Annotated in this window: 233 protein-coding genes, 4 pseudogenes and 1 other annotated feature (2 of these 238 cut by a window edge); of the genes and pseudogenes, 21 read left to right on the top strand and 216 right to left on the bottom strand. The window is 55.3% G+C overall.

Annotation, left to right across the window (positions count from 1 at the left end; all coding sequences use genetic code 11):
- The 18 genes from GC56T2_RS06235 to dpaA all read right to left on the bottom strand — a co-directional run.
- Positions 1–33: the beginning of a DUF3243 domain-containing protein gene (locus GC56T2_RS06235; protein WP_144973830.1), read on the bottom strand. It extends 222 nt beyond the left edge of the window; 33 of the gene's 255 nt are visible here — the first part of the coding sequence; it begins with the start codon at positions 31–33; its stop codon lies beyond the left edge, outside the window.
- Between the two features lie 461 nt (positions 34–494).
- Positions 495–1,211 carry an elongation factor P 5-aminopentanone reductase gene (gene ymfI / locus GC56T2_RS06230; protein WP_144973828.1) on the bottom strand — a complete coding sequence of 239 codons (717 nt, stop codon included), beginning with the start codon at positions 1,209–1,211 and terminating at the stop codon, positions 495–497.
- Between the two features lie 459 nt (positions 1,212–1,670).
- A complete protein-coding gene (yfmH, locus tag GC56T2_RS06225; RefSeq protein WP_144973826.1) occupies positions 1,671–2,960 on the bottom strand; it encodes an EF-P 5-aminopentanol modification-associated protein YfmH in 1,290 nt (429 codons plus the stop codon).
- Entirely contained in the window at positions 2,941–4,239 is a 1,299-nt protein-coding gene (gene yfmF, locus GC56T2_RS06220) for an EF-P 5-aminopentanol modification-associated protein YfmF (RefSeq protein ID WP_144973824.1), read from the bottom strand. Before yfmF ends, yfmH begins: the two co-directional genes overlap by 20 nt.
- Positions 4,240–4,386: 147 nt before the next feature.
- On the bottom strand, positions 4,387–5,346 hold the full coding sequence (locus GC56T2_RS06215; protein WP_144973822.1) for an ABC transporter permease: 960 nt from the start codon (positions 5,344–5,346) through the stop codon (positions 4,387–4,389).
- Positions 5,347–6,393 (bottom strand): ABC transporter permease, encoded by a 1,047-nt coding sequence (locus GC56T2_RS06210; protein WP_144973821.1) that lies wholly within the window; start codon positions 6,391–6,393, stop codon positions 5,347–5,349. It lies immediately after the preceding gene.
- Positions 6,390–7,919, bottom strand: a complete 1,530-nt coding sequence (locus GC56T2_RS06205; RefSeq protein WP_144973819.1) for an ABC transporter ATP-binding protein — start codon at positions 7,917–7,919, stop codon at positions 6,390–6,392. Before GC56T2_RS06205 ends, GC56T2_RS06210 begins: the two co-directional genes overlap by 4 nt.
- Before the next feature lie 126 nt (positions 7,920–8,045).
- Positions 8,046–9,137: a BMP family lipoprotein gene (locus GC56T2_RS06200; RefSeq protein ID WP_144977106.1), complete on the bottom strand. Its 1,092-nt coding sequence runs from the start codon at positions 9,135–9,137 to the stop codon at positions 8,046–8,048.
- A gap of 85 nt (positions 9,138–9,222) precedes the next feature.
- Positions 9,223–9,954, bottom strand: a complete 732-nt coding sequence (locus GC56T2_RS06195) for a GntR family transcriptional regulator (RefSeq protein ID WP_144973817.1) — start codon at positions 9,952–9,954, stop codon at positions 9,223–9,225.
- Positions 9,955–10,157: 203 nt separating this feature from the next.
- Positions 10,158–12,470, bottom strand: coding sequence for a DNA translocase FtsK (locus GC56T2_RS06190; RefSeq protein ID WP_144973814.1), 2,313 nt, complete (start codon positions 12,468–12,470; stop codon positions 10,158–10,160).
- A 109-nt stretch (positions 12,471–12,579) separates the two neighbouring features.
- Complete coding sequence (locus tag GC56T2_RS06185) at positions 12,580–12,804, bottom strand: YlzJ-like family protein (protein WP_033843542.1); 225 nt, start codon at positions 12,802–12,804, stop codon at positions 12,580–12,582.
- A complete protein-coding gene (locus GC56T2_RS06180; RefSeq protein ID WP_144973812.1) occupies positions 12,801–13,541 on the bottom strand; it encodes a ClpP family protease in 741 nt (246 codons plus the stop codon). The genes GC56T2_RS06185 and GC56T2_RS06180 overlap by 4 nt, the downstream gene beginning before the upstream one ends.
- 115 nt (positions 13,542–13,656) lie before the next feature.
- Entirely contained in the window at positions 13,657–15,327 is a 1,671-nt protein-coding gene (locus GC56T2_RS06175) for a ribonuclease J (protein WP_144973810.1), read from the bottom strand.
- Positions 15,328–15,491: 164 nt separating this feature from the next.
- Positions 15,492–16,367 (bottom strand): 4-hydroxy-tetrahydrodipicolinate synthase, encoded by an 876-nt coding sequence (gene dapA / locus GC56T2_RS06170; protein ID WP_144973808.1) that lies wholly within the window; start codon positions 16,365–16,367, stop codon positions 15,492–15,494.
- Between the two features lie 5 nt (positions 16,368–16,372).
- Positions 16,373–17,620, bottom strand: a complete 1,248-nt coding sequence (dapG, locus tag GC56T2_RS06165) for an aspartate kinase (RefSeq protein ID WP_144973806.1) — start codon at positions 17,618–17,620, stop codon at positions 16,373–16,375.
- A 160-nt stretch (positions 17,621–17,780) separates the two neighbouring features.
- Positions 17,781–18,824, bottom strand: coding sequence for an aspartate-semialdehyde dehydrogenase (gene asd, locus GC56T2_RS06160; RefSeq protein ID WP_144973804.1), 1,044 nt, complete (start codon positions 18,822–18,824; stop codon positions 17,781–17,783).
- A 111-nt stretch (positions 18,825–18,935) separates the two neighbouring features.
- Entirely contained in the window at positions 18,936–19,541 is a 606-nt protein-coding gene (locus GC56T2_RS06155; RefSeq protein WP_144973802.1) for a dipicolinate synthase subunit B, read from the bottom strand.
- Positions 19,538–20,443 (bottom strand): dipicolinic acid synthetase subunit A, encoded by a 906-nt coding sequence (gene dpaA, locus GC56T2_RS06150; protein WP_144973800.1) that lies wholly within the window; start codon positions 20,441–20,443, stop codon positions 19,538–19,540. Before dpaA ends, GC56T2_RS06155 begins: the two co-directional genes overlap by 4 nt.
- 191 nt (positions 20,444–20,634) lie before the next feature.
- On the opposite strand from dpaA, the gene GC56T2_RS06145 reads away from it, so the two are divergent.
- The gene (locus GC56T2_RS06145) at positions 20,635–20,874 is read left to right on the top strand and encodes a YlmC/YmxH family sporulation protein (protein ID WP_033023112.1); all 240 of its coding nucleotides are present in this window, start codon (positions 20,635–20,637) and stop codon (positions 20,872–20,874) included.
- 61 nt (positions 20,875–20,935) lie between these two features.
- Here the strand turns inward: GC56T2_RS06145 and GC56T2_RS06140 are convergent, their stop codons facing one another.
- The 90 genes from GC56T2_RS06140 to GC56T2_RS05695 form a co-directional block, all read right to left on the bottom strand.
- Entirely contained in the window at positions 20,936–22,183 is a 1,248-nt protein-coding gene (locus GC56T2_RS06140) for a M16 family metallopeptidase (RefSeq protein ID WP_144973798.1), read from the bottom strand.
- Positions 22,170–23,156 carry a polysaccharide deacetylase family protein gene (locus GC56T2_RS06135; protein ID WP_144973796.1) on the bottom strand — a complete coding sequence of 329 codons (987 nt, stop codon included), beginning with the start codon at positions 23,154–23,156 and terminating at the stop codon, positions 22,170–22,172. The genes GC56T2_RS06140 and GC56T2_RS06135 overlap by 14 nt, the downstream gene beginning before the upstream one ends.
- 87 nt (positions 23,157–23,243) lie before the next feature.
- A complete protein-coding gene (gene pnp / locus GC56T2_RS06130; protein WP_144973794.1) occupies positions 23,244–25,412 on the bottom strand; it encodes a polyribonucleotide nucleotidyltransferase in 2,169 nt (722 codons plus the stop codon).
- Positions 25,413–25,553: 141 nt separating this feature from the next.
- Positions 25,554–25,823 carry a 30S ribosomal protein S15 gene (gene rpsO, locus GC56T2_RS06125; RefSeq protein WP_033023106.1) on the bottom strand — a complete coding sequence of 90 codons (270 nt, stop codon included), beginning with the start codon at positions 25,821–25,823 and terminating at the stop codon, positions 25,554–25,556.
- Between the two features lie 87 nt (positions 25,824–25,910).
- Entirely contained in the window at positions 25,911–26,891 is a 981-nt protein-coding gene (gene ribF, locus GC56T2_RS06120; protein WP_172706091.1) for a bifunctional riboflavin kinase/FAD synthetase, read from the bottom strand.
- Between the two features lie 38 nt (positions 26,892–26,929).
- The gene (gene truB / locus GC56T2_RS06115; RefSeq protein WP_144973792.1) at positions 26,930–27,841 is read right to left on the bottom strand and encodes a tRNA pseudouridine(55) synthase TruB; all 912 of its coding nucleotides are present in this window, start codon (positions 27,839–27,841) and stop codon (positions 26,930–26,932) included.
- Positions 27,842–28,052: 211 nt separating this feature from the next.
- Positions 28,053–28,424 carry a 30S ribosome-binding factor RbfA gene (gene rbfA, locus GC56T2_RS06110; RefSeq protein ID WP_033023102.1) on the bottom strand — a complete coding sequence of 124 codons (372 nt, stop codon included), beginning with the start codon at positions 28,422–28,424 and terminating at the stop codon, positions 28,053–28,055.
- Positions 28,425–28,439: 15 nt separating this feature from the next.
- Positions 28,440–28,718: a DUF503 domain-containing protein gene (locus tag GC56T2_RS06105; protein ID WP_033023101.1), complete on the bottom strand. Its 279-nt coding sequence runs from the start codon at positions 28,716–28,718 to the stop codon at positions 28,440–28,442.
- On the bottom strand, positions 28,715–30,952 hold the full coding sequence (gene infB, locus GC56T2_RS06100; RefSeq protein ID WP_144973790.1) for a translation initiation factor IF-2: 2,238 nt from the start codon (positions 30,950–30,952) through the stop codon (positions 28,715–28,717). Before infB ends, GC56T2_RS06105 begins: the two co-directional genes overlap by 4 nt.
- Positions 30,953–30,965: 13 nt before the next feature.
- Positions 30,966–31,274 carry a YlxQ family RNA-binding protein gene (locus tag GC56T2_RS06095; protein WP_033843530.1) on the bottom strand — a complete coding sequence of 103 codons (309 nt, stop codon included), beginning with the start codon at positions 31,272–31,274 and terminating at the stop codon, positions 30,966–30,968.
- Positions 31,264–31,554: an RNase P modulator RnpM gene (gene rnpM, locus GC56T2_RS06090; RefSeq protein ID WP_033023089.1), complete on the bottom strand. Its 291-nt coding sequence runs from the start codon at positions 31,552–31,554 to the stop codon at positions 31,264–31,266. The genes GC56T2_RS06095 and rnpM overlap by 11 nt, the downstream gene beginning before the upstream one ends.
- Positions 31,555–31,566: 12 nt before the next feature.
- The gene (gene nusA, locus GC56T2_RS06085) at positions 31,567–32,718 is read right to left on the bottom strand and encodes a transcription termination factor NusA (RefSeq protein WP_144973788.1); all 1,152 of its coding nucleotides are present in this window, start codon (positions 32,716–32,718) and stop codon (positions 31,567–31,569) included.
- A 25-nt stretch (positions 32,719–32,743) separates the two neighbouring features.
- Positions 32,744–33,217, bottom strand: coding sequence for a ribosome maturation factor RimP (gene rimP, locus GC56T2_RS06080; RefSeq protein ID WP_144973786.1), 474 nt, complete (start codon positions 33,215–33,217; stop codon positions 32,744–32,746).
- A gap of 222 nt (positions 33,218–33,439) precedes the next feature.
- Complete coding sequence (locus tag GC56T2_RS06075) at positions 33,440–37,741, bottom strand: PolC-type DNA polymerase III (protein ID WP_144977100.1); 4,302 nt, start codon at positions 37,739–37,741, stop codon at positions 33,440–33,442.
- Positions 37,742–37,847: 106 nt separating this feature from the next.
- On the bottom strand, positions 37,848–39,551 hold the full coding sequence (locus tag GC56T2_RS06070) for a proline--tRNA ligase (protein WP_144973784.1): 1,704 nt from the start codon (positions 39,549–39,551) through the stop codon (positions 37,848–37,850).
- Positions 39,552–39,576: 25 nt separating this feature from the next.
- Positions 39,577–40,842, bottom strand: coding sequence for an RIP metalloprotease RseP (gene rseP / locus GC56T2_RS06065; RefSeq protein ID WP_172706092.1), 1,266 nt, complete (start codon positions 40,840–40,842; stop codon positions 39,577–39,579).
- Positions 40,843–40,844: 2 nt separating this feature from the next.
- Positions 40,845–41,993, bottom strand: coding sequence for a 1-deoxy-D-xylulose-5-phosphate reductoisomerase (gene dxr / locus GC56T2_RS06060; protein WP_144977097.1), 1,149 nt, complete (start codon positions 41,991–41,993; stop codon positions 40,845–40,847).
- Positions 41,994–42,013: 20 nt separating this feature from the next.
- Positions 42,014–42,808, bottom strand: a complete 795-nt coding sequence (locus tag GC56T2_RS06055; protein WP_033023075.1) for a phosphatidate cytidylyltransferase — start codon at positions 42,806–42,808, stop codon at positions 42,014–42,016.
- Positions 42,805–43,578 (bottom strand): undecaprenyl pyrophosphate synthase, encoded by a 774-nt coding sequence (locus tag GC56T2_RS06050; RefSeq protein WP_144973780.1) that lies wholly within the window; start codon positions 43,576–43,578, stop codon positions 42,805–42,807. Before GC56T2_RS06050 ends, GC56T2_RS06055 begins: the two co-directional genes overlap by 4 nt.
- A gap of 82 nt (positions 43,579–43,660) precedes the next feature.
- Positions 43,661–44,218, bottom strand: coding sequence for a ribosome recycling factor (gene frr, locus GC56T2_RS06045; protein WP_144973778.1), 558 nt, complete (start codon positions 44,216–44,218; stop codon positions 43,661–43,663).
- 2 nt (positions 44,219–44,220) lie between these two features.
- The gene (gene pyrH, locus GC56T2_RS06040; protein ID WP_033023064.1) at positions 44,221–44,943 is read right to left on the bottom strand and encodes a UMP kinase; all 723 of its coding nucleotides are present in this window, start codon (positions 44,941–44,943) and stop codon (positions 44,221–44,223) included.
- A gap of 68 nt (positions 44,944–45,011) precedes the next feature.
- Positions 45,012–45,896: a translation elongation factor Ts gene (gene tsf / locus GC56T2_RS06035; RefSeq protein ID WP_144973776.1), complete on the bottom strand. Its 885-nt coding sequence runs from the start codon at positions 45,894–45,896 to the stop codon at positions 45,012–45,014.
- 156 nt (positions 45,897–46,052) lie between these two features.
- Positions 46,053–46,760: a 30S ribosomal protein S2 gene (rpsB, locus tag GC56T2_RS06030; RefSeq protein ID WP_033023265.1), complete on the bottom strand. Its 708-nt coding sequence runs from the start codon at positions 46,758–46,760 to the stop codon at positions 46,053–46,055.
- A 162-nt stretch (positions 46,761–46,922) separates the two neighbouring features.
- Positions 46,923–47,591, bottom strand: a complete 669-nt coding sequence (locus GC56T2_RS06025; RefSeq protein ID WP_144973774.1) for a hypothetical protein — start codon at positions 47,589–47,591, stop codon at positions 46,923–46,925.
- A gap of 8 nt (positions 47,592–47,599) precedes the next feature.
- The gene (locus GC56T2_RS06020) at positions 47,600–47,845 is read right to left on the bottom strand and encodes a hypothetical protein (RefSeq protein WP_144973772.1); all 246 of its coding nucleotides are present in this window, start codon (positions 47,843–47,845) and stop codon (positions 47,600–47,602) included.
- 18 nt (positions 47,846–47,863) lie between these two features.
- The gene (locus GC56T2_RS06015; RefSeq protein ID WP_144973770.1) at positions 47,864–48,619 is read right to left on the bottom strand and encodes a FliA/WhiG family RNA polymerase sigma factor; all 756 of its coding nucleotides are present in this window, start codon (positions 48,617–48,619) and stop codon (positions 47,864–47,866) included.
- Positions 48,620–48,648: 29 nt separating this feature from the next.
- Entirely contained in the window at positions 48,649–49,146 is a 498-nt protein-coding gene (locus tag GC56T2_RS06010) for a chemotaxis protein CheD (protein ID WP_033023057.1), read from the bottom strand.
- Entirely contained in the window at positions 49,143–49,775 is a 633-nt protein-coding gene (locus GC56T2_RS06005; protein WP_144973768.1) for a chemotaxis protein CheC, read from the bottom strand. Before GC56T2_RS06005 ends, GC56T2_RS06010 begins: the two co-directional genes overlap by 4 nt.
- A 23-nt stretch (positions 49,776–49,798) precedes the next feature.
- Complete coding sequence (locus tag GC56T2_RS06000; RefSeq protein ID WP_144973766.1) at positions 49,799–50,236, bottom strand: chemotaxis protein CheW; 438 nt, start codon at positions 50,234–50,236, stop codon at positions 49,799–49,801.
- Between the two features lie 77 nt (positions 50,237–50,313).
- On the bottom strand, positions 50,314–52,317 hold the full coding sequence (locus GC56T2_RS05995; protein WP_144973764.1) for a chemotaxis protein CheA: 2,004 nt from the start codon (positions 52,315–52,317) through the stop codon (positions 50,314–50,316).
- 13 nt (positions 52,318–52,330) lie between these two features.
- Complete coding sequence (locus GC56T2_RS05990; RefSeq protein ID WP_144973762.1) at positions 52,331–53,377, bottom strand: protein-glutamate methylesterase/protein-glutamine glutaminase; 1,047 nt, start codon at positions 53,375–53,377, stop codon at positions 52,331–52,333.
- A 7-nt stretch (positions 53,378–53,384) separates the two neighbouring features.
- Positions 53,385–54,254, bottom strand: coding sequence for a MinD/ParA family protein (locus GC56T2_RS05985; RefSeq protein WP_144973760.1), 870 nt, complete (start codon positions 54,252–54,254; stop codon positions 53,385–53,387).
- On the bottom strand, positions 54,251–55,363 hold the full coding sequence (flhF, locus tag GC56T2_RS05980; RefSeq protein WP_144973758.1) for a flagellar biosynthesis GTPase FlhF: 1,113 nt from the start codon (positions 55,361–55,363) through the stop codon (positions 54,251–54,253). Before flhF ends, GC56T2_RS05985 begins: the two co-directional genes overlap by 4 nt.
- Positions 55,360–57,405 (bottom strand): flagellar biosynthesis protein FlhA, encoded by a 2,046-nt coding sequence (gene flhA / locus GC56T2_RS05975; RefSeq protein ID WP_144973756.1) that lies wholly within the window; start codon positions 57,403–57,405, stop codon positions 55,360–55,362. Before flhA ends, flhF begins: the two co-directional genes overlap by 4 nt.
- Positions 57,406–57,423: 18 nt before the next feature.
- Positions 57,424–58,503 (bottom strand): flagellar biosynthesis protein FlhB, encoded by a 1,080-nt coding sequence (gene flhB, locus GC56T2_RS05970; RefSeq protein ID WP_144973754.1) that lies wholly within the window; start codon positions 58,501–58,503, stop codon positions 57,424–57,426.
- Position 58,504: 1 nt separating this feature from the next.
- Positions 58,505–59,278: a flagellar biosynthetic protein FliR gene (gene fliR / locus GC56T2_RS05965; RefSeq protein WP_144973751.1), complete on the bottom strand. Its 774-nt coding sequence runs from the start codon at positions 59,276–59,278 to the stop codon at positions 58,505–58,507.
- Positions 59,279–59,284: 6 nt separating this feature from the next.
- The gene (fliQ, locus tag GC56T2_RS05960) at positions 59,285–59,554 is read right to left on the bottom strand and encodes a flagellar biosynthesis protein FliQ (RefSeq protein ID WP_033023029.1); all 270 of its coding nucleotides are present in this window, start codon (positions 59,552–59,554) and stop codon (positions 59,285–59,287) included.
- Positions 59,555–59,572: 18 nt separating this feature from the next.
- On the bottom strand, positions 59,573–60,241 hold the full coding sequence (gene fliP, locus GC56T2_RS05955; protein WP_144973749.1) for a flagellar type III secretion system pore protein FliP: 669 nt from the start codon (positions 60,239–60,241) through the stop codon (positions 59,573–59,575).
- Positions 60,234–60,881 (bottom strand): flagella biosynthesis regulatory protein FliZ, encoded by a 648-nt coding sequence (gene fliZ / locus GC56T2_RS05950; RefSeq protein ID WP_370454560.1) that lies wholly within the window; start codon positions 60,879–60,881, stop codon positions 60,234–60,236. Before fliZ ends, fliP begins: the two co-directional genes overlap by 8 nt.
- A gap of 25 nt (positions 60,882–60,906) precedes the next feature.
- A complete protein-coding gene (locus GC56T2_RS05945) occupies positions 60,907–61,266 on the bottom strand; it encodes a response regulator (RefSeq protein WP_033023025.1) in 360 nt (119 codons plus the stop codon).
- 23 nt (positions 61,267–61,289) lie between these two features.
- Complete coding sequence (fliY, locus tag GC56T2_RS05940) at positions 61,290–62,453, bottom strand: flagellar motor switch phosphatase FliY (protein WP_144973747.1); 1,164 nt, start codon at positions 62,451–62,453, stop codon at positions 61,290–61,292.
- Positions 62,443–63,447 carry a flagellar motor switch protein FliM gene (fliM, locus tag GC56T2_RS05935; protein WP_144973745.1) on the bottom strand — a complete coding sequence of 335 codons (1,005 nt, stop codon included), beginning with the start codon at positions 63,445–63,447 and terminating at the stop codon, positions 62,443–62,445. Before fliM ends, fliY begins: the two co-directional genes overlap by 11 nt.
- Positions 63,448–63,474: 27 nt before the next feature.
- Complete coding sequence (gene fliL / locus GC56T2_RS05930) at positions 63,475–63,903, bottom strand: flagellar basal body-associated protein FliL (RefSeq protein ID WP_144973743.1); 429 nt, start codon at positions 63,901–63,903, stop codon at positions 63,475–63,477.
- Positions 63,890–64,114 carry a flagellar FlbD family protein gene (locus GC56T2_RS05925; protein ID WP_033023261.1) on the bottom strand — a complete coding sequence of 75 codons (225 nt, stop codon included), beginning with the start codon at positions 64,112–64,114 and terminating at the stop codon, positions 63,890–63,892. The genes fliL and GC56T2_RS05925 overlap by 14 nt, the downstream gene beginning before the upstream one ends.
- Positions 64,115–64,160: 46 nt before the next feature.
- On the bottom strand, positions 64,161–64,973 hold the full coding sequence (flgG, locus tag GC56T2_RS05920; protein WP_144973741.1) for a flagellar basal body rod protein FlgG: 813 nt from the start codon (positions 64,971–64,973) through the stop codon (positions 64,161–64,163).
- Positions 64,974–64,988: 15 nt separating this feature from the next.
- Positions 64,989–65,417 carry a flagellar hook assembly protein FlgD gene (flgD, locus tag GC56T2_RS05915; protein ID WP_144973738.1) on the bottom strand — a complete coding sequence of 143 codons (429 nt, stop codon included), beginning with the start codon at positions 65,415–65,417 and terminating at the stop codon, positions 64,989–64,991.
- Positions 65,418–65,428: 11 nt separating this feature from the next.
- Positions 65,429–66,631: a flagellar hook-length control protein FliK gene (locus GC56T2_RS18065; RefSeq protein WP_255516028.1), complete on the bottom strand. Its 1,203-nt coding sequence runs from the start codon at positions 66,629–66,631 to the stop codon at positions 65,429–65,431.
- Complete coding sequence (locus GC56T2_RS05905) at positions 66,628–67,239, bottom strand: MotE family protein (protein WP_144973736.1); 612 nt, start codon at positions 67,237–67,239, stop codon at positions 66,628–66,630. Before GC56T2_RS05905 ends, GC56T2_RS18065 begins: the two co-directional genes overlap by 4 nt.
- The gene (gene fliJ, locus GC56T2_RS05900; protein ID WP_144973734.1) at positions 67,240–67,686 is read right to left on the bottom strand and encodes a flagellar export protein FliJ; all 447 of its coding nucleotides are present in this window, start codon (positions 67,684–67,686) and stop codon (positions 67,240–67,242) included.
- A 42-nt stretch (positions 67,687–67,728) separates the two neighbouring features.
- Positions 67,729–69,012: a flagellar protein export ATPase FliI gene (fliI, locus tag GC56T2_RS05895; RefSeq protein ID WP_255516027.1), complete on the bottom strand. Its 1,284-nt coding sequence runs from the start codon at positions 69,010–69,012 to the stop codon at positions 67,729–67,731.
- A 4-nt stretch (positions 69,013–69,016) separates the two neighbouring features.
- Entirely contained in the window at positions 69,017–69,796 is a 780-nt protein-coding gene (fliH, locus tag GC56T2_RS05890; protein WP_144973730.1) for a flagellar assembly protein FliH, read from the bottom strand.
- Positions 69,780–70,799 (bottom strand): flagellar motor switch protein FliG, encoded by a 1,020-nt coding sequence (fliG, locus tag GC56T2_RS05885; RefSeq protein ID WP_144973728.1) that lies wholly within the window; start codon positions 70,797–70,799, stop codon positions 69,780–69,782. The genes fliH and fliG overlap by 17 nt, the downstream gene beginning before the upstream one ends.
- A 12-nt stretch (positions 70,800–70,811) precedes the next feature.
- Positions 70,812–72,395 (bottom strand): flagellar basal-body MS-ring/collar protein FliF, encoded by a 1,584-nt coding sequence (gene fliF / locus GC56T2_RS05880; protein WP_144973726.1) that lies wholly within the window; start codon positions 72,393–72,395, stop codon positions 70,812–70,814.
- Positions 72,396–72,477: 82 nt separating this feature from the next.
- A complete protein-coding gene (fliE, locus tag GC56T2_RS05875) occupies positions 72,478–72,774 on the bottom strand; it encodes a flagellar hook-basal body complex protein FliE (protein WP_144973724.1) in 297 nt (98 codons plus the stop codon).
- Positions 72,775–72,793: 19 nt separating this feature from the next.
- Entirely contained in the window at positions 72,794–73,246 is a 453-nt protein-coding gene (flgC, locus tag GC56T2_RS05870) for a flagellar basal body rod protein FlgC (RefSeq protein WP_033022999.1), read from the bottom strand.
- Positions 73,247–73,249: 3 nt separating this feature from the next.
- Positions 73,250–73,639: a flagellar basal body rod protein FlgB gene (flgB, locus tag GC56T2_RS05865; protein WP_144973722.1), complete on the bottom strand. Its 390-nt coding sequence runs from the start codon at positions 73,637–73,639 to the stop codon at positions 73,250–73,252.
- Positions 73,640–73,934: 295 nt separating this feature from the next.
- Positions 73,935–74,714 carry a GTP-sensing pleiotropic transcriptional regulator CodY gene (gene codY, locus GC56T2_RS05860; protein ID WP_011230715.1) on the bottom strand — a complete coding sequence of 260 codons (780 nt, stop codon included), beginning with the start codon at positions 74,712–74,714 and terminating at the stop codon, positions 73,935–73,937.
- Positions 74,715–74,730: 16 nt separating this feature from the next.
- Positions 74,731–76,125 carry an ATP-dependent protease ATPase subunit HslU gene (gene hslU, locus GC56T2_RS05855; protein ID WP_144973720.1) on the bottom strand — a complete coding sequence of 465 codons (1,395 nt, stop codon included), beginning with the start codon at positions 76,123–76,125 and terminating at the stop codon, positions 74,731–74,733.
- Positions 76,126–76,142: 17 nt separating this feature from the next.
- Complete coding sequence (hslV, locus tag GC56T2_RS05850) at positions 76,143–76,685, bottom strand: ATP-dependent protease subunit HslV (protein ID WP_033022994.1); 543 nt, start codon at positions 76,683–76,685, stop codon at positions 76,143–76,145.
- A 25-nt stretch (positions 76,686–76,710) separates the two neighbouring features.
- Positions 76,711–77,613, bottom strand: coding sequence for a tyrosine recombinase XerC (gene xerC / locus GC56T2_RS05845; protein ID WP_144973718.1), 903 nt, complete (start codon positions 77,611–77,613; stop codon positions 76,711–76,713).
- Positions 77,614–77,707: 94 nt separating this feature from the next.
- Positions 77,708–79,783 carry a type I DNA topoisomerase gene (topA, locus tag GC56T2_RS05840; protein ID WP_144973716.1) on the bottom strand — a complete coding sequence of 692 codons (2,076 nt, stop codon included), beginning with the start codon at positions 79,781–79,783 and terminating at the stop codon, positions 77,708–77,710.
- A 78-nt stretch (positions 79,784–79,861) separates the two neighbouring features.
- On the bottom strand, positions 79,862–80,743 hold the full coding sequence (dprA, locus tag GC56T2_RS05835) for a DNA-processing protein DprA (protein ID WP_144973714.1): 882 nt from the start codon (positions 80,741–80,743) through the stop codon (positions 79,862–79,864).
- Between the two features lie 64 nt (positions 80,744–80,807).
- Positions 80,808–81,710 carry a succinate--CoA ligase subunit alpha gene (gene sucD / locus GC56T2_RS05830; protein WP_144973712.1) on the bottom strand — a complete coding sequence of 301 codons (903 nt, stop codon included), beginning with the start codon at positions 81,708–81,710 and terminating at the stop codon, positions 80,808–80,810.
- A 17-nt stretch (positions 81,711–81,727) separates the two neighbouring features.
- A complete protein-coding gene (gene sucC / locus GC56T2_RS05825; protein WP_144973710.1) occupies positions 81,728–82,888 on the bottom strand; it encodes an ADP-forming succinate--CoA ligase subunit beta in 1,161 nt (386 codons plus the stop codon).
- A 117-nt stretch (positions 82,889–83,005) separates the two neighbouring features.
- Positions 83,006–83,293 carry an EscU/YscU/HrcU family type III secretion system export apparatus switch protein gene (locus GC56T2_RS05820; protein ID WP_033022976.1) on the bottom strand — a complete coding sequence of 96 codons (288 nt, stop codon included), beginning with the start codon at positions 83,291–83,293 and terminating at the stop codon, positions 83,006–83,008.
- Positions 83,290–84,828 (bottom strand): flagellar hook-length control protein FliK, encoded by a 1,539-nt coding sequence (locus tag GC56T2_RS05815; RefSeq protein ID WP_144973708.1) that lies wholly within the window; start codon positions 84,826–84,828, stop codon positions 83,290–83,292. Before GC56T2_RS05815 ends, GC56T2_RS05820 begins: the two co-directional genes overlap by 4 nt.
- A gap of 436 nt (positions 84,829–85,264) precedes the next feature.
- Positions 85,265–86,041 (bottom strand): ribonuclease HII, encoded by a 777-nt coding sequence (locus GC56T2_RS05810; RefSeq protein WP_144973706.1) that lies wholly within the window; start codon positions 86,039–86,041, stop codon positions 85,265–85,267.
- An 85-nt stretch (positions 86,042–86,126) separates the two neighbouring features.
- Entirely contained in the window at positions 86,127–86,987 is an 861-nt protein-coding gene (gene ylqF / locus GC56T2_RS05805; protein ID WP_033023254.1) for a ribosome biogenesis GTPase YlqF, read from the bottom strand.
- A 174-nt stretch (positions 86,988–87,161) separates the two neighbouring features.
- Positions 87,162–87,713: a signal peptidase I gene (lepB, locus tag GC56T2_RS05800; protein WP_144973704.1), complete on the bottom strand. Its 552-nt coding sequence runs from the start codon at positions 87,711–87,713 to the stop codon at positions 87,162–87,164.
- Positions 87,714–87,800: 87 nt separating this feature from the next.
- A complete protein-coding gene (gene rplS, locus GC56T2_RS05795) occupies positions 87,801–88,151 on the bottom strand; it encodes a 50S ribosomal protein L19 (protein ID WP_144973702.1) in 351 nt (116 codons plus the stop codon).
- A 137-nt stretch (positions 88,152–88,288) separates the two neighbouring features.
- Positions 88,289–89,023, bottom strand: coding sequence for a tRNA (guanosine(37)-N1)-methyltransferase TrmD (gene trmD / locus GC56T2_RS05790; RefSeq protein WP_144977091.1), 735 nt, complete (start codon positions 89,021–89,023; stop codon positions 88,289–88,291).
- Entirely contained in the window at positions 89,023–89,541 is a 519-nt protein-coding gene (gene rimM, locus GC56T2_RS05785; RefSeq protein WP_144973700.1) for a ribosome maturation factor RimM, read from the bottom strand. The genes trmD and rimM overlap by 1 nt, the downstream gene beginning before the upstream one ends.
- Positions 89,542–89,556: 15 nt before the next feature.
- On the bottom strand, positions 89,557–89,943 hold the full coding sequence (locus GC56T2_RS05780) for a YlqD family protein (protein WP_144973698.1): 387 nt from the start codon (positions 89,941–89,943) through the stop codon (positions 89,557–89,559).
- Between the two features lie 89 nt (positions 89,944–90,032).
- On the bottom strand, positions 90,033–90,269 hold the full coding sequence (locus GC56T2_RS05775; RefSeq protein WP_144973696.1) for a KH domain-containing protein: 237 nt from the start codon (positions 90,267–90,269) through the stop codon (positions 90,033–90,035).
- Positions 90,270–90,280: 11 nt separating this feature from the next.
- Complete coding sequence (rpsP, locus tag GC56T2_RS05770; RefSeq protein WP_033022953.1) at positions 90,281–90,553, bottom strand: 30S ribosomal protein S16; 273 nt, start codon at positions 90,551–90,553, stop codon at positions 90,281–90,283.
- Between the two features lie 94 nt (positions 90,554–90,647).
- Positions 90,648–91,988: a signal recognition particle protein gene (gene ffh / locus GC56T2_RS05765; RefSeq protein WP_033022952.1), complete on the bottom strand. Its 1,341-nt coding sequence runs from the start codon at positions 91,986–91,988 to the stop codon at positions 90,648–90,650.
- Between the two features lie 14 nt (positions 91,989–92,002).
- Entirely contained in the window at positions 92,003–92,335 is a 333-nt protein-coding gene (locus tag GC56T2_RS05760; RefSeq protein ID WP_033022951.1) for a putative DNA-binding protein, read from the bottom strand.
- Between the two features lie 228 nt (positions 92,336–92,563).
- The gene (gene ftsY / locus GC56T2_RS05755; RefSeq protein WP_144973694.1) at positions 92,564–93,550 is read right to left on the bottom strand and encodes a signal recognition particle-docking protein FtsY; all 987 of its coding nucleotides are present in this window, start codon (positions 93,548–93,550) and stop codon (positions 92,564–92,566) included.
- Positions 93,551–93,568: 18 nt separating this feature from the next.
- Positions 93,569–97,132: a chromosome segregation protein SMC gene (gene smc / locus GC56T2_RS05750; protein ID WP_144973692.1), complete on the bottom strand. Its 3,564-nt coding sequence runs from the start codon at positions 97,130–97,132 to the stop codon at positions 93,569–93,571.
- Positions 97,133–97,292: 160 nt separating this feature from the next.
- Complete coding sequence (gene rnc, locus GC56T2_RS05745; RefSeq protein ID WP_033022942.1) at positions 97,293–98,027, bottom strand: ribonuclease III; 735 nt, start codon at positions 98,025–98,027, stop codon at positions 97,293–97,295.
- A 158-nt stretch (positions 98,028–98,185) separates the two neighbouring features.
- The gene (locus GC56T2_RS05740) at positions 98,186–98,419 is read right to left on the bottom strand and encodes an acyl carrier protein (protein ID WP_011230691.1); all 234 of its coding nucleotides are present in this window, start codon (positions 98,417–98,419) and stop codon (positions 98,186–98,188) included.
- 181 nt (positions 98,420–98,600) lie between these two features.
- On the bottom strand, positions 98,601–99,344 hold the full coding sequence (fabG, locus tag GC56T2_RS05735) for a 3-oxoacyl-[acyl-carrier-protein] reductase (RefSeq protein ID WP_144973690.1): 744 nt from the start codon (positions 99,342–99,344) through the stop codon (positions 98,601–98,603).
- 2 nt (positions 99,345–99,346) lie between these two features.
- Positions 99,347–100,288, bottom strand: coding sequence for an ACP S-malonyltransferase (gene fabD, locus GC56T2_RS05730; RefSeq protein WP_144973688.1), 942 nt, complete (start codon positions 100,286–100,288; stop codon positions 99,347–99,349).
- A 2-nt stretch (positions 100,289–100,290) separates the two neighbouring features.
- Positions 100,291–101,292: a phosphate acyltransferase PlsX gene (gene plsX, locus GC56T2_RS05725; protein WP_144973686.1), complete on the bottom strand. Its 1,002-nt coding sequence runs from the start codon at positions 101,290–101,292 to the stop codon at positions 100,291–100,293.
- On the bottom strand, positions 101,276–101,872 hold the full coding sequence (gene fapR, locus GC56T2_RS05720) for a transcription factor FapR (protein WP_033022932.1): 597 nt from the start codon (positions 101,870–101,872) through the stop codon (positions 101,276–101,278). The genes plsX and fapR overlap by 17 nt, the downstream gene beginning before the upstream one ends.
- Positions 101,873–101,991: 119 nt before the next feature.
- Positions 101,992–104,040 carry an ATP-dependent DNA helicase RecG gene (gene recG, locus GC56T2_RS05715; protein ID WP_144973684.1) on the bottom strand — a complete coding sequence of 683 codons (2,049 nt, stop codon included), beginning with the start codon at positions 104,038–104,040 and terminating at the stop codon, positions 101,992–101,994.
- Positions 104,037–104,921 (bottom strand): L-serine ammonia-lyase, iron-sulfur-dependent, subunit alpha, encoded by an 885-nt coding sequence (gene sdaAA, locus GC56T2_RS05710; RefSeq protein ID WP_033022926.1) that lies wholly within the window; start codon positions 104,919–104,921, stop codon positions 104,037–104,039. The genes recG and sdaAA overlap by 4 nt, the downstream gene beginning before the upstream one ends.
- Positions 104,922–105,059: 138 nt before the next feature.
- Positions 105,060–105,722, bottom strand: a complete 663-nt coding sequence (gene sdaAB / locus GC56T2_RS05705; protein WP_033022925.1) for an L-serine ammonia-lyase, iron-sulfur-dependent subunit beta — start codon at positions 105,720–105,722, stop codon at positions 105,060–105,062.
- 67 nt (positions 105,723–105,789) lie between these two features.
- The gene (locus GC56T2_RS05700) at positions 105,790–107,457 is read right to left on the bottom strand and encodes a DAK2 domain-containing protein (protein WP_144973682.1); all 1,668 of its coding nucleotides are present in this window, start codon (positions 107,455–107,457) and stop codon (positions 105,790–105,792) included.
- Positions 107,458–107,484: 27 nt separating this feature from the next.
- Positions 107,485–107,847, bottom strand: coding sequence for an Asp23/Gls24 family envelope stress response protein (locus tag GC56T2_RS05695; RefSeq protein ID WP_144973680.1), 363 nt, complete (start codon positions 107,845–107,847; stop codon positions 107,485–107,487).
- Between the two features lie 230 nt (positions 107,848–108,077).
- On the opposite strand from GC56T2_RS05695, the gene rpmB reads away from it, so the two are divergent.
- The gene (gene rpmB / locus GC56T2_RS05690) at positions 108,078–108,263 is read left to right on the top strand and encodes a 50S ribosomal protein L28 (protein ID WP_033022914.1); all 186 of its coding nucleotides are present in this window, start codon (positions 108,078–108,080) and stop codon (positions 108,261–108,263) included.
- Between the two features lie 38 nt (positions 108,264–108,301).
- Here rpmB and spoVM read toward each other — a convergent pair whose 3' ends face one another.
- The 17 genes from spoVM to GC56T2_RS05605 form a co-directional block, all read right to left on the bottom strand.
- The gene (gene spoVM, locus GC56T2_RS05685) at positions 108,302–108,382 is read right to left on the bottom strand and encodes a stage V sporulation protein SpoVM (RefSeq protein ID WP_033011182.1); all 81 of its coding nucleotides are present in this window, start codon (positions 108,380–108,382) and stop codon (positions 108,302–108,304) included.
- A 79-nt stretch (positions 108,383–108,461) separates the two neighbouring features.
- Positions 108,462–109,112 (bottom strand): thiamine diphosphokinase, encoded by a 651-nt coding sequence (locus GC56T2_RS05680; RefSeq protein ID WP_144973677.1) that lies wholly within the window; start codon positions 109,110–109,112, stop codon positions 108,462–108,464.
- Between the two features lie 335 nt (positions 109,113–109,447).
- Complete coding sequence (gene rpe, locus GC56T2_RS05675; RefSeq protein ID WP_144973675.1) at positions 109,448–110,104, bottom strand: ribulose-phosphate 3-epimerase; 657 nt, start codon at positions 110,102–110,104, stop codon at positions 109,448–109,450.
- A 3-nt stretch (positions 110,105–110,107) separates the two neighbouring features.
- Positions 110,108–110,989 (bottom strand): ribosome small subunit-dependent GTPase A, encoded by an 882-nt coding sequence (rsgA, locus tag GC56T2_RS05670; protein ID WP_144973673.1) that lies wholly within the window; start codon positions 110,987–110,989, stop codon positions 110,108–110,110.
- Positions 110,990–110,993: 4 nt separating this feature from the next.
- A complete protein-coding gene (gene pknB, locus GC56T2_RS05665; RefSeq protein WP_144977088.1) occupies positions 110,994–112,970 on the bottom strand; it encodes a Stk1 family PASTA domain-containing Ser/Thr kinase in 1,977 nt (658 codons plus the stop codon).
- A 5-nt stretch (positions 112,971–112,975) separates the two neighbouring features.
- A complete protein-coding gene (locus GC56T2_RS05660) occupies positions 112,976–113,725 on the bottom strand; it encodes a Stp1/IreP family PP2C-type Ser/Thr phosphatase (protein WP_144977083.1) in 750 nt (249 codons plus the stop codon).
- A 5-nt stretch (positions 113,726–113,730) separates the two neighbouring features.
- Entirely contained in the window at positions 113,731–114,831 is a 1,101-nt protein-coding gene (rlmN, locus tag GC56T2_RS05655; protein WP_144973671.1) for a dual-specificity RNA methyltransferase RlmN, read from the bottom strand.
- A gap of 3 nt (positions 114,832–114,834) precedes the next feature.
- Positions 114,835–116,169, bottom strand: coding sequence for a 16S rRNA (cytosine(967)-C(5))-methyltransferase RsmB (gene rsmB / locus GC56T2_RS05650; protein ID WP_144973669.1), 1,335 nt, complete (start codon positions 116,167–116,169; stop codon positions 114,835–114,837).
- A complete protein-coding gene (gene fmt, locus GC56T2_RS05645) occupies positions 116,156–117,115 on the bottom strand; it encodes a methionyl-tRNA formyltransferase (protein ID WP_144973667.1) in 960 nt (319 codons plus the stop codon). Before fmt ends, rsmB begins: the two co-directional genes overlap by 14 nt.
- A 6-nt stretch (positions 117,116–117,121) precedes the next feature.
- A complete protein-coding gene (gene def / locus GC56T2_RS05640) occupies positions 117,122–117,595 on the bottom strand; it encodes a peptide deformylase (protein WP_144977080.1) in 474 nt (157 codons plus the stop codon).
- A gap of 17 nt (positions 117,596–117,612) precedes the next feature.
- The gene (priA, locus tag GC56T2_RS05635; protein ID WP_144973666.1) at positions 117,613–120,018 is read right to left on the bottom strand and encodes a primosomal protein N'; all 2,406 of its coding nucleotides are present in this window, start codon (positions 120,016–120,018) and stop codon (positions 117,613–117,615) included.
- Complete coding sequence (coaBC, locus tag GC56T2_RS05630; RefSeq protein WP_144973664.1) at positions 120,015–121,220, bottom strand: bifunctional phosphopantothenoylcysteine decarboxylase/phosphopantothenate--cysteine ligase CoaBC; 1,206 nt, start codon at positions 121,218–121,220, stop codon at positions 120,015–120,017. Before coaBC ends, priA begins: the two co-directional genes overlap by 4 nt.
- A gap of 49 nt (positions 121,221–121,269) precedes the next feature.
- Positions 121,270–121,467, bottom strand: a complete 198-nt coding sequence (rpoZ, locus tag GC56T2_RS05625; RefSeq protein WP_033017962.1) for a DNA-directed RNA polymerase subunit omega — start codon at positions 121,465–121,467, stop codon at positions 121,270–121,272.
- A 2-nt stretch (positions 121,468–121,469) separates the two neighbouring features.
- The gene (gene gmk / locus GC56T2_RS05620; protein ID WP_033017960.1) at positions 121,470–122,087 is read right to left on the bottom strand and encodes a guanylate kinase; all 618 of its coding nucleotides are present in this window, start codon (positions 122,085–122,087) and stop codon (positions 121,470–121,472) included.
- Positions 122,084–122,377, bottom strand: coding sequence for an extracellular matrix/biofilm regulator RemA (gene remA / locus GC56T2_RS05615; RefSeq protein WP_144973662.1), 294 nt, complete (start codon positions 122,375–122,377; stop codon positions 122,084–122,086). The genes gmk and remA overlap by 4 nt, the downstream gene beginning before the upstream one ends.
- 38 nt (positions 122,378–122,415) lie before the next feature.
- Positions 122,416–123,291, bottom strand: a complete 876-nt coding sequence (locus GC56T2_RS05610) for a YicC/YloC family endoribonuclease (protein WP_144973660.1) — start codon at positions 123,289–123,291, stop codon at positions 122,416–122,418.
- An 87-nt stretch (positions 123,292–123,378) separates the two neighbouring features.
- On the bottom strand, positions 123,379–126,051 hold the full coding sequence (locus tag GC56T2_RS05605; protein WP_144973658.1) for a cation-translocating P-type ATPase: 2,673 nt from the start codon (positions 126,049–126,051) through the stop codon (positions 123,379–123,381).
- A gap of 258 nt (positions 126,052–126,309) precedes the next feature.
- On the opposite strand from GC56T2_RS05605, the gene GC56T2_RS05600 reads away from it, so the two are divergent.
- The 3 genes and pseudogenes from GC56T2_RS05600 to GC56T2_RS18055 all read left to right on the top strand — a co-directional run.
- Positions 126,310–128,049 (top strand): Rqc2 family fibronectin-binding protein, encoded by a 1,740-nt coding sequence (locus tag GC56T2_RS05600; RefSeq protein ID WP_144973656.1) that lies wholly within the window; start codon positions 126,310–126,312, stop codon positions 128,047–128,049.
- 421 nt (positions 128,050–128,470) lie between these two features.
- Positions 128,471–128,858, top strand: a pseudogene (locus GC56T2_RS18350) (DUF4277 domain-containing protein); the annotation flags it as partial.
- A 10-nt stretch (positions 128,859–128,868) separates the two neighbouring features.
- Positions 128,869–129,008: pseudogene (locus GC56T2_RS18055) on the top strand (ATP-binding protein); the annotation flags it as partial.
- Positions 129,009–129,339: 331 nt separating this feature from the next.
- Here the strand turns inward: GC56T2_RS18055 and GC56T2_RS05590 are convergent.
- Positions 129,340–130,474: pseudogene (locus tag GC56T2_RS05590) on the bottom strand (IS110 family RNA-guided transposase).
- Between the two features lie 406 nt (positions 130,475–130,880).
- Between GC56T2_RS05590 and GC56T2_RS05585 the strand changes: the two are divergent.
- Both GC56T2_RS05585 and GC56T2_RS05580 read left to right on the top strand, forming a co-directional pair.
- A complete protein-coding gene (locus GC56T2_RS05585) occupies positions 130,881–131,063 on the top strand; it encodes a hypothetical protein (RefSeq protein WP_144973654.1) in 183 nt (60 codons plus the stop codon).
- Positions 131,056–131,469 carry a hypothetical protein gene (locus GC56T2_RS05580; RefSeq protein WP_144973652.1) on the top strand — a complete coding sequence of 138 codons (414 nt, stop codon included), beginning with the start codon at positions 131,056–131,058 and terminating at the stop codon, positions 131,467–131,469. Before GC56T2_RS05585 ends, GC56T2_RS05580 begins: the two co-directional genes overlap by 8 nt.
- Before the next feature lie 20 nt (positions 131,470–131,489).
- Here the strand turns inward: GC56T2_RS05580 and GC56T2_RS05575 are convergent, their stop codons facing one another.
- From GC56T2_RS05575 to GC56T2_RS05555, 4 genes and pseudogenes are all read right to left on the bottom strand, one after another.
- On the bottom strand, positions 131,490–132,368 hold the full coding sequence (locus GC56T2_RS05575; RefSeq protein ID WP_144973650.1) for an IS982 family transposase: 879 nt from the start codon (positions 132,366–132,368) through the stop codon (positions 131,490–131,492).
- A 382-nt stretch (positions 132,369–132,750) separates the two neighbouring features.
- Positions 132,751–133,632, bottom strand: a pseudogene (locus GC56T2_RS05570) (IS982 family transposase).
- A 597-nt stretch (positions 133,633–134,229) separates the two neighbouring features.
- Positions 134,230–134,805: a DUF3238 domain-containing protein gene (locus GC56T2_RS18345; protein ID WP_370454559.1), complete on the bottom strand. Its 576-nt coding sequence runs from the start codon at positions 134,803–134,805 to the stop codon at positions 134,230–134,232.
- 38 nt (positions 134,806–134,843) lie between these two features.
- A complete protein-coding gene (locus tag GC56T2_RS05555) occupies positions 134,844–135,038 on the bottom strand; it encodes a hypothetical protein (protein ID WP_144973646.1) in 195 nt (64 codons plus the stop codon).
- Between the two features lie 62 nt (positions 135,039–135,100).
- Between GC56T2_RS05555 and GC56T2_RS05550 the strand changes: the two genes are divergently transcribed.
- A complete protein-coding gene (locus tag GC56T2_RS05550) occupies positions 135,101–136,288 on the top strand; it encodes an IS701 family transposase (protein ID WP_144973644.1) in 1,188 nt (395 codons plus the stop codon).
- 33 nt (positions 136,289–136,321) lie between these two features.
- Here GC56T2_RS05550 and GC56T2_RS05545 read toward each other — a convergent pair whose 3' ends face one another.
- From GC56T2_RS05545 to GC56T2_RS05320, 46 genes are all read right to left on the bottom strand, one after another.
- Positions 136,322–136,990 (bottom strand): hypothetical protein, encoded by a 669-nt coding sequence (locus GC56T2_RS05545; protein ID WP_144973642.1) that lies wholly within the window; start codon positions 136,988–136,990, stop codon positions 136,322–136,324.
- A 593-nt stretch (positions 136,991–137,583) separates the two neighbouring features.
- Complete coding sequence (gene pyrE / locus GC56T2_RS05540; RefSeq protein ID WP_144973640.1) at positions 137,584–138,207, bottom strand: orotate phosphoribosyltransferase; 624 nt, start codon at positions 138,205–138,207, stop codon at positions 137,584–137,586.
- Positions 138,204–138,923, bottom strand: coding sequence for an orotidine-5'-phosphate decarboxylase (gene pyrF, locus GC56T2_RS05535; protein ID WP_144973638.1), 720 nt, complete (start codon positions 138,921–138,923; stop codon positions 138,204–138,206). The genes pyrE and pyrF overlap by 4 nt, the downstream gene beginning before the upstream one ends.
- Positions 138,895–139,836 (bottom strand): dihydroorotate dehydrogenase, encoded by a 942-nt coding sequence (locus GC56T2_RS05530; protein ID WP_144973636.1) that lies wholly within the window; start codon positions 139,834–139,836, stop codon positions 138,895–138,897. Before GC56T2_RS05530 ends, pyrF begins: the two co-directional genes overlap by 29 nt.
- Complete coding sequence (locus GC56T2_RS05525) at positions 139,833–140,606, bottom strand: dihydroorotate dehydrogenase electron transfer subunit (protein ID WP_031410509.1); 774 nt, start codon at positions 140,604–140,606, stop codon at positions 139,833–139,835. Before GC56T2_RS05525 ends, GC56T2_RS05530 begins: the two co-directional genes overlap by 4 nt.
- Positions 140,603–143,800, bottom strand: a complete 3,198-nt coding sequence (gene carB / locus GC56T2_RS05520) for a carbamoyl-phosphate synthase large subunit (protein WP_144973633.1) — start codon at positions 143,798–143,800, stop codon at positions 140,603–140,605. Before carB ends, GC56T2_RS05525 begins: the two co-directional genes overlap by 4 nt.
- A complete protein-coding gene (locus GC56T2_RS05515) occupies positions 143,793–144,887 on the bottom strand; it encodes a carbamoyl phosphate synthase small subunit (RefSeq protein ID WP_144973631.1) in 1,095 nt (364 codons plus the stop codon). Before GC56T2_RS05515 ends, carB begins: the two co-directional genes overlap by 8 nt.
- 1 nt (position 144,888) lies before the next feature.
- Positions 144,889–146,172: a dihydroorotase gene (locus GC56T2_RS05510; RefSeq protein WP_144973629.1), complete on the bottom strand. Its 1,284-nt coding sequence runs from the start codon at positions 146,170–146,172 to the stop codon at positions 144,889–144,891.
- Positions 146,135–147,061, bottom strand: a complete 927-nt coding sequence (locus GC56T2_RS05505; RefSeq protein ID WP_144973627.1) for an aspartate carbamoyltransferase catalytic subunit — start codon at positions 147,059–147,061, stop codon at positions 146,135–146,137. Before GC56T2_RS05505 ends, GC56T2_RS05510 begins: the two co-directional genes overlap by 38 nt.
- Before the next feature lie 160 nt (positions 147,062–147,221).
- A complete protein-coding gene (locus tag GC56T2_RS05500) occupies positions 147,222–148,520 on the bottom strand; it encodes a solute carrier family 23 protein (RefSeq protein WP_144973625.1) in 1,299 nt (432 codons plus the stop codon).
- A 156-nt stretch (positions 148,521–148,676) separates the two neighbouring features.
- Positions 148,677–149,216: a bifunctional pyr operon transcriptional regulator/uracil phosphoribosyltransferase PyrR gene (gene pyrR, locus GC56T2_RS05495; RefSeq protein WP_031410515.1), complete on the bottom strand. Its 540-nt coding sequence runs from the start codon at positions 149,214–149,216 to the stop codon at positions 148,677–148,679.
- A gap of 270 nt (positions 149,217–149,486) precedes the next feature.
- On the bottom strand, positions 149,487–150,401 hold the full coding sequence (locus GC56T2_RS05490; RefSeq protein ID WP_144973623.1) for an RluA family pseudouridine synthase: 915 nt from the start codon (positions 150,399–150,401) through the stop codon (positions 149,487–149,489).
- A complete protein-coding gene (gene lspA / locus GC56T2_RS05485) occupies positions 150,402–150,893 on the bottom strand; it encodes a signal peptidase II (RefSeq protein ID WP_144973621.1) in 492 nt (163 codons plus the stop codon). It abuts the gene before it with no gap.
- A gap of 84 nt (positions 150,894–150,977) precedes the next feature.
- A complete protein-coding gene (gene ileS / locus GC56T2_RS05480; protein ID WP_144973619.1) occupies positions 150,978–153,752 on the bottom strand; it encodes an isoleucine--tRNA ligase in 2,775 nt (924 codons plus the stop codon).
- Positions 153,753–153,805: 53 nt separating this feature from the next.
- Positions 153,806–154,025 (bottom strand) — a binding site (T-box leader).
- A gap of 97 nt (positions 154,026–154,122) precedes the next feature.
- Complete coding sequence (locus GC56T2_RS05475; RefSeq protein WP_144977074.1) at positions 154,123–154,635, bottom strand: DivIVA domain-containing protein; 513 nt, start codon at positions 154,633–154,635, stop codon at positions 154,123–154,125.
- 75 nt (positions 154,636–154,710) lie between these two features.
- Positions 154,711–155,484, bottom strand: coding sequence for a YlmH family RNA-binding protein (locus GC56T2_RS05470; protein WP_033022239.1), 774 nt, complete (start codon positions 155,482–155,484; stop codon positions 154,711–154,713).
- A gap of 152 nt (positions 155,485–155,636) precedes the next feature.
- Positions 155,637–155,909, bottom strand: coding sequence for a YggT family protein (locus tag GC56T2_RS05465; protein WP_144973617.1), 273 nt, complete (start codon positions 155,907–155,909; stop codon positions 155,637–155,639).
- A gap of 3 nt (positions 155,910–155,912) precedes the next feature.
- On the bottom strand, positions 155,913–156,344 hold the full coding sequence (locus tag GC56T2_RS05460) for a cell division protein SepF (RefSeq protein WP_033022235.1): 432 nt from the start codon (positions 156,342–156,344) through the stop codon (positions 155,913–155,915).
- A gap of 12 nt (positions 156,345–156,356) precedes the next feature.
- Complete coding sequence (locus GC56T2_RS05455) at positions 156,357–157,031, bottom strand: YggS family pyridoxal phosphate-dependent enzyme (protein WP_144973615.1); 675 nt, start codon at positions 157,029–157,031, stop codon at positions 156,357–156,359.
- A gap of 2 nt (positions 157,032–157,033) precedes the next feature.
- Complete coding sequence (pgeF, locus tag GC56T2_RS05450; RefSeq protein ID WP_033022327.1) at positions 157,034–157,852, bottom strand: peptidoglycan editing factor PgeF; 819 nt, start codon at positions 157,850–157,852, stop codon at positions 157,034–157,036.
- 259 nt (positions 157,853–158,111) lie between these two features.
- The gene (locus tag GC56T2_RS05445) at positions 158,112–158,360 is read right to left on the bottom strand and encodes a YlmC/YmxH family sporulation protein (RefSeq protein WP_033022226.1); all 249 of its coding nucleotides are present in this window, start codon (positions 158,358–158,360) and stop codon (positions 158,112–158,114) included.
- A gap of 95 nt (positions 158,361–158,455) precedes the next feature.
- A complete protein-coding gene (gene sigG, locus GC56T2_RS05440) occupies positions 158,456–159,235 on the bottom strand; it encodes an RNA polymerase sporulation sigma factor SigG (protein ID WP_033022326.1) in 780 nt (259 codons plus the stop codon).
- Between the two features lie 119 nt (positions 159,236–159,354).
- Positions 159,355–160,074 carry an RNA polymerase sporulation sigma factor SigE gene (gene sigE / locus GC56T2_RS05435; protein WP_033022225.1) on the bottom strand — a complete coding sequence of 240 codons (720 nt, stop codon included), beginning with the start codon at positions 160,072–160,074 and terminating at the stop codon, positions 159,355–159,357.
- Positions 160,075–160,187: 113 nt separating this feature from the next.
- Complete coding sequence (spoIIGA, locus tag GC56T2_RS05430) at positions 160,188–161,102, bottom strand: sigma-E processing peptidase SpoIIGA (RefSeq protein ID WP_144973613.1); 915 nt, start codon at positions 161,100–161,102, stop codon at positions 160,188–160,190.
- Positions 161,103–161,641: 539 nt separating this feature from the next.
- Positions 161,642–162,769: a cell division protein FtsZ gene (gene ftsZ / locus GC56T2_RS05425; protein ID WP_144973611.1), complete on the bottom strand. Its 1,128-nt coding sequence runs from the start codon at positions 162,767–162,769 to the stop codon at positions 161,642–161,644.
- A gap of 26 nt (positions 162,770–162,795) precedes the next feature.
- Positions 162,796–164,064: a cell division protein FtsA gene (ftsA, locus tag GC56T2_RS05420; protein WP_144977070.1), complete on the bottom strand. Its 1,269-nt coding sequence runs from the start codon at positions 164,062–164,064 to the stop codon at positions 162,796–162,798.
- Positions 164,065–164,240: 176 nt separating this feature from the next.
- Positions 164,241–164,603 carry a small basic family protein gene (locus GC56T2_RS05415; protein WP_033022217.1) on the bottom strand — a complete coding sequence of 121 codons (363 nt, stop codon included), beginning with the start codon at positions 164,601–164,603 and terminating at the stop codon, positions 164,241–164,243.
- 1 nt (position 164,604) lies between these two features.
- Positions 164,605–165,264 (bottom strand): DUF881 domain-containing protein, encoded by a 660-nt coding sequence (locus GC56T2_RS05410; protein WP_051985111.1) that lies wholly within the window; start codon positions 165,262–165,264, stop codon positions 164,605–164,607.
- A 70-nt stretch (positions 165,265–165,334) separates the two neighbouring features.
- A complete protein-coding gene (locus GC56T2_RS05405) occupies positions 165,335–166,039 on the bottom strand; it encodes a DUF881 domain-containing protein (protein WP_144973609.1) in 705 nt (234 codons plus the stop codon).
- Positions 166,020–166,805: a cell division protein DivIB gene (gene divIB, locus GC56T2_RS05400; protein ID WP_144973606.1), complete on the bottom strand. Its 786-nt coding sequence runs from the start codon at positions 166,803–166,805 to the stop codon at positions 166,020–166,022. Before divIB ends, GC56T2_RS05405 begins: the two co-directional genes overlap by 20 nt.
- Before the next feature lie 201 nt (positions 166,806–167,006).
- A complete protein-coding gene (gene spoVE, locus GC56T2_RS05395; RefSeq protein ID WP_144973604.1) occupies positions 167,007–168,107 on the bottom strand; it encodes a stage V sporulation protein E in 1,101 nt (366 codons plus the stop codon).
- A gap of 53 nt (positions 168,108–168,160) precedes the next feature.
- Positions 168,161–169,516, bottom strand: coding sequence for a UDP-N-acetylmuramoyl-L-alanine--D-glutamate ligase (gene murD / locus GC56T2_RS05390; protein ID WP_144973602.1), 1,356 nt, complete (start codon positions 169,514–169,516; stop codon positions 168,161–168,163).
- Positions 169,517–170,491, bottom strand: a complete 975-nt coding sequence (gene mraY / locus GC56T2_RS05385) for a phospho-N-acetylmuramoyl-pentapeptide-transferase (protein WP_144973600.1) — start codon at positions 170,489–170,491, stop codon at positions 169,517–169,519.
- Positions 170,476–170,931, bottom strand: a complete 456-nt coding sequence (locus tag GC56T2_RS05380) for a hypothetical protein (RefSeq protein WP_144973598.1) — start codon at positions 170,929–170,931, stop codon at positions 170,476–170,478. Before GC56T2_RS05380 ends, mraY begins: the two co-directional genes overlap by 16 nt.
- Positions 170,928–172,397 (bottom strand): UDP-N-acetylmuramoyl-L-alanyl-D-glutamate--2,6-diaminopimelate ligase, encoded by a 1,470-nt coding sequence (locus tag GC56T2_RS05375; RefSeq protein WP_144977067.1) that lies wholly within the window; start codon positions 172,395–172,397, stop codon positions 170,928–170,930. The genes GC56T2_RS05380 and GC56T2_RS05375 overlap by 4 nt, the downstream gene beginning before the upstream one ends.
- Before the next feature lie 112 nt (positions 172,398–172,509).
- Positions 172,510–174,429 (bottom strand): stage V sporulation protein D, encoded by a 1,920-nt coding sequence (locus GC56T2_RS05370; protein ID WP_144973596.1) that lies wholly within the window; start codon positions 174,427–174,429, stop codon positions 172,510–172,512.
- Between the two features lie 72 nt (positions 174,430–174,501).
- A complete protein-coding gene (locus GC56T2_RS05365) occupies positions 174,502–176,709 on the bottom strand; it encodes a penicillin-binding protein (protein ID WP_144973594.1) in 2,208 nt (735 codons plus the stop codon).
- Between the two features lie 6 nt (positions 176,710–176,715).
- Positions 176,716–177,072: a cell division protein FtsL gene (gene ftsL, locus GC56T2_RS05360; RefSeq protein WP_144977064.1), complete on the bottom strand. Its 357-nt coding sequence runs from the start codon at positions 177,070–177,072 to the stop codon at positions 176,716–176,718.
- A gap of 136 nt (positions 177,073–177,208) precedes the next feature.
- Positions 177,209–178,141, bottom strand: coding sequence for a 16S rRNA (cytosine(1402)-N(4))-methyltransferase RsmH (gene rsmH / locus GC56T2_RS05355; protein ID WP_144973592.1), 933 nt, complete (start codon positions 178,139–178,141; stop codon positions 177,209–177,211).
- A 278-nt stretch (positions 178,142–178,419) separates the two neighbouring features.
- Positions 178,420–180,048, bottom strand: a complete 1,629-nt coding sequence (gene bshC / locus GC56T2_RS05350) for a bacillithiol biosynthesis cysteine-adding enzyme BshC (protein WP_144973590.1) — start codon at positions 180,046–180,048, stop codon at positions 178,420–178,422.
- Between the two features lie 438 nt (positions 180,049–180,486).
- Positions 180,487–180,873, bottom strand: a complete 387-nt coding sequence (locus tag GC56T2_RS05345) for a DUF3397 domain-containing protein (protein ID WP_144973589.1) — start codon at positions 180,871–180,873, stop codon at positions 180,487–180,489.
- Positions 180,866–181,759, bottom strand: a complete 894-nt coding sequence (locus GC56T2_RS05340; RefSeq protein ID WP_370454525.1) for a 2-dehydropantoate 2-reductase — start codon at positions 181,757–181,759, stop codon at positions 180,866–180,868. The genes GC56T2_RS05345 and GC56T2_RS05340 overlap by 8 nt, the downstream gene beginning before the upstream one ends.
- A 99-nt stretch (positions 181,760–181,858) precedes the next feature.
- Complete coding sequence (locus GC56T2_RS05335) at positions 181,859–182,434, bottom strand: RsfA family transcriptional regulator (protein ID WP_144973585.1); 576 nt, start codon at positions 182,432–182,434, stop codon at positions 181,859–181,861.
- A 73-nt stretch (positions 182,435–182,507) separates the two neighbouring features.
- The gene (locus GC56T2_RS05330) at positions 182,508–183,263 is read right to left on the bottom strand and encodes an enoyl-CoA hydratase/isomerase family protein (protein ID WP_144973583.1); all 756 of its coding nucleotides are present in this window, start codon (positions 183,261–183,263) and stop codon (positions 182,508–182,510) included.
- 146 nt (positions 183,264–183,409) lie between these two features.
- Entirely contained in the window at positions 183,410–183,583 is a 174-nt protein-coding gene (rpmF, locus tag GC56T2_RS05325; protein WP_011230605.1) for a 50S ribosomal protein L32, read from the bottom strand.
- A 146-nt stretch (positions 183,584–183,729) separates the two neighbouring features.
- On the bottom strand, positions 183,730–184,272 hold the full coding sequence (locus GC56T2_RS05320) for a YceD family protein (protein WP_144973581.1): 543 nt from the start codon (positions 184,270–184,272) through the stop codon (positions 183,730–183,732).
- A 594-nt stretch (positions 184,273–184,866) separates the two neighbouring features.
- Here GC56T2_RS05320 and GC56T2_RS05315 point away from each other — a divergent pair.
- A complete protein-coding gene (locus GC56T2_RS05315; protein ID WP_144973579.1) occupies positions 184,867–186,087 on the top strand; it encodes a nucleotidyltransferase in 1,221 nt (406 codons plus the stop codon).
- Here GC56T2_RS05315 and GC56T2_RS05310 read toward each other — a convergent pair.
- Positions 186,060–187,079: a SepM family pheromone-processing serine protease gene (locus GC56T2_RS05310; RefSeq protein ID WP_144973577.1), complete on the bottom strand. Its 1,020-nt coding sequence runs from the start codon at positions 187,077–187,079 to the stop codon at positions 186,060–186,062. The two genes, GC56T2_RS05315 and GC56T2_RS05310, sit on opposite strands and share 28 nt — an antisense overlap.
- Positions 187,076–187,864, bottom strand: coding sequence for a patatin-like phospholipase family protein (locus GC56T2_RS05305; protein WP_144973575.1), 789 nt, complete (start codon positions 187,862–187,864; stop codon positions 187,076–187,078). Before GC56T2_RS05305 ends, GC56T2_RS05310 begins: the two co-directional genes overlap by 4 nt.
- Before the next feature lie 133 nt (positions 187,865–187,997).
- On the opposite strand from GC56T2_RS05305, the gene ylbJ reads away from it, so the two are divergent.
- Positions 187,998–189,230: a sporulation integral membrane protein YlbJ gene (gene ylbJ, locus GC56T2_RS05300; RefSeq protein WP_144973573.1), complete on the top strand. Its 1,233-nt coding sequence runs from the start codon at positions 187,998–188,000 to the stop codon at positions 189,228–189,230.
- A gap of 80 nt (positions 189,231–189,310) precedes the next feature.
- Here ylbJ and coaD read toward each other — a convergent pair whose 3' ends face one another.
- Genes coaD through GC56T2_RS05285 form a run of 3 tightly spaced genes read right to left on the bottom strand, consistent with a single transcriptional unit; the run spans position 189,311 to position 190,573 of the window.
- Positions 189,311–189,817: a pantetheine-phosphate adenylyltransferase gene (gene coaD, locus GC56T2_RS05295; RefSeq protein ID WP_033843467.1), complete on the bottom strand. Its 507-nt coding sequence runs from the start codon at positions 189,815–189,817 to the stop codon at positions 189,311–189,313.
- On the bottom strand, positions 189,783–190,379 hold the full coding sequence (rsmD, locus tag GC56T2_RS05290) for a 16S rRNA (guanine(966)-N(2))-methyltransferase RsmD (RefSeq protein WP_144973571.1): 597 nt from the start codon (positions 190,377–190,379) through the stop codon (positions 189,783–189,785). Before rsmD ends, coaD begins: the two co-directional genes overlap by 35 nt.
- 5 nt (positions 190,380–190,384) lie before the next feature.
- Positions 190,385–190,573: a hypothetical protein gene (locus GC56T2_RS05285; RefSeq protein WP_033022173.1), complete on the bottom strand. Its 189-nt coding sequence runs from the start codon at positions 190,571–190,573 to the stop codon at positions 190,385–190,387.
- Between the two features lie 184 nt (positions 190,574–190,757).
- On the opposite strand from GC56T2_RS05285, the gene GC56T2_RS05280 reads away from it, so the two are divergent.
- The gene (locus GC56T2_RS05280; RefSeq protein WP_033022170.1) at positions 190,758–191,147 is read left to right on the top strand and encodes a DUF7147 family protein; all 390 of its coding nucleotides are present in this window, start codon (positions 190,758–190,760) and stop codon (positions 191,145–191,147) included.
- Here the strand turns inward: GC56T2_RS05280 and GC56T2_RS05275 are convergent.
- The 8 genes from GC56T2_RS05275 to GC56T2_RS05240 all read right to left on the bottom strand — a co-directional run bounded on the left by GC56T2_RS05275 (position 191,141) and on the right by GC56T2_RS05240 (position 195,344).
- Entirely contained in the window at positions 191,141–191,509 is a 369-nt protein-coding gene (locus GC56T2_RS05275) for a hypothetical protein (protein ID WP_144973569.1), read from the bottom strand. The two genes, GC56T2_RS05280 and GC56T2_RS05275, sit on opposite strands and share 7 nt — an antisense overlap.
- 47 nt (positions 191,510–191,556) lie before the next feature.
- Entirely contained in the window at positions 191,557–191,826 is a 270-nt protein-coding gene (locus GC56T2_RS05270) for a YlbG family protein (RefSeq protein WP_144973567.1), read from the bottom strand.
- 18 nt (positions 191,827–191,844) lie between these two features.
- Positions 191,845–192,291: a YlbF/YmcA family competence regulator gene (locus GC56T2_RS05265; protein ID WP_144973565.1), complete on the bottom strand. Its 447-nt coding sequence runs from the start codon at positions 192,289–192,291 to the stop codon at positions 191,845–191,847.
- A gap of 320 nt (positions 192,292–192,611) precedes the next feature.
- Entirely contained in the window at positions 192,612–192,971 is a 360-nt protein-coding gene (locus tag GC56T2_RS05260) for a carbohydrate-binding protein (RefSeq protein WP_370454558.1), read from the bottom strand.
- 103 nt (positions 192,972–193,074) lie between these two features.
- Positions 193,075–193,308 carry a YlbE-like family protein gene (locus GC56T2_RS05255; protein WP_144973563.1) on the bottom strand — a complete coding sequence of 78 codons (234 nt, stop codon included), beginning with the start codon at positions 193,306–193,308 and terminating at the stop codon, positions 193,075–193,077.
- Between the two features lie 12 nt (positions 193,309–193,320).
- Positions 193,321–193,704, bottom strand: a complete 384-nt coding sequence (locus tag GC56T2_RS05250) for a YlbD family protein (protein WP_144977057.1) — start codon at positions 193,702–193,704, stop codon at positions 193,321–193,323.
- A gap of 80 nt (positions 193,705–193,784) precedes the next feature.
- A complete protein-coding gene (locus tag GC56T2_RS05245) occupies positions 193,785–194,792 on the bottom strand; it encodes a CAP domain-containing protein (protein ID WP_144973561.1) in 1,008 nt (335 codons plus the stop codon).
- A gap of 126 nt (positions 194,793–194,918) precedes the next feature.
- Positions 194,919–195,344: a CBS domain-containing protein gene (locus GC56T2_RS05240; RefSeq protein WP_144973559.1), complete on the bottom strand. Its 426-nt coding sequence runs from the start codon at positions 195,342–195,344 to the stop codon at positions 194,919–194,921.
- A 273-nt stretch (positions 195,345–195,617) separates the two neighbouring features.
- Here GC56T2_RS05240 and GC56T2_RS18050 point away from each other — a divergent pair, with 273 nt between their 5' ends.
- Positions 195,618–195,740 (top strand): hypothetical protein, encoded by a 123-nt coding sequence (locus GC56T2_RS18050; RefSeq protein WP_255516024.1) that lies wholly within the window; start codon positions 195,618–195,620, stop codon positions 195,738–195,740.
- Between the two features lie 53 nt (positions 195,741–195,793).
- Positions 195,794–196,153 (top strand): YugN family protein, encoded by a 360-nt coding sequence (locus GC56T2_RS05235; protein ID WP_033843460.1) that lies wholly within the window; start codon positions 195,794–195,796, stop codon positions 196,151–196,153.
- Positions 196,154–196,191: 38 nt separating this feature from the next.
- Here GC56T2_RS05235 and GC56T2_RS05230 read toward each other — a convergent pair whose 3' ends face one another.
- The 8 genes from GC56T2_RS05230 to cyoE all read right to left on the bottom strand — a co-directional run bounded on the left by GC56T2_RS05230 (position 196,192) and on the right by cyoE (position 203,003).
- A complete protein-coding gene (locus GC56T2_RS05230) occupies positions 196,192–196,485 on the bottom strand; it encodes a hypothetical protein (RefSeq protein WP_144973557.1) in 294 nt (97 codons plus the stop codon).
- Between the two features lie 72 nt (positions 196,486–196,557).
- On the bottom strand, positions 196,558–197,013 hold the full coding sequence (locus GC56T2_RS05225) for a DUF420 domain-containing protein (RefSeq protein ID WP_144973555.1): 456 nt from the start codon (positions 197,011–197,013) through the stop codon (positions 196,558–196,560).
- A gap of 45 nt (positions 197,014–197,058) precedes the next feature.
- The gene (ctaG, locus tag GC56T2_RS05220; RefSeq protein WP_144973553.1) at positions 197,059–197,961 is read right to left on the bottom strand and encodes a cytochrome c oxidase assembly factor CtaG; all 903 of its coding nucleotides are present in this window, start codon (positions 197,959–197,961) and stop codon (positions 197,059–197,061) included.
- Between the two features lie 105 nt (positions 197,962–198,066).
- On the bottom strand, positions 198,067–198,399 hold the full coding sequence (gene ctaF / locus GC56T2_RS05215) for a cytochrome c oxidase subunit IVB (protein ID WP_144973551.1): 333 nt from the start codon (positions 198,397–198,399) through the stop codon (positions 198,067–198,069).
- Between the two features lie 4 nt (positions 198,400–198,403).
- Positions 198,404–199,024, bottom strand: a complete 621-nt coding sequence (gene ctaE / locus GC56T2_RS05210; RefSeq protein ID WP_033010279.1) for a cytochrome c oxidase subunit III — start codon at positions 199,022–199,024, stop codon at positions 198,404–198,406.
- Positions 199,024–200,895 carry a cytochrome c oxidase subunit I gene (gene ctaD, locus GC56T2_RS05205; RefSeq protein ID WP_144973549.1) on the bottom strand — a complete coding sequence of 624 codons (1,872 nt, stop codon included), beginning with the start codon at positions 200,893–200,895 and terminating at the stop codon, positions 199,024–199,026. Before ctaD ends, ctaE begins: the two co-directional genes overlap by 1 nt.
- A 22-nt stretch (positions 200,896–200,917) precedes the next feature.
- Positions 200,918–201,988 (bottom strand): cytochrome c oxidase subunit II, encoded by a 1,071-nt coding sequence (gene coxB / locus GC56T2_RS05200; RefSeq protein ID WP_144973547.1) that lies wholly within the window; start codon positions 201,986–201,988, stop codon positions 200,918–200,920.
- 85 nt (positions 201,989–202,073) lie between these two features.
- The gene (gene cyoE / locus GC56T2_RS05195) at positions 202,074–203,003 is read right to left on the bottom strand and encodes a heme o synthase (RefSeq protein ID WP_144973545.1); all 930 of its coding nucleotides are present in this window, start codon (positions 203,001–203,003) and stop codon (positions 202,074–202,076) included.
- Between the two features lie 386 nt (positions 203,004–203,389).
- Between cyoE and GC56T2_RS05190 the strand changes: the two genes are divergently transcribed.
- A complete protein-coding gene (locus GC56T2_RS05190) occupies positions 203,390–204,343 on the top strand; it encodes a COX15/CtaA family protein (RefSeq protein WP_144973543.1) in 954 nt (317 codons plus the stop codon).
- Positions 204,344–204,505: 162 nt separating this feature from the next.
- Here GC56T2_RS05190 and pyc read toward each other — a convergent pair whose 3' ends face one another.
- The 3 genes from pyc to GC56T2_RS05175 form a co-directional block, all read right to left on the bottom strand.
- Positions 204,506–207,949, bottom strand: coding sequence for a pyruvate carboxylase (gene pyc / locus GC56T2_RS05185; protein ID WP_144973541.1), 3,444 nt, complete (start codon positions 207,947–207,949; stop codon positions 204,506–204,508).
- 64 nt (positions 207,950–208,013) lie between these two features.
- Complete coding sequence (gene ftsW / locus GC56T2_RS05180) at positions 208,014–209,225, bottom strand: putative lipid II flippase FtsW (RefSeq protein ID WP_144973539.1); 1,212 nt, start codon at positions 209,223–209,225, stop codon at positions 208,014–208,016.
- 123 nt (positions 209,226–209,348) lie between these two features.
- Positions 209,349–209,636, bottom strand: coding sequence for an Fpa/YlaN family protein (locus GC56T2_RS05175; protein ID WP_033022310.1), 288 nt, complete (start codon positions 209,634–209,636; stop codon positions 209,349–209,351).
- A gap of 164 nt (positions 209,637–209,800) precedes the next feature.
- On the opposite strand from GC56T2_RS05175, the gene GC56T2_RS05170 reads away from it, so the two are divergent.
- Positions 209,801–210,307: a peptidyl-prolyl cis-trans isomerase gene (locus GC56T2_RS05170; protein WP_144973537.1), complete on the top strand. Its 507-nt coding sequence runs from the start codon at positions 209,801–209,803 to the stop codon at positions 210,305–210,307.
- Positions 210,308–210,493: 186 nt separating this feature from the next.
- On the opposite strand, the gene GC56T2_RS05165 is transcribed toward GC56T2_RS05170, so the two are convergent.
- Entirely contained in the window at positions 210,494–211,825 is a 1,332-nt protein-coding gene (locus GC56T2_RS05165) for a PhoH family protein (protein WP_033843449.1), read from the bottom strand.
- A 133-nt stretch (positions 211,826–211,958) separates the two neighbouring features.
- Between GC56T2_RS05165 and GC56T2_RS05160 the strand changes: the two genes are divergently transcribed.
- On the top strand, positions 211,959–212,549 hold the full coding sequence (locus GC56T2_RS05160; protein ID WP_144973535.1) for a YhcN/YlaJ family sporulation lipoprotein: 591 nt from the start codon (positions 211,959–211,961) through the stop codon (positions 212,547–212,549).
- 61 nt (positions 212,550–212,610) lie between these two features.
- Positions 212,611–212,811, top strand: coding sequence for a YlaI family protein (locus tag GC56T2_RS05155; protein WP_144973533.1), 201 nt, complete (start codon positions 212,611–212,613; stop codon positions 212,809–212,811).
- Between the two features lie 50 nt (positions 212,812–212,861).
- Here the strand turns inward: GC56T2_RS05155 and GC56T2_RS05150 are convergent, their stop codons facing one another.
- The 3 genes from GC56T2_RS05150 to typA form a co-directional block, all read right to left on the bottom strand.
- Entirely contained in the window at positions 212,862–213,146 is a 285-nt protein-coding gene (locus tag GC56T2_RS05150) for a hypothetical protein (protein WP_144973531.1), read from the bottom strand.
- Positions 213,143–213,451: a YlaH-like family protein gene (locus tag GC56T2_RS05145; RefSeq protein ID WP_144973529.1), complete on the bottom strand. Its 309-nt coding sequence runs from the start codon at positions 213,449–213,451 to the stop codon at positions 213,143–213,145. Before GC56T2_RS05145 ends, GC56T2_RS05150 begins: the two co-directional genes overlap by 4 nt.
- Before the next feature lie 106 nt (positions 213,452–213,557).
- Complete coding sequence (gene typA, locus GC56T2_RS05140) at positions 213,558–215,387, bottom strand: translational GTPase TypA (protein ID WP_144977053.1); 1,830 nt, start codon at positions 215,385–215,387, stop codon at positions 213,558–213,560.
- A 248-nt stretch (positions 215,388–215,635) separates the two neighbouring features.
- Between typA and GC56T2_RS17745 the strand changes: the two genes are divergently transcribed.
- Positions 215,636–215,809 carry a DUF5325 family protein gene (locus GC56T2_RS17745; protein WP_172706105.1) on the top strand — a complete coding sequence of 58 codons (174 nt, stop codon included), beginning with the start codon at positions 215,636–215,638 and terminating at the stop codon, positions 215,807–215,809.
- A gap of 275 nt (positions 215,810–216,084) precedes the next feature.
- Here the strand turns inward: GC56T2_RS17745 and GC56T2_RS05135 are convergent, their stop codons facing one another.
- From GC56T2_RS05135 to GC56T2_RS05115, 5 genes are all read right to left on the bottom strand, one after another.
- On the bottom strand, positions 216,085–216,879 hold the full coding sequence (locus tag GC56T2_RS05135) for an inositol monophosphatase family protein (protein WP_144973528.1): 795 nt from the start codon (positions 216,877–216,879) through the stop codon (positions 216,085–216,087).
- Positions 216,880–216,958: 79 nt separating this feature from the next.
- Entirely contained in the window at positions 216,959–217,174 is a 216-nt protein-coding gene (locus GC56T2_RS05130; protein WP_172418592.1) for a hypothetical protein, read from the bottom strand.
- A gap of 243 nt (positions 217,175–217,417) precedes the next feature.
- On the bottom strand, positions 217,418–218,782 hold the full coding sequence (locus GC56T2_RS05125; RefSeq protein ID WP_144973526.1) for an ISLre2 family transposase: 1,365 nt from the start codon (positions 218,780–218,782) through the stop codon (positions 217,418–217,420).
- A 198-nt stretch (positions 218,783–218,980) separates the two neighbouring features.
- A complete protein-coding gene (locus GC56T2_RS05120; protein WP_033022123.1) occupies positions 218,981–219,277 on the bottom strand; it encodes a UPF0223 family protein in 297 nt (98 codons plus the stop codon).
- A gap of 16 nt (positions 219,278–219,293) precedes the next feature.
- Positions 219,294–220,253 (bottom strand): NAD(P)H-dependent flavin oxidoreductase, encoded by a 960-nt coding sequence (locus GC56T2_RS05115; RefSeq protein WP_144973524.1) that lies wholly within the window; start codon positions 220,251–220,253, stop codon positions 219,294–219,296.
- A 156-nt stretch (positions 220,254–220,409) separates the two neighbouring features.
- On the opposite strand from GC56T2_RS05115, the gene GC56T2_RS05110 reads away from it, so the two are divergent.
- The gene (locus tag GC56T2_RS05110) at positions 220,410–221,882 is read left to right on the top strand and encodes an aminotransferase class I/II-fold pyridoxal phosphate-dependent enzyme (protein ID WP_144973522.1); all 1,473 of its coding nucleotides are present in this window, start codon (positions 220,410–220,412) and stop codon (positions 221,880–221,882) included.
- Between the two features lie 110 nt (positions 221,883–221,992).
- On the opposite strand, the gene GC56T2_RS05105 is transcribed toward GC56T2_RS05110, so the two are convergent.
- Positions 221,993–222,118, bottom strand: coding sequence for a GapA-binding peptide SR1P (locus GC56T2_RS05105; RefSeq protein ID WP_033022116.1), 126 nt, complete (start codon positions 222,116–222,118; stop codon positions 221,993–221,995).
- 182 nt (positions 222,119–222,300) lie between these two features.
- On the opposite strand from GC56T2_RS05105, the gene GC56T2_RS05100 reads away from it, so the two are divergent.
- On the top strand, positions 222,301–222,678 hold the full coding sequence (locus GC56T2_RS05100; RefSeq protein WP_033022115.1) for a DUF1885 family protein: 378 nt from the start codon (positions 222,301–222,303) through the stop codon (positions 222,676–222,678).
- 220 nt (positions 222,679–222,898) lie between these two features.
- Here the strand turns inward: GC56T2_RS05100 and GC56T2_RS05095 are convergent, their stop codons facing one another.
- The 5 genes from GC56T2_RS05095 to pdhA all read right to left on the bottom strand — a co-directional run bounded on the left by GC56T2_RS05095 (position 222,899) and on the right by pdhA (position 228,160).
- Positions 222,899–223,141 carry a hypothetical protein gene (locus GC56T2_RS05095; protein ID WP_033022113.1) on the bottom strand — a complete coding sequence of 81 codons (243 nt, stop codon included), beginning with the start codon at positions 223,139–223,141 and terminating at the stop codon, positions 222,899–222,901.
- Positions 223,142–223,285: 144 nt separating this feature from the next.
- Entirely contained in the window at positions 223,286–224,698 is a 1,413-nt protein-coding gene (lpdA, locus tag GC56T2_RS05090) for a dihydrolipoyl dehydrogenase (RefSeq protein WP_033022111.1), read from the bottom strand.
- Between the two features lie 4 nt (positions 224,699–224,702).
- On the bottom strand, positions 224,703–225,998 hold the full coding sequence (locus tag GC56T2_RS05085) for a dihydrolipoamide acetyltransferase family protein (RefSeq protein WP_144973520.1): 1,296 nt from the start codon (positions 225,996–225,998) through the stop codon (positions 224,703–224,705).
- 71 nt (positions 225,999–226,069) lie between these two features.
- Positions 226,070–227,047 carry a pyruvate dehydrogenase complex E1 component subunit beta gene (gene pdhB / locus GC56T2_RS05080; protein WP_033022105.1) on the bottom strand — a complete coding sequence of 326 codons (978 nt, stop codon included), beginning with the start codon at positions 227,045–227,047 and terminating at the stop codon, positions 226,070–226,072.
- A 3-nt stretch (positions 227,048–227,050) separates the two neighbouring features.
- A complete protein-coding gene (gene pdhA, locus GC56T2_RS05075) occupies positions 227,051–228,160 on the bottom strand; it encodes a pyruvate dehydrogenase (acetyl-transferring) E1 component subunit alpha (RefSeq protein ID WP_144973518.1) in 1,110 nt (369 codons plus the stop codon).
- A gap of 525 nt (positions 228,161–228,685) precedes the next feature.
- On the opposite strand from pdhA, the gene def (GC56T2_RS05070) reads away from it, so the two are divergent.
- Entirely contained in the window at positions 228,686–229,240 is a 555-nt protein-coding gene (gene def / locus GC56T2_RS05070) for a peptide deformylase (RefSeq protein ID WP_144973516.1), read from the top strand.
- 52 nt (positions 229,241–229,292) lie between these two features.
- Here the strand turns inward: def (GC56T2_RS05070) and GC56T2_RS05065 are convergent, their stop codons facing one another.
- On the bottom strand, positions 229,293–229,840 hold the 3' portion of the coding sequence (locus GC56T2_RS05065) for a Cof-type HAD-IIB family hydrolase (protein ID WP_144973514.1). The gene runs 229 nt beyond the window's last position; the window shows 548 of its 777 coding nt (coding positions 230–777); its start codon lies off the right edge, out of view; its stop codon occupies positions 229,293–229,295.

The raw sequence follows: 229,840 nt of genomic DNA, 5'->3' as shown, positions 1-229,840 counted from the left end.
TTTCCATTGTTCAAAGTTGTCCAATACCGACATGTCTATTCCCTCCTTGATGAACGTTTCAAGGATAGTTTGCCTGCCCGAAGCCAAAATATACGTTTAGCCGCCTTAGCGGTCCCGATTGGGCAAGAACAAAACGGGCACCAACATCGAAGGTGAACCATCGATGTGACACACCGCTCGGCAGCCTTTTCATTCAGAAAGGTTCCATAGGCAACGTTTGCCCTCCACCCAAGGATGAAAATCCGCGTCAGGCCGGCGTTTGCACGGAAAAGATTCATGGGTAGCGCGATCTGCCCTCCACCCGGGGATGAAAATGCCCCCTTGCCGATGGGATTTCCACGGAAAAGATCCATGGGCAGTGTGATCTGCCCTCCCCCCGAGGATGAAAATCCTGCGCCCGTTCGGCATTTTCACGCTGATTGTGCAAGGTTTCTCGAATTGAGAAATGGATGGAATCAGTAGTATTTTGCACGAAACACCAGCCCCATAGGCATTTAGCAATGCCAGCCGCCGTTGACGGAAATGACTTGGCCCGTAATGTAGGAAGCGGCGTCTGATAAGAGAAACGCCACTGTTTTCGCCACCTCCTCCGGGGTGCCGAGCCGGCCGGCGGGAATTTCATCGACCAGCGCTTGAAGATCTTCGGCGCCTAACGGCCGCAGCATGTCGGTCTCGATCGCTCCAGGGGCGACCGCGTTCACGCGAATGCCGCTTGGAGCCAGTTCTTTGGCGAGCGCTTTGGCAAACGCGTTCTGCCCGCCTTTGGTCATCGAATAGACGGCTTCACAGGAAGCGCCGCACACCCCCCAAATGGAGGAAATGAACACAATATGACCGCGCTTGTTCGCAATCATCGGCGGGAGCAACCGTTTGATCAACAGAGCGGGGCTCGTGACATGAAGATGCACCATGCGCTCAATCAGTTCGTCATTCATATCCGTCAGCAGCCCGTAATAACTGGCCCCGCTATTGTAAACGATGGCGTCGATCGGCCGGTCGATTTGCGCGAGCAGCCGATCGACTTCGGAAGGCGTCGACAAGTCGGCTTCCACCGGAACGACATGCGTGCCGGCCAATTCTCGCTGCAGCGCATCGACCGGAGCCCGCCGCCGATAGTAATGAAGAAACAGCCCATAGCCGCTTTTAGCCAATTCGCGGGCGATGCTTTGCCCAATCCCCCCGGAAGCGCCGGTAATCAAAGCGTAGCGCATAACGTTTCCCCTCCTTTTCCATCCACCCCATTAGTGATTGATGAGCGAGCCGCGTTCACCGCTTCGTATAAACGCCATAGACCGAGCCGTGTTCGCTGAAAAGACCCGCAAATCGCAACTTCCGCGTAATCGGCAAGCCGGCGATATTGCCAAGACCCGCGCCGCGTGGTGCACCCTCCGCGCGATCGACAAGCCGGCGACCGCCGATATTGCCAAGACCCACGAACAGCGGTGCGCCCTCCGCAAAATCTTTCACGGCCTGCGAGAGCGTCTTGCGTCAGACTCGCAACCAGTGGTGCGCCCTCCGCCCCAAGATGAGCATCGCCGTTTTGGGGAATGATCACGAAAAAAGAGGGCCCGCCAAACAGCGAGGAAACGCCCTCTTCCCGATCAACGGCGCGCATCCGCATCGTCTCGGACATGCGGCCATGTCGTAGACGAACCGGAGCGCAAACCTCTTTATGACTGTTTGGGCACGACTTCGCAAACCGCGAGCTGCGAATCGCGGAAGCAAGCCGAAGCGACGTCCGCTATCTCATCGATCGTCAGCGCGGAGAGCGCCGGCAAAATGTCAAACAAGCTGGCGCCGTAAAACGCGTAGCGCGTAAACTGGTTGGCGATGTATTCCGGCGAGTTGAGCGCGCGCAAAAAAGCGCCGATCTTTTTCTTTTTCACCCGCTCGATTTCTTCTTTCTTTATGGCGTCGACATCCAACGACAACAGCACCGTTTGAATTTCTGAAGCGAGGCGCTCAGCATCGCGCGTATCGCCGCCGACGAGGGCAAAGCCGAATTCTCGCTCTTCGGTATAATCGTACATGAACGTATCATCGATCAGCCCTTCGCGGTACAGCCGTTCGTAATGCGGTGAGCTTTTGCCGAACAAGTAATCGAGCAGCACGTGAAACGCGAGCTCATGGCGCAGCTTTTGCCCGCCTTCTTTCGGCACGGACGGCGCTTTGATGCCGACAAAACATTTATTCGTCTGCACGTGCATCGGAATGATTTTTTTCTTTTCCGCCACGCCGCTTGGCTCTTCGTACGCAAACCGCTTCACTTCCGGCGCCGGCGGAAACGACTTTTTCGCCTGATTGTCGCGGATTTGCTGCATCATTTTTTGTTCATCGACCGGCCCGACGACAAACAACAGCATGTTGCTTGGGTGATAAAACGTTTCGTAGCACTCATACAGCAGCTCTTTTGTAATCTTGGCGATCGATTCCACCGTGCCGGCGATGTCGATTTTGACCGGATGGTTGTGATACATGCTTTCGATGGCGCCGAAGTAAACGCGCCAGTCCGGGTTGTCATCGTACATGCGGATTTCTTGGCCGATGATGCCTTTTTCTTTTTCGACCGTCTTGTCGGAAAAATACGGCGTTTGCACAAAATCGATCAATGTCTCCAAGTTTTTCTCAACGTTATCGGTGCTTGAGAACAAATAGGCGGTGCGGGTGAACGTCGTAAAGGCGTTCGCGGACGCGCCTTGTTTGCTGAACTGCTGAAACACATCGCCATCCTCTTTTTCAAACAGCTTATGCTCCAAAAAATGGGCGATGCCATCCGGGACGCGTTTCATTTCCGTTTTTCCGAGCGGCACAAACTGATTGTCAACCGAACCGTAATTCGTCGTAAACGTCGCATACGTTTTATGGAATCCTTTTTTCGGCAATATATAGACGTCCAAGCCGTTTTCCATTTTTTCGTAAAACAACGTCTCGCCTAGCGTTTCATACACCTGTTTTTCCATCATCCGCCCCCCCTTCCATTCCGGTCAAAAAGTAGACGGTATCGAGCGCCACTTTGCCTGCGACACGCACCACGTCTTCGCGCGTCACTTGATCGGTGCCGGTCAGCCATTCCTCGATCGAGCGCTGCCGCGTGGAAACGACGTTATGGTACAGCACTTCAACGAGTCCGCGCGGCGTATCGAGCGTCTCAAGCAGCTGATTGCGGATGACCGCTTTCGTCTGCGCCATTTCTTCATCGGTGAAATCGCCGTTTTTCATCGCCTGCATCTGTTCATCGATGATGCGGCGCGCCTTCTCGTAATGGGCCGGCTCAATGCCCGACATCACCATCAACAGCCCTTTATGACTTTCTAGCCGAGAGGCGGCATAGTAGGCGAGGCTCGCTTTTTCGCGGACGTTGATGAACAGCTTCGAGTGAGAAAACCCGCCGAAAATGCCGTTAAACAGCTGCAAGGCGTAGTAATCGTCGTCCTCGTACGTCACGTCAGTCCGATAGCCCATGTTCAGTTTCCCTTGCTTGACATCTTGCCGCTCGATCACTTCGTTCACTTCCCCTCGCGCTTTGGCCGGAGCGAGCGGCGCCTGTGCGGATGGCGAGCGTGTTGGCAAAGCGAAGCGGTTCGTGACCGCGGCGAGCACCTTTTCTTCTTCGACATCGCCGATGACATACAAATCGAGCTCATCGTCCGCCAACGCCTGCTCATAATAGCGATACAGCCCCTCGGCGGTAATGGCATCGACATCTTCGAGCTCGCCGTTCGGCGAGAGGGCGTACGGCTCGCCTTTGCACATTTCCTGCACAAGGCGCATGTTCGCATAGCGCATTTTGTCGTCGTACACTGCCTGAATGCGCTGGCGGAGCGCCCGTTTCTCTTGTTCGACGATCTCAGGGACAAACCGGCCGCCATCGAGCGCCGGGCGAAGCAGCAGATCGGCGAGAAGCTGGAGCGCTTTATCGAAAAGCGCCGGCCGTTCCGGCAAAAACCGTTCGTTGGCGACATCGATGCGAATCGTCACTACATGCTGTTCGCCTTTTTTGCTCAAATCGACCTGAAGCGTCGCTCCGTACAGCTCATCGAGATGGGTGCGCAGCGCCTTTACGCTTGGATAGTCAGCGGTGCCGCTTTGCAGCACATGCGGCAGCAGCGCGCGCAGCGTCACCGTCTCCTTGGCAAGAGGGGCCTTCATTTTCCAAACGATCGTGTTCGTTTTGTACTTATCGGTCGGAATCGTATGAACGCGTACCGGTCCGACCGCTGTGACTTTTTCGTCGACCAATCCAACTCCTCCTTACTGTTGCCAAAGGTACGCTACCTTTTTTATTGTAAAACTCCTTAGCAACAATATACCTTTTGGCCAGCGAAAAATGCAAATCATTCCATTCAGCCAAAAACGGCCGTCCGTTTTTTCGGACAGCCGTTTTCGTCACCGTTTTCCTTTGATGTATGGCGTGCCGGCCGCTTTGGGCGCTTCCGCCCGGCCGATGAAACCGGCCAACGCCAAAATGGTAAGCACGTAAGGGGCGATAAGCAAGTAAACGGTCGGCACGTTTTTCAACAGCGGAATCGTTTGGCCGACGATGCTCAAACTTTGCGCCAAGCCGAAAAAGAGCGCCGCTCCCATCGCCCCGACCGGATGCCATTTGCCAAAAATCATCGCCGCGAGCGCCATAAACCCGTGCCCCGAGATCGTCGCATGGCTGAAGTCGCGGGAGATGATCGTCGCGTACACCGCGCCGCCCAGCCCGCCGAGCGCCCCGCTGATCATGACGGCGATATAGCGCATTTTAGCGACGTTAATTCCCATCGTATCGGCCGCCATCGGATGTTCACCAACCGCGCGCAGCCGCAGGCCAAACGGCGTTTTATAAATGACATACCATGATACAAACGCCAAGGCAATGGCAATGTACGACGGCATATAGGCGTTGGAAAACAACAGCGGCCCAATGACCGGGATATCGCTTAATACCGGCACATCCATTTTGTCAAATCCGACTTGAATTTGGTCGGTTTGTCCTTTGCCGTACATTTTTTTCACCAAAAACAACGACAAGCCGAGAGCCAAAAAGTTGATCGCCACCCCGCTGACGACTTGGTCGGCGCGAAACGTCACCGACGCGACAGCGTGCAGCAAGGAAAAGACAGCCCCGACGATCACAGCCGCCACTAAAGCGAGCCAGGGTGTCCATGCGCCCAATCGATCGGCAAACGTCAAATTAAACACAATCCCGACAAACGCGCCGATGGTCATAAGCCCTTCCAGCCCGATGTTCACAACGCCGGACCGTTCGCTGAACACGCCGCCAAGCGCGGTGAAAATAAGGGGGGCCGCAAAGAAAATGGCCGTCGGGATAATCGTCTGTAAGACATCGTACACGCTCACTTACTCCGCCCCCTTTTGCCTACGAGATAACAGCCAGCGGATCATGTAGCTGGATGCGACAAAGAAAATAATGAGCGCGATAATGATATCGACGAGCTCAGTCGGCACGCCGGCGCTTGACGGCATTTCCAGCGCCCCGACTTTCAAGGCGCCAAACAACAAGGCAGAGAGCAAAATGCCAAACGCGTTGTTGCCGCCGATTAAGGCGACGGCAATGCCGTCAAACCCAAGGCCGGTGAATCCGGCTTTCGTAGAGATGTTCCCAAACGTCCCAAGCCCTTCCATCGCTCCAGCGACACCCGCAAAAGCACCAGAGATGACCATGGCTAAAATGATGTTGGCGCGCACGTTCATGCCGGCGTACTGTGACGCGTGCTGATTGAAGCCGACCGCGCGCAGCTCAAACCCTTTCGTTGTCCGCTCCAACAAAAACCACATGACGAACGCCGCGGCGATGGCGATGAAAATGCCGTAATGCATCGTTGAGTGGTGCGTGATCGCCTCGAAAAACTCTGACTGAAGCGAGGCGCTCGGCTTGACCGGATCCGATTTGAATCCTTCATCCGACAGCACCGAGCGGATGATGGCGTTCGTGACGTGCAAGGCGATATAGTTCATCATGATCGTAATAATGACTTCATGGACTTTCAAATAGGCCTTTAACACGCCGGGAATCAAGCCCCACAACGCCCCAGCCGCAGCGGCTGCCAAAATGGCGAGCGGCAAATGGACGATTTTGGGCAAATCAAACGACACTCCGACCCAAACGGCGGCGAGCCAGCCGACGATCAGCTGCCCTTCGACCCCGATATTAAACAAGCCGGTGCGAAACGCGAACGCTACCGCCAAACCGGTCAAAATATACGGCGTCGTCTGCCGGATCGTTTCGCCGATATAGTACGTATCGCCAAACGCTCCGTATACGAGAGCGGAAAAGCCAGCGATCGGATTGTAGCCGCTTGCGAGCATCACGATCGAACCGGCAATCATGCCAAGCAAGACCGCCAGCACGGGAATGAAAAGTTGTTGAAGGCGATTGGATTTCATGACGACACACCTGCTTCCTTCCGTTTGCTTCCGGCCATCAACAGCCCGAGCTCTTGCTCCGTCGTCGCTTTCGGATCCACGATGGCGACGATTTTTCCTTCGTAAATGACGGCGATTCGATCGCTGACGTTCATGACTTCATCGAGCTCAAACGAAACGAGCAGCACCGCTTTCCCGCGGTCGCGCTGTTCGATGAGCCGTTTATGAATAAACTCGATCGCTCCGACGTCAAGCCCCCTCGTCGGCTGGGCGGCGATCAACAAGTCCGGATCGCGGTCGACTTCGCGGCCGATGATCGCTTTTTGCTGGTTGCCGCCCGACAACGCCCTTGCTTTCGTATACTCATCCGGCGTGCGCACGTCAAACTCGCGGATGAGCTGGCGCGCTTTTTCGTAAATGGCTTGAAAATTCAACAGACCCCGTTTCGAGTACGGCGGCTTGTAATACGTCTGCAGCACCATGTTCTCGCCGATCGGAAAATCGAGCACCAGCCCATGCTTATGCCGGTCTTGCGGAATATGGCCGACACCGGCTTCGATGATTTGGCGCGGCGGCAAGTTCGTAATGTCTCGGCCGTTGAGCCGAATCGTCCCGGATTCTGCTTTGATCAGGCCGGTCAGCGCTTCGATCAGCTCCGTCTGCCCATTGCCGTCGACTCCGGCAATGCCGACGATTTCACCGGCGTGCACCGTCAAATTCAACCCATTGACCGCGGCGAGCCCGCGGGCGTCTTTGACGACCAACCCTTCAATTTCAAGCACCGGCGTTCCCGGTTCGGCCGGCCGTTTTTCCGTCGTGAATTGCACCTCGCGGCCGACCATGAGCGCCGCCAGTTCGTTCGGGTTCGTCTCCGCTACATTGAGCGTCGCAATCCCTTTGCCGCGGCGGATGACGGTGACGCGGTCGCACACTTCCATAATTTCCTTGAGCTTGTGCGTGATCAAAATAATCGATTTCCCCTCGCGGACAAGGGTGCGCATAATGTCCATCAGCTCGCGAATTTCCTGCGGCGTCAACACCGCTGTCGGTTCGTCAAAAATCAAAATGTCGGCGCCCCGATAGAGCGTCTTTAAAATTTCCACGCGCTGCTGCATGCCGACCGAAATGTCAGCGACTTTCGCCGTCGGATCGACGGCAAGTCCGTATCGTTCCGACAGCTCGCGCACCTCCTGCTCGGCCCGCTTGATATCGATCGTTCCAGCCCGCGTCGGCTCGCTGCCTAAAATAATGTTTTCGGTGACGGTGAACGTATCGACCAACATAAAATGTTGATGCACCATGCCGATGCCGAGATCGTTGGCAACGTTCGGGTCGGTGATGCGCACCGGCTTCCCTTTGACGCGGATTTCGCCGCCATCGGGCTGATAAAGGCCAAACAACACGTTCATGAGCGTCGACTTGCCGGCCCCGTTTTCGCCAAGCAGGGCGTGGATCTCCCCTTTTTTCACTTGCAGTGTAATGTTGTCGTTGGCGACAAACGTGCCAAACACTTTGCGGATGTTGAGCATTTCAATCACGTATTCCAAGCGCTTCACTCCCCATTTCGGCAAGGTCAAAATCACAAAATGAGAGGCGGCAGCGGAACGGCCGCCCTTCATTTCATGATTTTGAAAAAGGCTAGCGCACGCACTAGCCTTCTTTACCGTTGTTCGTCACTTGATCGTCGCAGCGAATTGTTCATACTCTTTCCGGTTTGTCGGAACTTTCACTTCGCCGTTGATGATTTTTTGCTTCCATTCGTCAACAGCTTTCAGCACGTTCTCCGGAATGTTATCCTGCGTTGGAGCGATGCCGACCCCGTTTTCCGGCAAGCCGTACTCAATCGCTTTGCCGCCCGGGAAGTCTCCGGCTTTCGCCCGTTTCGCTAAGTCATACACCGCCACATCAACGCGCTTTACCATCGAAGTGAGCGTGACGTTGTACGTTTTGTCGCCCACTTTCACTTCTCCTTCCGGCGCTTGGTCTTTGTCGACGCCGATGACCCAAATTTCACGATTCGGATCTTTTTTCTTCAAGTCTTTCGCTTCCGAGAAGACGCCGTTTCCGGTCCCCCCAGCGGCATGGTAGATGATATCGATGCCAGACGCGTACATGCTCGAGGCGATCGCTTTCCCTTTGTCCGCTTGGTCGAACGCCCCGGCGTATTGCACTTCCACCTTCGCTTTCGGATTGACGGCTTTGACGCCAGCGCGGAACCCGCTTTCAAACTTCTCGATCAGCGGAATTTCCATGCCGCCCACAAACCCGATTTTGTTCGTTTTCGTCATCAACCCGGCGACCACCCCGACGAGGAACGAACCTTCATGTTCTTTGAACGTGATGCTGGCGACGTTCGGCTCGTCCACCACCGTGTCGACGATGGCGAAATGGCTTTCCGGATTTTGCTTGGCGACTTCTTTCACCGCGTCACCCATCAAATAGCCGATGCCGTAAATCAAATCAAAATCGCTGCGCACGAGCTTGTTTAAGTTCGTCGCGTAGTCGGCATCGCTCGATGACTGCAAGTAGTCGTAGCCGCCGCGGCCTTTTTCAAGCCCGTTTTCTTTGCCAAACTTTTGCAATCCTTCCCAAGCCGACTGGTTGAACGATTTGTCGTCGACCCCGCCAACGTCGGTGACCATGGCGACGCTGAACGTATCTTTTCCGTTGCCCCCGGCATTGTTGCCCCCTTGACCGCCACAGGCGGCAAGCATCGTGCTGGCGGCAAACAACGTTGACACCAGAAAACCAAGCCGCTTTTTCATCATCCATTTACCCCCTACATGAAAATTGGTTTCTTCGCTTAGTATGAAACTGCCTTTCTTCTTCTATGTACCCGTTTTCACCTCCTTAAAAGCCAAACCGCTTCCGCATGACATGGAAGCTGAATTTGTCGGAGCGAAAATAGTTGATCGAATAAAAGATGGCTTCGTCGTTTTTATCGAAATGCATTTGTTTCAAAACAAGCAAAGCCGTTTCCGGATCGCATTGCAAAATCGGCGACACTTTTTCGTGATAGCCGAGCGGCTCGATGCGCGCGACCGCATAGGCGATGTCGCGGTGCGCTTGGTTGTGCAGGCTTTCAAACAGCGATTCCTGCTCATACGAAATGCCTCTTGGCAAATATTTACACATAATTTTGTCGATGCAGTAAACGACCGGTTCGCCATCGGCCGTACGCACCCGCTCGATCAGCAATAAATCCTCGTCCGGCCCGCATTGAAAGCGGCGCATGTCGTCCTCGGTCGGCTGCTGAATCGAAGAGGACAAAAAAATCGTCCCCGGTTTGCGCCCGGCTTGGCGAATCATATCGGTCACGCTTGAGAGCTGCTCGATGCCGGACGTAAACAGCGGACGAGCATTGACAAACGTTCCGACGCCATGGCGGCGAATGATGACGTTTTCTTCTTCAAGCACCCGAAGCGCCTCGCGCAGCGTCGCCCGGCTGACCCCGAGCTGCTTGGCCAGTTCAAACTCAGACGGCAGTTTTTGCTTTTCTTTGTACACGCCTGTTTCAATATCCCGTTTTAAGCGATCGATCACTTGCAAATACAGATGGCGGCTGTCTGCTTTGATTGACATGACAATGTCCTCCACGTTTCCGCTAAAGATCAGACCTCTGACATTAGACATATAACCTTTTCGAAAATACTATATCACGTTTTCTCGGGCAAATAAATAGGCGATATCAAATTTTGTCGAAGAAAAAGAAATAGGTTTGATAACGCTTCCAATAAGATGCATCATAAGGCGGGCGGCGCTGATTTTTGCCCGCCTTATTCGGTTTAGGATGTCTTTTTGATGTCCTCTTTCGACCACAGCACCGCGCGCGGTTTGCTTCCTTCATACGGCCCGACGACGCCGCGCTCTTCCATGGCGTCGATCAAGCGGGCGGCGCGGTTGTAGCCGATGCGGAAGCGGCGCTGCAGCATCGAAACGGACGCGCTCTGCATTTCGACCACCAAGCGGACGGCCTCGTCGTACAAGTCGTCATCAAGGTCGCCGGCCGATGGCTCGCCGTCCTCGACCATCATTTCTTCATAGTATTGCGCTCGCTGCTGCCCGATGACGTACTGAACAACGTCTTCGACTTCTTGATCGGAAACGAACGCCCCTTGCACGCGCACCGGCTTGGAAGCTCCCATCGGCAAAAACAGCATGTCGCCGCGCCCGAGCAGCTTTTCCGCTCCGCCCATGTCCAAAATCGTGCGCGAATCGATTTGCGACGAGACGCTAAAGGCGATGCGCGACGGGATGTTCGCCTTAATGACGCCGGTGATGACATCAACCGATGGACGCTGGGTGGCGATAATCAAATGGATGCCGGCCGCCCGTGCCATTTGCGCCAAGCGGGTGATGGCTTCCTCAACATCCGATGACGCCACCATCATTAAATCCGCTAGCTCGTCGATGATCACGACGATGTACGGCAAGAGCGGCTGCTGTTCCGGCACCGTTTCGTTCTGCTGGCGGATCTGTTCGTTATACCCTTCAATGTTGCGCGTGCCGGTGTGGGAGAACAGCTCGTAGCGGCGCTCCATTTCTTGGACGACTTTTTTCAGCGCTTGGGCCGCTTTTTTCGCATCGGTGACGACCGGCGTCAGCAAATGAGGAATGCCGTTATACACGCTCAGCTCGACCATTTTCGGGTCGATCATCATCAGCTTGACTTCATGCGGCTTCGTGCGCATGAGCAGGCTGACGATGATGCCGTTGATGCAGACGCTCTTGCCGCTGCCGGTCGCGCCGGCGATTAATAAATGCGGCATTTTGTTTAGTTCCGCCGCCACGACTTCTCCGGAGATGTCGCGGCCAAGCGGAATTAAAAGCTTCGCTTCCGCCTTTGTATGTTCAACGGCTTCCAGCACCTCGCGCAGCGAGACGGTCGCGATTTCTTCGTTCGGCACTTCAATGCCGATCGCCGATTTGCCGGGAATCGGCGCTTCGATGCGGATGTCTTTCGCCGCCAACGCGAGCGCCAAATCGTCGCTTAAGCTGACGATTTTGCTCACTTTCACCCCGACGTCCGGATACACTTCGTACTTTGTCACCGCCGGACCGAGATGCACTTGCGTCACTTTCGCCTTGACGCCAAAGCTTTGGAACGTTTTTTCCAGTTTGCGGGCGTTGGCGTAAATGTTGGCATGGTCGGCCGACTGCCCGGCCGGTTTCGGCAAGCGGAGCAAATCGAGCGGCGGCAAGTCGTAGTTCGTATTTTCATGGGCGGAAAAGGCCAACGGCGGCGTCGGCTTCCCATCGTCCCCATCATCTTCCGCCCGTTCACTCTCCTCTTCCGGCTCAGCCGCCGAACGGACAGCGGCAAAATCGGAGATGATCGGGGGCGGAGACAGCATTTCCTCTTCCAGCTCCGCCGCGTCCGCCGGCTCCTCCTCAGGCCGAGCCGCGCGCCGCGTCCGCCGGCTTTGGCTGCGGTTCGCTTTGCCCTTCCTTCCCGCCCGCCATTGCTTCACATCCTCAAGAAACGCCCGCCATTCTTGACGAACAACCGATGCGGCAAGCCCGATCCATCGGCCGGCTGTGTCACGCAGCGGCTTTCCGGTGAGGATGATCAAGCCGATGAGAAACAAGAGGAAACAAATCCACTTCGTTCCAGCTGAATCGAACAACTGATAGCTGGCGGCAAACAGCAGAGCGCCTACCATCCCCCCGCCTAAATCGACATCGGCCGTCTTGCCGCTCGCTTCATTCCAAAACAAAGCCCACGTCGTCCGCATGACGCTCGGATCCCACTGTCCGCGGCGCGACATCAGCGCAAACAGCCTGTCATGGCTTAAAAGCAGGAGCGCCGCCGCGATGACCGCCACGCCGACAAACGGGCGGCTCGTCCATGACGGCCACTGCCGCTGCCAGATGAGCGCCGCTGATAACGCCAAAAGGCCGATCAACAATAGCATGTACCATTCGCCGAAAAAAAAGCGGCTGATGAGCACGAGCGTTTCCCCAACGAGCCCAAGGCGGGCTATCGCCACCACGGCCACGGCAAGCAAGCTAAGGCCGATCAATTCAAAGCGAACGGTTTCCACCCATGACTGCCCTTTTGGCCGTTTTCCTTTTTTTCGTCGCTTTCGTTTCGCCATGTTTCGTTCACTCCAACATCTTTTCAGTGGAAAAGCCGGAAAAAAGCAGCCAACAATGGCTGCTTTTTCTGTTTGTCTACTATTATACCATGAATGGCGAAACAATTCATTACGATGTTGCCGCTGAAGCGGGAAACCGGGCCCCCGGAGCGTATTTCGCCTCTAAAAAGTGGTAAGGGTTGGTGCTTAAATTTTGCACGATTTCATACTCGCCGGTTTCCGTGGCTTGCACAAGAAACGGGATGCCGTCATAATACACCAATTTCTGCTTTTCGTACGCCGCCCTGTCGGTGGGGAACACTAAATGCTCGGGCATCATCGTATACAAAATCATTGAACGATCTTCCCTTCGCCGCTTTTTTTCATCTCAATCAGCTGGCGCAGCTTCGCCATCGCTTGCGACACGCCGCCCACCTCGTCGATCAGCCCGTACCGGACGGCGTCAGGTCCGACGACGTTCGTGCCGATGTCGCGCGTCAAATTGCCTTTGGAAAACATGAGCTCTTTAAACTTTTCCTCACTGATCTTCGAATGTTTCGTCACGAAGCGGACGACGCGCTCCTGCATTTTATCCAAATACTCAAACGTCTGCGGCACGCCGATCACAAGCCCGGTCAGACGGATCGGGTGGATCGTCATCGTCGCCGTCTCGGTGATGAATGAATAGTTGCACGAAACGGCGATCGGCACGCCGATCGAATGGCCGCCGCCAAGCACGATGGAAACGGTCGGTTTCGACAGCGATGCAAGCATTTCGGCGATGGCGAGCCCGGCTTCGACATCGCCGCCAACGGTGTTCAAAATGACAAGCAGCCCTTCGATTTTCGGATTTTGCTCAATGGCGACGATCTGCGGAATGACGTGCTCGTATTTCGTCGCTTTGTTTTGCGGCGGCAGCTGAATATGGCCTTCAATTTGGCCGACGATCGTCAAGCAATGAATGTTCGTATCCGGCTCCATTTGCGGAACGTTCGTCTGCCCGAGTTGGGTGATGGCGGCGGTTGCTTCCTCGGTCTTTGTCTCCGGCTGTTCGCCCTCGGCTTCCGCTTGGAAATAACGTTCCTTCTCCATTGTTTCGTCTCCTTTCTTGTCGGTCATACGTTTAGTATGGCCGAAAAAAAAAGAAAAATGCCGGCAACGGCCGACCGTTTCCAGCATTTTCCCGTGGACTTTGAGCATGATTGCATTATACTTCCATAATAATCGGTAAAATCATTGGCCTCCGCTTTGTTTTTTCAAATAAAAATTGGCTGAGCGCTTCACGGATGTTGGCTTTCAGCGATGACCATTCGAGCATGTAGGATTCAAGGCAGCGCTCGATGATCGAAGCCACCATCTTCTCCGCTTCCTCAAGCAACGTCTCCGACTCGCGCATATAAACGAATCCGCGCGAAATGATTTCCGGTCCCGCCGCGATCGTTTTCGCTTCTTTATTCAGCGTGACGACGGCGATTAAAATGCCGTCTTGCGACAATAAGCGCCGATCGCGCAGGACGATGTTGCCGACATCGCCGATGCCAAGCCCGTCAATTAAAATGTTGCCGTACGGCACTTTGCCGCCGGGACGGGCGACGCCGCCGCGAAACTCGATCACTTCGCCTTTGTCGATCAAAAACGTCCGCTCTTCCGAGATGCCGACCGCTTTCGCCAGCCGAGCGTGCGCCTTTTGCATCCGGTATTCCCCGTGGACGGGGATGAAGTACTTCGGGCGCATGAAGTTGAGCATCAGCTTTAATTCTTCTTGGCAGCCATGCCCCGATACGTGCACTTGCCGATCGCGGTAAATGACGTTCGCCCCGGCGCGGTACAAGGCGTCAATCGTTTTCGCAAACCCGAGTTCATAGCCCGGCATGACGGACGCGGCGACGATGACGGTATCGCCTTCCTTGATGTTCACGTGCTTGTTCGTTTGGCGCGCCATCCGCCACAGCGCGCTCATCGGCTCACCATGCCCCCCGGTGGTCAAAATGACGAGCTCGCGGTCATGGTAACGATCGAGATCGTGGGCTGAGATCGTCACCTTGTCTGGAACGTGCAAATAGCCAAGGCGCACGGCGATGTCCATCACTTTGTGCAGCGTTTTGCCGATCACCGCCACTTTGCGCCCGGACTCGTGCGATGCATAAAGCACCTGTTGGATGCGGGTAATGTTTGAGGCGTAGCAGGCCACGAATACCCGCCCTGGCGCATGGCCGATCACGTCGGCGATTTCATAGGCAACGGCCGTGTCGGAACCGCTGTAGCCCGGACGCTCGGCGTTCGTGCTGTCCGACAGCAAGCAGAGCACCCCTTGTTCGCCGATTTGCGCGATTTTGCCCAAATCGGTGCGGCTGTTGCCGTATGGTGTCTGGTCAAACTTAAAATCGCTCGTGTACACGATCGCGCCTTGCGATGTTTGCAAGCTGATGCCGACCGAATCAGGAATGCTGTGAATCGTGCGGAAAAAGGTGACCTTGGCTTTGTCAAACACGAGCTCGGCATCCGGGTGGATTTCGTTCAGCTTGGCGCCCGACACTCCTTGTTCCTTCAGCAACGCCTCTGCCAATCCGATCGTCAGCTTCGTTCCGTAAACCGGAACGGACAGCTGCTTGAGCACGTAGGCGATCGCTCCCATGTGCTCCTCATGCCCATGGGTGAGGAAAATCGCTTGAATGCGGTGCTGCCGTTCAACCAAATAGGTGATGTCAGGGATCACCTTGTCGATGCCGAGCATTTCATCTTCTGGGAACATCACCCCGGCATCGATGACAAAAATGTCCTCGTCCAATTCGACGACATACATGTTCTTGCCGATTTCCCCTACTCCCCCGAGGGCAAAAAGGCGTATTTTCTCTACCGGCTTTATTTTTGATTTCAAGGCTGCGTCCTCCCAATCATGATGCTAACCCGCTCAAAGTCACTTGCTTTTATTATAACGAATCGATGTTGAGAAACACAAGATGGCTAATGCGCCAGCCGCTGGATTTCTCACCAGCGAAAAGCGCCCTCAACGTCTCCTTGGCGGGCGTTGAGGGCGCTCGGTTACGACAGAGCAGAAAGCAGGCGCTGAAGCTCGTTCCGTTCCTGTTCCGTGAGCGGGACGAGCGGAAGACGAACCGCGCCGACATCCAGCCCACAAAGCTGCAGCGCCGTTTTCACCGGCACCGGGCTTGGAGCGGCAAACAACCCTTTCATGAGCGGCAGCCATCTTCGGTGCAGCGCCGCCGCCTGCTGGTGATCTCCAGCTTGGAAGGCGCGAATCATTCGCTGCATTTCGTCGCCGATGATGTGCGAAGCGACCGAGACGACGCCGGCCCCCCCGATGGCGAGCACCGGAAGCGTCAAGCTGTCATCGCCGCTATAAAGCAAAAAATCGTCCGGGGTCCGTTCAATGATTTCAGCCATAGCGTCCAAATTGCCGCTCGCCTCTTTGACCGCAACGATGTTCGGGATTTCCGCCAGCCGGATGACGGTTTCCGGAGCGAGGCTGACCGCTGTGCGGCCCGGAACGTTATAGAGCATCACCGGCAGCGACGTGCTTTCGGCAATCGCTTTGAAATGCTGGTACAACCCTTCTTGGTTCGGTTTATTGTAATACGGCGAAACGAGCATGACGGCGTCGACGCCCGCCTCTTCCGCCCGCTTGGTCAGCTCGATCGAAGCGCGCGTATTGTTCGTCCCCGTGCCGGCAATGACCGGCACGCGGCCGTTGACGACGGCGACGACATGGCGAAAGAGCGCGAGTTTTTCTTCGGTCGTCAATGTTGGCGATTCGCCGGTCGTGCCGGCGACGACGAGCGCATCCGTGCCATGGTCGAGCAAATAGTTGACCAGCTCCGTCGTTTTCGGCAAATCAAGATTCCCTTTTCGGTCAAACGGCGTGACCATCGCCGTTACGACGTTTCCGAACTGAATCACGGTTTTCACTCCTCACTCCAAATCGCTTCGTCTCCCCCCGCCTCAGATAGGCAAAAGGCGTCATGGAGAGCGTTGACCGCTTTTTCCATATCTTCCTCTTTCACTAACACCCAAATGGTCGTATGGCTGTCAGCCGATTGCAAAATTTGAACGCCTTGTTCTGACAAGGCGGTGACGATTTTCGCCGTCACCCCGGGCACGCCGGCGATGCCGGCGCCGACAACCGATACTTTGGCGCAACGCGGCGTCACGGCCGGTTCATAACCGATGCGGCGCAAAGCAGCAATCGCTTTGTCCGTCATCTCGCCGCTGACCGTGTAGACAACGCCGTATGGAGAAATATTGATAAAATCGACGCTGATCCCTTCGTGAGCCATCGCTTGAAACACGTCCGACTGCAACTCATAATGCCCTTCTTTCGCCAGCACTTTAATTTGCGTGACGTTGGCGACATGGGCGATGCCCGTCACTAGCCGCTCCCGCACGTCGCTCCCCTTTTGCGGACGAATCGAGGAGGTGACAAGCGTTCCCGGCGCATCCGAATACGTCGAGCGGATGCGCAGCGGCACTTTCGCCTGCATAGCGATTTCGACCGCGCGCGGGTGAATAACTTTCGCCCCTTGATACGCCATGTTGCAAATTTCCGTATAGGTGACAACCTCAAGCGGCCGGGCGTTTTCGACAATGCGCGGATCAGCGGTCATGACCCCGTCGACATCGGTGAAAATATCGACCCGCTCGGCGTTTAGCGCCGCGCCGAGCGCCGCCGCCGATGTGTCGCTGCCGCCGCGGCCGAGCGTTGTGATATCGCCGTTTTCCGCCATCCCTTGAAAGCCGGCCACGACGGCGACATCGTACTGTTCAAGCGCCTCAAGGAGGCGGTCGCAGCGCATCTCGACGATTTTGGCGTTCGTATAGTCGCTATTCGTGCGGAATCCGGCTTGCGCGCCCGTGAACGCCGCCGCTTTGATGCCGTGGGCGTTCAACAAGTTGCTGAACACGACGCTGGAGATGATTTCTCCGCACGCCATGAGCAAGTCTTGTTCGCGCTTTGTCACATGATGCTCGGAGCCGCCGATCAGGCTAAGAAGCGTGTCGGTCGCGTACGGATCGCCGTATCGGCCCATGGCCGATACGACGACAACGACTTTGTAGCCGTCTTCAAGCGCCTTTTCAATGTGGCGGCGCGCCATGTTTCGTCCGCGTTCATCGCGGACGGACGTGCCGCCGAACTTTTGGACGATGATTTTCATGGTAACACCTCGACGATTGGATAAACTTTCCCGGCCTTCACTGCGAGGAAGGCGGGGGCTCCGTCAACCATCCGATTCGCCGGCCCATCCTTGGGCGTCCGCCTTGTGTCAGGCGGACGTCGTGCCGCGTTGAGGCGGGAGATGCCGTGAAAAAACGGCGTTATATCAACCCGAGCTTTCGTAAATGTTCCGCGATTTGCACCGAGTTCGAAGCCGCCCCTTTCAGCAAGTTGTCGGCGACAATCCATAGGTGGAAGCCGCGCGGATGATCCAAATCGCGGCGAATGCGGCCGACAAACACATCATACTGGCCGACGCAATGGACCGGCATCGGATACAGCTGTTCGCTCGGATCATCTTGAAGCACGACACCCGGCGCCTCGCGAAGCACCTCGTGCAAGTCGGCAACGGTGACGCCGTCTTGCTCGACTTCGATGTACACCGATTCCGAGTGCCCGCTCGCCACCGGAATGCGCACGCACGTTGCCGCCACTTTCAGCTCGGGCATGTGCATAATTTTTTTCGTTTCGTTGATCATTTTCATTTCTTCAAATGTAAAGCCGTTGTCTTGGAACTTATCGATTTGCGGTATGGCGTTGAACGCAATCGGGTAATGCTTTCGGTCCGATTTCACTGGCAAAATGTTCGCCTCGACCGGCTTCCCTTCGAGCACCGCTTTCGTCTGCGCATGCAGCTCTTCGATCGCCTGCGCCCCGGCCCCGGAAACGGCTTGGTACGTTGAAACGATCACGCGCTCTAAGCCAAACGCTTTCCGAATCGGCTCCAACGCCACGACCATTTGGATCGTCGAGCAGTTCGGATTGGCGATAATGCCGTTATGCCACGTCAAGTCGCTTCCGTTCACTTCCGGGACGACAAGCGGCACGTCTTCCTCCATCCGAAAGGCGCTTGTATTGTCGATGACGACCGCCCCGCGCCGCACCGCTTCCGGCGCCAATGCCTTCGATACCGCCCCGCCGGCGCTGAACAAGGCAATGTCCACCCCTTCAAAGCGCTCGGGTGATGCCGCTTGCACCTCAATTTCCTCGCCGCGGAACCGCATTTTTTTGCCAGCCGACCGCTCCGATGACAACAAAGTCAATGTTCCAACCGGAAAGTTCCGATCCTCAAGCGTCCGCACCATTTGCTGCCCGACGGCCCCCGTTGCTCCGACGACAGCGACATGATATTGCTTTTGAGCCATCCACCATTCTCCTTCCACATCGTCACTCTAAGAAGTGAATTCATAGTCTTTATTTTATCACATTCCGCTGTGGACGAGAGAACATTTTTATGCGCCGCTTTGATTTTTGATTCAGTTGTAGCGGAAGCGTTCAATGATCACCGGCTGCAGCTGTTTTCCTTCCAGCGCGGCGAGAACCGTGTCGCGCAACAGCGGCATGTAGGCGACCATCGAGTTTGGCTTCGCCTGCGGGGCGTCTTGGCCGAACGGAATAAAGTAAATGTTTTTCGCCGCCATCAGCCGCATCAAGTTGACACCGTTTAAGCCGAGCGCATCGTTTGTGGAAATGCCGAGCACGACCGGGCGGTGATTGCGCATCGTCGCTTTGGCCGCCATGAGCACCGGGGAATCGGTCATGGCGTTGGCCAGCTTGCTCATCGAGTTGCCGGTGAGCGGAGCGATCACCATGCAGTCGAGCGGAATTTTCGGCCCGAGCGGCTCCGCTTTGACGATCGTGTCAATCACTTCATTTCCCGTCAACTGTTCGAGTTTTTTCACCCATTCCTCCCCTTCGCCGAAACGGGTGTTGGTCGTCTTAACGGTGTACGTAACAATCGGCAACACTTCGGCCCCTTCATGGACAAGTTTTTCAATTTCGGGAAACACCGCATCATACGTGCAATGCGACCCGGTGAGGCCAAAGCCGATTCGTTTTCCCTTCAGGCTGTTTCCGCTCATCGTTTGTTCTCCTCCCGTTTTTGCCAATCTTCATACAAAAGCTGCGCCAAAACGTTGGCAATGATTTGTCCGGCTGTTTTCGGCGCGACGATCCCGGGCAGCCCGGGCGCTAAAATGGCTTTCACGCCGCGTTTTTCGGCGTAGCGAAAGTCGGTGCCGCCCGGTTTGGACGCCAAATCGATGATCAGCGTATGGGCCGGCATTTTGGCGATCACGCTCGCCGTGACAATCAAATGCGGAATCGTGTTGATGCAGACGTCAATATCGCGCACTTCTTTTTCCAAATCGTTTAGGTGAAACGGCACGAGCCCCATTTCCGTAATGCGGGCGAGATGCTCCGACCGGCGCGCCCCGACTTTCACTTTCGCCCCTAGGGCGGCAAACGTCCGGGCAACGGTCATCCCGACGCGTCCGAGCCCTAAGACGGCGACGCGCGAGCCGTGAATCGTAAAATCGGTGTGCTGAATGACCATCATCACCGTGCCTTCGGCGGTCGGAATGGAGTTGTAGATGGCCACATCATCGCGCTCAAACAGCTGCACGTGCTTACGTTCGGTCTTTCTCACCAGCTCATCCAAATACGAGTTGCTGATGCCGGAGTAAATGGTGCAGCGTTGGGCCGTTCGTTTCACCATTTCTTCGGTGAATGGAATCGGTTCTTGGGCGAACACGCTGTTTACTTTTCCGTCCAACGTCGTGCCGTGAACCGGCAAAATAATAGCATCCAAATCAGGAAAATCGACTTCGTCAATCGGCAGCTTCACGGCCCCGGTAAAATGATGGGCCAGCTGGTCAAAGCCAACGAGCGATAACTTGGCATCCAATTCCACGAGTTTGCGAATGACTTCCAGCTGCCTCGCATCACCGCCGATGATGGCGACATGCATTCCTGTCAGCATCATGTTGTACGCTCACCTTCTTTGTTGGCAAACTGCTTCATTTCTTTTCCCATCTTATGTCGGGGGGAAACCATGGGTGAATGACCCGGCGGGAAAAAATGGGCGTCATCATCGCGGCGCCGGGCTGCAACAGTCATGTTTTGCCGTTCCGTTTCTATACATAGAATAAAGGGACAAAAAGGAGGGAACCAACGGTGAGGCTGAGCGAACTAAGCGGCAAAGAAATCGTGGATGTCAGGAGGGCCGAGCGGCTCGGGGTGCTCGGACAAACGGATTTGGAAATCAACGAGCAAACCGGGCAAGTGGAGGCACTCCTTATTCCGACAGGAAAATGGTTCGGGCTGCGGAAAGACCATCAAGAAATTCGCGTGCCGTGGAACTATATCCGCAAAATTGGCTCCGATATGGTGATGATCGACATTCCCGAAGAATAAGAGACAAAAAAGAAAAAAGCTAACCACCTCAGGAAAAGGTCGTTAGCTTTTTTACGCCCGTTTATGAGCGAAGCGGACGCGGCAGCACGCCGTCCGGGCTGATGAGGGCGAGCGCGTAATCGTCGGTGAACACCGTGCGCGCCAGCTCGTTCACTTTTTCCACCGTGACGCTCTCAATCTCCTCAATGATTTCGTCAAGCGAGCGATGGCGGCCAAGGAGCAGTTCGTTTTTGCCGTTGCGGCTCATCCGGCTGTTCGTGCTTTCCAGTCCGAGCATCAAACTTCCCTTCATTTGTTCTTTGCTGTTATGCAGCTCTTTTTCGGTAATGCCGTCTTCTTTTAATTGCCGGATCGTTTCTTGAATCGTCGCAAACAAAACATCGAGCTGCTCGCTCCCGGTGCCGGCGTAAATGGCGAGCAATCCGCTGTCTTGGTAGGCGGAATGGTACGAGAACACCGAATACGCCAATCCGCGCTGTTCGCGCACTTCCTGAAACAGCCGGCTGCTCATGCTGCCGCCTAAAATATTGTTCAAAATCAAGAGCGGGTAGGCATCCGGATGTCCGATCGGCAGCCCGTTGAACCCGATGCACACATGCGCCTGCTCGACGTCTTTTTTGCGCGCCATCTTTTGCGGCGCAAACGACGGCGTCCCTGAAGAAGGCGGCCTCTTTGCTGCCGTGAACGAGCCGAAATAGCGCTCGATCTCGTCGATAAACCGCTCATCCACGTTGCCCGCCACCGAAACGACAACGCGATCCGGCGTGTAGTAATCGGCCATATACTGGCGCAGCGTATCGCCGGTAAACGTGCGCAGCGTCTCTTCCGTGCCTAAAATCGGATAGCCGAGCGGGTGGTTCGCGTAACACGCCTTGCCGAGCAAATCGTGGACGATGTCATCGGGCGTGTCTTCGTACATTTTGATCTCCTCGAGCACAACGTTGCGTTCTTTGTGGAGCTCATCTTCCACAAACGTTGAGTGGAAAAACATATCGGCGAGCATGTCAAGCGCCAGCGGGGCATGTTCATCCAACACTTTAGCGTAGTAACACGTATACTCCTTCGAGGTAAAGGCGTTCACTTGCCCGCCGATGCTGTCGAACGCTTCGGCAATGTCTCGCGCCGTGCGCGTGGTTGTTCCTTTAAAAAACATGTGCTCCAAAAAATGCGAGATCCCGTTGTTTTGTTCTGTTTCGTTGCGCGATCCTGTGCCAATCCATACGCCGATGGCCACCGATCGAACCGTCGGGATTTGCTCGAGCACGATTCGCACACCGTTTTTGCACGTATATTTGTTAATCAACTCCATGTTCCTCCTGTTTGTTTGCCAGTCTTTTCTCATCGAATAAGGCCGTCAAGCTGCCTAACGCGTAACCTTGGCGTTTGATTGAGACGATCAGCTCATCGAGCGCCGCCGCCGTCGGCATCGTCGGATGCATTAACACGATGGCGCCGGGATGGATGTTCGATGCCACCCGTTTCACTATAACAGATGGGGCTGGTTTTTGCCAATCAATTGTATCGACGCTCCATAGAATCGTTTTCATGCCAAGTTCCGAGGCGATCTCGACGACCTCGTCGCGATAGCTGCCGCTTGGCGGAGCGAACCACTTGCATTGGACCGCGGTCGCCGCTTCGATCACTTCGTTCGCTTTTTGGAGCTCATGGCGAATGCGTTCGTTGCTCAACGTTTTCAAGTCGGGATGGCTGTAGGAATGGTTGCCGATCTCATGGCCGGCATCTGCTATCATTTTTGCCATCTCCGGATGTTTTTTTACCCATTGCCCTTCCAAAAAGAACGTTGCCTTCACCTGATGCTTTTTCAGCGTCTCGAGCATGTCAGGAAGGTATTCTTCCCCCCAAGCGACATTGACCGTCAGCGCCACCATCGGTTTGTCGGGATGGCCGCGGTAGATTGGCGCCGGCGGCAAATCGTCCAAATGAACGCGCGGCGGCACTTGGCGGAACACAAGCTTGCGCTCATCGAACGTTCCTGTTTTTTTCATGTTTTGATAGGAAGCGTCAATATCGACGGCCAGACCGTTATAGCCGGGCGTCGCCTTCCACACTTTATCAATGACCGCATCTTGGGCGGGAATTTCGTACTGCTTCGCCTGCTTGACGATCGTTTCATACAGCTTGTCGCGCTCCTTTTTCATCGCCGTTGTGTCCGCCGGACGCCAGCTCTCGACATAGTTTCCGACCGGCGGCCAATGCACGGCCATCCAGGCGGCAAGCAACATGACCGCCAGCGCCATATAGCGGATGGATGCGTTGTTCACCCTTGTCCCCCTCCTTTTTCATTACTACAAAATATGTGGGCGGGGGACAGTGTAGAACATAACAAAAGAGCCTTAAGAAACAAATTCCTAAGGCTTCATGCGGTGGCGCTCCGGCCGTCTTCCCCGTTTTTCCCGCGTCTCTTTCGGCGCCTGGCCGATGCCGCGGGCGTCGCGCAACACCGCTTTGCGCGACAGGTTGACGCGTCCTTGTTTATCGATTTCTGTGACTTTGACTAAAATTTCATCGCCGATCGAAACGACGTCTTCGACTTTGCCGACCCGTTCTTCGGCCAGTTCGGAAATGTGGACAAGCCCGTCTTTGCCGTTGAACAGTTCAACAAAGGCGCCGAATTTTTCAATCCGCTTCACTTTGCCTAAATACACTTGGCCGACTTCGACTTCGCGGACGATGTCTTCGATGATTTGCTTCGCTTTTTGGTTGGCCGCTTCGTCGACCGACGAGATGAAAATCGTGCCGTCTTGTTCGATGTCGATTTTGACGCCGGTCTCGTCGATGATTTTGTTGATCTGCTTGCCGCTTGGTCCGATCACCTCGCGGATTTTGTCCGGATTGATGTGCATGATCAAAATTTTCGGCGCATATTTGGACAGCTCTTTGCGCGGTTCGCTGAGCGTCTGCATCATATGGTCCAAAATCTCCAGCCGCCCTTTGCGCGCTTGCATGAGCGCTTCTTCCAAAATGTCGCGCGTCAGTCCTTTAATTTTAATGTCCATCTGCAGGGCGGTGACGCCTTTTCTCGTGCCGGCGACTTTAAAGTCCATATCGCCAAGATGGTCTTCAATGCCTTGGATGTCGGTCAAAATCGTGTAATGATCGCCGTTTTTCACCAATCCCATGGCGATGCCGGCGACCGGCGCTTTAATCGGCACCCCGGCGTCCATCATCGCCAGCGTGCTGGCGCAAATGCTCGCTTGCGAGGTCGAGCCGTTCGACTCCAACACTTCGGAAACGAGGCGGATCGTATACGGAAACTCCCGCTCCGACGGCACGACCGGCTCAAGCGCCCGCTCGCCAAGCGCCCCGTGTCCGATTTCACGCCGCCCCGGCCCGCGCATCGGCCCCGTTTCCCCAACGGAAAACGGTGGGAAGTTGTAATGGTGCATAAACCGCTTCGATTCTTCCAAATCAAGCCCGTCCAAAATTTGCACATCGCCGAGCGCCCCAAGCGTACAGACGCTTAACACTTGCGTTTGCCCGCGCGTAAACAGACCGGAGCCGTGCGTGCGCGGGAGGACGCCGACCGCCGACGAGAGCGGGCGGATTTCATCGACTTTGCGCCCGTCCGGACGAATTTTGTCCACCGTGATCAGACGGCGCACTTCCTCTTTCACGAGCTTGTGCAAAATTTCCTGCACTTGCTTCAACTTCTCTTCATCCGCTTCTTCCGCCTCGTATTTGGCGATGACACCCGCTTTCACGTCTTCAATGGCCGCATCGCGCGCCAATTTTTCCGGCACTTGCACCGCCTTTTTAATATCGGCTTCCGCAAGCTGGCGAATTTCCGCCTCCAACGCTGGATCCGGCTCATACAGGACGACTTCCATTTTCTCTTTGCCGACTTGGGCGGCGATTTCCTCTTGGAAGGCGATGAGCCGCTTCACTTCCTCATGGCCGAACATAATCGCTTCGAGCATCACTTCTTCCGGCACTTCGTCCGCGCCGGCTTCCACCATGTTGATCGCGTCTTTCGTGCCGGCGACAACGAGATGCAGATCGCTTTTTTCCATTTGTTCGACCGTCGGGTTGATGACAAACTGGCCGTCGACGCGGCCGACGATCACGCCGGCGATCGGTCCTTCAAACGGAATGTCGGAAATCGTCAGCGCCAGCGAGGAACCGATTAAGGCAGCCACTTCTGGCGCGCAGTCTTGGTCAACGCTCATGACCATGGAGACGACCTGCACTTCATTGCGAAATCCTTCGGCAAAGAGCGGGCGAATCGGGCGGTCGATCAACCGGCTCACCAAAATCGCTTTTTCGCTCGGCCGGCCTTCGCGCTTAATAAACCCCCCGGGAATTTTCCCGACGGCGTACAGCCGCTCCTCATAGTTGACGGTCAGCGGGAAAAAGTCGACGCTTTTCGCTTCCCGCGATGCGGTGGCCGTGCTCAGCACAACCGTGTCGCCATAGCGGACGAGCGCCGCGCCGTTCGCCTGTTTCGCCAGTTCGCCGGTCTCGATTATGAGCGGGCGCCCAGCCACCTCGATGGAAAACACGCGTTTCTCTTGTTCCATACAGACGAGTACTCCTCTCTATGTACAAATGAAATGATGGATGCCGCTGATGATTAGTATGGACGAATCGGCGTCATTGTTATCATCGCCGTGTCAATCCCGCCTGCAAACTAGCAAAAAAGCGGGAATGCTCCCGCTTTTTTATCGACGTAATCCAAGTTTCTCAATCAATTCACGGTAGCGCGTCACATCTTTGTTGCGCAAGTAGGTCAATAGATTGCGGCGTTTCCCAACCATTTTCAGCAGGCCGCGCCGTGAATGATGGTCTTTTTTATGGACGCGCAAATGCTCGTTCAACGTATTGATTTGCTCCGTCAAAATCGCAATTTGCACTTCCGGAGAACCGGTGTCGTTCTCGTGGATTTTAAATTGCTCGATGATTTCGCGTTTGCGTTCTTGCGTCAATGCCATCCTCGTTCACCTCCCTAGCTTGAAATCCCCGGTTGCCGAGCGGGCGTCGGTGACTCGCCTAGCCAAGCAACGGTTCACATACACTGATTAGAATACCTCTTTTTCCGGCAAAATGCAAGTCTTTTCATTGAAGCGCCGGAAATACTGCTCCGCCTCCTCCTTGTCGCGGGTGATTTGCGCGGCCAGTTCGTCAACGCTGGCAAATTTCCGTTCGCTCCGCAGCCGGCGGTGCCATTCGACGATGAGCGTTTGTCCATAAAGATCGCCGGAAAAATGGAACAAATGCACTTCGATCGTCGGCAACCCTTCGCGCGCCGCATGAAACGTCGGTTTATATCCGACGTTCGCCACCCCTTCATACTCATTGCCATCGACGGTCACCTTGACGGCATAGACGCCGACTGCCGGCAAAATATAATCGCCGTTTAAGGCGATGTTCGCGGTCGGGAAGCCGATCGTCCGCCCGCGCTGCTCCCCGGCTACGACCGTTCCCTCGAGATCATAAAAGCGGCCGAGCAGGCGGGGAAGTTGATCCACGTCCCCGCTTTCCAGCAGCTTCCGCACGCGGGTGGAACTTACCTTTTCCCCGTCGACGACGAGTTTCGGAATGACCGTCTGCCCAAATCGGCCGCGGGCGTGGATTGGCATCGTCTCCATCGTTCCTTTTCCGAACCGCCCGTAAGTGAAGTCAAAGCCGGCGACCACGTGCTTGACATGCAGTCCGTCCAAATACTCGTCGACAAATTGCTCCGGCGCCAAGGCGGCAAACGTCGGCGTAAATTCGACCACGTACAGCCGATCGATGCCAAGTGATGCAATGAGCCGCTCTTTTTTGCCAAGCGGCGTGATGGCGCGAAGTTCAGGCTGTTTGCCGAGCACGACGGACGGATGGGGATGGAACGTCATCACCGCGCTTTCGTACCCGCGCTCCTTCGCAGCCTCGACCGCCGTTTTGATCACTTTTTGGTGGCCGAGGTGGATGCCGTCAAAATACCCGAGCGCCATCACGGCAGGGGGGAGCGCTTGCCGTTCGAGCTGATGCGGATGTGAAAGAAACAGCGTTTCCATATCGATAACCCACCTTCTTTGTTTCCGCCGCGCCTTTTTCATGAATGAAACACTTTGAGCGGCTTCATCAAGCCGGGGCGCGTCGGGTGCTTGACGTACAGAGCCAGCGCTTCCCGCTCAGGCGAAACGAGCACAATCGGTCCATCAACCTGCTCGAAAAATGCGGGAAGGCGAAGCAGCGCCCCGTTCTTTACTTTCTCTGCTACTTTATCATTGATTTGATATTTCGGCAAATGAAAGAGCGCTCGCTCAATCGGAATGATGAGGGAAGCGGCCGTTCCGTCAGCCGCTCGCCGGGCAAGCTCCGCCAACGTCACGCACTCCTCAAGCCGGAACGGCCCCGAGGCCGTCCGGACCAGATCGGACATGTGCGCCGGGTAGCCGAGCCGTTCGCCGATCGTCACCGCAAGCGTACGGACATACGTGCCTTTGCTGCACGTGACGCGAAAGCGGAACGACACCGTTTCCCCGGTGAACTGCTCACGCTCATCGAGCAGCTTCAGCTCATAAATCGTCACGCGCCGCACCGGACGCTCCACTTCGAGGCCGGCGCGCGCGTATTCATATAGTTTTTTGCCGCCCACTTTCACCGCGGAGTACATCGGCGGCGTTTGCTCCATTTCGCCAGTCAAGCTGTCCAGCACCGCTTCGATCTCCGCGCGCGCGATCGCCCGCTCGATCGGGCGGGCGGCGATGATGTCGCCATCGGCATCTTCCGTTGTCGTCGCGGCGCCAAGCGTCACTTCTCCTTCGTACGTTTTCGTCGCGCCGGTTAAAAATTCAGCGATGCGCGTCGCCTTGCCAAGGCAAATGGGCAGCACGCCGGACACGTTCGGATCCAACGTACCGGTGTGCCCCGCTTTTTTGACGCCGAGCAGGCGGCGCACGCTCGCCACACAGTCATGCGATGTCATTCCTTTCGGTTTATGGAGCAGCAATACCCCGTCCATCGGCGCACCCTTTCTGTTTCCATACTCGCAAATGAAAAGGAACGTCCGCTACCGCTTTTCGGCATCGTTTGCGGATAAAGCGCGGCAACGAGGGTGTCCCAAAAGGATCGGGATCCCCTCTTTTATTGCTCTATATACGTGCTGACTGCTTCTGCCGCACGATCGGTCGTGCCGATCTTGAAGGCAGCCAACCTTTTCGGTCAGCCCCCTGCTACTGCTTATCCGCATTCTCGTCAGCTTCCTTGCTGTCCGAAAGTTGCCGGATCAGCTGCTCAATGCGGCTTCCGTATTCGATCGTTTCGTCGATTTCAAACAAAATGTCCGGCGTTTTGCGCAGGCGGATGCGCTGCCCGATTTCCGAGCGGATAAACCCTTTTGCTTTTTCCAGCGCCTTCAGCGTCTCTTCCCGCTGTTTGTCATCGCCCAAGATGCTGATGTACACTTTGGCCTGCTGCAAATCGCCCGTCACGCGCACATCGGTCACCGTCACAAAGCCGATGCGCGGGTCTTTCAGCTTGCGACCGATAATGTCGCTCAGCTCTTTTTTCATCTGCTCGCCCACGCGAGTTGCCCGTATATTCATCATCCATCACCTCGATCACAGCCACTCGAATACTGTCGCCGCCCGCTCCAACTCGGGAAACGAATCGAGCAACGCCAACGCCCGTTCGAGCTCCCGTTCGGCAGCGCGGCGGCTGGACGCGATGGCAACGAGGCCGATTTTCGCCCGCTGCCATGCCTCTTGATGATCGATTTCCGCCACCGACACGTTGTACCGTTGCCGGATTCTCGTCAGCACCCGCTGCAAGACGGCTCGTTTGTCCTTCAGCGACCGGGCGTTGTAGATCAGGCACTCGCACGCGGCGAATCCGATCATGCCCGAGCCACTTCCTGCATAACGTACGCCTCGATGACGTCCCCTTCTTTAATATCGTTGAAGTTTTTGATCGTCACCCCGCACTCATAGCCTTGCGCCACTTCGCGCACATCGTCTTTGTACCGCTTGAGCGAATCGATTTCCCCTTCGTAGACGACGATGCCTTGGCGAATGAGGCGCACTTTGCTGTCGCGGGTGATTTTGCCGTCGGTGACGTAGCAGCCGGCGATCGTGCCGACTTTCGACACCTTAAACGTTTGCCGCACTTCCGCTTGGCCGATCACTTTTTCTTCGTATTCCGGATCGAGCATTCCTTTCATGGCCGCCTCAATTTCCTCGATGACGTTGTAAATGATGCGGTGGAGGCGGATGTCCACTTTTTCCGATTCGGCGGCGCGCTTCGCGTTGGCGTCCGGACGGACGTTAAAGCCGATGACGATGGCGTTTGAAGCCGTCGCCAACGAAATGTCCGATTCGGTGATGGCGCCAACGGCAGCGTGGATGATTTTCACCCGCACGCCTTCGACGTCGATTTTTTGCAAGGCGGCGACAAGCGCTTCAACCGATCCTTGGACGTCGGCCTTGACGATCAAGTTCAGCTCTTTCATTTCGCCTTGCTTAATTTGCTCAAACAGATCGTCCAAGCTGATGCGCGTTTTGACGCTCCGCTGCTCCTGCAGCTGCCGCTGCGCCCGCACTTCGGCGATTTGCCGCGCTTTTTTCTCATCTTCAAACACCATAAAGCGGTCGCCGGCTTGCGGCACATCGTGCAGACCGGTGATTTCGACCGGCATCGATGGCCCCGCCTCTTTGACGCGCCGGCCGCTGTCGTTCACCATCGCGCGCACGCGCCCGTACGTCGTGCCGACGACGATCGGATCGCCGATGCGAAGCGTTCCGGTTTGGATCAACAGCGTCGCCACCGGGCCGCGCCCTTTGTCAAGCTTCGCTTCAATCACCGTGCCGACCGCGCGCCGGTTCGGGTTCGCCTTCAGTTCTTCCATTTCGCTGACGAGCAAAATCATCTCAAGCAAGTGGTCAATGCCTTCTTTCGTTTTCGCCGACAACTTGCAGAAAATCGTATCCCCGCCCCATTCTTCCGGAACGAGGTTGTATTCCATCAGCTCCTGCATGACGCGGTCTGGATTGGCTTCCGGTTTATCCATTTTGTTGATGGCGACGATGATCGGCACGTTGGCGGCCTTGGCGTGGTTGATCGCTTCGACCGTTTGCGGCATGACCCCGTCATCGGCAGCGACAACAAGAATGACGATATCCGTCACTTGCGCGCCGCGCGCCCGCATTGTCGTAAACGCCTCATGACCCGGCGTATCGAGGAACGTAATTTTTTTGTCGTTGACGGTCACTTGGTACGCCCCGATGTGCTGCGTAATGCCGCCCGCTTCTTGCTCCGTCACTTTCGAATGACGGATCGCATCGAGCAGCGTCGTTTTTCCGTGGTCGACGTGCCCCATGATCGTCACAACCGGCGGCCGTTCCACGAGATCTTCCGGCGCGTCGACAATCTCGATCGTTTCGAAGTTCGTTTCATCGATCGTCACTTTTTCTTCGACTTCGACGCCGTAATCGGAGCAGATCAGTTCGATCGCGTCCTTGTCTAAGTCTTGGTTGATGGTCGCCATCACACCGAGCATAAACAGCTTTTTAATGATTTCCGACGGCTCGCGGCCCAATTTTTTCGCCAGCTCGGCTACTGTCAGCGAACCTTCGAACGTAATTTTTTTCGGCAGCTCTTTTTCTTTTTTCGCCGGCTGTGGCGGCTGCTTCGCGGCCGGGGCGGCTTGTTTTTTCCCTTTGGCCGGCCCTTTGCCTTTCTTTTTCGCCGCTTGGAGCAGCTTTTTCTCCTGCTGCTGGGCTTCGGTTTTTTTCGTTTCCTTCCCTTTTGGCGCTCCTTTTTTCTTCACCGGCTTGCTTTTCGCCGCTTCTTTTCCATCGTCAAACAGTTCTTCATCGGCAAAATCGGTCGCTTTCGCCGGCGTCGGCCGCTTCGGCTTCTCCGTCTTCTCCGGCTTTTTCCCTTTCTTTTCCTCTTTTCGCCCGTCTTTTTTCTCCGCGTTCGGGCGGTATTGATGATCGAGTTTTTCGACGACATCAGGTTCGAGCATGGTCATATGATTGTTCACTTCGATGTTCATTTCTTTCAATTTATGGATAACGTCCTTGCTAGGCACGTTTTGTTTTTTGGCGTATTCGTAGACACGCATTTTGGACATACATTCACCCCCATTAAGATCGGTCGAGCATCGTCAGCAGTTGACGCGCGAACCCTTCATCGGTGACGGCGACGACGACGCGGGCGTCTTTGCCGATCGCCCCGCCAAGCGTATAGCGGTCCGGCACTTTGCAAAGCGGAACGCCATAAAACGCGCACTTGTCGGTCACTTTTTTTTCCGTATTGGCTGATGCGTCTTCGGACAATAAAACGAGCTGCGCTTTGCCCCGCTGCACTTCTTTGACGACAAGCCCTTCGCCGGAAACGACTTTTCCGGCCCGCTGCGCCAGCCCTAACAGCGACGCCCAGCGGCTATTGTTCATGGCCCGTGCGCTTCTCCTTTTCCGCCAACGCGAGCAGCTCGTCATACAGCGTTTCCGCAATTTCGGCCTTTAAATGGCGGGCCAAAATGTTTTTCTTTTTGGCCAGCAAAATGCATTCCGGATCCAACGTCATGTATGCGCCGCGCCCCGCCTTCTTGCCGGTCGGGTCGATCGACACCTCTCCGTCTTTGGAGCGGACGATGCGCACCATTTCCCGTTTCGGTTTCATCTCTCCGGTGACGACGCATTTGCGTAACGGAATTTTCTTTTGCGCTGCCATCTCCATTCCCCCTCACTCGATGTCCGCCGGTTCAGTGAACGGTTGGCCGCTTTCCTCACTATGTTCATTATCAGCCGCCGCGCCGCTGAAATCAAGCGAAGTGGATGGCGCATATGGGTCAATGCCCATTTCCCGCGCTTCTGATTCGCTTTTAATATCGATTTTCCAGCCGGTTAATTTCGCTGCCAGCCGGGCGTTTTGCCCGCGCTTGCCGATGGCGAGCGACAGCTGGTAGTCGGGAACGACGACGGTCGTTGCCTTTTGTTCCTCGTTCACGATGACGCGCAGCACTTTCGCCGGGCTGAGGGCGTTGGCGACAAACTCAACCGGGTCCGCCGACCAGCGGACGATATCAATTTTTTCCCCGTTCAGTTCATCAACGACCGCTTGGACGCGCTGCCCCTTCGGCCCGACGCAGGCGCCCACCGGGTCGACCTCCGGGTTGTCGGAATGAACGGAAATTTTTGACCGGTCGCCAGCTTCGCGGGCGATAGACTTAATTTCGACCGTGCCATCGTAAATTTCCGGCACTTCCAGCTCAAACAGCCGCTTCAGCAAGCCCGGATGAGTGCGAGAAACGAAAATTTGCGGCCCTTTTGTCGTTTTTTCCACTTTGGTAATGTAGACTTTCAGCCGATCGTGCGGCTTGTACGTTTCGTTCGGCATTTGTTCGTTTGCCGGCAGAAGCGCCTCCGCTTTGCCGAGGCTGACGTAGACAAAGCGCGGATCGATGCGCTGAACGATGCCGGTCATAATATCTTCCTCGCGGTCGACGAACTCGGCGTAAATAATGCTCCGCTCCGCTTCGCGCACGCGCTGGGTGACGACTTGCTTCGCCGTCTGCGCCGCGATGCGCCCGAAATCGCGCGGCGTCACTTCCAGTTCGACGACGTCGCCGATCTGATAGTTCGGATTGATTCGCTGCGCTTCTTCAAGCGAAATTTCGAGGCGCGGGTCGGTCACTTCTTCGACGACGTCCTTGCGCGCGAGCACGCGGATCGTGCCGGTGTCCATGTTGAAGTCGACGCGCACGTTTTGCGCTTGGCCGAAATTGCGCTTGTATGCCGAAACGATCGCTGCTTCGATCGCTTCCACGATGACTTCTTTGCTGATGCCTTTTTCCCGCATCAGGTCGGCTAACGCCTCAAGCAGTTGCGTATTCATGAAACGAAAATCCCCCTTTTGCCACTTAGAAGAAAATGACGGCTAGCCTTGCGCTTGCCACTTTGTCATACGGAATGGCGACCGTTTTTTGCCGCCCGCGGTCTTTTACCGACAGCGTCACGGTCGTTCCGTCAAAAGCGGTCAGCTCGCCTTCGAATTGTTTTTCTCCCTCAATCGGCTCATACGTTTTGATCATGACATGTTTCCCGACCGCTTTGTAAAAATCGTTTTCGTTTTTCAGCGGCCGCTCCGCCCCCGGCGATGAGACTTCCAAGAAATAGTTGTGGGGAATCGGATCGACTTCATCGAGCTTTTCGCTCAGTTTTTCACTGACAACGCCGCACTGTTCAATATCGACCCCGTTCTCTGAATCGATAAAAACGCGCAAGAACCAGTTCTTCCCTTCCTTCACATATTCGATGTCCACGAGCTCCAGCCCCATTTCGTCCAAAATGGGCGCCACGAGTTGTTCGACCGTGTCTGTCACTTTTTTGCCCATCGTTTTCCTCCTTACCGAGCCAAGCTGCACGTATGGCATAATGAGAAAATCCCCTGCTCAAGGCGGGGAATGAACGAAAGACGGATGCCGATTCAAGACGAAAGAGTGGGTTTCCCCACTCTTTGCCTGCCATTATCTTTGCCAATTCCACTAAAACTATAACATATTGGTAATGATATTGCAACGGAAAACGGCCGCAAAAAAGCAGGCTGTTTTCCGCCGTCAAAACAGTGACAGCTGGTTATGGTCGGGAAGCGAGTCGAGGCAGCCGCGCTGTTCCAGATATTCCAACAGCGTTTTCGACACTTTGCCGCGCTGTTGCAAATCTTCTTTGGATAAAAATTCGCCTTCCTCACGGGCGCGCACGATCGCTTGTGCCACGTTGTCGCCAAGGCCGGGAATGGCGTTAAACGGCGGAATGAGCGAATGGCCGTCAATGACGAAGTCGGTCGCCTGTGAACGGTACAGATCAATATTTTTGAACGAAAAGCCGCGCTCACACATTTCCAGCGCCACCTCTAAGACAGTGAGCAAACTTTTCTCCTTCGCTGTCGCTTGGATGCCTTTGGCGTTAATTTCTTCAATCCGCTTGCGAATGGCGGCCGATCCTTTGATCATGGCGTCAAGGTCGAAATCTTCCGCCCGCACCGTGAAGTACGACGCGTAATACAAGAGCGGATGATGCACCTTAAAGTAGGCGATGCGCACCGCCATTAATACGTAGGCGGTGGCGTGCGCTTTCGGGAACATGTACTTGATTTTTTTGCATGACTCAATGTACCACTCCGGCACGTCGTGTTTGCGCATTTCCGCTTCGAATTCCGGCGTCAATCCTTTCCCTTTGCGCACCGATTCCATAATTTTAAACGCCAGCGACGGCTCGAGCCCGCGGTAAATGAGATAGACCATGATGTCGTCGCGGCAGCCGATCACTTCCGACAGCGTGCACGTCCCGCTTTGAATGAGCTCTTGCGCATTGCCGAGCCACACATCGGTGCCGTGCGACAAGCCGGAAATTTGCACGAGCTCGGAAAACGTTTTTGGTTTTGTCTCTTCCAACATTTGTCTTACGAAGCGGGTGCCAAACTCTGGAATGCCGATCGTGCCGACGTTGCACATAATTTGTTCCGGCGTGACGCCAAGCGGTTCGGTGCTGCTGAAAATGCCCATCACATCCGGATCATCGGTCGGGATCGTTTTCGGGTCGATGCCGCTTAAATCTTGCAGCATCCGGATGACGGTCGGATCGTCGTGCCCGAGAATATCAAGCTTCAGCAAATTATCGTGAATCGAGTGGAAGTCGAAATGGGTCGTCCGCCACTCCGATGACGTATCATCCGCCGGGTATTGGATCGGCGTAAAGTCGTAAATTTCCATATAATCGGGGACGACGATAATGCCGCCCGGGTGCTGCCCGGTCGTCCGCTTCACCCCGGTGCAGCCGGCCGCGAGCCGGTCGATTTCCGCGCCGCGCAGCTCGAGGTTATGGTCGCTCGCATAGCCTTTGACAAATCCGTACGCCGTTTTGTCGGCCACGGTGCCGATCGTGCCCGCGCGGTAGACGTTGTCTTCACCAAACAGCACTTTCGTATAGTTATGGGCGCGCGGCTGGTATTCCCCTGAGAAGTTCAAGTCGATATCCGGCACTTTGTCGCCTTTAAAGCCGAGGAACGTCTCAAACGGGATGTCGTGCCCGTCTTTTTTGTATTTCGCCCCGCATCGCGGGCAGTTTTTATCGGGCAAGTCAAAGCCCGAGCCGACCGACCCATCGTTGAAAAACTCGGAATGCTTGCAGTTTGGGCAAACGTAATGCGGCGGCAGCGGGTTCACTTCGGTAATTTCCGTCATCGTCGCGACAAACGATGAGCCGACCGACCCGCGCGAGCCGACGAGATAGCCGTCATCAAGCGATTTTTTCACGAGCTTATGGGAAATCAAATAAATGACGGCAAACCCATGGCCGATAATGCTGTTCAACTCTTTTTCGAGCCGCTCTTCGACGAGCTTCGGCAACGGATCTCCATAAATTTCCTTCGCCCGCCGGTAGCTCATCTCGCGGATTTCCTCATCCGCGCCTTCAATGCGCGGGGTGTACAACTCGTCTTTGATCGGCTTCACATCGCCGATTAACGAGGCGATTTTCTGCGTGTTGTCGACGACGATTTCTTTCGCCTTTTCCGGACCTAAAAACGAGAAGCAATCGAGCATTTCATTCGTCGTCCGGAAATACACATCCGGCAGGTCGTGCCGGTTGAGCGGATTCGCTCCGCCTTGCGAGTGGATCAAAATTTTTCGGTAAATTTTGTCCTCCCGATTCAAGTAATGAACGTTGCCGGTGGCGACAACGGGAATATTCAGCTTCTCGCCAAGGGCGACGATGTGGCGGATGATGGTTTTGATCATCTCTTCGTCTTGCACATAGCCCATTTCAATGAGCGGCTTGTACACATCCGGCGGATGCACTTCGAGAAAATCGTAAAAGCGAGCCAAGTCTTCCACTTCTTCCGGCGCCTTTTGGATCAAGTTGTCAAACAGCTCTCCTTTGTCGCAGCCCGAACCGACAAGCAAGCCTTCGCGGTGCTTCACAAGCACGGAGCGCGGGATGCGCGGCACGCGATGAAAATAGTGAATGTGCGACAAGGACACGAGCTTGAACAAATTTTTCAATCCGGTCTCATTTTGCGCCAGCAGCGTCGCGTGAAACGGGCGGGCAAGGCGGTAGGACGCCTCGCTGTGCGTGCGGCTGTTCAGTTCATCATGATACAAAATGCCCCGCTCTTCCGCTTCTTTTAACAGCCGCATGAGCAAATGACCGGTCGCCTCGGCGTCATAAATCGCCCGGTGGTGCTGCGTCAATTCGATATCAAACTTTTTGCATAGCGTGTTAAGACGATGGTTTTTCAAATCCGGGTATAGAAAGCGGGCGAGCTCGAGCGTGTCAATGACGGGATTCGGCACGTGGCCGCGCCCCATTTTCGCGAGGCCGGCATTTAAAAAGCCGATGTCGAAGCTGGCGTTGTGGGCGGCGAGCGTCGCGTCGCCGGCCCAGTCGATAAAGCGAGCCAGCACTTCCTCCGGCCGCGGCGCGCCCTTTACCATCTCATCGGTAATGCCGGTCAGTTCCATCGTCGTCACGGACAACGGGTGGCCCGGATCGGCAAACGACATGAACCGGTCGATGATCTCGCCGTCTTTCACCTTCACCGCCGCCAGCTCGATGACCGTGTTGTACACGGCCGACAGCCCCGTCGTTTCGACGTCAAAGACGACATACGTCTCATCGGAAAGGCGGCGATGCGCCTCATTGTAGGCGATTGGCACGCCATCATCGACGATGTTGGCTTCGAGGCCGTAAATCACCTTTATGCCGTGTTTTTTCGCCGCGCTGTACGCCTCCGGGAACGACTGAACGACCGCGTGATCGGTGATGGCAACGGCCGGATGCCCCCATTTTTTCGCCTGCTCAATGAGCGTTGCCACCGGTGTGACGGCATCCATTTGGCTCATCGGTGTATGCAAATGAAGCTCGACCCGCTTGTTTCCTTCCGGCGCCGTATCGTGCCGCTCATTGGCGGCGATTTCATTCAAATCGTTGGCGATGAGAACGAGATCGCGGACGAACGTATCGTTTTGCACGCTGCCGCGCACTTTCACCCACATGCCCTTTTTGACGCTGTGCATCAGTTCGGCATCTTCTTTGTCGCGCGAGAACATTTTGACTAAAATCGAGTTCGTGTAATCGGTGATTTTGGCCGTCAGCAGCGTGCGACCGCTTTTGAGTTCGCTCACTTCGGCGGCAAACACGTACCCTTGGACGACGACGCGCCGCTCTTCCTCGACGATCGTCTCAAGCAGGCGCACCGGCTCCTCGTCGCGAATCGGGTAGCCGATGACAAGCGGACCAGACGGAGCGCTTGTCGCTGTTTTTTCCTCTTCTTTCGCCAAATCGGTCAGCACAGCGAGCGCCCGTTCTTCATCCTCTTGCCGCTTTTGCGCCAAAAACTGCTCCATTTCTTGGTCGACTGGCTCAATAGTAACGTCAAGCTGAAGAGACGGAAACCCAAACGACATGTATACATCGGCGATTTTTTTGGCGAACCGCCGCTTCATGGCCAACGCTTCCGCCTCGTGCCGGGCTTTGACGATGAGCTTGTTTCCGCTCACGGCCGGCGTCTGGCGGCGGAGCGCGTCCACGAGCGGGGAGACGCCTTCCTGCAGCTGCTCAAGGCAAAGCGACCAATACGCCTGCACATCCGCCTCCGTCACGTGCGGCGCGTCGACTTCGATCGTATGGCGAACGGCGGCAATATGGCGAAACGCCGCTTGCAGCCGGTTGGCAAATGTTTGATAGACGTCAGCCGGCAGCACGTTGGCGAAGCGAAAATAAAAATGCCAGCTCTTTTCGTGCTTATCAATCACCACTTTGCGAATCGCCGCCTCCCGAAAATGCGGCAGCCATTCATCCGACGTCATGTTCAGCTGCTCGAGCAGCACAAGAAACCGCTCTTTTTGCGCATTCATCATGGCTTCCCCTCGCATGAAATCGTTTCTCTTTTTCTATCATACCATACGAACGGCAACAGCGCCGGCGAAAAAGACAGCCATCGTCTTGTTCACCAGCGCTGTTCGTTCACCCTTGCAAGAGACGGCGCACCGTCTCGATGAGATCGGCGACCGGCACATCAAACGACTCGCCGGTTTTCCGCACTTTGACTTCGACAACGCCTTCACCGGCCCGCTTGCCGACGGTGACGCGGACCGGGATGCCGATCAAGTCGCTGTCGGCAAACTTCACTCCCGCGCGCTCGGGACGGTCGTCGTACAAAACGTCGAACCCCGCTTGTCCAAGCTTGTCGTACCATTCCTCGGCGAGCGCCCGCTGTTCATCGCTTTTGGCGTTCGCCGTCAGCAAATGAACATGGAACGGCGCGACCGAAACCGGCCAGACGAGCCCATTCTCATCGGCGAACTGTTCGGCGATCGCCGCGACAAGCCGGGAAACGCCGATGCCGTAACAGCCCATGATCATCGTCTGCGCTTGACCGTTTTCATCGAGGTAAACGGCGTTCATCGCTTCGCTATATTTCGTGCCAAGCTTGAACACATGGCCGACTTCAATGCCGCGGGCGAAGCGGATCGTCCCTTTGCCATCGGGAGCCGGGTCGCCTTCTTGGACGAAACGCAAATCCGCATATTGGCTGACGGGAAAATCGCGGCCGGGGTTGACGCCCGTATAATGATATCCTTCCTCATTGGCGCCGCAGACGCCGTTGACGATTGCCGCGATGGCATGATCGGCGATCATCGTCACCTCTTCCTTGACGCCGATCGGGCCGAGCGAGCCGACCGGAGCGTTCATGACTTGCCTCGTTTCCTCCGGCGTCGCCAGTCTCACCACCGTCGCATCCAAGACGTTTTTCACTTTGACTTCATTCGCTTCGTGGTCGCCGCGGACGAGCACGAGCACGTAGCGGCCATCGACGTGAAACAAGAGCGATTTGATGCAGCGCTCCGGCGCGACTTGCAAGTACGAAGCCACTTCCGCGATCGTTTTTTGCCCCGGGGTCGCCACCTTTTTCAGCTCAGCCGGCGGCTCATCACGCTTTTCATACGTGGCGACGACCGGCGCCATCTCGATGTTGGCCGCATAATCGGACGCATCGGAATAGGCGATCGTATCCTCGCCGATGTCGGATAACACCATAAACTCGTGCGTGTCTTTGCCGCCGATCGCCCCCGAATCGGCGATGACGGCGCGGAAGTTTAAGCCGCAGCGGCGGAAAATGTTCGCGTACGCTTCGTACATGTTGTTGTACGTTTCGTCGAGGCTTTCTTTCGACGTATGGAACGAATACGCGTCTTTCATGATAAATTCCCGTCCGCGCAGCAGCCCAAAGCGCGGACGTTTTTCGTCGCGGAATTTCGTTTGAATTTGGTACAAGACGAGCGGCAGCCGCTTGTACGTTTTCACCTCGTCGCGGACGATCGCTGTGATCATTTCCTCATGCGTCGGCCCGAGGGCGAAATCGCGCTCATGGCGGTCTTTCAGGCGCATGAGCTCGGGACCGTACGAATACCAGCGTCCGGACTGCTGCCAAAGCTCAGCCGGCTGCAACGCCGGCATGAGGAGCTCCATCGCCCCGATGCGGTTCATCTCCTCCCGGATGATCGCTTCTACTTTTTGCAAAACGCGTTGCCCGAGCGGCAAAAACGTATAAACGCCGCTCGTGCTTTGGCGGATGAAACCGGCCCGCAACAGAAGCTGATGACTTTTCACTTCCGCGTCCGCCGGCACTTCACGCAACGTCGGAATAAACGCTTGACTTTGTCTCATTCATTCGCCACCTCGTTCTCTCTCTTTATAGGAAAAATTTTTGAATGTCGTTCCATGTCACCACAAGCATGAGCAGCATGAGCAGAGCGAAGCCGATAAAATGGACCATCCCTTCTTTTTGCCGGTCGACCGGCTTGCCGCGCACCGCTTCAATGGCGAAAAAGAGCAGCCGTCCGCCGTCGAGCGCCGGCAACGGCAACAAGTTGATAATCCCAAGGTTGATGCTTAAAATCGCGCCCCATTTCATCAAGTAGTAAATGCCTGATTCGGCGACTTTGCCAGTCGATACGGCGATGCCGACCGGTCCCGACAGCATATCCAGCTGAAACTGGCCGGTGATCAACTGACCGAGGCCGGCGACAATTTCTCGCGTCCAGTAGTACGTCTCGGTCAACCCTTGCTTCACGGAGCCAAACACCGATTTTTCCATCGGCTGATAGACCCCGATCAAACCGATCGTCTCCCCTTGAATCGTCTTCGCTTCCGGAGTGACGGCAACGGTCATATCTTTTCCGTCCCGCCGAATTTGAAACTCGAGCGTTTCTTGCGGATGGCTGCGAATCGTGTTGACGATTTCCGTCCATGTGTCCATCCGTTCGCCGTTGATCGCCACCACTTCATCTCCTTGCTTCAAACCAGCGGCGCGCGCTGCCCCATCAGGCGTCAGCTCGCCGATCACCGGCTTGTCGACCGGATAGCCTTGCAAAAGGCCGATCAAAATAAAGACGACAAGCGCCAAGACAAAGTTGGCGAGCGGTCCGGCCAAGATCGTCATCGTGCGCTGCCCGAGCGTTTTGGCGGCAAACTGACGGTGGTACGGAGCGATTTGAATTTCTTGGCGATCGGCGACGAAAAACGCCGGCTCTTTCACAACAAAGCGCTCAAGCCGCTCTCCGTCGACATACCCGGTCACGTACATGCCGTGCTCTAAATCGGCGTCTTCCACTTCAATGATGCGGGCGTTTGGATAATCGTCTTTATGGTTGACGATGATTTTTTCCACTCTTCCGTCGCCGTCAAGCAAAAGACCAACGATTTGTCCCCGCTTCAATTCAATCATTTCTGGATCTTCACCGGCCATGCGGACGAAACCGCCAAGCGGAAGCAGCCGGACGGTGTAGACCGTCTCTTTTTTCTTCACCGAAAACACTTTCGGCCCAAAGCCGATGGCAAATTCACGGCAAAGGATGCTGGCCCGCTTCGCTAACAGCAAATGGCCCAACTCGTGGAAAAAGACGAGGGCACCAAAGACGACGATAAATGAAATGATCGATTCCAACGTTTCAACCACCTTTATGATAGTAGTGTGCGAACGTAAGCGCGCGTGTCCGCGTCAATCGCGCGAATCTCTTCAAGCGATGGATCGCTGATCGGCTGGTGGCGCTCAAGGGCCCGTTCGATCCACTCTTCGATCGCCAAAAACGGGATGCGCCCGGCTAAAAACGCCGCCACCGCCTCCTCATTGGCCGCGTTCAACACCGCTGGCAGCGAGCCGCCCCGCCTTCCGGCCTCGTAGGCCAATCGCAGGCAACGATAGCGCTCGAAGTCGACCGGGGCAAAATGAAGCGATCCGATCGCCGCCAAATCGAGCGGTTGCGCCGCAGAAAGCGGCAGCCGTTCCGGATAGGTGAGGGCGTATTGAATCGGAACGCGCATGTCCGGTGTGCCGAGCTGGGCAAGCACGCTCGTATCGCGAAACTGAACGAGCGAATGGATGACGCTCTCGCGGTGCAGGACGACATCGATCTGCTCATACGGCAGCCCGAACAGCCAGTGCGCTTCGATCACTTCAAATCCTTTGTTCATCATCGTCGCCGAATCGATCGTAATTTTCGCCCCCATCGACCAATTCGGATGACAAAGCGCCTCCTCGACCGTGACCCCAGCAAGCTCCTCGCGCGTCCTGTCGCGGAAGCTGCCGCCGGAGGCCGTTAAAATGAGTTTGTCAACCTGTTCGAGCTTCTCCCCTTGCAAGCACTGGAAGATGGCGGAATGCTCGCTGTCGACCGGGAGCAGCGGCACCCCGCGCTTTTCGGCCGCCGCGGTCACCAAGTGGCCGGCAACGACCAATGTCTCCTTGTTGGCCAACGCGATCGTTTTGCCCGCCTCGATCGCTTTTAACGTCGGCACAAGGCCGACGCTGCCCACGACAGCGGTGACGACGATGTCAGCGTCCGGATGGACGGCGGCTTCAATCAGCCCGTCCTCCCCGTACACGACCGTTGTCCGCCCGCCGTATTCGCTGCAAAGCGTCTCATACGCGCCGCGATCGGCGACGGCGACAAGGCGCGGGGCAAATTCGGCCATCAATTTCCGCGCTGCTTCGACGTTTCTCCCGACCGACGCAGCGACAAGGCGAAAGCGGCCGGGGTGGGCGCGGATGACGTCGAGCGTCTGCGTGCCGATCGACCCGCTCGCCCCCAATAAACTGATCGATTTCAATCGTTTCACTCCTCACCCGCTTATCGTATCGCTTCGATGAATATGTATAAAAGCGGCAGCACAAACAACAGGCTGTCAAACCGATCCAAAACGCCGCCATGTCCCGGCAAAATCGCTCCCGAGTCTTTCACCCCGTAATGGCGCTTGAACGCCGACTCGACCAAGTCGCCGAGCTGGCCGAACACGGAAAGCAACAACGCGAGCGATAGCGCGGCGGCAAAGCTGGCAAACGGCTCCGCCGCCCACTCGTAAACAGCGGCGACCACAACGGCCGAGACAATGCCGCCAAGAGCTCCCTCCACCGTTTTTTTCGGGCTGATCTCCGGCCATAGCTTGCGCCGCCCGAATGCGCGCCCGCAAAAGTACGCGCCAATGTCGGTCGCCCAAATGACGAACAGCGCATAAACCAAATAGGACAACCCGGTTAAACGAATGGCGGCAAAACAGAAAAATCCGACGCCGACATACAACACCGCCAAGACGACAAACGCCGCCTCGTCAAACGTCAACGCGTTTTTGGTCACTACCGTCGCGATGAGCAACAAGAAGGCAAGGCCGACGATCACGGCGAATTTAGCCGCACCGGCTGACAGCCACTCCCCGCCGTAGCGAGCGGGAACGAGCAGCAACCAAAGAGCGGCAAAGCCGGCCGCCCCTGCCAACGACAGCGGCCGCATTCCTTTCATCCGCAGCAGTTCGAACAGTCCAACCGTCGCTATGATATATGTTACTATTATAAACGGAAATCCGCCAAAAATAACAATCGGCAAAAAGAGCGCCGCCGCGATCACTCCGGTGATGATTCGCTGTTTCATTGCGCTGACACCCCCCCAAACCGGCGGTCGCGCCGCTGGTAGGCGGCAATCGCCTCTAAAAAATGCTGTTCGGTAAAATCAGGCCATAACACATCGGTAAACCAAAGTTCCGTATACGCGAGCTGCCAAAGCATAAAATTGCTGAGGCGGATTTCCCCACTTGTCCGAATGAGCAAATCCGGATCTTGGAGCCCCCCCGTCATCAAATACGAAGAAATGAGCGGTTCGGTAATGTCTTCCGGCGCAAGCGCCCCGCGCTCGACCTCTTTGGCGATTTGCTGGACGGCGGCGGTAATTTCCGCCCGGCTTCCGTAGTTGAGGGCAAAATTCAGCACCAACCCCGTGTTGCCGCTTGTATCTTGAATGGCTTTTTCGACCGCTCGGCGCGTATGGTCCGGCAGCGCCTCCGTATGACCGATGACCTGCACTTTCACGTTCTCAGCGATCAACTCGGGAAGGAACGTCGTCAAAAACTGCTCCGGCAGCTTCATTAAGTAATCGACTTCACTTTTCGGCCGCTTCCAATTTTCGGTGGAAAACGCGTAAAGGGACAAGACGCGAACCCCAAGCCCGTTAGCGAAGCGGGTGATTTTGCGCACCACTTGCATCCCTTCGTAATGGCCGGCCGCCCTTGGCAGCGCCCGCCTTTTCGCCCATCTTCCGTTGCCGTCCATGATGATGGCGACATGGTTCGGAATCGGACGCCTAAGCACCTCTTCTCTCGTCACCGGTGCGCCTTCCTCGTTCATTTTTCGCCTTTTAGTAAACATATAAGTCCTCCGCGAACGTGTTTTGCTTTTCCATTATAGCAAAAAAACCCTCCATGAACATAGAGGGTTTGCAACGTTTTGCCTATACTTCCATGACTTCTTTTTCTTTCTCTTTCGTAATGGCATCGATTTTGGCGATGTGGTCATCGGTCAGCTTTTGCACTTCGTCGGTGTAGCTGCGGAGCTCGTCCTCCGTAATCTCGCCATTTTTCTCGAGCTTTTTCAATTCATCGTTCGCGTCGCGGCGGATGTTGCGCACGGCGACTTTCGCGTCTTCGGAATATTTTTTGACCAGCTTCGCCAGCTCGCGACGCCGTTCTTCGGTGAGCGGCGGAATGACCAAGCGAATGACGGATCCGTCATTCGACGGCGTCAGCCCTAGATCCGAGGCCAAAATCGCTTTTTCCATCTCTTTAATGACCGATTTGTCATACGGCTGAATGACAAGCATGCGCGCTTCCGGCACGCTGATGGAAGCGAGCTGGTTGATCGGCGTCGCAACGCCGTAATAATCGACGGTCACTTTCTCCAGCAACCCGGCGTTCGCCCGTCCGGCGCGCACCGTCGCCAGCTCGCGAGTGAACGCTTGCACCGCTTTATCCATCTTCTCTTTCGCCTGTTGGATCACGTGTTTGGCCATCGTTATTTCCCCCTCACGATCGTTCCAATATTTTCGCCTAATACAGCGCGTTTAATGTTTCCTTCTTCCATAATCGAAAAAACGATAATCGGAATGTTGTTATCCATGCAAAGCGAAGAAGCGGTCGAATCCATGACGGCAAGGCCTTGTTTAATGACGTCCAAGTACGACAGCTCCTCGTATTTGACCGCATTGGCGTCGACCTTCGGATCGGCGCTGTAGACGCCATCGACATTGTTTTTCGCCATGAGAATGACGTCCGCCTCGATTTCCGCCGCCCGGAGCGCTGCCGTTGTATCGGTCGAAAAATACGGGTTGCCGGTGCCGGCGGCGAAAATGACAACCCGCTTTTTCTCCAAATGGCGGATCGCCCGGCGGCGAATGTACGGTTCGGCGACTTGCCGCATCTCGATCGATGTTTGCACCCGCGTTTCCACGCCGAGCTGCTCAAGGCTGTCCTGCAAGGCGAGCGCGTTCATCACCGTCGCCAACATGCCCATATAGTCGGCCGTCGCCCGGTCCATCCCCATTTCGCTTCCCGTTTTTCCGCGCCAAATGTTGCCGCCCCCGACGACAATGGCGACCTCAACACCGAGGTCAGCCACCTCTTGGACTTGTTTGGCGATCGACTGGATGACGGCCGGCTGGATGCCAAAGCCTTGCTTTCCGGCGAGCGCTTCCCCGCTTAACTTTAACACGACGCGTTTGTACTTTGGTTGTTCCATGTCAAACCTCCATGATGCGAATCACTTTGAAAAACAGGGAACACGCGCGTGTTCCCTGTTGCGGTCCGTCATTGCTTTCTGACTTGGCTCATCACTTCTTCGGCGAAATTGTCTTGACGTTTTTCGAGCCCTTCGCCGACTTCGTAGCGGATGAACTGCTTCACAGCCGCTACGTTCGATTCGACGTATTGGCGCACCGTCACATCCGGGTTTTTCACGAACGCTTGCTCAAGCAGGCAAACGTCTTCGTAAAACTTGTTCAGCCGGCCTTCGACCATTTTTTCAACGATGTTTTCCGGCTTGCCTTCGTTTAACGCTTGTTGCTTCAACACTTCGCGCTCATGCGCGACCTCTTCTTGCGGCACCTCGTCGCGCGAGACGTATTTCGGGTGAAGCGCCGCGATGTGCATGGCGACATCTTTGGCAACGTCTTCGCTTGCGCTGCCGGCTAATAACGTTAATACGCCGATGCGCCCGCCCATGTGCAAGTACGCGCCAAACGTTTCGCCGTCGGCTTTGTTGACGACGGCAAAGCGGCGGAGCGTAATTTTTTCGCCGATTTTCGCGATCGCTTCGTTGATGTAGTCTTGGACGGTCGAGCCGTTGTCCATCGTTTGTCCGAGCGCTTCATCGAGCGAAGCCGGTTTTTGTTTCAGCAAGTGGGCGGCCAACGTTTTTACAAGCGCTTGAAACTCTTCGTTTTTGGCGACGAAGTCCGTTTCCGAGTTCACTTCCAAAATGACGGCGGTGTTGCCTTCCACAGCGATGTAGGCGACCCCTTCGGCCGCGATGCGATCCGCTTTTTTCGCCGCTTTGGCAATTCCTTTTTCGCGCAGCCAGTCGATCGCTTTCTCCATGTCACCGTTCGTTTCGGTGAGCGCTTTTTTGCAGTCCATCATGCCTGCGCCCGTTTTTTCGCGCAGCTCTTTGACCATTTGTGCTGTAATCGCCATAAAAAAATCCTCCTTCGCTTTGTTGCGTATATGTATCGATGCCGGCAGCGGATGCCTGTTTTGCCCTTATTCGTTAGTATAGCCAAAAGTTGCTCGTTTCTGTCTCAAAAAAAGGTGATAAAAGGCTTTCCCTCTTATCACCTTTCGTGAGCGCCATTACTCCGCTGCGACGGCCGCCTCTTCGCCCTGTTTCGCTTCCAAGACAGCGTCGGCGATTTTCGAAGTCAACAGCTTGACCGCGCGAATGGCATCATCGTTGGCCGGGATGACGTAGTCGATTTCATCCGGATCGCAGTTCGTGTCGACGATGCCGATGATCGGAATGTTCAACTTGCGCGCCTCCGCCACCGCGATCCGCTCTTTGCGCGGGTCGATGACGAACAACGCATCCGGCAGCTCTTTCATGTCTTTAATGCCGCCCAAAAATTTCTCGAGCCGCTCTTTTTCTTTTTTCAAGCCGATGACTTCTTTTTTCGGCAGAACGTCAAATACGCCGTCTTCTTCCATTTTTTCAATTTCGCGCAGCCGCTTGATCCGTTTTTGGATCGTCGCGAAGTTCGTCAGCGTGCCGCCGAGCCAGCGCTGATTGACATAAAACATGCCGCAGCGCTCCGCTTCTTCCTTGACGGATTCTTGCGCTTGTTTTTTCGTGCCGACGAACAAAATTTTGCCGCCGTTCGCCGCCAAGTCGCGGACGAAGTGATACGCTTCCTCGACTTTTTTCACCGTTTTTTGCAAGTCGATGATGTAAATGCCGTTGCGCTCCGTAAAAATGTATTTTTTCATTTTCGGGTTCCAACGGCGCGTCTGATGTCCAAAGTGGACGCCAGCTTCGAGCAATTGCTTCATGGAAATAACCGACATGAATAATCCTCCTGTTTCTTTGATGGTTTTCGTTCCTCCGCCTGCCTCATCCCCCAGCAAGACTGGCTGCACCAGCACCGTTGCCGGAATCATCAGGCGTGTGTATTCACACCATGTAAAAATATATCATATTTATCGGGTGCAAATCAAGCAATGATTCGCTCACTGGCTCGTTTTTCTCGCGAATTTCAGCAGCAACTCCACTTCTGTCTTCCCTTTGCCAAGCTGTTTGGCGAGCTCTTCGACCGTCGCTCCTTGTTCATAGCGGCGGAGAACGAGCTCGGCGGACTGAGCCAACGGGGACAAATCAAGCACATCTTCGATGGCCTCGACCGGCAGGAAGTCACTTGGTGCCTCACGTTCTTCCTGCTCTTGAGCCTCGCTCGTTGGGGCGCCCGCCTGCATCGGTTGTTCCGTTTCACCATCCGTCACATCGGATGCCAAACGATTCCCTCGAGCGGTTCGCCCAAGTTCCGCGCCGCGTTCACCGTCCCTTGGCAGCGCTGCGCCTTCTTCGGTCCGCGTCGCCGGTTGGCCATGCTGCTGCGCGCTCATCGCAGCGGGCGACTCCTCTTCAGTGAGCAGGCCGGTCGGAGGCGGTATCGGGCTCGCCGCCGACGCCTCCTTGTTGTTCAGCAAGCGGTCAAGCTCGGCCAAAAAACGGTCGTTTTCTTCTTTCCAGAGAGCGAGCTGCGCCGCCATCGCCTCTTCAAGCTCCGTAGCGCGCGCTTCGGCCTCTTTAAGCCGCGATAACCGCAGAAAAAGCAACACAATCAACAAAAAAGAAAAGAGATGCAACAGCAGACTAATGACAAGCCAAAACGCTTCCATGATGGTCACTATCCTTTAAGATCGATCGTTTTTCCTTTATACGGATGACTTCCGAACCGCGACGCCTCCCACCGAGCCCGGTCGTTCGTCCGCTTGTCGGTCACCCGGCGGCGCGCCTGTTCCCTCTGTTTTTCGGCTGCAGCCGCCAATTGCGCCTGCACCGTATACGGATGCTGCGCCGCGGCGGCCTGCATGTTTCCAGCTTCGGGCGCTTTCGGCATCACGCTTTGCAGCGCCGGCAGTTGAACGTCCATCTTCCCGCTCCCTTTCCATCACCGCTGTATATCGAAAAAGCGGCGCAATTTCCACAATGCTTTGGCATGAATTTGGGAAATTCTTGATGTGGACAAGCGTAGAAGATTCCCGATTTCCGTAAACGTCAACTCCTCTTTGTAAAACAAACTGATGACAAGCTGCTCCTTTTCATTCAGCTGTTTGATGCCCTCGGCCAGCTTTTCCACCAGCTCCTGCTTGACGACCTGTTCTTCCGGCAGCACGGCACGATCATCCCGGATCGAAAACGCTTCGTCCTCTTCTTCAGCCGCCGTCTGGCCGAGCGGCAGCCAATGAGAAAACAGCGTCTCGCCGGCCGCCGCCTGCACTTCATCCTCCGTCATGCCAAGCTCGGCGGCGATTTCCTTTGCCGTCACCGACCGCATATGTTGCTGCTCAAGCCGCTCCGCCGCTTCTTCGATTTTTTTCGCTTTGTCGCGCACGCTCCGCGGCAGCCAGTCTTGCTTGCGCAAACCGTCCAAGATGGCGCCGCGGATGCGAAACGAGGCATACGTGTCAAACTTGAGATCGCGCGATGGGTCAAACTTTTCAAGCGCATCGTACAAACCGACAAGCCCCAAGCTGACAAGCTCCTCTTTGGGCACGGAGCTCGGCAGCGTAGCGGCAAGCCGCTGCACGTGGTAGGAAACGAGCGGCATATAGCGCACCACAAGTTCCTCGGCCGCATGACGGTCGCGGCGGTTGACCCAGTCATCCCAATATTTCCGCTCTTCACCTTTTAGCGCGCTCCCCATCATTCTCCCCCTCGTCTTGCACAACGGTGTTATATTTCCTTGAGTTCCTGGCTAGCCGTGCGAATGGACAGCACGCCTGTTTGCGGATGAAACTCAATCGTCCGGCCGTTATGGCCTCCGACATCTTCGGCGACAACCGGAATATGAAACCGTTCGAGCTGTTTTTTGACTTCTTCGACATTGCGGGCGCCAATGCGCATCATATCTCCGCCGGCCGCAGAAAACGAAAACATTTGCGCTCCGCCGGCCAGCTTCGCTCTCAACATTCCCTTCCGCCCCCCGGCGGCAACGACGAGCCGAATGAGCGCTTCCACCGCCGTGTCGGCGTACTTGGCAACGTTGATGTCCCCGCCGCGCGCCATCGAGGAATGCGGCAGCATCACGTGCGCCATGCCGGCCACCGCTTTGCCGATGTCATAAATGACCACGCCGACGCACGATCCAAGGCCGCATGTACGAATGACGTTCGGCGCTTTGACGACCTCCATTTCAGCGATGCCGATTTTCACAGCCTGCACAATGCTCATCCGCCGCTCACACCTAACGCACGAAAGATGGTGGAAAACGATTCCGGATCGGGAAGGAGAAAGAAATGGCCGTCAATGCTTTCATTGGGCCGCCGTTCATCGTAAATGGCCGTATCGATCAAAATGGCGTAATCACCAGCGCGCGACAGCTCCAGCAAACCGAACGACAACACCGCTCCGAGCATATCGATCGCCAGCGCCGGCACCGAAGGATGGAGCGCAAGCTGTGTAAAATCAGCAAGCGCCGACAAATACGAGCCGGTTAAAATGTTTCCGAGCTCTTGGAGCGCCGAACATCCAAGCTCATCGGCCCCGTCCTGAAACGAAAACGAATCGTCGCCGATCATGCGCCGCACAAACCGCTCCGCCTGCTCCGGCGGCAGCACGAAGAACATATTCCCCGGCGCTTCCCCTTCGATCCGCAAATAGACGCACGCCACCACTTGCTCCGGCCCGCCGATCAGCTCCATCATTTCAGCGAACGTCGCGATTTGGACGCGCGGCACCGACATCTCGATTTTTTTGTTTAATAGAAGCGACAAGGCTGTGGCGGCGTTGCCAGCGCCAATATTGCCGATTTCGCGCAAAATATCGATATGTGTTCCTGTCAAGCTGCGGACATCATCCAACCGTCAACGCCCCTCTCCCGAGTTTATCGCTCAAGCACCTTCGCCAAGTCAAGCAAGATGAGAAGTCGATTTCCGATTTTTGCCACTCCAGAAACGTAGCTCGCCTCCACAGCGCCAACCGCTTCGGGCGGCGGCTCGATGCTCGAGGCCGGCAAATCGAGAACGTCGTTCGCCGCATCGACGATGAACCCGACTTCCACATCGTCAAGGGCGGCGATCATGATTCGCGTCTGCTCGTTGTACGGTTCAGGGGCGAAGCCGAACCGTTCGCGCAAATCAATGATCGGCGTCACGACGCCGCGCAAGTTAATGACCCCTTTGACATACTGGGGCGTGCCCGGCACGCGCGTGATCGGCTGCATTTTCTCGATCGAGCGCACGTATTGCACCGGGAGGGCATACTCCTCATCCTTTAAGCGAAAAGCAATCACTTTCCAGTCCATCTGTACGCTGGCCGTCATCCCATCTTCCCCCTTTATTCCACAGGCTGCTCAAACAAACGGCGTCCAAGCGCCTGGCGTTTGCTCTTTACGCCGCTTTATTTCACAAGCGCGTTGCAATCGATGATGAGCGCCACTCGGCCGTCGCCCAAAATCGTCGCCCCCGAGATGGCGAACACCGACGATAAATAGTTTCCGAGCGATTTCAACACGACTTCCTGCTGCCCGATAAACGAATCAACGGCTAGGGCCGCCAGTTTTTCTCCTTTGCGGACAATGACAGCCGCCACCGCCTCACCGTCATCGGAGGCGTGCGGGACATCAAACACCTCTTTCAGCCGGACGAGCGGGACGATTTTGCCGCGAAAATCAATGACCGGTTGATTATGGGCGGAGAAAATCTCTTCTTTTTTCACGAGCGCCGTTTCGATGATCGAAGACAGCGGAATGGCATACGTTTCCTCAGCGATTTGGACGAGCAACACCGAAATAATCGACAGCGTCAGCGGCAGCTGAATCGAAAACAGCGATCCTTTTCCCGGCTCTGAATCGACAGTGACGGCGCCTCCGAGCGATTCGATCGTGCTTTTGACGACATCGAGCCCGACGCCGCGCCCCGAAATATCGGAAACTTGCTCCGCCGTGGAGAAGCCCGGGGCGAAAATCAACCCGTAAATTTGCTGGTCGGTGAGCTGGGCCGCCGCTTCCGGCGAAACGATGCCGCGTTTGATCGCTTTTTGCAGCACTTTCTCCCGGGAAATACCGGCGCCATCATCCTCGATTTCAATGAAAACGTGGTTGCCGCTATGGTAGGCGCGCAATTGAACGAGCCCTTCCTCCGGCTTCCCGTGCGCCATCCGAACATCGGGCGCTTCAATGCCGTGATCGAGCGCATTGCGAATCAAATGAACAAGCGGATCACCGATTTCATCAATGACGGTCCGATCGAGCTCGGTCTCTGCGCCAATGACCTCAAGCCGCACCTTTTTGCCAAGGTCGCGGGCGAGTTGGCGCACCATGCGCGGAAAGCGATTGAACACGGTTTCGACCGGCACCATGCGCATGTTCAAAATGATCGTTTGCAAATCGCTCGAAATGCGGGACATGCGTTCCACCGTCTCCGTCAATTCGGCGTGATTCAAATCGCGGGAAATTTGCTCAAGCCGACCGCGGTCCACCACCAATTCTTCGAACAAATTCATCAGCCGGTCAAGCCGTTCAATGTTGACGCGAATCGTTTTCGCCGCCTGCTTCGCCGGCGTTTTTTCCGGCGCTTCCGCTTCGGCTTGCGCGGCCGCCTGTTCCGCCGCGGCTACGCCAAGCGGCTCCGGCGCCGCTTTCTCTCCCGCCGCTTCCGTCCGCTCTCCGACCGCCGCCGCCGCAATCTCCACTTGCTCAACTTCGGAAATGCTCATCAACTGCTTTTGCAGCTCATCAGCCGGCACTTTCGACACAACCGTGACAAGAAACTCTTGATCAAATTGCTCTTCTTCAAGCAAGTCGACGGAAGGCGTCGATTTGACAATTTCTCCGGCTTCATTCAGGCGCTCAAACACCATATAGACGCGCGCTGCTTTCAGCAAGCAGTCTTGGCGAAGCCGAACGCGAATTTCATAGACAGAAAATCCTTGTTCCTGCGCCTGCTGGAGAACGTGATACTCAAACTCCCCGTAGGCATGCTCCGGAGACGGGGCTGCTGCGTCGACCGGTCCCTCCGGCGTCTCCCCTTGCTCGATTTGACGCAACCGACTGACCGTCTCGCTCACATCGCGCTTCCCGTCGCCCCCCGTCGCAATGGAAACGATCATCGCTTCTAAATGGTCGACCGCCTCAAAAATCACATCAAGCAGCTCCGGCGTCACCGAAAACCGGCGATTGCGCAGGCCGTCCAACACGTTCTCCATTTGGTGCGTCAAATTAGCCAAATCTTCAAACCCCATCGTCGCGGACATGCCTTTTAGCGTATGGGCAGCGCGGAAAATTTCGTTCACAATGGCGGCATCATCCGGACTCTTTTCCAGTTCGAGCAGCCGTTCGTTGATCGTTTGCAAATGTTCTTTGCTTTCGTCAATGAAAAGATCTAAATATTGACTCATATCCATGCCGTGTTCCCCCTCATTCCCCGATCGATTGAACGATGGCGGCGGCGATATCGGCAAGCGGGGCGATGACATCGATGACGCCAGCTTCGATCGCCGCTCGCGGCATCCCGTACACGACCGCCGTCTCGCGCGCTTCGGCAATCGCCTTGACATTGCCGCTTTCTTTCAGCTTTTTCAGCCCTGCCGTCCCATCCGTCCCCATTCCCGTCATGACCACCGCCACTTTGCGGACGTCGTCAATGGTGGCAAGCGATTCAAACAATACGTCAACGGCCGGACGATGGCCGGCGCGCGGCGGCGACTCGTCCAAGCGAGCTTGGAGCGCGCCGTTTTCCTTACAAACAACGAGATGGACACCGGCCGGAGCGATATAAGCAGTGCCGTTTTGCAGCCGTTCCCCCTCCTCCGCTTCTTTCACCGTCATGGTTGCAAGCGTGTCGAGCCGGTCCGCCAACGATTTCGTAAATCCTTTTGGCATATGTTGGACGACGAGAACCGGGGCCGCTAAATCCGGCGGCAGCTGCGTCAGCACCACTTCAAGGGCGCGCGGTCCCCCTGTCGAGGTGCCGATGGCCACAACCGCCTTCTGTCCCCCCGCCGCTTGAGCGGAGAAACGGTGCCGCACCGGGACGCGGCGTTGGGCGACAAGGGCGCGGATATTCACTTCGCTTGCATGGAGCACTTTTCGTATCAGTTCTTCTTTGATCTTGTACAAATCAAGGGAAATCGGTCCAGAAGGCTTGGCGATCACATCAACCGCCCCATGCTGCATGGCGGCAATGGCCGCCGCCGCGCCTTCGGTCGTCATGCTCGACACCATCACAACCGGCAACGGACGGTCGCGCATGATCTGCTGTAACGTGTCGAGCCCGTTCATGACCGGCATTTCAACATCTAACGTCACGACATCGGGAGAAAGGGAAGCGATTTTGGCGAGCGCCTCTTGGCCGTTGCGAGCCGTTCCAACAACTTCAAGCCGCGGATGTTCGGACAAAAAATCGCTGATGCATTTGCGCATAAACGCGGAGTCGTCGACGACAAGCACCTTGATTGTTTTCATCGTTTCTCTACCTTTCTAGCAAAAGTTGGCGCAGCTTCGCAAAAAAGCGGGAAGCCCGCCCGGCCCGTTCCTCCTCCCTTTTTCCGCCCGGCGCATAGCGGCGCGCCATCTGACGCACGACCCGGCTGGCCTTCGCTTCCGGTTCGAGCAGCAAAAACGGCGTCTGGCTGGCGACGGCGCGGGCAACCGCCCGGTCTTCGGGAACGATGCCGAGCAAGGAAATGTCTTTATTGAAAAAGCGGTCGGCAGCGTGCTTCAGCCGTCCGAACACCTCGTGCCCTTCCCACTCCTTGGCGGCGCGGTTGACGATGACGGAAAACGGCGCTTGGCAGCCGGATCCGTGCATATATTTCATCATGGCGTACGCATCCGTCATGGCTGTCGGCTCCGGCGTGGTGACAACGAACACCTCATCGACCGAGCGCAAAAAATACAGCTGTTCTTTGGAAGCGCCCGCTCCCATATCAAACAGAAGATAATCGTACGAGGAGGCGACGGTTTGCAGTTCGGCCAAAAACTCATCGATGCCGGCAGCGTCAATGGAAAGCCACTGCATCACCCCCGTCCCCCCGGCGATATACGAAAGCTGCTCCGGGCCGCTTTTCACCAGCTCCGCGAGCGGCATCCGCTCGGAAACCCAATCGGCGAGCGTCAGCGAAGGTGATTGGCCAAGCAAAATATCAATATTGCCCATCCCGATGTCCATGTCGAATAGCAGCACGCGCGCGCCTAGCTGAGAAAGCGACAGCGAAAAATTGAGAGACACGTTCGATTTGCCAACCCCGCCTTTTCCGCTCGTGACAGCGATCGTCCGCGGCTCTGGCGCCCATTGTCGGCGGCGCAGCCCGCGGCGAAGCGGCTCCGCTTGATCGCTCATGCGCCCTCCGCTCCCAACAACAAATGAACAAGCCGCTCGGCGGACGCGTCCACCATGTCGTCTGGGACGTTTTGCCCATTCGTAAAATAGGCGGCGCCAAGGCGGCTGTCGAGCAGCACGTTGACGATCGCGCCAAACGAATCGGTTTCATCGAGCTTCGTCACAATCAACCGGTCAATCGGAAGGCGGGAAAAGCGGCTGTAAATCGCCTTCATGTCTTCATACTTGCCGGTGGCGGCGAACACGAGAAGCGTTTCCGTTTCGCTGTCGAATTCCAGCGTTTGCTGCAGCTCATCGATATATTGCGGATCGCGGAAGTTGCGGCCAGCCGTATCGACAAACACAAGATCGCAATGGGCCAGTTTTCGTTTCGCCTCCCGAAACTCTTCGCCGTTATAACATACCGCCAACGGGGCGTCCAAAATATGCGCATACGTTTTCAGCTGGTCAATGGCGGCGATGCGATACGTATCGGTCGTGATAAACCCAACCGTCTTTCCTTGTTCCAGCACAGCGCGCCCCGCGATTTTGGCGAGCGTTGTCGTTTTTCCCACCCCGGTTGGGCCGAGCAAAATCCAATACTTTTTCGCTTGCGCCGCTCCGGCAAACGGAAGCGAAGACAATAAGCTGCGCACCGCCTCTTTCGCCCACCCGGCGGCCGCCGCGGACGAACGCCCGCTTGGATTGGCATACCACCGTTCCAGCAAGCGCTCCATCACTTCGCGAATGTAGCCATCGGCCAGCCCTTGGTCGATCAGGCGCTGTTCAATGGCCGCAAGCGGCGGCGGGTAAGCCGGCGCAAGCCGCCGTTCACTCAGCTGACCGATGAACCGTCTTAGTTCCTCCAGCTCATCGGCAAACGATCGGTCCCCTTTTTCCGGCGCGGTCGCCGGCGGCCGCTCGAACAAGGCCGTCTCCAGCTGGCGCCGCGGCAGCGGATCCGGATCAACGCCGGCCAGCACTTCCACCTTTTTTTTGGCGAACAACCCGAACAAACCGCCCGTTTGGATCTCTTTTGATCGCAAAATGACCGCGTCGCGTCCCAGCTCAGCGCGCACTTGTTTCATCGCTTCGTTCATGGACGGGGCGATAAACTTTTTCACTTTCATTCCACTTCCACCATCCCTACGCTTTGGACTTCAACGTCCGCTTCCAGTTCGTTGTATGACAGCACCGGAACAGCCGGAAAAGTGCGTTCGGTCAGCTGGCGGACGTACATGCGCACCGCGGGGGAGCAAAGCAATATCGGCGTTTGTCCGGAAAACGGATAGCGGTCGAGCGCGCGGGCGACCGCGTCCACCACCGCCTGCATCCGGGCTGGATCGAGCGCCAAATAGCGGCCATGCTCCGTTTGCTGCACGGCGTCGGCAATCATCTTTTCCACTTTTCCGGACAGCGTGATGACGCGCAGCGGTTCACCCGGCACGGCATACTGTTTCGTAATTTGCCGCGCGAGCGCTTGGCGGGCATATTCCGCCAACAAATCGGCATCGGTCGTCAGGCGGGCAAAATCGGCGAGCGCCTCAAAAATGAGCGGCAAATTGCGAATCGATACCTTCTCTTTTAACAGCTTGGCCAGCACTTTTTGAATATCGCCCACCGACAGCGGATTCGGCGTCACCTCATCGACAAGCACCGGATGCGACTCTTTCAAATGATCGATCAGCTGTTTTGTCTCTTGGCGCCCAAGCAGTTCGTGGGCATGAGCTTTCAGCACTTCCGTCAAATGCGTGGAGACGACCGACGGCGGATCGACGACCGTGTAGCCGAGCATCTCCGCTTGGTCTTTGACCGCCTCGGAAATCCATTTGGCAGGGAGACCGAACGCCGGCTCGACCGTTTCAATGCCATCGACGGAATCGTCATCAACGCCGGGACTCATCGCCAAATAATGATCAAGCAGCAGCTCGCCGCGCGCCACTTCCTCTCCTTTTACTTTGATTCGATACTCATTCGGCTGAAGCTGAATGTTGTCGCGAATGCGCACAACCGGAATGACGATGCCGAGCTCAAGCGCGAGCTGGCGGCGGATCATGACGATCCGGTCAAGCAGATCGCCGCCTTGATTGGCATCGGCAAGCGGAATAAGCGCATAGCCGAACTCAAATTCGATCGGGTCAACGTGCAGCAGCTGAACGACGCTTTCCGGGCTTTTCAATTCGTCGGCAGCGGCCGCCTCCTCTTCAGGCGGAACAGCCAGCGCCTCACTCTGCTTTTGCTGCTCCATAAACCGATAGCCGCCCAACGCCAACAGACCGGCCACCGACATCGTCAAGACGTCGTTGATGGGCGTAAACAAACCGAGCAGAAAAATCGTTCCCGCCGTCACATACAGCATTTTCGGAAAAGCGAACAGCTGGCGCATAATATCGCCGCTTAAATTGCTGTCTGACGCCGCCCGGGTGACGATGATGCCGGTGGCGGTCGAAATGAGCAGCGCCGGAATTTGGCTCACAATGCCGTCGCCGACCGTCAAAAGCGTATAACGCTTCGCCGCCTCGGCCATCTCCATCCCTTGCTCGACAACACCAATCACCATGCCAAACAGCATGTTAATGACGACGATAATGATGCCGGCGATGGCATCCCCTTTGACAAATTTGCTTGCTCCGTCCATCGCCCCGTAAAAATCGGCCTCGCGCGCGACTTTTTCCCGCCGCCTGCGCGCCTCTTGCTCCGAGATCATGCCGGCGTTTAAATCAGCGTCAATGCTCATCTGCTTGCCCGGCAAGGCATCGAGCGTGAAGCGGGCCGCCACTTCAGAGACGCGCTCCGCCCCTTTCGTGATGACGATAAACTGAATAATGACCAAAATCAAAAACACGACAAACCCAACGACGACATCGCCGCCGACGACAAACGTCCCGAACGTCTCGACGACGCCGCCCGCCTTCCCTGTGCTTAAAATCGAACGCGTCGTCGACACGTTCAGCCCTAACCGAAACAACGTCAACACGAGCAGCAAAGACGGGAAGACGGAAAACTCCAACGGCTCTTTCGTGTTCATCGCCGTCAGCAGCACAAGCAAAGCAAGAGAAATATTGATGATGATCAATACGCTCAACAGCCACGTCGGCAGCGGGATGACGAGCATGGCGACGATGAGCACGACAAGAAATAACACCGACAAGTCTTTGATTTGCGCTTGCATTCCCTTCTCTCCCTGATGCTACATTCGCTTCAGCCGATAGACGTATGCCAAAATTTCCGCCACTGCCTGAAAAAACGCCTCCGGAATCATGTCGCCGACTTCCGTCTGGCGGTAGAGCGCCTGCGCCAGCGGACGATTCTCCACGGTCACCACGCCGTGGGCTTTCGCCACTTCCTTGATTTTCAGCGCCATATAGTCCGCTCCTTTCGCCACGACGACCGGCGCTTCCATCTTGCCATCTTCATACTGGAGGGCAACGGCATAATGCGTCGGGTTGGTGATGACGACATCCGCTTTGGGCACTTCCTGCATCATCCGCCGCATCGCCATTTCGCGCTGCTTTTGCTTGATGCGCGATTTGATGAGCGGGTCGCCTTCCGTCTTTTTATACTCGTCTTTGATGTCTTGCTTGGACATGCGAATGTTTTTTTCAAATTCAAATCGTTGGTACAAGTAATCAAACAATGACAAAAACAAGAGCGCCACAGCGGCATATAACCCCATTTTCACGGTCAAGCTGCCGATTTCGGCAAGCGCGCCGGCGACCGGCTGCGCCACAAGCGCCAACAGCTTGCTTTTTTCCGCCAACAGCACGGCGAACACGACTGCGCCGATCACGCCCGCCTTTAATACCGACTTTACCATCTCCACGACCGCGCGCAACGAAAAGAGCCGCTTCACCCCTTGCACCGGGTTGAGCCGATTCCAGTCCATTTTCAGCGGTTCGACGGTAAAAAGGGCGCCGATTTGCAAAAAGTTGGCCAACCAAGCGGCAAACACCGCCGCAGCAAAGATGGGCGCCAACAGCAAGGCTCCGTGGCGAAGCCAGTCAAGAAACAGAAGGTGAAGCGAATCGATCGTCAGCGGTGTCGTGGCGTAATCGGTCAACGCGCGGGCAAACAGGCGAAGCAACCCGTCGCGCTCGTATCCTCCGGCTAGGAACAGGGCGAGAAACGCGCCGAGCAGCACAGCGGCCGCGACCAAATCGGCGCTTTTGGCCACCTGACCTTTGTCGCGCACTTCCTGCCGTTTGCGCGGCGTCGCTTTTTCCGTTTTTTCACCAGCAAAAAACTGCAAATCAAGCCGCCATTCGCCCATCTTACGAGCCCCCCAACAGCTGCATGAAGCCGCGCAGCGAAGAAAACATGAGCTGGAACAGTCCGCGCGCAGAAAGCAGCATCGTGCCGATCGCCGCCGTCAACAGCAAAAACGCCGCCGCTGTCTTGACAGAAAAACCGACAGCAAAAATGTTCATTTGCGGCACCGCTCGGGCGACTAGGCCAAGCGCCACATCGACCAAAAAGAGCGAACCGACGAGCGGGGCGGCCATTTGCACCGCGGCGGCGAACATCGCCGCGAACAAGCGCACCATATAGTCCGCTGCCCGTCCATCGGCCACATGCGGCCACTGATCAAGCGGCAGCCAGTGGTAGCTGGAAAAGAGGCCGTCAAGCAACAAATGGTGGCCGTCGAGCGAAAGCAACAAGAGCAATGCCAACGAATGAAGATATTGGCCGAGCAGCGGGCTTTGCGCCCCCGTTTGCGGATCGATCACATTGGCGATGGCAAACCCGATTTGAAAATCGATCAGCCCGCCGGCGATTTGCACCGCGGCCATGATGATCGCCGCCAGCAGCCCGAGCCCTAAGCCGATGAGCGCCTCTTTCAAGACGAGCAACACGTAAACGCCGTCAAGCGCCACCGGTGATTTGGGCAGCGCCCAAAAAACGAGCCAGCTGAAAAAAAACGCCAAGCCGATTTTGTAAGCAGTCGGCACCGCCCGGTACGAAAAGAGCGGCAGCGCCGCAAAGAACGAAGCGGTGCGCACAAAGACGAGCAAAAACGCCGGAAAATAAGTCCATAGTTGTTCCATCGCCGATCAGCCTATAAATGAAGCAAGATTGTTCAAAATATCGTGCGCATACGACACCATTTTCGAGAGCATCCACGGGCCAAAAAACACAAATCCAAGCAAAACGGCGACAATTTTCGGCACAAAGGCGAGCGTCTGCTCCTGGATTTGCGTCGCGGCCTGAAACACGCTGACGACAAGCCCGATGACAAGCGACAACAGCAACAGCGGCCCGCAGACGACCAACGTCATATAAATCCCTTGTTCAGCAAGGCGAATGATCAAATCCGCACTCATCCACGCCACCCAATTCTTTTATTGAAAACTTTGCAGCAATGATTTGATGACTAAATGCCATCCATCGACGAGAACAAACAATAAAATTTTAAACGGCAGCGAAATCATCACCGGCGGCAGCATCATCATCCCCATCGACATGAGGACGCTCGCGACAATCATGTCGATGACGAGAAACGGAATGAAAAGCATAAATCCCATTTGAAACGCCGTCTTCAATTCGCTGATCGCAAACGCCGGCACAAGCGCAGACAAAGGAATGTCGCGGACCGTTTTTGGCTGCTCGGCGCCGCTGTAAGACAAAAACAGCGCCAAATCTTCCTGCCTTGTATGCTCGCTCATAAATTGCTTCAGCGGAACCGCGGCCCGCTCGTACGCCTCATCCAAGTTGATTTGGTCATTGAACAGCGGCTGTAGCGCCTGGTCGTTGATTTCTTTCCATGTCGGCGCCATAATGAAAAAGGTTAAAAACAAGGCGAGCCCGACGAGCACTTGGTTCGGCGGCATTTGTTGCGTCCCGAGCGCCGTGCGCACGAACGACAACACAATGACGATGCGCGTAAAACAAGTCATCATGATTAAAATGCCGGGAGCAATCGACAAAACCGTTAGCAACAGCAGCAGCTTCACCGATGTCGAGACGTGTTCGGGAGCCATCGACTGAAACATATGGACGAATTCATTCATCGCCGCCCGTCCCTTTCTCTTTCACGCGCTTGAGCCATTCGTTCCGCTTTTCAGCCATTCGCTTCATCTCCTCAGTCAACAGCGCCGAAAACGGCCGGGAGGAGTCGGTTTCCCCCTTCATTTTGGCCATCCACTGTTCGCGAAGGCGGACGCCAAACCGGCCAAATTCCGTCATTCGTTCCACCCGGTTGCGGTGTTGAGCCAACAGCTCGCTGATTTCCTCCTCATCCTCGATCTCCCGAAGCAGTTGAATGGAGTCGGCAACGCCGATGACAAGCAGCCGGCGCCCAACTTTCACCAACTGAACGGAGCGGTTCGCCCCGACGCTCGTTCCGCCCAGATGCTCGATGACACCTTTGGAGTTCGACAACAACAGCTGGCGGCGGCCAAGCCATTTCAAGAGCGCATAAAGAAGCAGGAGAACAAAAGCGGTCGCTCCGATCAAACGGAGCACATCGGAGGCGGAAACGGCATCCGCTGCGGGAGCGGGCGCTGTTTCCGATCCACGAGCCGGAACGTCCGGTCCGCACGCGTCCGGATGCTTGAGACAATCGGCGACCGTCGGATTTTGCGCGGCCGCTGCCGGCATTCCGCCAAGCACGATCGCCGCCGCCATCACGACAGCCGTCCACCACTTCATGGGCACGATATTCACCGTTGGCCGCCTACCCGATCGTTTTGTTGATCGCTTCAATGACGCGGTCAGCTTGGAACGGCTTGACGACGAAATCTTTCGCTCCGGCTTGAATGGCGTCAATGACCATCGCTTGCTGCCCCATCGCTGAGCACATAATGACTTTGGCGTTGCTGTCGATTTTTTTGATCTCTTTGAGCGCGGCGATCCCGTCCATCTCCGGCATCGTAATGTCCATCGTCACGATGTCGGGGCGCGTCTCTTTATACTTTTCGACCGCCTGCCGCCCGTCAGCTGCTTCCGCGACCACCTCGTGGCCGTTTTTCGTCAAAATGTCTTTGATCATCATGCGCATAAACGCCGCATCATCAACGACAAGCACTCTTGCCATGATTCCTACCTCCTGCATGCCTGTTATTTTAGCCGTTTTAACCGATCGCTTTGGCTCATAATATCGGTGATGCGCACCCCAAAGTTTTCGTCGATGACGACGACTTCGCCTTTGGCAATCAGCTTATTGTTGACAAAAATATCAACCGGCTCCCCGGCCAGTTTGTCCAATTCAATAATGGACCCCGTTGACAGCTGCAAAATCTCTTGAACGGAACGTTTCGTCCGCCCGAGCTCCACCGTCACTTGCAGCGGAACATCAAACAGCAGTTCCAAATTGCGCGTCTCAGCAGCCGCTAACGACGGAGCATCAAATTCAGCAAAATCGGCGGTTTGGATAGGCCGAACGTCCGCTTCCTTCACGCGCTCGGCCGAAGCTTGTCCCGGCCGGCCGGCGGGCTGGGAAACCATCGCTCCCCCCACATTCGCCGGCGTCGGAGCAGGCTCGGGCCCATCAGCGGGCATGGCGCGCGCGTGCGCCGGCTCCGTCCGCTCTTCCACATCTTTCGGCTCGGAAGGAGACCCAAGCAGCAAGCCAACCAATTCCTTGGCGAAATCCACCGGCAACAGCTGCATAATGTTGGAGTCGATCAACTCACCGACCTTCAACCGGAAGGACACTTTAATGAAAAACTCCTCATCCGGTAAATACTCCAGCCCTTTTCCTTCGGACAAATCAAGAAGATGAAGCGTCGGCGGAGAAATGTCCACTCGCTTGCCAAAAACCGTCGACATCGATGTTGCTGCCGACCCCATCATTTGATTCATCGCTTCTTGAACCGCGCTCAATTGAATCTCGCCAAGCTCATCATTCACCGCCGTTCCGTCGCCGCCCAGCATTAAATCGGCGATCACCGCCGCATCATGCTGCTTGATGACGAGCAAATTCGTTCCGAGAAACCCGTCCGTGTAGTTGACTTGAATGGCGACATACGGATGGGGGAATTCATCGGCGATTTTCGACCGTTCAATCACGGACACGTTCGGCGTCGTGATTTCCACCTTTTGATTCAAGAGCATTGACAGCGCCGTGGCCGAACTGCCGAAGGAAATATTCCCAATTTCCCCAATAGCGTCCTGTTCCAGTGGAGAAAAGATGTCATGAAGCGCCGGGATCCCTTCACTGTTGCCCATTCCGCGCAACAACGCATCGATTTCATCTTGTGAAAGCATTCCATCATTCATCATGGCTGTCTCCGTCCCCCTCGCTCATCGCTAAAATTTGCACCGCCAGCTTTTTGTTCCGCTTGCCGGGCTGGCCGATAAATTTCGGGATATGGCCGATTTTGACGACCAGCGGTTCATGGATGGACTGCTCAAGTTGGATCACATCGCCGACCTCGAGCTGAAGAAATTCATTGATCGTAATGGACGCGGTGCCGAGCTCGGCAATGATCGGCAGCTTGGCCGCACGGACGCGCTGTTCCAACTGTTTCGCTTCCTCGGGGGAACGATCCCTTTTTTGCGCCTGCATCCAATAATGCACCGACAGCCGCGGCATGATCGGCTCGAGCACGACGTGCGGAATGCAAACGTTCATCATGCCGCGCGCTTCACCAACTTGCGTGTTGAGCGAAATGACGACAACGGTGTCATTCGGCGCAATCATGCGCAAAAACTGCGGATTGACTTCAAAATCGACAAACAGCGGATCGACCTCAGCCACCGACTCCCACGCATCACGCCAGTGGACAAATGCTTTGTCAAACAAATTGGACATGATGCGCGTTTCGATCTCCGTCAGCTGATCCACTTTGTCCATGCCAACGCCGCGTCCGCCCATCACCCGATCCAACATGGCATAGGCGATATTCGGGTTGACTTCCAAAAGCACGTGGCCATTCAGCGGCGGCACCTCGAAGACGTTGATCACCGTCATCTTCGGAATGGAGCGGACGAACTCTTCGTATGGGATCTGATCGGCCGAAGCGACCGAAATTTGCACATACGTGCGCAGCTGGGCGGAAAAAAACGTCGTCAACAGGCGGGCGAAGTTTTCGTGAATGCGCGTCAAACTGCGAATCTGGTCTTTCGAAAACCGAAGCGCCCGCCGGAAGTCGTACGCTTTGACGCGCCGTCCTTCTTCTTCTTTTTTCAACTCTTCCGCGCTCATTTCCCCGGTGGAAAGCGCGGCCAACAGCGCGTCAATTTCGCTTTGTGACAATACTTCCCCGGCTGTCATCTCACCTTCCCCCCTTTAGTCGGCAGGCTATTGGAGGATAAAGGAAGTGATGTAGACATTCTCTACTTTCCCTTCCTGCATCAACCCATTGATGTCACGCTTCAGCCGTTCTTTTAACGCCGCCATTCCTTCTTTTCCTTTAAAATCGGCCGCTTTCATTTCCGCCAGTTGTTCAATGATCACATCCTTAATTTGAAAATCGCGCTTCTCCGCCTCTGCCCGCGCTTTGTCACTATCCGTTTGGATTTTAAATGCGATTTTAATATAGCGGCCATCGGCTAAATTCGTTGTCATCTCCGGAATGTCGATCGAGCTTTCCGCCAGTTCGTCAGCGCTCGGCGCCTCCTGCTCTTTGGCATTCCCCATCTTCGTCACCGCCACCAGCACCGCTGTGCCGGCCAAGGCGATGACCGCCAACAAAACAATCATCAGTTTTATTGCCTTATTCCCTTTCACTGTCCAATCCTCCTGCTCCCGATAAGCGAAACATGCCGATTTGCCGATAAAATTCGCTTGCGAGCGCCGTCACTTGCTCAACCGTTTCGCGGACGACGAATTTTTTTCCGTTTGTCAAAGTTACAGTCGTGTCGGGAAACGCTTCAACTTGTTCAATGTACAGCGCATTGAGCGTAAACCGTTTGCCGTTGAGCTTCGTCAATGAAATCATCGGCAAAAGCGGGCGAGAGAAAGCCGCTCACGCCCTACCTCCTATTCTATTTTTTCAAGTTCACGAGCTCTTGCAAAATTTCATCCGAGGTGGTAATGATGCGCGTGTTCGCTTGGAAGCCGCGCTGGGCAACAATCATCTCCGTAAATTCTTCCGCTAAATCGACATTGGACATTTCCAGCGCTCCGGAGACAATCGCTCCGGTTCCCCCCGTACCGGGCGTCCCTGTTGTCGGCTGGCCGGAGTTGGCTGTGTCACGGAACAAGTTGTTCCCTACTTTTTCTAACGCATCGTTATTAACGAATTTCGCCAATTGAATCCGTCCTGCTTGTTGCAGTGCACCAGAGGCATCGACATAGTTAACGGCTCCATCCGCCCCGATGCTTAAACTTTTGGCATCGGCAGGAATTCGGATCGGGCTCAATCCCGCTGCCGCCCCCGTCTGACCGAGCAGGTACTGGCCATCCGCATTCACAATATAGCCTTGTGAATCAAGATAGAAGTTTCCTGCTCTCGTATACAGACGATTGTTTCCGGACGAATCGCCGATGACGAAAAATCCGTCGCCGGAAATGGCCAAATCAAGCACCCGACCCGTTGTTTGCAAGCTTCCTTGAGTGTGAACGGTGTCAATGGCGGCCAGCTGGGCGCCAAGCCCCACCTGTTTTGGATTCGTTCCGCCGCGGCCAGCGCCTGGAGCGCTCGCCCCGGAGATCGTTTGACTCATTAAATCTTTAAAAATCGTTCTTCCTTTTTTAAAACCGTACGTGTTGACATTGGCAATATTGTTTCCGATCACATCCAGTTTCGTCTGGAAATTGCGCATGGCACCAATGCCCGAATACATGGAACGAAGCATCGATTTCTCTCCCCTTTACGATGTTTGTTCGACTTTGATAACTTCATCGGCCGCGATCATCGCACCATTTTCAAGCCCTAAAACCACCTGTCCGTCCTTTTGTTGGACAGATTGAACAACCGCTTGTTTGACGTCACTACCATCCAGCCAAGAAACCGTTTTGCCGATCCATTCACTATAGCGCAAAAGCATATCGCGGTGGCTCGTTTGCATCCATTGTTGCATCAAATCGGCAATATTCATCATTTGCTCAAGCGAAGAAAAACTCGCCATTTGCGAAATAAAATCTTTATCTTCCATCGGATTAAGAGGATCTTGGTTTTGCAACTGAGCGAGCAAAATTTTTAAAAAGTCGTCTTTCCCTAAAATTCGATTTCCCGTTTTCGACTCCGGCTGAGCGGCGTTAGCTAGCCACAAATTCGAATCAATGGCGTTTGTCGCCATTTTTCATCCTCCTATCCATCCGCCTCCACCCCGTCTAATGCAAACGGGGAAGAAGGCGATGATTCCCGCTTTTGTTCCCGCCGCGATTCATCATGTTGGCGGCCGCCTTGGCGCTTCTCGGACTGCGGCGGCAACGAAGAGCCCTCCCAATCGGTCCAAACCGTCCACTTTTCAACCGTGATCTGGCTCGCATCAAGCAGCTGGGTGAGCTGCGGCAGATGAGCGTGAAGGAGCTCTTTGACCGCATCGTTAGCTACGAGCAGCTTGGCGGTCAGCTTCCCGCCCTCGTGTGTCATTTTCACCGTCACTGTGCCAAGATGCTCGGGATGAAGACGGATGACGAGCTGCGCCGCCCCTCCCGGGAGCCGCATCCAACGTCCCAACCGCAAAGCGCGGGCGACTTGGTCAACAAGAAAATCCGAATGCCCATTTTCCGCTTGACTCGTCTGGCTGTCTGAACCGAGCGGCGGAGAGAACCAGGAAGTCGGATGGGCAGAAAATCCTGCCTGTCCATCCGTTCGCACTCCGTCCTCTCTGCGAAGCGAAAGCCGCTCGTGAGCAGAGACGGTAGTGCTGACATCAACGGGGAGAACTGGGTCGAGCGCTTGTTGTTCATGTTCTCCCACAAGCGACAAAGAAGATAGAGGGATGGATGTCGTTTCAGCGTGCTGCTGAGCAACCCCTTGGTTCGCCTTATATGACCAAGCATAGGACGCTCTCTCTGCCGACAAACGGTTACTATCGTGGTTCGATGCCTGTTCGACGATCGCGACCAAGCGCCCCACTTCATACGCGGCCATTCTCCCCTCTCTCCCAAGGTCAAGCGCCCCAATGTCAATGGATGAACGTTGGCCTTTGCGATCAGGCTGAGGAGAAATGAGTTGACCCTCTCTTGCGACAACCATTTGGTCATCTCCGGTTTGTAAACAACGGAACGCCGGGAAAATTCCGATCATCGGGCCAGTAAAAAGGGAAAGCCACTCGAAACCGCCCTGTCCATTGGTTTGTTCCGCTTTGTTTTCGAGTTGTTCCGCCTTGTTTTCCGGCAAAGGGGGCCGCTCCGCCACCGCGGTTTCCACCGGGAGGGGTTCGGTCTGTTTGTGTGCGAGCAATTGTGCGAATGCCCCGCTGGGCCCGGTTTCCTTTTTGGACGGCGCCGGGGCGGACTGATCGCCCATGGCCTGCGGCGAACGGGCTGTCAACGTCACATTCATTGGGCCGCCTCCTCTCCCATCGTCGATTTGCTCAGCGAGGACAACAGCTTCGCTGCTTGTTTCGCCGGCATTTTGTCCAAAATCGCCGCCGCTTTGTCGCGGTCCATCTTGCTTAACACATCAAGCGCCTCGTTCTCGGAAAGCTCGGCTAAAACGGCCGCTGCCTGCTTGTCTGACATCGCGCCATACAGGCTCGCGACATCGACGGAAGGAGACGCAGCCTCAGCAGCGGAAGCCGTCGGCTTGTCAGGTTCGGCGGCGGGGGCCGTCAACCGCGCCAGCTCTTTTTCTTTGGCCGCCAGTTCATTTTTGAGCTGGCGAATTTGGTTTTGCTGCTCATCGATCGTTCGTTTTTGCCGTGCGATCGTTTCTTGTTGCTTGGCCATCGCCTCGCGCATCGTTTTCTCCTTTTTCTTCCAATCGATCCACTCCGAAACAAACGGAACGTTCGTGACCCATTGCTTTGCCGTTCTCGCTGCGTCAACACCGGCGGCGTTCAAAATCAACAAAAGGAAGAAAGCGGCAAACACGCTTGGGATGATCACGACGAACAAGAGCCATTGCCAGCGGCTCGTCTGTTGTTCCTGTTCGATGTTGCTTCCCGCCATCTACAACTCTCCTTGGCGCGCAAACCGCTGGATGGCCATTTCATCAAAGAAGCGGCGCTCCGCCTCTTTTTCGAGCTGCTTGGCCCATTGTTGCGCGCGCTCATGCATTTTTTCATATTTTTTCGCCTCGATGTTCAGCTCGACCAAGCGCCGCTGCCGGCGTTGCATCTGCTCGCGCGCCTGCATGACGACGAGCTGATAATGATCGATCGTCCGTTCCATGTTGGCGAGATAGTGCAGCATATAGCGGATGGCCCCAATGGGCAGGCCGGCTCGCAGCTGTTCGTCCCGGGCCGCTTCGCCTCGTTCTTTTTCCTTCAGCAGCCGGTACAGTGTTTCGGCCGCCTGTTCAAACTTGCGCACCGCCGCTTCGTACTCCCCAAGCGCCGCTTGCTTTTCTTTTTCCTTCATCGCCCATATTTTTTGCAACCGAAACATCGTCATCACGTTTGTTCACCCTTTCCCCCGTGAAGATGGCGCACGTCTCCATCACCCGGCCGACAACAGGCGGAACAGCGCCTCAATGCTTTCCTCGCGAGTCGTTTTTTCGTCGATCTCCTGGCGACAAAACGCCATAATGCGCGGATAAAACTGAATCGCTTCATCAATTTCACGGGATGATCCGTGCTTGTACGCCCCAATTTGAATCAAGTCTTCCGAATCCATATAAGTGGACAGAAGGCGACGAAGCCGATTCGCTGCTTCGCGATGCTCGGCGCTGATGATGTGGGGCATGACGCGGCTGACGCTTTTCAGCACGTTAATCGCCGGATAGTGCCCTTTGTTGGCCAGCTGGCGCTCGAGCACAAGATGGCCGTCCAAAATGCCGCGCACCGCATCAGCGATCGGTTCATTCATGTCATCGCCGTCGACAAGCACTGTATAAAAGGCCGTGATCGTCCCGGACGCGTTTGTTCCGGCCCGTTCCAGCAGCTTGGGCAACAGGGCGAACACGGATGGCGTGTAGCCTTTTGTCGTCGGAGGCTCGCCGACAGCCAGCCCAATCTCCCGCTGCGCCATGGCGACGCGAGTGACCGAGTCCATCATGAGCATCACATCGGCCCCTTGGTCGCGGAAATATTCGGCGATCGCTGTCGCCGTATAGGCCCCCTTCACGCGCATCAACGCCGGCTGGTCGGACGTAGCGACGACGACAATCGAGCGAGCGAGGCCGTCCGGACCGAGATCGCGCTCCAAAAATTCACGCACTTCGCGGCCGCGCTCGCCGATCAGGGCGATGACGTTGACATCAGCCGATGTATGGCGGGCGATCATCCCCATCAAGGTGCTTTTGCCGACGCCGGAGCCGGCAAAAATTCCAACCCGTTGCCCTTTGCCGACGGAAAGCAAGCTATCGATCACGCGAACTCCGACTTCAAGCGGCTCGGCGATCGGCGGCCGGGTGAGCGGATTGGGTGGATCGCGCTCGACCGACACGGGCTTTACGCCTAAAGGCAGCGCGCTTCCATCAAGCGGGTAGCCGAGCGGATCCAAAACCGTGCCGATCAGCGCCTCACCGACATGCACTTCGAGCGGTTTGCCAGCTGCTTCGACGAGACAGCCCGGGGCGATGTGCGTCATGGCGGAAAACGGCATGAGCAACACGTGCTGCTCATGAAAGCCGACGACTTCAGCGGGGATTTTGCGGCGGCCGCTCGCTTCATGAATGTAGCAAAGGTCGCCGATCGAACTTTCCGGCCCTTTCGATTCCGTCATTAATCCGATGACGCGTGATACTTTACCAAATCGCCGATACAAGTCAGCCACAGCCATTTCATCAAGAAGCGCCTGCCAGTTCAGGGGACGTTTCCTCCTTCAACCGCCGGAAAAGCGCCTCGCGCAGCCGTTCCAGCTGGGTATCGACGCTTGCATCAATGCGCCCGAACGGCGTTTCAACGAGGCAGCCGTATTCCGGCAGCGTATCATCGGGATAAATGAACAAATCGACGCGCTGCGGAAAAACGGATTTCAGCCGCTCTTGCTGTTCCGTCACCATTTCGTAGCAATGCGGGTGAACGTAAACGGCTACTTCCGTCTGCCGCCGCACTTCTTGCAACGCTTGCAGAACAAGCGGTAAAAACGCGTTCCGATCGTTCTCAAGCGCGGCGCCAAGAATGCGTTCTGCCGCTTTTAGCGCCACTTCGAGCATCGTCTCCGCCGCCGCTTCGATGCGGGCGTAAAACTCGCTGTTCGCCCGCTCCGCCGCGCGCCGCGCCTGTTCCACCCATTCGCGATGCTCGCTGAGCGCCGCCGCGTGCCCGGCTGCGTAGCCGTCTTCATACCCTTGAGCGCGCGCTTCTTGCATAAGCCGCTCTTTTTCGGCCTGCCATTGCTCTTGTTCGCGCGCGAGCTGTTCGCGCATCGCCTGGCAATATTGCTCGGCTTGCCGGCGAAGCTCGGCCGCTTCTTCCCTAGCGGCAACGACCGCTTCCATTTCCTCGTGCCTGCCGTCCATTTCTGAAAGACCGGCGGCGAGCGGATGATGCACGGCGATGATTTTTTTGCCTGCGCGCGCCGCCACCGTTGGCGCTTTAATCACATTAGACAATGATATCATCTCCTCCCCCGCGGGCGATGACGATTTCACCGGCCTCTTCAAGGCGGCGAATGACGCCAACAATGCGCGACTGGGCCTCCTCGACATCCCGGAGCCGAACCGGCCCCATATATTCCATCTCTTCTTTGAACGTCTCAGCCATTCGCGACGACATGTTGCGGAAGACAACGTCTTTCACTTCCTCGCTTGCCACCTTCAGGGCCAGCATGAGGTCGTTGTTGTCGACTTCGCGGATGACGCGCTGGATGGCGCGGTTGTCAAGCGTGACGATATCTTCAAATACAAACATTCGTTTTTTGATTTCCTCAGCCAACTCCGGATCTTGTATTTCCAACGCATCCAAAATCGTTCGCTCCGTGCTTCGATCGACTTGGTTCAACACCTCGACGACCGCTTCGATTCCGCCAGCTTGCGTGTAGTCTTGGACGAACGTTGCCGACAGCCGCCGCTCCAAAATTTGTTCGACTTCGCTGATAATTTCAGGCGATGTGCTGTCCATCAGCGCGATGCGCCGGGCGACATCGGCCTGCATTTCCTGCGGAAGCGCGGACAAAATTTGCCCGGCCTGCGCCGGCTCCAAATAGGAGAGAATGAGAGCGATCGTTTGCGGATGCTCGTTTTGGATGAAGTTTAACAGCTGCATCGGGTCGGCTTTGCGGGCGAAGTCAAACGGACGCACCATCAGCGCCGATGTCAGCCGATGGATGATGTTCATCGCTTTGTCTGGGCCGAGCGCTCGTTCCAGCACTTCTTTCGCGTAGGCGATGCCGCCTTGGGCGATGTAATCTTGCGCTACCGCGAGCTGACGGAACTCTTCGAGCACTTCTTCTTTTTGGTCGGCCGTCACTTGGCGGACGTTGGAAATTTCCAATGTCAATTTTTCAATGTCGTCTTCGGATAAGTGCTTATAGACAGAGGCCGATACGTCCGGGCCAAGGGAAATGAGGAGGATGGCCGCCTTCTGTCTGCCCGTCAGCCCGCCTTTCCGTTCACGCTTTGCCATACGCCGTTCCTCCTACTCTTCCGATAGCCACGTTTTTAATAGTTTGGCAAACTCGTCCGGCTTTTCTTTCGCCAAGCGCTCAAGCTGCCGGCGACGCATCACCGACTCCGTCTCCGGCGGCTCCGGCAACTCCGGCTCCGCCATCGACGGAGCGAGCGGAAACTCTTCCTCTTCGTCTTCGTCCTCGCGGCGGCGGCGCAGCCAGAAGAACAACAGCAAAGCGATCAGCAAGAGCGCTCCGCCGCCGGCGGCGTACCACCACCATGCCGGCCTTGCTGGCGCTGTTTCTGTAAACGTCGGTTTGCCGTTGAATTTTTGTACGGACACAACGATACGGTTGTTGATGTCCTGATCGGTGAGCGTTTGCCCCTCGCCTTTGTCGATCGACGTCCGCACGATCGTCCCTAGCAGCTTTTGAATGTCGTTGACCGTTTCCGGCGGCAGCGAATTCGGATCATCCGGCTTCGGCGGCTCCACCATCACTTGGATGCCTAAGTCGCGGATTTTGTACGGACTTTCCACGATTTGTTTTTTAATTCTGTTGACCTCGTTGTTGACCGTCTCCTCAGTCCGCTCGTAATCGCCGTTTGTGTCGCCGTTGGCGGACTGATAGCCCGGCACTTCGTTCGTGCCCGTTCCGGCCGCGCCGCCCGGGCGCGCCCCGCTTCCCGAATACGCTTCTTTGATGCGCTGGACGCTGATCGCAATGCCTTCATTGTTTTTCTCATCGACCGGGGCGACTAAGTTTTCTTCCCGCTTTTCTTGCGTGAAATCGACATCGGCTGTCACGGAAACGACGACTTTATCCTGCCCCATCATCGTGCCAAGCAGCTGCTGCACTTGGCGCTGGATGTCGCGTTCGATTTGTTTTTTGATTTGCTGCTGCGAAGCGAATGTCGTTCCTGTCGAATTTTCGCCGTCATTTTTCAAATCAAAATACTCAAAAAACTGATTCATGATGACGATATTATCTGTAGAGAGATTGGGAACACTTTTCGCGACGAGGTGATAGAGCGCGCGAACTTGCTCGTCGCTAAACTGGTAGCCCGGCTTCGTCTTCAGCACGATGGAAGCCGAGGCTTCTCCTTTTTCATCAGAAACGAATACGCTCGGCTGCGGAAGCGTAATCATCACTTTCGCATCTTGCACGCCGTCGATCGTTTTGATCAAGTTGGCGAGCTCTGTCTGCATCGCTTTTAACTTCACCATATTAAACTCGTTGTCGGTCATGCCGAAGCTCGCGTTTTGGCCAAAAAAGGAATAGTCGATCGTCCCACTGTTCGGAATGCCTTCGGCGGCCAGCTCCACTTTCAAGGCGTCGACTTGCTCTTTTGGCACTTGAATCGTCGTGCCGCCGTCCACCACTTCAGCCGGCACGCCACGCTCATCGAGTGTCGCCTTGATTTGCCCAGCTTCCTGCGGCGTCAAGTTGCTGTAAAGCGGCACCATTTCCGTTCTCGTCGCCAAAAAGATCGCGATGCCGGCAGCCGCGAGCGCAGCAGCCGCTATGGCGAGCATGAGCCATTTTTGTCTTTTCGTCCGTTCTTGCCAAAACGCGCGAGCGCGGCCCCACCACTCTTTCCATTTGTCTCTCATACGATTCCCCCGATAATCGAGCTGCCCACCGCCATCGCGTCGTGATGGCGGCCGCTTCCATATGTAATGCTGTTCATGGTCGTTACAATGGCATGCGCATCATTTCTTGGTAGGCCTCAATCGCCTTATTGCGAACTTCGAGCGTCAGCTGCAGGGCGATGCTCGCCTTTTGCCCTGCGATCATCACATCGTGCAGTTGGACATTTCCCCCGCGAACGAGCTTTTCCTTTAGCTCATCCGCTTGAAGTTGCGCCTCGTTGACTCGGTTGAGCGCTTCTTTGAAAAAGGCGGCAAACTGCTTTTGCGCCACAGCCGGTTTCACCGGAGAGGAAACGGCCGCGGTCATTCCCAACCCGACGCGGTTGACTCCATCGATCATCGCCCATCCTCCTTACGAACTATTTCCCAATTTCCAACGCCTTCATCAGCATGCCTTTGGAGGCGTTCAACGCCGTGACGTTCGCTTCATAGGAGCGAGTCGCCCCGATCAAGTCGACCATTTCCTTGAGCGGATCCACGTTCGGCAGGCGAACGTAGCCATCGGCGTTGGCGTCCGGGTGATCCGGATCGTACACGAGCTTAAACGGCGCGGGATCCTCGGCAATTTCTCGCACCTCCACTCCGCCTCCTGCCGGCTCCGCCCGTCCGATGGCGGCCTGCAGATAGCTGGAAAATTGAGCACCGCGCGGCTCAAATATGACCACTTTGCGGCGGTACGGCTCCCACTCGCCGTTGACCAAGCGCGCCCGCGTGGTATCGACGTTGGCGATGTTGGACGAAATGACATCCATGCGCAACCGTTGGGCCGTGAGCGCCGAAGCGGAGATGTTCAGGCTTTGAAACATCGACACCGTCTATTTCCCTCCTTTGATCACCGTTTTTAGCGTTGCGAACTTCCCACTAATCTGGTCAACCAACGCGTTGTAATAAATTTGGTTTTCTGCTAATTTTGACATTTCCTGATCAATGTCGACACTATTTCCATTATGATTGTAACTCATGTTGGCGTTGGTCGTCACGATGATTTTTCCGCTTTGTTCACTCGAAAACGGAAAATGCTTCGGGTTCGTCCGTTTCGCTTCAAACTGAAGCGCCCGCTCAAGTTCCGCCTGAAATCGCACGTCTTTCGCCTTATAGCCCGGCGTATCGGCGTTGGCGATGTTGTCAGCAATCGCCTGCTGGCGGAGCGAAGCGTAACGGAGTCCTTGCTCGAGCCAGTGGATCGTCGATGAGAACAACGACAATGGAATCCCCTCTTTTATCCTATTTTTCGACAATTTCTGCTAGCTTTCATTTTACGGGAAAGAGAACGACCTGTATAGCCGGAACTTGGTACTATTTTTCGCCCTTTTGTCGTTGTTCGAAGGCTGGTGAAAACGATTGGTTTCCTTTGATCGATGAGGAAAAGTGTGCAGTGTTGCAAGGTTTTTCGATTTGAGAAACGATGGTAGGAAGCGGTATGCACGATTGAATCACCGGCCTCTGGAAACAAAAACCCGCTAGGCAAAAATCCCTAGCGGGTTGAGACGGCCACGCCGTTTAGCTTGATTTCAATTTTTCCAGTTCGCTTAAAAATTTATCGTTCAATACTTTAATGTACGTTCCTTTCATGCCGAGCGAACGCGATTCAATGACCCCGGCGCTCTCAAGCTTGCGCAAGGCGTTGACGATAACCGAACGGGTGATGCCGACGCGGTCGGCGATTTTGCTCGCGACAAGCAGCCCTTCCGTTCCGTCAAGTTCTTCAAAAATATGCTCAATCGCTTCAAGTTCGCTGTAAGACAGCGAGCTGATCGCCATTTGCACAACTGCTTTGCTGCGCGCTTCTTCCTCGATCTCTTCCGCCTTTTCCCGCAAAATTTCCATGCCGACGACCGTCGCTCCGTATTCGGCCAAAATGAGATCGTCGTTATCAAACTCGCGGTCAAGACGCGACAAAATGAGGGTGCCGAGCCGTTCCCCGCCGCCGTTGATCGGGACGATCGTCGTCAAGCCGGTTTTGAACAAGTCACGATTTTCCACTGGAAACGCTGTATATTCGCTGTTAATATCAATGTTAGGAGACGTTTCCGTAATGTTGAACAAGTTTTTCGTATATTCTTCCGGAAACTGCCGCTCCTCGAGCATCCGTTTCATCCGCTCGTTTTCAATCGATTGCTTAATGGCGAAGCCGAGCAGCTTGCCGCGGCGGCTAACGACAAACACATTGGCTTCAATCACTTCGCAAAGCGTTTCGGCCATTTCTTTGAAATTGACCGGCCGCCCGGCTGCTTTTTGCAGCATCGCGTTAATTTTTCGCGTTTTTTCTAATAAATTCATCGTTTTCATCTCCTCCTCACAAAATAAACTCGCTTAAATCTTTGTTTTTGACGATGTCGCCGAGCTTTTGCTCGACATACTGCGGCGTGATGACGACTTTGTCGATGCCGATGTCCGGCGCTTCAAACAGCAATTCTTCAAGCAGTTTTTCCAAGATGGTATGCAGCCGGCGCGCGCCGATGTTGTCGGTCGTCTGATTCACTTCAAACGCCACTTCGGCAATCTTACGAATAGCATCGTCAGAAAATTCAAGATTTATACCTTCCGTGGCCAAAAGAGCTTGATACTGTTTGATGAGGGCGTTGTTCGGCTCGACTAATATTCTTACGAAATCATCGACGGAAAGTTTCGCCAGTTCGACGCGAATCGGGAAACGACCTTGCAGCTCGGGGATCAAATCGGACGGCTTCGCCATATGGAACGCCCCGGCGGCGATGAATAAGATGTGGTCCGTTTTGACCGGCCCGTATTTCGTCATAACGGTCGAACCTTCGACAATCGGCAAAATGTCGCGCTGCACCCCTTCGCGCGAGACATCGGCCGAACCGGACACCGCCCCGCTGCGGGCGATTTTGTCGATTTCATCGATAAAAATGATGCCGGACTGCTCGGCAAGGCGAATCGCTTCTTGCGTCACTTCATCCATGTCGATCAGCTTTTGCGCCTCTTCGTTGATGAGCACTTTTCGCGCTTCGCTCACCTTCAGGCGCCGCTTTTTGCGCCGCTTCGGCATGAGGCTGCTTAACGCATCTTGCATATTGACGCCCATCTGCTCGATGCCCGCCCCTTGCAAAAAGTCAAACAACATCGGCGGCTGCTCCTCGATTTCAATCGTCACCATCTCGTTTTCGAGCTGGCCGTTTTCGAGTTGCCAGGCGACTTGGCGCCGTTTTCGCTCGACTTGCTCGTCCTCATGGCTGTAGCTGCTGTCTTGTTGGGTCGTCTGTCCCCCGAACAGCAGCTCAAGCGGGTTTTTGATCGTCTGTTTCGGTTTGCCGGGGACAAGCAATTCAACGAGCCGTTTGTTCGCCTGCTGCTCGGCCCGGTCTTTCACCTCGTTCATTTTCCGCTCTTTGACGAGCCGGACCGATGTTTCCACCAAGTCGCGCACCATCGATTCGACATCGCGTCCGACATAGCCGACTTCGGTAAATTTCGTCGCCTCGACTTTGATAAACGGGGCGCCGACGAGTTTCGCGAGCCGGCGGGCGATCTCGGTCTTTCCGACCCCGGTCGGCCCGATCATTAAAATGTTTTTTGGCATCACTTCATCGCGCAATTTTTCATCGAGCAAGCTGCGGCGGTACCGGTTGCGGAGGGCGATCGCCACCGCTTTTTTCGCCTCTTTTTGCCCAACGATAAACTGATCGAGCTTCTCGACAATTTGCCTTGGGGTCAATGTTTCCGCCATCATCGGCCTCCTCCTTTTTACAGCTCTTCCACTATGATATGGCCGTTCGTATAGACGCAAATGTCAGCGGCAATCTCGAGCGCTGCCTTGGCGATATCTTTGGCGGTCAGCGAGCCGCCGGCATACTTCTTTAACGCGCGTCCAGCGGCGAGCGCATAGTGGCCGCCCGAACCGATCGCCAGCATGCCATCGTCCGGCTCGATCACTTCGCCGGTGCCGGAGACAAGCAACAGATGGTCTTTGTCCATCACGATCAACATCGCCTCAAGGCGGCGCAGCACTTTGTCGCTCCGCCATTCTTTCGCCAATTCCACCGCCGCGCGCGGCAAGTTGCCATTGAACTGCTCGAGCTTGCCTTCGAACATCTCAAACAGCGTAAACGCATCAGCGACCGAGCCAGCAAACCCGGCAAGCACGTTTCCTTGAAACAGCCGCCGCACTTTTTTGGCCGTCTGTTTCATGACGACCGCATTGCCGAACGTCACTTGGCCGTCGCCCGCCATCGCCGCTGCCCCGTTATGGCGGATGGCAAAAATCGTCGTCGCATGAAAAGTTCCCATCATTGTCCCCTCCCTGCCGGCGGGCCTACGCCCGCGGATGCGCCTGCAAATAAATGTGCCGAAGCCGGTCTTTCGTCACATGCGTATACACTTGGGTCGATGACAAATGCGTGTGGCCGAGCAGCTCCTGCACGGAGCGAAGGTCGGCTCCGTTGTTGAGCAAATGGGTCGCAAACGTGTGCCTCAGCACGTGGGGGCTGATCTGCTGCGTCAGCGCCGCCGCTTCCACGATCCGTTCGAAAACGTACCGCGCCCCTCGAGGCGTGAGCGGGTTGCCGCGGGCGTTAACAAACAAATAGCGGTGATCTGCCGCCAACGTTTTCGTGAGCTCGCGCCGCCCGCCGTGGATATACCGTGTGAGCGCCTCACAAGCCGCGCGCCCGAACGGGACGTAGCGCTGCTTGTTTCCTTTGCCGTGAATGAATACGGTCTGCGCTTGGAAATCGACGTCGGACAATTGAATGTGACAACATTCACTAATCCTGGCACCTGTCGCGTACAACAGCTCAAGCAGCGCCGCGTTGCGCTGGCCAAGAGCGGTATTCTCATCATTGACAAGAAAGAGCGCTTCTAATTCCTGTGGATATAAAAAATTCGGAATGGTTTGCTCTTTTTTCGGCAGCGCCGCAAACGCAAACGGATTTTCAGCCGCCCGCCCCTCGCGCAGCAAAAACTTGTAAAAGCTGCGCAAACTCGAAATTTTGCGGGCGATCGAACGGCTCGATAGCTTTTGCCCGTACAGCTTCGTCAAATACAAGCGGACATCGCTATAGGCCACGTCCTCAAGCCGACCGATCCCCTCGGCGCTCATAAACTGCAAAAACTGCTCAATGTCGCGCCGGTAGCACACAATAGTATATTGTGAATAATTTTTCTCGATTTGTAAATATTCCAGGAACAATTGTAATACAAGTTTCGAATTTTCCATTGCCTCACCTCGCAGCGGCTCCTTCATCGTACCATACGATGGCATAAAAGCGCAACTATTTTTTATAAAATTCTGAATTGTGGCCGGCGCCTGTTTAGACGTCCGGCCGTTCTTCGTAGTCGCACGCCGTGCATTGCACTTGCGCGCCCTTTTTCAATTTTTTCTCAATGAGCAGCCCACCGCATTTTGGGCACGGACGAGCGAGCGGCTGGTCCCAAGAAACAAAGTCACAGTCCGGAAAGCGATCGCAGCCATAAAACACTCGCTTCCGCTTGCTGCTGCGCTCCACGATTTCGCCTTCACGGCATTTCGGGCACTTGACGCCGATGGACTTCAAAATCGGCTTCGTATGGCGGCATTCTGGAAAATTCGAACAGGCGATAAACTTGCCGAAGCGGCCCATTTTGTACACCATCGGACTGCCGCACACGTCGCAATCGATGCCGGCCGGCTCATCTTTCAAATCCACTTCGCGCATCTCTTTTTCCGCTACTTTCAGCCGTTTCTCAAATTCGCGGTAAAACTCGTCGACGACTTCGATCCAGCCCACTTTTCCTTCTTCGATTTCATCCAATTCTTTTTCCATTTTCGCCGTAAACTCGACATCGATAATTTCCGGAAAAAACTCGAGCATCAGCTCAACAACGATTTCGCCAAGCTCCGTTGGAATGAACCGCTTGTTTTCCAAGACGACGTAGTTGCGCTTTTGAATCGTATCAAGCGTCGGCGCATACGTCGACGGACGGCCGATGCCGAGCTCTTCCAGCGTTTTCACGAGGCGCGCCTCTGTGTAACGCGGCGGCGGTTGGGTGAAATGCTGCTTCGGTTCAATCGCTTCGCTCTTGACGGTTTCTCCCTCTTCCAAGTTCGGCAGCAGCCGGTCTTGTTCCTCCGTCTGATCGTCCGATCCTTCGATGTATACTTTCATAAAGCCCGGAAACTTGACCTTTGACCCGTTGGCGCGGAACATGACGCCGTTGTTTTCCAGCTCCACGCTCATCGTGTCAAGGACGGCCGCTGCCATTTGGCTGGCGATGAATCGCTCCCAAATCAATTTATAGAGCCGGAATTGATCGCGCGTCAAATACGGCTTTACTTTTTCCGGATCGCGAAAGGCTGATGTCGGACGAATCGCTTCATGGGCATCTTGGGCATTGGTACTTTTCTTTTCCTTCCGTTTTTCTTGGTTGACGTACGAAGCGCCAAACGCCGCCTCGATGTATGCCGCCGCTTCCCGCTGCGCCGTTTCGGCGATGCGCGTTGAATCGGTGCGCATGTATGTAATCAAACCGACGGTCCCCTCGCCGCCGAGGTCGATTCCTTCATACAGCTGCTGGGCGACCATCATCGTTTTTTTCGTGCGGAAATTGAGCTTGCGCGCCGCTTCCTGCTGCAGTGACGACGTGGTAAATGGCGGCACTGGACTGCGCTTGCGCTCGCGCTTGGCGACCGTTTTGACGGTGAACGAATTCCCTTGCAAGCGGGAAAGCACCGCTTTCACGTCTTCTTCCGTCTTTATGTCGCGCTTTTGCCCATCGATGCCGTAAAAGGAGGCGGTGAACGTTTCCGTGCCTTTTTGCAGCACCGCTTGAATCGTCCAATATTCTTCCGGACGGAATTCGCGAATTTCTTTTTCCCTTTCGATGATGAGGCGCAGGGCGACCGACTGTACGCGGCCGGCGCTCAACCCTTTTTTCACCTTCTTCCATAGGAGCGGGCTGATATTGTAACCGACGAGTCGGTCGAGCACGCGCCGCGCCTGCTGGGCGTCCACTAGGTTCATATTGATGGCGCGCGGCTGTTGAAACGATTGTTGAATGGCGTCTTTTGTAATTTCGTGGAACACGACGCGGCAATCCGAATGGATGTCGAGATCGAGCATGTTGGCCAAATGCCAAGCAATCGCCTCTCCTTCGCGGTCCGGGTCGGCGGCAAGAAACACCTTTTTCGCTTTTTTCGCCGCCGTTTTCAGCTCTTTAATCACCTGGCCTTTGCCGCGGATCGTAATGTACTTCGGCTCATAGCCGCGGTTTATATCAACGCCCATTTGGCTTTTTGGCAAGTCTCGGACGTGGCCCATCGAAGCTTTGACCGTATATTTTTTTCCTAAGTATCGTTCGATCGTCTTCGCTTTCGTTGGCGACTCGACGATAACTAAGTAGTCTGACATCGATCTTCCACCCCTAGGAGGTAAATTGAAATCTTCATTATTATTAATGATTATGGCCACATTTGTCAAACATGATCGCTACAAGTACGGGAATTCAGCGATCACATCGTCCGCTTGTTGCACTAGTTTGGCCCCGTGCTGAATGAGCGTATTCGGGCCAGCGGATTCGGCCAAACCGATCGGACCGGGGACGGCGAACACTTCGCGCCCTTGCTCGAGCGCATACGCGGCGGTGATGAGCGAGCCGCTTTTCACCCGGGCTTGTACGACGATCGTGCCGAGCGACAATCCGCTGATGATGCGGTTGCGAGCCGGAAACTGCCACGGCTGCGGTCTTGTTGCCGGCGGGTGTTCAGCGATCACGAGATGTTCTTCCATGAGCTGCCGGGCAAAGGAACGGTGGGCCTTTGGATAAACGTGGTCAAGCCCGCCGGCGATGACCGCGATCGTCGTGCCGCCGTGCCGGACGGCCAGTTGATGGGCGCAAACATCAATGCCAAAGGCCAGTCCGCTCACGATCGTAAAACCGGCGGAAACGAGCGGCGGCACCAGTTTTTCCAACGCGGCGATCCCTTCTTTCGTCGGATGTCGCGTTCCGACGATGCTGATCAGCTTCACTTGTTGAAGCAAAGCGAGGTTCCCTTTCGCGTACAGCACCCATGGCGGCGCGTGGATATGCTTTAGCAGCGGCGGATAGTCGGCGTCCCATAACGTGATGAGGCGAATGCCCCGGCTGTGGTATGCTTGCAGCAGCCGCTGCATATCGATGGCATGCAAGTCGTGGAAAAAGGCGTTCCATTGCGCATCGGAGAGCGGGACAAGGGAGCGGAGGGCAGAGGGAGAGAGCGAAAATGGAGCAGAAAGCGTAGCATCAGCGGCCAACAGCGCCTGAATCGTCTTCCATCCCGCCCCACGGCAATGGTGGAGATGGATGAGCCGGTCGCGAACCGTATCGTACATCGTATTCCCCTTTCTCGCAACAGGATAAACAGCACCCCGCACGCAAGGGTGCGGGGCAGGAACATTAATGCGTTTTGCATTTTTCGTACAAGCCGCGCTCTTTCAGGACGGAAATGAGCGTTTCGCCGATGACGGCCGGCGTTTCCGCCACTTTGATGCCGCATTCGGTCATTTTTTTGATTTTTTCCGCAGCCGTGCCTTTGCCGCCGGAAATGATCGCGCCGGCATGGCCCATCCGTTTGCCCGGAGGCGCCGTCTGCCCGCCGATGAAGCCGACGACCGGTTTCGTCATGTTCGCTTTCACCCATTCAGCCGCTTCTTCTTCGACCGTGCCGCCGATTTCGCCGATCATAATGACGGCGTATGTCTCTTCGTCCTCGTTAAACGCCTTCAGCACATCGATGAAGTTCGTGCCGTTGACCGGGTCGCCGCCGATACCGACCGCCGTTGACTGGCCGATGCCGGCTTGCGTCAGTTGGTGAACCGCCTCGTACGTCAGCGTGCCGGAGCGCGAGACGATGCCGACATGCCCTTTTTTATGGATGTAGCCCGGCATAATGCCGATTTTGCATTCCTCCGGCGTGATGACGCCCGGGCAGTTCGGGCCGATGAGGCGCGTCTTTTTGCCTTCCATGTACCGTTTCACTTTCACCATATCAAGCACCGGAATGCCTTCGGTGATGCAGACGACGAGATCGAGCCCGGCATCGACCGCTTCCATGATCGCATCGGCGGCAAACGCCGGCGGAACGTAAATGACCGAAGCGTTCGCGCCCGTTTTTTCGACCGCTTCCGAAACGGTGTCAAACACCGGCACGCCTTCGACTTCCGTGCCGCCTTTGCCCGGCGTGACCCCGCCGACAATGTTCGTTCCGTATTCAATCATCTGTTTTGTATGAAACAGCCCTTGCGAACCGGTAATCCCTTGCACGATCACTTTCGTGTCTTTATTGACAAAAACGCTCACGTGTCTCCCTCGCTTTCTTAACGTACTAGCTCGACGATTTTTTGCGCGCCGTCCGCCATCGATTCCGCCGCCGTAATGTTCAAGCCCGACTCTTCTAAAATCTTTTTCCCGAGCTCGACGTTCGTTCCTTCGAGGCGAACGACGAGCGGAAGCGTCAAGCCGACTTGCTTCGTCGCTGCGACGATGCCGCTCGCGATGACGTCGCATTTCATAATGCCGCCGAAAATGTTGACGAAAATGCCTTTCACGTTCGGATCGGACAAAATGATTTTGAACGCTTCCGTCACTTTTTCCTCGCTGGCGCCGCCACCGACATCGAGGAAGTTGGCCGGCTCGCCGCCGTAATATTTGATGATGTCCATCGTCGCCATCGCCAAGCCGGCGCCGTTGACCATGCAGCCGATGTTGCCGTCAAGGGCGATGTAGTTCAAGTCATATTTCGACGCTTCGATTTCTTTCGGGTCTTCCTCGTCCAAATCGCGGTACTCCAAAATGTCCGGATGGCGATAAAGGGCGTTGGAGTCAAAGTTCAATTTCGCATCGAGCGCCATTACTTTGCCGTCGCCGGTGACGACAAGCGGGTTGATTTCGGCGATCGAGCAGTCTTTATCGACAAATACTTGGTACAAGCCCATCATAAATTTCACCGCTTGATTGACGAGCGGTTTCGGGATGTTGATGTTGAACGCCAATCGGCGCGCTTGGAACGCCTGCAGCCCAACAGCCGGATCGATGTATTCTTTAAAAATTTTCTCCGGCGTTTTCGCCGCCACTTCTTCGATTTCCGTGCCGCCTTCTTCCGAGCCCATCAAGACGACGCGCGAGGTGGCGCGGTCGACGACAAGGCCGATGTAATATTCTTTTTGAATGTCGCATCCTTCTTCAATGAGAAGCCGCTTGACTTCTTTTCCTTCCGGGCCGGTTTGGTGCGTGACGAGCACTTTGCCAAGCAATTCGCCGGCGTATGTACGAACTTCCTCTAAGCTTTTCGCCACTTTCACCCCGCCTGCTTTGCCGCGCCCGCCGGCATGAATTTGCGCCTTGACGACGCACACCGGCGTGCCGAGCGCTTTCGCCGCTTCGACCGCTTCATCGACCGTAAACGCGACGCGGCCGTTCGGAACGGATACGCCATAGCTCCGCAAAATTTCTTTTGCCTGGTATTCATGAATGTTCATGCGCCAACCTCCTATGTATAAGATCAAAAAGTCTTAGCGCTTTCATTTTATACCTAACGTTTCCCGGTTGTCCACCGTTTCGTCACAATAATGAAAAAAAGCGGGGAAGAGGAAACCTCATCCTTTCCCCGCTTTTTGTTCTTTGGCGGCGCGGTCTAGATCGTATAAAAACGCAAACAGCTCCGCCACGAGCGCATACAGCTCTTCGGGAATCGTCTCATTCAGCTCCACTTCGCTGAGCAATTCAACGAGCACGGGGTCTTTTCGGATCGGAACGCCGTGTTGTTCGGCCATCTCGATGATCGCCTCAGCGACCGCCCCGCTCCCTTTCGCCTTTACCACGGGCGCTTCGTCCACATGGGCATCATACGACAACGCAACCGCCTTTTTTCTCCCCTCGCTCATGCCCGCCAGTCCACCCCGCTGCCGCCGCTTTGAAACGGAAAGAGAGAAGGCGGGCAAGCGGCAGACGCCGCCTTGACATCCACCCCTGACAATCGATAACCGTGCGCCTGAAACCGCTCTTTCGCGAGCGGGGACAACCGAGCGATCAGCGCCGACAGCTGCGGATCATCGTGAAAAATGGAAATGTGAACGATCCGCCGCTGCACGCGCATATCGACGACCACCTCGCCCAACTCTTCAAGCGTCAGCGAACAGACGATGCGGCTGTAATCGGTGTCAAGCGTCCGCTCATGGCTTCGCCTTCCTTGCCAATAGACGACCAAATCGCTGTCATGGCGGCCAAGCGGAAGCGGAAAGGCGAGCCACGCGTGCTCCATCGCGCCGTCGCGGCCCGAAGCGATGGCCATGCCGTCCAGCCGGTCAAGCAACGCTTCCGCCGTCCGTTTCGCCCCGCTCGTTTCCGGATCGTGAAGAAGGCGAAGGAGCAGCCCTTTTAACGATGAGGGCGCGACAGGCGCCGAACCCGTTTTCAGCGCGCGGGCGAGTTCCGCCTCGTCGCCAACCCCAAGGCGAGCCGCCATCCGGCGCAGCCAATGAAACACGGACAGCGCCGGATCGCGGGCCGTTCGGGCGGCCGCCCACAGCTCTGCTTCCGCCCTAGGGAGCCCCCCGCGGCGAAAAGCGGCGTCCACCGCGGCAACTCGGGCGAAAAATCTTTCCTCATCCGTCACACCGAGCAGCCGCCCCACTTCAGAAAAACGCCGCTGCCGCAACGCCTCGCGAAGCGCCATACGGCCGTCCTTGGTCAACGGGGCGAGCCCGAGGCGAGCCCAGAGCGCCGACGCTGGCTCCGCTCCTTCCTGCCGAGCCGCTAACGCTACATGGGCTGCCGTCTCGTAGGCAAACAGCGAGGGCGAAAGAAGACGTTCGAAGTCCTGCCTGAGCGCCACCGTCCCCGGCTGGGCGGGAAGGGCGGCGAGCGCCGCCTTTAGTTCCGTCAACAATGAAGCGAGCGGCGCTCCCGCTCTCGCTGCCCACAGGGCGCGAAACACGGCCGGAGACGGCGGCAAACCGCGGCGAAACAAATGGGCGAGCACTTCTTCCGCGCTGTCCGGTTGCCCGGTTTGCTGCGCCGCCTCGGCCAGCTTCACCACCTCCGTTTTGGTCACAACCGCTCCCGCTTTCAGCGCCTGGCGAAGCACCGGCAAGGCGGCATCCGACAGCTTCCAAGCGCGCTGCCATTGGCGCGCAGCCTCTTCAAGCGAATGGGCGCCCGCCCCCGACAGCGGCACCGCTTTCCACCGGCCTTGTTCGTGAATTTCAAACAAATAGAGCCGTCCCTCAGTGAGCGTCGCTTCGAGCCGGGCACGAATGAGTTGGCCGCCGGCTCGAACGAGCGCCGACCGCTCTCCCGTTTCCGTCTCTTCCACTTGTTCCACCCGGCCGATGATGGCCTCTCCTGGCGCCAACGGTCGTCTAGACGCCGGATCGCGCACAGCAGCTACCGGCAACGTTCGTTCCATCCGCTCGACCATTCCCCTCCCCCTTTCTATATAAGTTGCCATAAACAATTTCCGATTTTTCGTTGCGGGTTTCATCTAAGTACAAGTTGATGATGATAGAACGAGTCGAGTAATCAGCGGGATGTAAAACAAACTTTCAACTTATATAGCTCGTCGTTTCCCTTTGATCGTCCGTGTCGATGCAACCCCTTTCCATACGATGAGGTTGACATGCTCGGACGGTGTGAAGCAAAGCGGGTCGACACCGGCGCCCTTTTGCTTTCCAGGACGATGTCCTCGTTGGCCGTCTCCCGCTGAAAACGAGCAACGGTCATTCATGAGGATCGCTTGGCGCTTTGGCGAAAGCCGTTCGCATGCAAAACAACGAATGAAAGAAAATCGATCGTTATCGATGGCCATTAAGCGCGATGGGCGAGCGCTACACCTCGCTTTTCCATCATCAGAGCCGTTAACGATGTTCATTGAGCGCTTCGCGCACCGGCGCAAAGGAACGGCGATGCTCAGGCGTCACTCCGTAACGGCGAATAGCTTGTAAATGTTCCGGCGTCCCGTAGCCCATATGGCGAGCGAATCCATATTGCGGATAGCGGCGGTCCAATTCGGTCATCCAGCGGTCGCGCGTGACTTTGGCGATGACCGATGCCGCAGCGATGGAAGCGCTGCTGGCATCGCCTTTGATCAGCGATCGTTGCGGCAATGAGCTCGGAACCGTCATGGCATCGACAAGCAAATAGTCAGGCGGCGGGGAGAGGTTCTCCACCGCTTTCGCCATCGCCCGCCTCGTCGCCTCGTAAATATTCCACTCATCGATTTCCGCCGCGCTGACGATCCCGATGCCAATAGCGACAGCGCACGCTTCAATTTGTGCAAACAACGCTTCGCGCTTAGCCGGTGTAAGCCGTTTGGAATCGTCAAGCCCCGGCAAGTAAGCGCCTGCCGGCAAAATGACGGCGGCGGCCACAACCGGACCAGCGAGCGGACCGCGGCCCGCCTCATCGATACCAGCGATGCGAGCGGCGCCGGCCGCGTACAGCTCCCGCTCCCAGCGCAGCAACGCTTCCCATCGCTGCTTCTCCGCCCGGCGGCGCGCCTGCTCCCTGTCCAAACGAGCGAGAAGCGCCTGCACGCTCTTGCGCTCATCCCGCCGCAGCCATTCCCAATGCGGATCGTCGGCGCCAAGCTGTGGAAGAAGCGCCTCAATCTCCTTGACCGTATACCGTTTCATTCGTCTCTCCCTCTTCTACTTATACTATCGGTTCGATCAGGCCGGACGTCAAGCACGGCCCGCAAAAAAACGCCCGCCGGACAGCTCACGTCCGTAAAGCGGGCGCTTCAAAACTTAAGCGGCCTAATTTTTCGGTCCGAATATCAGACAGCACAATCTCCGCAACTTTGTCGTAATCCACGCCGCCGCCCGCTGTCAAACAGCCGCGACGCCGCCCGATGGCCTCAAACAACGCGACGATGTCGGCGGGAATGTCATCGAGATCATAACGCGAAAGGAGCCGCTCCGGATAATGAGCGGACAAAAAACGGAGCGCGTAAACGGCGACATCTTGCCCATTCAAAATTTCATCTTTGATGGCGCCTGTCACCGCCAGCTTGTAACCGACATCCTCATCCTCAAACTTCGGCCATAGAATGCCGGGTGTATCGAGCAACTCCATTTCTTTGCCGACCTTGATCCATTGCTGCGCCTTCGTCACTCCCGGCTTGTCGCCGGTTTTCGCGATATGGCGGCCCGCCAGCCGGTTGATGAGCGTCGATTTGCCGACATTCGGAATGCCGACGATGAGCGCCCGAACCGGACGCGGGTTTTTAATCCCTTTGGCCCGCATCTTGGCGAATTTGTCTTTCACCATCTCTTTCGCCGCTGCAGCCAGTTGCCTCACTCCCGTCCCGCTTTGCGCATCGATGGCGATCGCGGTTTTCCCTTGCTCGCGAAAATAGCGAATCCATTGTTCCGTCACCGCCTCATCGGCCATATCGGCCTTGTTAAGCAAAACGAGGCGCGGCTTTTGCCCAAGAATCTCATCGATCATAGGATTGCGCGAAGACATCGGCACACGGGCGTCAAGCAGCTCAAAAGCCACATCAATCCATTTTAGTTTTTCTTGCACTTCCCGCTTCGCTTTCGCCATATGACCGGGAAACCATTGAATCGTCGCCATAGCCTTCACCTGCCTTTCGTTGATTCGTGATGACGCTTTGTTTGTTGCCTGCCGATGCGTCACGATCGTGGATTCCGTCTGAAAGAGACGGCCCGTATGGATGAAAACCGAAACGACGGGCAGCGAGCTTTCTCCCGACCACACCGCTGGCGCTTTGAACGGGTTGCGATCGGGTCATTTCACGATGCGGGCGTCCTGGAGCGGCCAATAGACGATGCTCGCCTTGCCGACGACTTTCGACATCGGAATGAAGCCGATATGGCGGCTATCTTTACTGAAGCGGCGGTTGTCGCCCATCACGAACAAATACCCTTTCGGCACGGTGCTCCGTCCAGTCAATTCTTTGAGCGTGAACGGCTCCGTCAACGGCCCATAAGCCACTTGCTTTTTGGCTTCAGCCAAATATGGCTCTTCATACGGCTTGCCGTTGACATAAAGCGTGTCGTTTCGATATTCGATTCGGTCGCCCGGCAGGCCGATGACCCGCTTAATATAGTCTCTCCCCGCTTCGGCGTGAAACACGATGATGTCGAAACGATGCGGGGTGCCTATTTTATAGGCGAGCTTATTGACGATCATCCGTTCATGATTATGTAACGTCGGCATCATCGAATAGCCGTCGACAATGATCGGGGCGAAAATGAAATAGCGAATGCCCCCAGCGAGCAGGACAGCGACAACAATGGCTTTCATCCATTCGCGCCATTCGCTTTTTTTCTGTTCCATCATCATCCCACCTACGTTCAAATTTGCAATAGCGAAAAAAGGAGCTTGAAAGCAAGCTCCTTTTCCGCTACGTCCCAACGATGTCCGTTATTGAGCCGTTTTTTCCTTAATGCGCGCCGCTTTGCCGCGAAGCTCACGCAAGTAGTACAGTTTCGCGCGGCGGACTTTCCCGCGGCGGACGACTTCCAGCTTGGCGATTTTCGGCGTATGCACCGGGAACGTGCGCTCAACGCCGACGCCGTAGGACACTTTGCGGACGGTGAACGTTTCGCTGATGCCCGCCCCGCGCCGTTTAATGACGACGCCTTCGAACACTTGGATGCGCTCACGGTTGCCTTCCACGACTTTTACGTGGACGCGCACCGTGTCGCCCGGGCGGAAATCCGGCAAATCGGTCCGCAACTGCTCTTTCGTAATTTTTTGGATCAAATGATGCATCTCGTTCCACTCCTTCCACAGATGTTCATGCCAATGAAAAATCGTCATTGCAGCGGAACATCGTTTTCCGTCCTCAAGCCAACCGCCTAAGGCCACACAAGGAACATAATAGCACAAATCGCGAGTGCAGGCAATAGCTATTGACGTTCCTCTTCCCACTCTTTCAGCCATTGTTTTTGCTTGTCGGTAAGCGGGTAATCGGCAAGCAAATCCGGGCGGCGCAAAAATGTCCGGCGCAGCGATTCCTTCTCGCGCCATTCGGCGATCCGCTGATGGTTTCCGGACAGCAGCACATCCGGGACTTTCAGGCCGCGAAAATCGGCCGGCCTCGTGTATTGCGGGTACTCGAGCAGCCCGGAGCTGAACGAGTCATCGACGGGCGATGCCTCGTTGCCAAGCACGCCCGGAAGGAGGCGGACCACGCTGTCGACAATCACCATCGCGCCAAGCTCCCCGCCGGTCAAAATGTAGTCGCCGATCGAAATTTCATCGGTGGCCAAATATTGACGGATGCGTTCATCATACCCTTCGTAATGGCCGCAAATAAGCACCAAATGCTCTGCTTTCGCCAACTCCTCGGCTTTTTTTTGCGTGTAGCGCTCTCCTTGTGGACAAAGCAAAATGATGCGGGCGCGGGGCGATCCGGCGGTGACGTGCTCGACGGCATCAAAAATCGGCTGCGGCTTGAGCACCATGCCGGCGCCGCCGCCATATGGATAATCATCGACCGTTTTGTGCTTGTTGTCGGCAAATTCGCGGAAATCAACGAGGTGAATGGCGACGGCTCCTTTTTCTTGCGCTTTCTTGAGAATGGATTCATTCAGCACGCCGGAAAACATGCCAGGAAACAGCGTCAAAATGTCGATCCGCATCACGCAAGCAGCCCTTCCATCGGCCGAATGACGATCGTTTTTTGCTCCGGATCGACATGGATGACCACCTCTTCAATATACGGAATGAGCACGTCTGAACCGTCCTCACGGCGGACGACCCACACGTCGTTCGCCCCCGGCGTCAAAATTTCCGTGACGGCACCGATCGTCTCTCCGCCTTCTGTCACGACGATGCATCCGATGATCTCATGAAAATAATACTCGCCCTCATCGAGCTCGCCCAGCTGGCTTTCTGGCACTTTCAGCATCGCGCCTTTGAACGGTTCGACCTCGTTAATGCTGTCATAGCCTTCAAACGACAAGAGGTCAAACGATTTGTGGACGCGATGGCTTTTCACCGTCACTTCTATCGGCTCGTCGTCTCGTTCGCGGAAAATATACAGCTTGTTTCCTTTCTTGTATCGCTTCTCCGGAAAATCGGTGCGCGAAATGACGCGCACTTCGCCGCGGATGCCGTGCGTGTTGACGATTTTGCCGACGTTAAACCACCGTTCCATCCCCTTCATCCTTTCCTAGCGAATCTCTTTGACGACGCCGTCTTCAATGATGATGGCGCGCGCCTTCGTCACCTCTTCCCATCGGTCGCCGACGTTCACCTCGATGAGCGCCTCAACGTCCCGCTCTTTTAACTCGCTCCCTAACGGTAGGATGCGCAATTGCTCCAATTGGAACTCAAGCAGCTTGATTTTCTCGATGCGATCATCGATTTCCTTGGCGAAATAGTGCTTGACTAAAGCGGGCGGGTGCTTCCCACTTTTTTCCACCCGTTTTTGTTCAAAGCGAAGCTGGTCGCATTCGCGTTCAAGCTGTTGCTTGCGCTGAAGAAACGAGGCGGCAAGCGTCTGTTTGCTGCGCTCGGTGACCACTTGTCGCACTTCGACCGTTTGAATGAGCTTCATCGTCCCCCTCCTTTTCGGCATCAAACCATGCCTTCGCCGACCGCATCCAGCTTTGGCCTGACGATATCAAAAAAGGGAGAGGAACTTCCTCACCCTTTGTCCTTCACCTGCACGATCACCCGCTTGGACGCCCCGGCGGCAGCGGCGGCGACCACGGTACGGATCGCTTGGATCGTCCGCCCGTGTTTGCCGATCACTTTGCCGATGTCATCGTCATGCACCGACAGTTCACAAATCAACGCCGCCTCGCCTTCGCGGCACTCAACCGCCACGGCTTCCGGATGATCGACAAGCGCCTTGACGATCGTTTCAATGAGCGGTTTCATGTCCATCCCGCTTATTTTCCGTATTTTAAGTGATGGAACTTCTCCAAAATGCCTTGCTTCGACAGCAAGCTGCGCACCGTGTCCGACGGTTTGGCGCCGTTTTGCAGCCATTTGAGCGCCAGTTCTTCGTCGATGTTGATTTGCGCCGGTTCAGCGACCGGGTCGTACGTGCCGATCGTTTCAATGAAACGGCCGTCGCGCGGTGAACGCGAGTCCGCTACCACGATGCGGTAAAACGGTTTTTTCTTTGCACCCATGCGTTTTAAACGAATTTTTACTGCCATAGTTTGTACGCACCTCCGTATAGTGTTCACACAAGATAGTATATTAACAATTCTTCTTCCGTTTGTAAAGGTTTTTCGCTTAACAGATCTGGATTTACATAAATGGAAAACGGAAACCTTTCTTTTTGCCTTTCGGGACGTTTGTCATCATTTTCATCATTTTTTTCATCTCGTCAAACTGCTTGAGCAGCCGATTCACTTCTTGCACCGTCGTGCCGCTTCCTTTGGCGATCCGCTTTTTTCGGCTACCGTTGATGATTTCCGGATGCATTTTCTCTTCCTTGGTCATCGAACGAATGATCGCCTCAACGCGGGCGATTTGCTTTTCATCGACTTGAATGTTGGCGAGTCCTTTGATTTTATTGGCACCCGGCAACATTTTAATCAGCTCGTCAAGCGGTCCGAGTTTGCGCACTTGGCCAAGCTGATCCAAAAAGTCGTCAAGGGTGAACGTGGCGGTGCGCATTTTTTGCTCGAGCTCTTTCGCCTTCTCCTCATCGACGGCGGCCTGCGCCTTTTCAATCAGCGTCAACACATCGCCCATGCCTAAAATGCGCGACGCCATTCGCTCCGGATGGAACGGCTCCAACGCGTCGAGCTTTTCGCCCATCCCAGCAAACTTGATCGGCGCCCCGGTGACGGCGCGGATCGACAGCGCGGCCCCTCCGCGCGTATCGCCATCGAGCTTCGTCAAAATCACGCCGGTGATGCCGAGCTGTTCGTGAAAGCTTTGCGCGACGTTGACGGCGTCTTGCCCGGTCATGGCGTCGACGACGAGGAAAATTTCATCCGGCTTGACGGCCTCTTTCATTTGTCTGAGCTCATCCATCAGCCCCTCATCAATGTGAAGGCGTCCGGCGGTGTCAATGAGCACATAATCGCAATGCTCCGCCTTCGCCTGCTCAAGCGCCCGCTTGGCGATCTCAACCGGGTTTTCGTGCTCGCCTAACGAAAAGACAGGCACGCTGAGCTGTTTGCCAAGCGTCTCGAGCTGCTTGATCGCCGCCGGCCGGTAGACGTCGGCAGCTACCAAAAGCGGCTTGCGGTTATGTCGCTTGCGCAGCCAGTTGGCGAGCTTCCCGGTCGTCGTCGTTTTCCCCGCCCCTTGCAATCCGACCATCATGACAACCGTCGGCGGCTTTTTGGCGACGGCAATTTGGCTTTGTTCGCCGCCCATTAACGCCGTCAATTCTTCCTTGACAATTTTGATGACTTGCTGGCCCGGCGTCAAACTTTTCATTACTTCTTGCCCGACCGCCCGCTCGCTCACTTGTTTGATGAAATCTTTCACCACTTTAAAGTTGACATCGGCTTCCAAAAGCGCGAGGCGCACTTCGCGCATCATTTCTTTCACATCGGCTTCGGTGACTTTTCCTTTGCCGCGGATGCGGCTCATCACCTGCTGCAAACGTTCAGACAACCCTTCAAACGCCATGGCGGTCTCCCTCCCTAGTCGAGTTCGTCAAGCTCATCGACGAGCGCCGCCAATTGGGCGTCAGCGCCGTAATGCCGGTCGATGTAGTCTCTCAGCCGCTCGATCGCTTGCTGCCGCCGTTCATACTTGCGCAGCAACCCGAGCTTTTCTTCATACTGTTCCAGCATCGCTTCCGTGCGCCGGATGTTGTCGTACACCGCCTGGCGGCTCACTTGATACTGCTCAGCAATTTCTCCGAGGGAGTAGTCGTCCAAGTAGTACAGCGCCATATAATTGCGCTGTTTCGGCGTCAGCAGCGCTTGGTAAAAATCGTATAAATAGTTCATGCGCATCGTTTTTTCCAGCACTGGACTCTCCCTCCCTCATTGTTAAGTAAAATACCTTTACAACCATGTAGTGTACTGTTTTTTTCTCTGCGTGTCAAGCGCAGAAAAGCGCCCGCCGCTTCGCTTGGCCATTTGGAAGCGAACGCCCCGCCCCCCGAGCAGTCGGCGCCTCCGCTTTTCCGGTTATCTAGTTTTCAGAGCGCGCCCGCCCCCGAGCGGGGCCGTGCCCGTGAACGTCGTTGCGTCCGTTTACGAGTCGAGCCAATCGGCAAACAGTCCATACACGTATTGTTCGGGATCGAACACTTGCAAATCGTCCATTTTCTCGCCGAGCCCGACGAGCTTCACCGGAATGTTCAGTTCATTGCGGATGGCCAAAACGATGCCGCCTTTGGCCGTGCCGTCGAGCTTCGTCAGCACAATGCCGGTCACATCGGTCGCTTCTTTAAACAGCTTCGCTTGGCTCATGGCGTTTTGGCCGGTCGTCGCATCGAGCACGAGCAGCACTTCATGCGGCGCGCCTGGAATTTCGCGGCTGATGACGCGCTTCACTTTTTCAAGTTCTTTCATCAAATTCACTTTGTTTTGCAGCCGGCCAGCCGTGTCGCACAGCAAGACGTCGACCCTGCGCGCTTTCGCCGCTTGAATCGCGTCATACATGACCGCCGCCGGGTCGGAGCCGGCCGCTTGCTTAATGACGTCGACGCCGACGCGCTCGCCCCACACCTCAAGCTGCTCGATCGCCCCGGCGCGGAACGTATCGCCCGCGGCCAAGAGCACCGATTTCCCTTCCGCTTTCAGCTTATGGGCAAGTTTGCCGATCGTCGTCGTTTTGCCGACGCCGTTGACACCGACAAACAACATGACCGTCAGCCCGCCTTCTTGTATATTCAAAGCGGAAAGTTCTTTGTCATCCGCGCCGGCGCGGTAAATGTCGATGAGCTTCTCGGCGATGACATCGCGCATTTGCGCTGGATCTTGAATGTTGCGGCGCTTCACTTCCATTTTCAATTCGTCGACCAGTTCCATGACGGTCGCCACGCCGACATCGGCAGCGATCAAAATTTCCTCGAGCTCCTCAAAAAATTCTTCATCCACTTTCCGGTAGCGGGCGATGAGATCGTTCACCTTCCCGGCAAACGACGTTCTCGTTTTCGACAGCCCTTCTTTGAATTTTTCGGTGACCGTATCCGCTTGTTTCGTCCATTTTTCCTTCAACTTTTGAAAAAAGCCCATGGAGGCTCCTCCCTTCTGTTATGACTGCACGAGCTGCTTCGAATCTTCAAGGCGGACGGAAACGAGCTTCGAGACGCCCGATTCCTGCATGGTGACCCCATACAATACGTCAGCCTCTTCCATCGTTCCTTTCCGGTGGGTGATGACAATAAATTGCGTATCGCGGCTGAATCGCTTCAAATACTGGGCATAGCGCTGCACGTTCGCCTCATCGAGCGCCGCCTCCACTTCATCAAGGACGCAAAACGGCACCGGCCGCACCTTTAAAATCGAAAACAAAAGCGCGATCGCCGTCAGCGCCCGCTCCCCGCCCGAGAGCAAGCTCAAATGCTGGAGCTTTTTCCCGGGCGGCTGGGCGACGATGTCGACTCCCGTCTCGAGCAGATCGCTCGGATCGGTCAGACGCAAATCAGCGCGCCCACCGCCGAACAGTTCACGAAACACCTCGCCAAAATGGGCGCGGATTTGTTCAAACGTTGAGAAAAATCGTTTTTTCATTTCCTCGTCCATTTCTTCGATAACTTGGTGAAGCGTCGCCTTCGCTTCCTCGAGATCCGCTTTTTGCTCGCTCAAAAAGCGATGGCGCTCGGAAACGCGCTCATACTCGTCGATCGCTCCCAAGTTGACGGTACCGAGCTCTTCGATGGCGCGTTTGATGAGCTTCACCCGCTTGCGCGCTTCATCGGCGCTGATCTCAAGCGTATGCCGAGAGCGAGCGGCTTCCAGCGACAGCCCGTACTCTTCGCCGAGGCGGGCGAGCAAATTGGCCAGCTCCACGTCAAGCCGATTCAGCTTCACTTCCTCATCTTTGACGACTTCGATGAGCTGCTTATGACGCCGCTTCGCTTCTTTCCATTCTCGTTCCAAATGCTCAAGCCGCCGTTGGCAGTCAAGCCGCTGTTCACGGCGGCTGGCGATCAGCTCGACCGTTTTTTGCTTGTCCTCGAGCTTTTGCCGCCGCAGCTGCTCCAGTTCTTCCTCGTTCCATTCCGGCGCTTCCATGTCGGCGCGCAAAGAAGCGCGTTCGCGCTCCGCCTGCTGCAGTCCGCGCTCGGTTTCCACAAGCTCCGCCTCGATCTCTTCCGCTTTCCGGCGCGCGTGCTTGACGCGCTCTTTCGTTTCCGCCAGCGCGATTTTTTTCTCGGTGATCGCCGCCTGAAGCGCTTCTTTCGTCGTTTGCTCGGTCTGTTTCTGCGCCTGCAACCGCTCAATTTCTTCCTCAATCGCCCGCAACTTCCCGTTCAGCTGCTCAAGCTCGCGGTCTAAGCCGGCCAGGCGGGCCGTGAGCGCCGCCATTTCTTGTTCATCGCCGGCCTTTTCTTGATCATAAAAAGCGAGCTGCTCATCGATTCGCTTTTTCTGCCATTCGAGCTCGCGCTGCTTCTCTTTTTCTTGTTGCAGCGCCTGTTCGAGCGCAGCGAGCTCCGCTTTGAGCGTCGCCGCTTCGCCTTCCCATTGTTCGCATTCGCGCTGCTTTGCGGTCACGTCGCGCTCCAAGCGGGCGATGACATCGTCCATTTCCCGCAGCTTGGCGGCAAGCGCCTCCAGCTCGCGATTTCGTCCGAGCAACGAGGCGGCTTTTTTTCCCGTCCCGCCGCCGGTCATCGCCCCGCCCGGGCTGACGACATCACCGTCGAGCGTCACGAGCCGGTACCGGTAGTGAAGCAGTCGCGCCAATTCGTTCGCCCCTTTTAAATCGGCCGTCACGATCACATGACCGAGCAAATGGGCGATCGCCGCCTCAAAGGCGCGATCGTACGAAATGAGCTCGCTGGCGATGCCGACAAACGCCGGATGGCCGCTGATCGCTGCCCGCTCCCGTTCAGAAAGGGAGCGCGGTTGGATGACATCGAGCGGCAAAAACGTCGCCCGTCCATAACCGTTTGTTTTCAAAAATTGAATGGCTTGCCGCGCCGCTTGTTCATTCTCGACAACGATGTGCTGCATCGCGCCGCCGAGCGCCGTTTCGATCGCCGTTTCATAGCGGTCGGGAACGCGGATGAGTTCCACGACCGCCCCGCGGATGCCCGAAAGCCGCCCGCGCGCCTTGAGCACTTCTTTCACTCCTTGAAGAAAGCCGGCGTACTCTTGCTGCATTTCCTCAAGCCACTGCCGGCGCGCTTTCGTCTGCTGCCGGTATTGGCGCGCCTGTTGAAGCGAGGCGTTTTTCTGTTCGATCTCCGCCCGCCGTTCCTTGAGGGCCGCCTCAAGGGCAAGAAGTCTGCTGCTTGCCGCGGCCATCGCTTGCTGGAGGCGGGATTGCTCAGCCATTACCGCCGCTCGCTGCCGATCGAGCTCATCGCGCTCCTTGACGTAGTGGCGGTTCCCTTCCTCTGCTGCCGATCGCTTCGCGCGGAGCTTCTCGAGAGCTTGCTCGACATGCAGACGTTCGTTTTTCAATGCCGCCTGTTCATGGACGAGATCGATGTAATCGCTCTTGCGCCGCTCCATCTCTTCTTCGATGTCCATGTCTTGGGCAGCTAGGGCCGCCTGCTGTTCGCCCAACTCCTTCTCGAGCGCGGCAGCGGACGATTCGAGCTGGGCAAGGGCGGCTTTTTCCTCCCGGAGTTGCTCTGTCAAACGGCGCCGCTTGGCTGTCAAAGCGGCCGACGTTTCCTCGAGCTGGCCGATGCGCTGAGCCGCATGTTTTTTCCGCTCTTTCAACACTTCCTTCCGCCCCTCGAGCTTTTCGAGCTCTTCGCTCGCCAACAGCAAGACTTGTTGAAGACCGTCAACCGACTCGTCAATGGCGGCTATTTGATCGCGCAGCTGCTCCATGTGAGCCTCCATTTTTTGTAGTTCTGCCGCCACTCTCCCCTCTTCCTGTTGATGCTCGCTGAGCGCCTCGTTCCACTCGCTCCATTGCCGATGCAGCTGCTCGATGTCATGCACCATGAGCGCCACTTCAAAGCGTTCAAGCTCATCCCGTTTTTCCAAATATTCTTTGGCGACCGAAGCTTGCATGCGAAGCGGTTCAAGCTGTTGCGTCAGCTCATGCAAAATGTCGTTGACGCGATGCAAATTGTCTTGCGTTTCCGCCAGCTTCGTTTCGGCCTTTTTTTTGCGCCATTTATATTTCAACACCCCGGCTGCTTCTTCAAAAATCGTGCGCCGTTCCTCCGGCTTGCTGCTTAAGATTTCTTCGACCCGGCCTTGGCCGATGATCGAAAACGCCTCCTTGCCGAGCCCCGAATCGAGAAACAAATCGACGATATCCTTCAACCGGCACGGCTGGCGATTGATGAAAAACTCGCTTTCCCCGGAGCGATAGACGCGCCGGGTCACGCTCACTTCCTGATACTCGAGCGGCAAAAAGCCGTCTTCATTGTCGAGCGTGATCGTGACTTCAGCGACGTTCAGCGGCTTGCGCGATTCGCTGCCGGCAAAAATGACGTCCTCCATCTTGGCGCCGCGCAGCGATTTCGCCGACTGTTCGCCGAGCACCCAACGAATGGCATCGGTAATGTTGCTTTTGCCGCTCCCGTTCGGACCGACGACCGCCGTTACGCCGGGGACGAATTCGATCGATACGCGGTCGGCGAACGATTTAAAGCCGATTACATCCAATCGTTTGAGGAACATGGTCTGATGCCTCACCATCTTTCCGCTTATCATATCGTCCGCCACGTTCACAGTGGCGAACCGGGATGTTCGATTCTTTCATCCTCGTTATCAATATACCATATCGCAAAAGAAAAAACGCCGGCTGAAAAAAAAGAACTGACGGAACATCGCCAGCCTTTCACTGCCTGTCGGCGGCCCGCAGCGCCTCGAGCGCCATTTGCGCCGCATGCTGCTCGGCTTCTTTTTTCGAGCGGCCGACGCCAACCCCGAGCTCTTGGCCGTTTAACGCGACCCTAGCGACAAACTCTCGATTGTGAGCCGGCCCCTTTTCTTCCAAAATAGCGTATTCAAGCGTTCCGCTGCCATCGCGCTGCACGAGTTCTTGCAGCTGGCTTTTAAAATCCATCACATGAGAAAAAGCACCTTCATCGATTTTCGGGAACATCGTTTGTTCCAAAAAGCGAATGACGGCGTCCATTCCTTGGTCCAAATACAGAGCGCCGATAAACGCCTCAAACACGTCAGCGAGCAGCGCCGGACGCGTCCGCCCGCCGGTCAGCTCTTCGCCTTTGCCAAGCAAAACGAGCTCGCCGAACGACAAAGCATTGGCGAATTTGACTAACGACGGCTCGCACACAACGGCGGCCCTCAGTTTCGTTAGCTGTCCTTCACTCATGTGCGGAAACTTTTGGAACAAATATTGCGAAACGGTCAATTCGAGCACCGCATCGCCCAAAAACTCGAGCCGTTCGTTGTCCTCATGGAACCGCCGCCGATGCTCATTCACATACGATGAATGGGTGAACGCTTGAATCAGCAGTTTTTCGTTTTGAAACGTGATGCCGATTTTTTGTTGCAGCTCTTGAAACTTCGCCCGCCTTTTTTCATGGATGCGCTCTTTTTGTTTTGACATACAACTGCCCTCCGACTTCGTTCCAACCAAAACTGGCCGTATCTCCCTTTTATTATATCCGTTCACCGGCCTGCTACGCGAGCGGGCCGCCCGCCCGATGTTCCCGAAAAAGCAGAGAAAGCCCCGTTCGGAGCAACGGGACTTTGCAAAAAGCAGCATTACAAACGGCTTTTTATGTAGTTCACAGCATCTCCGACTGTGACGATTTTTTCCGCTTCCTCATCGGAAATTTCCATGTTGAACTCGTCTTCTAGCTCCATGACCAATTCGACGATATCCAGCGAGTCGGCGCCCAAGTCATCTTTGAACGATGCCTCAAGCGTCACTTGCGATTCGTCCACGCCCAAGCGGTCGACAATAATTTTCGTTACCCGTTCGAGTACGTCTGCCATTCGCCTTCACCTCCCTTCATGATTATAGTCGATTGGCCGTAAAAATACTAGAGGGCTGATGGCGGAATGCGGCAGCCAAGCGCGCCTTCCCCCATCCATGCCCGAACGCGGGCCCGCTGCGGCCGTTCGTTCCCGAGCGGACGGCCCGCGTTTTCCACCGGCGTTTTCCGGTCCGTGCCGATTACGGCATGACCATGCCGCCATCGACGTGAAGCGTCTGGCCGGTCATATAGCCGGCCGCATCCGAGGCGAGAAACGCGACAACGCGGGCGACGTCATCCGGCTCGCCAAAGCGGGCGAGCGGAATTTGTTTTAGCATGGTTTCTTTTTGCTCCGCGCTGAGCGCTTCCGTCATATCGGTCGTGATGAACCCCGGCGCAACGGCGTTGACCGTAATGTGGCGGCTGGCGAGTTCGCGCGCCGCCGTCTTCGTCAGCCCGATGACGCCGGCTTTGGCGGCAACGTAATTCGCCTGCCCCGGGTTGCCGATCACGCCGACGACCGACGCGATGTTGACGATCCGTCCGTAGCGCTGCTTCATCATCGGCCGCGCGACCGCCTTCGTACAAAGAAATACCCCTTTTAAGTTCGTGTTAATCACGGCATCCCATTCTTCTTCCTTCATCCGCATCAATAAGTTGTCGCGCGTAATGCCGGCGTTGTTCACCAAAATGTCGAGGCGGCCGAATGAGTCGAGCGCCGCTTTGACCATGCGTTCCACATCGGCGGCAGAAGCGACGTCCGCCTGCACGGCGAACGCCTCGCGACCAAGCGAGCGAATCGTTTCGACCACTTCGTTCGCCTTTGCTTCGCTGCCGGCATAGTTGACGATGACGTTCGCCCCTTGGCGGGCGAGCTCCAGCGCGACAGCTCGACCGATGCCGCGCGACGCTCCGGTGACGAGGGCGATTTTTCCTTCGAGCATCGTTATTCTCCTTTCAGCGCCGCAACAACCGCTTCTAGGGAAGCGAGATCGTTCACCGCATAAACGCGGACGTTGCGGTCGATTTTTTTCACGAGGCCGGACAACACGTTCCCTGGGCCGATTTCCACAAACGTGTTGACCCCAAGCGCCAACAGCGTGCGCACCGACTGCTCCCAGCGCACCGGTGAATAGAGTTGGCGCACGAGCAGATCGGCGATGTCTTCTTTCTTCGTCACCGGCTCGGCCGTCACGTTGGCAATGACCGGAATGGCAGCGTCGCGAATGGTTAAGCCCGCCAAGACGGCGTTCAGCTGTTCGGCCGCCGGCTTCATGAGCACAGAATGGAACGGCCCGCTCACCTCAAGCGGAATGACGCGCTTGGCGCCGCGCTCTTTTGCCAGCTGCCCCGCTTTTTCCACCCCGGCTTTCGAACCGGAGATGACGATTTGCCCCGGGCAATTGAAGTTCGCCGGCGCGACCGGATCGCCTTGGGCGGTGATTTCGCTCGTCACCGCCTCGAGCGCCGCGGCATCCATTCCCAAAACGGCCGCCATCGTCCCTTCGCCGGCCGGCACCGCCTCATTCATCAATTCGCCGCGGCGGCGAACGGCATAGACCGCATCGGCAAATGACATCGCCTCGGCGGCAACGAGCGCCGTATATTCGCCCAAGCTATGTCCGGCGACATAATCGGCGCTCAGCCCGGCCGCTTTGACGAGTTCGAGCAAGGCGATGCTCGCGGTCAAAAGCGCCGGCTGGGCGTTGTACGTGAGCGTCAACTCCTCTTGCGGCCCGTTGAACATGAGCGCGGAAAGCGGAAACCCGAGCCGCTCGTCGGCCGCTTCAATGACCGCGCGGGCGCGGGCGTCATGGTCGGCGGCATCTTTGGCCATGCCGACGACCTGTGACCCTTGTCCAGGAAACAAAAAGGCGATCTTCCCCATCGTTATCCCTCCTTGATCAATGCAGCCCGCTCCAGCTCCGCTTTGATGGTGCCGATCACATCATGGGCCACCATGTCACGCGCTTGGCGGACCGCGTGGAAAATAGCGTTCGCATCGGACGAACCGTGCGCTTTAATCAGAGGGGCGTTCAGGCCAAACAGCGCTGCCCCGCCGTATTCGGAGTAGTCCATCATCTTTTTCAGCCCAACAAGCTTCGGTTTGAGGGCGGCAGCGGCGAGCTTGGCCGCCACGCTGCTTGTCAGCGCCTGCTTGAGCAAGGAAAACAGCGCCATCGCTGTTCCTTCGATCGTTTTTAAAGCGACATTGCCGGAAAAACCGTCAGCGACGACGACATCAGCCGCCCCTTGCAGCAAATCGCGCGCTTCGACGTTGCCGATAAAATGAAGATCGGTTTCTTTCAGCAAAGCAAACGCCCGCTTCATCGTTTCATTCCCTTTTTGGTCTTCGGTGCCGACATTGAGCAAACCGATGCGCGGGTTCGCGATCCCCCGCACTTGCTTGGCGTACACATGCCCCATCAGCGCATATTGCTGCAAATGTTCCGGGCGGGCGTCCACGTTGGCGCCGACGTCTAAAAAGACAAACCCTTTTCCGTCCACCGTCGGCAGCGTCGGCGCGAGCGCCGGTCGGTCGATGCCGGCCGCTCGCCCAACGACAAACAACCCGGCGGCCATGAGCGCCCCGGTGTTGCCGGCGGAAATGCCGGCGTCCGCGCGCCCTTCTTTCACTTCCTCGGCCATGCGCACAAGCGACGAACGTTTTTTGCGCCGCACCGCCCGCACCGGCTCATCGGCCGCCTCGATCACTTCATCGGTGTGAATGACCGCGATGCGCTCCTCGCTCGGCAAATGCGGGCGAATTTTCGCTTCATCGCCGATCAACGTGATGCGAATATCGGGAAAGTGCGCGGCGGCCCTTGCCGCGCCAAGCACGATTTCATGCGGGGCGTGATCTCCCCCCATAGCATCAATCGCGATGTTCATTGCTGTCGCCATCCTTTTTTTCCATGTTTGAACGATACATTTCGAACGTTCCGGAAAACACGAGCTCTTGGCCGACATAGCTGTTTACGTCAACGACCGTGCGCCCGCTTTCCGTTTTTCCGGTCACTTTCGCCTTCGCTACGACCCGCTCGCCTTCTTTCACTTGCCGTACAAAGCGGATCGTCGCTTTTGCCGTCAGCGCCAATTCATCGTGGATGACGGCAACCGCGAGCGAATTCGCTTGGGCGAACAAATGGTGGCCGCGGGCGATGCGGGTGCGCCGAAACACGTGCTCCTCTTTGACATCAAAAATGGAAATCGCGCTCGCATCCGGTTCGATGTCAATGATGTCGCCGATCACTTCCTCAAGCGGCAGCGCCCGCACTTTATCGGCGAACGACTGGCGGGCGACGTGTTTAATCCGCTCGCGCAGCTCGGGAATCGAGAGCTCAAGCCGGTCAAGGCGGATCGTCTGCACGCTGACAGAAAACTTCTCCGCCAGCTCCTCATCGGTCACAAACGGATTTTCGCGGATCGTCTCCTGCAGCAGCCGTTGCCGTTCGCGTTTGCTTTTTCTCATCGCTCGTTACACCGTCCGAATTTATGACTAGGTACTAAAAGTAATATATAATATCAACAGCCGAAATGCAAGCAAAAAAAGTGGACCGCGACGACACCGGCAGCTCCCGCTCCGTCGCCTCAGTCCCATTTTTCCCCGCCGAGCGCGCCGGACGCCTCCAATTCCGCCCGCAACCCCGCATACGCCTCGCCGCGCCAAAACGCCGGCGAGGCGATCAGTTTGGCGGCATCGCGGTGAGCGACTTCGAAAATGCGATAATCGTGCACCGGGTCGCCATAGCGGAATTCCGGCAGACCGCTTTGCTTCGTGCCGAACACATCGCCCGGCCCGCGCAGCTCCAAATCTTTTTCCGCGAGCACAAACCCGTCCGTCGTTTCCGTCATGATCCGCATCCGTTCTTTGCCGATTTCGGACTTCGGATCGGCGATTAAAATGCAGTACGACTGCGCGTCGCCGCGGCCGACCCGGCCGCGCAGCTGGTGAAGCTGGGCCAATCCGAACCGTTCGGCGTCATAAATGACCATCACCGTCGCGTTTGGCACATTGACTCCGACTTCCACCACCGTCGTGGAAACGAGCACATGAATGCGGTTTTCGCTGAACGCGCGCATGACCGCCTCTTTTTCCTCCGGAGACAGCCGGCCGTGCATGAGCCCGACTTCGTATTTTCCGCGATAGTAATGGACGAGCTGGCTGTGAACGTCGATGGCGTTTTGCACATCGAGTTTTTCTGATTCTTCGATGAGCGGGCAAATGACATACGCCTGATGGCCGCGGCGCAATTCTTTTTCGATGAAATCGAGCACGCGCGCGAACTGATGATGCTTCACCCAATACGTCTCGACTTTTTTGCGCCCGGCCGGCATTTCGTCCAGCACCGATACGTCCATATCGCCAAATACTGTCATCGCGAGCGTGCGCGGGATCGGCGTTGCCGTCATCATCAATACGTCCGGCGCATGTCCTTTTTCGCGCAAAATGCGGCGCTGTTCAACGCCAAAACGGTGCTGCTCATCGGTAATGACAAGGCCGAGGCGGTGAAACTGCACCCCTTCTTGGATTAAGGCGTGCGTGCCCACGACAATGTCAATCGTCCCTTCCTCGAGTTCAGCTAGCACTTCCTTGCGCCGTTTTCCTTTCACAGAGCTGGTCAACAGCGCCAAGGTGACATCAGTGCCGGCAAACAGCTCCGCGAGCGAACGGGCATGCTGTTCGGCCAAAATTTCCGTCGGCACCATCAGCGCTCCTTGAAACCGCGATAAGGCAGCCGCATACAAGGCAACGGCGGCGACGACCGTCTTGCCTGACCCGACATCGCCCTGCAAAAGCCGATTCATTTGCCGGGGCGCCCGCATATCGGCCAAAATTTCATCGATGACGCGGCGCTGGGCGTTCGTAAGGGAAAACGGCAATCCGGCAAGAAACGAGGCGAGCTGTTCTTCCGAATACGAATGGGCGACGCCGCGCCGTTCGTCGCGCATGATTTTCCTTAGCGCCTGCATTTTCAACTGGTACAGCAAAAACTCCTCGTAGGCAAGCCGCCGCCGCGCCTGGTGCAGCTCTTCGCGCGAACGGGGAAAATGAAGGGCGCGAAGAGCTTCCTGCTTGTCAACGAGACGGTAGGCGCGGCGCAGCGCGGGCGGCAGCAGCTCGGGAATGTGCGAACCGAATTGGTCAAACGCCGCTTTCATCAGCCGGCGCATCATCTTGACCGTCAGCGGACTGCGCACGGAATAAACCGGCTCGATGCCCGTCGTCTCCGGCGCCGGTCCGAACCGGAGTTCGTACGCATTGATCGTCTGCCGGTGCCGATCCCATTTTCCGATCACGGTCACCGTTTCATTGAGGGTGATTTTTTCCTTCAAATACGGGCGGTTGAAGCAAACGACGGTGATCAAATAGCGGTCGGCCAGCAGCCGAAAGGAAAGGCGCGATTTCTTCTTCCCATAATACGTCAGCACAGGCGCGCTATGCACTTTTCCTTCTACCGTCACCTTTTCCTCGTGCCGGACGGCGGCCAAATCTTTTTGCTCGTAATCGTCATATCGATACGGGGCATAAGCGAGCAGCTCGCCGACGGTGCGAATGCCGATGTCGGCGAGCGCCGCTGCCGTTTCCTCGCCAATGCCTTTGACCGCCGTCACCGGCTGTTGCATTGCTTCGCTCACTTTGTCGCCGCGGAAGCGCCGAAAATGCGGGCCGCGATCGCACGGCCGGTCGGCGTGGCGGCCAACCCCCCTTGCGCTGTCTCTTTGAGCGCCACCGGCATGGCCGCGCCGATCCGATACATCGCTTCGATCACTTCATCGCACGGAATGCGGCTTTTGATGCCGGCTAGCGCCATATCGGCGGCGATCATGGCATTCGCCGCCCCCATCGCGTTCCGCTTTACACACGGCACCTCGACAAGGCCGGCGACCGGATCGCAAACCAAGCCGAGCATGTTTTTCAGCGCGATCGCCATCGCTTCCGCCGCTTGGCTCGGCGTTCCACCAGCCAGCTCAACGAGCGCTGCAGCGGCCATGCCCGCCGCTGAGCCCACCTCCGCCTGACAGCCGCCCGCCGCGCCGGAAATCGAAGCGTTATTGGCGACCACATAGCCGAACGCTCCGGCCGTAAACAGAAACTCGATCATTTCTTTGCGCGTCGGCCGCAGTTTTTCTTTCACAGCAAACAGCGTTCCTGGGACGACGCCGGCCGCTCCCGCCGTCGGCGTGGCGCAAATGACGCCCATCGCCGCGTTCACTTCGTTCGTTGCCATGGCTTTGCTGACGGCGTCCAAAATCGTTTCTCCAGACAAAAACCGCCCGGCTTCAATATAGCGTTGCATTCGCACCGCATCAAAACCAGTCAATCCGGAGCGGGACGACACCCCCTGCAGACCTCTTTCCACGGCGCGCTCCATAACGGACAAATGATGGTCCATTTGCGCGATCACGTCTTCCCGGCTCCGCCCGCTCACCTCGATTTCGTGGCGGATCATTACCTCAGCGATTTTCGTCTGCTCATTTTCCGCCAGCGCCACCAATTCAGCGACATTGCGAAACATGGATTCCCACCTGCCCTTTCGCAGCTAATCTCTGTTGCCGTTTGGCTTCCCTGTCGATATGAAATCGGTTTCGTTTTCATTCGTTGCCGATGTTCGCCCCAAGCGAGCTTCAAGCATCAGCGTGAAATGGAGTGCGCTTCAATCGGCCAGCTTTGCCACCTGCAAAATGTTCGGCAGCTGCTCCAGCTCTTGAATGAGATCATCGGTCAGCGGCTGATCGACTTCGATGGCCATGAGCGCTTCCTTTCCTTTTTCTTTGCGCGACACTTCCATATGCCCGATGTTAATGGCATGCTTCGCGAGCACGGAAGCGACTGCGCCGATCGTCCCATACCGGTCATTGTGCATAATCAAAAGCGCCGGATGATGGCCGGATAGTTTCAAGGCAAACCCGTTCAGCTCGACGATCTCGATTTTTCCGCCACCAATCGAAATGCCGACCAATTCAAGCTCTCCGCGGTCATCGCCGATACAGAGGCGCGCCGTATTCGGATGGTGCGGAATCGCCTCTTCGGCCGAAAACGAGACGTCCAAGCCCTCGGCGCGCGCGATGTCCAGCGCCGCCGGCAGCCGTTCATCGAACGTGTCAAACCCGAGCAAGCCGGCGACAATGGCAACGTCAGTGCCATGCCCGCGGTACGTTTCGGCAAACGATCCGTAAAACGAAACGCGCGCCCAAGACGGTTTGCGGCCGAATAGCTTATAAGCGACCAAGCCGATGCGCACCGCGCCGGCCGTATGTGAACTCGACGGCCCGACCATCACCGGGCCAATGATGTCAAAGACGCTTTTATATTTCATCTCTGCCATTCCCCCATGAAACCGAAAAAATAGAAGGGAAAAAGCTCCCTTCTATCATTCTAACATATTATTCAACGGAAATGATAAACGGATACAGCGGCTGCTTTCCGTTATGCACTTCCACCTCAACCCCATCGTGTTCGTTTTCCAAATAAGCGATGACGGTCTCCACTTCCACTTCGGTTGCATCTTCGCCGTACAAAATCGTGACGATTTCGCTTTCCTCATCGATGAGCGCGTCTAAGAGGCGCTCGGTCACGGCCAATTTGTCTTTGTCGGCGGCGATGATGCGGTCATCCCACAGCCCCATGTAGTCGCCTTTTTTAATCTGTATGCCGTCAATCGTCGTATCGCGGACGGAAAACGTGACTTGCCCAGTTTTCACCTTCGCGAGCGCAGCGGTCATCGCCCGCTCGTTTTGCTCGGCTGATTGTTCGGGATGAAACGCGAGCAGCGCCGCTATTCCTTGGGGAACGGTTTTCGCCGGGATGACGATCACCCGATGCTCAGACAGCTCAGCGGCCTGTCTTGCCGCCATCACGATGTTTTTGTTGTTCGGCAGCACAAACACCGTCTCGGCGTTCGCGCGCCGGATGGCTTCGGCGATTTCTTCCGTGCTCGGATTCATCGTCTGGCCGCCTTCAATCACTTCATGCGCGCCGATGCTCTGAAACAGCTCGGCCACTCCTTCTCCCATCGCCACGGCCACGATGCCATACGGCTTCGTCTCCTTTGCCGGGCCGGAGGGCGCTTTCGCCTCCCGACCGACGATGTCGGCGTGCTGCTCGCGCATGTTTTCAATCTTAATGCGAATCAAGCTCCCATAGCGCTGACCGTACGTTAACACCTCGCCTGGCGTCTCCGAATGGATGTGCACTTTGACAAGCTCATCGTCAGCGACAACGAGCAGCGAGTCGCCAAACCGGCTCAGCTCGCGGCGAAACGTTTCTTCAGAAAACGGCTGCCGCGCCAGCTTGTCCTGTTCTAGCCGAATCATGAATTCCGTGCAATAGCCAAACTCGATCTCATCAGTGTGAATATGGCTTTGTGCGCTTTGATGGTGCGCGATTTTCACCAAATCGTCCATCGACGCTTCAGCGCGCGCCGCCCGGATGGTTTCCCCCTTCAAGGCGGCGAGAAACCCTTCATAAATGTACACCAGCCCTTGGCCGCCGCTGTCGACGACGCCGACTTCCTTCAAAATCGGCAGCAGCTCCGGCGTGCGTTTCAACGCCGCTTTCGCCTCGGCGAGCGCCGCTTCCATCACCGCGGCGACGTCGCGCTCTTTTTTCGCCACATCGACCGCTTTGCGGGCGGCTTCTTTGGCGACGGTGAGAATCGTCCCTTCGACCGGCTTCATGACCGCCTTGTAGGCCGTGTCCACTCCGGCTTGCAAAGCGGCGGCAAATTCGAAGCTGTTCACCTGCTGCTTGCCTTCAACCGCCTTGGCAAACCCGCGGAACAGCTGCGACAAAATGACGCCGGAATTGCCGCGCGCCCCCATCAGCAACCCTTTGGCCAGCGCTGCGGCGACGTTGCCGATATGGTCGGAGACGTTCGCCTTTACTTCCTTCGCTCCGGACGTCATCGACAAGTTCATGTTTGTTCCTGTATCGCCATCTGGAACCGGAAAGACGTTCAGCGCATCGACCGCTTTGGCGTTGTTCGCCAAATGGGCGGCTCCCTGCTCTACCATATCGGCAAACCGTCTTCCGTCAAGCGTCTTCAATGTCACCGGCTAATTCCTCCTTATTACTGATAACTATGGATTCGCCACTCGAACCCCTTGAACATAAATATTGATCGACTGAACGGCCAAGCCAAGCGTTTGATCAAGCGTGTACTTGACTTTCGATTGCACGTTGTGGGCGACTTCGGAAATTTTCGTTCCGTAGCTGACGATGATGTGCATATCGATATGCACTTCGCCGTTTTCTTCGCGAACGATGACGCCTTTGGAGAAGTTTTCGCGGCGCAATATGTCCGAAAGCCCGTCGCGGATTTGATGTTTCGACGCCATTCCTACAATGCCATAGCAATCGACGGCTGCTCCCCCCGCGATCATCGCCACCACTTCATTGGCGACTTCGATGCGCCCGTATTTCGTTTGCCATTCGATCGACATGCTCGTTCCCCCTTTGCGTATCTCGCACAGCTACCTTTATTGTACTATAACGCCCTCTGTTTTCAAAGCGCTTCCCGGCCGCCCACTAGTATTATTTAGCCGAAAACGAAATGTCATGTCAAGGACATTTTCTTGAAAGAGTACGGACTCGTCTATTGCAATGTCAGCCATTGTGTGGTACATTATAAAAGTGTCTTTGGAGCGATGCAAAAGCAAGGAGGGAACAACCAATGGCGAAATGCTTTGTCACCGGCAAGAAAAAGTCGTTCGGCAACACGCGTTCGCACGCCATGAACGCCAGCCGCCGCACGTGGAAAGCCAACCTGCAAAAAGTGCGCATTCTCGTTGATGGCAAACCGAAACGCGTTTGGGTTTCGGCGCGCGCCTTGAAATCCGGAAAAGTGAAACGCGTTTAACTCCAACAAAAAAAGCACCAAAAAATGGTGCTTTTTTCTTATCCTTTTTTAAACGCGTTCAACACCGCCCGCACAATTCCGCCCAAAAACTTTGGCAGCTTGATCGTATAAAACTTCATCCCGATTCCCTCCTCACAAATCATCACGAACTTCCCGCCATTCCCTTATCCAGTATATTCTCTGCCCACCCAATCGCAACTACAGGCAGCCGGAAAAATCGCTGCTCCTTATCATCATTAATATGCCTTCAGAAAATGAAAAAGTACCGGAAGATTGGATAAGTTCATTACTAATGCATAATGTCGAACCGCGGGAAATATGACTGTTGGTTAACGGATATTTAAATCCGGCGAGCGTAAGGCCGGTCACCGTCTCGGAAACCGGGATGTACGAGACGTAACGATGCCGCTCGTCCTTCAGCACGGTATGCGCGCCGGGACGGTGAACGGTGATGACGTTTTGCCGGTCGATTAGCTCAATCGGCCGGCCGGCGTATTTGACGAGCAGCTCGACATTGCCGAACAAATGATCGAGCCGCCCGCCGGTCGCTCCGAATAGCCGAATGGGCCCGGCGGTTTGCTCGACCGCCCAATCGAGGGCGATCTCCATATCGGTTTTGTCTTTCTCCGCCGGCCAAATGTCCAGTTCCGGCAGCATCTCCCGCAACCGCACGAGCGCTTCGGACGACAGCGAATCAAAATCGCCAAACGCGCGCACCATTTGCAATCCGTGCTCGAGCAGCGTTTCTGCGCCATGGTCGACGCCGACCCATTGCACCTCCTTGCCATCATAAGCGCGCAAATCGGGAAGAAGTTCGCGCGGGCCGCCGCCGACAATATGAATCGGCATCATTCTCCCCTCCCTGAGCCAAACGAATTCTTGAAGGTTGGTGAAAAACGCTGATGGCGAACAAAATCGGATCGACCGTCATAAAAAACGAATTGTTGAAGGCTGGTGAAAAGCAGCTGTTGGCCTTGATCACCGATTGAAGGCGCGAACATAGAGACTGATGCAACAAATTTTTCTATTTGCGAAACGATTCCGAGAAGCGGCGGCGCGAGTCAATCCCCAGCCCCTTGGCTAGCCATCGCCAAGAGGGCCGGGAAAAACGGTGATGGTCGCCAAATCAAAACGATCGGACCAACGGTGATGGAAAAGAACACATCGCTTCACGGCGCCACGTTTCATTTTGCACAGGCGGCGCGAATCGCGCTAATGGCGGCCGCCCGATCGGAAGCGTTGAAGATGGCCGACCCGGCGACGAGCACAGTGGCTCCCGCCTCAACGCAAAGCGGCGCTGTTTCCGCGCGAATGCCGCCGTCCACTTCGATATCCAACGCCTTGTTTTGTTCCCGAGCCATGCGCGCAACATCGCGAATTTTTGGCACGACCGTTGGAAGAAACGCCTGTCCGCCAAAGCCCGGATTGACGGTCATCAACAAGACGAGGTCGATCTCAGCGATCACATGGCGGATCATTTCGACCGGCGTATGCGGATTGATCACCACTCCGGCTTTGACCCCTTGCTCTTTGATCAATTGAATCGTCCGATGCAAATGCGGGCATGCCTCCACATGGACGGAAATGAGATCGGCGCCGGCGTCGGCGAACGCCGGAATATAGCGATCCGGTTCGGCAATCATCAAATGGACATCGAGCGGAAGCTTCGTCACGGGGCGAATGGCGGCCACAACCGGCGGGCCGATCGTCAAGTTCGGCACAAAGTGTCCGTCCATCACGTCAACATGAATCCAGTCGGCCCCGCCTTCCTCCACGGAGCGGATTTCCTCTGCCAAGCGGGCAAAATCGGCCGATAAAATCGATGGGGCAATTCGGATCATCGTTCAATACCTCGGCTTTCGTTCTTTCATTTCTGCAACAAAACTTAAATAATGGTCATAGCGGTACGGGGCGATGTCGCCGGCTGCCGCCGCCTCGCGCACCGCGCACTTCGGCTCGGCGACATGGAGGCAGCCGCGGAACTTGCAATCCGCACCGTACACCCGAAATTCCGGAAAATAGTGCGGCAACTCATCGAGCGTCAGATGATCAAATTCCAAGGCGCTAAACCCTGGCGTGTCAGCGACAAGCCCGCCGGCCACCTCAAGCAGCTCGACATGGCGGGTCGTATGCCGTCCGCGCCCCAAATGGGACGAGATATCGCCGGTTTTTAAACGCAAATCCGGACGAAGCGCGTTCAGCAGCGATGACTTGCCGACGCCGGACTGCCCGGCGACGACCGAGACGCGGCCGCGAAGGCGCGCCGCCAGTTCGTCGAGACCACCCTTGGTCACCGCCGACGTTTCGATCACCTCATAGCCAATGCGGCGATAGTCGCGCACGTAACGGGCGATCGTCTCTTTCGTCTCACCATCGAGCAAGTCCGTTTTGCTAATGACAATGATCGGCGTAATGTTCTTTGATTCAACGAGGACGAGAAAGCGGTCGAGCAGCTTCGCGCTGAAATCTGGTTGAACGGCAGAAAAGACCAAAATCGCTTGCTCGACGTTGGCGATCGGCGGCCGCACAAGCTCATTTTGCCGCTCGGCAATCTCCAAAATATAGCCTTCCGTTTCACTCGTTGCCTGAAAGATGACGCGGTCGCCGACAAGCGGCGTCACCTTTTGTTTGCGAAACACGCCGCGCCCCCGACATTGAAAGACGCGGCCTTCAGACAAAACGTAGTAAAATCCGCTTAATGCTTTCATGATTTGTCCTTCCGCCATAGCCTCACCTCTTTTTCTCATCGCCTTCTGGATAGGGAATCGATCCTTCCTCCTTCACCACCTGATTGACAATCACGCGATAGTAAGCCGCCTCGCCATAAGGAATGTGAAACTCCACCGTCTCCGTCACCGGTTTGGTCAATCGGTACGTTTTGTATGGCGTTGTCATATTATGGTTGGCATCTTGAATGTAGAGTTGCGCTTCCACCATTTGCCCTTCTGCTGTCGGTTCGTACGGGATAGTAATCTCTTTGATCACCGTTTTCGTCGGTTTTGGTTCCGGGCCGCGGGAAATGACGACCGTGACGGTGTCGCCTTTTTCCAACCGCTCTCCCGCCGCTGGGGTTTGCGATATAACGAGCCCCTCGGGCACCTCATCGGAATGCTCATACTTGATTTCGATGCGCAGCCCTTGGTCTTCGCCGTAATCGCGCACACTCTTTTCCGTATAGCCGGTCAAATCTTTGAGCGCCACTTTTTCCGGTCCGAGGCTGACGGTAAACATCACTTCAGTTTCATCCGGTACGACTTTGTCCCCGGCGTACGGGTATTGATCCAAAATCGTTCCTTCCGGCTTGTCGCTGTAGCGGCCGTTGCGCGTGATGCGAGAGAACCCCTCGGCGCGCAGCTCGGCCTCGGCCGCAGCGATGTCATCCCCAATAAAACTCGGAAATTCGATTTTCTTTTTTCCGGAGCTTTTATAAATGGTGACACCCGCCCCTTGTTTGACGGTCATACCGGCCTCCGGGCTCGTGCGCACCACTTTCCCTTCTTCGATCGTGTCGCTTTCGACATCAATCGTATCTTTGATCTCGAGGCCGAGCGCCGACAGCCGCTCAACCGCTTCATCATAATCTTTGTTAACGACGTTCGGCATCGTCACTTCTTTTGGAAAAACGAGGTCTGGAATCCACGTGAGCGCGCTCACAGCAGCGGCGCCAAGCAACAAAAGAATCGCCGCCAGCCAAGCGGCCCACTTCCACTTCCGTTTTCTGTTCGGCTTTGGCTGCTCGTCTTGTTGGGCCGATTCCGGCGCGGTTTTCTCAGCAGCAAACGTCTCCTGCGCGGACGCGGCGCTCTCTTTATCCTTAATAATCGGAACGGCTTTGGTCGCTTCCTCGCCGTCGTCCGGAATCGTAAATTTCGCCTCATTGCGCCGGCTTGGGTCGAGCGCCGTTCGGATATCTTCATTCATTTCCCGCGCCGATGGATAGCGATAAAACGGATCTTTGGCCATCGCTTTTAAAATGATATTCTCGACGCTTTGGGGAATCTCCGGATTCCACGCCCGCGGCGACGGCGTTTCTGCCTGCAAGTGCTTCAGCACGATGGACACGGCCGATTCGCCGGAAAACGGGAGCCGTCCGGTGAGAAGCTCAAACATGACAACCCCGAGCGAATAAATGTCCGACTTTTCCGTGGCGATGCCGCCGCGCGCCTGCTCCGGCGACAAATAATGGACCGAACCGAGCACGGAGTTCGTCTGCGTAATCGTTGTTCCGCTCATGGCCACAGCGATGCCAAAGTCCGTCACTTTCACACGGCCATGCTCGTTAAGCAAAATGTTTTGCGGCTTAATGTCGCGGTGAATGATGCCGTTCTCATGCGCGTGGGCGATCGCCGAGGTCAGCTGATCCATGATGCTAAGCGCCTGTTCGACCGGAAGCGGAGCGTGCTGCTGAATGTATTGCTTGAGCGTCGAGCCGCGCACATATTCCATGACGATATAATAGACGCCTTCTTCTTCGCCAACGTCATAAATGGAGACGATATGCTCATGGTTCAAGCTCGTCGCCGCCTGCGCTTCGCGGCGAAACCGCTTGATAAACCGGTCATCGTTGGCAAAATCGAGCCGGAGCACTTTGACGGCGACATCGCGCTCCAAAATGATGTCGCGCGCTAAATACACGTTAGCCATTCCGCCGCCGCCGATAAGGCTGATAATTTTATAGCGGTCATTCAGTCGTTTTCCAATGAGCACCATGATCACCCGCCTTCACGTTCCGCTGAAAAATCGATGACCGCCAGCGAAATGTTGTCTTCCCCGCCCCGCTCATTGGCTAGGTGGATGAGCGCCTCCGCTTTTTCCTCGAGCGTGCGGCCGCTTGTCAACGTATGGAGTAGGTCGGCTTCCGTCACTTTGTTGGACAAACCGTCCGAGCACAAAAGGAGCAAATCCCCCTCATCGATGGAAATCGTTTTGACGTCCAGCTTCACCATCGGCTCAGTGCCAAGCGCCCGCAAGAGCACGTTTTTGCGCGGATGATGTTCGGCGTCTTCCTTGGAAATTTGCCCGCTTTTGACAAGCTCGTTGACAAGGGAATGGTCATCGGTCAGCTGCTGAATTCCGCTTTGATTCAACAAATAGCAGCGGCTGTCGCCGATATGGGCGATCGTGACAAACGAGTCGGCGCAAATCGCGCCGACGATCGTCGTCCCCATGCCTTGACATTCCGGATGCGAAAGCGCATGCCGAAACAGCTGGGCGTTGGCCTCCTCAATCTGCGTCTTGAGCCATTGCTCGGCCTCGGCCGGTGACAAAAGGCCGGGCGCTTCCTCCCACTGCGCCTGCAAATACGCCACCGCCATCGAGCTGGCCACATCGCCGGCTCGGTGGCCGCCCATCCCGTCGGCAACGACCGCTAAATATTGGCCGCTTTGATTGACAAACACACCGCCGCTGTCTTCGTTATGTTCGCGAATTTGCCCGATATCGGTTCGGAAAACGGCTCGCATCCGATTCACCTCGTCTCTTCTTTTCGCTCCTTCGCGCGAAGCTGTCCGCAGGCGGCATCGATGTCATGTCCGTGTTCGCGACGAATGGTCACGTTAATTCCATGTTTTTCCAACGCCCGTTCAAAGGCGAAAATTTGACTGCGCGGCGTGCGCACATAGTTGCGCTCCGGCACGTAGTTGACCGGAATTAAGTTCACATGGCATTTCAGCCCTTTGATCAGCTCGGCCAGCTGCTCCGCATGCTCAAGCTGGTCGTTCACCCCACCGAACAATCCGTACTCAAACGTCACGCGCCGGCCGGTTTTTTCAATGTAATACCGAATGGCCTCCATCAGCTTCGGCAACGGATACGCCTTATTGATCGGCATAAGCTTCGTCCGCAGCTCGGTCGTCGGCGCGTGCAGCGAGACGGCGAAATTCACTTGCATCCCTTCATCAGCAAATTGGTAAATTTTCGGGATGATGCCGCTCGTGGAAACAGTAATATGACGAGCGCCGATGTTCAGCCCTTTCGGATGATTGACAATGCGCAAAAACGTCATCAGCGCGTCATAGTTGTCAAACGGCTCGCCGATGCCCATCACGACGATGCTGCTGACGCGCTCGCCTGTTTCATCGAGCGCCTTTTGCACTTGCACGACTTGGGCGACGATTTCGCCCGCCTCTAAGTGGCGTTTCAGTCCACCAAGCGTCGAGGCGCAAAACGTACAGCCGATGCGGCACCCGACTTGCGTCGTCACGCACACGGAATTCCCGTAGTTATGGCGCATGAGCACCGTCTCGATCGAATAGCCGTCATGCAGTTCAAACAAAAATTTGATCGTCCCATCTTTTGATGTCTGCTTCACAATCGTTTTCAATGTGGTGATGGAAAACGACGCGGCGAGCTGTTCGCGCAGCCGTTTGGGCAAGTTCGTCATCTCCGCAAAGTCGGTGACGCGCTTTTCGTACAGCCACTCATAAATTTGCGTGGCGCGAAACGGCTTTTCGCCGTGAGAGACAAGCCATTCTTTCAGTTCGTCAAGCGTCAGTGAATAAATCGACGGCAACTGCGGCAACTGCTCTTCGCCGGTGGGCCGGCGGGCAGCTGGATGAACAATTTCCATTTTTTACACCTTCTTTCGTAACCGGGCGATAAAAAACCCGTCAGAATCAAAATGATGCGGCAGCAACTGAAGCATGCCGCCTTTCCCATGCAGCCGCACCGGTTCGGGCAGCCGTTCGAGGAGGCCGGCATCAAGGAAAAAGTCCGGATGGTCGGCCAAAAAACGGGTGATCGCTTCTTCGTTTTCCTCGCGCTCGACCGTGCATGTGCTGTAGACAAGCGCGCCCCCTTTTTTCAACAGCGGGGCGGCCGCCCGCAAAATGGCTTGCTGAATGTCAGCCAGTGCCGCGACATCGTCTTTCCCTTTCGTATACTTGATTTCCGGTTTGCGGCGGATGACGCCGAATCCGGTGCACGGCGCATCGACCAAAATGCGGTCAAACGACTCGGGAGCGAACCGCTCGCCGAGCCGGCGGCTGTCAAGAGCGAGCGCCTTGATATTGTCAAGGCCGAGCCGTTGCGCCTGCTGCTCAATGAGCTTCACTTTATGCTCGTGAATGTCGACGGCGACCACTTCGCCGCGGCCGTCCATCCGTTCGGCGATATGGGTCGTTTTCCCACCCGGCGCCGCGCAGCAGTCGAGCACTCGCTCGCCGGGGGCCGGATCGAGCGCTCGGGCGACAAGCATCGAGCTTTCATCTTGAATCGTCAGCCAGCCGGCGCGAAACGCCTCCGTATGGGCTAAATTCCCTTTTTCCGCGCGAATGGCTTCCGGGGCAAGTTGACCTTGAACGGCCTTTACTCCTTCGCCGTCAAGCCGCTCAAGCGCCTCCTCTACCGTTGCCTTCAACCGGTTGACGCGGGCGGTCGATTGCGGCGGGCGCAAATTCGTCTCGCACATGCGCGCCGCCTCATCAAAGCCGTATTGTTCGATCCAGCGCCGGACGAGCCACTCCGGATGGCTCGTCGCGACGGCGAGTCGCTTTCCGGGATCGTGAATCGCATCAAGCGACGGCATCCCCTCGCGGCCGATGGCGCGCAAAACGCCGTTCACGAGCGAAGCGATGCCGCGATGGCCGCGCCGCTTGGCGATTTCCACCGCTTCAAAGATGGCGGCGCGATCCGGAACGCGGTCCAAATAGACCATTTGGTACAAGGTCAGGCGAAGAAGCACCCGCACCCATGGCTCAAGCCGGCGCGCCTTGCGCAAAAACGGCGCTAAATAGTAGTCGAGCGTGTCGCGCCGTTGCACCGTGCCGTACACGATTTCCGTCAGCAGCGCCGCATCGCGCCCGTCAAGACGCCCTTTCCGGATGGCGTCATTCAGCTGCAAATGGCTGTAGGCTCCGTTTTGTTCGATAGCTAACAGCGTCGTTAAAGCGAGTTCACGTACGTTCATTGTCCTCTCCTAGCTTCATGCCGACCGCCAGCCGGCTGCCGGCGCCGCGCAAAAACTCGCCGGCGGCCATCCGCTTTTTGCCGGCCGGCTGCAATTCAGTAATTTTAATGGCCGTCTCATTGCCGGTCGCAACGACGATGCCATCGTCCTCCAGCGCCACAATCGTCCCCGGCGGCGCTAGGTTTGGCGCCGGCACTTTTTCCCCCCACCAAATTTTCCAGACGTTCCCGCCGTAGGTCGTATACGTGACCGGCCACGGGCAGAAGGCGCGGATATGGTTGTAAATGGCCTCGCCCGGCTGCGTCCAGTCAATCCGCTCTTGTTCGCGCCGGATATTCGGGGCATAGGTCGCCTTCTCTTCGTCTTGCGGAACGGGCGTGACGGCACCTTCGAGCAAAAGCGGGAGCGTTTCTGATAATAGTTTCGCCCCGGCGGCGCTCAATTTATCATGAAGCGTGCCGACAGTATCGGTTTCTGCAATCGGCACCTCGACTTGCGCCAGCATGTCGCCGGCATCGAGCCGCTCGACCATGTACATGATCGTAACACCCGTTTTCGTTTTTCCCTGCCAAATGGCGTAATGGATCGGCGCTCCCCCGCGCAGCTCGGGAAGAAGCGAGGCGTGAACGTTGATGCAGCCGTATTTGGGCGCATCGAGCAGCGCTTTCGGCAAAATTTGCCCAAACGCCGCTGTCACGATCAAGTCAGGCGCGAACGCCAGCACTTGTTCGTATTGTTCCGGGTCGCGAATTTTCGTCGGCTGCAACACCGGAATACCGTGCTTCTCTGCTTCCACCTTGACCGGCGGCGGAACGAGCTCGCGCTTTCGCCCTTTCGGCTTGTCCGGCTGGGTGACAACGGCTGCCACCCGATACCCGTCATCAAGCAGCTGCCGCAAAATCGGCACGGCAAAGTCAGGCGTTCCCATAAAGACAATGTTCGTCATTGGCATCTATCCTTCCAATTCTTCAAGATCGCAGTAACGGATCACTTTCGACGTAAACAGCACGCCGTGCAAATGGTCGATTTCATGCTGAAGCGCGCGCGCCAAAAAGCCGGTCGCGGAGACAGTAAACAGGCGACCGCGCCGGTTTTGCGCCCGCACCTTCACGTACTCGGCGCGCGGCACTTCGCCAAACAGCCCTGGAAAGCTCAAGCAGCCTTCAACATCCACTTGTTCGCCGCGCGCCTCGACAATGACCGGATTGATGAGCTCAATCCGGCCGTGCTCATCGCCGACATCGACGACGGCCACCCGTTTGGCGATGCCGACTTGCGGAGCGGCGAGCCCGACTCCATCAGCAGCAAGCATCGTTTCATACATATCGTCAAGCAGCCGGCCGAGCTGGCGATCAAAGGCTGTCACCGGCGCGCACGGCTGTTCTAAAATCGGATTCGGATACGTCACAATCGGCAAAATCGACAACGCCATTCCTCCATTGTTCACATCATCATGTAAGGGTTCATATCGACGGTGATGGTGACGCCGCCATGGGCGGCATCCGTCTGATAACGGTCGATCACCGCTTTGAGCGCAGCTGACAAATTCGGTTCCCGCTTGTATTTTATCATGCATTGGTAGCGATATCGATCGTGAAGGCGGGCGAGCGGCGAAGCGACCGGTCCGAGAATGATCGCTTCGTTCGACAGCTGCTTGCGCAAATAGCCGGCGATTTTCTCCGCCGCTTTGGCCGCGGCCGGCGCTTCTTGATGAGCGGCCGTGATGAGCGTCAAATAGTAATAAGGCGGATAGCCGTGGGCTTTGCGCAGCGCCATCTCGCGCCGATAAAACGAACGGTAGTCATGGCGGGCGGCCAATTGAATGCTGTAGTGATCCGGCGTGTACGTTTGAATCACGACTTGGCCGGGCAGTTCGTGCCGTCCGGCGCGCCCGCTCACTTGCGTCAGCAGCTGGAACGTTTTCTCAGCAGCCCGGAAATCGGGCAAATGAAGCATCGTATCGGCGGCGAGCACGCCAACGAGCGTCACGTCAGGAAAATCAAGCCCTTTGGCGATCATTTGCGTGCCGAGCAAAATATCGGCTTCTTTCGCGGCAAAGCGGGACAACAGCTCCTCATGCGCCCCTTTCCGCCCGGTCGTATCGACGTCCATCCGGATGACGCGCGCCTTTGGCAGCAACTTCGCCAACTCTTCTTCCACCTTTTGCGTGCCGGTGCCGAAAAAACGGAGATGCTCCCCTCCGCACGACGGACAGCGAGGGACAAGCGGCTCTTCATGGCCGCAATAATGGCATTTCATCCGCTCTCCGGCGCGATGATACGTCAGCGAAATGTCGCAATGCGGACAACGGACGACATAGCCGCAGCTGCGGCACATGACAAACGTCGAATAGCCGCGCCGGTTTAAAAACAATACCGCCTGCTCCCCACGATCCAGCCGAAGGCGCAACTCATCAAGCAATCGCCGCGAAAACATCGAGCGATTGCCGCTGCGCAGCTCCTCGCGCATATCGACCACATGAACGTCCGGCAAGGCGCGATCGGCCACCCGCTCCGGCAGTTCGAGCAGCTCATACACCCCTTTGGCGGCGCGAGCGAACGTCTCGAGCGACGGGGTGGCGCTGCCGAGCACGACCGGACAGCCGTGGCGGCGAGCGCGGTAAATGGCGACATCGCGGGCATGGTAGCGCGGCATCTCCTCTTGCTTATAACTCGTCTCATGCTCCTCATCGATAATGATCATCCCTAAGTTTTCAAACGGGGCGAACACCGCCGAGCGCGCGCCGACGACAAGCTGCACCTCTTTCCGATGGATTTTCCGCCATTCGTCATATTTTTCGCCGACCGACAGCCCGCTGTGAAGCACCGCTACTTTCGGGCCGAACCGGCTTTTGAAGCGCTCAACCATTTGCGGCGTCAGCGAAATTTCCGGCACGAGCACGATCGCCTCTTTTCCTTGGCGCAACACTTCCTCGATCGCCTGCATATACACTTCCGTCTTTCCGCTGCCGGTGACGCCGTAAAGCAAAAACGTGCGATGTTCCCCGGCGCGCACTGAAGCGGTGATCTTCGCCAACGCTTGCGCCTGCGCCGGGGTGAGCGCCAGCGGCTCGCTCGGCTGAAACGTGCGATGCGCATACGGATCGCGATACACTTCGACATCGCGAACAACAACCAATCCTTTCTCCACAAGCGCCTTCAGCGGGGCAGAGGAAATGCCGAGTGTTGCTTGCAGTTTGGCAATGGGGACCGCTTCCCCCCGCTTGAGCAAAAACGACACCGCTTCCTTTTGCCGCGCCGGCAGCGAATGAAGCGCCTGTTCCGCCTGTTCGGCGGAAACGGCAAGAGCGGCGGACTTCACCGTTTTCTTCCCCGCTTTGTCTTTCACGTTGTAAACGGCTTCGAGCACGCCTTGCTGCACCGCTTTTTGCGCCGCGCGCCATAAACCGGCGGCCTCAACCTCGTTCCACGCCACTTCCGTCCGTCCGGCAAACAGCGACTTCAACTCATCGGGAAACTCGCCCCGTCTTTCCTCTTCTGCCAAGCGGAGCACCTTCTCATATTTCGCTCGCATCGCCGCCGGCAGCATCGCCTGATAGGCGGAGATGGCAAAACAAAGCGTCGTTTCCGTCAAATGGCGGCCAAGATCAAGCAGCTCGCCGTTTAACACCGGCACGACATCAAGCACCTCTTCAATCGCCTTCAATGACTCGATCTCAGAATGATCTTTTACGTCCACAACAAACCCTTGCAACCGCCGCGCCCCAAACGGCACCGTCACCCGCATGCCCGGCTGAATCACGCCGCGCCAGCGTTCAGGAATCAAGTAGTCAAACGGACGGTCCGTCTGCCGTGTCGGAACGTCAACAATGACCGCTGCCACTTTCATTGAATCCCCTCGATATAGGCATGAATTTCTTTTAAAATTTCCACCGCCGCCTCGCGCTTGGACAGTAGAGGCAACCGGCGGACGGCGCCGTCACGGCGGAAAATGGTGACGATGTTCGTATCGCCGGCAAACCCCGCCCCCTCTTCGGTGACATCGTTGGCGACGACCAAGTCAAGCCGCTTTTCTTCCAGCTTTTTTCGCGCGTACTGTTCAAGATGGTCCGTCTCGGCGGCGAAACCGACTAAAATCTGGCTTGTTTTTCGCTCACCAAGCGTTTTCAAGATGTCCACGGTCCGCTCCATCTCGACCACATAGTCCCCTGGCTGCTTTTTGATTTTGGAGGCTGCCACATATTTGGGCCGATAATCGGCGACCGCCGCCGCTTTGATCACAATGTCCGTATCGGCAAAGCGGGATGACACGGCTTCATACATTTCTTCCGCCGATTCGACCATCACCGTCTCGACGCCATCCGGCGCAGAAAGCGCCGTCGGACCTGAAACAAGCGTCACCGAGGCGCCAAAGCGAGCCGCCGCTTCAGCGATGGCATAGCCCATTTTGCCGCTCGAATAGTTGGAAAAATAGCGGACCGGATCAAGCCGCTCCCTTGTCGGCCCAGCGGTGACAAGGATGCGTCGACCGCGAAACAGCGGCGGATCATCAGCGAAAAACCGCTCGATATGGGCGATGATTTTCTCCGGCTCCTCCAGCCGCCCTTTGCCGATATAGCCGCACGCCAAATAGCCTTCCGACGGCTCGATGAACCGGTAGCCGAATTGGTAGAGCCGCTCGATGTTGGCTTGGACGGCCGGATGCTCGTACATATGGACGTTCATCGCCGGAGCGATCCAGACGGGCGCTTTCGTCGCCAAAATCGTTGTCGTCACCATATTGTCAGCGAGGCCGGCAGCCAGCTTGGCGATCGTATTGGCCGTCGCCGGGGCGACGAGAACGAGGTCGGCCCAATCGGCCAAATCGATATGAGCGATAACGGCCGGATTGTTTTCCGTGAACGTATCGACATACACTTCTTGACGCGACAATGCTTGAAACGTCAGCGGCGTAATGAACTGGCACGCCCCTTCGGTCATGATCACTTTCACTTCGGCGCCGCGCTGGGTGAGCTGGCTGGTGAGCACCGCCGCCTTATAGGCCGCGACCCCTCCGGTGACGCATAACAAAATATGTTTTCCCCTAATCATCTCGGCCACCTCTCCATCTTAAAAAAATAACAACCTAACAGCTAGGTTGTTATTTTTCTTCCACTAATTCGACCTTGTCGCTGGCGATCTCCTCAAGCGCTTGGCCGACGAATTTTTTCGACACCGGCTTTTTCACCGTCAGCTCCGCGCCGTCTTGAAGCTCGCGCGCCCGCTTGGCCACCACGGTGACGAGCTTATACTTTGAATCGACTTTTTGCATCAGCAAATCGATGGAAGGGTACAACATCGTCATTCCACCTCCAACATTCGTTTATAGCGTTTGGCGACGCGCTCCCGCCGACAATGCTCGGCGATGACGATCGCCTTGATCCGGTCGCAGGCGAGCTCCACTTCATCGTTCTCCACGACGTAGTCATACTCGTCCATCATTTCTAGCTCCTCCCTCGCCGCCCGCAGCCGGTTTTCAATGAGCTCTTTCGATTCGGTGCCGCGCCCGACGATCCGCTTCTCAAGCTCCTTGAGGCTTGGCGGCGCGAGGAAAATGAAGAGCGCTTCCGGAAACGCCCGCCGCACTTTCATCGCCCCTTGCACTTCGATCTCCAAAAACACGTCTTTCCCTTCGGCGAGCGTTTTCTCCACGTAGTCGATCGGCGTGCCATAGTAGTTGCCGACGTATTCCGCCCACTCGAGCAGCTTGTTTTCGCGGATCATTTGTTCAAACTGCTCGCGCGTGCGGAAGAAGTAATCGACGCCTTCCACTTCGCCTTCGCGCGGCTTACGCGTCGTGACCGACACCGAATAATGAAGATTGATGTCCGGCCGCGAAAACAGCGCTTTGCGCACCGTTCCTTTGCCGACGCCGGACGGCCCTGACATGACGATCAATAGTCCCCGTTCGTTTTTCAACGTCCCAAACCCTGCCCTTCCTCGGAAAAATCATCGCTTCCGTATAAACGATTCGCCACCGTTTCCGGCTGCACGGACGACAAAATGACGTGATCGCTGTCCATGATGATGACGGCGCGCGTCCTCCGCCCGTGCGTTGCGTCAACGAGCTTGCCGTTTTCCCGCGCATCCTGAATGATCCGCTTAATCGGCGCCGAATCGGGGCTGACAATCGTAATGATGCGGGCGGCCGACACCATGTTTCCATACCCGATATTAATAAATTTGATCATGACACGCCCACCTGCCATCTTTCCTATTGTTGCCGCCGGCAAGCCCGTTTAAACGGTTATTCGATGTTCTGCACTTGCTCGCGCATTTTCTCCAGCGCGCTTTTGATTTCGACGGCTTGCGCGGCAATGAAGCTGTCGTTCGCCTTGGCGCCGATCGTGTTCACTTCGCGGTTTAACTCCTGCACTAAAAAGTCCAGCTTCCGCCCGACCGGTTCGTCCGCTTCGAGCGCGTCCGCCATTTGCGCCAAATGGCTGCGGATGCGCTTCAACTCCTCGTGAATGTCCGCTTTCTCGGCAAACACCGCCACCTCCGTGAGCAACCGCGCCTCGTCGACCGGGGCGGGCGCCCATTCGCGGAGACGGCGCTCAAGACGCTCACGGTATTGCTCGACGACGAGCGGCGCCCGCTGCTCAATGGCGGCGGCTCCTGCCTCGATCTCACGCAGACGGGCGCGCAAATCAGCGGCAAGCGCCTCCCCTTCTTGCTCACGCATAGCCATAAGCGCCCTTGCCGCCTCATCGACGGCGGCGAGAAGAAGCGGCTCGATCTCCTCATTGCCGCCTTCCTCCTCCGCCATTTCGACGACCCCGTCAAGCTGAAGCAGCTCGGCGGCCGTCACGCTGCCGTCAACGGAAAATCGCTTTGCCGCCTCCTGCACCCCGGCCCAATATTGACCGAGCAAATCCCAATCGATATGTACTTTCCGCTTCACGAGCCCTTCGCCGGCGATCGTGACGAATACTTCCACTTTTCCGCGCCGCACGTACGATGAAATTGCTTTTTTTATTTTATCCTCAAACACAAGCCATTGTCTAGGGAGGCGGATGGAAATTTCGCAAAACCGATGGTTGACGGATTTCATTTCCACCGCCACCGTCAAACGGTCTGTTTTTTTCGTGCTCGCGCCAAAGCCAGTCATGCTGTAAACCATGCCATCACATCCGTTGCTGTCATGATGAAAAAGAAAAGGTCATAGAGCTTGCCTCTATCACCTTTTTCATTATACCATAACCACGTTTTATTTTCTCGCCCGAAACGAGCCAGCAAACAAAAATGTCGGCAAGGCAGACAGACCGACGATGAGCAGCCAATCGACCGCGGCGAGCGGCTTCGTATGGAGCACCGCAGCGAGCGGCGGATAGTAGATGACAACCAACAGCAATACAAGCGACACGGCCACCGCCGCGACAAGATACATGTTCCCGAATGGACTGCGGTCAAAAATCGAACGATCGCAGCGGCAGTCAAACACATGGATGAGCTGCGCCAACACCAACGTCGCAAACGCCGCCGTCTGGGCGTAAACGAGATCCTCGCCGCTCCGTTCATAGGCCGTCAAAAACGCGGCCAACGTCACCGCGCCGATCAAAACGCCGCGGCTTATGATTTTCCAGCCGAGCCCACGCGCGAACACCCCTTCATCGGGGCGGCGCGGCGGCCGCTTCATCACGTTTTCTTCCGGCCGGTCGAGCCCGAGCGCCATCGCTGGTAAACCGTCGGTGACAAGATTAACCCACAAAATTTGAATCGGCACGAGCGGCAGCGGCAACGCCAGCAGCATGGCAAACAGCATCACTAAAATTTCCCCGACGTTCGAGGCGAGTAAGTAGCGGATAAACTTGCGAATGTTTTCGTAAATGTTGCGGCCTTCTTCAATCGCAGCCTCAATCGTCGCAAAGTTGTCATCCAACAAAACGAGCGACGCCGCCTCTTTCGCCACTTCTGTCCCCGATCGGCCCATGGCGACGCCAATATCGGCTGCTTTCAGAGCAGGCGCATCGTTCACCCCGTCCCCGGTCATCGCGACGATATGGCCGCGCCGTTTGAGAGCGTTGACGATTTTCAGTTTATGTTCCGGAGCAACGCGGGCGAACACGTAAATGTCATCGACGGCGCGTTCCAACTCATCGACCGATAACTTCGAAAGCGTCGCCCCGTCCATCACTTTGCCGCCGGGCGGGAGCACGCCAAGCTGTTTGGCGATGGCGGTGGCGGTCAACACGTGGTCACCGGTGATCATCACCGTTTTCATGCCCGCTTCTTTGCAGCGCGCCACCGCTTGCTTCACCTCAGGCCGCAGCGGATCGATCATGCCGGCGACGCCGAGGAACCGCAGCTTTGTTTCCGCCTCCTTCTCCGACCCGATCCGTTCTGTCTCCGCAAGCGGCCGGTACGCGACGGCAATCGTGCGCAAGGCGGAAGACGCCATCTGGCGAATCGCCTTCTCAATCGTCTCTTTCCAAGCCGGCGTCAACACCTGTTCGCGGCCGTTCCATTCAAGGCGGTCCGCCCGCTCAAGCAGCACATCGGGCGCCCCTTTTGTCACGACCAACCGGCGGCCGTTTCGGTCGCGAACGATCACCGTCATCATTTTTCGCTCCGAATCAAACGGAAACTCCTGCTCGACCGTATACTCGCGCCAAACCATCCCTTTCGTCAATCCCGCTTTCGCCGCCGCGACGAGCAGCGCCCCTTCGGTCGGATCGCCGTCGACATAGCGCCGCCCGTTTTCCTCTTTCAACTCCGAACGATTGCAAAGCACCGCCATCGTCAATAGGCGGGCGAGCTCGGGAACACGGTTTGGATCCACCGCCCGGCCCCGTTCGGAAAACTCGCCGGCCATGTCAAAGCCAACGCCGCTGACCGCAAATGTCCGTCCGCCTGCCCATACTTGCGTGACGGTCATCATGTTTTCCGTCATCGTCCCCGTTTTGTCGGAACAAATGACCGAAGCGCAGCCGAGCGTTTCCACCGCCGGAAGCTTGCGGACGATGGCGTTTCGTTTGATCATCCGCTGCACGCCAAGCGCCAAGACGACCGTCACAATGGCCGGCAACCCTTCCGGAATAGCGGCAACAGCGAGCGATACGCCGGCCAAAAACATTTCATACACGTCGTGTCCTTGAGCGACCCCAACGGCCACCACCATGGCCGTCAGCGCCAAGGCGACGACAAGCAAAATTTTCCCAAGCTGCTCGAGCCGGCGCTGAAGCGGGGTTGCTCCCGCATCCGCCTCTTCAAGCATCGTCGCGATTTGCCCCATCGCCGTTTTCATCCCCGTGGCGATGACAATCCCGATCCCATTCCCTCTTGTCACCAGCGTCCCCATAAACGCCATATTGTGCAAATCACCCAACGACGCCTGGGCGGTGTGAAGAGGGACAGCCGATTTGGCCACCGGCACCGATTCGCCCGTCAGCGCCGACTCCTCGATTTCCAAGCCGGCTGCCTCAATCAAGCGGACGTCGGCCCCGACCCGGTCGCCGCTTGCCAGCCGCACCACATCGCCGACAACAAGCTCGCGCGCCGGGACTTTCACCCACTCCCCGCCGCGCAGCACCACCGCTTGCGGCGCCGACAACCGTTTTAAAGCAGCGAGCGACTTTTCCGCCCGCCGCTCTTGAATAAACCCGAGGATGGCGTTCATGATCACGATGACGACAATCGCCACCGCATCGACGTACTCGCCCAAAAACGCGGAAATCACCGTTGCCAACAGCAGCACCAACACCATAAAATCTTGAAACTGGCGAAAAAAGACGACGATGGCTGACTCCTTCTTCCCTTCCGCCAGCTCATTGTACCCGAACTGCCGCAGCCGCTTTTCCGCCTCGGCTGCGGTAAGCCCGGTCTTGACGTTCGTCTTCGTTTCGTGCGCGACATCGCTGGCCGCGAGCGTATGCCACTGCATTAGTCTCCCCCTCCGTCCTCTCCGTCTTTTCAGCGCACTGTTTCCGCTTTTCTATGCTTATTCACTCCTGTCCAAAAAAATGATCGGTTTGGCGGCATAAACAAACGACCGAAATCGCTTTGCCGCGCATTTCCTCATTTATATAACCGTTTGGATGAACATCGCCCTTCATCCCCCGAAATGTTCGCAAAAATGTTCAACAGAGCGGATCTATGGTAAGATCGAAGTAGTAACGAAACAAATAGAAAGGTGTTTTCCATGTCGTTTGACGGAGTGTTTACGTACGCTATTGTCGGGGAACTCGAAGAGGCGCTTGCGGGCGGGCGGATCACGAAAATTCACCAGCCGTCGGCGCATGAGATCGTCATGCTCGTGCGCGCCCGCGGCCGTAACCATAAAGTGATGCTGTCGGCGCATCCGACGTACGCGCGCGTCCATTTGACAAACGAAACGTACGACAACCCGCCCGAGCCGCCGATGTTTTGCATGCGGCTGCGCAAACAGTTGGAAGGAAGCGTCATCGAAGCGGTTCGCCAAGTCGATTTTGACCGCATCATCACGATCGACACAAAGGGACGCGACGAACTCGGCGACGTGCAAACAAAGCGGCTCATCATCGAAGTGATGGGCCGCCATAGCAACATCATCCTCGTTGAGGCATCGACCGACACGATCATCGACAGCTTGAAACATTTGCCACCGTCCGTCAACCGCTACCGGACGGTGCTCCCGGGGCACCCGTACGTCGCCCCGCCGACGCACGGCAAGCTGAATCCGCTTGAGGCGACGGAAGAAACGGTGCTGAAAAAACTGGATTTTCACGCCGGCAAGCTCGCCCATCAGCTCGTTTCCGCCTTCAGCGGCCTTTCGCCGCTGTTCGCCAACGAGGTTGTCTTCCGCGCCGGGCTCGCCAATCGGGCGACGCTGCCAAAAAGCTTCCTTGCGCTCATCGATGACGTCCGGCACCGCCGCTTTGCCCCGATGATGTACACGAACGGGGAAAAAGAATGGTTTTACGTGTTGCCGCTTACGCACATAAAAATCGAAGGCCAACCGTTTGCGAGCGCAAGCGAGCTGCTCGACCGCTTTTACTTCGGCAAAGCCGAGCGCGACCGCGTCAAGCAGCAAGCGCATGACATCGAGCGGCTCATGGCGAACGAAAAAGCGAAAAACGAGAAAAAGCTCCTCAAGCTCGAACAGACGCTCGAAGAAGCCAAAAAAGCTGACATTTACCGACTGTACGGGGAGCTGCTCACCGCCCATTTGTACGCCATCAAGCGCGGCATGACGGAAATCGAAGTCACCAACTACTATGATGAAAACGGCGGCACGGTCACGATTCCGCTCGACCCGCAAAAATCGCCGTCGGAGAACGCGCAACAGTACTTCCAAAAATACCAAAAAGCGAAAAATTCGCTCGCCGTCGTGCAAGAACAAATCGAGCGGACGAAAGAAGACATCGCCTATTGCGACACGATTTTAAGCCAGCTGGAAACCGCCTCGCCGAAAGATGTCGAGGAAATCCGCGACGAGCTCATTGAACAAGGCTACTTGCGCCCGCGCGCGGCAAAAGGAGCGAAAAAGCGCAAACCAACCGCGCCCGAGCTAGACCGCTACACGGCCAGCGACGGCACGGAAATAGTGGTCGGCAAAAACAATAAACAAAACGACTATCTCACGACCAAACTCGCCCATAAGGACGACGTTTGGCTGCATGTGAAAAACATTCCCGGCTCGCACGTCGTCATCCGGAGCAAGCAGCCGTCTGACGGGACGCTCTTGGAAGCGGCGAACTTGGCCGCCTACTTCAGCAAAGCCCGCCACTCCGGCTCCGTGCCGGTCGATTACACGCGCGTCCGCTACGTGAAAAAACCGAGCGGCGCCAAGCCAGGGTTTGTCATTTACGAAAACGAACAAACGCTCTACGTCACACCGGACGAAGAGCTCGTCCGCGCCATGAAACAGCGGCAAAAAGAACACGCGGCGAAACAGCCGTAAACAAAGAATGTCCCTATAGCCATGATTGTCTTGATATGGTAATGTTTCTCCTTGAGAAACGATTCCGAGAAGCGGTTGCGCGAGTGAAATCCGCCACATCTCGGCTGGGACTTTTTTCAATGTTCGGGATCCGGCGTCGATTCCGTAGCATAAACCATCCCGCCGCTATGGGGAGCGGCGGGCTCTATTCGTTCCCGCGCGTTATTTCACCTGTACGACAATGGAACCCGGCAGCCAGTCATGCCGAATCACCATGATCAGCTGCTCCGCGCTCTTTGGCACTTCAAACCTCACATTTCGCACCCTTGCGACAAGAATTGGGAGGATTTTTTGTTTCCATTGTCGAATGGATCCTTCACACCCAAGGAAAGCAAAGGAGTTTCTACACCATGAGCATTCAAATCCTTGCCATTTATGGTGGTTGTCATTTAGAATAAGTATCCTGTTCAAAGATCTTAACCTTCCTCAGTTGATGGATCATCTCGTTCCCGTGGCTCCACAATGCCAAACTCGAGCCAGCGATATCGTCAAACTAATCATTCTGGATATCTTGAGCGGCCCCGGCAAGCGCTTGTTCATAGGGAACAATGGGCGCATGACATCGATTGGCCGAAGCGGATTCGGCCAGGGCTGGAGCCGTCTTGGTTCAACGAAGATGCCATCGCGCGTCATTGGGATCGCCTGTATGAGGCGAATCTCCATCAAGCCCTTTCATCTTGCCACTTGCAGATCGACAAGAAAGAAGGCCTTCTCTTCGCGTCTTCCACGCCAATGCGACGAACAAAACCGTTTACGGCGCGTATGAATCGGGGGGGGGTTGGGGACAATCGCTGCTTGACGGCAGCGCTGGTGGATATTTGGTCCATCACGCCCACATTCTCGCATTTACGGGAGAGAGCTCCCGCTTGCGGTACGCGCTTTCTGCCGTTCAGTCGCCCCGCCCCCTTCCACTCGACTGAAAGATAAATTCATGGAGCAGGCAAGCCTATGTGTTTTTTTCGCAATTACCTGAATTTTTTGTTTGCAAGAAACAAGGAGTTTTAGGTATAATAAGGTTAAGCAGGGAAAATATATAATTATAATAGGGAGAGGAAAAATGAAAAGGAATCTCGCTTGGTTAATTGTTTTCAGTTTGGTATGCTTTTTCCGTGAAAATCCCCACCACTGGGTGAGTGCTGTATACGCTCCTGATCCGTGCGGGTATACTGAAAATGGCCAAAGAAGGCAATAGGAAAGCAGAGGTGCCCGATTTTCGGACATCTCGTATGATCTGGCTGCCTGTTGGCTATACTAGATAAGTTGTGGTTGGCGGAACGACTCTTTGCGGGAGATCATGCAAAAGATGATCACCAACATTCGTCGAGCCGTGGCGATGAGGGCTTTTTTCTTCCCGCATCGGGCCGCCAACGACCAAAATTTTCGGGACAAGGGATGTGTCTTGGATCGAGCTGCTGACCATGCCGCCTCGCATAACGCTGATCGAAGATGGGGATTGCCTTTGTGTGCGCGTGCTCTTTCGCTTTCCGGCGCTTTCATGGTTGCCGGGGGACAACCCCGTCCATGAAGCCGCCCGTTCCGGCGTTTCAAAGACGCTCATGTCGGTTCCCATCTCGGCGATGATGACGGCGGCGGTTTGTTTTTTGATTCCAGGCATGGTCATCAGTAAGTCCACTTCCTCCCGATACGGCTCGAGCAGGCGGTCGATGTGCTGGTCGACTTCTTCGATTAACTGCTCCAATTCCTCCACGTGTTTCCACAAGAGGCGAAGGAGACGGAGCTCGTGTTCGGTCAAGGTGCCCAGCAGCGAATCATACACCGCCTGCTTTTTCGTTTTGAGCCTGCCGCGCAGGCATTGATCCAGCTCGTCCTTGTCCACGTATCCCTTCTCGAGCAGCCGGGCAAGGATGTTTCGTCCGGAAACGCCGAAGAGATCCGAGAGAACGGAGCCCAGTTTGACATTGGAAGACTCCAGCACTTTTTGAATCCGGTTTTTCTCTGAACTCAACTGTCCGACCCACTTTTTGCGGAGGCGGGTAAAATCCCGCAATTCGCGAATATCCGCTGGGGGGACGAAACTTTTTTCAATGAGTCCATGGCGGAGCAGCTTGGCGATCCACTCGGCGTCAGAGACATCGGTTTTTCTTCCCGGGACATTTTTGATCCGCTGCGGATTGGCCAACGTCAAGTCGACATAGCCCTCGAGGAAGGCAAAGACCGGTTTCCAATACACGCCGGTGGATTCCATGGCGACATGGGTGACCCCATGGTCTTCGAGCCACTCAAGCAGGTCGCCAAGCCCTTTCGAGAACGTGGAGAACGTTTGGATCTCCTTTTGGATCTTCCCCTCTTCTTCCCATAGGGCACAAGCGACGATGGTTTCGGCATGAACATCCAATCCTGCGCAGCGAGGATAGATGACATCCATGATGAAAATCCTCCTTTTCGATGATCGAGTGCGCAAACAGCGAATCCACGGGAGAAATGCGGCAGTTTTCCGTTCGTCGTCACCTTTCCTCTATCACAGGAAAGGGCGGACAATGGGTGGTGCACCCAGTGGATTCAAACACTTTTCTGTACAGGGTCCAAGCCACCATTAAGCATAACGTCCTGTTAAACTGTTTGCGCCTATTCTTCATTATGGGAAGAAAAGGGGGATTTTCATCCCTGGGTGGAGGGCAAAACGTTGCCCATGGATCTTTTTTTTATTTCCTGTTGCCAGTAACAAGGCTAGGGCACAGAATTACTACACACCAGAAGATTACATCAATTATCTGCAAAATTATTCAATTGACGATGCTTTACAATCTGGAGTTGAAAACCATGAATTAGCTTTGAAAGCCGTAGAAAGAGCTAAAGTTACTCTTGAACAATTTAAAAAACTATCAAAACATGATCAAGAGGATTTTATATCTTTAATTACAAATCCAACCACTGCTAAAGCTATTTACAGCGGAGATATCGATAAGTTAGATTCTAAAATTCAAAAAAAAAGTAAAGTGGACCAAAGTGGATAAAACTGCGGTTAGTGAAATTGAATTATCATCTGATTCGATGAATGTAACCGCTTCTTCTCTGTCTTCAAGTAGTGCATATAGGATTGTTACTAATACAGGGACAATGTGGGTTCTTGGGATTCCTGTTACGGAATATGTTATTGAAGGTAAATACTATTACAATAGTGATGGAGTAACTTCAGTGATTTATACAAAGGCTTATGTCAGTCATAATTATAATCCTGCTGTTGTTACTGATAAAGTGTGGGAAAGTGGATATGTTAGCAATAAAAAATATTATGGAGATGCTATGTTTTACTATAAAATTGGCTTGGGCTCAATAGGTCTTGTGCAGTTAGGGAATGTGTATATTGGTGTTGTTGGGAATAAAAACGGAGTAGAGAGCGGATATTTTTACACTAAATAACCCGTGGTGCTAGTTGAGCGCTAGCGCTCAACTAGCCCGAGTGTTACAAGCGAATACACCAACAAGATGCCATCGAGTGCTACTTCAAATCCCGCAATCGAATTCGCACGAATGTCTGTCATACGATATTGGTCAACAAGGACGGAGAATACCGTTTCAATGACTTTCCGTTTTTGTTTGAGCCATGTCTCCCATGACTCAGATGGGCGGTGTTTCTGGTTTTTGCGAGATGGAGTCCAAAAAGCGATTTGGTACGCCTCATACAACTTTTTTTGCAATTCACTACTGATGAATCCTTTGTCACCCAAGTTATAGGGGTGAGGAATTTGAGTCATGACGGTTTCAGCTGCAGTTCGATCGTGACAGGACGCCTCGGTTACCACGTATCCCATAGGTAGCCCTTGATCTGTCACTTGAAGATGAAACTTAAACCCATAGTACCACTGCTTTTTCGATGCACAAAATCCAATGTCAGCGATGCCTTGAAATCGTTTGACACGGTACATTCTTGCGGCATGACACAACTCGATTGGTATGCTATCTACGACCGCATAGGCATGGTGTTGCCCACGTTTCGCCAGTTCATGACGAATCCATTTGATCGCAAAGCGCAGCGCTCGGCAACGGCGATTGTATCGAGAACGTTCGAGAAAACGTCCATCCGTGAACAAGTTCCCAGTAACAAAGCGATGCCATGCACGTTCGGAAGAGAAGCCAAGCAACTTTCCTAACAGATGAATGGCAATGATCACTGCGTCTTCTTGTTTCGCCAAATGACGATTGCGGCGTTGAAGATAGCATTGAATGTGTGACAGCTGGGCAGAAACAAAAAAGAAAATGGCTGCATATTGTTTTTGAATTTTCGCTTTGTCTGTTGTAAAATGAAAGTGCTCTTGCATGGGGATTCTCCTTTCGAATGTTTGGTCGCACTTTCATTCTACAGGAGATCCGCAGGCAAGGGCTATTTTTATGCTTACTCGATTTTATCTAGCACCACGGGTTAAATAATATTTTTTGCTTCTTTACTAAAAGCTTATGCTTCCAAAAACTAACAAACTAATATTTTGGCATATACTTGTTCAGACAAGTGTATCATTTATCAAGTGCGTGTTGCGGTGATGAACCTATTTTTGGGGGGAGTAATGTTGAAAAAAAAATGGATGGTTATACTCCTTTCAGTAATATCACTATTTTTAGTATTGATGGCTTTAGGTATATATGCTTTCTATTCTGTTAAAGGATAATCGTAAATTATCACTTTACCCGTGGTGCTGTTGAGCATTAGAACTCAACTAGCCCGAGTGTGGCCAGTGAATAGGCTAACCATATGCCGTCGAGCGCTACGTCAAATCCGATCATGGAATTCGCTCGAATCTCTGTAATCCGGTATTGGTCAACCAGAACCAAGAACACCGTCCGATCATTTTTACGTTTTGGTTGGATCCACTTCTCCCATGCCCCGGGCGGGTGATGGTTCTGGTTTTTTCGAGACGGAGTCCAAAGCGCCATTGGGTATGCTTCGTACAGCCTTTTTTGCCAGTCGCGTCTAATGAACCCCTTGTCCCCGAGGTGATAGGGATGAGGAATTTGGATTATCACGCTTTCGGCTGCGATTCGATCGCGGCAGGAGGCTTCCGTCACCACATATCCCATTGGCAAACCTTGATCGGTCAATTGAAGGTGCAGTTTCCATCCGCCGTACCATTGCTTTTTTGAAGCGCAATACCCGATGTCGGCGATTCCTTGAACCCGTTTGACACGATGTATTTTCGCAACATGGTACCACTCTAACGGCAAGCTATCGACCACGGCATAAGCATGATGGTGGCCGCGTTTTGCCAGCTCATGGCGGATTCCATTTCATCGCCAAGCGCAGCGCTCGGCAACGGCGATGGTATCGAGAACGTTCGAGAAACTGCCTATCCGTGAACAAGTTCCCAGTCACAAAGCGATGCCATGCACGGTCAGAAGAGAAGCCAAGCAATTTTCCTCAAAGATGAATGGCAATAATCACCGTGTCTTCTTGTTTCGCCAAATGACGATAGCGGTGTTGAAGATCGCATGGAATTTGTGACAAGCTGGGCAGAAACAAAAAAGAAAATGGTGACATATATTGTTTTTGAATCTGGCTTGATCTGTAAGAAAATGAAACTGCTCTTGCATGGGGATTCTCCTTTGGAATGTTGGGTCGCACGTTCATTCTACAGGAGGTCCGCAGGCAAGGAGCTATTTTTATGCTTATTCGATTTTATCTAGCACCACGGGTTATTAGGTATGTTATCATCCAAAAAACACACGGAGTATACACAAATAGAAACACATTATAGGCTATTTCTGGCTCCGCCATATATATTATTTTATCTACTCCAAAACTGATTCCCCAATATATTATTACGACAATAAAATAGGCTATGGCATGAAGGAGAAATGATATAACAACATTCCTTTGATTGAATCTTTGTAATACATAGTCTATAAGTAAAGAGATCGGTATACCGAATAAAATAACTAACGGAAGCACACATATTATAGAGTAGAATAAGGACTTGATAAGAACTTCGAATAGTCCCTCTACAATATTTAATTCGTTTGATACGATTCCACCTTTGGACTCAATTAGATAATATAAAAAACCAGAATTGATTGAGGTTAGTATTCCTGATATCACTTTGATCTTTATATCCCTAAACAATGAAATCCTCCTTATCTTACAGTAATAAGAGGAGAACCAATTTCGAGGTTCTCCTTTCTTACACATTTTTACATAGATACTTCAAAGTATTTTTGAGGTGTTCCTGGGAATAGGTATGCAAAATCAGCTGTGCTACTAACAGCGTAAGTATAAACCGTTAACGGTCTCAAATCAGTATAAGCATTTCCAGCATATATCTCGTGATTAGGGGCTTTATCATGCGAACCTCTTATGCTAAAATTACCGTTTTTATACACTGTCGCTTCATAATAATAAGTAATATTTGGATAAGATGAATGGAATGGTACACCCACATCATGATTTACTCTCCACATCATTTTTGTACTTGATACTAAATCTTTTGTTACTTTAATACCGTTCGGGCTAGCTGTACCTCTAAGTAGTACATTACCTTTAGAATCATAAAGAACACTTTCACCTACAAAGCGATCGTAAAATAATTCAGGATCATTGTACCACCAAGTAGTATATACATCTACTCGAGTTCTATATTTATTTGAGAATGGGTCAAATCCTCTATTGTCTCCTTTTAATTGTGTTCCATACTCCCCCAGAATTCCCTCATGGATTGCATTTGGATTATCAACTTTTGCATATGGAATAAATGTAGTATATCTAAAAATATATGCTGGATACTCAGCGCCGATATCTGGTATACCTGCTATTTTAACATTACTATACTATCTTTTTTCGAAGACTTTTGTTTTTGAAGCTCCTCAGGAATGTCTAATGTTGTTAATTCTTCTTCGGACAATTCTTTTACAGTTTCAACCAGTTTACCTACTGTTTTAATATCTTTACTGTAGATGAGCAAATTCGCTAACATAAATTTACAACCAAATAAAAAAGGAGACATGAACCCGATTCCTTGGTTAGAATAGATGTACCACCAACTACCCACAAGGAGGTTCATGTCTCATGAATAGATTAGCACATCATCAAGGAATCCACAAGTTTTTCATGACGCTGGGATTGGCGCTTGATTTCTCGAAGCCGGTCATCAAGCATCTCGTTTACCTTGTCGACGCCTTGACTACCAAGGGATTTTCGGGGACATTGACGGATGTCCGGTACTGGAGTTTTCATCCGAATCATCGAACAACACTGAGCCACTTTTTCACGAAAAGCCCTTGGAACGAGGAAAAACTGCTTGAGAAGCTGCAAGAATGGATCCTTCGCCAGATCGAACGCCTAGCCAAACGGGAGAATCAACCCCTTTTTGTTTCGATCGATGATACGATTTGTCAAAAAACGAAGCCTTCGTCACGGGCTGCCCGCGCCATTCAAGGGTGTGATTGGCACTACTCGCACAAAGATCATCAATCCGTTTGGGGGCATTCGCTCGTTTGGCTGATGGTGCATACTTTCTCGCAAGCGTTTCCGTTCGCCTTTCGTCTGTATGACAAGACGGCGGGAAGAAGCAAGATCGACCTAGCGATCGAGATGCTTTCCTCGCTCAAGGGGAAACGGGCTCAGCCGGTGTATGTGCTCATGGATTCGTGGTATCCGTCCCAAGCGCTCATCGAAGCCTGCCTGAAACAAGGATTCCATGTCATCGCCATGCTCAAGACGAACCGGATTCTCTATCCGAAAGGCATCGCCATCCAAGCGAAGAAGTTCGCCCGCTATATCGAGCCCAACGACACCCGCCTCGTCACGGTGGGGAAGGAGCGTTACCGCGTGTATCGCTACGAGGGAGCGATCCATGGCCTCGATGACGCGGTGGTGCTGCTGGCTTGGAAGGCGGATGAACCGATGACGCCAGATCATCTCCATGTTGTCTTGAGCACCGACCGGGAGCTAGGCGATGAAGAGATCTTGCGTTACTATGCCCAGCGCTGGACGATCGAATGCTTTTTCCGGCAGGCCAAAGACCAGCTGAAGCTCGATGGATACCGTGTTCGTCACATTCGGGCGGTGAAACGGTATTGGGCCGTGGTGCTGTTCGCCTGCGTATACAGCATCGCGGAATCTCAACAAGACCTCTCTTCCGGCCTGGAGCTTCTTCGTTCTCGGAAAGGACACAGCGTCGTTGAGTTCATCTACGATGCCGCGAAGCAAGAGATTCCCATTGATGTGATCAAAAAACAGCTCCATGTCGCCTAAGGGGTACCCTGTTTGTCTCTTAGTGAATGGAAATTACTGTAATGAAAAATGCTCATCTACAGTATCTTTAAACAGTTGCTCTTTATCTAGTTCTGAAATATCTACCTGATTATTTTTTATATACTCTTCAATTTGTTTTTTCTGTTTTGCTGACACCTCTTTTTTAGCTACAATTTCATATAAATAATCTTCTCCGTTTTTTACAGTTGTGTCTGTATAACTTGTCGAATTAACACTAGCTAAAAATTCACCATCTCTATACACTTCATAAATGCCATCATCATCAGGAATCGGTTCCCATTCTAGTGTAACATAATCTTGACCAATTGTGGTGACAATATCTGTTTCTTGAGCATAGACGTGTTCTTCTTGCTTCTTCTTGTTTAAATTCTTGTCTTTTGTTTTAACTTTATGCGAAATGATATCTATTAATTTGTTATTTTTATAAACTCCTATTTTATAGTTATAATAATAGTCTGGCTCAAGATTATTATCTACAAATTCCTCTTTAGATCCTTCCCAAATTTTTTTACCATCTCTATAAACCTTGTAGTAGTCTCCCAAGTCATTTTCTAAAACCATTTGAATTGAATTATTCCCTCTTATTGATTTAACTTTGCCTAAATCTTTCGCATCCGCTTCCTGCTGACTCAGTAGCATAAATCCTACTGCAATCAGTATTGGTATAATTTGTTTTTTCACAATACACACCCTTTCACAAACATAATTTCCATTTTGATTATAATATATAAATAATTTGGTTCATCACCGAAAGATGTACTTGACTTTTAGGAACAAACATGATATTATCCCTCCCGGTTGAACAAAAATAACAAAAAATGGTAATCAATCTTTTTGACGTTCTTATCATGAAAAACGTTTTTTGTCAAGTACATTTTGTGGTGAAGAGCCAATAATTTTACTTAAACAGTAATAAAGTGCTAATTTTGAAAAATAGTCTAATTAATTTGGTAATATTTTATCGTTATAAATTACCTAATTTTATATTTATTCTGTGAAAATGCCGAACTAACGCGGGATTTTCATCCCCGGGTGGAGGGTAAACCATTGCCCATGGATCTTTACTGTATATGAGTATTTTTCATTACAATAATTTCCATAATCTAAGAGACAAACAGGGTACCTCCCATAGTCATCAAGTCATCGCTAGTTCGAGTGACTTTGGCCGTTCGATCGCCATTTCCGTCATCATCGGAAGCGACGGAAGTCCCGTTCGCCAATAACATATGACAAAAGCGCGGACCATCTTTTGGTCCGCGCTTCTTTCTTCTCGTCTATTTCCCCCACTTTTCCGGATTTTCCCGCCATTGCCGCAATGTCGCCAGGTCGTGTTCGCTGACGGCGCCAAGGCGGACGGCCGTTTCGATGAGTGTGTCGTAGTCGGTGAGGGTGTAGGCAGGCACATTCGCTTCGGCAAACGCCTGCTTCGCTTTTTCGAGTCCGTACGTGAAGATGGCGGCGACGCCAAGCACCTCGCAGCCTGCGTCTTTCAAGGCGCGCACGGCCGTAAGCGAGCTGCCGCCGGTTGAGATTAAGTCTTCGATGACGACGACGCGTTGGCCCGGTTCGGCTTTGCCTTCGATTTGCTTCCCTTTTCCGTGCGCTTTCGCTTGGCTGCGGACGTAGCACATCGGCAAACCAAGCCGCTCGCTCACCCACGCGGCGTGCGGGATGCCGGCGGTCGCTGTGCCGGCGATGAGGTCCGCTTCAGGAAAATGGGTGCGGATGAGGTCCGCGAGACCGTCGGCGATCAGGCGGCGCACGTCCGGATAAGCGAGCGTCAGGCGGTTGTCGCAATAAATCGGCGCTTGTAAGCCCGATGACCAGGTGAACGGGTCGTTCGGCCGCAAAGCGACCGCTCCTATTTCAAGCAGTTGGGCGGCAATGTCGTGTTTCATTCTCTCTCTCCTCCGTTCCATTCGTGCTGCAGGCGGGCGTACGCGGCAAGCGGGTCGGCGGCGCGGGTGATGCTACGGCCGATGACGATGTAGTCAGAACCAAGCGCACGCGCTTCTCTTGGCGTGACGACGCGCACTTGGTCGTGCACTGCATCATCGGCAAAGCGAATGCCCGGGGTGACAGCGAGAAACGCGGCGCCGCACCGTCCCTTGATGAGCGGCGCTTCGTTCGCCGAGCAGACGACGCCGTCAAGGCCGCTTTCTTTCGCCAACGCCGCGTAATGGCTGACCGTGTCGGCAAGCGGGCGGGAAATGCAAAGCTCTTCATGAAGTATGCGCTCGTCCGTGCTTGTCAGCTGGGTGACGGCGATGCAGCGCGGTCGGGCGGCGCCGCTTGGCGTGCCGGCGTCAAGCCCTTCGATCGCCGCTTCCATCATGCGCCGGCCGCCGGCGGCGTGGACGTTCACCAAATCAGCGCCGACACGGGCGAGCCCTTTCATCGCCTGTTTCACTGTATTCGGGATGTCGTGCAGTTTTAAGTCTAAAAAGACGGCGTGCCCTTGTTCTTTGAGGAACGCGACGATGGACGGCCCTTCCTGATAGTACAGCTCCATGCCGACTTTCACAAACAGCGGCGTGCCGGCAAACGGCCGTAAAAACGATTCAACGTCTTGTTTCGATGGAAAATCAAGGGCGACAATGAACGGCGTGTGCACCGGTTTTCCAGCTCCTTCCTGTACATTCGGAGATCTGATCTATCCCCAGCTCGTCAAGCAGCGCCGGCAGTTCGTTGATGATCGTCGGGCAGACGAATGGATCGACGAAGTTGGCTGTTCCGACCGCGACCGCGCTCGCGCCGGCGTAGAAAAATTCGAGCACATCTTCCGCCGTTTGCACGCCGCCCATGCCGATGATCGGAATCGACACCGCTTGGCTCACTTCGTAAATCATGCGGATGGCGATCGGTTTGACCGCCGGGCCGGATAAGCCGCCGGTGCCGTTGGCCAAAATCGGCCGGCCAGTTTTCACGTCGATGCGCATGCCGACGAGCGTGTTGATCATCGTCAGGCCGTCAGCGCCCGCTTGTTCAATGGCTTTCGCCATCGCGACGATGTCCGTCACGTTAGGCGACAGCTTCACATACACTGGGACAGCCGACACTTCCTTGACAAGCCGCGTCAGCTCGGCGGCCACCTCCGGCACGGTGCCGAACGTGATGCCGCCTTTTTTCACGTTCGGGCAAGAAATGTTGAGCTCCAAGGCATGGACGTTCGGCGCTTTGGAAATCGCGGCGGCTACCTCGACGTATTCTTCCATCGTCGAACCGGCGATGTTGGCGATGATCGGCACGTCAAACTGTTCAAGCCACGGCAGTTCTTCCGTCAGCACCTTGTCAAGACCGGGGTTTTGCAGGCCGATGGCGTTTAACATCCCGCCCGGCGTTTCCGCCACCCTTGGCGTCGGGTTGCCAAAGCGCGGCTCTTTGGTCGTCGCTTTGATCATGATGGCGCCTAACACGCTTAAATCGTAAAACCGGGCGTACTCGCGGCCAAACCCGAAACAGCCGGACGCCGGCATGATCGGGTTTTTGAGCGAAAGCCCCGGCAGTTCGACCGCCAGCCGGTTCATAACACCACCTCCCCGGCCCGAAACACCGGACCGTCGCTGCATACTTTTTTATACGCCGTTTCGCTTCCCGGCACATGGCAGACGCAGGCGAAGCACGCCCCGACGCCGCAGCCCATCCGCTCTTCCAACGACAAGTACACCGGCCGGCCGCGGAACCGTTCATCGAGCGCCTTTAGCATCGGCTTCGGGCCGCAGGCGTACAACACGTCAAACTCGAGCGCGCGCGCTTCGATCACATCGGTGACGCGGCCCGCCGCCCCGTGCGACCCGTCATCGGTGGCGATATACGTCTCGCCGAACGCGGCAAATTTTTCTTCGTAAAAGACCGCCGCTTTCGTTTGGAACCCGAGCACGCTCACGACGTTCACGCCCCGGTTCGCCAGCTGTTTCGCCAGTTCATAGAGCGGCGGGACGCCGATGCCGCCGCCGACCAACAGCGCCCGGCCGCCCGCCGGCGCGGCTTCGAGCGGAAAGCCGTTGCCGAGCGGGCCGAGCACATCGACCGTGTCGCCCGGCTGTTTTTGCGCCAACAGCGCGGTGCCCTTCCCTTCCTGGCGGTAAATGATCGTGCATTGCCCCTGCTTGTGGTCGATTTGACAAAGGCTGAGCGGGCGGCGCAAGAGCGGATCGGCCGATGCGGCCACTTTCACATGAACGAACTGGCCGGGCTGCTTCATCTCTTGCACGAGGCGGCCTGCCAGCGTCAATTCATACGTGCGCTCGGCGATCAGCCGCTGGCTTGCGACCGTCATTTGTTCGCGGCCGATCATGACCGCACCAACCCTTCCGTCATCGCCGTTGTCGAGAACGTCATCGATTCGAGCACTTGCAGCATTGCCCGTGCGGTATCGAGCGACGTCAAGCACGGAATGCCGTTTTCGACCGCTTCGCGGCGGATGCGGAAGCCGTCGCTTTCCGGCTGTTTCCCTTTCGTCAACGTGTTGATGACGACTTGCGCCTTCCCTTGGCGGATGACATCTAAAATGTTCGGCGACGCCGAATGGATTTTATTGACGACTGTCACCGGGATGCCGGCCGCTTTGAGCGTTTCCGCCGTGCCGTTCGTCGCCAGCAGCTGATAGCCGATGTCCGCAAAGCGGCGGGCCAGCTCGACCGCTTCTTCTTTGTCTTTGTCCGCGACCGTCAACAGCACTGCCCCGTGCGGCTGGATGTGGATGCCCGAGGCGACAAGGCCTTTATAGAGCGCTTTTTCAAACGTCACATCCTTGCCGATCACTTCACCAGTCGATTTCATTTCCGGGCCGAGCGAAATGTCGACATTGCGCAATTTCGCAAACGAGAACACCGGCACTTTCACGTACACGCCTGGACGGACCGGGCGAACGCCGGTTTCATAGCCCATGTCGGCGAGCTTCGCCCCTAAAATGGCCTTAGTGGCGAGGTTGGCCATCGGCACGCCGGTGATTTTGCTTAAAAACGGCACGGTGCGGCTTGAACGCGGGTTTACTTCCAACACGTAGACATCGCTTCCCGAGACGACGAACTGGATGTTTAAGAGCCCGACGATGCGCAGCCCGCGCGCCAGCCGGATCGTGTCATCCGCGATCTGATCGATCACTTCGACACTTAACGTTTGCGGCGGGTAGACGGCGATCGAGTCACCGGAATGGACGCCGGCCCGTTCGATATGCTCCATAATGCCCGGGATGACGACCGTCTCGCCGTCGGAAATGGCGTCGACTTCGACTTCCTTGCCGGTGATGTAGCGGTCGACGAGCACCGGGTGCTGCGGGTTGACGCGCACGGCGTGCTCCATGTAATGGAGCAGCTCCTCACGATTGTACACAATCTCCATCGCCCGGCCGCCGAGCACGTACGACGGGCGGACGAGCACCGGATAGCCGATCTCTTCGGCGATGGCGACCGCTTCTTCGACCGAAACGGCCGTTTTGCCGGCCGGTTTGGGAATGCCGAGTTCGGAAAGCGCCTGTTCAAATTTGTCGCGGTCTTCGGCGCGGTCCAAATTCTCCAGCGTCGTCCCGAGCAAGCGGACGCCACGCGCCTCGAGTTCGGCCGCCAAATTGATCGCCGTCTGGCCGCCAAACTGAATGATGACGCCGACCGGCTTCTCAAGGTCGATGACATGCATCACGTCTTCGGCCGTCAGCGGCTCGAAGTACAGTTTGTCCGACGTGCTGAAGTCGGTGGAGACTGTTTCCGGGTTGTTGTTGATGATGATCGCCTCATAGCCGGCCTGCTTAATGGCCCAGACGCAATGGACGGTGGCGTAGTCAAATTCGATCCCTTGGCCGATGCGGATCGGGCCCGAACCGAGCACGATGACGCTCGGTGTTTCCGTCACGATCGACTCGTTTTCTTCCTCATACGTGCTGTAGTAATACGGCGTTTCTGATGTGAACTCAGCCGCGCACGTATCGACCATTTTGTACACCGGCACGATGCCTTCCTGGCGGCGCAGCGCGTAAATGTCGCGCTCCGTTTTGTTCCATAATGCCGCCACTGCGGCGTCCGAGAAGCCGAGCGCTTTCGCCTTCCTCAGCGCGTCAAGGTCGCCCGGACGGTTTTTCAAGACCGTTTCCATCTCAATGATGGTTTCGATTTTATGCAAGAAAAAGCGATCGATTTGGCTCCATTCATGCAACGTGTCGACCGTCACCCCGCGGCGGAGCGCCTCGGCGATGTAAAAGAGCCGCTCATCGCCCGCCTTGCGGATCCGTTTCTCGATCACGTCGTCGGTGGCGGTGTCCGCCTCTTTTAATGCGAGATGGTGGACGCCGATCTCGAGCGAACGGACCGCTTTTAACAGCGATTCTTCAAACGTCCGGCCGATCGCCATCACTTCGCCGGTCGCCTTCATTTGCGTGCCAAGGCGGCGGTTCGCCGATTCGAATTTGTCAAACGGGAAGCGCGGAATTTTCGTCACGACATAATCAAGCGCCGGCTCAAAGCAGGCGTACGTTTTCCCGGTGACCGGGTTGATCATCTCATCGAGCGTCAGCCCGACCGCAATTTTCGCTGCCAGTTTCGCGATCGGGTATCCGGTCGCTTTGGAGGCGAGCGCCGACGAGCGACTGACGCGCGGGTTCACTTCGATGACGTAATAGCGGAAGCTGTCCGGGTCGAGCGCCAGCTGGACGTTGCAGCCGCCTTCGATGCCAAGGGCGCGGATGATGTTCAAGGACGCGTTGCGAAGCAGTTGGTATTCGCGGTCGCTTAACGTCTGGCTCGGGGCGACGACGATCGAGTCACCGGTATGGATGCCGACCGGGTCGATGTTTTCCATGTTGCAGACGACGATGGCGTTGTCGTTGGCATCGCGCATCACTTCATACTCGATTTCTTTGTAGCCGGCGATGCTCCGCTCAAGCAAGCATTGGTGCACCGGACTCATTTTCAAACCGGTCGAAACGATGTCGATCAGTTCTTGTTCGTTCGTGCAAATGCCGCCGCCCGTGCCGCCGAGCGTAAACGCTGGGCGGACGATGACCGGATAGCCGATCTGTTCGACAAACGCATACGCCTCTTCCAGGCTGTGAATAATGGCGCTCTCCGGCACCGGTTCGCCAAGCTCGTTCATGAGGGCGCGGAACTGTTCACGGTCTTCCGCCTTTTCGATCGCCTCGAGTTTCGTGCCAAGAATTTCGACGCCGCACTCTTCAAGCACGCCGGCCTTGGCGAGCTCGACCGCCAAGTTGAGGCCCGTTTGGCCGCCGAGCGTCGGCAAAATCGCATCCGGCCGCTCTTTGCGGATGATGCGGGCGACAAACTCAAGCGTCAGCGGTTCCATATACACTTTATCGGCGATTTCCGTATCGGTCATGATCGTCGCCGGGTTCGAGTTGACGAGAATGACTTTATAGCCTTCTTCTTTCAAGGCGAGACACGCTTGCGTCCCGGCGTAGTCAAACTCGGCTGCCTGACCGATGACGATCGGGCCGGAGCCGATGACCAAAATCGTTTCGATGTCGCGGCGTTTAGGCATGGATGACTTCCCCTTTCTTGTTGAACTCGCGGATGAGCGCCAAAAACTCGTCAAACAGCGGATTGGCATCTTCCGGCCCCGGCGACGCTTCCGGATGGTATTGCACCGTAAACGCCGGGAAATCGAGATGGCGCAGCCCTTCGACCGTGCCGTCGTTCAAGGCGACATGCGTCACTTCGAGGCGGGTGCCGGCGAGCGACTCGTGCGTCACAGCGTAGCCGTGGTTTTGCGCTGTGATGGCGACCTTGCCGGTGCGCAAATCTTTCACCGGATGGTTCGAGCCGCGATGGCCGAATTTCAATTTTTCCGTATTCGCCCCGCACGCCAAGGCAAACAGCTGATGGCCGAGGCAAATGCCAAAGAGCGGCACTTTGCCCAAAATCCCGCGAATCATGTCGATCGCTTCCGGCACGTCTTTCGGGTCGCCCGGGCCGTTCGAGAGCATCACCCCATCCGGATGCCAGCTTAATACTTCTTCGGCAGTCGCATTGTACGGCAAGACGATGACATCGCAATGGCGCTTGTTCAGCTCGCGCAAAATGCCGTGCTTCATTCCAAAATCGATCAAGACCACGCGCTCGCCGCGCCCCGGGCTCGGATAGGCGCTTTTCGTCGAGACGCGCCGCACTTGGTCGCGCGGCCACTCCATCGCCCGCAGGTGGGCCGCCGCTTCCGCCGGATGGACGTCCAAGCCGCAAATCATCCCTTTTAGCGTTCCGTGCTGGCGAATGAGGCGCGTCAGTTTGCGCGTGTCGATGCCGGCCAGCCCCGGGATGTCTTTTTCTTTTAAATAGTCATCGAGCGTCATTTCGCCGCGCCAGTTGGATGGCTTCACGCACGCCTCTTTCACGATGAATCCGTGCACGTACGGGCGAATCGCTTCAAAGTCATCGCGGTTGATGCCGTAGTTGCCGATCAACGGATACGTCATCGTCACGATTTGTCCGCAATACGATGGATCGGTCAAAATTTCTTGGTATCCGGTCATGCCGGTGTTAAACACGACTTCCCCGGTCGTCTCCTTCAAGCTACCAAACGCTTCGCCAACGAAAAACGAACCATCTTCTAAAATCAGCTGCCGCTTCATGTCATGCCCTTCCTTTCTCCCATACGATTGTTCCGCCGACCAACGTCATCACCGGCCAGCCTTGGCATGCCCAACCGGCAAACGGCGTATTGTTTCCTTTTGAAGCAAACGTCTCTGGATTGATCGTTTCTTCCGTTTCCAAATCAATGACCGTCAGATCGGCCGGCGCCCCGACTTCAAGCCGTCCGGCGTCAAGGCCAAAGCATTGCGCCGGCTTGATCGTCAGCCAATCGATGAGCTGTTTCAACGTAACGAGGCCCGTTTTAACCAAATGCGTATATAAGAGCGGAAACGCCGTTTCCAATCCGACGATGCCAAACGGCGCCACCTCGATCCCTTTTGCTTTTTCCGCCGCCGTATGCGGTGCGTGGTCGGTGGCGATCAAATCGATCGTCCCATCGAGCAGGCCCTCGATCAATGCCTCGCGGTCCGCGCGGCTGCGCAGCGGCGGATTCATTTTGTAATTCGCATCCAGCCCCGGAATGTCCTCATCGCACAAGAGAAGATGGTGCGGCGTCACTTCGGCGGTGACGCGGATGCCGGCCCGCTTCGCATCGCGGACGACGCGCACCGATTCTTTCGTGCTGATGTGGCAGACGTGATAATGGCATCCGGCTGCTTCAGCAAGCAGCACATCGCGGGCGATGTGCACCGCCTCGCAGACGGACGGGATGCCGGCGAGCCCATATCGGCGGGCAAAATCGCCGTCATGCACCGCGCCACCGTTTTTCAATGTATCGTCTTCGCAGTGAGCGACGATCGCCATATCGAGGGCCGCGGCCCGTTTCATCGCTTCGAACATCATCCCGGCCGACTGGACGCCGACGCCGTCATCGGTAAAGGCGAACGCCCCCGCTTCTTTTAACGCCGCAAAATCGGTCAGCTCTTCCCCTTTTTGCCCGATCGTAATCGCCGCATACGGCAGCACATGGACGTGCGCCGTCTCGCGGATGCGGCGCGAAAGCCACTCCATCTGTTCTTTCCGATCCGGCACCGGATTCGTGTTCGGCATCGCCGCCACCGTCGTAAAGCCGCCTTTGGCCGCGGCGAGCGTGCCTGTTTCAATCGTTTCTTTCGCTTCGCCGCCCGGCTCGCGCAAATGGACGTGCACGTCAATCAACCCGGGGGCGATCAGCTTTCCTTGAACGTCCACCACGTTCCCTTCCCCGTCGACCGGCAGCTCCCGGCCGATGGCGGCGATGCGTCCGCCCTCGATTTTCACATCGGTTGGCACGAGCTTCCCTTCTTTATTGAACGACATGCCATGTTTCAACCATACGGCCATGTTCGATTCTCCCTTCCATCGCCCGTTTTAAGACCGCCATCCGCACGTAGACGCCGTTTTCCATTTGTTTAAAAATGCGCGACGGTTTCGCTTCGACCAGCTCGCTCGCGATTTCGACCCCGCGGTTGACCGGCGCCGGATGCAAGATGATGGCGCCCGGCTTCATCCGCCGCGCCCGTTCGAGCGTCAGCCCGTAACGCACGTGGTACTCTTCCTTCGTCAGCCCCATGGCTTCGGCGTGGCGCTCGTGTTGAATGCGCAGCAGCATCACGACATCAGCGCGGACGATGGCCTCATCGAGTTCCACGTATGTCCCGTACGGATTCGCATCGTCTTCCCATTCCGGCGGGCCGGAAAACAACACGTTGGCGCCAAGTCTTGTCAATGCTTCTGCATTGGAGCGGGCGACGCGGCTATGGCGAATGTCGCCGATGATCGCCACCGTCAGCCCGGCAAACGTCCCGAACTCTTGGCGAATCGTGAGCAGATCGAGGAGCGATTGGGTCGGATGATGCCCGCAGCCGTCGCCGGCGTTGATGATCGGGATGCCAACCGCATGACGGAGCGCTTCGAAATAGGCATCTTCGTGATGGCGGATGACAACGGCGTCAACACCGATCGCTTCCAGCGTTCTTACCGTGTCGTACAACGTTTCCCCTTTTTGCACGCTCGAGCGTTCCGGGTCAAACGGAATGACGTGAAGCCCTAACTTTCGTTCCGCCATCTCGAAGCTGCATTTCGTGCGCGTGCTCGGTTCGAAAAACAAATTGGCGACATACATCGGCGCCGCCGGACGCCACCGGCGCCCGCGGCGGAACGCTTCCGCTTCGTCGAGCAAGCGGTTGATGTCGGCAAGCGGCAGTTCGCTTAACGTGAGCAGATGGGTCATCGGTTTCTCTCCCTTTTCGTTTTTGATAAAAAAACACCTTGCCAGCGAGGCAAGGTGTGATGATGGGCACCCGGTGGAGCCGAGGGCAGACTCCGGCCCGGTGCGCTTCGTTTCACACCTTTTTAAGCCTCACGGGACTTAATTAAAAGGTGCTGTTCGATTAAGCGACATGGTCGTTTTTTTCTTCTTCAAACATGTTTTCCACTTCTGACGGCCGCCCCGGCAGCACTAAATTGAGCAGGACGCCGGCAATCGCTGAGAGCGCCATTCCTGTGATTTGGAAGCTCTCGCTGATTTTGAGCACCGCGCCGCCGATGCCGATCACTAAGATGACCGAGGCGATGACTAAATTGCGCGTTTCGCCGAAATCCACGCGGCTGTCGACCAACATGCGCAAGCCGGACGAGGCGATGATGCCAAACAGCAGGATCGAGACGCCGCCCATGACCGGCGTCGGAATCGAGCTGATCAGCGCCGTAATTTTGCCGACGAAGCCGAAAGCGATCGCGATGACCGCTGCGCCAGCCAGCACATAGACGCTGTACACCCTTGTGATGGCCAGCACGCCGATGTTTTCCCCGTACGTCGTTTTCGGCGGCCCGCCAAGCAAGGCGGAAATCATCGTCGCCGTGCCGTCGCCTAAAATCGAGCGATGCAACCCGGGCTTTTGGATGAGGTCGCGGCCGACGACTTTGCTTAGCACAAGCTGATGGCCGATGTGCTCCGACAAGGTGACGATCGCCACCGGCACCATGAGCATGACGATCTGCGCCGTGACGTGCACCGGATAGTCGACAAACGGGATGAGGAAATCCGGCCATTCAAACCATTTTGCCGCCGCCACTTTCGACAAGTCAACCAGTCCGACGGCGAGGGCGTAAACATAGCCGACGACAATGCCGACAAGCACAGGAATCAGGCTCAACATGCCGCGCGCCAGCACCGAGCAAATGATCGTGGCAGCAAGCGTCACCAACGCAACGGAAAAGTGGAGCAGACTGTATTTGCCGTCCGGGCCGTTCATCGCCATCCCGACCGCTGTGCCGGCTAAGCCGAGACCGATGACGATGATGACCGGGCCGACGACAACGGGCGGCAACAGTTTCATCACCCAGCGGTAGCCCGCTTTTTTAATGATGAGAGCGACAATGCCGTACACCAATCCGGCGAGGAAGCTGCCAATCATCGCCGCCCCCGGGCCGCCGGCCGTTTTCGCGGCAATGATCGGCGCGATGTAGGCGAACGATGAACCGAGATACGCCGGCACTTGCCATTTCGTGATGAGCAAAAACGCCAATGTCCCAAGCCCGCTCGTGAGCAAGGCGATCGACGGATCCAACCCGACCAAATACGGCACCAAAATCGTCGCCCCGAACATCGCGAACAAGTGCTGCAAGCTTAATGTCACCCATTGCCCGACCGTCGGGCGCTCTTGAATATCCAACACCGGTTTGTTCATGTTCTTCGCTCCTTTCGCCTAATCAGCGAATGTATCTTCTCGTGTGCACAAAAAAACCTCTTTGGCCCGCGAAGGCACAAAGAGGGTGCAGAAACAGCCGAAACCATTCCGCCCCTTTGGCAGCCTCGCGGGACTGCGCTTAAAAGGGAGCTTGCGCTATTTTTCATGAATCGATACTTGATCGACGCCATCGACTTCGGACAGTTCGACGACAATCATTTCCGCGCTCGAGGTCGGGATGTTTTTGCCGACGAAATCGGCGCGGATCGGAAGTTCTCGATGCCCACGGTCAACGAGCACAGCGAGCTGGATGCGCGCCGGGCGGCCCAAGTCCATAATGGCATCCATTGCCGCCCGCACCGTCCGGCCGGTAAACAGCACGTCATCAACCAAAATCACTTTTTGTTCGCTGACCGGAAACGGGACGTTCGTTCCTTTGACAAGCGGCTCATGGTCATCCGTTTTCACCGTCAAATCGTCGCGGTACAGCGTAATATCGAGTTCGCCGACCGGAATGGGCGCCCCTTCAATTTGCTCGATCCGCTCAGCCAGGCGGCGCGCCAAGTAAATGCCGCGCGTTTTGATGCCGACCAGCACGCAGCCGTCAATGCCTTTGTTCCGTTCGATGATTTCATGGGCGATGCGCGTCAACGCGCGGCGAATCGCCTGTTCATCCATTACAACCGCCTTTTGCATTCCGTCCACCTCCTCCAATCGGGCCTGCCGCTCTCATGCATCGGCGCCAGCCCTCGGCTTCGTCCAATGGTCGATGACGTTTTGCTCGCGTTTTCCTGTTTGCACAAAAAAATCCCCCGCCTGTGAAGCGGGGGGTGCGGCCCATCCTGTTTCAAAAAACGGGCATACGCTGCCTATCTCTTGTTGATCCGACCCCTTTTCAGCCTCACAGGACTGAACTTAAAGGTTCCTGTTCACCTGTTCTCATTGTAAAGGGAGCGTGTTCGTTTGTCAATCGTTTTTTCGCAACCATTCGAGCAGCTCGGCAAACTCCGGCGGCAACGGCGCTTCAAATTCCAAATAGTCGCCGCTTCGCGGGTGATGGAAGCCAAGCACCCCGGCATGAAGCGCCTGACCATCGATCGGGAGCGTCTTTTTCGGCCCGTATTGTGGGTCGCCGGCGAGCGGGTAGCCGATATATTTCATATGGACGCGAATTTGATGCGTCCGTCCCGTTTCCAGCTGGCATTCGACATACGTATACTGGCGAAACCGCTCGAGCACGCGGAAATGGGTGACGGCTTCTTTGCCGTTTTCTTCGGTGACCGCCATTTTTTTTCGGTCGCGTTTGTCGCGGCCGATAGGAGCGTCGATCGTGCCGTAATCGTGCGGAATGACGCCATGGACGATCGCCTTGTAGCGGCGCGTCACCGTTTTGTTGACGAGCTGCTCAACAAGCGAGCGATGGGCGGCATCATTTTTCGCCACCATCAATAGCCCCGATGTATCTTTGTCAATCCGGTGGACGATGCCGGGGCGCAGCACGCCGTTGATGCCGGAGAGGTCGCGGCAATGGGCGAGCAAAGCGTTCACGAGCGTGCCGCGCATATGCCCGGGCGCCGGGTGGACGACCATGCCGCGCGGTTTGTTGACGACAAGGACATCCTCGTCCTCGTAATAAATGTCGAGCGGAATCGGCTCCGGTTCCACATGAAGCGGCTCTGGCTCCGGCGGCGAGATGGCGACCGAGTCGCCCGCTTCACATTTGTAATTCGCCTTCACCGTGCGGCCGTTGACCGTCACGAGCCCGTTTTTGATCCATTGCTGCACTTGCGAACGCGACCATTCGTCATTTAGCGCCGCGATCACTTTATCGATCCGCTCGCCGTCATATTCGTCTTCGATGTGAAACGTGATCGTGTCCATCTACTCATTCCCTTTCTCTGGTGTCGCGAAAAAAAATAGATGAATAAACAGCAAGATGACGCCGACGGTCAGCGCCGAGTCGGCGATATTGAACACCGGAAAGCTGTAAGTGCCGATGTACGTATGAATAAAGTCGACCACTTCTTTCCGGAATACGCGGTCGATAAAATTGCCGATCGCCCCGCCGAGCATCAGCCCAAGCCCCACGCCGGCCAATCGTTCCGAAGGCTGCAAGCGGCGGATGTAGATAATGATTCCTGCCACAACGATGACTGTCACTAAATAAAACAACCAAAACTGCCCTTGCAGCATGCCCCATGCCGCCCCGCGATTGCGGTGCGACGTAATGTAGAGCACATTATCGATGATCGGGATGCTTTCCCCAAGCCGCATATAGCGGACGACAAGCCATTTCGTCCATTGATCGAGGATGATGACCGCCGCCGCAATCCAATAGTATGCCACCGTGCCAAGTCCCCCTGTCCTTCTCATTCATCCTTTTTGCATTGTAGCATAATTCGCCATGGCAAACAAATGAAGCGGCAAGGCCGCCCCAAGGCAGCCTGCCGCTTTTCGTTACGCGGAATAATGTTCATTCACGATATGTGCGCAACGCGGGCAAAGCGTTGGATGCGATGGATCGGCGCCGACTTCTTTCGTCACCGTCCAGCACCGCTCGCACGTCTCGCCTTCGGCCGGGCGGACGAGGACCGCCACATGGGTAAGCCGTTCGGCTTCGGCCGGTGCGGCGTCGTACGGCTCATCGGCGATCGAAAAGGCAGAGACGATGAGGAGCTGGCGCAAATCAGCGTCAAGCGACGCCAACAGCTTGCGCGCCTCGTCTTTCGGATAAATCGTGACGCTGGCGGTCAGCGATTTGCCGATCACTTTTTCATTGCGGGCGTTCTCGAGCGCTTTGAAAATATCATCGCGCACATCCATAAACGCATCCCATTTCGCCAACAGCGCTTCTTCGCCATCGATGGCGATCGGCTCCGGCATGTCGGTGAGCTGGACGCTTTCGACGTTTTCTCTCCGGTTCGGGATATGCTCCCACACTTCATCGGCCGTATGCGGCAAAATCGGCGCGATGAGCTTCGCCAACGCGACAACCGTCTCGTACAGCACCGTCTGCACGGCGCGGCGGGCGCGCGAATCAGCCGCTTCGATGTACAAAATGTCTTTCGCCATATCCAAATAAAACGCGCTCAATTCCACGGTGCAAAAATGGTTCATCTCATGATAGACGGCGGCGAAATCGTAGCTGTCATACGCCTTTTTCACTTTGGCGATCAGCTTGTTCAGCTTCGCCAGCATATAGCGGTCGACTTCGCCAAGCTCCCCAACCGGAACGGCGTTTTGGTTCGGATCGAAGTCGAACAAATTGCCGAGCATAAACCGGAACGTGTTGCGGATTTTCCGGTACACTTCCGACACTTGTTTCAAAATATGGTCAGAAATGCGCACGTCGGCCTGATAGTCAACGGAGGCGACCCAAAGGCGCAAAATGTCGGCGCCAAATTGTTCCATCACCTTCGCCGGCACGACGACGTTGCCGAGCGATTTGCTCATTTTCCGCCCCTCGCCGTCTAAAACGAAGCCGTGGCTTAACACCTCTTTATACGGTGCTTTGCCGGTAACGGCGACCGCCGTCGACAACGACGAGTTGAACCAGCCGCGATATTGGTCAGACCCTTCCAAGTACAAATCAGCCGGACGCTGTAAATCATCGCGCTCGACGAGCACCGCTTGATGCGACGAGCCGGAGTCAAACCAGACGTCCATAATGTCCGTTTCTTTCGTAAACAGACCGTTCGGGCTTGACGGATGGGTGAACCCTTCCGGCAATAAGTCTTTCGCCTCGCGCTCAAACCAAACGTTCGAGCCGTATTGGCGGAACAAGTTCGACACATGCTCGATCGTCTCATCGGTGACGATCGGCTCGCCATTTTCGCCGTAAAAGACCGGAATCGGCACACCCCACACGCGCTGGCGGGAAATGCACCAGTCGCCGCGGTCGCGCACCATGTTATGGATGCGGATTTCGCCCCATTCTGGCACCCATTTCGTTTCCTTAATGGCGTCAAGGAGCTGGCCGCGAATTTTATCAATCGAGGCAAACCATTGCGTCGTCGCCCGGAAAATCGTCGGCTTCTTCGTCCGCCAGTCGTGCGGATACGAGTGGGTGATAAAGCCGAGCTTCAGGAGCGCTCCAACTTCTTCGAGCTTTTGCGTAATCGCCTTGTTCGCTTCTTCATAAAACAGACCCGCAAACCCGGGCGCTTCCTCGGTCATGTAGCCGCGCTCATCAACCGGACAGAGCACCGGAAGCCCATATTTTTGCCCGACGAGAAAGTCGTCTTCCCCGTGGCCCGGCGCCGTATGGACGCAGCCGGTGCCGGCGTCGGTCGTGACGTGCTCGCCGCAGATGACCAACGAATCGCGCTCATAGAACGGATGTTTCGCGACGACGTACTCAAGTTCTTTTCCTTTTACGGTTTTAACGACGGACCACGACGCCCAGCCGACTTCGTTCGCCACTGATTCGGCCAAGGCGGCGGCGACGACGTATTTCTGCCCGTTGGCGTCGATGACATGGTAGTCCAACTCCGGATGAACGGCAATCGCCAAGTTCGCCGGAATCGTCCACGGCGTCGTCGTCCAAATGACGATCCGCTCATCACCGTCCAGCACGCCTTTGCCGTCTTTGACCGGAAACGCGACATAAATTGACGGCGACCGTTTATCTTTATATTCGATTTCCGCTTCAGCGAGCGCCGATTCGCTCGACGGCGACCAATAGACCGGCTTCAGTCCTTTGTAAATGAGCCCTTTTTTCGCCATTTCGCCGAACACTTTAATTTGTTGGGCTTCGTATTCCGGCTTGAGGGTGATATACGGGTTATCCCAATCGCCGCGCACCCCGAGCCGCTTGAACTGCCGGCGCTGGTTGTCGATTTGTTCATACGCGTACTGCTCACACCGCTTGCGAAACTCAGCGACGCTCATCGATTTGCGGTCGACTCCTTGTTTCGTAAGCGCCGTTTCAATCGGCAAGCCGTGCGCATCCCAGCCCGGCACGTACGGCGCACAAAAACCGTTCATTGATTTATAGCGGACAATGATATCTTTTAAAATTTTGTTTAACGCATGCCCCATATGAATATCGCCGTTGGCGTACGGCGGGCCGTCGTGCAGAACAAACAGCGGCCGGCCTTTCGTCCGCTCCTGCACTTTCCGGTAAATGTCCATGTCCTCCCATTTTTTTTGCATTTCCGGTTCCCGCTTCGGCAAATTGCCGCGCATCGGAAACTCGGTTTTCGGCATGAGCAATGTGTCTTTGTAATCCATCGCTGCTCCTCCTTTGAACAATATAATTCCAAATAAAAAACCGTTCTCTCCCGGCAAGGGACGAGAACGGTCTCGCGGTACCACCCTTTTTGGCCATGCAAAGGCACAGGCCCACTTTTCATTCGTAACGGGAATGACGCGCCATGTCCTACTCGTTGTTTCGGCATGGAACTCCAGGGTGATGTTCACTCTTGCGCCGATGCCGGGCTTCCACCATCCCCGGCTCGCTGCGACCGGTCGTGCAAGAGCTACTGTCCCTTTCATCGTCGATGGTTATTCGCAATTCATAACGGAAAAAAGCCAACCGCCTCCTAAGGCGGCTGATGCGGCGATTTTTGCCAATCATTATAACTGAAACGCCTTCCGTTCGTCAAGGCTGTGACAGCGGTTCTCTCGCCCCTTCTTCCAAATCCGGCGCCTCATACTCCATCAACTCGTCCCAATCGCGGCTGTTGATCATATCGAGCTGGGCCTCGACCAACATGCGGAAACGGGCGCGGAACACTTTCGACTGCCGCTTCAGCTCCTCGATCTCGAGGGCGATTTTCCGCGATTTCGCCAATGCATCGCTGATGATGCGCTCGGCGTTTTTTTCCGCCTCCTTAATGATCAGCTTCGCCTCTTTTTGCGCATTTCGCTTGACTTCCTCAGCCGCTTCTTGGGCGACGAGAATCGACTTGTTTAGCGTTTCTTCAATATTGGAAAAATAGTTCAGCTTCTCTGTCAACTCCGCTACTTTATCTTCGAGCTGCTTTTTCTCGCGAATGAGCATTTCGTAATCTTTAATGATTTGATCCAAAAACTCGTTGACTTCATCCTCATCATATCCGCGAAATCCGCGGCTGAATTCCTTGTTGTGAATATCTAATGGCGTTAACGGCACAGCGGCCACCTCCGTCTTCATCGTTCCTTTTCTTCTTTCTTCGACAAGGTTTGCCGATTTCCTGCTGCCATTCGATTATTTTTGCCAACCGATGCGCACGAGCCAGCGCTCTTTCTTTGTCGGTCCTTCCACAGCCATTAGCTTGCAGCGGCCAAACCCGCGCGCCGACAATACATCGCCTGGGCCGCAGAGAAAATCGGGCTTGTCCACCACTTTCCAGTTGACTTTGACAAGCCCGTTTTCCACCAGCGCCCGCGCTTTCTCGCGCGCGAGACGGAACGCCTGAGCAAGCAGCGCATCCAATCGAAGCGAAGAGACGGTCACCGTCCCTTCTTGCCATCGTTCTTCAACCGGCAAGACAGCGGAAAGCGGCAGCGGCTCCAACGCCACCGGAGCTTTGCCGATCGCTTCGATGTGCAGACGGACGTAGTCGGCGACTTCGGCAGCGGCAAAAAATTGAATGTCCGAACCTTGAACAAGGACGTCGCCAAATTTGCCCCGCCGCAATCCGAGCGACATGAGCGCGCCGAGAACATCGCGATGCCCGAGGGAGACGAATTTCGCCGGATAACGAACGGCAAAAAGCGCGATCTCATAATCGTTTTCCTCCGGGGCAAAATAGGGCGGATAAAGCAGCCCGCGCTTGCGTTCGGCAAACGAAGCCCCGCCAAAAAAGGAAACGCGCACGTCCCCGCCGCTGCCGATGAGGCTTTGCACGATCTGCTGCTCGCGCGGATCAAGAAAATCGGTCAGCTTCGGAGCGTATTGGCGGCTCACCATCTCCTTCCACTCGAGCACTTGATCGATGAACGGGCGCTCCTCTTGGCGAAAATGCTGATACCATTCCATCAAATTTCACCTTGCTTTCCTCAACGAAAGACAGACATATTGTCCGTTCCGCTTCCAACACCGGCGCAAGAACGGAGCGTCGTCCGGCCCGCGCAACGAGCGGGCGATGCCCCTCCCCGCCAAACCGATCGGTTCAGCCGCCAACGCCGCCCCTAAATTTGCGCTTCAAGAATGTCAAACAAGGCATAAAGCCCCCTCGTCGCAAACTCAAGGACAAGAAAGGCGACGATCGGTGAAATGTCAATGATACCAAGCGGCGGAATGACGCGCCGAAACGGCTCTAAATACGGCTCGCAAATGGTAGCGAGCAGCTGACCGAACCGCGAGTCGCGCGCATTCGGAAACCACGACATCAAAATGTAAATGATCAAGGCGTACGAATACACTTGAATCAACGTCGTCAAAAATGTAAGCACATAATCCAAGCGCTACCACCTCTTCATCGGTCTGTCATCCTCGCTGTCAAGCGAAATCGAACCGCTGACATCGACATTTTCCGGCGTGCATAAAAAAATTTTCGCGCCGACTTGCTGAATGTCGCCGCCAATGGCGTACACGGTGCCGCTTAAAAAGTCGACGATCCGCTTCGCCTGTTCGTGCTGAATGCGCTGCAAATTCACGATGACGGCGCGCCGGCTTTTCAAATGGTCGGCAATCTCCTGCGCCTCGGCATACACGCGCGGCTCGACAAGCACGACTTTCGCCGATTTTTGCACGCTTTGCAAGCTGACAACGTTCGATTTGCTCGCCGCTTTCGGCGCCGGCGCTTCCTCTTCCGGCTGCGACGCTTCGTACTCTTCTTCATAGTCTTCGTAATCTTCTTCTAAAAAATAATCACGAAATTTTTTCATCAATCCCACCGAATCCACCTCCTACAGTGATCCAACTAGAGCGCTGCCGATGCGGATCCATGTCGCTCCTTCCTCAACCGCGATCACGTAATCGTTCGACATGCCCATCGACAGCTCGGTGCATGGCGCATGAGCCCAGCCGAACTCCTGAACGCGCTCCTTCAGCGCCCGCAAACGGCGGAAGCAGGAGCGCAGCACCACCTCGTCATCCGTGTGCGGCGCCATCGTCATCAATCCGACTACCTCGATGCGGGAAAACGAGCGAAGCTGCTCGATAAACGGGATCGTCTCCTCGGGAGCGAGTCCGTGTTTCGTCGCCTCGCCGGATACGTTCACCTGCACAAAACATTTCACCGGCCGCGCCGCCCGCTTCTCGATCTCTTTGGCGAGCGACAGGCGATCGAGCGAATGAATGTAATCGACTTTGTCGATGACCTCTTTCACCTTGCGCGATTGAAGCGTTCCGATAAAATGCCATGTCGCCCGATTGCCGAGCGCTTCGTATTTCTCGAGCAGCTGCTCGGAACGGTTTTCACCCAAGTCGCCGATGCCAGCATGGAGCACTTCTTGCGCCCTTGCCGCATCCACATATTTCGTGACGGCGATGATGCGTACGTCGGCCGGGTTGCGGCCAACGCGCGCGCAAGCCGCTTCCACTTGTCGGCGGATGAGAGCCAAGTTGTCGCGCACCGTCATGATCATTCCTCCCTTCGGCCGATGAACGCCACCATTCTTCCGGTCGTCCCGCGGTCGCGGCGGTGGGAAAAAAACAGCGTTTCCTCACAGCTTGTACAGCGCTCGGACACCCAAATTTGGCTGTTCGGAACACCGGCGGCGAGCAACTGAAGCCGATTGGCTTCCTTGAGATCGAGGGCATATTGCCCAGGGCTTGTTTCCCGCCATGGCAGCGGGCAATCCTTCGGAAGAGTCGCGCGCAAACCGGCGATCACCCGATCATCGACCGTGTAGCAGCACGGACCGATAGCGGGGCCAATGGCGACATACATGGCGTCTGGCTCCACCCGTTCCTGGTACCGCCAATGCTGCACCATCTTTGGGGCAATCCCGCGCGCCGTTCCCCGCCAGCCGGCATGAACAAGGCCGACCAGTCCCGCCGACGGCGCCGCCAAGTAAACGGGCACGCAATCAGCGAAACAAAGAGCCAACAACACCCCCGGCTCCGCTGTGTACAGCCCGTCAACGCCCGGGATGGCGGTGCCCCAATCATCGGTCCCTTTCCCGCGGTCGTGTTTGGTCACTTTCTGAATCTCGGCACCGTGCACCTGCTCGCAACACACCCAATGCTCAAGCGGAAAAGCGAGCCATTCTCCGAGGCGGCGGCGATTGTTGACGACAGCCGCGCGCTCGTCGCCGACATGCAGCCCCATATTAAGCGAGGCAAACGCCCCTTTGCTTTCTCCTCCTTGTTTTGTCGTCATCCCAACGACCGCCCCAGCAAACGGGGGTGCCGTACAGCGGAGCCAGCCGTGGGAGTCGTGTTGAAACACATCCGGCATTCGCGTCAACTCCACGCCTGTTTGTCGTTTTTTCATCACTTTTTTCCTATTTTATCATAGTTTGTTGACGGATGATAACCTTTATTTGTGATTTTGTCGAAATCTTGCCGGTGATGTCGCGAAACGTAGCGCTGCGGCAGCCGAGTGCCGATCCCTCCGCCCCATCGACACTGCACCCTAAAGCGCCACAAAACGCCAGGCGCAGCGGGGACAGCGGGCCGGCGCGCGGACGCGTCCCCCATGCCCGCGGGCGCGTTGTTCATCCCCCATCGGCATCGTGAAGGCGAACTAAAATGACATCAGCGCCAATTTTGACAATGTTTTGCCACGGAATGACGATCGCTTCCTCGCGCCCGAACAGCCCAAGCATTTTTCCGGCGCCTAGAATGATGAGCGAACGAATTTTGCCCGTATCTAAATCGATGTCAATATCGCCAATATTGCCAAGCTTTTTTCCGTTGGCCACATTGACGACATCTTTCGTCTGAAACTCGGAAATTCTCATCATCGATTCTTCCCCGCCTTTCCTCTTCCCTCTCTTTCATCTATATGACGGGCGCGGAACGGTTATGTACCAAAGAAAAAAGGCTGCCTAGGCAGCCGTTACACTTGAATGTTTTTGTTCATTTGCCGGATCGCCGCTTTTTCCAGCCTTGACACTTGCGCTTGGGAAATACCGATTTCCTCGGCTACTTCCATTTGTGTTTTTCCTTGGAAAAACCGTTTCCGGATGATCATTTTTTCCCGCTCATTCAGCCGCCGCAACCCTTCCTTCAGGGCGATCTCTTCAATCCATTGGCTGTCACGGTGGCGCTCGTCGCTCAGCTGATCCATCACGTAAATCGGGTCGCCGCCATCATTGTAAATCGGCTCAAACAATGAAACCGGATCTTGAATGGCATCAAGGGCGAAAACGACTTCCTCATGGGCAACGCCAAGCTCTTTCGCGATCTCTTCTGTCGAAGGCTCTTTCGCCGTCTCGCTCATGAGCCGCTCCCGCACTTGCAATGCTTTGTAGGCGATGTCGCGCAGCGAGCGGGAGACGCGGATCGGGTTGTTGTCGCGCAAATAGCGGCGAATCTCGCCAATAATCATGGGAACCGCATAGGTGGAAAATTTCACGTTTTGATTGAGGTCAAAATTATCGATCGATTTCATAAGTCCGATGCAGCCGACTTGGAATAAATCATCTACAAACTCGCCGCGGTTGTTGAAGCGCTGAATGACGCTCAACACGAGGCGTAAATTGCCGTTGACTAGTTTTTCCCTCGCTTCTAAATCCCCTTCGTGCATCCGCCGAAACAGTTCACGCATTTCCTCGTTTTTGAGGACGGGAAGCTTCGAAGTATCTACGCCGCAAATCTCGACTTTGTTCCTTGTCAAGTTGTTCCCTCCCATCAGGAGATGCTAAGTCGTCAGTTTTCAGTATCTCCTCGGGAGGGAAAAATATGCACAGCCTGTCCAACATGGAAAAAGCGGCGAAGCCTCGCCCCGCCGCCTGTCTACATCATTTTATTAAATTCTTTGCGCAACCGTTTAATGATCCGCTTCTCCAACCGCGATATGTACGATTGCGAGATGCCGAGCAAATCAGCGACATCTTTTTGCGTTTTTTCTTCACCGCCTGACAGGCCAAAACGCAGCTCCATAATTTGCTTCTCACGATCGCTCAGCTGGCGCAAGGCGTTGAGCAGCAGGCGCCGGTCGACGTCCGCTTCCAAGTCTTTCGTAATGACGTCGTCTTCTGTGCCAAGCACATCGGACAGCAGCAGTTCATTGCCGTCCCAATCGATATTCAACGGCTCATCAAACGATACTTCGGCCCGCACTTTATTGTTGCGGCGCAAATACATTAAAATTTCGTTTTCAATGCAGCGGGAGGCGTATGTGGCCAGCTTGATCTTTTTCTCCGGGTTGAACGTGTTGACCGCTTTGATGAGGCCGATCGTTCCGATGCTGATCAAATCTTCAATGTGAATGCCGGTGTTCTCAAACTTGCGCGCGATGTAAACGACGAGGCGCAAGTTGCGCTCAATAAGCAGCGATCTGGCCGTCTCATCGCCAGCGGCAAGCCGCGCGATCAGCTGCTCTTCCTCCTCTTTTGTCAGCGGCGGGGGAAGCGCCTCACTGCCGCCGATATAATAAATTTCATCCGCCTTCAGGCCGATTTTCGCCAGCAGCTTATACAGCCAGTACATGAAACGAAATTTCCATCTTTTCATGAAAATCCCCCTTCTAAACGCATCAAAAGCGAGTATGATATAGTAACGAGCTACGAAACCGACTGTTTTTTCCCATTAAGCACGGCCTACCGCTCCGGCAGGCCAAGAAGCGCCTACGAAGCCGTTACGTTCCTTCCCGTCTGTACCATTTTCGGATGGACGATGCAGTCATACTCCCCATCGGCTGACAACGGTTCCGTGCTGAGCGCGACGAGCCCGTGCGTCACCTCCAGCCACTCGTTTTCATACCGCAGCATTACGCCATCCGGCTTAATGGTCATCATCCATTGCGGGCCGCTGCCAACGGAGCGATACGGGATGAGGCGAAGACGGTCCATCCATCGTTCTGGAAGAGCGTCTAAGGACGCATGGCTGCCGAGGCAAACGAGCAAGTCTTCCGGCAGCACCCCTTTCGCTTTTTCCCGCTCCACCACCATCACCGGCGTTTTCGTCAGCGGATCGACGAGCTGATTTCCGCTGTCAATCAAGCCGCGGAGCGCGAGCGTTCGCCCGTCCCAGATGACGGTGACGTCGATGATATGCTCAAACCGAAGTTTTTTTTCGCGAATCGCTTCCACACGGCGGCGCGAAAACAGCCATAAAACTGGAAACCCGACGATCACAAACAGCCAGCTGATCGGGTCGCCCGCTCCGGGCTGGCGCATGAAAAGAAGCCCTTGCCGAACCGACCAATGCTGGGCGAAAAAGTAATGGACCGCCAGCATGCCGCCGCCGACAGCGAAGGTAGCAAAATAAAACGCCAGCATGTTTTCAAGCAAATAACGCGGCCGCTTAAAACCGAAAGCGGCGAGCACAATCAGCACCGACACGCCGATTTTGCTCAGCGGATGTTGGGCGATGGCGGCAGCAGGGGTGAATAACAGCACCACGAGCATGGAGCCGATGAGCGCTCCGGCCAACAATCGCCACCAGACGATCGGCCGCTTGAGCATAAGCGCCGTCAGCCACAGAAGCAGCGCGTCAAAGCAAACGTTCAACAGCCAAATAACATCGAGATAGACGACCAAAACAAAAAGCCCTCCCCTGCCCCCAGCGGCTTTGTCTGAAACAAGTATATAGCACCTGCCAGCAGGAAGTCTGTCAATCGATGGCCGTGAAAAAAAGGATGTTTTGTCAAAGCGAGGGGAATCGCGGCAGATCAACGGCAAGCGCCAAGGAGCCGTTTCGTTTCGTGTCGCATCATGCCAAGGGGAACAAAAAGCGAAACCGAAAAACCCAAGGGCGCGGCCGCCTGACCGTGTTTGCTGAAACAAGCGGCAGCCAAACGAAAAGAAGCGCCCGCCGCACGCTTCCATGCGGCCCGTTCCCCACCGATGCCAAGAGGCGGCAAGCGCACGTCAACACCTAAGCAAAAAAACGAGGGTGTCCCGAAAAGGATCGAGACACCCTCTTTCGTTGCTATATATACGGGCTGACTGCTTCTGCCGCACGATACGTTGTGCCAATCTTGAAGAGAGATAACCTTTTGGGTCAGCCTCTCTTTCATCGCTATAGGCGGTTGCTGTCGTCCGTTGCCGTCCGCAGCTGTTACTATCTGCGGCCGCTGCTAGCGGCGACGGTTGCGGTTTCGCAAGAAGGCGGGAATATCGAGCGGGTCTTCCGCTTGCCCTGAACGGAGCGCCGCGTAATCTTGCGCCGGTTCGTCGCGCTTTTCCCGTTTCGGTGCTGGCGCGGCCTTCGTTGCCGTGCCGATGCGCGACGGACGCGACTGCGAAGCGACGTTTTCGTTGAATCCGGTCGCGATGACCGTCACGATGATTTCATCCTTTAAGTTCTCGTTAATCACGGAACCGAAGATCATGTTCACTTCCTGATCGGCCGCCGAAGCGACGATATCGGCCGCTTCCTGCACCTCATACAAACTCAAGTTCATCCCGCCGGTGATGTTCATGAGCACGCCTTGCGCGCCATCGATGGACGTTTCGAGCAACGGGCTGGAGATGGCCTTTTTCGCCGCCTCCGCCGCCCGGTTTTCCCCGCTGGCGATGCCAATCCCCATCAATGCCGAGCCTTTATTGGACATGATCGTTTTCACATCGGCGAAGTCAAGGTTGATGAGCCCCGGCACAGCGATCAAGTCGGAAATGCCTTGCACCCCTTGGCGCAATACGTTGTCCGCTTCGCGGAACGCCTCGAGCATCGGCGTGTTTTTGTCCACAATTTCGAGCAGCCGATCGTTAGGGATGACGATGAGCGTGTCGACCGCTTCCTTCATGGCGGCGATGCCGCTGGCCGCTTGGGTTGCGCGTTTCCGCCCTTCAAAGGTGAACGGACGGGTCACGACACCGACCGTCAGCGCCCCTAATTCACGGGCGATTTGGGCGATGACCGGCGCTGCTCCCGTTCCCGTGCCGCCGCCCATGCCGGCGGTGACAAACACCATGTCGGCGCCGCGCAGCGCCTCTTCGATTTGCTCCTTGCTCTCCTCAGCCGCTTTTTTTCCCACTTCCGGGTTCGCCCCCGCACCTAAGCCGCGTGTCAGCTTTGCCCCGATTTGCAGCTTGATCGGCGCTTTTGACAAGTTGAGCGCCTGCGCATCGGTATTGACTGCGATAAATTCGACACCTTGCACCCCGTGCTCAATCATTCGATTAACGGCGTTGTTGCCGCCGCCCCCGACCCCAATCACCTTGATCGTTGCCAACTGATCAACCGTTGTCTCAAACTCCAACATAGCCGAATCCTCCTACATTTCAATCTCTATTCGAAGAAAGAACCGAAAAATCGTTTGACTTTCCTTCCGAAATGGTCCTCTTTCTTTTTTGGCTTCATCTGCTGTTTCGGCGCGGGGCGGTCCGCTGGCTCCGCGGCAGCAGCGGCCGGGACCGCTTTCCCTTGCAGCTGCGCCTGCCGATAGGCGAACTTGAGCAGCCCGACGCCAACCGTATATTGCGGGTCACGCACGCCGATATAGTCTGGCATGGCAACGCGAACGCTTGTCCCGAGCACCATATGGGCCAATTCAAGCAGCCCCGGCAGATTGGCCACGCCGCCGGTCAGCACATAGCCGCCGGGAAGATCGCGAAACCCGAGCCGGCGCACTTCCTGCTGGACCATTTGCAGCATTTCTTCCGCTCGCGCCTCAATAATGTCAGCAATCTCGAGCTGGCTGAACTGCTGGTGCTGATCCGTGCCCATGATCGGAACGCTGAACACTTCCTCTTCAGAAGCGTAATCGTAGCACGCATGCCCGTGCTTCAGTTTGATTTTTTCCGCGTCATCCGTTGTCGTTCGCAACCCGATCGCCAAATCTTTCGTAATATGCTCACCGCCGACCGGCAGCGAGGAAACGGCTTGAAGCGCCCCTTGTTCAAAGACGGCTACCGTTGTCGAGCCGCCCCCAAGATCGACCAACGCCGCTCCCAAATGCCGCTCGTCATCGGACAGCGCAAGCGAGCCGGCGGCTAGCGGCTGAAGGCAAATGTCGCTGATCTCCAAGCCGGCCCGCTCCACGCAGCGAAGAAGATTATGTAACACGGTCTTCGCGCCAGTGATCATAGTCCCTTCCATTTCCAGACGGACGCCGAGCATGCCGCGCGGGTCATGAATGCCGTCCAGTCCATCGACGATAAACTGGCGCGGAACGACGCCAATAATCTCCCGATCGGGGGGAATCGAGACGACTTGAGCCGCATCGATGACGCGCGCGACATCTTCATCGCTGATTTCACGGTTTTCGCTTGCCACCGCCACGATGCCATGGCAATCATGAAGCTGAATATGGCTTCCCGTCACCCCGACGATGACGCGGCGAATCGACAATCCGACCATCCGTTCCGCTTGTTCGACCGCGCGCTTGATGGAATGCACCGTTTTATCTATATCAACAATCGCACCTTTTTTCAGCCCTTCTGATTTGACATTGCCAATTCCCATAATATTGATGGAGCTTCCTAGCATTTCTCCGATGATGACTTTGACGCTCGATGTTCCCACATCTAAGCTCACGACGATCTCATTGCTGCTCATCTTTTGGCATCTGCCTACTAAAAACGCGCCGGTGCCGGCCGGCGTTTCAGTAAGCAGCGACACCTCCTTTTTCGGCTGAAATTTCCCCACTCTTTTCATCTATGAACGGTTGTTGCGTTTGCTAGTTTTCTTTCATAAATAATTCAACACGCGAAAAGACTTTCCCTGTCATTCGCTTAACTTTTTTCACGATTTTGCCGCCGCTTCGCCCACTCGGCAAGCCAAAGGCGGCGGATGATGGCCATGTTCTGAAAAAGGCGAACGCCGAAAGCAAACACGGCTGCTAAGTACAAGTCTACACCAAGATGCACCCCAAGAAAAGTTAAAGTTGCAGCAAGAACAATGTTGAAAAAAAATCCCGTTATAAATACCATTTCGTCATACGTTTGCTGCAAATGGGCGCGCCACCCTCCTATTAATGTATCAAAGGCAGCCAAAATGGCAATCGATAAATAACTGGAATACGCATCGGGAACTTCCCAGCCGGCAAGAACGCCGATGGCAAACCCAAGCAGCAATCCGAGAAGCGGCAGCCACATCCTATTTCCCCTCCTTGCCGGCGTTGACCGTTTCCATATACTTGACATTCGGCCGCGCGGAAGCAGGCGGAAGGACAACGGTTGGTTGAGGGGGAGAGATCGCCAAGTCCAGATTTTCAACGGCAAAGTCATCGCGAATCGGGGAAACAGACAATCCGCTGTACAGCTTATCGACATCATCGGCCATCACTTTGACGGTGGTGGGCAGCCCTACGGGGCGGAGCCCGACTTTGGTGATGCCGTTGACGTCGCGAATCGCCGTCCCATTCGTCAGCCGCTCCCCACCGATGGCGATTTCTTTCGCTCCGTACTTATTCAACTCGTTGACCAGCCGTTGCAGCAGCTCCGGCGACACGGTTGCCGCGACCGGCCCAACATAGCCGGCAAGCGGCGCGATCGTCAGCACAACACCGGGGCCTTTTGCTTCCGTCAGCCCGGCCTCTTCGCGAAGTTCGGCGACGGTCGTCTCGAGCGCCTCTGCCCCGCCTGTCGCTTCTTTTTGTCGATAGTAGCGCAGCCGCTCCTCATACTTTTCAAGCTCGTCAAGCAGCTGCTGTTCTAGTTTCTGCTCTTTCGTCAAATCGGCGCGCAGCTGCCAAATGTCGCGCGTGTCGCGTCCTTCTGCAGGCAGCGTCGTGCGCAGCCCCACCGCGATCATCATGCCAAACACGGCGGCGACTCCGGCAAAATACAGCTGTCTTTTTGGGTGCAATGCGCTTCACCGCCCTTTCTTATGGTTTGGGCGCAAAAATCGGATCAAGAACGATCGCCTCTTGCTTTTCCACTTTCACATCGACATGGTCTTCAACGAGCTGATCGACAACGCCGCCAGGGAGTCCGAGCGCGGAGGCGAGCACATCCGGATTGCCGATCGCCGAAATGACAAACGGGGCTGCATGCGGCGTCCCATCCACTTCAATGACAGGGCCGTTGCAAACGATGTACGAACGATGGGAAATGCGCTGCCCGTTAATGGCAACGGCTTCAGCACCGGAGATGAGCAGCTCATGAACGACGCTCCAGACGTGCTGTTCGTGAACGATGTAATCGGTAGCGCTCGCTTCAGAGGGGATATAAGAGGAATCGGAAAGCGTGACTGCAACGCCTTTCCCTTTCACCCTCGCTTTTCCGATATACATGCGCAGCTGTTTCGCTTCCTCTGCCAACCCGGCTTCGCTTTCCTGCTTCTCGGAAAGCTTTTTCTCCCATGCGGCCAGCTCCTCTTGTTTTTGAACAAGCTGTTGCTTGAGCGACCGGTTTTCTTTTTGCAAAGAAAGAAGCGCCGAACGATATTCATACTCTTTGCTCCACTCGCCGTCCCTCCATTCGCGGCGGGACGCTTCTTTGCTGGCGTGCTGATACGAAAACCCGAGCATGGCACCGAAAATAAAGCAAATGATCGTCAGAAGGATGCGGCTACGAGCTTGGCGCTTCATCGTCATCCTCCTTTTTCGGCGGATCGTAAGGAACAAAGTAGCTGCCGACTTCCAAATGAATAACTCCTTTGACATTTCGGTCCAGCGCGGCGACAATCGCCGGATAATGCGCCAGCTTGTCGGCAAAGCGCCGAATCGTCGCGCTCACCTCATAGCCATCGTTCATATAGACGATGACGCGGTCTTCATACTCCTTCGTCGGCTTGTAATGAATTTCCGACATGGCGCCAAGCACGGCGGCCGGCAGTTCGGCCAGTTGTCCCGTCATCTCGGCAATGGCGTCGCCGTTTTTCCAGCCGACCAAGACAGGCGCATCGGTCGGCGCCGTTTTGACGCCTTCCTTCTTCAGCAGCCGCCCGTTTTCGAGCAGGGGAAAAAACGTTTGCTGATCGTATACATAGGCGATCCGCCGCCATTCGCGGACATGAATGACAAGCGTATGCGGCAGCCGCTTTTTGACCGTTACCTCTTTCACTTCCGGATGGCGGGCGATGTTCGCTTCCACCTGTTGTTCCTTCACTTTCCAAAAGCTTGTCCGCTTCGTCACACCGCTTAGGCTGATGATGCGCTCATCTGACAAATGGCGGTTGCCGCTCACTTCAATGTGCCTGACCGCGCTAAGCGGCGATTGGAAATAAAGAACGCACAAGATGGACAGAAAAAAGAAGAACAAATACGCAATCAGCCGGCGGTTTGCTTTTTGACGACGCCGCTCTTTCAACTTTGGCACACGATCCTCTAGGACGACGACCTTTCCTTTTTCCATCGCATTCCCCGCTTTCTTTCTCCAACGCCCTGCTTTCCGCCGCTGGTCTGTTGGCCCAACCCATGAGGCCGATGCCGTTTTTTTGCATTTGTTTTCATTATATCACAAACAAAAAGCGAGCGAGAGCCTGTTTTTGCCGCATTTGCCGGCACTGTTCGACGCGCGGGCGAACAAAAAAGGCGGCGGATCTTCGCCGCCTGCCTAATAGCGGGCATGCCGGCTGATGTTCAGCAGCACGCCGATGGCCATAAGCATGAGCGTCAGCGATGATCCGCCGTAGCTCAAAAACGGAAGGGTGATGCCGGTGACGGGCATTAATCCGGTCACAACGCCAATGTTGATCATCACTTGAATGGCGATCATCGAAATGATGCCAAGCGCCAAAAAGCTGCCGTACAAATCGGGCGCGCCAAGAGCGATGCGCACCCCGCGCCAGAGGAGAAGGGCAAAAAGCAATAGAACGAGCGAGCCGCCGATAAAGCCGAGCTCCTCGGCCAAAATGGCGAAAATAAAATCCGTTTGCGGCTCCGGCAAGTAAAAAAACTTTTGCCGGCTTTGCCCGAGCCCGAGGCCAAACAAACCGCCCGGCCCGATGGCATACAGCGACTGAATGATCTGAAACCCGCTTCCGAGCGGGTCCTCCCACGGGTTTAAAAAGGACGTAATTCGTTTGATCCGGTACGGCGCGGATAAAACAAGGGCGGCAAACCCGGCGAGCCCCAAGATGCCAAGCCCGGCAAAATGGCTGAGGCGGGCGCCGGCGACGAAAATCATCGTCACACAAGTGCCGACCATGACCGTTCCCGTTCCTAAGTCCGGCTGCAGCATAATCATGCCGAACGCGCCAAACACGAGCAACAGCGCCGGCAGCAGTCCCTGTTTGAACGAAGGAATCTTTTTTTGGTTTTCCGATAAATATTTGGCCAAAAAGGCGATCATGGCGAACTTCATAAACTCAGACGGCTGAATGGAAAACGCGCCGACGCCGATCCAGCTGCGCGATCCGTTCCGCACCATGCCGATGCCGGGAATGAGCACCAAAACGAGCAGCACAAAACAAACGCCAAGCAGCACTTTCGACCAGTCGCGCCATACCCAATAATCGATGTTCATGACAAAAAACATCGCGATGACGCCAATACCTGCGAACAACAGCTGGCGCTTGGCAAAGAAAAACGAATCATTGAACTTGTATTCCGCCCAAATGGCGCTCGCGCTGTACACCATGATCAGCCCGATGGCCAGAAGCGAAAACGTTAAAAGAATGAGCAAAATATCCGGCGCAGACCTTTTCCGCGGCAATGCCCAACACCTCTATTTTTGTAAACTAGAGGGAAAGGGCTGTCCCTTTCCCTCTATTTCAACTTATGCACGGCGTTGATAAAAATGTCCCCTCTCTCCTCGAAAGTTTTGTATTGATCCCAGCTGGCGCAGGCCGGAGAGAGCAAAATGACGTCGCCCGGTTCGGAAAGCTCGAAAGCAACCGGGACGGCTTTTTCCACATTATCGACATATCGGATCGTTTCTATTCCCGCTTGTTGGGCGATGCGACCGATTTTGGCCGCCGTCTGGCCGAACAATACAACGGCCTTCACCCGTTGCAAATACGGAAGAAGATCATCAAACTCATTGCCGCGGTCAAGCCCGCCAGCGAGCAAAATGACCGGCTCGCCAGCGAACGCCGAGAGCGCCTTTTGCGTCGCCAAGATGTTCGTCGCCTTCGAGTCGTTGTAAAACCGCCGGCCGGCGACTTCGGCCACATACTGAAGGCGGTGTTTGACGCCGGAAAACGTCGCCAGCACCCGGCGGATCGCCTCATGGCTGGCGCCGGCCAACTTGGCGGCCGCCACCGCCGCGGTGATATTCTCCAAATTGTGCTGACCTGGAAGCACGATGTCGTCTATTGGAATGACGGGCTCGCCATTCCAATAGACGGCGCCGTCTTGAACGTACGCTCCTTCGCCGAGAGGTTTCGTCGCCGAAAACAGCACTTTTTGCGCCCGAATCGACGAAGCGGCGGCCATCACAATCGGATCATCGGCATTGACAACGGCGTAATCGCGCTCCGTCTGGTTGCGGAAAATGTTGGCCTTCGCCGCCACGTACGCCTCTTTCGTTCCATGATAATCCAAATGCGCGTCAAAAATGTTGAGCAATACCGCAATGGCCGGCCGGAACTGATCAATGCCGGCGAGCTGAAACGAAGACAGCTCGGTGACGAGCCATTGTCCCGGCTTTGCCTCTCTCGCCACTTCACAGGCGACAAGGCCGATGTTGCCAGCAAGCAGCGGATCTTTTCCGTCCGCTTTTAACATTTCATAAATGAGCGTCGTCGTCGTCGTTTTTCCGTTCGAGCCGGTGATGCCGATAAACGGCCCTTCGGAAATGTGGTAGGCAAGCTCCACTTCGGTGACAACCGGCAGCCCTTTTTCCAGCGCCCGTTTTACCATCGGGTTCGTGTACGGAATGCCCGGGTTTTTCACGACAAGATCAAACGGCTCATCGAGCAGCTCGAGCGGGTGTCCGCCGCAAACGACGCGGACGCCAAGCTCTTTCAACTCTTGAGCCTCCGCATTTTCGGAAAGCGGCTTTTGGTCATTGACAACCACATCGGCGCCCAGCTCCACAAGCAGCCGCGCCGCCGCCACTCCGCTTTTCGCTAATCCAATGACCAGCACACGACGATGTTGATAAGACAGAGTCGGTTTCAATTACATCCACACCTCGATATAAATTCCTAACATGGCGAATAACAGCCCAACGGCCCAAAACGTGACGACAATGCGCCATTCCGACCAACCGACAAGCTCATAATGGTGATGAAGCGGGCTCATGCGGAACACGCGCTTGCCGGTCATTTTGAACGAAGCGACTTGAATGATGACCGACAGCGTCTCAATGACAAACACCCCGCCGATGACGACAAGCAATAGCTCCAGTTTCGTCAAAGCGGCAACGGCCGCAATCGCGCCGCCAAGCGCCAGCGAACCGGTATCGCCCATGAACACTTTCGCGGGATGGGCATTAAACACCAAAAAGCCGAGCACCGCCCCGACAACGGCCACGCAAAAGACAGCAATGTCGTACTGCCCCTGATTCCAAGCCAGCACCGCGTAAGCCCCGAAAGCGATCGCCGCCGTCCCTGCGAGCAGTCCGTCAAGCCCGTCCGTCAAATTGACGGCGTTGGAGCTACCGACAAGCATAAACAACAGCAGCACCCCATAAGCCACACCTAGCTCGACCGACCGATCGGTGCCAGGAATATGTAGCGCGGTGGAAAATCCGCTTTGACGGTAAACGGCAAAAAAGACCGCCGCAATGACGAGCTGGCCGATAAATTTTTGCCGGCTCGTCAAGCCAAGGTTCCGCTTCATCACCACTTTGATCAGATCATCGAGCAAACCGAGCGCCCCATAGCCGATGGTGACGAACAACAATAAGTACGTCCCTGTGGATACGGGGGTGAAATGGGGCGCCACCCATACGGTCGTCACCGCAATCGCCGCCAAAATCATGATTCCCCCCATCGTTGGGGTACCTGATTTTTTTTGATGCGACTTCGGCCCTTCTTCGCGAATGCTTTGTCCAAACTTCAACCGGCGCAAAAACGGGATTACGAGCGGCGACAAAATGACGGTGACGAAAAAGGAAACCGCCATGGCCATGATGATCATTGGCTCTCGCATACGTCTTCACATCCTTTAGCCGGCCGCACGTTCAGCCACCGCTTCTGCAAGTCGGCGAGCCGGCGGCGAACGTCCTCATCCACTGAGGCGCCATCGGGAAGGGTGAAGAAAAACTCCGCTTCCCCGGCGGCGCCGGACTGCTCCACATAGCGCGCAAACAGGGCGGCCGCCGCTTCCAGCGGCGATGGGACGAAAAAGAGCGGAAACTGGTTCGGGATGTAGCGCGGCAGCGGGTCGCCAAGCCGCCAAAACGCGCCGATCGCACCATGTTCAATCGCCAGTTTCAACGTTTCCGCCCCGTTTTCGAGCGGCACAAACAATCCTTTTTTCACTCGTCTTGTCGGATCGACAAATACGGCATGGAAGCGAATCGTTTCATCGACAATTCCGCGCGCCTCCGTTGCCACCGATTTCACCATCGTATACGCGATCATCGTCATCCTCTCTCCTTCAGCGCCATTCGGGCGACGGCGCGATCGTCAAACTCAATCACGTCATCGCCAATGATTTGGTACGTTTCATGCCCTTTGCCGGCGATCAGGACAACGTCCCCTTCCTGGGCGTTGTGTATCGCATAGCGAATCGCCTCTTTTCGGTCGGGGATCGTCACATACGCTCCCATGCCAGGCTCGACTCCCGCTTCCATGTCGCGCAAAATTTGCTTCGGGTCTTCCGAACGCGGATTGTCGGAAGTGAAAATGGCCAGATCGGCGAATTGCACCGCCGCCCGCGCCATCAGCGGCCGCTTCGACCGGTCGCGATCACCGCCGCAGCCGATGACGACATAGACGTTCCGCTTCGCAAACTGGCGCACCGTTTTCAAGGCGTTTTCTAGACTGTCCGGCGTATGGGCGTAATCGACGATGACCGTAAAGGGTTGCCCTTCATCAACCGTTTCAAAGCGTCCCGGTACCGGCTCGACAGCAGCGAGCGCAGCGGCGATCGCTTCCAGCGGAAAACCGGAAGCGAGGCAAGCGGAAGCGGCGGCAAGAATATTATATACATTGAACGCCCCGACGAGCTTCGTTTCGACCGCGGACGCCCCATGCGGCGTGCAAAGCCGAAACGCCATTCCGCTTGGGGTCATGCGAATGTCTTCCGCCGTTACATCGCTTTTTTCGTTTATCCCGTAAGTGATGATCGGCGCTGCCGTCATATGTTTATAATATTGCGAAACCGGATCGTCATGATTCAAAACGGCAAATTTGGGGCGCTGTTCGTCATAGCGGTTGCCGAGCTGGGCAAACAACAGCCCTTTGGCATTTCGATACTCTTCCATCGTCCCATGATAATCGAGATGGTCTTGCGTCAAATTCGTAAAGACGGCCACATCATAGTCGCAGCCGTGCACCCGTCCTTGGTGCAGCGCGTGCGACGATACTTCCATCGCGGCGAACTCGACCCCTTCATCCACCATTTGTTTGAACGTGCGCTGCAGCATAAGCGACTCCGGCGTCGTATTCACCGACGGATAAGAGCGGTCGCCGATTTTGATCTGCACCGTGCCGATCAGCCCCGTCTTTTTGCCGTTGTATCTGGCAATCTGTTCAATGATCGAAGTCGTCGTCGTTTTGCCGTTTGTGCCCGTCACGCCCACCAAATGAAGGCGATGGGTCGGCTGTCCATAAAACGCATCCGCCAATATGGCCATCGCCCGCCGGCTATCCGGCACGATCACGACCGGAACGTCAACCGGAAGCGGCCGCTCAGCGACCATAGCCGCCGCGCCGCGCGCCGCCGCCTCAGCGGCAAAATCGTGGCCGTCAACCGTAAATCCCTTCAGGCAAAAAAAGAGAGAGCCAGGCTGGACACGGCGCGAATCCATTTCGAGCGCAACGATATCCGGGTTTCCCCCGCGATGCGTCCAAAAACTAGGCAAACGGGACAATAATGTCAGCAGCTTCATGTTGGCCCATTCCTTTCCTTTCGAAATCGTCTGCCGAACGATGCGGACAGCGGAAAAAGGGGCCCAGCCAACCCGACGTGTCATCGCATCGGCCGCCCCTTGCCCGATCCCTTTACCGTTCTTTTGCGAAATAAATGCGGATGGTCGAGCCTTCTTTTACTCTCGCTCCCGGCTCTGGAGATTGTTCGACCACGACATCCCCTTCGCCACTAACATCTAATTTTAAGTCAAAAAGCTGTTCTTGCAAATCTTTTTTTGTCAACCCGATCAAGTTCGGCACTTCAATCACTTTCGGCTCGTTCCAATCACGCTCTTTTTCCAATTGATCCGGACGCGGCTTCACTCCGATCGTGCGCAAGCTATCTTCCATGATTTTCCCTACGATCGGCGCCGCCACCGTGCCGCCGAACTGAACGGTCCCTTTCGGATTGTCAACCGCCACGTAGACGACGAGCTGCGGATCGTCCGCCGGAGCAAAGCCGATGAACGATACGATATGATTGTTTTGCAAATAGCGTCCGCCTTGCGCCTTCTGCGCCGTTCCGGTTTTTCCGCCGACGCGGTAGCCTTCGACATACGCCTTTTTCCCTGTTCCTTGCGCGACGACGCTCTCAAGCGCGTACCGGACTTGTTTGGATGTTTCCTCGGAAATGACGCGCCGTTTTGCCTTCGGGGTATTGCGGCGCACGATTTCCCCCGTCTCCGGGTCAACCCATTGCTTGGCGATGTATGGCGTGTACAAAATGCCGCCGTTGATCGCCGCCGATACAGCGGCCACCTGCTGAATCGGCGTCACCGACACCCCTTGGCCGAACGCCGTCGTCGCCAGCTCCACCGGCCCGACTCGTTTTAAATCAAATAAAATGCCCGTTCCTTCCCCTTGCAAATCAATGCCGGTTTTCTCGCCAAACCCGAATTGCTTAATATACTTAAACAACGTCTCTTTCCCTAACCGTTCCCCCAACTCGACAAATCCTGGGTTGCACGAATTTTGCACGACTTCCAAAAACGTCTGCTCTCCGTGGCCGCCTTTTTTCCAACAACGGAGCGTAGCGCCGGCGACTTTCGCATACCCCGGATCAAAGAAATGGTCTTTCAGCAAGTTCACTTTGTGCTCTTCCAGCGCCGCGGCCAGCGTAATGATTTTGAACGTGGATCCCGGTTCATATGTACTCCAAATCGGCAAGTTGCGGTTGTAAATTTCTGGCGGAACGTTGCGGTAGTTGGACGGGTCGAAAGTCGGACGGCTTGCCATCGCCAAAATTTCGCCGGTGTTCGGGTTCATGGCAATGGCAATGATGCCATCGGGATTGTATTTCGCCTCCGCAATGTCGAGCTCCCGTTCGATGATCGTCTGAATGCGCGAATCGATCGTCAACACCAAATTCAAGCCGTCGGTCGGCGGCGTATAATCATCCGCCATGTCGGGCATGCGCCGGCCTTTGGCATCGGAGTAAAACTGCACCGATCCGCGCTCGCCGCTCAGCTCCTTATCATAATACAGCTCAAGCCCGGTGAGCCCTTGATTGTCGATGCCAGTGAAGCCGAGCACATGCGACAAATAGCTGCCAAACGGGTAATAGCGCTTCGTGTCTTCGGCAATATACACGCCATCGAGATCGAGAGCGCGCACATCCGCCGCCTTTTCATCGGAAATTTTCCGCCCCTCTTTGAGACGGACGATCGATGTTGGTTGCGTGATTTGTTTATAGATCGATTCGACGGAGCCTCCCAATGCCTGCGCCAATTTTTCCGCTGCCTGCGCTGGGTTTTTCACTTGTCGGGGAATGACGTACACCGTCGGCGCGCTCATGTTGGTCGCCAACGGGACGCCATTGCGATCCAAAATTTCGCCGCGTTTCGGCTCAAACGGAATGTTCCTGCCCCACAGCCCTTTCGCCCGTTCCGCTAACAGATCGCCGAGCCAAAATTGGACGTAGCCAAGACGAAGATCGATAATCGCAAAAATCAAAATTCCGATCAAAAAGACGATCGTCAACCGCTTGCGCACGGTCACGTACGATACGCGCATATGGCGGAACCTCCTTTATCGTGGGCTCGTTCCACTATATGCTTGTACGCCCCGTTGTAGAACGGCAAAAAATCATTCATGCGGGCCGTCGTCTTTTCGTTCCGCTGCCTCCTTCGCCTTTCTCGCCGCCGCTTCCTCCCACTGGCGCGGCGGAGCGAGCTCGACGATCAAGTAATCTCCTTTGCGCACTTCCGCCCCCGGGCGAATATTTTGGCTGATGACGTAGCCGCTTCCTTTGGTGCTCGGCCGCAATCCGAGAACGCGGGCCACTTTCATGGCGTCACGAAGCGAAAAGCCGCGTAAATCCGGCATCGCGGCGGTCCCATCCGTCTTGAGCACGACTCGCTCGCCCACGAGCACGTCCTCGCCGGCTTGTGGCAGCTGGTCTTCAACGTAGCGGCCGCGACCGATCACGACCGGGACATAGCCGCTTTCTTTCAACTGTTTGGCGGCCAGTTCCGCCGGCTGGCCGATGAAGGAATCGAGCGGCCGCCGCGCCGCCTTTTCTTCGGTGCGCTTCTCTTCGACCGGTTGAATGTGCAAATATTGCAGACTGCTTTTCATCACCGTTGTAAAAATTTGCGACACCGGCGCCGCCCCGGTTTCGGTCACATCGAGGTGCGGCTGTTGAACGGCGACGTACATGAGCAGCTTCGGGTCATCGGCCGGCGCCATGCCTAAAAAGGAAAAAATGTAGTTTTCCCGCCCGGTCAAATAGCCGCCGGTGGCGGACGGAATTTGCGCCGTTCCGGTTTTGCCGGCGACGCGGTAGCCTTCGATTTGATAAGGACGGCCGGTGCCGTGTTCCGACGTGACGACCGTCTCTAAAATGTCACGCACTTTTCGCGCCGTTTCCGCCGTGATCGGTTCGCCGACCACCGTCGGCTCATGATCAAGGAGGACTTTGCCGCTGTCCGGATCGACGACTTTTTCAATGACGTACGGCTTCATCATTTTCCCATCGTTCGCGATCGCTGTTGCCGCCTGGATTTGCTGAATCGGCGTCACCGATGTCCCTTGGCCGAATCCCGTCGTGATCCGTTCGATCGGATAGCGGTAGCGAATTTGTCCGACCGCCTCGTTCGGCAAGTCAATGCCGGTTTTTCGATCGAAACGGAAGCGGTGCAAATATTGCAAAAACCGGTCTTCTCCCAGCTTCTCTTTCACCAAAATCGAGAAAGCGACGTTCGAGGAGCGCTGCACTCCTTCATTGAACGTAATCGTTCCCCAACCGACATCGTTATGGTCGCGGATCGTATTCGGCCCGACTTTGTAAGAGCCCGAGCGGTACGTTTCATTGCCGTTGTACACCCCTTCGTTAATCGCTGCGGCGAGCGTGAACACTTTCATCGTCGAGCCCGGTTCGTACGGGTAGGAGATGGCGTCATTGAAAAAGTTGGTGATGTTGCGCTTGTTGGGGTCAAAGCTCGGGCGAGTCGCCATAGCCAAAATTTTTCCCGTTTTCGCATCGGCAACAATGGCGATCATCTTTTTCGGCCTATATTGTTTTTCAACGCCGTTCATGGCGTCTTCCAAAAACGTTTGAATTTTTTCATCGATCGTTAAATACACATTCGCTCCGTTGTTTGGCTTGACGATATGCTCCTTTCCCCCGGGAAGGCGAAACCCGCTCACATCGCCGTCGAAAGATACATAGCCGTCTTTTTCGCGCAAATAGCGGTCAAGCTGTTTTTCGATTCCCATTTGGCCGACCGTTTCGTTATGCTCGTTTTTTTGCGCGTAGCCGACCACATACGAAGCGAACGTGCCGTTCGGATAAAACCGGGTCGTATCGCGGATGAAAGCGATGCCCGGCAGGTCGAGCGCTTCAATTTTCCGCTTCAGCTCAAAGCTGATGTTGCGGCCATACGATCCGAACTCTACCTGCTTCGCCTTTTTCGTTAAAATGCGCTCCATCTTTTCGACGTCCATGCCGAGCAACGGAGCGAGCTTTTTCGCCGTTTTTTCCGGATCAACGACATGGCGCGGATGGTCCGGGTCGGTCGTCATGTTCGGATCCAACACCGCGACAAGCGTGTAGGAAGGCACGTCTTGGGCCAAAATGCCGCCGTTGCGGTCGAAAATCGTGCCGCGCTTCGCCTCAAGCGTCCGCGTTTGCTTGCGCTGCTGCTCGGCGATTTCCGCCACCGGGTGCCCTTCCGCTTTTCCGGTCCATCCGAGCTGGATAAAGCGGGCAAACAAGAGCGAGAAAGCCAATCCGAACAGGCAAAACAACAGCCATGCCCCCCGATGGGTGTTGCGATGCTTCTTTGTTTCCATCGGCCATCATTCCTGCACAACTTTCACGCGGTTTTCGTCAAGCGACAAACCGAGCTCTTTCGCCTTTTGCAAAATGCGCTCGTACGCGCTCAGCCGCTGCACCTCGACGTACAAGTCGTTGTTCGCTTTTTTCTGCTCGCCAATCGTCGCTTCAAGCTGCTGGACATGCCGGTTCAGCTCATAAAGGCGCACTTGGTTGGCCACGATGTGAACAGCCGCATAAACGACAACCAAGAAAAACGAAACAAACAACAGCTTTTCAGCAAGCGACAGGCGAAAACGCCGCTTCCGCCGCGGCGCCCGGCTCGGCGACGCGGCCGGACGTCCTTGTTCACGCACGACTTTGACAGCTGCATCGTTCACCATTGTTCCCCTCCTGTTTCTCCATTCGTTTTGTTCGGTATGGGCAACCGCCATGTGGTCATGGCCGTTCGATGTCATGTCCCTTCTTTTGCCCTTGACGGCCGTTGCCCTACTGGGCGCTGCGCCTTTGCATCGGTCATCGTTTTTCAGCGATGCGAAGCTTGGCCGAGCGGGCGCGATGGTTTTGCTCCAACTCGTTTTCCGAAGGAACGATCGGCTTTTTCGTAATGATTTTCAGCACGGGCCGCCCTTCCTCGGGAAGAACCGGAAGCCCCGGGGGAAGCGGCGGACGCTCGCTCGCCTTTTTGAACGTTTCTTTGCAAATGCGGTCTTCAAGGGAATGAAACGTAATGACGCTCACGCGGCCGCCCGGCGCTAGCAATTCAATCGCCTGCTCGAGCGCCTCGCGAAACGCTTCGAGTTCATCGTTGACCGCGATGCGGAGCGCCTGGAAAATGCGCTTGGCGGGATGCCCACCGCTGCGGCGCGCCGGTGCCGGGATGGCCGCCTTGATCACCTCGACGAGTTCACCGGTTGTTTCAATCGGCTTTTGGCGGCGCGCCTCTTCAATTTTGCGCGCGACTTGCTTTGAAAACTTTTCCTCGCCGTAGCGAAAAAAAATGCGCACGAGTTCCTCATATGGCCAACGATTGACAATTTCCGCCGCCGTCAGCGACTGGGTACGATCCATCCGCATATCCAGCGGCGCATCATGCTGATAGCTGAAGCCGCGCTCCGGTTCGTCGAGCTGCGGCGAAGAAACCCCTAAATCAAAAAGGACGCCGTCAACACAGTGAACGCCAAACGCTGAAAGCTCTTCCCGCAAAAATCGGAAATTGCGGTGCACGAACTGCACTCGCTCGCCGTAGCGGGCCAGCCGTTTCCGCGCATGAGCAATGGCGGCTTCGTCTTGGTCAAACGCAAACAGTTTGCCGCGTTCTGAAAGAAGAGAGAGCAAATATTCGCTATGGCCGCCGCCGCCCAACGTACAATCGACATAAACGCCGTCCGGGCGAACGTTCAGCCCATCCACCGCCTCTTTCAGCAACACTGTTGTATGTCGAAACACATGTCCACCACCTTTGCTGCTTGCCGGCTCCTTGGCGTCACCAAGGGCCGCTCCCTTATTATATCGCAAACAGAAGCAAAATTTTAGCTTTTTTTGTAAAAAACCGTCCCTTTTTGTTTCTTTTTGTCGGATGGCGAAACGAGCAGTGCGCTATCCGCCTCGACAGACTTTACTTTTATTTCCAAAACACGAACGTTGTTTTTTTACAATTCCTTTTACAAAAAAAAAATCCTGCTTGAAACAGGATTTTTCTTTTCGACTTTTTCTTTGAAAAAGCCTTATATATATACAATTTTATGCATTCCGTTTTCCGGAGCAGGGATGGACAAAAGTTTTTCTACAAAATCAAATCCGTAACGGTTCACATAGTAAAACACGTTCCAAATCCGCTCCTGCGGCGCGCCGTGCGGCCGAAGCGCCGTTTCCACGCGCCAAAATTTCCGCCATTGGGTTTCGTGTTTACGCAAAAGCGCCCGCTCTAGCGCCTGTTGAAGAAACTCGATTTGCGCCTGGATGATGGCGGCATTTTTCGCCATCAATCCCTCCAATCCGCAATCAATGGCCATCCCGAGCTCCCGCAACGGCCGATGCGCCGCCTCCACTTCCGCTTTCGCTTTGGCAAACGCGCTCGAAAGCGGGGCTTCCGCCGTTCGTTTCAACCACTGCTGCTTCACCACATCAAGCTGCCCGCGCAATACGTCAGCCGCTTCCAAGCCGAGATCGTCCAAGTCCGTTTGCAGCGAACGGCTGACGATCGTCGCTTGCAACCGGGGCACAACCGGCGGCATTTCCATCCCGAACAGCGGAAACGTCTCCTTCAATTCCGCCCAATAAGCGATCTCGCCGGGCCCGGCGACAAACGCGAGCGTCGGCAGCAAATATTCTTGCATGAGCGGGCGGGTGACGACGTTGTTGCTGAAACAGGCCGGCTTCGTTTCAGCGAGCGCGAGCAGCTCTTCCTTCGTCCAAGCGACATTCCCCGCTTTAGTGCGAAACCGTCCGGTTTGTTCATCGTAGTGCAACAGCGAGCGCTCATGGCCGTCGTAATAAAACAAATTGGCCGCATCAGGCCCTATTTCAATGAGCGGCGCATACCCGAGCGCGCGCAGCGCTTCTTGCTGAGCCAACACAGCGGACGTTACGTCCCGGTGACGGTTGACAAGCTCGGCGAAAAAACGGCGTTCAAGCGGGCGCACGGCGGCATCGCCGGCGTTCAAAACGACCAGTCCCTCATCGGCGAACAAACGCAGCACGATGGCGGCAAAAAAGTCGACAAACGTAGCCGCCCCATCGAGACAGGAAAAAAGGAAGGAGAGCAGTTCATTCGTGACGTCTGTTTCCCCGTACGTTTTGACGACGCGCTCCACCCACTCTTCGGCCAACCGCCGATCAAGCGGGAGATCGGCCGCCATCCGCCTGTCATTGACCTTGTGCGGATAGACGGCTTTTTTCACTTCTCCCCCTTCCACCACGTAAACGTGATTGATCTCGGCGATATCATGGTCTTCGCCGGCGATCCAAAACAGCGGGACGACCGGCACACCTAGTTTTTCCTCTTGCTCTTTGGCCAAACGGATGATCGTGATGATTTTATAAATTGTATAAAGCGGACCGGTCAACAGCCCGGCTTGCTGCCCGCCGACGACGACAACGCTCCGCTCGTCGCTCAATCGTTCAATGTTGCTCATCGTCTTGGCTCCCGCCGCCAGCCGGCGATGGTAGGCGCGCAAATAATCGGCGAGCGCGCGTCGAGCATACGTTTTTTCTTGCAAATAAGACAGCCGCCGGCGGAACGCCTCATCGTCCACTCGCGCATAGGCGAACCCCCGCTCAGCTGGAAACGCGCCTGTTATGTAATCAGCGGCCAACTTCGTCGCTGCCGGCAGCGAAATGTCGCGAACTTCCATGGCCCAAAACTCCCTTTCTATGTATTCTTTCCTGAGTATAGCACGTTTGGCGCCAAGAGAAAAAAGCCATGCTCAGCCGTTCGGATGTCGCGCCTCCCTTGATCGATCGGGGGAAACAGCGACGTTCACCCGTTCCATCGCCAATCAAGGCAAACAGCGGTTTTTCACCAATCCACTAGAAGGCTGGTGATTTAAGCTTATCAAGCCCGTTTCTCAAACAGATAAGCCTTGTCGCGTCAAGAGCGCCTTTCAAACGTTCCCCCATTGCTCAAGAGAAACGACCATTTTTCACCGCCCTCCTAGAAGGCGGAAAGAGGCGTCTATATCCGCCTGCGTCGCCATTCTAGTTTTTCACCACCCCACTAAAAGACGGAAACCGCCTCTTCGCTAGCCGGCCACCGGAGATCCGGATCGAGCTGCGCGCCGCCCCTTCCTCTTTTAAAGGCTGGCCGCAATGCGCACGACAATGCCGTAGACCATTAGCCCCACGTAAAGAGAGGCAAAAATAAGAAAGCTCGCCCGCCAAAATAAGCGAAACACCGCGCGCAGACGGAAGTCCCCTTGTTTTCGCCAATAGCCGAGCGCGATCAATCCATGCAAGACGAACAAAAAGAGAAGAAGAGGAACGAAGTACGACCGATGAAACACGACCGCCAGCAAAAAATAAACAGCGGCGATGAAAAACACCGTTGCCGCGTTGACGGCGGCGTAAAACGATGACCGCTTGCGCCGGCCAAACAGGCGTGCGCCAACGTAGACGAGCAAAAACAACAAAAGCGGCGCGGTAATAAACGTTGCCAACGCTGAAGCAAGCCACTCATCCATCCTCCTCCCTCCCTTCCTTTCCTTTGATGGCGCAAAGCAAAAAGCGAATAAGCGGCAGCGTCACCCCGCGCGCTTCACCTTGTTGAAGCACATAGCCTAAAATGGCGTCAATTTCCGTTCGACGCCCATGCGCCAAATCCATATACATCGACGAATAGTTGTCCGCCGTTTTTCGGCAGATGTGAACGATGCGTTCCCACGCCCGCTGCTCATCGGCAAGCGCCAGCGCCTGCCGCACTTCATCAAACAGCTGCGCCATCATCTCGCGATACGGAGCCACCTTCAGGAGCGCACCGTTGTTCACTTGCAAAAGCGCCGTGAGCGGGTTGATAACCGCATTGACGACAAGCTTGTCGACAAGCATGCGCTTCCAATCATCGGCCCACTCGATCGGAAAATGAGGATCGTCGCTCTGAAGTTCGCGAGCAGCGCCAATCGAGCCGAAGCGGACTGCCAACGTCAACTTGCCGACGCCTGTATGTACGACTGTGCGATCATCCCGTTTCCACGCCCCGTGTTCAACGACGCCAGCCAGAATCGTTTGGCCGGCCAACAACGGAAGCGAATCAAGATGGCCCATGCCGTTTTGCACGAACACGAGGGTGTGCACGCGACGAAACGCGTCGGCTCGTGCCCAGATGGCATCAAGGTCATACTGTTTGACCGCTACGAACACGAGCGGCTCGTCCAGCTCCGCGTCGGCAAACGGCCGCGCCCTGACCGCCACCGTTGTCGTCTCCCCGTCTTTTTCGAGCGCCACCCCTTGCTCAGCCAGCTGTTTGGCCTGCGCCAAGCGTCTTGTGTACATCGTCACTTCATGGTGGCGTCCAAGGTAAGCCGCGAGCAGCAGACCAACCGCCCCGCCGCCGACAATCCCGATTTTCAAGCTTCCTCTCCCCCACTTTCTTGGCATATGACGTTAGCCTTATTGTAGCAAACATCTGTTGGTTCCGTTAAGAAAAAAAGCCGGCTAACAGCCAGCTTTTCAGCTTTCACCGGCGCCATCCGCCTCGTTCGGCGCCGGCTTCTCATGATCGGCCACCATTTGACGCGCCCGTTCCATAATCGCCAACAACGTCTTGTACTCTTCTTGAACGGCGGCCAACTGTTTTTCGAGCGCCTCTTTCTCCATTTGCAGCTTGGTTACCATTTGCTGGAGCTGCTCCATATCATTTTTCAGCGCCCGATTTTCGTCCGCTGCCCGCCGGGCCTCGCGCGCCTTTTGTTCCTCCGCCTGCAAAAACGCCAGCACGTCCGGCCATGACAAGTGCTGTTTCCCTTCCGCTTCCACCTTCGCCCGTCCCCCGCTTTCCTTGATCGCTGCCACCTCTTTTTTTCGCCTTTTCCGCTCTTGCTTCGCCAGTTCAATGTCCTCTTTATACTGCTTGCGGACGCACGAGTTCCACCGAAATCCGCACGCCGCCGCCGTCCGCGACAAACGTCGTCCCACTTCAGCAAACGCTTCCAGCTGGGTGTTGCCTTCGCGAATATACTGAAGAACGACGCTGGCCAACAGCTCATCTTCTTCCTTCGTCCATGCGTCTTGGCGGATGCCTGTCATCTCCTTCCCCCTCCCCCTGATCACCGCTTTGTCATTATATGTATGCGGCTACTAGAAACGGTAGAAGGAAAAATTACTTCTTGTGCAAAAAAGCGCGCAACGCCTGTTCATGTTCGCGAGATCCCCACAGTTCGGCACAGCGGCCGATCTCGGCGAAAAACTGCTCACGAAACCAAGCCGTTCGCCATTTTTCGCCGGCCGTCGCTTTGTACGCCTGTAAAACAGCAAGCGGCCGCTCCGTGTAGACCGCGAGCCGCTGACGCCATTGTTCGCGCCACGACTCGGCCGGCACAATGGCGTCTGTCCAACCGCGCGCTTTCATCTCCTCAGCCGTCATCAGCTCCGCGCGCAGCAAGACATCGAGCGCCTGTCCGTACGGAAGCTTGGCGAACAACATCGACGCCCCTCCCCAGCCGGTAGTGATGCCAAGCCGCCCTTGCACAAATCCAATCCGGCTCCCTTCCTTGACCAAACGGATATCGCAAGCGGTCGCCAGCTCGCAGCCGCCGCCGATCGCCGTTCCGTTGACGAGGGCGACCGTCGGTTTCGGAAACGTCAACAACTTGTACAGCAGCTCTCCCATGCGCGTAAGCATTTGTTTTGCTTCCGCGCCGCGCAAATGCCCAAACTCGTGTAAATCGCCGCCGGAGCAAAACGCCTCGCCGCCGGCGCCCGTTATGGCGAACACTTTGACGTGTTCATCGGCCGCCGCCCGTTTCATCGCTTCTTCCAACGCCTCCATCACCGCAAAGTTGATGGCATTGCGCTTTTCCGGCCGGCAAATCGTAAACAGGCCAACGCCAGCCTCATATTCCATTTTCGCTTCCATCGGTGCTTCTCTCCTTTCGCTTGCATCCCTCGCTGCTTCTCTCCCTTTTCGCTTGATGAATTGGGCAGCCATCGACCGATTTCCTGCCTGGCGGAAATAAAAAAAGCTGTCCGATAATCGGACAGCTTGTCGTCAGATGTCGGCCATTATTTGTTAACGACATCTCTTCCTTTGTACGTTCCGCATGCTTTGCAGACGCGATGCGCCAATTTCCACTCACCGCAGTTTGGGCATTGCACCATGCCCGGCACTTGCAGCTTGAAGTGTGTACGGCGCAGCCGTTTTCTCGTTTTCGATGTTCTTCGAAAAGGTACCGCCATCGTTCCCACCTCCTTGTCGAGCGCATTCAGCATATCGATGCCAGCGGGCGGCCGCCCTTTCCGGACGCCCCCCTGCCGGCAAACAAGGCAGCTGCCGGACCGAAGCGCTCGCTTCCGGCGCCTTCAGCCGGCAAGGCCGCTCATGATCATTTCTCCCGTTTTTCCTCAAAAAATTTCGCCAGCCCCGCCAGGCGGGGATCCACTTTGTTCGCCTCGCGCTCTTGCACGACTTTCTCCCATTCGTCCTCTGTGAGGACATCCCAGCCCTCTCCGTGCTGCGGCGCTCCATCAGCCGCCGGGCTGTCGGCGATGAGCTGCAATGGGATTTCCAGTAAAATGAGTTCACGGATAATCGGATGTAAGTCAACCGTATCTCCGGTCAACACATGGGTATCGTCATCCGTTTCCGCCAAACCGGCACCCTCGGCAAAAAACGTCTCCGTCGTCTCAATGGAAAACGGATAATGGACATCAACAAGCGTCCGTGAGCACGGCAGCACCATCGTCCCGGACAGCGTCAAATGAAACGTAAACTTTGTCGAAGCAACATCCGCTTTCCCTTGAACGCGCACCGGCGAAATGTCGCGAATCAATGTGTCGATTTGTTTCAAATCAGACACATCGATCGTCTCATCAATCACCATTTCCTTATGTTGGAAACGGCGAAGTTGTTGGACCGTCCATTTCATCAACTATCACCTCAAGGCAACGAATAAAATTATACGTTTCGTTTCTATTTTTGTCAATGTTTTTTCTTTACAACCATCAGTGTTGAAAGCCGACAGCGAAGGCAACAGCGGACGCGAACTCTCTCCGCTCGACACCTCTTGACCATCCCGCCCCTTTCGTTCACCAACGAACATCGGCGACGGAACCGGAACGCTTCCCTCCTCTTTCTTGACGCCCGCCAATCAGAGGCGCATAGTTCCATCATTTCCAAACGGCGCCCTCCCCATGCGCCCTAAAAGCCCGGCGAAAAAACGGCTGTTTTTCCACGGAGGCAAAAGGACAAAACGGTTGAACCGATGCCCTTGCATGCTTCATACTAAATGCATGGAGCGCCTCTTGCGAAAGAGGAGGACGGGCGTTGGAAGTTGCTTGCATGCTTCATACTAAATGCATGGATCCCCATGATGCGGTCTGGCCGGACACGTCCGGCCTCGCATTGTTTTATGTTCGCGAAAGAATTTTGAAACAAAAAGGGGACAAATGAATACAGATGGCTCGCATTTGTTTTATGTTTGCGAAAGAAACCATCGCCTTGACGAAAAGGAGCGAAAACCGTGAAAGCCGTTGGCGTGATTGTGGAATACAACCCTTTTCATAACGGTCATCTTCACCATTTGCAAGAAACGAGACGAAAAACGAACGCGGATTGCTTGATTGCGGTCATGAGCGGAAATTTCCTGCAGCGAGGCGAACCGGCCATCGTCTCCAAATGGGCGCGGACGAAAATGGCGCTCGCTTCCGGCATCGATATCGTCATTGAGCTGCCGTACGCCTTCGCTGTCCAAGCGGCGGAACGGTTCGCCTCAGGCGCTGTTCGACTGCTCGCCGCCATCGGCTGCCGAGAGCTTTGCTTCGGCAGTGAATCCGGGGACATTGCCGCGTTTTTATCGGCGGCCGACACATGGAGCGAGCAGCAGGAGCCATTCGATTCCCTCGTCCGCGCTGAGCTGGCGCGCGGACAAAGCTTTCCGAGAGCCGCGGCCGCGGCGTGGCAAGCGCTTGGCGCCGCTCCGCTCGATTTATCGAAGCCGAACAACGTGCTTGGCTTTGCCTACGTGAAAGCCATCCGGCAACACGCATTGCCGATGACGCCTCACACGATCCCAAGGCGCGCGGCCGGCTACCATGATGAATCGGTTTCCCACCCGTCGATCGCCAGCGCCACTAGCGTGCGAAAAATTTTGCGGCAAACCGGGCAGCTCGAAGCGGTCGCTGCGTACGTACCGGCCGCCGCGCTCGACCAGCTTCGCCAATATCAAGAGACGTACAGCCGCTTGCATGATTGGGAAATGTACTTTCCGCTGTTAAAATACCGGCTGCTGACGGCCACAGAAGCCGACTTGCGCCGCATCGCCGGGGTCGAAGAAGGAATTGAACATCGGCTGAAACAGCACATCGCCGCGGCGGAAACGTTTGCCGCTTTCATCGCTGCGGTGAAAACGAAGCGCTACACGTGGACAAGGTTGCAGCGTCTGTGCACCCATGTGCTGACCCACTTCACCAAAGAAGCGCAAAGCGAGGCGGCCGACCCGACGTACATTCGGCTGCTAGGCATGAGCGAAACCGGCCGCCGCTACTTGCAGCAGGTGAAAAAACAGCTGGCGCTGCCGCTCGTTGCCAAAGCCGCGAAGCTCAACGGCGATCCGCTTTACGAGCAGGAAAAACGAGCGGCGGCCGCGTACGCCGCCGCTTTTCCCGAGCCGCTTGCAAGCCGTGCTTTTCGGGAAGAATACGCCACAGCGCCCATTTACTTTTCCGGCATGGAGCGCAAATAACGAATCGCATCATCAAACGTATCGACCGGGACGATTTTCATTTTCGTCCCGATTTGCTTCGCCGTCCGCAGCGCCTCGCGGTAATTGGATGCCGGTGCCCCATGTTCGTTGGGCGCGAAAAACACTTCAGCCCCTTCGCGGTCAGCGGCCACCACTTTTTGCGAAACGCCGCCGATCGGGCCGACGTTTCCGTCCAGATCGATCGTTCCGGTGCCGGCGATTTTATGACCTTTCGTGATGTCTTCGGAAACGAGCTGATTGTAAATTTCCAACGAAAACATGAGCCCGGCCGACGGGCCGCCGATTTGTTCCGAATCGATCTCAACGGGCGGATCGGTACGGATGTCATACTCGGTCACCGGCATCACCCCAAGGCCGGCTTGATCGGGATGGTCTGGAAACGGCCGTAAAGCAATCTCGGTTTCCCGCCGCTTCCCGCCGCGGATGAACGTGACACGAACGCGGTCGCCTGCCTTCTTTCCGCGGAGATAGCTGACCATTTGCTCCGATGTGGCGAGCGGTTTTCTGTCCAAAGCAACGATGAGGTCGCCGGTTTTCAAGCGCCCGGCGGCCGGCATATCGGAAAGAACGCTCATGACATAAGCACCGCGCGGTTGATACGACACCGATTTCCCGGCCCGCCGATAGGCGACGATGATCGCCGCTTCTTTCGCCTGTTCCATGAGCTCAAGCTGGCGCAGCGTATAGTCTTTGTCGCTCTCCCCTTCCTGCTTGATTTCCTCCGCCGGATGCAGCTCATAAAACGGGCGGATATGGGCGAGCAAATACGATGCCACATTCGCCCGCCCCATCCGCACCGTCGTCAACATCAACGTGCCGGCATCGCGGTCACCGTGCTCAACGTGCACGAGCGGCCGTAAACTTTGCGCGCTTCCCGGCATCGTCACATAGTACGGCAATTTGATAAAAATGAAGAGAGAGGCAAGGACGACACCAAGAACAAAAGCAACGATATACGTTCGTCTTTTCATCGTGACGATGGCTCCTTCCACTGTTCCATCGCTCGGCGGATCGCAGCGATTTGCTTGCGCGCTTCCTCTTCTCCGCGGGCGATGATTTCCTTGATGTCTGTAAACGCTCGGGAACTGTACGATTCAACACGCGGACGAATCATCACGTCCGAAGCGAGCTGGCGATGGACGACGAGCTCCGCTTGTAAAATATCTAAACTTTGCCAAATCACATCCGCGATCGACGTGATTTCGGCGTTCGTGTTCAGCGGAGCGACATCAACGGCGATCACAAGGTCGGCGCCCATCGCGCGGACGACCGACACCGGCACGCGGTCGACAACGCCGCCATCGACCAGCAGCCGACCGTTCATTTCTGCCGGCACAAAAATGCCGGGGATCGAAATGCTCGCCCGCACCGCACGCGCCGCTTCCCCTTCCCGAAACACGACCTTTTCCCCCGTCCGCAAGTCGGTGGCGACCACCGCCACAGGCGGCGAGAGCTCCTCAAGCCGCTTCCCTTTCGTCAGCAACCGAATGAACTGCGTAATTCGTTCCCCGGCGATCAACCCCATTTTCGGCACTGTCCAATCAAGAAAATCGTTGCGCCGAAACGATTGGGCGAGCCGATAAAGGCGATGAAGGCCGTGGCCGCTCGCGTACAACACAGCGACAAGCGCCCCGATGCTGCTGCCGGCCAGATAGGAAATCGGAATTTGTTCGTCTTCCAACACGTTCAAAACCCCAAGGTGCGCAAACCCGCGCGCTCCCCCTGACCCAAGCGCTACGCCTATTTTCGGCGGCATGCCTCCTCCCCCCTTTGCTGCCGCAGCGTTCTCCGCTCCCATCTTATGGTCTAAAACGTCCCCCTATGCTCGTATATTAGGGTATATGAGGTTGTACCGCGCGAAGCTGCACGGCAAAAAAGGGGGGAGACCATTGAAACGAAACTGGGGAACAAAAGGGAAAACGGCGCTGCTCGCTTCCGCTGCCACCTTGTTCGCGTTTGCGCTCATTAGCTACCCGAAACAGTCGCTTGAGGCGTCCATCCGCGGCCTCACGATGTGGTGGGAAGTCGTGTTTCCATCGCTTTTGCCGTTTTTTATCGTCTCAGAGCTGCTCATCAGCTTTGGCGTCGTCAACTTTCTCGGCGTCTTGCTGGAGCCGCTCATGCGCCCGCTGTTCCGCGTCCCGGGAGTCGGCGGATTCGTTTGGGCGATGGGCATGGCGTCCGGTTACCCATCGGGAGCCAAGCTGACAGCGCGGTTATACCAAGAAAAGCAGCTGTCCACCATTGAGGCGGAGCGGCTCTCTTCGTTTACCAATTCATCGAATCCGCTGTTCATTTTCGGCGCAGTGTCAGCCGGATTTTTCCACAACCCACAGCTTGGCTTCGTGCTGGCCGCCTCGCATTACTTAGGAAACATCACCGTCGGGCTGATCATGCGTTTTCACGGCATCCGAAAGGAGCGGGGGCAGCCAAAAAGCAGACGCCGGCCGTTCTCGCTGCCGTATGCCTTGCGGACGCTGCACCGCACGCGGTTGAAAAACGAACAGCCGCTTGGCAAACTGCTTGGTGATGCGGTGCGCTCGTCTGTGCAAACGCTGTTGATGATCGGCGGTTTTATTATTCTCTTTTCCGTAGTCAATCAACTGTTGAACGTTATGCATTTCACCGAGCAGCTCGCTCCGCTCGTCCGCCGTCTGCTTCACCTCGCCCAGCTGCCGGAAGAGCTCGATATCCCGGTGTTTTCCGGCCTGTTTGAAATTACGCTCGGCAGCCAGATGATCAGCGAAACCGACGGGGCGACATTGCTGGAAAAAGCGGTGGCGGTCAGCTTCATTCTCGCGTTCGGCGGATTTTCCGTTCAAGCGCAGGTCGCGAGCATTTTAGCCGAAGCGAACATTCGCTTTCAGCCGTTTTTGGTCGCCCGCCTGCTGCACGGGCTCTTTGCTGCTATCTTTACATATGCGCTTTGGCAGCCGCTGTATGTCGAGACGGCGACTGGCGAGTCGGGCCACATTCCGGCGTTTTTCCATATGTTGACCTACGCTCGCCCTGAGGAACACTTAGGGCTGCCGCCATACGGGCCGCTGATCACCATGCTGTTCCTTTGCCTGTATATATGGCTGACGGCCAAAGCGGCCAGCGAACGGCCCCGCCGTTCCTAAATCCGCGAGACGCCCGCGCTGCTCTTGACCGCCTCCCTCGCCCGCTGCCGGCCCGGCCGGGCGAGGGGCGGGGCTGTCCGTCATCGCTGTGGCCCGTCGGCAGCCAGCGAAGCAAATTTCTTTTTGAGCGCCTGCTCGACAACCGGCGGCACCAGTTCGGAAATATCGCCGTTGTATTTGGCCACTTCCTTGACGATGCTGGAACTTAAAAACGCGTACTGGCTGTTAGTCATCATAAAAAACGTTTCAATGTTTTCGTCAAGAACGCGGTTCATGGACGTGATCTGCATTTCGTACTCAAAATCAGATACCGCGCGCAAACCGCGCAAGATGGCATTCGCTTTTTTGCTGCGGGCGTAATCAATCAGCAAGCCATGAAACGATTCGACATGGACGTTTGGGAGCGACTGCGTCACCGCGCGCAACAGTTCGATCCGCTCCTCAACGGTAAACAGCGGCTTTTTCGCCGAGTTGTTCAGCACCGCGACGTACACTTGGTCAAACACTCTCGCCCCGCGTTTAATAATATCCAAATGTCCGTAAGTCACCGGATCAAAACTCCCTGGACAAACGGCAATGCTCGCCATCGGTTTCGTCTCCTTTCCACCTGTAAATCGTCACACCGGTGATGCCGTATGTTTCCCGCTTCCATTGCACCAAGCCGTCGGCTGTTTCCGGCAAGCGCGCTTCCGCCGAATGCTCAGCAACGACGACGCCGCCAGGCTCCAACAACCGGCAAACGGCAAGCGCGGACAGAAGCGCTGGCCACTTGTTCTCTTTATACGGCGGGTCGAGAAAAATGACGGAAAACCGGAGGCCGCGTTTCGCCACCGCCTTCAGCGCTCGCTCGGCATCGTTGCAGTAAATTTCCGCCTGCTTCTCAAGCCCGCAGGCCGCGACGTTTTTTCGCACCGTCTGCACCGCTTTCCGATCGTGATCAACGAAAATGACGCGATCGAGCCCGCGGCTGAGCGCCTCGATGCCCAAACCACCGCTGCCAGCGAACAAATCGAGACCGATGCCGCCGGAAAAATACGGGCCGATGATGTTAAAGATGGCCTCTTTCACTTTATCTGTCGTCGGTCGTGTCGACATTCCTGGAACCGCTTGCAGTTTCCTTCCTTTGCACGTTCCGGAAATGACTCTCATCGCCTTCACCCATTCTTGGTCGTTTCCATCTCATCGCACGCAAAATCGATTCGTTGTAATCTTACCATAAAGTTGAGGAACGTCAAACTGAAGAATTTTTTCGCCCGCGAATGTATAGAAACGAGCGAACGGGCCATAATGAGTAATGGCAACATCATCGTTGCCAGTGACGGAGAAGACTTACGTTTCCCCATAAGTTCTTCCTCCGGTTTCTCCTCTCCCTTTTCTTTATTCTTTCCGTTTCTTGTTCCGCCCTGCGCGGAGGCAAGAAACTGGAAAGGACCTTGCGGAACGGTTCCGCAAGGTTTTTTTTATTGCAATCGCGGCCAAGAGCCGGTAAAGTTAAGAATGGACGATGGTTGCAAGGGGGAACAAGCAATGATCCAACGATTCATTGAACTTGGTGAAGGGTATTCCGATATATATGAACTGATCGAGCTGGCGCGCGCGAACCGTCATCGCGTCTCCGGCTTTTTCGCTTTCCATACGGTGAAACAAGGACGGGCCGTCGTTTCCTTGGCCGTTGTCCTGCATCCGACCGACCCTGGCGACTTCCAGCCGCTTTACATTTGCCGCGAAGGCATTCCCGACCCGGCTGTCAAGCCAAACAAACGGTATGAGCTGTTTGCCGAAACGGCCCAAGCGCTCGGTATGAACGTGATTCATCTCGACGTCAAGCCATCGACATGGTTTGCCGAACGCGATTTGTATTATCAACATTTGATCGGCATCATGCGCCTAAACCGCTTTATTCCCCCGCTTCAATAACGGGAACGAACGAGAGCGAAAACGAGCGGTTCCGCTTGCTCGATCAGTGAACGTGTGGCGAGCAGCACCGGTGCGACCAATTTTTTGATTGGAGAAATAGTGCTGGCAAATAGCCGGTTTCTTTCCACCGTCAGCGTTTGAGGGGAAACAAGCTTTCCGCCCCCGCTGCAGCGCGATCGGCCATGGCAAAAAAGAGGAGGGAGTTCCCCAAAAAAGCCGGAACTCCCTCTTTTCGATACGTACTGGCATTCCACCGCCTGTGATCGATGTGATTGAAAACCAGCGGCTTTTCCCGTTTTCGTCCTCATTTTACGATGGACGATGCGCAAATCAGCGAACATTTCGACCGTTTTCGTCCTCATTCCGCCGCGATTTCCCCACCCGGGCGCGTTCCGTGCCCTCTTTTCGTTCAGGCAAGCGGATAGGGGGAATCTTTCTCTTTCTCTCCTTTTGATTCGAATTCTAGCTTTAAAAACGGGCGGTACGATGGCTCCACCCGTTTGACAAACGGAAGCGCGGCGAGCTTTTTCATGACATAGTCCGCTTGCTCCATGTCGCAGTATAAGACGGCATACTTCAGCCGCTTGGAGATGTAATGAATGTTACCAAACTTGCGCAGCTGTTTTCCGTGTTTCAGCGAATGAAGCCAAACAATAATTCCTTGCCGTTGTGGAAACATAGTCCCTTCCCCTTTTTTCTATGTGCGGCAGCCGCAGCCTCCACCGCTTCGGCAGCCGCCGGAACAACCTGCCGACAAAAAGTACGGATTTCCGGTCGGCACTTTCACATGCTCCGATACCGCTTTGCCGATCAGCACGCTGATTTCATCAAGCAGCTGTTGCAGCGCCTTCTCCGCCTGTTTAAAAGCGGCGACGGTTTCGTGCAAATCCAGCTCCCGTTTCGCTTCGCGCACTGCTTTCATGATTGTGCGATAATCAGGGTGGTATTTGCCGAAGCGCTGCACGTCCTCATACTGCTCTTTGAGCTGAACAAATCGGGAAATCAGCTGCTGGGCGCGGCGGTCCTGCTTCAGCCGCCAAAATGCGCGGCGGTATTCCTCGGCCAGTTCGGACTCGACAATCATTTTCGCTAACCCTTCTGCTTTATCTAGAATCTCGATGCGCTCGAGAGTCGCAATTCTCACCAACATGGCACCTCCATATGTTCATCATACCATGAATAAAACGAAAAGGAAAAGGAAAGAGAAGGAGGGAAAACGAAAAAGGGCGTCCCGCGCTGTGGAACGCCCTCTTCACTAGGAGGCTGGTGATTTCGTGCAAAATGCTCCTGATTCCATCCATTTCTCAATGAGAGAAACTTTGCAGAACCAGCTTTCTTTTTTGAATGAACATGACACCGATTGGTGTGCGACAACGGTTTTTCACCGGCCTTCTAGGTGATCATGCGCGCATGGCAGAAGCGGCTCAGCCTACGCTCGACCGTAACAGCCGGTTTCTTCAATCCTTACGGAATCGAAACGTCAAATTCGTGCCCCACGCCGGCCGTTCTCCCATCGTTATAGACAAACTCCAGACGAATATGATGGGTTCCGCTCGGCAAGCCGCGCACAACAAAGGCGGCTGTATACACTTGGGTTACTTTTTTCCCATTGACATACACATCGACATGCCCGCCGCCGCTCCCTTGGCGAAACGGAAAGCGGGGAGCGAAACATTCGATGAACACGTCGCTTCCTTTCACCTCATGGTTGACGTGCAGCGGCGCATCCGCCCGTTCGGCATGAGCAGGCGCCAACGCCCAGAAGGCGCAGACAACGAACAGCATGGCTCCAGCCAACGATTTGAGCCGTTTCGGCAAAGATATCACTCCCTTTCTGACTCATAGTCTTTGCCGCCGACGGCCCAATTAGTCGTGTATGATGTCCAACCCGCTTCTCATCATGTTGGCTGTGAGTCGGAAGAAGCCATTAGTCGCGCATAGCTTTAAACACTTGCCACATCAGCGAAGCCATTTGCAGCGACTGGGAAAATTTTTCGACCTTGTCCGGGATCGTCAATTCATAATGACGCAACGCCGCCAGCTGGAACGCGGACAGCTCATGCGGACGGCGGGCAAGAATCCGGTACCAGCGCGGCTGTTCACGCAAAAATGCTCGCAACATCGGCTGTCCCTGCACATATTGCCATACGTCTTTTCTCATCGCCACCATCCTTCAATCCTTCCGAAAGGAAAACGGATGTTCATCTTTGTTTGGGCGCTGCTGGCTGGCCCCTTGGAATTCGGAAAGAATGCTTTGAATGGCACCAATCGCCTGCTGAACGTTCGCCAAATGTTTCTGCACTTCAGCGGCGTCCATCTGTCCAAGCATGGCGGCCAGCTTGTCGAGCCACTTGCTCGCCCCTTTTTCGCCTTCGTTCCGTTTGCCGTCCCTTTCCCGGTAACGATCCCATATCTCATCGTCCTCGCCGAACAAGTACCAGTCCTCATACACTTGCTTCCACGTTTTTTTGCCGCTGCGCACCTCTTGGATGAGTTTCGGATGTTTTTTTACAAACTGCTTAAACTGTTCAACGGATGGGTGCAAAGGCTTGGCCATGGTCGCTCTCATCCCTTTCCTCCACTCTTGCCTATCTGCCATATCATATCGTGCCTGACAGGCGAGGGTGCGCCCAATTTTCAACGCGGCGTAAAGAAATTTTGCGTGTAATAATCGCCGTAAACGCCGACGCCGAGATGCGTAAACTCCCGATTCATCATTATTTCCCGATGTTTTTCGCTATTCAACCAACCGATGGCCGCCTCAACGCCGTCCACTTGGTGAGCAGCGATGTTTTCCCCAGCCACCCGAAACGGAATGCGAAGCGCCTGCAACCGCTCCGATAAATCACCGTACCGCGGCGATTTATGGGAAAAAAACTGATGATCATGCATATCGCGGCTGTGCTTCGCTGCGGCCGCCGCCGCGTCGTCATCCCAAGCGAGAACAGGCAGCCCATGGCGGCGGCGAAAGAGATTCGTCCAGTCAAAAATTTGCTTCGCATTGCTGGCATCGATCATCCGCTGCTGTTCTTCCGAAAGGGTAGGAACGTCAGGTAGATGCCCGCGATAAACGAGCTCGTACGGCCGCAACTTGACAAACGTTTCCGCGTCCATTAAACGCACGGCCGCCACTTGGCCAGTGAAGCGGTCCACGTACAGCTGAGCATAAACGGCACCGACTTTCACCACCGGCCTTGACGAATAATCTTGCTCCGACAGCTCGAATCGATACGTTCCGCTCGGGAGCTGGATTTCAATATTGGATAGAACCGGCATCGTTTGAAAAATCGTCTGCAGGCGCTGGCCGACCGCAAACGGCTCAACGTTCACTCGTTCCCCACCGGCCAGGATGGTGACGACTTTTCCGCGAGCAACACCGACCTGGACATAGGAGTCGAGATGACGCCTGTACACCCACCATTCATATCCATAGGCGGATGGATCGACGCGATCAGGCCGACCGAGCTGTTGGTTCACCGCCTGTACTGGCTGGCCAATCAATGTCACTAAGCCGGCTGTCGCCTTCGGTTCTTTCAACATATGCCCATTGATTTCCGGCTGCCCCGGGGGGCTTGGGGGCGGCGGACTCGGCGTGAAAAAGTACAATCCGATGAACAAGAGCAAAAAAAGGAACATCCATTTCACCCAGCAACTCCCGCTTTCTGCACAGTCTTCTTACTGTCATTATAGCGGTTTTGGGAAAGCAAAAAAAAGAGGGCGGCCAAAAACGCCCCCTTTCTTTGCGAAAAAAGCGGCACAAGCTCCGTCGTCCTACGGATGGCGGGCCGGTTCAGAAATTTCGCTTAACGCGCGGCCAGCCCGTTCATCAGAATAACGATTCACCGCCAAATCGCCGAGGGAAACCATCCCGACCAACCGGCCATTCTCAACGACCGGGAGGCGGCGAATTTGGTGGTGCGCCATTAGATCGGCCGCCGCCTGCACGGAATCATCGGGAGAAACCGCCGTGATATCGCGGCTCATCACTTCCGTCACCGCTGTTGAGCCCGGATGCTTTTCCGCGATGCCGCGCACGACGAGGTCGCGGTCCGTAATCATTCCGACAAGCCGCCCATCGTCAACGATCGGAATGGCCCCGATATCGAAATCGCGCATCTTTACCGCCGCTTCATACATATTGTCAAGCGGGGTGCAATACTGCACATCCGTCGACATAATATCCCGCACCGTTTGCATGATTTTCCTCCTTTCTGTAGAAAATGCCGCACTGACGCGGATTTTCATCCTCGGGTAGAGGGCAAAACGTTGCCCATGGATCTTTTCCGTAAAAATGCCGCACTAGCGCGTAATTTTTATCCACGGGTCGAGGGCAGGGTCCGCTGCCCATGGAACTTCTCTGCGAAAATCCCGTCAGCAAGCGGTCGCTTTCATCCCCGGGTCGATGTTACATCGCTCCCCATGAAAATTCTGAACTGAGCCGGATGTTCATCCCCAGTGGAGGGCAACCCATTGCCCATGGAACTTTTCCGTTCTATATTGTGCGTCTTGGCGCGGGAAAAAATGCAAGACGAAACGGCAACGGCGGCAAACAATTCATTGAAAAACAAACCGTTTTCGTACTATTATAAATGAGGGGATCATTTCTTTTTGGCGCTTTCCATACTGCGTTGTTAGGAGGAAGAAGCATGAAATTTGAAAATAGCGGACTGGAAAATCAGACGGTTGAACTGTCCCGCCTTGATGACATTATGGAGCGCCTCGGCTTTGTGCGCGCGGGGCAATGGGACTACGAGCGGGTTACATACGACCGCAAATACGTTGTGAAAGAAGGGACGTACTATTTACGCGTCCAAGGGTACGCCATCGAAGGCGACGTTGATTCGCGTTATGCGCTCATCAAATTGCTCACACCGATTTTAGGCAAACATTATTATCCGCATGGCGTCGAGTATGGCGAAGATGAGCATTTCCCGTCTTCCCTTGTCAACCAGTGCCAAAACGTATTGGCCCAAGTCAAAAGCGAAATCGAGAAGATCAAAGAGTAATGAAAAAACGCATGAGACGTTTGCGCTCATGCGTTTTTTCACGGCATGGCGAGCCGTTTGACCACCATATCAACCGCCTCCGCTACATACGGGGTCATCGCCGCGATTTCCTCGGCAATTTGTCGCTGCAACTGGCGGCAAACGGCCATCACCGGCGCTCCGTAGTGCAAAGACAGCTTCACAAGCACGCGGCACCGTCCATCTTGGCCTGCTATGACAAGCGCTTCGCAGTCGTCAAGAACGACATCGCGTTGCTCCTGCACACACATCATCACAATCGTCAGCAACGTCGCCTCCACGGCGCTCCGCCTTCGGTATCGGAACGTATTCACCGCACTCCCCCGCTCTGCATTCTCTGTTTATGTTATGCTATGCAGCGCGGCCGGCCGGCGTCATTCGGCCGGCTAAAAACCTAAGATCGCCTTGAGGAGCGACGTCGTCTCTCCGCCCGGGTAAAGCACGTAAAGAAGCCAATAAACGACGACTCCGGTCGAGGCGCTGCCGAACCAAATGACGCTCGTAACCGGCCCTAAGCGGCGGTGGCGACCCCGTTGATCCTTTAGCCCTGTCCAAATGGTCACAAGGCCAAACACCGCCCCTACGGTCGCTAAAACGATGTGAAAAACAAGAAATACCGTGTAATACACTTTCACCGTTTCCGGTCCGCCAAAACTCGTATTGCCAATAAACAACGTCCGCGACATATAAATGATAAAAAACAAAAGCGCAAAAGCGGCAGCGGTCAACATCACCTTTTTGTGCGCTTCCGTCCGCCTGCGGCCAATCAAGTACCAGCCGTAGGCGACAAGCAAAGCGCTGATCACAATGCAACTCGTGCTGATCGTCGGTAAAATCGCCATAGCTTCTCTCCCTTTCCTTCGTCTCTTTTGCCATTGGATGGCGCCTTACAGTTTCGTCGGCCGCGGCGCCATATCCATGCTCGGTTCTTTTTCCCGTTCTTTCCGATACCACTCGCTAAAAATAAAGAACAACATAACCCCGTATATAATTTCTTGAATAATTTTCATCAATACCCCGCCGAGCTGCTGATCATGAAGCGGTGACATCGACAAAAACATTTGCGGTCCTGTCAAGTCAAGCGAAGCTAATATTCCTGACGGGACGCAAAGCGCCAACCCAGTCATCCATGCTTCCGGATCCGTGTACGTCTCATACAGCGGAGTGCCGGCGAAAATAATGAGGGCACAGGCCGGTGTGAGCAGCATGCCGTCGGCAAAAATATAGCCCATTTTTTTTAACCCGGATAATGTCGTCCATCCGGAAAGTTTATTCACAAGCGGCCACCACATGAAGAAGGCCGCAATGAAAATGGCTGTTGTGACAGACGCATGCAAGAACATATTTGTCTTTACGATATCGAAAATCATTGGGACATGGTACAAAGAGAATAACCCATTAAACAAAAGCAAAGACACAATTGGCTTTGTCAATAACTGAAACGAACGGCGCACCGCGGCAATCCGGAACATCCGCTCATAAAACAGCTCCGGAATCCCTAAAATAAAGCATTGCGGCACCGTTAAGTAAAGCAGCGCCATTTGCACCATGTGAGCGGTGAACGTTAAATGGCCCATCAAATCAAGCGGAGAGCCTTTGCATACGTAAAGAAGCACTATTCCTGTCAAAAAGTACGCCTTTTGTTTTCTTGAAACAGGGACATCAATGCCAAACCGCTGCCGCCACGGCCCGGTGACCGCGAGATACAACAAAGCAACGGCTGTCAACGCCAACAGAAAAAACGGACTCCAAAGGGCAACGGGGCCAAACATTTGCAGCGATTGAAACATACTACTTTCCCTCCTGCTCTGTCCTTTTCTCATTATACTACATGCAGCACCCGAAGAGCTATGGAAAAAGGGGAAACCGGTATCTGCACCGATTCCCCCTTGTGTTTACCACCAAATGACCGTCGAAAACGCCCAAACGAGCAGCAACATGACAAGCACACCGCCGTACATAAACATCGATGGAAATTCATGCCCTTTATGACTCATATGCATGAAATAGTACAACTGAAACGCCACTTGCACGCCAGCTAAAAGCAAAATAAACGGAACAACAAACCAATGGGAAAACTCTTCATAACCGACCGCGGCAAAGGCGATGAGCGTCAATAAAATCATCAGCACAAAGACAATCACTTGATGACGCATTTCTTCCGCATTTTTCCGGCGGCGATACGCTAGGTCGATGCGCTCATTTCCTGAGTTCGTTTGGTTCGCCATACGTTCACCCCACCATTCCCATTAAATATACGACGGTAAAAATGAACACCCAGACGACGTCGATAAAGTGCCAGTACAAGCTCGCGACGTAAAACTTCGGGGCATTATACAAGTTTAACCCGCGCTTGGCATTGCGAATCATAAGCGTCAAAATCCAAAGCAGTCCGAATGCAACGTGGGCGCCGTGCGTGCCGACGAGCGTGTAAAAGGCGGACGCGAAGGCGCTCGTCGTAAATTTATGGCCTTCATGAACATACTCATAAAACTCATAAATTTCCAAGGCCAAAAAGCCAGCGCCAAGCAGCACCGTAATGCCAAACCAAAGCTGCATTTTTTGAAAATCAAAGTTTTTCATATGATAAATGGCGTACACGCTCGTCAAGCTGCTCGTTAACAGAAGCATCGTCGCCATAAACACGATCGGCATTTGGAACAGTTCTTCCGCGGAAGGACCGCCGTTCGTTTTGTCTTTGAGCGCCAAATAGGTGGCAAAGAGAGAGGCGAACAGCACCGTCTCTCCGCCTAGAAACAGCCAAAAGCCGAGGAATTTGTTTTTCCCTTCAAGCGTGGCGCGCTCCGGCGCGGCTGGGAACGTCTCGGCCGTCAGTTTTTCTTCCACGTGCATCAGGCGTTCGCCCCCTTCTTCTCAAGTTCAAGCACTTCCTCTTTATGAATGTGGAAGCCGTGATCATCAATCACCGAGCGCAAGAACATCGCACCGAGCGTAATGAGCAAGCCGAGAATGCCGATCGGCAAGCCCCAAGCCGTCTCTTGATGGTACGTAAAACCGAATGCCGCGACAAACAAGCCAAATGAAATGACAAACGGCAAGAATGATGAATTCGGCATATGAATATCGCCGAGCGGCTCGGCCGGCGTCAACTCTTTTTTGCCTTCCATTTTTTCAAGCCAATAAGCGTCTAATCCACGAACGAGCGGCAGTTGGGCAAAGTTGTATACCGGCGGCGGCGAAGCGATGGCCCATTCGAGCGTGCGGCCGTCACCCCACGCGTCGCCCGCCACTTTTTCTCCTTTTGCCGTCGTGATCACGATGTTAATGAGCAAAATGACCGTGGCGACCGCCATAAAGAACGCCCCGACCGTACTGATGAGGTTGCCGGTCTCCAATCCTTGTCCGGGCAAGAATGTGAACACACGGCGCGGCATTCCCATTAGGCCAAGAAAATGTTGGATAAAGAACGTCAAATGGAAACCGATAAAGAACAGCCAGAACGTCATTTTGCCAAGCGTCTCATTCAGCATGCGCCCAAACATTTTCGGCCACCAGTAATGCGTGCCGGCTAGCAAGGCGAACACAACCCCACCGACGATAACGTAATGGAAGTGAGCGACGACGAAATAGCTGTCGTGATACTGATAGTCCGCTGCTGCCGCTGCCAGCATAACGCCAGTGACCCCACCCATAACAAACGATGGGATGAAAGCGACAGCATAATACATCGGCGTTGTGAACTGGATGCTTCCGCCCCACATTGTAAACAGCCAGTTGAAAATTTTGACCCCCGTCGGAACCGCAATCGCCATCGTTGCCACAGCAAAGATCGCGTTCGCAATCGGTCCCATCCCGACCGTGAACATGTGGTGCGCCCACACCATAAATCCTAAGAAAGCGATCAATACCGTCGCAAACACCATCGACGAATAGCCGAACAGCCGTTTGCGCGAGAACGTCGCGAAAATCTCAGAGAAAATGCCGAACGCCGGCAATACAAGAATGTATACTTCCGGATGGCCGAACACCCAGAACAAGTGCTCCCAAATGATCGTATTGCCACCGGCGGCTGGATTGAAAAAGTTGCCGCCAAACAACCGATCCATCATCATGAAAATTAACGCCACAGTCAGCGGCGGAAACGCAAACAAAATGAGCGCCGACGTCACAAACGTCGCCCATGTGAACATCGGCATGCGCATAAACGTCATGCCCGGGGCGCGCATATTAATGATCGTAACAAGAAAGTTAATTCCACCTATTAACGTGCCTATTCCGGAAATTTGCAATCCAAGCGTGTAAAAGTCGACACCGTGGTGCGCTTTCGAATCGAGCGCTAGCGACGCGTACGACGTCCAACCGGCGTCAGGCGCGCCGCCTAAAAACCACGAACAGTTTAAGAACAAACCCCCGAAGAAAAAGAGCCAAAACCCGAGCGCGTTTAAAAACGGGAACGCGACGTCGCGCGCGCCGATTTGCAGCGGAACAACCGCGTTCATAAACGCGAAAATAAGCGGCATGGCAGCCAAGAAAATCATCGTCGTTCCGTGCATTGTCAACACTTCGTTATACAGACCACCAACAAGAAAGTCGTTGTTCGGCTTTGCGAGCTGAATCCGGATGAACAGCGCCTCAAGACCACCGAGCAAGAAGAAAAATCCACCAGAAACTAGGTACAGATGGGCGATCTTTTTATGGTCAACCGTCGTTAGGTAATCCCATAAAACGGCGCCAACACCCTTTTTGCGAGTGATCGTGCTCACAGTGAAACCTCCCTTTACGCCTTTATTCCACTTTTAAGCTCATTAAATATTTCGTCAATGCATCAAGCTGCTCTTCTGTCAGTTGGTCGTATGTACCTGTCATTTTGTTTCCAGGTTTTACACTTTCAGGGTCGCGCAGCCATCTTTTTAAGTTTTCTTCATTGTGTTCTAAAATACCGGCAATCCGCTCACGATCGGCAAAGTTCGCCAAGTTCGGCGCTGTGCGTGCCTGTTCTGGACGCTTGTCCACCGGCGACACCGCATGGCAGCCAATACAGCTTTTATTGAAAATGGCTTCCCCTTGTTTGGCAACCGGATCGGTCACAACCGGCTTTTTCGCGTTTTGCATTTTCTTCACCCAAGCGTCAAACTGATCGCGCGGCAGCGGACGCACTTTGAAATCCATCAACGCATGGGACGGACCGCAAAGCTCCGCACATTTGCCGTAAAAGATGCCACCCGCTTTGTCTGTCGCTTTTTGGTCAAAGACGAGCCAAAATTGGTTTTTGTTGTCGGTGTTTGTGTCCATTTTGCCGCCGACTGGCGGAATCCAGAACGAGTGCTTGACATCCGACGCAATCAAGTTGAAATACACTTTCTCATTCGTCGGCACGACTAAGTCTTGGCTCGTAATAATGCCGTAATCCGGGTATTCAAATTCCCACCAATACAAATTGGCGCGCACGTTGACAACAACCGTGTCTTTATCGCGGTTTTTGTCATTCATCGGCTTCACGTCCGCGAGCTTAAACGTCGCCGATACCGTTGGCACCGCCAAAATGAGCAAGAGGATAATCGGAATGACAGTCCAAATAATTTCTAACTTATGGCTTCCTTCCACTTGCTTCGGAATTTTAGTTTCTTCCCCTTTGCGACGCCGGAAACGGATGACGACATAAACGAAGATAATCGCTACAACGATAATGACGAGCACCATGATCGACGTGCTCAACAACATGAGCGAATACTGCATGTCCGCCACTTCACCGGCAGGCTGGAGCGTCGATAAAAACGGCTTGCCGCAGCCGGCGAGCAACAGCGCCATCATCCCGAACAAGGAAAATAAGCGCCAGTTACGCAGCCCCTTCTTCATAGCTTCACCAAACCCCTCTTTCATTGATCTTTGATGTGGAGAAATGTATATCAATTCTTTCTATAGAGAAAGAATTTGACCCTGTTCACCAAACCGTGGCGATCACCATGGCCACAAACAAAATCGTCAAATAGTTGAGCGAATAGACAAACATCCACTTCGCCCATTTCAGATCGTCTTTCATCCTAAAGCCGGCAAGCCCAAGCAGCAGCCAACCGATGTTTAACAGCGTCGCCACGGTTAAAAACGGGACGCCTAGCGAAAACAAATAGAACGGAAGCGGCAGCAAACACGCTACCCAAACGACAATTTGCCGCTTCGTGATGGCAAAGCCATGAACGACCGGCAACATCGGAATGCCGGCAGCACGGTATTCCTCGCACCGCTTCATCGCCAACGCCAAAAAGTGCGGCGGCTGCCATAAAAACATGATGAAAAATAAGACGAGCGGAACGACATGAAAGTTCGGGTCGACCGCCGTCCAGCCAATCACTGGGGGAACGGCGCCAGAAATGCTGCCAACGATCGTGTTGATCGTGTAATGGCGCTTCGTCCAAAGCGTGTACAAAAACACGTACGCCACCATTCCGATCAATCCCACGACCGCCGCCGTAACCGTTGTCATCAGCAAACTCATTTCGCCGATGAAAACGAGCACGATCCCTGCCCAAAGCACGCGCCGCGCGTCCATCGTCCCGGTCACGGTCGGCCTCGTTTTCGTCCGCTCCATATAGCGGTCGATATCGCGATCAATATAGTTGTTGATGGCACACGAACCGGCGATGACAAGCGCCGCCCCAAACAGCGCAAAAAAGACAAGATGCAAGTTTTCCAAAAAATGCTCTCCCGTAAAATAAAACGCCAGCCACATCCCGGCGAACGTTGTAATCAAATTGGAATTGACGATCCCGATTTTGACAACCGACGACAACTCTCTCCAAACGGCCTTCACACTTGCCTCTGAACGATGCCCGACATCGTTCACTGTTTGATGTACCGCTTTCAAATCAGCCATGTTCCTGGTTCCTCCTCGCCGCGCCGCCTCGTCCCTACGGCGCCGTTATCTTGCTTGGCCAGCGATGCTTAACAGCCAAAGCAAGCGATTAGCACATGCTGTTTCTCTATTATATTAAATCACATTTTGTTTTCATCATGTGAACTTTTTTTGAATAATTTGTGTCAAATTTTTGAATCAGCGGGCGCCAAGCGGCGCTTTCGCTTGTCCCATTAATATTTCTAGCAAACTTATTCGACTTATTCAATACACAAACGTCATTTTGTGTTTCCGGCCGCCATCGTGTAAAATAGATTTGGCTTCGCAGCACGGTTGGCTGCGGTAAAATCCATCACTTTACTAATATGGACAAAATCCCAATTTCTCAATCCAAGAGGGTGAAGATTTTGCAACGTTCACTAAAATGGTTTGCCTCGGCAACGACGTTAGCGATGCTGTTTGTCCTAATCGGCGGCGCGCTTGTGACCAAAACAGGATCCGGCATGGGCTGCGGCCGGTCGTGGCCGCTGTGCAACGGCCAATGGGTGCCGGACCGCGTGACGCCTGAACTCATCATTGAGCTGAGCCATCGGCTCGTCTCCGGACTGGCCGGCATCATGGTGCTCATCCTTTCCATCTGGGCGTGGAGAGCCATTGGGCATGTGCGGGAGACGAAGTTTTTGGCCGTCCTATCGTTCGTCTTTCTCGTTTTACAAGGGCTGATCGGCGCCGCCGCGGTCGTGTGGGGGCAGTCCGATTTCGTCCTCGCCTTGCATTTTGGCATTTCGCTCATTTCGTTTGCTGCTGTGTTATTATTGACACTGCTGATTTTTGAAGCCGACAACATGTTTTCTGCCGCTTCGCTTTCCCTTGACGGCAAAATGCGGTTTCATATTTACGGCATCATCATTTACTCGTACATCGTCGTCTACACCGGGGCGCTGGTGCGCCATACGAACGCCAGCCTCGCCTGTCCGAGCTGGCCGCTGTGCGCGAAAACGCGCATCCTCCCGGTTCAATTTCATGAATGGGTGCAGATGGGCCATCGGTTGGCCGCCGCCGTCATCGTCATTTGGATCGCCGCGGCCGCGATCCATGCCGTGCGCCATTATCGCGGGCAGCCGGTCATCTACTACGGGTGGCTGATCGCCCTTTGTCTCGTGCTTGCGCAAATGACGACTGGCGCGCTTGTCGTGTTTACGCAGCTGAATTTATACGTCGCCTTGGCGCATGCCTTTTTCATTTCCTGCCTGTTCGGCGTGCTCAGCTATTTATTGCTTTTGGCGCTCCGCACCCGCCGCGCGCCGGCAAAAGCCGCCGACCATTCAGCGCGGGAAGCGGCGCCGGCGACGTTGAAATGACGTTCGTCCGTCCGCAAACCAAAAGGGGCTGACCGAAAAGGTTGTCTGCCTTCAAGTCGACACAACCGATCGTGCGGCAGAAGCAGTCAGCACCTATATAGCAACGAAAGAGGGTGTCCCGATCCGTTTGGGACACCCTCTTTTTGCGCGCGATGAACAGTTTCATTTGGACAGCTCGATCAGCAAGTCTCCCGCTTGAATGGCGTCGCCGCTTTTGACGTAAATGTCTTTGACAACGCCGGCAAACGGCGCCTGCACCGTCGTTTCCATCTTCATCGCTTCCGTGACCATTAAATGGTCGCCTTTATCCACTTTTTCGCCTTTTTCCACGAGCACTTTCACGACCGTGCCCGGCATGGTGGCGGCGATGTGGTTCGGATTCGTCCGATCGGCCTTGATGCGCTCAGCGACGGCCGCCTTGATGCTTTCATCGCGGATGATGACTTCGCGCGGCTGGCCGTTCAGCTCAAAGTAAACGACGCGCGTGCCGTCCGCCTGCGGCTGGCCGATTGACACGAGCTTGACGATGAGCGTTTTGCCGCGCTCGATCTCCACTTCGATCTCTTCGCCAAGGCGCATGCCATACAGGAACGTCGGCGTATCGAGCACCGAAATGTCGCCGTATTTTTCCACCGTTTCGGCATATTCCAAAAACACTTTCGGATACAGCGCGTAGGCGATGGCGTCAAAGTCGGTCACTTCGCGGCCGAGTTTGTCGTACAGCTCCCGCTTGATTTGCTCGAAATCCACCGGCTCGAGCAGCTCGCCCGGACGAACGGTGATCGGCTCCCGCCCTTTCAAAATAATGCGCTGCAGCTCTTTCGGGAATCCGCCGTGCGGCTGGCCTAAATAGCCTTCGAAAAACTCGACGACCGAGTCCGGGAAATTGAGCGTTTCGCCGCGTTCAAAAATGTCTTGCTCCGTCAAGTTGTTTTGCACCATGTAAAGCGCCATGTCGCCGACGACTTTCGATGACGGCGTCACTTTGACGATGTCGCCGAACAAGTCGTTGACGCGGCGGTACATTTCTTTCACTTCATCCCAGCGATCGCCGAGGCCAACCGCTTTTGCCTGTTGCTGCAAGTTGCTGTACTGGCCGCCCGGCATCTCATGCATGTATACTTCCGTATGCGGGGCGTTCATGCCGCTTTCAAACTCTTGGTAAAACTTGCGCACGTCTTCCCAATAGCGGGCCAACTGCTCCAAGCCGTAAATATCGACCTCCGGCGCCCGCTCCGTTCCTTCAAGCGCATAGTAGAGCGTATTGGCGCTCGGCTGTGACGTCAAGCCGGCCATCGAGCTGACGGCGACATCGACGATATCGACGCCGGCTTCGATCGCTTTCGCGTACGTATAAATGCCGTTGCCGCTCGTGTCATGCGTATGCAAATGGATCGGAATGTCGACCGTTTCCTTGAGCGCGGAAATGAGCACGTACGCCGCCTGCGGCTTCAAGAGCCCGGCCATATCTTTAATCCCTAACATGTGCGCGCCGGCTTGCTCGAGCTCTTTCGCCAACGCTTTGTAATACTCCAAATTGTACTTCGGCCGGTTCGGGTCCAAAATATCGCCCGTATAGCAAATCGTCGCCTCGGCGATTTTGCCGCTTTGCCGGACGGCGTCGATCGCCACCGTCATGCCTTTCACCCAGTTTAAGCTGTCGAAAATGCGGAACACATCGATGCCGGCCTGCGCCGATTTTTCCACAAACTCGCGGATGACATTGTCCGGATAGTTTTTATACCCAACGGCGTTGGCCGAGCGCAACAGCATTTGGAACAGCACGTTCGGGATGCGCTCGCGCAGCTTGAGCAGCCGATCCCACGGATCTTCTTTCAAAAAGCGATACGCCACGTCGAACGTCGCCCCGCCCCACATTTCAAGCGAGAATAAGTTGGGCAGCAAACGCGCCGTCGGCTCGGCGATCCGCAACAAGTCGATCGTGCGGACGCGGGTCGCGAGCAGCGACTGATGAGCGTCGCGGAACGTCGTATCGGTGAGCAGTACGCGCGGCTGCTCTTGAATCCAGCGGACGAGCCCCTCGGGGCCGCGTTCATCCAAAATTTGCTTCGTCCCCGCTGGGATCGGCTCCGTTTGGCTCACCTTCGGCACGCGCGGCTTGTCAAACACCGGCTTTTTCTTTTTGCCGATGCCCGGGAAGCCGTTGACCGTCACCGTGCCGATGTACGTCAGCATTTTCGTCCCGCGGTCTTTTCGGCGCGGGAATACAAACAATTCCGGCGTTGTATCGATAAATGACGTATCGTATTCCCCGGACAAAAACTTCGGATGCTGCACGACGTTTTCCAAAAATGGAATGTTCGTTTTAATGCCGCGAATGCGAAATTCGCGCAAGTTGCGCAGCATTTTTCTCGCCGCCTGCTCAAACGTCAACGCCCATGTCGACACTTTGACGAGCAGCGAGTCGTAATACGGCGTAATGACCGCCCCTTGGAAGCCGTTGCCGGCGTCCAAGCGCACGCCGAAGCCCCCGCCGGAACGATACGCCATAATTTTTCCCGTATCCGGCATAAAGTTGTTGAGCGGATCTTCGGTCGTTACCCGCGATTGAATGGCATAGCCGTTGACGCGGATGTCTTCCTGCTTTGGAATGCCGACTTCCGGGCTGTGAAGCGAAAAGCCGTCGGCAATTAAAATTTGCGACTGTACGATGTCAATCCCGGTGATCATTTCGGTGATCGTATGCTCAACTTGAATGCGCGGGTTGACTTCGATGAAATAAAATTCATCGCCCGAAACGAGAAACTCGACCGTGCCGGCGTTGACGTAGCCGACGCTTCTCATCAGCTGCACCGCCGCCTCGCAAATGCGCTCGCGCAGCTCGTCCGACAACGAGACGCTCGGCGCGACTTCGACGACTTTTTGATGACGGCGCTGCACCGAGCAGTCGCGTTCATAAAGGTGGACGATGTTTCCTTCGTGGTCGCCCAAAATTTGCACTTCAATGTGCTTCGGTTTTTCAATCAGCTTTTCAACATAAACGTCATCGCTGCCAAACGCTGCTCTCGCCTCTGATTTGGCGCGCTCGAACGCTTCCTTCAACTCCGCCTTCGAGCGAACGATGCGCATGCCGCGCCCACCGCCGCCAAGCGCCGCTTTAATGATGATCGGGTATCCGTGCGTCTCGGCAAAGCGAACGACATCCTCAAGGCCGCCGACCGATCCGTCGCTGCCCGGGATGACGGGAATGCCGGCCTTCATGGCGGCATGGCGCGCCTTCACTTTATCGCCAAACATATCCAAATGCTCTTCGTTCGGGCCGATGAAAATGAGCCCTTCCTCGCGGCATCGTTTGGCAAATTGAATGTTTTCCGACAAAAACCCGTATCCCGGGTGGATGGCGTCGACATCGTGAGCTTTGGCGATCTCGATGATGCCTTCGATGTCCAAGTACGCCTCGATCGGCTTTTTCCCCTCGCCGACCAAATACGCTTCATCCGCTTTGTAGCGATGATACGATCCTGCGTCTTCTTTCGAATAAATCGCCACCGTGCGAATATCGAGCTCCGTGCAAGCGCGAAACACGCGAATGGCGATCTCGCCGCGGTTGGCCACCAGCACTTTGCGAATTCGTCTCGTTCTCATTTTGCCCCTCCTCTCCTTTATTTAATAAAAGTATAAAAGTTTTGCCGATTTGTAAATACACTTTCTAAAAAGTCAGACCTCTTTTCTGCTCGCTGTGAATCGTCCGTTCGTTGTTTCGGTATCGTTGTTCATAGTTGACAAACATAGAAATATTGACAAGCAAGCCAAGCGAGGCCATCGTGAGAACGAGCGATGTCCCTCCGTAACTGACGAGCGGCAGCGGCACGCCGGTGATCGGGATGAGCCCGGTGACCCCGCCGATGTTAATGAACGTTTGAAAGCCGATCATGACCGAGATGCCAATAGCTAATAAACTTCCGAACGCATCGCTCGAACGGCGGGCGATCCAAAGTCCACGCAGCACGATAAACGCCAATAATCCGAGCGCAAACGTGACGCCAATCAACCCGAGCTCCTCGGCTACCACCGCCATGATGAAGTCGGTGTGCGCTTCCGGCAAATAGCCGTATTTTTGCACCCCTTTGCCCAGCCCGACCCCTTTCAGGCCGCCGAGCCCGATCGCCACGTATGAACTGATGAGCTGATAGCCGTCCGTCTCCGCGTACTGAAACGGATCTAAATAGCTATATAGCCGCCCCATCCGCTCAGGAGAAAAAATTTTTTTTCCGACGGCCGGCAGCCAAAACGGCGAAACGGCGAAAGCGAGCAAAGAAAAAAATAGCATTTGCTTCAGCAGCAGACCGAGGCGCAATCCAGAGGAAACGATAACGCACAAGGCGATGACGAACACGATCGCCGCCGTACCGAAGTCAGGCTGTATGGCGATCAGAAAACAGATCAACAGCGTATAGTAAATGGGAAATAAGTTGCTTTTCACTGGTTCAGCCAACCGTTTCCGCTTGTTGGCGAACGCGGCCGACAAATACAAAATCAAGGCAAGCTTTGCCAGTTCGGCTGGCTGGAAAGACATCCCGCCGATGCGAAACCAGCTTGTCGCATTGTTTGACGTATGACCAAAAAGCGCAACGGCGACAAGCAGCAGCGGGGAAGCAAAAAACACCAATTTCACCAGCCGGTCGTTCCGCCACACTTTGTACGGAATCATCATCATGGCCGCAAAAGCAGCCAAACCGACGATCACCCACAGTTTTTGCCGCTCATAAAAGTAATCGCTCGACACTCCAAAAATGGTGACCGCTGTCACCATGCTTGCGCTATACACCATGATCAGCCCGAACAGCGAAAGCATCACGACGGCGGCAATGAGCGGATAGTCATAGCACTTGACGATTTTTTTCCATAATCGCTGTTCCATTGTCCCTCTTCCTCGCAAACGAGTATGTACATAAAATCATTCGCAGCAGCATGGCATTTTCCTGCCGAAAAACAGAAAAACTCAAACGATGGACGCGCCAACCGTTTGAGTGGTCATGTATCCTTATCGCACGCGCTTTTTCGCTACCGCCTCATGCAAGGCGGAAAGTTCCCGCTCCAACCGATCAAGAAGCGCCTTTCCGTCCTTCGCCTCCACCAGCCCAAGGCGCACCGCAAAATCGATTTCCCGCGACAAACCGAACATTTGCGTATCAAGCACTTCTTCATAGACGGGACATTGCGGCATCGTCAAATGATCCATTTGCACGCGGATGAGCTGGATAATTTTTTCTGCATCTGCTTGCAAAAGCGCGTACGCTTTTTCACGATGGCTCATCGCTTCGTTCGTCACATCCATCCCTCCGTTCTCTCCCCTATCCTTCTTTAAATCTTAACGTGAAACAAGCCATTTTGCAAGTTGAAACCGTTGACAGCGATTTCGCTTCGAACATGACAAACGCCCGGTTTTATTTTATTATAAGAAACAGTCGGGACATGCAGAGGAGAGGATGTTTGATGAGTGAGATTATCGTGCTGACAGGAAACGTGCGCTTTACGATCACGCTCGACCCGGGCGTTTGGATTTTCGACGACCGGAAAGTCGACTTGGACACCTATTTTTCAGAGCCAAAACCAAAGGTCGAACAAGCGGAGCAGGACGAAGAGGAAATCAAAAAGCTGTCCGCGTTTTGGGATCGGGAAATTCAGGAGGGCGCCGTCTTTCCTCCGACGTTGAAAACGGAGCGGCGCTTTTTGAAAGAGAAAATCGTCACCGGTTCGTTCGGCATGCCGTTCGCTCCGTTTTTGCGCAACGCCGAGCCGCATGAGGACGCGTCGGAGCTAGTCATCATAACGGAAACGGAGGAGATCGCGATCCCGCTGGAACAGGCGTACGAGTTGATTTTTGCGTTTTCGAAAAACGGGAAGCCGCTGCGCGATGACGGGCCGGTGCACATTTATTTCGGAGACGGCTCCAACCGCCAAGCGCCCATCACCCACGTGCGTCGGCTTGTCGTCCGTTGACCGCGGCTGTCAAGGGGCGCCGCCGCGGCCGTCTGCGGTCGGCGCTCCCTACGCCGCTAGGAGGCTGGTGATTTGATCGCAGATACGGCTTTGCGATGTCATTTTTCAGAAAAACCTTGTTGCATTGATCCCCCTTTTCACTCATTCTTCCATTGATGAACGGAATCAGCGGTTTTTACCAACCTTTTACAGCAAATCAGCGGCCAGCTGGGCGAGCGCTGAACGCTCTCCTTTGATAAGGCGGATATGGCCGGCGATTTTTTGGTCTTTAAACGTTTCGACGACGTACGTCAACCCGTTATTATATTCATCCAAATATGGATGGTCGATCTGTTCCGGATCACCCATTAAAATGATTTTGCTTTTCTCGCCAACCCGTGTCAAAATCGTCTTCACTTCATGCTTCGTTAAATTTTGCGCTTCATCGATGATAATAAACTGCTCGGGCAGGCTCCGGCCGCGAATATAGGTGAGGGCTTCCACCTCGATCGAGCTCATGCCGGCCAAAATCGCGTCCAGTTCCCCCGGCTTTTTCGTGTTAAACAAATATTCGAGATTGTCAAAAATTGGCTGCATCCACGGGCGCAGCTTTTCTTCCTTTTCCCCCGGCAGGAAGCCGAGATCTTTCCCCATCGGCACAATCGGCCGGGCGACGAGCAATTTTTTGTACGTGCGCAAATCTTCGGTTTGCATCAATCCAGCCGCAAGAGCAAGCAAGGTTTTTCCCGTCCCCGCTTTGCCGATTAATGTCACCAACGGAATGTCATCGCGCATGAGCAGCTCGAACGCCATCGTCTGCTGCACATTGCGAGGCCTAATTCCCCATACGTGCTCGTTTTGAAACACGAGTTTTTTCACCTTTTTTCCGTTTGGGTCGACGATGCCAAGCGCCGATGCCGAACTGCCAAACGCATCTTTCATGATGATGAACTGGTGTGGATAAAACGGATGGTCAGCGAGGTCGGCGAGCACAAGCTCCCCTTTCTCGTAAAACCGCTGCAAGTGATCCTTTCCTATGTACAGCTCCAAAAAGCCGGTGTAAATGTGATCGACATCAACGACGCGGTCGCTCAAAAAGTCTTCCGCCTGCAGCCCGATCGCATCAGCCTTGACGCGCACGAGCGCATCTTTGCTTACCAAAATGACGGAGCGCCCGTCTTCTTTCGCCTGCTCTTCCAGCGATAAATTTTTCGCCACCGCCAAGATGCGGTTGTCGTTTGTTTTTTCAACAAAAATTTCCTGCAGTTGGTGAAACGAGCGATGGTTCAATTCGATACGCAGCGCTCCTCCATTTTCCAGCGGAATTTTTTCGTGCAGCTTCCCGTTTTCGCGCAGGCGATCGATCAGCTTTGACACTTGGCGAGCATTTCTGCCGATTTCATCCATATACCGTTTTTTCGAATCGACTTCCTCTAAGACGACGGCGGGAATGACGACCTCATTATCCTCAAACGCGAAAATCGAATACGGGTCTTGCAAAAGGACGTTTGTATCCAGCACATAAATTTTCTTTCCCAAATTTCTTTTCCCCCTATATCCGTTTTTCACCTTCGGCGCCGGATGGGAATAGCTGTAGTATAACATTATGAACAAATGTATAAGGATAGAAGGACATTTGCAAACTAAAGAAAAAAAGTCGAGGTGGCAAATGATGAAGCGAAACGGATGGCTGCTCATGTTGGTGGGCTGTTTGCTTTTAGGCGCCTGCAACGGAGGAAACGACAAGGCAGCGGACGATTCTAGGCTGGTGCGCGTGAAAAATACAGTGGACGAGCGGGTGGAAAACAAATCGGGACAAGCGATCGCCCACCGGCTTGCAGAAATTGCCAACCGCGTCCCGAATGTCCATGACGCTGCCGCGCTCGTTGTCGGCAAATACGCCATTGTCGGCATCGATGTCGGCGCCAATGTCGATGCCTCGCGCGTCGGCACGATCAAATACTCGGTTGCCGAGGCGCTGCAAAAAGACCCATACGGTGCCAACGCCATCATTGTTGCGGATCCGGACCTTTACACCCGCGTGCGCAACATCGGCCGGCAAATCGACGATGGCCGTCCGGTGCAAGCGTTCATGAACGAAATCGCCGACATTGTCGGGCGGGTGATGCCGGAAGTGCCGAGCGACTTGTTTGAAACGACACCAACGCCAACCGAAGAAAACGATGGACAGCTGAACGAACGGCAGGAGCGGCAGCTCAATGAACGCCAAGACAACCAATCGAATCAATATTTAAATCGCTAACCGATTCCGGTGCGGTTATGGTATAATGGAACGGGAAATCAGCCCTTTCCTGAGGTGAACGATGAGAGTCAAATGCGTGCTTTGCGATCAAATCGAGACGATTGACGATGAATCGCCGCTTGCCAAACGGCTGCGCAACCGTCCGATCCATACGTACATGTGTCACAAATGCCATGACCGCATCAGCGAAAAAACGAAGCAGCGGCTTTCGACAGGAAAATTTCGTTTTTACCGCGGCCACCGGGCGGGGGACGACTGGTGACCGAGCTAACAACACGGCGCTGAAAGCATTCGCTTTTCAGCGCCGCGTTGTTACCATCCGTATTTTTCCGGTTCGGCCTCCATTTGCCTCCACATCGCTTCCGCCAGCTCAATCGAAAACCGGGCGACACGTTTCTCCCCGCCGCGCTCGTATTCGACAATATAGTGTCCGCTTTGTTCATCTTTGACGGCCGCGACCGCGGTGACGCCAAAATCGCTCGCAAGCAGCGAGCGGAAAAAGGAAGCGGTGTCGCGCGCCGCGGCATCGTGCGGACGAGCGGTGGAGACAATATGGATGGTCAGCCAATGGCCAAGAACATCTTCCACGGATCTCACCCGTTTTCTCCCTCTTTCGCCTGCCTCAGCCGAATTTTATATATGATTAATACGAGTGCGGCGACGGCCAATCCTTCCGCCACCGGCAAAAAAACAGCAAAAAAAGTTAAAATCGTGCAGCCGAGCGCCAGCAATCCATAGATGATGACGTTTTTCAACAGCGGCAGGCGACGGGCAAACCCGAGCCGATACACCAACGCCGCGAGCAGCAGCACGGTGATATAAAGCAACCACATGCCTCGCTCGGGATGATCATGCACGTCATACAGCGAGGCGAAAAAGGTCAACCGTTCGAGCACGTTCATTCGCTTCCCCCCATTTCATCCAGATGATCCGCTCCGCTCAAAGACGCGCAGACGCCAAGCGGCGCCCGGCTTCCCTCTTTTTTGGCGGAACGAGGAACGATGTCGGCTATTTCGCCTGTTCGGCCGCTTTTTTCTTCTTCTCCGCCTTTTCGCGCTCGCTCTTGCTTAAGATTTTTTTGCGCAAGCGAATCGAAGCGGGCGTCACCTCGCAATACTCATCGTCGCTCAAATATTCGAGCGCCTCTTCAAGCGTCAACAGACGCGGTTTTTTCATCGTCACCGTCTGCTCTTTCGTCGAGGAGCGCACATTCGTGACATGTTTTTCCCGGCAAATGTTGACGACGAGGTCGTTTTCGCGATTATGCTCGCCAACGATCATTCCTTCATACACTTCTGTGCCCGGTTCAACGAAAATCGTCCCGCGGTCTTCCAGCTGCATGATGCTGTAGGCCGTCGCTTTTCCCGTTTCCATTGAAACGAGCACGCCTTGACGGCGGCCGCCAATCGCACCAGGGTGCAGCGGGGCATAATGATCGAACGAATGGTTCAAAATGCCGTAGCCGCGCGTCAATGATAAAAACTCGCTCCGATAACCGATCAATCCGCGCGATGGCACATAAAACACAAGACGCACTTGTCCGTTATCGCCGTGCACCATGTCGACGAGCTCGCCTTTGCGGCTGCCGAGCGATTCCATAATCGCCCCCGTATATTCTTCCGGAATATCAATGACGACTCGCTCAATCGGTTCGCAGCGAACGCCATCGATGTCTTTGACAATCACTTCCGGCTTCGACACTTGCAATTCATACCCTTCGCGGCGCATGCTTTCAATCAAAATCGCCAAATGAAGCTCGCCGCGCCCCGAAACGATCCACGCATCCGGCGACTCGGTCGGCTCCACGCGCAGGCTGACGTCGGTTTCGAGCTGTGTGCGCAGCCGCTCCTCGAGCTTTCTCGCCGTCACGTATTTGCCTTCACGGCCAGCGAACGGGCTGTTGTTGACAAGAAACGTCATTTTCAATGTCGGTTCATCAATGTGCAGCGGCGGCAGCGGCTCTTGGTGATCCGGAGGGCACACCGTTTCGCCGACGTTAATGTCTTCCATGCCAGCGATCGCAACGATGTCGCCGGCCTGCGCTTGTTCGATTTCGATTCGTTTCAAACCGATGAACCCGAACAGTTTCGTGACGCGGAACAGCTTCACGGATCCGTCGCGCTTAATGAGCGCCACTTGCTGGCCGGTTTTCATCGCGCCGCGAAACACGCGGCCGATCCCGATGCGCCCGACGTATTCATTGTAATCAAGCAGCGCCACTTGAAACTGCAACGGCCCCTCGCGGTTATCAACCGGCGCCGGAATATGATCGATGATCGTTTCAAACAGGGCGGTCATATCGCCGTCTTGCCGCTCCGGATCAAGGCTTGATGTCCCGCGCAGCGCCGATGTATACACAACCGGAAAGTCGAGCTGCTCTTCGGTGGCGCCCAGTTCGATCAACAAATCGATGACTTCATCGACAACTTCCGTCGGGCGGGCAAACTCGCGGTCGATTTTATTGACGACGACGATAGGCACAAGCTGCTGCTCCAACGCCTTTTTCAAGACGAACCGCGTTTGCGGCATGCAGCCTTCATAGGCGTCGACAACGAGCAGCACCCCGTCGACAAGGCGCATAATCCGCTCTACCTCTCCGCCGAAATCGGCGTGCCCGGGCGTATCCAAAATGTTGATGCGCGTTCCTTTATACAAAACGGCCGTATTTTTCGCTAAAATCGTAATGCCGCGCTCCCGCTCCAAATCGTTGCGGTCCAACACCCGCTCGGCGACTTGCTCGTTCTCGCGGAACGTTCCTGACTGCCGAAGCAGTTGGTCGACAAGCGTTGTTTTTCCGTGGTCGACATGGGCGATGATCGCGATATTGCGTATATCCATTCGTCTGTTTGTCAATGTCGGTCACTCCTGTTTGGCAAACTGCTTGTCTATTATATCACAACGATAGAAAATCAGCATATTTTCCGGTAAACTAAAAAAGACGCGTCAATGCACGAGGCTGAAACAGCCGCTGAACGCCGGCCTGCTTGGGCCGCTTGCGGTTCAACTGAAAGAGGACGAAGCGAAAGGAGGAAGGGGGATTCTAGGCGGTTGCTTCCGCTGCTAAGCCGAGGAATCGCCCGCGCGAGATGAAACGAATCGAGCTTGTGCCGCTGCTGCTTTCGATTGTCGCGGTGGCCGCCATGATGGCGATCGGCGTCTTCATTGCCAAGCAAAGCGCCATCGGCATCGCCGCTTCCACACTGATCTTTATCGCTGTCATGGGCGTTGGATTCGCCCATAAAAAACGAACGCGCCGATGAACGAGGAGGGTGTCCCAAAGGGGCGGGACACCCTCACTCATCGCTATATATGGACACTAACTGTCCCTCTCCACACGATATGCTATGTCTTTCTTGAGAGGAAATCGCCTTTTGGGTCAGCCCCTCTTTCGTTGCATTATACGTTCTGACTGTTTCTGCCGCATGATACGTTGTGCCGATCTTATTCGATGATGGCCGCCAGCAGTCGGCCGCAAATATTCGGCAAAAAAGCAGACAACCTTTTGGGGCAATGAGCGCCACCGTGGCGGCGGCTGTCAACGTGAAAGATAGCGCTGCAAAATCTCTTCGTGCACTCCCGGTTTGGCGGCGAGCACTGAATTAGGGCCGAGCAAATCAAGCGGCTCGCCGTTCAAGTTTGTCACAACTCCGCCCGCTTCCTCAATCAAAACCATCCCGCCAGCGAAGTCCCACGGCGACAACCGCGGCGAAAGATAGGCGTCCAAACGCCCGGCGGCGACATACGCGAGCTCGAGAGCCGCCGACCCATATGAGCGCGTGCCGCGCGCCTCTTTCGCCAGCCGCACAAGCGGGCGATGGTCAAGGCGGCGATTTTCCATCAGCCATGTCGCATTGACAGCGATGACCGATTCCGCGATCGGCACCGGCCGCAGGCGGCTAAGCGGCTCGCCGTTCAACCACACCCCTTGTCCCTTTCGCGCCCAATACAATTCGTCAACGACGACGTCATACACATAGCCGAGCTGGCCGATGCCGTCGGCAAAAACGCCAATCGAAACGGCGAAATGACGCTGTTGATGAACAAAGTTCATCGTGCCGTCAATCGGGTCGATGATCCAAACGATTCCATCAAGCGCCTCGAGCGGATCGCCGAAGCCTTCCTCGCCCAACAGATGATGGTCCGGAAACCGGCGCCGGATTTGCGCGGCGAAAAACTGCTCAATGTCGCGGTCAACGTTGGTCACCAAATCGTTTGCATTCGCTTTCGTCTCGATCGTCAGCTTTTCGGCAAACGAGGCGCGGATGCGCTCCCCCGCTTCGCGAATCCATTGCTGGGCACATTGGTCGATTTCATCCCATTTTGCTGTCATGTCCATTCCTCCTCGCTTTCGTATGTACATCACCGCTGTCAAGAAAAAAACGAACCGCATGGTTCGCCTTGAATGATGATCATACTTGAAGGCGCATCAGTTCTTGGCGCAGTTTTTCCAGCCGCCGTTTGCATTCTTTTTTCTTTTCCTCATCATTTTCCATCATGGCTTCGTACAGCGTCGCAAGTTCGTAATCGAGCTCGAGCCGCAGCACCGCCATGCGTTTATCCCCGTCTGGGCGTTTCAGCGAATTGGCGGTTTTTTTCATGTTCATCCGCACCCCTTTCCCTGTCATCCGCGAAACCTCCGGCGCCCTTTGCCTGCTTCGTTTTGTTTTATATTATATTATGTGGAAAAAGAGGTGTATGCAACTAATTTGTGTGTTTAGAGTCAGTCAAGACTTTGTGGAGAACATTTTTTCGGTCTACTACGGGCGTTGTCAATCACCGGTTGGTAGACCATTTTTAGGAATTGATATCGTAAGCGCTTTCGGACTCTCATCCCTCTTCTTGAGCTGATTTTTGCTCGATCCATTTTTTTACATCCATCCGCCATCGCGAAGCGCCGACAATGCTTGGTAGATCGGCGTCCCCGATGACTGTTGAAGATACGGGATGTTCTGGCGCATCACCTCCGCCAACAACCGTCCTGCCTTCCGTTTGGCCTGTTTGATCCGCTCCAGCTTCGTCGGGGCCGAGGCTACCCTCTGGGGCTCTTCCTCCTCCAACTGCCCCGTTCTCCACCCTATTCCGTCGATTTGGGCCACCATCGCCTTCAGAAACGCCCAAAGTCCTTGGTCCTTCCAGCTGCGGCGGGATTTCACCCGGTACGCGAACCGGCTCATCACGCTCTCGGCGTGGCCCATCGGACGCATGCCGGCCGTCTCCACCCCTTGCGCCGACAGCCACTCCCGGTAGTCCCGGATGCATCCCGGCATCGACTCGATCCGGCGGATCATTTCGGCCAACTGCTCTTCTTTGGCTTCGTCCCCCAACGTACCGACGGCGCTGTTCAGTTCCACCAAAAGTCCTTCCTCGTCTTGCTTCGCCAGCTTCTTCCGCACCTCCCGCCAACGCGGGTGGCCGGACAGACACTGACGAAGCTCCCGCGCCACATGGAACCGATCCAACTGAAAGCACGCCCGCTTTCCGAAATACTCCCGGCAGGCGGTAATCCAAGATGCCGCGTCGCCGTTGATGACCAACAAGTCCCGGCACGGGTCATAGGCATATTCCTTCATCAGCCACGCTTCGAACCCTTCCCACACGTCCCCCGCCCCTTCATGGAGGTAGTGGCGCCGGTTCACGAGCTCCAGTTGCGAGCCGTTCCGTCTCCATCCCTCGTGAACCGCCAAGATTTTCTGCTCTTTCGCCCGTTTCCCTTTCCCTTGGCGGGAGATGAACAGTCCATCCGCTTCCACCAACAGCACCCGGCCATGCCGTTGGGAAACAGGGTGGTGCAGCGAGACAGGGGCCGCCAACACCAGCTGACGAATCGCCTCATGGCTGAGGACCGCATACCCCACGATCGCCTCCAACGTACGGGCTGCTTTGCGGTAGGAAGAGCACTCTATGGCCAACTCGACCGCCGTTTCCTCGAGGCAAGGACTGATCGATTGGGCTCCATCAAAGCCCAGTTCGGCATCCAACAAGAAGGTATACGCCCCTGCCTGCCGATCATAGTAGTAGTTCCGTCGGAACGTCACTTCTCCAAACAGCGTTTGGAGGGTGGTCGGCCGTTTGTCTTTCAGCTGATAGCGGCGCTTGTCCCTGGCTTCCGCCAGTTGTTGATCGATTTCCTCCAAAAGGGCCGCCAACACGATGGCAAACACGTTTTGAAGGGTTCTCAACAATTGTTCCTCCAGCTCTTTTAATACAGGCCATTGTGTGGTAAGATGTTTCATGGACTCTCTCCCTCCTGTTTTCGGTTGGTGTCAACAATCACTATCATAGCAGGGAGAGAGTCCTTTTTGCATGAAATTCGCTTTTTTCCTACCGCGCTTCGCTTGGTGGCCCCGACGAGCGTCGCGAACAAAAGTTCGCAACCCTCGTCGGGGATCCTTCCTGAACGTCACCCACAAATATTTTACTCACACGTGTGTTTACCTACCGCGCTGCGGCCCGTTCGGGGCGGGGTGAATCCAATCGCCGTCTTTCGCCTCTTTCGCCTGCTTCATCACCGCATAGGACGAATAGCCGCTTTCTTGCTCGAATTCGGCGTACAACCGGTTCTCCTCGCTTTTCGACGGGACGATCTCCTTAAAACGGCGATATCGGCTCATCAGTTCTTCGCGCCGAATTCCCTGTTCATAGGCCGTTTCAATCGCCGTGAAAAATTTGATGACATCGATGATTTCTTGCGTCGACCACTCATAGGAAAACGGATACGAATAGCTCATTTTCCCACCTCCGCTGTTAGTTTGCCCAGCGGCTCCGAATTTGTTCCGCCTCTTCGATCATGCGGGCAAACAATTCAGCGACAGACGGAATGTCGCGAATGAGGCCGATCGCCTGTCCGGCCCAAGCGAACCCTTCATCGACCTTTCCTTCATAAATGAAGCGCCGGTTTGCTTCTCCGCTAATATACTCCTTCAAGTCATCGTACGTGCCGCCTTGACGTTCGATTTCCACGATTTTTTCCGCCCAAGCGTTGGCGAGCACCCGCCCCGGCGCTCCGAGCGATCGCTTAATGATGATCGTATCCTGTTCTGTTGCGTTCACAATCATTTCCTTGTAAACCGGATGGGCATGGACGCATTCTTTCGTGGCGATAAACCGCGTTCCCATTTCGATCCCCTCCGCGCCGAGCGCCAACGCCGCCATCAGCCCGCGCCCATCGGCGATACCGCCGGAGGCGATGACCGGAATCGAGACCGAATCGACGACTTTCGGGATCAAAACGAACGTGCCGGTGTCATTTTTGCCGAGATGCCCGCCCCCTTCTTGACCGACAACCATCACCGCATCCGCCCCGAGCTCTTCCGCTTTTACCGCTTGGCGGACAGCGGCCACCAGAACAAGCTTTTTCACCTTCGTGCCTTTCAATTGCTCAAAAAACGAGGCCGGGTTGCCCCCGGTGACTGAAACGACCGGCACTCCCTCTTCAAGCGCAGCCTCGAGCATATGGGCGAACGGACGGCCGTGCTGGCCGATGGCGAAATTGACGCCAAACGGGCGATCGGTGTTCGCTTTCACCTTGCGAATCTCCTCGCGCAGCCGGTCCGGGCTTTCAAGCGACATGGCCGTGATTTGCCCAAGGCCGCCGGCATTCGAGACAGCGGCGGCCAGATCGGCGTACGCCAAATAGGCGAGCCCGCCTTGAATGATCGGATAGGTGATGCCAAGCAGCTCTGTCACTCTCGTCTTCCACTCCATCAAACCCATCTCCTTCTTTTATCTCGTCTTTCTACCTATTCTTGACTTCCTCTTCGTTTTCCTGTTTCCGCGCTCGCTTCTTTTTCTTTGCAAACGAAAAAATCCATGCTATAATGCATTTGTTTTATTTTTTAGGTAAAGAGGTGTGAAAAACCATTGTCGCAGCTTGAAACACCGTTGTTTACCGGCTTGTTGGAACACATAAAAAAAAATCCGGTCCAGTTCCATATCCCCGGCCATAAAAAAGGGGCCGGCATGGATCCGGAATTCCGCTCTTTTATCGGAGAAAATGCCTTGGCGATGGATTTGATCAACATCGGTCCGCTCGATGATTTGCACCATCCACGAGGAATGATCAAGCGGGCCCAAGAGCTCGCTGCCGAAGCGTTCGGGGCCGACTACACGTTTTTCTCCGTGCAAGGAACGAGCGGCGCCATCATGACGATGGTCATGTCGGTCGCCGGGCCGGGCGATAAAATCATCGTGCCGCGCAACGTCCATAAATCCGTGATGTCCGCCATTGTCTTTTCCGGGGCGACGCCGATTTTCATTCATCCGGAAATCGACAAGGAGCTTGGCATTTCCCACGGCATCACGCCGCAAGCGGTGGAAAAAGCGCTCCGCCAGCACCCGGATGCCAAAGGGGTGCTCGTCATCAACCCGACGTACTTCGGCATAGCGGGCGATCTGAAAAAAATCGTTGACATCGCGCACGCCTACGGTGTTCCGGTGCTCGTCGACGAAGCGCACGGCGTGCATATTCATTTTCATGAGCGCTTGCCGCTTTCGGCGATGCAGGCGGGTGCCGATATGGCCGCGACAAGCGTTCACAAACTCGGCGGCTCGCTGACGCAAAGCTCGATTTTAAACGTGCGCGAAGGACTCGTCTCAGCGAAGCACGTACAGGCGATTCTCAGCATGTTGACGACCACATCGACGTCGTATTTGCTGCTTGCTTCGCTCGATGTCGCTCGCAAACAGCTGGCCACCAAAGGCCGGGAGCTCATCGACAACGCCATCCGCCTCGCGGACTGGACGCGGCGACAAATCAATGAAATCCCGTATTTGTACTGCGTCGGCGAGGAGATTTTAGGCACGGAAGCGGTCTACGACTACGACCCGACCAAGCTGATCATTTCCGTCAAAGAGCTCGGATTGACCGGCCATGATGCCGAGCAATGGCTGCGGGAAGCGTTCAACATTGAAGTCGAGCTTTCCGATTTGTACAACATTTTGTGCATCATCACCCCCGGTGACAGCGAGCGCGAGGCCGGCCTTCTCGTGCAAGCGCTCCGCCGCCTATCGGCACAATTCAGCCACCAAGCGGAAGAAGGGGTAAAACCGAAAGTGCTTCTCCCGGACATTCCGGCGCTCGCGTTAACGCCGCGCGACGCCTTTTACGCCGAGACGGAAGTCGTTCCGTTCCGCGAATCGGCCGGGCGGATTATCGCCGAGTTTGTGATGGTGTATCCGCCAGGCATTCCGATTTTTATTCCGGGCGAAATTATTACGGAAGAAAACTTGAACTATATCGAGACGAATTTAGCCGCCGGCCTCCCCGTCCAAGGCCCGGAAGACGATACGCTGCAAACGTTGCGCGTCATTAAGGAACATAAGCCGATTTGGTAGCCGCCTAGGCCGCATTCGCCGGCTTGGGCGGTTTTGTTAAATAAACAGCGCGCATGTGCCCCCATCACATGCGCGCTACTTCATTCCTTCCCCCATTTTGTTTGACCGTTTTACTCCCCTTTTTCACCGTCATCGTCATGCCCGCAACCATCACATTGACCGTAAAGCGTAGTCACTTTTTCATCTTCGAAGTATGCAATCGTCGCTTCGCATGTTTGGCATACGATCGTGCCCATCCCCAAAACCCCTTTGTGATGATAAATTTCATTGTTGACTTTATAATAATATATCATATTTAGAATGTCAACTCTAATTTGTATGTCACATTTAAACCAATCATCTTCCTTTCAAAACTTTTTCATCAATATTCAGAAAAAATGTGGTACAATCGACGTAAAGAACGAAAGGAGAGGGGCGCATGAAAACAAGCTTGAAACTGAAGGCAGGACAAACCGTCGCGCTCGATGAAGTGAAACAGCTGCTTGAACGCTACCGGGCGGCGCTCGGCAAGACAGGAGAACAGCTAAGCTGGGCGTATGAACAAGCGGCTTTCCCATATACAGTGCATGAGCGCGAAGGAGTGCTGTACTTGCAAGGCGACGGCCGCCTGTATCGAGGGATGGCCGTTTCCGTGCGCACCGCCGGCGAACAATGTTTCATCGACATCGCGCTGCCGCCGGGCGCCACGCACGGAGACAAAGGCAAGGCGAATGAGTTCGGCAGGTGGCTGGCCAAAACGCTTGGCGGCGAATGGCATTTGTTTAGCGGCCGGACGATGGTGTTTGACGCCTCATAAACGGGCAGACGGCCGGTGAAACGATCGAAGGCATTCGTCAAGAAAGTCGGTGAAAAACCGCGGTTTACCTTGAAGGCTGGTGAAAAACGGCAGATTTCCTTCATCAGGCTGATGAAAAACGGCGAATTCCCTTCATACGCGTGAAAAGCAGCACCGATGCAACAACGTTTTTCTCGTCGGGAAAGGGCGGGGGTGACGACCGTTCCGCCTCTGCCCTCCGTCACTGCACCGCTTGCCATACCCATTGCTGACCGGCAAAGTACACCGCCGCTGTCCCAATCGTCGTCAATGCCGCCTGGCGCGTCGCCAGACCGAGCCGCCGCGCCAACAAAAAGGCGATATACATAAACACGCATAGCATCACCCCGCGGAAAAACGGCCGATCTCGTCCGGACAGCCACTCAATGATTGAAAAACTGCTCCAAATCATCATCTGCACTAAAAACGCCACATACGCTTTCATCTGATCCCTTCTCCCGCGTTTCTTTACCATAACGATATGAGACAAGGCCACAAAATAGTATGGGAATGGGACAAAAGTGGATCAAAACCGGCTAAAAAACGAAGCGGCTGAGCTTGAACGGTTTCAAGCCCAGCCGCTTTCGGCTTATTTTGTGACAATATGAATCGGTGTGCCAAGCGCCACTTCCGCCGCTTCCATGGCGATTTCACCGAGCGTCGGGTGGGCGTGGATCGTCAAGGCGATGTCTTCAGCCGTCATGCCGGCTTCAATCGCCAGCCCAAGCTCGGCGATCATGTCCGAAGCGTTCGGGCCGACGATTTGTGCACCGATGACGACGCCGTCTTCTTTGCGAACGACCAGTTTCACGAAGCCCTCGGTATCGTTGAGCGACAAGGCGCGGCCGTTGGCGGCAAACGGGAACTTCGCCGCGATGACATCGATGCCTTCCTCTTTCGCTTGCTGCTCAAAGTAACCGACCGAGGCGCATTCCGGATCGGAGAAGACGACCGCCGGAATCGCGACGTAATCGACCGCCGACGGGTGGCCGGCGATCGCTTCCGCCGCCACTTTCCCCTCATACGATGCTTTATGGGCGAGCGCCGGTCCCGGAACGATGTCGCCGATGGCAAAAATGTTCGGCACGCTGGTGCGGCATTGGTCGTCCACTTCAATCAAGCCGCGCTCGGTCATTTTGACGCCAATTTGTTCAAGGCCGAGCTCGTCGGTGTTCGGACGGCGGCCGACCGTCACCAGCACGTAGTCCGCGTCAACCGTTTTCGTTTCGCCGTTGGCTTCGTACGTGACCGTTACGCCGTCTGCGCGCTCTTCCGCCCCTTTGGCGAGCGCGTTCGTGACCACGTCGACGCCTTTTTTCTGCAAACGGCGCTTAATGATGCTGACCATTTGCTTTTCAAAGCCGGATAAAATTTCCCCGGCCCCTTCTAAAATCGTCACTTTCGCCCCGAAGTTGGCGTAGGCGGTGCCAAGTTCGATGCCGATGTAGCCGCCGCCGATGACGACAAGCGATTTCGGGATTTCCCCGAGGTTGAGCGCTCCGGTCGAATCGAGGATGCGGTTGGAAAACTTGAAGTTCGGCAGTTCAATCGGGCGCGAGCCGGTCGCGATAATGGCGTTTTTAAACGTGTACGTCTGCGCGCTGTCGCCGTTGACGACACGCACCGTGTTGGCGTCGACGAAATAGGCTTCCCCTTTGACAATCTCGACCTTGTTGCCTTTCAGCAAGCCTTCTACGCCGCTTGTCAGCTTTTTGACGACGCTTGCTTTCCATTCCTGCACTTTTGCGAAATCGACCGTGACATTTTCGGCCTTAATGCCCATCTCTTCGGAATGTTTCGCTTGCTCATACCGGTGACCGGCCGAGATCAACGCCTTTGACGGAATGCAGCCGACGTTTAAGCAGACGCCGCCTAAATTCCCTTTTTCGACAATCGTCACTTTTTGCCCGAGCTGCGCGGCGCGAATGGCGGCCACATAACCGCCAGGGCCGGCGCCGACGACGAGCGTTTCCGTTTCAATTGCAAAATCGCCAACTACCATCGTTTTACGCCTCCATTAATAAGAGTTCTGGATCGCTTAACAGCTGTTTGATATGGTTGAGCGCCTTCTGCGCCGTTGCCCCATCGATCATCCGATGGTCGAAGCTGAGCGAGAGCGCCAAGACCGGTGCGGCGACAATTTCCCCGTCGCGGACGATCGGTTTTTCCGCGATGCGGCCGATGCCGAGAATCGCCACTTCCGGATGGTTGATGACCGGAGTGAACCATTGCCCGCCGGCCGAGCCGATGTTCGTGATCGTGCACGAGGCGCCTTTCATTTCATTTGGCGCCAGCTTGCCGTCGCGCGCTTTTTCCGCAAGTTCGTTGATTTCCTTCGCCAAGGCGAAAATCGGCTTCCGGTCGGCATGTTTAATGACCGGGACGAGCAAGCCGCGGTCCGTGTCAGCGGCGATGCCGATGTTGTAATAGTGCTTATGGATGATTTCTTCGCTGGCATCGTCAATGGACGTATTGAGCGCCGGATATTCACGCAGCGCGGAAACAAGCGCTTTGACGACGTACGGCAAGAACGTCAGCTTGATTCCTTTGTCCGCCGCGATCGCTTTGAACTTTTTCCGATGAGCAACGAGCTTCGTCACGTCGACTTCGTCCATGAGCGTCACGTGCGGAGCCGTATGTTTCGAATGCACCATCGCTTTGGCGATCGCGCGACGGATGCCGCTCATTTTCTCGCGCGTTTCCGGGAATTCGCCTTCCGGCACAACCGGTTTCGCCGTTGGCGCTTGCGGCGCTGCTTTCTCTTCCGGCGCTTGCGCTGCCGAAGGAGCTGCAGCTTTGGCGCCGCCGGCGAGGAAGGCGTCAATGTCTTCTTTCAAAACGCGGCCGTTTTTGCCCGTTCCTTGCACAAGCCGGATGTCCACGCCTTTTTCCCGCGCGTATTTGCGCACGGACGGCATCGCGATGACGCGGCGGTTCGGTTCCGCGTCGGCGGCAGCTGAAGCGGCGGTCCCACCGTTTTCCTCTTTCGACACCGTTTCCGCTTTTTCCTCTTTTTTCGTCTCTTCTTCGTGCTCTTGCCCTTTAAACGTCATGTTTTCATATCCGGGCGCATCGAGCGTAATGAGCGTTTGTCCGACCGTCGCCACCGTTCCTTCTGGGACGACGATCTCAAGCACTTTTCCTTTCACCGGGGAGGGAATTTCCACGACCGCCTTGTCGTTTTGCACTTCGCACAATACGTCATCTTCGTTCACTTCATCGCCCGGCTTGACGAACCATTTGACGATCTCGCCTTCATGAATGCCTTCGCCAATGTCCGGCAGCTTAAATTCAAATGCCACTGTAGGTCGACCTCCTATCGTTTGCCGAAAATGAGCGGGGGAGAACGCTTCGTTCCCCCGGCTTGTCCTGATTAGAAGTTGATCGCTTTTTTCGCCGTCTCGATCACGTCTTTAAAGTTCGGCAGCCACACCGATTCCGCTTGGGCGAACGGATACACCGTATCCGGTGCGGCAACGCGAAGCACCGGCGCTTCAAGGCTTAAAATGGCCCGTTCGTTAATTTCGGCGACCACGTTGGCGGCGATGCCGGCCTGCCGCTGCGCTTCTTGAACGACGATGGCGCGGCCCGTTTTCTCCACCGAACCGATGATCGTTTCAATATCGAGCGGCTGCACGGTGCGCAAGTCGACAACTTCAGCGGAAATGCCTTCCTTCTCTAATTCTGCCGCCGCTTTTAGCGATTCATGCACCATGGCCCCGTACGCAATGATCGTAATGTCTTTTCCTTCGCGCTTAATGTCCGCCTTGCCGATCGGAATCGTGTACTCTCCTTCCGGCACTTCTTGGCGGAACGAACGGTACAGCTTCAAATGCTCAAGGAAAATGACCGGATCATTGTCGCGGATCGCCGAAATGAGCAGCCCTTTGGCGTCATACGGCGTTGACGGAATCACGACCTTCAGCCCCGGCTGCTGGGCGACAAGCCCTTCCAAACTGTCCGAGTGCAATTCCGGCGTATGGACGCCGCCACCGAACGGCGAACGAACCGTAATCGGCATATGGTAGCGGCCGCCGGTGCGGTAGCGGATGCGCGCCATTTGTCCGCAAATCGAATCCATCACTTCATAGACGAAGCCGAAAAACTGAATTTCCGGCACCGGGCGGAATCCTTGCAAGGCCAAGCCGATCGCCAAGCCGCCGATCCCCGATTCAGCCAGCGGCGTATCAAAGACGCGCTCTTCGCCAAATTCCGCTTGCAGGCCTTCCGTGGCCCGAAAGACGCCGCCGTTGACCCCAACGTCTTCCCCAAACACGAGCACGTTCGGATCGTTTTTCAACTCGATGCGCAGCGCATCGGTGATCGCTTGAACCATTGTCATTTGCGCCATGGCTTACTTCGACTCCTTCTCTTTATAAATTTCGTACTGCTCTTTCAAGTTGAACGGCAACTCTTCGTACATGATGCTGATCAAGTCGGTCACTTTTTGTTTCGGCGTCTCATCCGCTTTTTTGATCGCCTCTTTGATGTCCTCTTTCGCCTGCTCGATGACGCGGTTTTCTTCTTCTTCGCTCCACAACCCTTTCGCTTCTAAAAACTTGCGGAAACGCACCAGCGGGTCTTTTTTCGCCCATTCGTTTTCGAGCTCTTTCGAACGATAGCGCGTCGGATCGTCGCCGGACATCGTGTGCGGACCGTAACGGAAGCAAAGCGTTTCGATGAGCGTCGGCCCTTCGCCGTTCACCGCGCGCTCGCGGGCTGCTTTCACCGCCGCGTAAACCGCCAGCACATCCATGCCATCGACTTGAATGCCCGGAATGCCGGCCGCGACCGCTTTTTGCGCCAACGTCTTGGCGACCGTCTGCTTTTCAACCGGCGTCGAAATGGCAAAGCGGTTGTTTTGCACGACAAAGATGGCCGGCGCTTGAAACGCCCCCGCAAAGTTGATCCCTTCGTAGAAATCGCCTTGCGATGTGCCGCCGTCACCCGTATATGTAATGGCTACCGCTTTTTTGCCCCGCATTTTCAGGCCGAGCGCCACGCCAGCCGCTTGGATGTATTGAGCCCCGATGATGATTTGCGGCGGCAAGACGTTGACGCCTTCCGGAATTTGGTTGCCGTGAAAATGACCGCGCGAGAACAAAAACGCTTGATACAGCGGCAGCCCATGCCAGATGATTTGCGGAACGTCACGATATCCCGGCAAAATGAAATCTTCCTTTTCAAGCGCAAAATGGCTGCCGATTTGGCTCGCCTCTTGTCCGGCAGTCGGCGCGTAAAAGCCGAGGCGCCCTTGGCGGTTCAACGAAATGGAGCGCTGGTCAAGAATGCGCGTATACACCATGCGGCGCATCAGCTCTTTCAGCTGCTCATCGCTTAACTCCGGCATCGCCTCTTCGTTAGTGACTTCGCCTTCTTCATTCAAAATTTGGAACATCGGAAACTGCTCGGCCACTTTTTCGAGCTGCTCCGCGAATCGAAATTGGGAGGTTTTCACACCCATTTTGTTCACCTCTGCCTTTCATCGGTAATTTGGAAATTTGGCTGCATCCATCCATATACTATTACTGTACCCAAACGGAAGAAGAAATAAAAAAACAATCACCCGCAGGCGCCCTCGGTCACAAAACGAGACGCCAAACCTGTATTACTGTTTTTTTTGCCCCGACTAATACAACGTGCATTTGCAAGTTTTAGTTTACACGTTCTTTTTCCAACCGTCAACGACTTTGATTTATCGCGATTCTCTTTCTTACCTATGGATGAATTTGGATAAAAAAACTTCTCGATCAAAACTGTTATATTACATGAACCGAACCCTGTCTAAGTCCTGTATTATATTTTTCCACAATAGAAGATGCATGATGATTTGGCTAAGGAAATGAAAGCGTTTTCCGATTTTTGTTGCTGAACTTCTTTATTCTCCAATAATGTATCCGTTCCGTTGCATTTTCATTTACGCACGGTGGGCGTTTTGTTAGACTAGACGATAGACAGCGATGCCGAAGACAAGGAGTGAAACGAGCGAATGATCACGATGAAAGATATTATTAAAGAAGGGCATCCGACGCTGCGGAAAGTGGCCGAACCTGTTCCGCTGCCGCCTTCGGAAGAAGATCAGCGCATTTTGCAAAGCTTGCTCGACTATGTGAAAATGAGTCAAGACCCTGAGCTGGCGGCCAAATACGGGCTGCGGCCCGGCATTGGGCTCGCCGCCCCGCAAATCAACGTCTCAAAGCGGATGATCGCCGTCCATGTCACCGATGAAAACGGGACATTGCACAGCTACGCGCTGTTCAATCCGAAAATCGTCAGCCACTCCGTTCAGCAGTGCTACTTGACGACCGGGGAAGGATGCCTGTCGGTCGACCGCGACGTGCCGGGATATGTGCCGCGCTATGCGCGCATCACTGTGACCGGGACGACGATCGACGGCGAAGACGTCACACTGCGCTTGAAAGGGTTGCCGGCGATCGTCTTTCAGCATGAAATCGATCACTTAAACGGCATTATGTTCTATGACCGCATCAATCCCGATGACCCGTTTCGAGTTCCGGACGGGGCGATTCCAATTGGGCGTTAAAAGCCCCCTATAAATGGCGAGCGGCCCAGCCGAAAAGGCCAAGGCCGCTTTTTCATCGGATGAGCTGCAGCTGTTTCAATCCATACCAAATGCCTTCCTGATCGACCGGCTTCGTAACGAAGTCGGCGACCCTTTTCACTTCCTCATGGGCGTTGCCCATGGCCACCCCGGTTCCGACGAACGAGAGCATTTCAATGTCATTCAATCCGTCGCCAAACGCATACACATTCTTCTTATCGATCCCGAGCTTTTCGATCATTAGGCGAATGCCTTCCGCCTTCGAGCCTCCTGCCGGCAGCACATCGGTCGAAACATCGTGCCAACGGACAAAGCGGAATTCCGGATACTGGTGCACATACGGCTGTTCCTCCGCCGCGTGGCAAAACAGCAGCGCTTGATAAATATCATTGTTTTCATAGTAGAGGGGATCAACAGGCGGATGGGCAAATTTTAAGCTGCCCATGCTGACGTGAATGTGCGGATGGTCGCCGACGCTGGCCCGCATTTCTTCAGCATCCATAAAAACGAGCGGGTGGCCGTTTTCATGAGCGGCGCGGGCCAGCTCCCGGAGCTTCTCGCGGCGAAGCGGCTGTTTGTATA

Source organism: Geobacillus sp. C56-T2, from assembly GCF_007829715.1.
GTDB classification, from domain to species: domain Bacteria; phylum Bacillota; class Bacilli; order Bacillales; family Anoxybacillaceae; genus Geobacillus; species Geobacillus icigianus.
Note: the sequence above shows the minus strand (reverse complement) of the source record. Positions and strands in the feature narration are given on the sequence as shown.

Coding starts and splice junctions, on each gene's coding strand:
- GC56T2_RS06140 (WP_144973798.1), bottom strand. CDS start 22,183: ATGGAGTTGATTAACAAATATACGTGCAAAAACGGTGTGCGAATCGTG.
- lpdA (WP_033022111.1), bottom strand. CDS start 224,698: ATGGTAGTTGGCGATTTTGCAATTGAAACGGAAACGCTCGTCGTCGGC.
- GC56T2_RS06050 (WP_144973780.1), bottom strand. CDS start 43,578: ATGTTTACTAAAAGGCGAAAAATGAACGAGGAAGGCGCACCGGTGACG.
- lspA (WP_144973621.1), bottom strand. CDS start 150,893: ATGAGAAGGACAGGGGGACTTGGCACGGTGGCATACTATTGGATTGCG.
- trmD (WP_144977091.1), bottom strand. CDS start 89,023: ATGCGGATCGACATTTTGACGCTGTTTCCTGGCATGTTTTCCGGCGTG.
- GC56T2_RS05160 (WP_144973535.1), top strand. CDS start 211,959: ATGAAGCGAAACGGATGGCTGCTCATGTTGGTGGGCTGTTTGCTTTTA.
- GC56T2_RS05605 (WP_144973658.1), bottom strand. CDS start 126,051: ATGCAGTGGCATACGCTCGCGGCCAGCGATGTCGCGCACGAAACGAAG.
- fliY (WP_144973747.1), bottom strand. CDS start 62,453: ATGATGAATGATGGAATGCTTTCACAAGATGAAATCGATGCGTTGTTG.
- GC56T2_RS05320 (WP_144973581.1), bottom strand. CDS start 184,272: ATGAAATGGACGGTCCAACAACTTCGCCGTTTCCAACATAAGGAAATG.
- GC56T2_RS05240 (WP_144973559.1), bottom strand. CDS start 195,344: ATGCAAACGGTGCGGGATATTATGTCGACGGATGTGCAGTATTGCACC.
- dprA (WP_144973714.1), bottom strand. CDS start 80,743: ATGTACGATACGGTTCGCGACCGGCTCATCCATCTCCACCATTGCCGT.
- GC56T2_RS05985 (WP_144973760.1), bottom strand. CDS start 54,254: ATGAGCGATCAAGCGGAGCCGCTTCGCCGCGGGCTGCGCCGCCGACAA.
- spoVM (WP_033011182.1), bottom strand. CDS start 108,382: ATGAAGTTTTATACGATCAAGCTGCCAAAGTTTTTGGGCGGAATTGTG.
- ftsW (WP_144973539.1), bottom strand. CDS start 209,225: ATGGAACAGCGATTATGGAAAAAAATCGTCAAGTGCTATGACTATCCG.
- GC56T2_RS05925 (WP_033023261.1), bottom strand. CDS start 64,114: ATGATTTCATTGACGAAGCTCAACGGCAAACGGTTTACGCTCAATGCG.
- GC56T2_RS06095 (WP_033843530.1), bottom strand. CDS start 31,274: ATGAACAATAGCCGCTGGGCGTCGCTGTTAGGGCTGGCGCAGCGGGCC.
- dpaA (WP_144973800.1), bottom strand. CDS start 20,443: ATGATGCTGACAGGAATGCATGTCGCCATCATCGGCGGTGATGCGAGG.
- GC56T2_RS05945 (WP_033023025.1), bottom strand. CDS start 61,266: ATGGCAAGAGTGCTTGTCGTTGATGATGCGGCGTTTATGCGCATGATG.
- sdaAA (WP_033022926.1), bottom strand. CDS start 104,921: ATGTTTCGCAATGTCGCTGAATTGGTGGCGCTGGCGGAAAATGAGCAG.
- fmt (WP_144973667.1), bottom strand. CDS start 117,115: ATGACGAACATTGTCTTTATGGGAACGCCTGACTTTGCCGTGCCGATT.
- sucC (WP_144973710.1), bottom strand. CDS start 82,888: ATGAACATTCATGAATACCAGGCAAAAGAAATTTTGCGGAGCTATGGC.
- GC56T2_RS05525 (WP_031410509.1), bottom strand. CDS start 140,606: ATGATCGGCCGCGAACAAATGACGGTCGCAAGCCAGCGGCTGATCGCC.
- ctaG (WP_144973553.1), bottom strand. CDS start 197,961: ATGTTTCAATCGCTGCAAATGTTTGGCCCCGTTGCCCTTTGGAGTCCG.
- fliZ (WP_370454560.1), bottom strand. CDS start 60,881: ATGAAGTGGTGGACGGCTGTCGTGATGGCGGCGGCGATCGTGCTTGGC.
- rpmB (WP_033022914.1), top strand. CDS start 108,078: ATGGCGAAATGCTTTGTCACCGGCAAGAAAAAGTCGTTCGGCAACACG.
- GC56T2_RS06055 (WP_033023075.1), bottom strand. CDS start 42,808: ATGAAACAGCGAATCATCACCGGAGTGATCGCGGCGGCGCTCTTTTTG.
- rsmD (WP_144973571.1), bottom strand. CDS start 190,379: ATGAGAGTCATTTCCGGAACGTGCAAAGGAAGGAAACTGCAAGCGGTT.
- ribF (WP_172706091.1), bottom strand. CDS start 26,891: ATGGAAACGCTGTTTCTTTCACATCCGCATCAGCTCGAACGGCAAGCG.
- priA (WP_144973666.1), bottom strand. CDS start 120,018: ATGAAAGTGGCAGCGGTCATTGTTGACGTTCCGACACGGCAGACGGAC.
- pgeF (WP_033022327.1), bottom strand. CDS start 157,852: ATGCCGGATGTGTTTCAACACGACTCCCACGGCTGGCTCCGCTGTACG.
- GC56T2_RS05330 (WP_144973583.1), bottom strand. CDS start 183,263: ATGGAAGCGAAAATGGAATATGAGGCTGGCGTTGGCCTGTTTACGATT.
- ftsZ (WP_144973611.1), bottom strand. CDS start 162,769: ATGTTGGAGTTTGAGACAACGGTTGATCAGTTGGCAACGATCAAGGTG.
- rpsP (WP_033022953.1), bottom strand. CDS start 90,553: ATGGCAGTAAAAATTCGTTTAAAACGCATGGGTGCAAAGAAAAAACCG.
- GC56T2_RS05135 (WP_144973528.1), bottom strand. CDS start 216,879: ATGACAGCAAAATGGGATGAAATCGACCAATGTGCCCAGCAATGGATT.
- GC56T2_RS17745 (WP_172706105.1), top strand. CDS start 215,636: ATGAAACGAATCGAGCTTGTGCCGCTGCTGCTTTCGATTGTCGCGGTG.
- fliH (WP_144973730.1), bottom strand. CDS start 69,796: ATGATATCATTGTCTAATGTGATTAAAGCGCCAACGGTGGCGGCGCGC.
- truB (WP_144973792.1), bottom strand. CDS start 27,841: ATGGACGGGGTATTGCTGCTCCATAAACCGAAAGGAATGACATCGCAT.
- frr (WP_144973778.1), bottom strand. CDS start 44,218: ATGGCCAAACACGTGATCCAACAGGCGAAAGAGAAGATGGATAAAGCG.
- remA (WP_144973662.1), bottom strand. CDS start 122,377: ATGGCAGGTGGGCGTGTCATGATCAAATTTATTAATATCGGGTATGGA.
- rimM (WP_144973700.1), bottom strand. CDS start 89,541: ATGGAACGGTGGTTTAACGTCGGCAAAATCGTCAACACGCACGGCATC.
- GC56T2_RS05680 (WP_144973677.1), bottom strand. CDS start 109,112: ATGCCGATTCATATTGTCGGCGGCGGCCCGCGCGAACTTCTTCCCGAT.
- GC56T2_RS05410 (WP_051985111.1), bottom strand. CDS start 165,264: ATGATGATCGCGGTGGGGCTGCGCACGACGCTGCCTGCAGAAGGACGC.
- ctaE (WP_033010279.1), bottom strand. CDS start 199,024: ATGCACGTGGAAGAAAAACTGACGGCCGAGACGTTCCCAGCCGCGCCG.
- hslV (WP_033022994.1), bottom strand. CDS start 76,685: ATGGGAACTTTTCATGCGACGACGATTTTTGCCATCCGCCATAACGGG.
- hslU (WP_144973720.1), bottom strand. CDS start 76,125: ATGGCGGAAACATTGACCCCAAGGCAAATTGTCGAGAAGCTCGATCAG.
- GC56T2_RS05820 (WP_033022976.1), bottom strand. CDS start 83,293: ATGAGCGAGGGGAGAAAAAAGGCGGTTGCGTTGTCGTATGATGCCCAT.
- GC56T2_RS05530 (WP_144973636.1), bottom strand. CDS start 139,836: ATGAACCGGCTGGCGGTCGAACTGCCGGGGCTTTCGCTCAAAAACCCG.
- GC56T2_RS05775 (WP_144973696.1), bottom strand. CDS start 90,269: ATGAAACCGCTCATTGAAACGATCGTCAAGGCGCTTGTCGATCATCCG.
- divIB (WP_144973606.1), bottom strand. CDS start 166,805: ATGGAAAAAGGAAAGGTCGTCGTCCTAGAGGATCGTGTGCCAAAGTTG.
- rpoZ (WP_033017962.1), bottom strand. CDS start 121,467: ATGTTGTACCCTTCCATCGATTTGCTGATGCAAAAAGTCGATTCAAAG.
- GC56T2_RS06070 (WP_144973784.1), bottom strand. CDS start 39,551: ATGAGACAAAGTCAAGCGTTTATTCCGACGTTGCGTGAAGTGCCGGCG.
- fliI (WP_255516027.1), bottom strand. CDS start 69,012: ATGGCTGTGGCTGACTTGTATCGGCGATTTGGTAAAGTATCACGCGTC.
- rplS (WP_144973702.1), bottom strand. CDS start 88,151: ATGCATCATTTGATCCAAAAAATTACGAAAGAGCAGTTGCGGACCGAT.
- GC56T2_RS06025 (WP_144973774.1), bottom strand. CDS start 47,591: ATGGAAGCGTTTTGGCTTGTCATTAGTCTGCTGTTGCATCTCTTTTCT.
- GC56T2_RS05270 (WP_144973567.1), bottom strand. CDS start 191,826: ATGTTTCCACAACGGCAAGGAATTATTGTTTGGCTTCATTCGCTGAAA.
- GC56T2_RS05660 (WP_144977083.1), bottom strand. CDS start 113,725: ATGCGAGCCGTTTTCCGAACCGATATCGGGCAAATTCGCGAACATAAC.
- rpsB (WP_033023265.1), bottom strand. CDS start 46,760: ATGTCGGTTATTTCCATGAAGCAATTGCTCGAAGCTGGCGTCCACTTT.
- GC56T2_RS05995 (WP_144973764.1), bottom strand. CDS start 52,317: ATGGATATGAGTCAATATTTAGATCTTTTCATTGACGAAAGCAAAGAA.
- tsf (WP_144973776.1), bottom strand. CDS start 45,896: ATGGCGATTACAGCACAAATGGTCAAAGAGCTGCGCGAAAAAACGGGC.
- GC56T2_RS05305 (WP_144973575.1), bottom strand. CDS start 187,864: ATGCCGCCGAAAATAGGCGTAGCGCTTGGGTCAGGGGGAGCGCGCGGG.
- GC56T2_RS05275 (WP_144973569.1), bottom strand. CDS start 191,509: ATGAGGACGAAAACGGTCGAAATGTTCGCTGATTTGCGCATCGTCCAT.
- cyoE (WP_144973545.1), bottom strand. CDS start 203,003: ATGGCTGATTTGAAAGCGGTACATCAAACAGTGAACGATGTCGGGCAT.
- GC56T2_RS05575 (WP_144973650.1), bottom strand. CDS start 132,368: ATGCAAGAGCACTTTCATTTTACAACAGACAAAGCGAAAATTCAAAAA.
- ymfI (WP_144973828.1), bottom strand. CDS start 1,211: ATGCGCTACGCTTTGATTACCGGCGCTTCCGGGGGGATTGGGCAAAGC.
- GC56T2_RS05105 (WP_033022116.1), bottom strand. CDS start 222,118: ATGGGCACGATCGTATGCCAAACATGCGAAGCGACGATTGCATACTTC.
- GC56T2_RS05345 (WP_144973589.1), bottom strand. CDS start 180,873: ATGGATGAGTGGCTTGCTTCAGCGTTGGCAACGTTTATTACCGCGCCG.
- smc (WP_144973692.1), bottom strand. CDS start 97,132: ATGTTCCTCAAACGATTGGATGTAATCGGCTTTAAATCGTTCGCCGAC.
- fliP (WP_144973749.1), bottom strand. CDS start 60,241: ATGAATGAATTCGTCCATATGTTTCAGTCGATGGCTCCCGAACACGTC.
- fapR (WP_033022932.1), bottom strand. CDS start 101,872: ATGAGAAAAAGCAAACGCGAACGGCAACGGCTGCTGCAGGAGACGATC.
- GC56T2_RS05125 (WP_144973526.1), bottom strand. CDS start 218,782: ATGAAACATCTTACCACACAATGGCCTGTATTAAAAGAGCTGGAGGAA.
- infB (WP_144973790.1), bottom strand. CDS start 30,952: ATGTCCAAAATGCGTGTCTACGAATACGCCAAAAAACAAAACGTGCCT.
- GC56T2_RS05100 (WP_033022115.1), top strand. CDS start 222,301: ATGAAAACAAGCTTGAAACTGAAGGCAGGACAAACCGTCGCGCTCGAT.
- GC56T2_RS06180 (WP_144973812.1), bottom strand. CDS start 13,541: ATGGAGAAGGAACGTTATTTCCAAGCGGAAGCCGAGGGCGAACAGCCG.
- GC56T2_RS05335 (WP_144973585.1), bottom strand. CDS start 182,434: ATGACAGGCATCCGCCAAGACGCATGGACGAAGGAAGAAGATGAGCTG.
- GC56T2_RS06010 (WP_033023057.1), bottom strand. CDS start 49,146: ATGAGCATTGTGCAGGCTGTGAAAATCGGCATCGCTGAAATGGAGGTC.
- flgD (WP_144973738.1), bottom strand. CDS start 65,417: ATGGCGACAAACGCCATTGATTCGAATTTGTGGCTAGCTAACGCCGCT.
- pyc (WP_144973541.1), bottom strand. CDS start 207,949: ATGAGAACGAGACGAATTCGCAAAGTGCTGGTGGCCAACCGCGGCGAG.
- GC56T2_RS06185 (WP_033843542.1), bottom strand. CDS start 12,804: ATGATTTTGTATACGATGATGCCCGAGCATTTAGTGTTCCCCACCGAC.
- GC56T2_RS06105 (WP_033023101.1), bottom strand. CDS start 28,718: ATGATCGGATTCGCCGCGTGCGAGTGCCTGATCTACAACGCCCGGTCG.
- GC56T2_RS05285 (WP_033022173.1), bottom strand. CDS start 190,573: ATGGGGAAACGTAAGTCTTCTCCGTCACTGGCAACGATGATGTTGCCA.
- coxB (WP_144973547.1), bottom strand. CDS start 201,988: ATGAAGAAGGGGCTGCGTAACTGGCGCTTATTTTCCTTGTTCGGGATG.
- flhB (WP_144973754.1), bottom strand. CDS start 58,503: ATGGGCGAATGGCGGCTTGATTTGCAGTTTTTTGCTGGTGAAAAAACG.
- GC56T2_RS05600 (WP_144973656.1), top strand. CDS start 126,310: ATGTCGTTTGACGGAGTGTTTACGTACGCTATTGTCGGGGAACTCGAA.
- GC56T2_RS05490 (WP_144973623.1), bottom strand. CDS start 150,401: ATGGACACGATCACGTTTCACATCGAAGACGAATATGACGGCGAGCGG.
- ffh (WP_033022952.1), bottom strand. CDS start 91,988: ATGGCGTTTGAAGGGTTGTCTGAACGTTTGCAGCAGGTGATGAGCCGC.
- sigE (WP_033022225.1), bottom strand. CDS start 160,074: ATGAAAAGATGGAAATTTCGTTTCATGTACTGGCTGTATAAGCTGCTG.
- codY (WP_011230715.1), bottom strand. CDS start 74,714: ATGAATTTATTAGAAAAAACGCGAAAAATTAACGCGATGCTGCAAAAA.
- GC56T2_RS05815 (WP_144973708.1), bottom strand. CDS start 84,828: ATGGTCGAGCGGATGGAACGAACGTTGCCGGTAGCTGCTGTGCGCGAT.
- pnp (WP_144973794.1), bottom strand. CDS start 25,412: ATGGAACAAGAGAAACGCGTGTTTTCCATCGAGGTGGCTGGGCGCCCG.
- GC56T2_RS05145 (WP_144973529.1), bottom strand. CDS start 213,451: ATGAACGTGCTCGAACGGTTGACCTTTTTCGCCTCGCTGTATGACGTG.
- mraY (WP_144973600.1), bottom strand. CDS start 170,491: ATGCGAGAGCCAATGATCATCATGGCCATGGCGGTTTCCTTTTTCGTC.
- GC56T2_RS05555 (WP_144973646.1), bottom strand. CDS start 135,038: ATGTCTCCTTTTTTATTTGGTTGTAAATTTATGTTAGCGAATTTGCTC.
- GC56T2_RS05695 (WP_144973680.1), bottom strand. CDS start 107,847: ATGTCGATCGAATGGCAAACGAAATACGGGCGCATCGAAGTCGCCAAT.
- flhA (WP_144973756.1), bottom strand. CDS start 57,405: ATGCAAGCGCAAATCAAAGACTTGTCGGTGTTATTTCTTGTCGTGCTC.
- GC56T2_RS05095 (WP_033022113.1), bottom strand. CDS start 223,141: ATGAAAGCGTATGTGGCGTTTTTAGTGCAGATGATGATTTGGAGCAGT.
- fabD (WP_144973688.1), bottom strand. CDS start 100,288: ATGGGGAAGATCGCCTTTTTGTTTCCTGGACAAGGGTCACAGGTCGTC.
- GC56T2_RS05505 (WP_144973627.1), bottom strand. CDS start 147,061: ATGACCCATCTGCTCACGTTAAGCGAACTGCCGCTTGCCGACATCAAC.
- yfmH (WP_144973826.1), bottom strand. CDS start 2,960: ATGGAAAAACAGGTGTATGAAACGCTAGGCGAGACGTTGTTTTACGAA.
- GC56T2_RS05500 (WP_144973625.1), bottom strand. CDS start 148,520: ATGAACAAACCGGTGTTGGATATTCAAGAGCGCCCGACGGTCGGGCAA.
- pdhB (WP_033022105.1), bottom strand. CDS start 227,047: ATGGCGCAAATGACAATGGTTCAAGCGATCACCGATGCGCTGCGCATC.
- GC56T2_RS05780 (WP_144973698.1), bottom strand. CDS start 89,943: ATGAAGCTCATTCAAACGGTCGAAGTGCGACAAGTGGTCACCGAGCGC.
- GC56T2_RS06155 (WP_144973802.1), bottom strand. CDS start 19,541: ATGAGCGGAAACAGCCTGAAGGGAAAACGAATCGGCTTTGGCCTCACC.
- rnc (WP_033022942.1), bottom strand. CDS start 98,027: ATGTCAAAACAAAAAGAGCGCATCCATGAAAAAAGGCGGGCGAAGTTT.
- GC56T2_RS05445 (WP_033022226.1), bottom strand. CDS start 158,360: ATGATGAGAATTTCCGAGTTTCAGACGAAAGATGTCGTCAATGTGGCC.
- GC56T2_RS05250 (WP_144977057.1), bottom strand. CDS start 193,704: ATGGCCAAGCCTTTGCACCCATCCGTTGAACAGTTTAAGCAGTTTGTA.
- GC56T2_RS05375 (WP_144977067.1), bottom strand. CDS start 172,397: ATGAAGCTGCTGACATTATTGTCCCGTTTGCCTAGTTTTTGGACGCAT.
- fliF (WP_144973726.1), bottom strand. CDS start 72,395: ATGAGAGACAAATGGAAAGAGTGGTGGGGCCGCGCTCGCGCGTTTTGG.
- GC56T2_RS06195 (WP_144973817.1), bottom strand. CDS start 9,954: ATGTCAATCAAAGCAGACAGCCGCCATCTGTATTTGCAAGTGATCGAT.
- GC56T2_RS05155 (WP_144973533.1), top strand. CDS start 212,611: ATGAGAGTCAAATGCGTGCTTTGCGATCAAATCGAGACGATTGACGAT.
- nusA (WP_144973788.1), bottom strand. CDS start 32,718: ATGAATACGCAACTGCTTGAGGCGTTAGCCGACCTGATGCGGGAAAAA.
- topA (WP_144973716.1), bottom strand. CDS start 79,783: ATGTCAGACTACTTAGTTATCGTCGAGTCGCCAACGAAAGCGAAGACG.
- ftsY (WP_144973694.1), bottom strand. CDS start 93,550: ATGGGCTTTTTTCAAAAGTTGAAGGAAAAATGGACGAAACAAGCGGAT.
- GC56T2_RS05990 (WP_144973762.1), bottom strand. CDS start 53,377: ATGAAAACAATCAAGGTGCTTGTCGTCGACGACTCCGCGTTTATGCGC.
- GC56T2_RS05405 (WP_144973609.1), bottom strand. CDS start 166,039: ATGAAGCGCCAAGCTCGTAGCCGCATCCTTCTGACGATCATTTGCTTT.
- fliG (WP_144973728.1), bottom strand. CDS start 70,799: ATGGCAAAGCGTGAACGGAAAGGCGGGCTGACGGGCAGACAGAAGGCG.
- xerC (WP_144973718.1), bottom strand. CDS start 77,613: ATGGAAAATTCGAAACTTGTATTACAATTGTTCCTGGAATATTTACAA.
- GC56T2_RS05370 (WP_144973596.1), bottom strand. CDS start 174,429: ATGCGCGTATCGTACGTGACCGTGCGCAAGCGGTTGACGATCGTCTTT.
- GC56T2_RS05380 (WP_144973598.1), bottom strand. CDS start 170,931: ATGACGATGATCGCGTATACGATGGTGAAATCGGTGGCAACGGAGGCG.
- rnpM (WP_033023089.1), bottom strand. CDS start 31,554: ATGGCAGCGCAAAAGAAAATTCCGTTACGCAAATGCGTCGTCACCGGA.
- GC56T2_RS05280 (WP_033022170.1), top strand. CDS start 190,758: ATGATCCAACGATTCATTGAACTTGGTGAAGGGTATTCCGATATATAT.
- GC56T2_RS06075 (WP_144977100.1), bottom strand. CDS start 37,741: ATGATGAATGCGCAAAAAGAGCGGTTTCTTGTGCTGCTCGAGCAGCTG.
- sdaAB (WP_033022925.1), bottom strand. CDS start 105,722: ATGAAATATAAAAGCGTCTTTGACATCATTGGCCCGGTGATGGTCGGG.
- coaD (WP_033843467.1), bottom strand. CDS start 189,817: ATGGCGAGCATTGCCGTTTGTCCAGGGAGTTTTGATCCGGTGACTTAC.
- plsX (WP_144973686.1), bottom strand. CDS start 101,292: ATGAACATCGCGATTGATGCTATGGGGGGAGATCACGCCCCGCATGAA.
- flhF (WP_144973758.1), bottom strand. CDS start 55,363: ATGAAAGTGAAAAAGTTTATCGCCCCGTCCATGAACGAAGCGATGAAA.
- GC56T2_RS05235 (WP_033843460.1), top strand. CDS start 195,794: ATGAAATTTGAAAATAGCGGACTGGAAAATCAGACGGTTGAACTGTCC.
- asd (WP_144973804.1), bottom strand. CDS start 18,824: ATGGCTCAAAAGCAATATCATGTCGCTGTCGTCGGAGCAACGGGGGCC.
- rpsO (WP_033023106.1), bottom strand. CDS start 25,823: ATGGCATTGACGCAAGAACGCAAACGCGAAATCATCGAGCAATTTAAA.
- rimP (WP_144973786.1), bottom strand. CDS start 33,217: ATGGGCAAAAAAGTGACAGACACGGTCGAACAACTCGTGGCGCCCATT.
- ylqF (WP_033023254.1), bottom strand. CDS start 86,987: ATGGCGACGATTCAATGGTTTCCCGGTCATATGGCGAAAGCGAAGCGG.
- fabG (WP_144973690.1), bottom strand. CDS start 99,344: ATGCTCGAAGGAAAAATCGCCCTCGTCACCGGAGCGTCGCGCGGCATC.
- GC56T2_RS06015 (WP_144973770.1), bottom strand. CDS start 48,619: ATGGGGAGCGCGCTAAAAGGTGAAGAGCGGAAATATTGGGATGACTGG.
- ileS (WP_144973619.1), bottom strand. CDS start 153,752: ATGGATTACAAAGACACATTGCTCATGCCGAAAACCGAGTTTCCGATG.
- GC56T2_RS05170 (WP_144973537.1), top strand. CDS start 209,801: ATGAGTGAGATTATCGTGCTGACAGGAAACGTGCGCTTTACGATCACG.
- GC56T2_RS06020 (WP_144973772.1), bottom strand. CDS start 47,845: ATGGACGTTCAACTGCCGGCGCTGCAAAGCGTGATGCCGAAAGCGCCC.
- GC56T2_RS05415 (WP_033022217.1), bottom strand. CDS start 164,603: ATGTGGCTGCCGCTTCTCGGATTGCTGCTTGGGTTTGCCATCGGCGTT.
- GC56T2_RS05255 (WP_144973563.1), bottom strand. CDS start 193,308: ATGAGAAAAGACGTATGGCAATATGTGCAGGGACAGCCGATGTTGCGA.
- GC56T2_RS05115 (WP_144973524.1), bottom strand. CDS start 220,253: ATGGAGTGGAAGACGAGAGTGACAGAGCTGCTTGGCATCACCTATCCG.
- bshC (WP_144973590.1), bottom strand. CDS start 180,048: ATGGAAGTTCGCGACATTTCGCTGCCGGCAGCGACGAAGTTGGCCGCT.
- rbfA (WP_033023102.1), bottom strand. CDS start 28,424: ATGAATATACGGGCAACTCGCGTGGGCGAGCAGATGAAAAAAGAGCTG.
- rlmN (WP_144973671.1), bottom strand. CDS start 114,831: ATGGAAATTGTTCATCCAGCTGCCCGCCGGCCCACCGGCGAAGAGCAG.
- GC56T2_RS05310 (WP_144973577.1), bottom strand. CDS start 187,079: ATGAAAAGACGAACGTATATCGTTGCTTTTGTTCTTGGTGTCGTCCTT.
- GC56T2_RS05550 (WP_144973644.1), top strand. CDS start 135,101: ATGAATAGATTAGCACATCATCAAGGAATCCACAAGTTTTTCATGACG.
- flgG (WP_144973741.1), bottom strand. CDS start 64,973: ATGCTTCGTTCCATGTATTCGGGCATTGGTGCCATGCGCAATTTCCAG.
- rsmB (WP_144973669.1), bottom strand. CDS start 116,169: ATGAACGTACGTGAACTCGCTTTAACGACGCTGTTAGCTATCGAACAA.
- fliR (WP_144973751.1), bottom strand. CDS start 59,278: ATGGAACAACTATGGACTTATTTTCCGGCGTTTTTGCTCGTCTTTGTG.
- carB (WP_144973633.1), bottom strand. CDS start 143,800: ATGCCTAAACGCCGCGACATCGAAACGATTTTGGTCATCGGCTCCGGC.
- GC56T2_RS05810 (WP_144973706.1), bottom strand. CDS start 86,041: ATGAAACGGTATACGGTCAAGGAGATTGAGGCGCTTCTTCCACAGCTT.
- fliM (WP_144973745.1), bottom strand. CDS start 63,447: ATGACAGCCGGGGAAGTATTGTCACAAAGCGAAATTGACGCGCTGTTG.
- coaBC (WP_144973664.1), bottom strand. CDS start 121,220: ATGATTAGGGGAAAACATATTTTGTTATGCGTCACCGGAGGGGTCGCG.
- rpmF (WP_011230605.1), bottom strand. CDS start 183,583: ATGGCGGTACCTTTTCGAAGAACATCGAAAACGAGAAAACGGCTGCGC.
- ftsA (WP_144977070.1), bottom strand. CDS start 164,064: ATGAGCAGCAATGAGATCGTCGTGAGCTTAGATGTGGGAACATCGAGC.
- GC56T2_RS05365 (WP_144973594.1), bottom strand. CDS start 176,709: ATGGAAACAAAGAAGCATCGCAACACCCATCGGGGGGCATGGCTGTTG.
- GC56T2_RS05455 (WP_144973615.1), bottom strand. CDS start 157,031: ATGACGGTGCGCGACAACTTGGCTCTCATCCGCCGACAAGTGGAAGCG.
- GC56T2_RS05740 (WP_011230691.1), bottom strand. CDS start 98,419: ATGGCAGACGTACTCGAACGGGTAACGAAAATTATTGTCGACCGCTTG.
- typA (WP_144977053.1), bottom strand. CDS start 215,387: ATGGATATACGCAATATCGCGATCATCGCCCATGTCGACCACGGAAAA.
- GC56T2_RS05510 (WP_144973629.1), bottom strand. CDS start 146,172: ATGGCCGTATGGTTGAAACATGGCATGTCGTTCAATAAAGAAGGGAAG.
- pyrR (WP_031410515.1), bottom strand. CDS start 149,216: ATGCAAAAGGCGGTTGTAATGGATGAACAGGCGATTCGCCGCGCGTTG.
- fliQ (WP_033023029.1), bottom strand. CDS start 59,554: ATGAGTGCGGATTTGATCATTCGCCTTGCTGAACAAGGGATTTATATG.
- dapG (WP_144973806.1), bottom strand. CDS start 17,620: ATGAAAATCATCGTCCAAAAGTTCGGCGGCACGTCCGTCCGCGATGAA.
- GC56T2_RS05515 (WP_144973631.1), bottom strand. CDS start 144,887: ATGAAGCGGCAGCTGATTTTAGAAGATGGTTCGTTTTTCGTTGGCGAA.
- lepB (WP_144973704.1), bottom strand. CDS start 87,713: ATGGAACAGAAAAAAAGCGAATGGCGCGAATGGATGAAAGCCATTGTT.
- GC56T2_RS18065 (WP_255516028.1), bottom strand. CDS start 66,631: ATGAATGTGACGTTGACAGCCCGTTCGCCGCAGGCCATGGGCGATCAG.
- GC56T2_RS05905 (WP_144973736.1), bottom strand. CDS start 67,239: ATGGCGGGAAGCAACATCGAACAGGAACAACAGACGAGCCGCTGGCAA.
- fliE (WP_144973724.1), bottom strand. CDS start 72,774: ATGATCGATGGAGTCAACCGCGTCGGGTTGGGAATGACCGCGGCCGTT.
- pdhA (WP_144973518.1), bottom strand. CDS start 228,160: ATGGGTGTGAAAACCTCCCAATTTCGATTCGCGGAGCAGCTCGAAAAA.
- GC56T2_RS05470 (WP_033022239.1), bottom strand. CDS start 155,484: ATGGAATGGTATCAGCATTTTCGCCAAGAGGAGCGCCCGTTCATCGAT.
- GC56T2_RS05120 (WP_033022123.1), bottom strand. CDS start 219,277: ATGAGCTATTCGTATCCGTTTTCCTATGAGTGGTCGACGCAAGAAATC.
- GC56T2_RS06200 (WP_144977106.1), bottom strand. CDS start 9,137: ATGAAAAAGCGGCTTGGTTTTCTGGTGTCAACGTTGTTTGCCGCCAGC.
- pyrH (WP_033023064.1), bottom strand. CDS start 44,943: ATGGAACAACCAAAGTACAAACGCGTCGTGTTAAAGTTAAGCGGGGAA.
- rpe (WP_144973675.1), bottom strand. CDS start 110,104: ATGATCCGAATTGCCCCATCGATTTTATCGGCCGATTTTGCCCGCTTG.
- GC56T2_RS06190 (WP_144973814.1), bottom strand. CDS start 12,470: ATGGCGAAACGAAAGCGACGAAAAAAAGGAAAACGGCCAAAAGGGCAG.
- GC56T2_RS05130 (WP_172418592.1), bottom strand. CDS start 217,174: ATGACAGGGAAAGGGGTGCGGATGAACATGAAAAAAACCGCCAATTCG.
- GC56T2_RS05225 (WP_144973555.1), bottom strand. CDS start 197,013: ATGGCGATTTTACCGACGATCAGCACGAGTTGCATTGTGATCAGCGCT.
- ctaF (WP_144973551.1), bottom strand. CDS start 198,399: ATGGCGAACCAAACGAACTCAGGAAATGAGCGCATCGACCTAGCGTAT.
- def (WP_144973516.1), top strand. CDS start 228,686: ATGATCACGATGAAAGATATTATTAAAGAAGGGCATCCGACGCTGCGG.
- GC56T2_RS06000 (WP_144973766.1), bottom strand. CDS start 50,236: ATGACGGCCAGCGTACAGATGGACTGGAAAGTGATTGCTTTTCGCTTA.
- rsgA (WP_144973673.1), bottom strand. CDS start 110,989: ATGGCGGAAGGACAAATCATGAAAGCATTAAGCGGATTTTACTACGTT.
- pyrE (WP_144973640.1), bottom strand. CDS start 138,207: ATGAAACACGACATTGCCGCCCAACTGCTTGAAATAGGAGCGGTCGCT.
- GC56T2_RS05610 (WP_144973660.1), bottom strand. CDS start 123,291: ATGGTTTACAGCATGACTGGCTTTGGCGCGAGCACGAAAAAAACAGAC.
- GC56T2_RS06210 (WP_144973821.1), bottom strand. CDS start 6,393: ATGAAATCCAATCGCCTTCAACAACTTTTCATTCCCGTGCTGGCGGTC.